Annotated in this window: 155 protein-coding genes, 1 tRNA gene and 1 riboswitch (1 of these 157 running past the window's edge); of the genes, 98 read left to right on the plus strand and 58 right to left on the minus strand. The window is 64.8% G+C overall.

Going from position 1 to position 163,779, the window contains the following annotated elements:
* On the plus strand, window positions 1–18 hold the final stretch of the coding sequence (locus tag IQ16_RS27855) for a GntR family transcriptional regulator (protein WP_026312216.1). 705 nt of this gene lie to the left of the window's left edge; 18 of the gene's 723 nt are visible here — the last part of the coding sequence; its start codon lies off the left edge, out of view; it ends in the stop codon at window positions 16–18.
* A gap of 115 nt (window positions 19–133) precedes the next feature.
* Here IQ16_RS27855 and atzF read toward each other — a convergent pair whose 3' ends face one another.
* Both atzF and IQ16_RS27865 read right to left on the minus strand, forming a co-directional pair.
* Window positions 134–1,942: an allophanate hydrolase gene (atzF, locus tag IQ16_RS27860; RefSeq protein WP_026312217.1), complete on the minus strand. Its 1,809-nt coding sequence runs from the start codon at window positions 1,940–1,942 to the stop codon at window positions 134–136.
* A 193-nt stretch (window positions 1,943–2,135) separates the two neighbouring features.
* Window positions 2,136–2,630 (minus strand): MarR family winged helix-turn-helix transcriptional regulator, encoded by a 495-nt coding sequence (locus tag IQ16_RS27865; RefSeq protein WP_018644471.1) that lies wholly within the window; start codon window positions 2,628–2,630, stop codon window positions 2,136–2,138.
* Between the two features lie 151 nt (window positions 2,631–2,781).
* Between IQ16_RS27865 and IQ16_RS27870 the strand changes: the two genes are divergently transcribed.
* On the plus strand, window positions 2,782–4,632 hold the full coding sequence (locus IQ16_RS27870; protein WP_018644472.1) for a feruloyl-CoA synthase: 1,851 nt from the start codon (window positions 2,782–2,784) through the stop codon (window positions 4,630–4,632).
* A 382-nt stretch (window positions 4,633–5,014) separates the two neighbouring features.
* On the opposite strand, the gene IQ16_RS27875 is transcribed toward IQ16_RS27870, so the two are convergent.
* On the minus strand, window positions 5,015–5,521 hold the full coding sequence (locus tag IQ16_RS27875; RefSeq protein ID WP_018644473.1) for a MarR family winged helix-turn-helix transcriptional regulator: 507 nt from the start codon (window positions 5,519–5,521) through the stop codon (window positions 5,015–5,017).
* An 83-nt stretch (window positions 5,522–5,604) separates the two neighbouring features.
* Between IQ16_RS27875 and IQ16_RS27880 the strand changes: the two genes are divergently transcribed.
* Genes IQ16_RS27880 through IQ16_RS27890 form a run of 3 tightly spaced genes read left to right on the plus strand, consistent with a single transcriptional unit; the run spans window position 5,605 to window position 8,411 of the window.
* Window positions 5,605–6,813 carry a cytochrome P450 gene (locus tag IQ16_RS27880; RefSeq protein ID WP_018644474.1) on the plus strand — a complete coding sequence of 403 codons (1,209 nt, stop codon included), beginning with the start codon at window positions 5,605–5,607 and terminating at the stop codon, window positions 6,811–6,813.
* Window positions 6,814–6,825: 12 nt separating this feature from the next.
* The gene (locus tag IQ16_RS27885) at window positions 6,826–7,149 is read left to right on the plus strand and encodes a 2Fe-2S iron-sulfur cluster-binding protein (RefSeq protein WP_018644475.1); all 324 of its coding nucleotides are present in this window, start codon (window positions 6,826–6,828) and stop codon (window positions 7,147–7,149) included.
* A 50-nt stretch (window positions 7,150–7,199) separates the two neighbouring features.
* Window positions 7,200–8,411 carry an ABC transporter substrate-binding protein gene (locus IQ16_RS27890; RefSeq protein ID WP_026312218.1) on the plus strand — a complete coding sequence of 404 codons (1,212 nt, stop codon included), beginning with the start codon at window positions 7,200–7,202 and terminating at the stop codon, window positions 8,409–8,411.
* Window positions 8,412–8,726: 315 nt separating this feature from the next.
* Here the strand turns inward: IQ16_RS27890 and IQ16_RS27895 are convergent, their stop codons facing one another.
* On the minus strand, window positions 8,727–9,989 hold the full coding sequence (locus IQ16_RS27895) for an NAD(P)/FAD-dependent oxidoreductase (protein WP_018644477.1): 1,263 nt from the start codon (window positions 9,987–9,989) through the stop codon (window positions 8,727–8,729).
* 311 nt (window positions 9,990–10,300) lie between these two features.
* On the opposite strand from IQ16_RS27895, the gene IQ16_RS27900 reads away from it, so the two are divergent.
* On the plus strand, window positions 10,301–11,473 hold the full coding sequence (locus IQ16_RS27900; RefSeq protein WP_026312219.1) for an ABC transporter substrate-binding protein: 1,173 nt from the start codon (window positions 10,301–10,303) through the stop codon (window positions 11,471–11,473).
* A 74-nt stretch (window positions 11,474–11,547) separates the two neighbouring features.
* Here IQ16_RS27900 and IQ16_RS27905 read toward each other — a convergent pair whose 3' ends face one another.
* The 10 genes from IQ16_RS27905 to IQ16_RS27950 form a co-directional block, all read right to left on the minus strand.
* Window positions 11,548–13,419, minus strand: coding sequence for a bifunctional sugar phosphate isomerase/epimerase/4-hydroxyphenylpyruvate dioxygenase family protein (locus tag IQ16_RS27905; RefSeq protein WP_018644479.1), 1,872 nt, complete (start codon window positions 13,417–13,419; stop codon window positions 11,548–11,550).
* Complete coding sequence (locus IQ16_RS27910; RefSeq protein ID WP_018644480.1) at window positions 13,416–14,474, minus strand: Gfo/Idh/MocA family protein; 1,059 nt, start codon at window positions 14,472–14,474, stop codon at window positions 13,416–13,418. Before IQ16_RS27910 ends, IQ16_RS27905 begins: the two co-directional genes overlap by 4 nt.
* The gene (locus tag IQ16_RS27915) at window positions 14,471–15,208 is read right to left on the minus strand and encodes an ABC transporter ATP-binding protein (RefSeq protein ID WP_018644481.1); all 738 of its coding nucleotides are present in this window, start codon (window positions 15,206–15,208) and stop codon (window positions 14,471–14,473) included. Before IQ16_RS27915 ends, IQ16_RS27910 begins: the two co-directional genes overlap by 4 nt.
* 10 nt (window positions 15,209–15,218) lie before the next feature.
* Window positions 15,219–15,962, minus strand: coding sequence for an ABC transporter ATP-binding protein (locus IQ16_RS27920; RefSeq protein ID WP_018644482.1), 744 nt, complete (start codon window positions 15,960–15,962; stop codon window positions 15,219–15,221).
* Window positions 15,959–16,957: a branched-chain amino acid ABC transporter permease gene (locus IQ16_RS27925; protein WP_018644483.1), complete on the minus strand. Its 999-nt coding sequence runs from the start codon at window positions 16,955–16,957 to the stop codon at window positions 15,959–15,961. Before IQ16_RS27925 ends, IQ16_RS27920 begins: the two co-directional genes overlap by 4 nt.
* Window positions 16,954–17,829 (minus strand): branched-chain amino acid ABC transporter permease, encoded by an 876-nt coding sequence (locus IQ16_RS27930; protein ID WP_018644484.1) that lies wholly within the window; start codon window positions 17,827–17,829, stop codon window positions 16,954–16,956. The genes IQ16_RS27925 and IQ16_RS27930 overlap by 4 nt, the downstream gene beginning before the upstream one ends.
* Before the next feature lie 142 nt (window positions 17,830–17,971).
* Window positions 17,972–19,102 carry an ABC transporter substrate-binding protein gene (locus tag IQ16_RS27935; protein WP_018644485.1) on the minus strand — a complete coding sequence of 377 codons (1,131 nt, stop codon included), beginning with the start codon at window positions 19,100–19,102 and terminating at the stop codon, window positions 17,972–17,974.
* A gap of 57 nt (window positions 19,103–19,159) precedes the next feature.
* Window positions 19,160–20,038 (minus strand): shikimate dehydrogenase, encoded by an 879-nt coding sequence (locus tag IQ16_RS27940; RefSeq protein ID WP_018644486.1) that lies wholly within the window; start codon window positions 20,036–20,038, stop codon window positions 19,160–19,162.
* A 143-nt stretch (window positions 20,039–20,181) separates the two neighbouring features.
* Window positions 20,182–21,120 (minus strand): LysR family transcriptional regulator, encoded by a 939-nt coding sequence (locus IQ16_RS27945; protein ID WP_026312220.1) that lies wholly within the window; start codon window positions 21,118–21,120, stop codon window positions 20,182–20,184.
* A 402-nt stretch (window positions 21,121–21,522) separates the two neighbouring features.
* Window positions 21,523–21,699 (minus strand): hypothetical protein, encoded by a 177-nt coding sequence (locus IQ16_RS27950; RefSeq protein WP_035666847.1) that lies wholly within the window; start codon window positions 21,697–21,699, stop codon window positions 21,523–21,525.
* Window positions 21,700–21,866: 167 nt separating this feature from the next.
* On the opposite strand from IQ16_RS27950, the gene IQ16_RS27955 reads away from it, so the two are divergent.
* The 7 genes from IQ16_RS27955 to IQ16_RS27985 all read left to right on the plus strand — a co-directional run bounded on the left by IQ16_RS27955 (window position 21,867) and on the right by IQ16_RS27985 (window position 27,182).
* Window positions 21,867–22,595, plus strand: coding sequence for a LuxR family transcriptional regulator (locus IQ16_RS27955; RefSeq protein ID WP_018644488.1), 729 nt, complete (start codon window positions 21,867–21,869; stop codon window positions 22,593–22,595).
* Window positions 22,596–22,678: 83 nt separating this feature from the next.
* Window positions 22,679–23,338, plus strand: coding sequence for an acyl-homoserine-lactone synthase (locus IQ16_RS27960; RefSeq protein WP_026312221.1), 660 nt, complete (start codon window positions 22,679–22,681; stop codon window positions 23,336–23,338).
* Between the two features lies 1 nt (window position 23,339).
* Window positions 23,340–23,558, plus strand: coding sequence for a hypothetical protein (locus tag IQ16_RS27965; RefSeq protein WP_018644490.1), 219 nt, complete (start codon window positions 23,340–23,342; stop codon window positions 23,556–23,558).
* A 299-nt stretch (window positions 23,559–23,857) separates the two neighbouring features.
* On the plus strand, window positions 23,858–24,775 hold the full coding sequence (locus IQ16_RS27970; protein WP_018644491.1) for a branched-chain amino acid ABC transporter permease: 918 nt from the start codon (window positions 23,858–23,860) through the stop codon (window positions 24,773–24,775).
* A complete protein-coding gene (locus IQ16_RS27975) occupies window positions 24,772–25,716 on the plus strand; it encodes a branched-chain amino acid ABC transporter permease (protein ID WP_018644492.1) in 945 nt (314 codons plus the stop codon). The genes IQ16_RS27970 and IQ16_RS27975 overlap by 4 nt, the downstream gene beginning before the upstream one ends.
* On the plus strand, window positions 25,709–26,476 hold the full coding sequence (locus IQ16_RS27980) for an ABC transporter ATP-binding protein (RefSeq protein WP_026312222.1): 768 nt from the start codon (window positions 25,709–25,711) through the stop codon (window positions 26,474–26,476). The genes IQ16_RS27975 and IQ16_RS27980 overlap by 8 nt, the downstream gene beginning before the upstream one ends.
* A complete protein-coding gene (locus tag IQ16_RS27985) occupies window positions 26,469–27,182 on the plus strand; it encodes an ABC transporter ATP-binding protein (RefSeq protein ID WP_018644494.1) in 714 nt (237 codons plus the stop codon). The genes IQ16_RS27980 and IQ16_RS27985 overlap by 8 nt, the downstream gene beginning before the upstream one ends.
* A gap of 118 nt (window positions 27,183–27,300) precedes the next feature.
* Here the strand turns inward: IQ16_RS27985 and IQ16_RS27990 are convergent, their stop codons facing one another.
* A complete protein-coding gene (locus IQ16_RS27990) occupies window positions 27,301–27,702 on the minus strand; it encodes a hypothetical protein (protein ID WP_018644495.1) in 402 nt (133 codons plus the stop codon).
* A gap of 455 nt (window positions 27,703–28,157) precedes the next feature.
* Here IQ16_RS27990 and IQ16_RS27995 point away from each other — a divergent pair, with 455 nt between their 5' ends.
* Window positions 28,158–28,700, plus strand: a complete 543-nt coding sequence (locus IQ16_RS27995) for a hypothetical protein (protein WP_145831865.1) — start codon at window positions 28,158–28,160, stop codon at window positions 28,698–28,700.
* A gap of 111 nt (window positions 28,701–28,811) precedes the next feature.
* Complete coding sequence (locus IQ16_RS28000) at window positions 28,812–30,143, plus strand: lipase family protein (protein WP_018644497.1); 1,332 nt, start codon at window positions 28,812–28,814, stop codon at window positions 30,141–30,143.
* A gap of 18 nt (window positions 30,144–30,161) precedes the next feature.
* Here the strand turns inward: IQ16_RS28000 and IQ16_RS28005 are convergent, their stop codons facing one another.
* Together IQ16_RS28005 and IQ16_RS28010 are read right to left on the minus strand one after the other, a co-directional pair.
* A complete protein-coding gene (locus tag IQ16_RS28005) occupies window positions 30,162–31,598 on the minus strand; it encodes a glutamine synthetase family protein (RefSeq protein ID WP_145831866.1) in 1,437 nt (478 codons plus the stop codon).
* A 151-nt stretch (window positions 31,599–31,749) separates the two neighbouring features.
* On the minus strand, window positions 31,750–33,108 hold the full coding sequence (locus IQ16_RS28010; protein WP_018644498.1) for an aromatic ring-hydroxylating dioxygenase subunit alpha: 1,359 nt from the start codon (window positions 33,106–33,108) through the stop codon (window positions 31,750–31,752).
* Window positions 33,109–33,221: 113 nt separating this feature from the next.
* On the opposite strand from IQ16_RS28010, the gene IQ16_RS28015 reads away from it, so the two are divergent.
* Window positions 33,222–34,007, plus strand: coding sequence for an IclR family transcriptional regulator domain-containing protein (locus IQ16_RS28015; RefSeq protein ID WP_018644499.1), 786 nt, complete (start codon window positions 33,222–33,224; stop codon window positions 34,005–34,007).
* Between the two features lie 155 nt (window positions 34,008–34,162).
* Window positions 34,163–34,495, plus strand: coding sequence for a PRC-barrel domain-containing protein (locus IQ16_RS28020; protein WP_018644500.1), 333 nt, complete (start codon window positions 34,163–34,165; stop codon window positions 34,493–34,495).
* Window positions 34,496–34,597: 102 nt separating this feature from the next.
* Here IQ16_RS28020 and IQ16_RS28025 read toward each other — a convergent pair whose 3' ends face one another.
* Entirely contained in the window at window positions 34,598–34,993 is a 396-nt protein-coding gene (locus IQ16_RS28025) for a group II truncated hemoglobin (protein WP_026312224.1), read from the minus strand.
* A 240-nt stretch (window positions 34,994–35,233) separates the two neighbouring features.
* A complete protein-coding gene (locus tag IQ16_RS28030; RefSeq protein WP_283812194.1) occupies window positions 35,234–36,157 on the minus strand; it encodes a helix-turn-helix transcriptional regulator in 924 nt (307 codons plus the stop codon).
* Window positions 36,158–36,263: 106 nt separating this feature from the next.
* Here IQ16_RS28030 and IQ16_RS28035 point away from each other — a divergent pair, with 106 nt between their 5' ends.
* From IQ16_RS28035 to boxB, 5 genes are all read left to right on the plus strand, one after another.
* On the plus strand, window positions 36,264–37,805 hold the full coding sequence (locus tag IQ16_RS28035) for a benzoate-CoA ligase family protein (protein WP_026312225.1): 1,542 nt from the start codon (window positions 36,264–36,266) through the stop codon (window positions 37,803–37,805).
* 229 nt (window positions 37,806–38,034) lie between these two features.
* Entirely contained in the window at window positions 38,035–38,853 is an 819-nt protein-coding gene (locus IQ16_RS28040; RefSeq protein ID WP_018644504.1) for an alpha/beta fold hydrolase, read from the plus strand.
* Between the two features lie 18 nt (window positions 38,854–38,871).
* Entirely contained in the window at window positions 38,872–39,396 is a 525-nt protein-coding gene (locus tag IQ16_RS28045) for a DUF309 domain-containing protein (protein ID WP_018644505.1), read from the plus strand.
* A gap of 120 nt (window positions 39,397–39,516) precedes the next feature.
* Window positions 39,517–41,205 (plus strand): 2,3-epoxybenzoyl-CoA dihydrolase, encoded by a 1,689-nt coding sequence (boxC, locus tag IQ16_RS28050; RefSeq protein WP_018644506.1) that lies wholly within the window; start codon window positions 39,517–39,519, stop codon window positions 41,203–41,205.
* A 147-nt stretch (window positions 41,206–41,352) separates the two neighbouring features.
* Complete coding sequence (boxB, locus tag IQ16_RS28055; RefSeq protein ID WP_018644507.1) at window positions 41,353–42,804, plus strand: benzoyl-CoA 2,3-epoxidase subunit BoxB; 1,452 nt, start codon at window positions 41,353–41,355, stop codon at window positions 42,802–42,804.
* Window positions 42,805–42,985: 181 nt separating this feature from the next.
* On the opposite strand, the gene IQ16_RS28060 is transcribed toward boxB, so the two are convergent.
* Window positions 42,986–43,786 (minus strand): SDR family NAD(P)-dependent oxidoreductase, encoded by an 801-nt coding sequence (locus IQ16_RS28060; protein WP_018644508.1) that lies wholly within the window; start codon window positions 43,784–43,786, stop codon window positions 42,986–42,988.
* A 253-nt stretch (window positions 43,787–44,039) separates the two neighbouring features.
* Window positions 44,040–45,098 (minus strand): polysaccharide deacetylase family protein, encoded by a 1,059-nt coding sequence (locus IQ16_RS28065; protein WP_018644509.1) that lies wholly within the window; start codon window positions 45,096–45,098, stop codon window positions 44,040–44,042.
* A gap of 167 nt (window positions 45,099–45,265) precedes the next feature.
* Here IQ16_RS28065 and IQ16_RS28070 point away from each other — a divergent pair, with 167 nt between their 5' ends.
* From IQ16_RS28070 to phoB, 12 genes are all read left to right on the plus strand, one after another.
* Window positions 45,266–46,660, plus strand: a complete 1,395-nt coding sequence (locus IQ16_RS28070) for an OmpA family protein (protein ID WP_018644510.1) — start codon at window positions 45,266–45,268, stop codon at window positions 46,658–46,660.
* Window positions 46,661–46,662: 2 nt separating this feature from the next.
* The gene (locus IQ16_RS28075) at window positions 46,663–46,959 is read left to right on the plus strand and encodes a hypothetical protein (protein WP_018644511.1); all 297 of its coding nucleotides are present in this window, start codon (window positions 46,663–46,665) and stop codon (window positions 46,957–46,959) included.
* Window positions 46,960–47,074: 115 nt separating this feature from the next.
* On the plus strand, window positions 47,075–47,665 hold the full coding sequence (locus IQ16_RS28080; protein ID WP_018644512.1) for a TetR/AcrR family transcriptional regulator: 591 nt from the start codon (window positions 47,075–47,077) through the stop codon (window positions 47,663–47,665).
* Window positions 47,662–48,594, plus strand: a complete 933-nt coding sequence (locus IQ16_RS28085; RefSeq protein ID WP_018644513.1) for a haloalkane dehalogenase — start codon at window positions 47,662–47,664, stop codon at window positions 48,592–48,594. Before IQ16_RS28080 ends, IQ16_RS28085 begins: the two co-directional genes overlap by 4 nt.
* Window positions 48,595–49,198: 604 nt before the next feature.
* Window positions 49,199–50,254 (plus strand): lysylphosphatidylglycerol synthase domain-containing protein, encoded by a 1,056-nt coding sequence (locus IQ16_RS28090; RefSeq protein WP_018644515.1) that lies wholly within the window; start codon window positions 49,199–49,201, stop codon window positions 50,252–50,254.
* Window positions 50,255–50,328: 74 nt separating this feature from the next.
* Window positions 50,329–51,627: a sensor histidine kinase gene (locus tag IQ16_RS28095; protein WP_145831868.1), complete on the plus strand. Its 1,299-nt coding sequence runs from the start codon at window positions 50,329–50,331 to the stop codon at window positions 51,625–51,627.
* 145 nt (window positions 51,628–51,772) lie between these two features.
* Window positions 51,773–52,786, plus strand: a complete 1,014-nt coding sequence (gene pstS, locus IQ16_RS28100) for a phosphate ABC transporter substrate-binding protein PstS (protein WP_026312226.1) — start codon at window positions 51,773–51,775, stop codon at window positions 52,784–52,786.
* 183 nt (window positions 52,787–52,969) lie between these two features.
* Window positions 52,970–53,959 (plus strand): phosphate ABC transporter permease subunit PstC, encoded by a 990-nt coding sequence (pstC, locus tag IQ16_RS28105; protein ID WP_026312227.1) that lies wholly within the window; start codon window positions 52,970–52,972, stop codon window positions 53,957–53,959.
* A gap of 1 nt (window position 53,960) precedes the next feature.
* A complete protein-coding gene (gene pstA, locus IQ16_RS28110; protein WP_018644519.1) occupies window positions 53,961–54,806 on the plus strand; it encodes a phosphate ABC transporter permease PstA in 846 nt (281 codons plus the stop codon).
* Window positions 54,803–55,624, plus strand: a complete 822-nt coding sequence (gene pstB / locus IQ16_RS28115) for a phosphate ABC transporter ATP-binding protein PstB (RefSeq protein ID WP_018644520.1) — start codon at window positions 54,803–54,805, stop codon at window positions 55,622–55,624. Before pstA ends, pstB begins: the two co-directional genes overlap by 4 nt.
* 11 nt (window positions 55,625–55,635) lie before the next feature.
* The gene (phoU, locus tag IQ16_RS28120; RefSeq protein WP_018644521.1) at window positions 55,636–56,352 is read left to right on the plus strand and encodes a phosphate signaling complex protein PhoU; all 717 of its coding nucleotides are present in this window, start codon (window positions 55,636–55,638) and stop codon (window positions 56,350–56,352) included.
* A gap of 23 nt (window positions 56,353–56,375) precedes the next feature.
* Window positions 56,376–57,083, plus strand: a complete 708-nt coding sequence (gene phoB, locus IQ16_RS28125; RefSeq protein WP_008143479.1) for a phosphate regulon transcriptional regulator PhoB — start codon at window positions 56,376–56,378, stop codon at window positions 57,081–57,083.
* A gap of 242 nt (window positions 57,084–57,325) precedes the next feature.
* On the opposite strand, the gene IQ16_RS28135 is transcribed toward phoB, so the two are convergent.
* Window positions 57,326–57,838 (minus strand): GcrA family cell cycle regulator, encoded by a 513-nt coding sequence (locus tag IQ16_RS28135; protein WP_018644522.1) that lies wholly within the window; start codon window positions 57,836–57,838, stop codon window positions 57,326–57,328.
* 454 nt (window positions 57,839–58,292) lie between these two features.
* On the opposite strand from IQ16_RS28135, the gene IQ16_RS28140 reads away from it, so the two are divergent.
* From IQ16_RS28140 to IQ16_RS28150, 3 genes are all read left to right on the plus strand, one after another.
* Window positions 58,293–59,501: an aspartate aminotransferase family protein gene (locus IQ16_RS28140; protein ID WP_026312228.1), complete on the plus strand. Its 1,209-nt coding sequence runs from the start codon at window positions 58,293–58,295 to the stop codon at window positions 59,499–59,501.
* Entirely contained in the window at window positions 59,501–60,424 is a 924-nt protein-coding gene (argF, locus tag IQ16_RS28145; protein ID WP_018644524.1) for an ornithine carbamoyltransferase, read from the plus strand. Before IQ16_RS28140 ends, argF begins: the two co-directional genes overlap by 1 nt.
* A gap of 239 nt (window positions 60,425–60,663) precedes the next feature.
* Window positions 60,664–61,671 (plus strand): Hsp33 family molecular chaperone, encoded by a 1,008-nt coding sequence (locus tag IQ16_RS28150; protein ID WP_018644525.1) that lies wholly within the window; start codon window positions 60,664–60,666, stop codon window positions 61,669–61,671.
* Window positions 61,672–61,968: 297 nt separating this feature from the next.
* Here the strand turns inward: IQ16_RS28150 and apaG are convergent, their stop codons facing one another.
* The gene (apaG, locus tag IQ16_RS28155) at window positions 61,969–62,361 is read right to left on the minus strand and encodes a Co2+/Mg2+ efflux protein ApaG (protein WP_026312282.1); all 393 of its coding nucleotides are present in this window, start codon (window positions 62,359–62,361) and stop codon (window positions 61,969–61,971) included.
* 211 nt (window positions 62,362–62,572) lie between these two features.
* Here apaG and IQ16_RS28160 point away from each other — a divergent pair, with 211 nt between their 5' ends.
* The 3 genes from IQ16_RS28160 to IQ16_RS28170 are packed head-to-tail and all read left to right on the plus strand — an operon-like array spanning window position 62,573 to window position 65,601.
* Entirely contained in the window at window positions 62,573–63,811 is a 1,239-nt protein-coding gene (locus tag IQ16_RS28160; protein ID WP_145831870.1) for an OpgC domain-containing protein, read from the plus strand.
* Window positions 63,811–64,590: an SGNH/GDSL hydrolase family protein gene (locus IQ16_RS28165; RefSeq protein WP_018644895.1), complete on the plus strand. Its 780-nt coding sequence runs from the start codon at window positions 63,811–63,813 to the stop codon at window positions 64,588–64,590. The genes IQ16_RS28160 and IQ16_RS28165 overlap by 1 nt, the downstream gene beginning before the upstream one ends.
* Before the next feature lie 12 nt (window positions 64,591–64,602).
* Window positions 64,603–65,601 carry an SGNH/GDSL hydrolase family protein gene (locus tag IQ16_RS28170; RefSeq protein ID WP_018644896.1) on the plus strand — a complete coding sequence of 333 codons (999 nt, stop codon included), beginning with the start codon at window positions 64,603–64,605 and terminating at the stop codon, window positions 65,599–65,601.
* A gap of 117 nt (window positions 65,602–65,718) precedes the next feature.
* On the opposite strand, the gene IQ16_RS28175 is transcribed toward IQ16_RS28170, so the two are convergent.
* Window positions 65,719–66,906 carry an O-succinylhomoserine sulfhydrylase gene (locus IQ16_RS28175; RefSeq protein WP_018644897.1) on the minus strand — a complete coding sequence of 396 codons (1,188 nt, stop codon included), beginning with the start codon at window positions 66,904–66,906 and terminating at the stop codon, window positions 65,719–65,721.
* Window positions 66,907–66,980: 74 nt separating this feature from the next.
* A riboswitch (SAM riboswitch) is annotated at window positions 66,981–67,060 on the minus strand.
* A gap of 109 nt (window positions 67,061–67,169) precedes the next feature.
* Here IQ16_RS28175 and IQ16_RS28180 point away from each other — a divergent pair.
* Entirely contained in the window at window positions 67,170–68,276 is a 1,107-nt protein-coding gene (locus IQ16_RS28180) for a 2'-deoxycytidine 5'-triphosphate deaminase (RefSeq protein ID WP_018644898.1), read from the plus strand.
* Window positions 68,277–68,371: 95 nt separating this feature from the next.
* On the opposite strand, the gene IQ16_RS28185 is transcribed toward IQ16_RS28180, so the two are convergent.
* Window positions 68,372–69,907, minus strand: coding sequence for a hypothetical protein (locus tag IQ16_RS28185; RefSeq protein WP_145831872.1), 1,536 nt, complete (start codon window positions 69,905–69,907; stop codon window positions 68,372–68,374).
* Window positions 69,908–70,026: 119 nt separating this feature from the next.
* Between IQ16_RS28185 and IQ16_RS28190 the strand changes: the two genes are divergently transcribed.
* The 3 genes from IQ16_RS28190 (at window position 70,027) to IQ16_RS28200 (ending at window position 72,026) form a co-directional block, all read left to right on the plus strand.
* Entirely contained in the window at window positions 70,027–70,707 is a 681-nt protein-coding gene (locus IQ16_RS28190) for a peptidoglycan recognition protein family protein (protein WP_018644900.1), read from the plus strand.
* A gap of 67 nt (window positions 70,708–70,774) precedes the next feature.
* Window positions 70,775–71,122: a YbaY family lipoprotein gene (locus tag IQ16_RS28195; RefSeq protein ID WP_018644901.1), complete on the plus strand. Its 348-nt coding sequence runs from the start codon at window positions 70,775–70,777 to the stop codon at window positions 71,120–71,122.
* Window positions 71,123–71,234: 112 nt separating this feature from the next.
* Window positions 71,235–72,026 carry a M12 family metallopeptidase gene (locus tag IQ16_RS28200; RefSeq protein ID WP_145831873.1) on the plus strand — a complete coding sequence of 264 codons (792 nt, stop codon included), beginning with the start codon at window positions 71,235–71,237 and terminating at the stop codon, window positions 72,024–72,026.
* Window positions 72,027–72,155: 129 nt separating this feature from the next.
* On the opposite strand, the gene IQ16_RS28205 is transcribed toward IQ16_RS28200, so the two are convergent.
* From IQ16_RS28205 to IQ16_RS28215, 3 genes are all read right to left on the minus strand, one after another.
* Window positions 72,156–73,601, minus strand: coding sequence for a hypothetical protein (locus IQ16_RS28205; protein ID WP_018644903.1), 1,446 nt, complete (start codon window positions 73,599–73,601; stop codon window positions 72,156–72,158).
* Window positions 73,589–74,743: a caspase family protein gene (locus IQ16_RS28210; RefSeq protein ID WP_018644904.1), complete on the minus strand. Its 1,155-nt coding sequence runs from the start codon at window positions 74,741–74,743 to the stop codon at window positions 73,589–73,591. The genes IQ16_RS28205 and IQ16_RS28210 overlap by 13 nt, the downstream gene beginning before the upstream one ends.
* A gap of 205 nt (window positions 74,744–74,948) precedes the next feature.
* Complete coding sequence (locus IQ16_RS28215) at window positions 74,949–77,396, minus strand: N-acetylmuramoyl-L-alanine amidase (protein WP_018644905.1); 2,448 nt, start codon at window positions 77,394–77,396, stop codon at window positions 74,949–74,951.
* 261 nt (window positions 77,397–77,657) lie between these two features.
* Between IQ16_RS28215 and IQ16_RS28220 the strand changes: the two genes are divergently transcribed.
* The 3 genes from IQ16_RS28220 (at window position 77,658) to IQ16_RS28230 (ending at window position 81,198) form a co-directional block, all read left to right on the plus strand.
* Window positions 77,658–78,710, plus strand: a complete 1,053-nt coding sequence (locus tag IQ16_RS28220; protein ID WP_018644907.1) for a hypothetical protein — start codon at window positions 77,658–77,660, stop codon at window positions 78,708–78,710.
* A gap of 224 nt (window positions 78,711–78,934) precedes the next feature.
* On the plus strand, window positions 78,935–80,380 hold the full coding sequence (locus tag IQ16_RS28225; RefSeq protein WP_020607972.1) for an MATE family efflux transporter: 1,446 nt from the start codon (window positions 78,935–78,937) through the stop codon (window positions 80,378–80,380).
* Between the two features lie 143 nt (window positions 80,381–80,523).
* A complete protein-coding gene (locus IQ16_RS28230; RefSeq protein WP_018644909.1) occupies window positions 80,524–81,198 on the plus strand; it encodes a hypothetical protein in 675 nt (224 codons plus the stop codon).
* 91 nt (window positions 81,199–81,289) lie between these two features.
* Here IQ16_RS28230 and IQ16_RS28235 read toward each other — a convergent pair whose 3' ends face one another.
* The 5 genes from IQ16_RS28235 to IQ16_RS28255 form a co-directional block, all read right to left on the minus strand.
* Entirely contained in the window at window positions 81,290–81,730 is a 441-nt protein-coding gene (locus tag IQ16_RS28235; protein ID WP_018644910.1) for a hypothetical protein, read from the minus strand.
* Window positions 81,731–81,947: 217 nt separating this feature from the next.
* Complete coding sequence (locus IQ16_RS28240; protein WP_026312284.1) at window positions 81,948–82,343, minus strand: SRPBCC family protein; 396 nt, start codon at window positions 82,341–82,343, stop codon at window positions 81,948–81,950.
* Window positions 82,344–82,491: 148 nt separating this feature from the next.
* Window positions 82,492–82,851: a VOC family protein gene (locus tag IQ16_RS28245; protein ID WP_026312285.1), complete on the minus strand. Its 360-nt coding sequence runs from the start codon at window positions 82,849–82,851 to the stop codon at window positions 82,492–82,494.
* Window positions 82,852–82,906: 55 nt separating this feature from the next.
* Entirely contained in the window at window positions 82,907–83,746 is an 840-nt protein-coding gene (locus tag IQ16_RS28250) for a helix-turn-helix domain-containing protein (protein ID WP_018644912.1), read from the minus strand.
* A 9-nt stretch (window positions 83,747–83,755) separates the two neighbouring features.
* Window positions 83,756–84,334 carry a methylated-DNA--[protein]-cysteine S-methyltransferase gene (locus IQ16_RS28255; protein ID WP_026312286.1) on the minus strand — a complete coding sequence of 193 codons (579 nt, stop codon included), beginning with the start codon at window positions 84,332–84,334 and terminating at the stop codon, window positions 83,756–83,758.
* Between the two features lie 174 nt (window positions 84,335–84,508).
* Here IQ16_RS28255 and IQ16_RS28260 point away from each other — a divergent pair.
* The 18 genes from IQ16_RS28260 (at window position 84,509) to IQ16_RS28345 (ending at window position 103,210) form a co-directional block, all read left to right on the plus strand.
* Window positions 84,509–84,582 (plus strand) — tRNA-Gly (locus tag IQ16_RS28260).
* A gap of 227 nt (window positions 84,583–84,809) precedes the next feature.
* Complete coding sequence (locus tag IQ16_RS28265) at window positions 84,810–85,037, plus strand: Acb2/Tad1 domain-containing protein (RefSeq protein WP_018644914.1); 228 nt, start codon at window positions 84,810–84,812, stop codon at window positions 85,035–85,037.
* Window positions 85,038–85,251: 214 nt separating this feature from the next.
* Window positions 85,252–86,142, plus strand: a complete 891-nt coding sequence (locus tag IQ16_RS28270) for a class I SAM-dependent methyltransferase (protein WP_145831875.1) — start codon at window positions 85,252–85,254, stop codon at window positions 86,140–86,142.
* A 588-nt stretch (window positions 86,143–86,730) separates the two neighbouring features.
* On the plus strand, window positions 86,731–87,264 hold the full coding sequence (locus IQ16_RS28275) for a DsrE family protein (RefSeq protein WP_145831876.1): 534 nt from the start codon (window positions 86,731–86,733) through the stop codon (window positions 87,262–87,264).
* Window positions 87,265–87,279: 15 nt separating this feature from the next.
* The gene (locus IQ16_RS28280) at window positions 87,280–88,344 is read left to right on the plus strand and encodes a TAXI family TRAP transporter solute-binding subunit (RefSeq protein ID WP_018644916.1); all 1,065 of its coding nucleotides are present in this window, start codon (window positions 87,280–87,282) and stop codon (window positions 88,342–88,344) included.
* On the plus strand, window positions 88,341–89,153 hold the full coding sequence (locus IQ16_RS28285; RefSeq protein WP_018644917.1) for a hypothetical protein: 813 nt from the start codon (window positions 88,341–88,343) through the stop codon (window positions 89,151–89,153). The genes IQ16_RS28280 and IQ16_RS28285 overlap by 4 nt, the downstream gene beginning before the upstream one ends.
* A gap of 334 nt (window positions 89,154–89,487) precedes the next feature.
* Window positions 89,488–92,643 carry a VCBS domain-containing protein gene (locus IQ16_RS28290; RefSeq protein ID WP_244635872.1) on the plus strand — a complete coding sequence of 1,052 codons (3,156 nt, stop codon included), beginning with the start codon at window positions 89,488–89,490 and terminating at the stop codon, window positions 92,641–92,643.
* 190 nt (window positions 92,644–92,833) lie between these two features.
* Window positions 92,834–93,415: a helix-turn-helix domain-containing protein gene (locus IQ16_RS28295; protein ID WP_026312288.1), complete on the plus strand. Its 582-nt coding sequence runs from the start codon at window positions 92,834–92,836 to the stop codon at window positions 93,413–93,415.
* On the plus strand, window positions 93,415–93,927 hold the full coding sequence (locus IQ16_RS28300) for a GNAT family N-acetyltransferase (protein ID WP_018644920.1): 513 nt from the start codon (window positions 93,415–93,417) through the stop codon (window positions 93,925–93,927). The genes IQ16_RS28295 and IQ16_RS28300 overlap by 1 nt, the downstream gene beginning before the upstream one ends.
* A gap of 2 nt (window positions 93,928–93,929) precedes the next feature.
* Window positions 93,930–94,394: a GNAT family N-acetyltransferase gene (locus IQ16_RS28305; RefSeq protein WP_026312290.1), complete on the plus strand. Its 465-nt coding sequence runs from the start codon at window positions 93,930–93,932 to the stop codon at window positions 94,392–94,394.
* A gap of 99 nt (window positions 94,395–94,493) precedes the next feature.
* On the plus strand, window positions 94,494–95,534 hold the full coding sequence (locus IQ16_RS28310; RefSeq protein WP_018644922.1) for a LacI family DNA-binding transcriptional regulator: 1,041 nt from the start codon (window positions 94,494–94,496) through the stop codon (window positions 95,532–95,534).
* Window positions 95,535–95,616: 82 nt separating this feature from the next.
* Window positions 95,617–97,071 carry a xylulokinase gene (gene xylB / locus IQ16_RS28315; RefSeq protein ID WP_018644923.1) on the plus strand — a complete coding sequence of 485 codons (1,455 nt, stop codon included), beginning with the start codon at window positions 95,617–95,619 and terminating at the stop codon, window positions 97,069–97,071.
* Window positions 97,072–98,394: a xylose isomerase gene (xylA, locus tag IQ16_RS28320; RefSeq protein WP_018644924.1), complete on the plus strand. Its 1,323-nt coding sequence runs from the start codon at window positions 97,072–97,074 to the stop codon at window positions 98,392–98,394. It abuts the gene before it with no gap.
* A gap of 12 nt (window positions 98,395–98,406) precedes the next feature.
* On the plus strand, window positions 98,407–99,165 hold the full coding sequence (locus IQ16_RS28325) for an ATP-binding cassette domain-containing protein (protein ID WP_018644925.1): 759 nt from the start codon (window positions 98,407–98,409) through the stop codon (window positions 99,163–99,165).
* Window positions 99,165–100,247 (plus strand): ABC transporter permease, encoded by a 1,083-nt coding sequence (locus tag IQ16_RS28330; RefSeq protein ID WP_026312291.1) that lies wholly within the window; start codon window positions 99,165–99,167, stop codon window positions 100,245–100,247. Before IQ16_RS28325 ends, IQ16_RS28330 begins: the two co-directional genes overlap by 1 nt.
* Before the next feature lie 94 nt (window positions 100,248–100,341).
* Window positions 100,342–101,274 carry a sugar-binding protein gene (locus IQ16_RS28335; RefSeq protein ID WP_026312292.1) on the plus strand — a complete coding sequence of 311 codons (933 nt, stop codon included), beginning with the start codon at window positions 100,342–100,344 and terminating at the stop codon, window positions 101,272–101,274.
* A 106-nt stretch (window positions 101,275–101,380) separates the two neighbouring features.
* Complete coding sequence (locus tag IQ16_RS28340; RefSeq protein WP_018644928.1) at window positions 101,381–102,358, plus strand: aldo/keto reductase; 978 nt, start codon at window positions 101,381–101,383, stop codon at window positions 102,356–102,358.
* Window positions 102,359–102,361: 3 nt separating this feature from the next.
* Window positions 102,362–103,210: an amidohydrolase family protein gene (locus IQ16_RS28345; protein ID WP_018644929.1), complete on the plus strand. Its 849-nt coding sequence runs from the start codon at window positions 102,362–102,364 to the stop codon at window positions 103,208–103,210.
* Between the two features lie 184 nt (window positions 103,211–103,394).
* Here the strand turns inward: IQ16_RS28345 and IQ16_RS28350 are convergent, their stop codons facing one another.
* The 4 genes from IQ16_RS28350 to IQ16_RS28365 form a co-directional block, all read right to left on the minus strand.
* Window positions 103,395–103,760 carry a nuclear transport factor 2 family protein gene (locus IQ16_RS28350; protein ID WP_026312293.1) on the minus strand — a complete coding sequence of 122 codons (366 nt, stop codon included), beginning with the start codon at window positions 103,758–103,760 and terminating at the stop codon, window positions 103,395–103,397.
* A 158-nt stretch (window positions 103,761–103,918) separates the two neighbouring features.
* Complete coding sequence (locus tag IQ16_RS28355) at window positions 103,919–104,269, minus strand: RidA family protein (protein WP_018644931.1); 351 nt, start codon at window positions 104,267–104,269, stop codon at window positions 103,919–103,921.
* Window positions 104,270–104,379: 110 nt separating this feature from the next.
* The gene (locus IQ16_RS28360) at window positions 104,380–105,297 is read right to left on the minus strand and encodes a CE1 family esterase (protein WP_018644932.1); all 918 of its coding nucleotides are present in this window, start codon (window positions 105,295–105,297) and stop codon (window positions 104,380–104,382) included.
* 3 nt (window positions 105,298–105,300) lie between these two features.
* Entirely contained in the window at window positions 105,301–106,959 is a 1,659-nt protein-coding gene (locus tag IQ16_RS28365) for an FAD-binding dehydrogenase (protein ID WP_018644933.1), read from the minus strand.
* Between the two features lie 263 nt (window positions 106,960–107,222).
* On the opposite strand from IQ16_RS28365, the gene IQ16_RS28370 reads away from it, so the two are divergent.
* The 5 genes from IQ16_RS28370 (at window position 107,223) to IQ16_RS28390 (ending at window position 111,669) form a co-directional block, all read left to right on the plus strand.
* A complete protein-coding gene (locus tag IQ16_RS28370; RefSeq protein ID WP_018644934.1) occupies window positions 107,223–107,744 on the plus strand; it encodes a hypothetical protein in 522 nt (173 codons plus the stop codon).
* A gap of 109 nt (window positions 107,745–107,853) precedes the next feature.
* Window positions 107,854–108,048 (plus strand): hypothetical protein, encoded by a 195-nt coding sequence (locus IQ16_RS28375; RefSeq protein ID WP_018644935.1) that lies wholly within the window; start codon window positions 107,854–107,856, stop codon window positions 108,046–108,048.
* A 23-nt stretch (window positions 108,049–108,071) separates the two neighbouring features.
* The gene (locus IQ16_RS28380) at window positions 108,072–108,662 is read left to right on the plus strand and encodes an SCO family protein (protein ID WP_018644936.1); all 591 of its coding nucleotides are present in this window, start codon (window positions 108,072–108,074) and stop codon (window positions 108,660–108,662) included.
* 234 nt (window positions 108,663–108,896) lie between these two features.
* Complete coding sequence (locus tag IQ16_RS28385) at window positions 108,897–109,832, plus strand: ABC transporter substrate-binding protein (protein ID WP_018644937.1); 936 nt, start codon at window positions 108,897–108,899, stop codon at window positions 109,830–109,832.
* A gap of 193 nt (window positions 109,833–110,025) precedes the next feature.
* The gene (locus IQ16_RS28390) at window positions 110,026–111,669 is read left to right on the plus strand and encodes a lysine--tRNA ligase (protein WP_018644938.1); all 1,644 of its coding nucleotides are present in this window, start codon (window positions 110,026–110,028) and stop codon (window positions 111,667–111,669) included.
* 277 nt (window positions 111,670–111,946) lie between these two features.
* Here the strand turns inward: IQ16_RS28390 and IQ16_RS28395 are convergent, their stop codons facing one another.
* Window positions 111,947–112,699, minus strand: a complete 753-nt coding sequence (locus tag IQ16_RS28395) for a carbonic anhydrase (RefSeq protein WP_026312294.1) — start codon at window positions 112,697–112,699, stop codon at window positions 111,947–111,949.
* A gap of 92 nt (window positions 112,700–112,791) precedes the next feature.
* Window positions 112,792–113,445, minus strand: coding sequence for a S24 family peptidase (locus IQ16_RS28400; protein ID WP_018644939.1), 654 nt, complete (start codon window positions 113,443–113,445; stop codon window positions 112,792–112,794).
* A 307-nt stretch (window positions 113,446–113,752) separates the two neighbouring features.
* Between IQ16_RS28400 and IQ16_RS28405 the strand changes: the two genes are divergently transcribed.
* Together IQ16_RS28405 and IQ16_RS28410 are read left to right on the plus strand one after the other, a co-directional pair.
* Complete coding sequence (locus tag IQ16_RS28405) at window positions 113,753–114,097, plus strand: DUF952 domain-containing protein (RefSeq protein WP_018644940.1); 345 nt, start codon at window positions 113,753–113,755, stop codon at window positions 114,095–114,097.
* Entirely contained in the window at window positions 114,094–115,191 is a 1,098-nt protein-coding gene (locus tag IQ16_RS28410; RefSeq protein WP_018644941.1) for a quinone-dependent dihydroorotate dehydrogenase, read from the plus strand. Before IQ16_RS28405 ends, IQ16_RS28410 begins: the two co-directional genes overlap by 4 nt.
* Before the next feature lie 257 nt (window positions 115,192–115,448).
* Here the strand turns inward: IQ16_RS28410 and IQ16_RS28415 are convergent, their stop codons facing one another.
* The 5 genes from IQ16_RS28415 to IQ16_RS28435 all read right to left on the minus strand — a co-directional run bounded on the left by IQ16_RS28415 (window position 115,449) and on the right by IQ16_RS28435 (window position 120,801).
* On the minus strand, window positions 115,449–116,774 hold the full coding sequence (locus tag IQ16_RS28415; RefSeq protein ID WP_018644942.1) for an MATE family efflux transporter: 1,326 nt from the start codon (window positions 116,772–116,774) through the stop codon (window positions 115,449–115,451).
* A 1-nt stretch (window position 116,775) separates the two neighbouring features.
* Entirely contained in the window at window positions 116,776–117,510 is a 735-nt protein-coding gene (locus tag IQ16_RS28420) for an MBL fold metallo-hydrolase (protein WP_018644943.1), read from the minus strand.
* A 27-nt stretch (window positions 117,511–117,537) separates the two neighbouring features.
* A complete protein-coding gene (locus IQ16_RS28425) occupies window positions 117,538–117,843 on the minus strand; it encodes a DUF6460 domain-containing protein (protein WP_018644944.1) in 306 nt (101 codons plus the stop codon).
* A 256-nt stretch (window positions 117,844–118,099) separates the two neighbouring features.
* On the minus strand, window positions 118,100–119,767 hold the full coding sequence (locus IQ16_RS28430) for an ATP-dependent DNA ligase (protein ID WP_018644945.1): 1,668 nt from the start codon (window positions 119,765–119,767) through the stop codon (window positions 118,100–118,102).
* On the minus strand, window positions 119,764–120,801 hold the full coding sequence (locus tag IQ16_RS28435) for a ligase-associated DNA damage response exonuclease (protein WP_026312295.1): 1,038 nt from the start codon (window positions 120,799–120,801) through the stop codon (window positions 119,764–119,766). Before IQ16_RS28435 ends, IQ16_RS28430 begins: the two co-directional genes overlap by 4 nt.
* Window positions 120,802–121,004: 203 nt before the next feature.
* On the opposite strand from IQ16_RS28435, the gene IQ16_RS28440 reads away from it, so the two are divergent.
* The 4 genes from IQ16_RS28440 to pdeM all read left to right on the plus strand — a co-directional run bounded on the left by IQ16_RS28440 (window position 121,005) and on the right by pdeM (window position 126,762).
* Window positions 121,005–121,931 carry a class I SAM-dependent DNA methyltransferase gene (locus tag IQ16_RS28440; RefSeq protein ID WP_018644947.1) on the plus strand — a complete coding sequence of 309 codons (927 nt, stop codon included), beginning with the start codon at window positions 121,005–121,007 and terminating at the stop codon, window positions 121,929–121,931.
* A 115-nt stretch (window positions 121,932–122,046) separates the two neighbouring features.
* Window positions 122,047–123,276: an ABC transporter substrate-binding protein gene (locus IQ16_RS28445; RefSeq protein WP_018644948.1), complete on the plus strand. Its 1,230-nt coding sequence runs from the start codon at window positions 122,047–122,049 to the stop codon at window positions 123,274–123,276.
* A 174-nt stretch (window positions 123,277–123,450) separates the two neighbouring features.
* Window positions 123,451–126,048, plus strand: coding sequence for a ligase-associated DNA damage response DEXH box helicase (locus IQ16_RS28450; protein WP_018644949.1), 2,598 nt, complete (start codon window positions 123,451–123,453; stop codon window positions 126,046–126,048).
* A gap of 42 nt (window positions 126,049–126,090) precedes the next feature.
* On the plus strand, window positions 126,091–126,762 hold the full coding sequence (gene pdeM, locus IQ16_RS28455) for a ligase-associated DNA damage response endonuclease PdeM (protein ID WP_167526355.1): 672 nt from the start codon (window positions 126,091–126,093) through the stop codon (window positions 126,760–126,762).
* Window positions 126,763–126,955: 193 nt separating this feature from the next.
* Here pdeM and IQ16_RS28460 read toward each other — a convergent pair whose 3' ends face one another.
* Window positions 126,956–127,819 carry a LysR family transcriptional regulator gene (locus IQ16_RS28460; RefSeq protein ID WP_026312297.1) on the minus strand — a complete coding sequence of 288 codons (864 nt, stop codon included), beginning with the start codon at window positions 127,817–127,819 and terminating at the stop codon, window positions 126,956–126,958.
* A gap of 97 nt (window positions 127,820–127,916) precedes the next feature.
* Between IQ16_RS28460 and IQ16_RS28465 the strand changes: the two genes are divergently transcribed.
* Together IQ16_RS28465 and IQ16_RS28470 are read left to right on the plus strand one after the other, a co-directional pair.
* Window positions 127,917–128,828, plus strand: coding sequence for a DMT family transporter (locus IQ16_RS28465; protein ID WP_018644952.1), 912 nt, complete (start codon window positions 127,917–127,919; stop codon window positions 128,826–128,828).
* 11 nt (window positions 128,829–128,839) lie between these two features.
* Window positions 128,840–129,613 (plus strand): MBL fold metallo-hydrolase, encoded by a 774-nt coding sequence (locus IQ16_RS28470; RefSeq protein ID WP_018644953.1) that lies wholly within the window; start codon window positions 128,840–128,842, stop codon window positions 129,611–129,613.
* Window positions 129,614–129,714: 101 nt separating this feature from the next.
* Here IQ16_RS28470 and IQ16_RS28475 read toward each other — a convergent pair whose 3' ends face one another.
* The 3 genes from IQ16_RS28475 to IQ16_RS28485 form a co-directional block, all read right to left on the minus strand.
* Window positions 129,715–130,485: a TIGR02186 family protein gene (locus IQ16_RS28475; protein WP_018644954.1), complete on the minus strand. Its 771-nt coding sequence runs from the start codon at window positions 130,483–130,485 to the stop codon at window positions 129,715–129,717.
* A complete protein-coding gene (locus IQ16_RS28480) occupies window positions 130,482–131,399 on the minus strand; it encodes a sulfite exporter TauE/SafE family protein (protein ID WP_018644955.1) in 918 nt (305 codons plus the stop codon). The genes IQ16_RS28475 and IQ16_RS28480 overlap by 4 nt, the downstream gene beginning before the upstream one ends.
* A 271-nt stretch (window positions 131,400–131,670) precedes the next feature.
* On the minus strand, window positions 131,671–132,009 hold the full coding sequence (locus IQ16_RS28485; protein WP_018644956.1) for a hypothetical protein: 339 nt from the start codon (window positions 132,007–132,009) through the stop codon (window positions 131,671–131,673).
* A 230-nt stretch (window positions 132,010–132,239) separates the two neighbouring features.
* Between IQ16_RS28485 and IQ16_RS28490 the strand changes: the two genes are divergently transcribed.
* Complete coding sequence (locus tag IQ16_RS28490) at window positions 132,240–133,541, plus strand: LssY C-terminal domain-containing protein (RefSeq protein ID WP_018644957.1); 1,302 nt, start codon at window positions 132,240–132,242, stop codon at window positions 133,539–133,541.
* 40 nt (window positions 133,542–133,581) lie between these two features.
* On the opposite strand, the gene IQ16_RS28495 is transcribed toward IQ16_RS28490, so the two are convergent.
* Entirely contained in the window at window positions 133,582–137,028 is a 3,447-nt protein-coding gene (locus IQ16_RS28495) for a tetratricopeptide repeat protein (RefSeq protein ID WP_026312298.1), read from the minus strand.
* A 344-nt stretch (window positions 137,029–137,372) separates the two neighbouring features.
* Window positions 137,373–137,963, minus strand: coding sequence for a PadR family transcriptional regulator (locus IQ16_RS28500; protein WP_018644959.1), 591 nt, complete (start codon window positions 137,961–137,963; stop codon window positions 137,373–137,375).
* A 210-nt stretch (window positions 137,964–138,173) separates the two neighbouring features.
* On the opposite strand from IQ16_RS28500, the gene IQ16_RS28505 reads away from it, so the two are divergent.
* The 5 genes from IQ16_RS28505 to IQ16_RS28525 all read left to right on the plus strand — a co-directional run bounded on the left by IQ16_RS28505 (window position 138,174) and on the right by IQ16_RS28525 (window position 144,310).
* Window positions 138,174–138,560 carry a nuclear transport factor 2 family protein gene (locus IQ16_RS28505; RefSeq protein WP_026312299.1) on the plus strand — a complete coding sequence of 129 codons (387 nt, stop codon included), beginning with the start codon at window positions 138,174–138,176 and terminating at the stop codon, window positions 138,558–138,560.
* Window positions 138,561–138,601: 41 nt separating this feature from the next.
* The gene (locus tag IQ16_RS28510) at window positions 138,602–140,392 is read left to right on the plus strand and encodes an acyl-CoA dehydrogenase C-terminal domain-containing protein (RefSeq protein WP_018644960.1); all 1,791 of its coding nucleotides are present in this window, start codon (window positions 138,602–138,604) and stop codon (window positions 140,390–140,392) included.
* Between the two features lie 9 nt (window positions 140,393–140,401).
* Window positions 140,402–140,689: a hypothetical protein gene (locus IQ16_RS28515; protein ID WP_018644961.1), complete on the plus strand. Its 288-nt coding sequence runs from the start codon at window positions 140,402–140,404 to the stop codon at window positions 140,687–140,689.
* Between the two features lie 50 nt (window positions 140,690–140,739).
* Window positions 140,740–141,948 carry an acetyl-CoA C-acetyltransferase gene (locus IQ16_RS28520; RefSeq protein WP_018644962.1) on the plus strand — a complete coding sequence of 403 codons (1,209 nt, stop codon included), beginning with the start codon at window positions 140,740–140,742 and terminating at the stop codon, window positions 141,946–141,948.
* Window positions 141,949–142,096: 148 nt separating this feature from the next.
* On the plus strand, window positions 142,097–144,310 hold the full coding sequence (locus tag IQ16_RS28525) for an FAD-dependent oxidoreductase (protein ID WP_018644963.1): 2,214 nt from the start codon (window positions 142,097–142,099) through the stop codon (window positions 144,308–144,310).
* Window positions 144,311–144,855: 545 nt separating this feature from the next.
* On the opposite strand, the gene IQ16_RS28535 is transcribed toward IQ16_RS28525, so the two are convergent.
* From IQ16_RS28535 to gstA, 3 genes are all read right to left on the minus strand, one after another.
* The gene (locus IQ16_RS28535; protein WP_026312300.1) at window positions 144,856–145,155 is read right to left on the minus strand and encodes a hypothetical protein; all 300 of its coding nucleotides are present in this window, start codon (window positions 145,153–145,155) and stop codon (window positions 144,856–144,858) included.
* A 183-nt stretch (window positions 145,156–145,338) separates the two neighbouring features.
* Window positions 145,339–145,683 carry a hypothetical protein gene (locus tag IQ16_RS28540; protein ID WP_018644964.1) on the minus strand — a complete coding sequence of 115 codons (345 nt, stop codon included), beginning with the start codon at window positions 145,681–145,683 and terminating at the stop codon, window positions 145,339–145,341.
* A 115-nt stretch (window positions 145,684–145,798) separates the two neighbouring features.
* Window positions 145,799–146,413: a glutathione transferase GstA gene (gstA, locus tag IQ16_RS28545; RefSeq protein WP_018644965.1), complete on the minus strand. Its 615-nt coding sequence runs from the start codon at window positions 146,411–146,413 to the stop codon at window positions 145,799–145,801.
* 126 nt (window positions 146,414–146,539) lie between these two features.
* On the opposite strand from gstA, the gene IQ16_RS28550 reads away from it, so the two are divergent.
* The 3 genes from IQ16_RS28550 (at window position 146,540) to IQ16_RS28560 (ending at window position 149,198) form a co-directional block, all read left to right on the plus strand.
* Window positions 146,540–147,037, plus strand: coding sequence for a MarR family winged helix-turn-helix transcriptional regulator (locus tag IQ16_RS28550; RefSeq protein WP_018644966.1), 498 nt, complete (start codon window positions 146,540–146,542; stop codon window positions 147,035–147,037).
* A gap of 99 nt (window positions 147,038–147,136) precedes the next feature.
* Entirely contained in the window at window positions 147,137–148,507 is a 1,371-nt protein-coding gene (locus IQ16_RS28555; RefSeq protein ID WP_018644967.1) for a glutamate--cysteine ligase, read from the plus strand.
* A 112-nt stretch (window positions 148,508–148,619) separates the two neighbouring features.
* Window positions 148,620–149,198, plus strand: coding sequence for a PAN domain-containing protein (locus IQ16_RS28560; RefSeq protein ID WP_018644968.1), 579 nt, complete (start codon window positions 148,620–148,622; stop codon window positions 149,196–149,198).
* Between the two features lie 112 nt (window positions 149,199–149,310).
* Here the strand turns inward: IQ16_RS28560 and IQ16_RS28570 are convergent, their stop codons facing one another.
* Genes IQ16_RS28570 through tldD form a run of 3 tightly spaced genes read right to left on the minus strand, consistent with a single transcriptional unit; the run spans window position 149,311 to window position 152,090 of the window.
* A complete protein-coding gene (locus IQ16_RS28570; protein WP_018644969.1) occupies window positions 149,311–149,877 on the minus strand; it encodes a nucleotidyltransferase family protein in 567 nt (188 codons plus the stop codon).
* 12 nt (window positions 149,878–149,889) lie between these two features.
* Window positions 149,890–150,666 (minus strand): signal peptidase I, encoded by a 777-nt coding sequence (gene lepB / locus IQ16_RS28575; protein WP_018644970.1) that lies wholly within the window; start codon window positions 150,664–150,666, stop codon window positions 149,890–149,892.
* Window positions 150,663–152,090, minus strand: coding sequence for a metalloprotease TldD (gene tldD / locus IQ16_RS28580; RefSeq protein ID WP_145831882.1), 1,428 nt, complete (start codon window positions 152,088–152,090; stop codon window positions 150,663–150,665). The genes lepB and tldD overlap by 4 nt, the downstream gene beginning before the upstream one ends.
* An 89-nt stretch (window positions 152,091–152,179) precedes the next feature.
* On the opposite strand from tldD, the gene IQ16_RS28585 reads away from it, so the two are divergent.
* On the plus strand, window positions 152,180–152,668 hold the full coding sequence (locus IQ16_RS28585) for a GNAT family N-acetyltransferase (RefSeq protein WP_018644972.1): 489 nt from the start codon (window positions 152,180–152,182) through the stop codon (window positions 152,666–152,668).
* Between the two features lie 227 nt (window positions 152,669–152,895).
* On the opposite strand, the gene IQ16_RS28590 is transcribed toward IQ16_RS28585, so the two are convergent.
* Window positions 152,896–153,441 carry an invasion associated locus B family protein gene (locus tag IQ16_RS28590; RefSeq protein WP_026312301.1) on the minus strand — a complete coding sequence of 182 codons (546 nt, stop codon included), beginning with the start codon at window positions 153,439–153,441 and terminating at the stop codon, window positions 152,896–152,898.
* Window positions 153,442–153,888: 447 nt separating this feature from the next.
* On the opposite strand from IQ16_RS28590, the gene coxB reads away from it, so the two are divergent.
* From coxB to IQ16_RS28635, 9 genes are all read left to right on the plus strand, one after another.
* Window positions 153,889–154,728 carry a cytochrome c oxidase subunit II gene (gene coxB / locus IQ16_RS28595; RefSeq protein ID WP_018644974.1) on the plus strand — a complete coding sequence of 280 codons (840 nt, stop codon included), beginning with the start codon at window positions 153,889–153,891 and terminating at the stop codon, window positions 154,726–154,728.
* A gap of 89 nt (window positions 154,729–154,817) precedes the next feature.
* Window positions 154,818–156,446: a cytochrome c oxidase subunit I gene (ctaD, locus tag IQ16_RS28600; protein ID WP_018644975.1), complete on the plus strand. Its 1,629-nt coding sequence runs from the start codon at window positions 154,818–154,820 to the stop codon at window positions 156,444–156,446.
* 61 nt (window positions 156,447–156,507) lie between these two features.
* On the plus strand, window positions 156,508–157,452 hold the full coding sequence (locus tag IQ16_RS28605; protein WP_018644976.1) for a heme o synthase: 945 nt from the start codon (window positions 156,508–156,510) through the stop codon (window positions 157,450–157,452).
* 7 nt (window positions 157,453–157,459) lie between these two features.
* Window positions 157,460–157,624 (plus strand): hypothetical protein, encoded by a 165-nt coding sequence (locus tag IQ16_RS28610; protein ID WP_018644977.1) that lies wholly within the window; start codon window positions 157,460–157,462, stop codon window positions 157,622–157,624.
* A 5-nt stretch (window positions 157,625–157,629) separates the two neighbouring features.
* Complete coding sequence (locus tag IQ16_RS28615) at window positions 157,630–158,292, plus strand: cytochrome c oxidase assembly protein (RefSeq protein WP_018644978.1); 663 nt, start codon at window positions 157,630–157,632, stop codon at window positions 158,290–158,292.
* Between the two features lie 78 nt (window positions 158,293–158,370).
* On the plus strand, window positions 158,371–159,267 hold the full coding sequence (locus tag IQ16_RS28620) for a cytochrome c oxidase subunit 3 (protein WP_018644979.1): 897 nt from the start codon (window positions 158,371–158,373) through the stop codon (window positions 159,265–159,267).
* A gap of 97 nt (window positions 159,268–159,364) precedes the next feature.
* Window positions 159,365–159,766, plus strand: coding sequence for a DUF983 domain-containing protein (locus IQ16_RS28625; RefSeq protein WP_018644980.1), 402 nt, complete (start codon window positions 159,365–159,367; stop codon window positions 159,764–159,766).
* Window positions 159,763–160,515: an SURF1 family protein gene (locus IQ16_RS28630; RefSeq protein WP_018644981.1), complete on the plus strand. Its 753-nt coding sequence runs from the start codon at window positions 159,763–159,765 to the stop codon at window positions 160,513–160,515. Before IQ16_RS28625 ends, IQ16_RS28630 begins: the two co-directional genes overlap by 4 nt.
* A 119-nt stretch (window positions 160,516–160,634) precedes the next feature.
* Window positions 160,635–161,003: a nuclear transport factor 2 family protein gene (locus tag IQ16_RS28635; protein ID WP_018644982.1), complete on the plus strand. Its 369-nt coding sequence runs from the start codon at window positions 160,635–160,637 to the stop codon at window positions 161,001–161,003.
* Window positions 161,004–161,010: 7 nt separating this feature from the next.
* Here the strand turns inward: IQ16_RS28635 and IQ16_RS28640 are convergent, their stop codons facing one another.
* On the minus strand, window positions 161,011–162,345 hold the full coding sequence (locus IQ16_RS28640) for a histidine kinase (protein WP_145831883.1): 1,335 nt from the start codon (window positions 162,343–162,345) through the stop codon (window positions 161,011–161,013).
* Between the two features lie 86 nt (window positions 162,346–162,431).
* On the opposite strand from IQ16_RS28640, the gene IQ16_RS28645 reads away from it, so the two are divergent.
* Window positions 162,432–163,076 (plus strand): response regulator transcription factor, encoded by a 645-nt coding sequence (locus IQ16_RS28645; protein ID WP_018644984.1) that lies wholly within the window; start codon window positions 162,432–162,434, stop codon window positions 163,074–163,076.
* Window positions 163,077–163,779: the final 703 nt, after the last annotated feature.

Genomic DNA, 163,779 nt, shown 5'->3' on the forward strand with positions numbered 1-163,779 from the left:
TACGCGGTGTCGGTGTAGGCGACGCACGCGCGGTGCCGTAGGGTGGGCAAAGGCGCAAAGCGCCGTGCCCACCATTTATCCGCGATGACGTTGGAATTGGTGGGCACGCTTCGCTTTGCCCACCCTACGAGACCTACGCTGTCGCCGCTTCCGCCATGAACTTCCGCCAGCCGCCGTACGCGGTGATATCTCGCGCCTCGCCCAGCACCTCCGGCTCGACGAGAAATCCCTTCACGCTGCGGCCGTCGGCGAGTCTGATCGTGCCGATCGCCATCGGCGCGGGAATCGCGTTGACGAACTTGCCGAAGGCGGACGACGACAGCGACCAGATCTCCAGCTCGATCGACGCGCCCTTGCCGGCTTCGATGCGCAGCAGGCCTGGCTTCGGCGGCGTGGTCTGAAGCGCGTAGAGCTTGTAGTCGGGCGCCGTCTTTGTCGCCTCGATCAGCTTTCCGCTCAACGCCTTCAACTCGCCGTTCAGTGCCATTCCGGAGAGATGCGCGCCGACCACTGCGATCGGAATCTCGTCGCCGCCGCCCGCAGGCAGCGGCGCGAGCGCAGACTGCGCGACGCCGTTTGCACCAACTGTCAGCTTCGTATCCGCATGGAACACTCGGCCGATGCTCGCAAGCAGCGCATCGCGTCCGGCCGGCGCGAGCAGCGTGATGCCGAACGGTACGCCGTCGCTGCGCATTGATGCCGGCACCGCGAGGCCGCAGAGGTCGAGCAGGTTGACGAAATTGGTGTAGGTGCCGAGCCGGCTGTTGAGCTCGATCGGATTGGCGAGCACCTGCGCGGTCGTGTAGGCGGTCGGGGCGGTCGGCAGCGCCAGCGCGTCGATGTTGGCAAACGTGCGCTCGGCGATCTTGCGCAGGCCCTGCAGGCGATAGAGCGCCGAGAAGGTCTCCGCCGCGGTCAGCCGCGCGCCGGCCGCAGTGATCTCGCGTGTGACCGAATGGATTGCGTCAGGCGCGGACGCCAGCAGATTCTTGATCACGAGATAGCGCTCGGCGACCCAGGGACCTTCATACAGCAGCCGCGCCGTCTCGTAGAACGGCTCGAGGTCGAACTCGACCAGATCGGCCCCAAGCGCGGCCCAGCGCTTCAGCGCATCGGCGTAAGCAGCTTCCGCCTTCTTGTCGCCGAAGAAGATGAGCTGTCCGTTGCGCGGTACGCCGAGGCGCAAATTCGCAGGGAACGGCGTAAGCGCGCCCAGCGGCCGGTCGCGCGAAAAGGGATCGGCCTGGTCGGGGCCGGCCATCACCGACAGCGCGAGCGCAGCGTCGTCCACGGTCAAGGCGAACACCGAGATGCAGTCGAGCGTGCGGCAGGCCGGCACGAGGCCCGCGGTCGAGATCATGCCGAGGCTCGGCTTCAGCCCGACGATGTTGTTGAGCATCGCCGGCACGCGACCCGAGCCGGCAGTGTCCGTGCCGAGCGACAGTGGGACCAGCCCGGCGCCGACGGCGGTCGCCGATCCCGAGCTCGATCCGCCGGGAATGAGGTCTTCGCGAATTGAATTCCTGGGGATGCCATAAGGCGAGCGCACGCCGACGAGGCCGGTTGCGAACTGGTCGAGATTGGTCTTTCCGATGATGATGGCGCCCGCCGCGCGCAGGCGCTGCACGGCGGTCGAGTCATGCGTCGGGGTGTAGGAGAAGGCCGGGCAGGCCGCCGTGGTCGGAAAGCCCAGCGCGTCGATATTGTCCTTCACCGCGACCGGCACGCCATAGAGCGGCAGGCTAGTAGCATCCGCGCGGGTGGCGAGCTTCTCGGCCTCCGCGATCGCGTCCTTCTCGTCGCGCAGGCTGATGAACACGGCCGGATCGTCGTGGTCGCGGATGCGCTGATAGGTCCGCGCGATCGTCTCTGCCGGCGTCAACGTGCCTGCGCGATGCGCGGCCACAATCGCGGCGATCGTTTCAGGCTGCTCAGCCCTCATGGCGTCCAAACTCCGGCAACATGCTTCACCCGGATTGAAGCAAGCGATGTGCCATTGTGTACAGAATCCGGGCAGAGCGCGTGCGCCGGATATTATCGTGGGATCAGTGAGTTGGGGGATATTTCGGCGGCACGGCAGGTGGCCGCGCCAGCGCCCTGTTACGGGCATCTGCATAAATATTGGGCGGGTTGGATCAGGTGAAGCCCGCGAGGATCCGAAGCAGCCGCTCCCGGTTCTCCTTGCCGATCTTGGCCTCGACATTTCGCTCGTGCTCGGCCGCCAGCCGCTTGAACTTCGCCAGCGCGGTGGCGCCCTGCGCGGTGAGGTGCAGCGCATGGGAGCGCCGGTCCGCCTTCGACTTGACCCGCTTCACGAGCTTGCGCTGCTCGAGGCTGTCGAGCAGGTGCACCAGCCGCGCGCGCTCGATGCCGAGGCGCTTTGCCACCGCCATCTGCGACAGGCCGGGATTGGCGCCGATCACCGTCAGCACCGAATATTGCGTCGGCCGGATGTCGACATCGCCGAGCGTCCTGACGAAGTCCTGGAAGATCCAGATCTGGAAGCGCCGCACCGCATAGCCGGCGTGGCCGACCAATGCGTCGAGGCCGATCTCCTCGGCGTCATTGCGCCGCACTGCGCCGTTGCCGGATCGTTTGCGCGGGGACGTCTGGGCTGCACTGGCTGTCACGTTGTGTCTCCTGCCGCGCCCAACCATAGCGTCTCGATAGCCACAGCGAAAGATTGTTGTTGACGACAACAATTGTCGTGCCCGACATTATGGCCAAAGCGGTCCGGAACGAGGCTGCGGCCGACCCGGCCTTCCGGGCGAGGAGGAAACCATGACAACCGCACCACGCGGTGACGCGTCAGATCTGTTCGCTGCGCCGAAAACCGTTGCCGAGCATCGCGCCGACGGCAGCATCGTGTTGCGCTCGCCGGAACCCTTGCACGAGGGCGCCCGCTGCATCGGGGACTGGCTGGAGCATTTTGCGCGGCAGAAACCCGACAAGATCTTCCTCGCCGAGCGTGGAAGCATCGACGCGCCATGGACCACCGTCACCTACGCGCAGGCGCTGCGGCAGGTGCGCGGGGCGGCGTCATGGATCCTCGCGCAAGGCCTCAGCGCGGAGCGCCCGCTCGCGATCCTCTCCGACAACAGCATCGACCACGCGCTGCTCGCGCTGGCCGCCCAGCATGTCGGCGTGCCATCGGCGGCGATCTCGCCAGCCTATTCGCTGATGTCGAAAGATTTCGACAAGCTCAAGAGCATGATCGCGCTGCTGGAGCCGGGCGCGATCTATGTCTCCGCGACCAAGCCGTTTGCGGCCGCGCTGGCTGCGATCAAGTCGCTGCACAAGGCGCAGGTCATCAGCGGCAATGCCGATGACGCCGATGTGCTCGCGTTCCGCAGCATCGCGGCAACGCCCGAGACCCCCGACGTCGCAAGGGCCTTCGCTGCAGTGACGCCGGATACGATCGCAAAATTCCTGTTCACCTCGGGCTCGACCGGTACGCCGAAAGCCGTCATCAACACCCAGCGCATGCTGACCTCGAGCCAGCAGGCCAAGGCGCAGACCTGGACCTTCCTCGATCAGGCGCGCGGCGATCTCGTCATCCTCGACTGGCTGCCCTGGAGCCATACGTTCGGCGCCAATCACAATTTCAACCTCGTGCTGCGCAATGGCGGCTCGCTCTATATCGACGGCGGCAAGCCCGCGCCCGGCCTGTTTGCGACGTCGCTTGCCAATCTGAAAAGCGTGATGCCGACGGTCTATTTCAACGTGCCGCGCGGTTTCGACATGCTGATCGCGGCGCTGCGCAGTGACGAGGAACTGCGTCGTCGCTTCTTCAGCGAAGTGAAATTCGCCTTCTATGCCGGTGCGGCGCTGCCGCAGAACCTCTGGGATGCGCTCGAAGAGCTCTCCGTCGAGACCGTCGGCCGTGCGCTGCCGATGGTCTCGGCCTGGGGCTCGACCGAAACCTCGCCGCTCGCCACCGACTGTCATTTCCTCGCCGAACGCTCCGGCAATATCGGGGTGCCCATTCCCGGCACCGAGCTGAAGCTCGTCCCGTCAGGCGACAAGCTGGAGGTGCGCGTGCGCGGCCCCAACGTCACGCCGGGCTACTGGAAGGCGCCCGAGCTTACGAAGCAGGCGTTCGACGAGGAGGGGTTTTATCTCATCGGCGATGCGGTGAAGCTTGCCGATAGCGCGCGGCCGGAGCGCGGCCTGTTCTTCGACGGTCGCGTCGCGGAGGACTTCAAGCTCAATTCCGGCACCTGGGTCAGTGTCGGCACGCTGCGCGTTGCCGGCATCGCCGCGCTGGCGCCGCTCGCGCAGGACATCGTCGTGTCGGGTCACGGCGGCGACGAGGTGCGCTTCCTGGTGTTTCCGAACATCGCGGCCTGCCGCGCCCATGCCGACCTGCCCGAGACGGCCGCGGTGAGCGATGTGCTGGGGCATGCCAAGGTCCGCAGCGCGATCGCGCAGGGTCTCGCAAAGCTGAAGCAGCAGAGCGCAAACTCCTCCGGCCATGCCGCACGCGCGCTTCTGCTCGCCGAGCCGCCATCGGTCGACGGCGGCGAGATCACCGACAAGGGTTACATCAACCAGCGCGCGGTGTTGACGCGGCGGGCGGATGCGGTGACGCGGCTGAATGATGATGCGTCGGCGGAGTGGATCGAGCTGTAAAGGGTAGAGGCTCACTCCGTTCAAAGGCCCTCGTGCCCCGGACGCAGCGCAGCACGAAGTGATGCGCTGCAGAGCCGGGGCCCATTTGTCCTCGTGGGCGCTCCAGCCTGGGTCCCGGCTCTGTGCAGCAGCGTTTCACGCTGCTGTACGTCCGGGACACGAGAGCTTCCAACCAACTAAGCCAGCCACCCTGTCGCATTATCGTGCCGATTCTTTTGTTGCCTAAGCAACTAATTTGTGCGAACCGTTCCAGACGAGGACGACGGCGGAGGAACTGTCGCGTCCGATCTCGGAGGAAACAATGCTCGGCAGGAATGGTGCCGCGGGCAAACGCGGGCGCATGCCTGAAGATGTCAGCACGACGCGCCCGCGGCGCGGCGCGTCAGCTGTAGCTGCTGTCGGTCACGGCGCCGAGATTCTCGTGCAGCCGGCGAAGCAGGTCGATCAGCACCTCGCGCTCGTCCTTGCTCAGGCAGGACAACAGGCGCCGCTCGCGCTCGAACGCCGCCACGATCACCTTGTCATGCGTGGCGCGGCCCCTTGCCGTCAGCGCGATCGAATGGGTGCGGCCGTCGTTGGGATCGGTGCGGATCGAGATCAGCCCGCGCTTCTCGAGACCCGCGAGCGTCCGGCTCACCGGGCCCTTGTCGAAGCCGATGACGTGGCAGATTCGCGAGGCGGGAATGCCAGGCTCGATCGCCAGCAGCGACATGATCCGCCATTCCGTGACGTTGACGCCGAACTGCTTCTGGTAGAACGCGGTCGCGCTGTTCGAGAGCTTGTTGGCGATGAAGGTGATGAACGCCGGTACGTAACGCTCGAGGTCGAGCGTCGGCCCCGCATCCGTGGGCGCGGGCTTCTGGCGGGCTCTGGTCGAGGACGGCGGCATATCGGGTTTCTGACTCGCGAGGTGCCCGAAGACCTAAGGGCATGCGCCGCCCTTTCACAAGATCAAAATGAGGGAGGACTTCAATGAGCGCAGCCGGCTCCGCCGCATCAGGCGTCCCGCATCTCGACGTCGATCCCTTCGACATGAAGTTTTTTGCCGACCCCTATCCCACGCATCAGCTGCTGCGGGAGGCGGGGCCGGTGGTCTATCTCGACAAGTGGAAGGTCTACGGCGTGGCGCGCTATGCCGAGGTCCATGCCGTGCTGAACGATCCCGCCACCTTCTGCTCCAGCCGCGGCGTCGGCCTGTCCGACTTCAAGAAGGAGACGCCGTGGCGGCCGCCGAGCCTGATCCTGGAGGCCGATCCGCCTGCGCACACCCGCACCCGCGCCGTGCTGTCAAAAGTGCTGTCGCCGACGGTGATGAAGCAGGTGCGCGACCGTTTTGCCGCCGCGGCGGAGGAACGGGTGGACGCGCTGATCGACAAGCGCAGCTTCGATGCAATCACAGACCTCGCCGAGGCCTATCCGCTGTCGATCTTTCCCGATGCGCTCGGGCTGAAGGCGGAAGGCCGCGAGCATCTCATTCCCTATGCGAGCGTCGTATTCAACGCCTTCGGCCCGCCCAACCAGCTGCGCCAGGAGGCGATCGAACGTTCGATGCCGCACCAGGCTTATGTCGCCGAGCAATGCCAGCGCGAGAACCTTGCGCCCGGCGGCTTTGGCGCCTGCATTCATGCACAGGCCGACGAGGGCGCCATCACGGCCACGGAGGCCCCGCTATTGGTGCGCTCGCTGCTGTCGGCCGGCCTCGATACCACCGTCAACGGCATCGGCGCGGCGGTCTATTGTCTCGCGCGCTTCCCCGATCAGTGGCAGCGCCTGCGCGGCGATCTCTCGCTGGCGCGCGGTGCTTTCGAGGAGGCGGTGCGTTTCGAGAGTCCGGTACAGACCTTCTTCCGCACCACCACGCGCGAGGTCGAGCTGTCAGGCGCGCGGATCGGCGAGGGCGAGAAGGTGCTGATGTTCCTCGCCGCCGCCAATCGCGATCCCAGGCGCTGGGACCAGCCGGACAGCTACGACATCACCCGCCGCACCTCCGGCCATGTCGGCTTCGGCTCCGGCATCCACATGTGTGTCGGCCAGCTCGTCGCCCGCCTCGAAGGCGAGGTGATGCTGACGGCGCTGGCACGGCGCATCGCGAAGATCGAGATCACGGGCGAGCCGAAGCGCCGCTTCAACAACACGCTGCGCGGGCTCGACAGCCTGCCTGTCACCATCACCCCGGCCTGACGAGGAGTCTTGATGCCCGCCATCACCTTCATTCATTCCGACGGCAAGTCCGACCGCATCGAGACCTCGGGCGGCGAGAGCGCCATGCAGGCCGCGACCCGCCACGGCCTCGACGGCATTTTGGCCGAATGCGGCGGCAATGCCATGTGCGCGACCTGCCACGTCTATGTCGACGAGATCTGGCTCGCGCGCCTGCCTGCGGTCACCGATGACGAGGACGCGCTGCTCGACGGCACCGCCGCCGAGCGGCTGCCGAACAGCCGGCTGTCCTGCCAGATCCAGATCACGCCCGAACTCGACGGGCTCGTGCTGCGTCTGCCGGAGCGGCAGGTCTGAATTTCGATGTGCCGGCAACGACCGGCAGCCAACAAACAGGGGAGGGAATGATGAAGCATCTGAAGTGGACGCTCGCGCTGGCCGCGAGCCTGGTGACCGGTGCGGCGAATGCCGAGATCTCGGATAACGTCGTGCGCATCGGCGTGCTCAACGATATCTCCGGCATCTTCCAGGACACCAACGGCATGGGCTCGGTCGAGGCCGCGCGCATGGCGGCGGAGGATTTCAATGGCGGGGCTAAGGGCATCAAGGTCGAGATCGTCTATGCCGATCACCAGAACAAGGCCGACGTCGGCAATGCCATCGCGCGCAAATGGCTCGACGTCGAGGGCGTCGATGCCATCGTCGATGTGCCGAATTCGGCCGTCGGCCTCTCCATCAACACGCTGCTGCGCGACAGCCGCATGACCTTCCTGGCCTCGTCCACGGCAAGCTCGGATCTTACCGGCAAGGCCTGCTCGCCCAACACCATCCAGTGGGTCAACGACACCTGGGCGACCGGCAACACCACGGCAGCCGCCATGGTCTCGCGCGGCGGCAAGGACTGGTACTTCCTCACGGTCGACTTCGCGCTCGGCAAGGGCATCGAGTCGGAAGCGCAGAAATACATCGAGACGCATGGCGGCAAGGTGATCGGCTCGTCAAAACATCCGCTCGGCACTTCCGATTTCGCGTCCTTCCTGTTGCAGGCGCAGAGCTCGAAGGCGCAGGTGATCGGGCTGGCCAACGCCGGCGGCGACACCATCAATGCGGTGAAGCAGGCCGCCGAGTTCGGCATCCAGCAGAGCGGGCAGAAGCTCGTCGCCTTCCTGCTCTTCATCAACGATGTCCACGGCATGGGCATCAAGGTCGCGCAGGGCCTCCAGCTCATGGAAGCCTTTTACTGGGACATGAACGACGATACCCGCGCGTTCGCCAAGCGTTTTGCCGCGCGGCCCGGCATGAACGGCAAGATGCCGAGCGGCAATCAGGCCGGCGTTTATGCTTCCACGCTCGCCTATCTCAATGCGGTTGCGGCCACGGGCAGCGACAATGCCAAGGACGCCGTGCCCGAGATGAAGAAGTTCAAAGGCAAGGACAAGCTGTTCGGCGACACCACGATCCGCCGGGACGGCCGCGTCGTGCATCCGATGTACCTGTTCGAAGTGAAGAAGCCGGAGGAGTCGAAATATCCGTATGACTATTACAAGCTGGTCTCGACGATCCCGGCGGACCAGGCGTTCCGCCCGCTGGCGGAGGGCGGGTGCGAGCTGGTGAAGTAGGGGCTCTTCGCCTCTCCCCGCGTGCGGGGAGAGGCCGACGCGCTCCGAGCGATGCGGAGCATCGTCCGGTGCGTGGCGGGTGAGGGGGAGCTTCCGCGAGTCAGATGTTTGCGGGAACGTCGATCTTTCGACACGTCATTGCGAGCGCAGCGAAGCAATCCAGAATCCCTCCGCGGAAAGACTCTGGATTGCTTCGCTGCGCTCGCAATGACGATGCGGAAATATCGATGAACTCCACTCTCACTGTCTCCGCGGAGAGATGCCCCTCACCCCAACCCTCTCCCCGTAAGAACGGGGAGAGGGGGAAGAGGCGGCCTACACCACTTTGCTCGACCCCTGCGTGATCAACCGCGCCGCTCGCTGGTCTCGCGAGTAGATCCAGAGCCAGCTCAGGGCGACGCTGAGGCGGTGGCGGAGGCCGATCAGGAAGTAGATGTGGGCGATGCCCCAGATCCACCATGCGATGGTGCCGCGCAGCTTGACCTTGCCGAAATCGATGATAGCGAGCCGCTTGCCGATCTGCGCGAGGTTGCCGGAATGCTTGTAGCGGAACGGACCCGTCGCAGCGCCGCGCAGGCGCGCCTTGATGGTTTCGGCGACATGTCGGCCCTGCTGCTTGGCGGCCGGTGCGATGCCGGGCACCGGCTTGCCGTCCCAGGCGTTGATGCTGACGGTGTCGCCGATCGCGAAGATCTCGGGATGGCCTGGGATCGTCAGGTCGGCCTCGACCTGCATACGCCCGGCGCGATCGGCCGGCGCACCCAGCCATTCGGCGGCGGGCGAGGCTCGCACGCCGGCGGCCCAGATTCGTGTCTTCGCCTCGAGCAGCTTGCCGCCGAACACGACGCCCTCGCGGTTGATCTCGGTGACGGCCTGTCCCAGCACGACCTCGACGCCGATCTTTTCCAGCGAGGCCTGCGCGTAAGCCGACAGCTCGTCGGGAAAGCCGGCGAGCACGCGCGGGCCGGCCTCGATCAGCACCACGCGCGCCTTGTGGGTGTCGATGTTGCGGAAGTCGGCGGGCAGGGTGTGATGCGCCATCTCGGCGATGGTGCCGGCGAGCTCGACGCCGGTCGGGCCGGCGCCGACGATGACGAAGGTCAATCGCGCGGCGCGCCGCTTCGGATCGGTCTCGCGCTCGGCGCGCTCGAACGCCACCAGGATGTGCCGGCGCAAGGTGGTCGCATCCTCAAGCGTCTTCAGCCCCGGCGCCCATGCCTCCCATTCGTCATGGCCGAAATAGGCGTGCCGCGCGCCGGTCGCGAGCACCAGCGTGTCGTAGGGCACCTCGCTGCCGTCGTCGATCAGCACGCAGCGCCGCTCGGCATCGACGCCGCTCACGGTGGCAAACAGCGTCGTCACCTCGCGCCGGTCACGCATCAAATGCCGGATCGGCCAGGCGATCTCGCTGGTCGCGAGCGAGGCAGTCGCGACCTGGTAGAGCAACGGCTGAAACAGGTGGTGGTTGCGGCGGTCGATCAGCGTGATCTCGACCGGCGCACCCGTAAGTCGGTAGGTCGCCTCCAGCCCGCCGAAGCCGGCTCCGACGATGACGACGCGATGGGGATTTGTGGCCATGATGCACCCTCGAATCTCGCTGCTGCTCACCTTCATTTAAGTGCGGATCGGACCCCGCGGTCCAATAGCCGTCATCAATCGCCGCATAGGCCGGATGTATCGATCTGGCGCGAAAAAGCGCCGCAGGCGTGACCCGGCCTTGGCCGAATTAAGTAGCATTATATTTCTTGCCATCCTCGATTGGGGCGAAATATGGTGCAGGGGCAGGCGCTGAGCCATTGGCGGCTCGACAGATTTTGCGTTCAATAGAGACAGACCCGGGGGCGGCGATCACCCCGTTTCCGGGATCAATAATAAGGAGGGGAGTGGTTATGAGGACGGCATTCTGGCTGGCGGGCGCAGCGGCGCTGGTGCTGGCGAGCCCGGCATTCGCCGGCGACACCATCAAGATCGGTTTCGTCTCGACCTTCAGCGGCCCGACCGCCGTGATCGGCAACGACATGCGCAACTCCTTCGAGTTGGCGCTCGATCACCTCGGCCGCAAGATGGACGGCAAGCCGGTCGAGGTGATCTACGAGGACGATGGCCAGAAGCCCGACGTCGGCAAGCAGAAGACCGAGAAGCTGGTGCAGTCCGACAAGGTCGATTTCATCGTCGGCTACATCTGGTCGAACGTGCTGCTGGCCTCGCTCAAGACCGCGGTGGATTCGAAGACCTTCCTGATCTCGGCCAATGCCGGTCCGTCGCAGCTCGCCGGCGAGCTCTGCTCTCCTTACGTGTTCTCGACCTCGTGGCAGAACGACCAGACCCCGCAGGCCATGGGCCTCTACATGAACCAGAAGGGTGTCAAGAGCGTCTTCCTGATCGGGCCGAACTACGCGGCCGGCAAGGATATGCTCGCGGGCCTCAAGAACACCTTCAAGGGTGAGATCAAGGGCGAGGAATACACGGTCTGGCCGAGCCAGCTCGACTTCTCCGCCGAGCTCTCCAAGGCCCGCGCTTCCGGCGCCGAGTCGATCTTCGTGTTCTATCCCGGTGCCGCCGGCGTGCAGTTCCTCAATCAATATGCGCAAGCCGGGCTGAAGAGCACGATGCCGCTCTACACCGCCTTCACCGTCGACGAGCTGTCGCTGCCGCTGCAGAAGGAGAACGCCCTCGGCGTGCCCGGCGCGCAGGAATGGGTGAATGACCTCCCCAACGAGCAGAACAAGCGCTTCGTCGCCGACTACCGCAAGAAGTACACCGGCCTGCGTCCGACCTATTACGGCGCCCAGACCTATGACGCCGCCCAGCTCATCAACAGCGCGGTGGTTGCGGTGAAGGGCGACACCAGCAAGAAGGACGCGATGAAGGCCGAGATGGAGAAGGCCAACTTCAAGTCGCTGCGCGGCGCGTTCAAATACGGCAACAACCACATCCCGGTGCAGAGCTTCTATCTCCAGGACGTGGTCAAGGACGCCGATGGCCAGCTCGCACTGAAGACGGTCGCGACGATCGTCGAGAACGATCAGGATCGCTTCCACGACAAGTGCGCGATGAAGTGAGCTGATGCTTGTTCCTCTCCCCGCATCCGCCTACGCTAAAGCTTCGGCGGACAAGCGCGGGGAGAGGCGAAGGCCTAGACCCTCGGCATGCTCGCGGGCCGCACCTCGCGGGCCTGCGCTGCCAGCCTGATGCCGGCATTGGCGGCGCCAAAACCCTGATAATTCCTGCGCTCGACGATCTCGAAGAAGAAGCGCTCGTCGAAGATGTGGGTGTAGACCTGGAAGAACTCGCTGTCGCCGTCGCGGTCGTAGAGGATGTGGTTGGCGCGCAGCTGCGCCATCAGCTCCGGAGCGAGGTCGTATTTGGCTTCGATGTCGTCGTAATAGTTGTCGGGGATATCCAGGAAATCGGCGCCGCGCTTGCGCATCGCGGCGACGGTGGCAAAGATGTCCCGGCACGAGAACGCAACGTGCTGCACGCCTGAGCCGAAGAACTCCGAGATGAAGCGCGCCGGCAGGGTGCGGTTGGCGGACGAGCCGTTGAGCACGAAGCGCAGGCTCTGGTCGGCGTTGATGATGGCCTGGCTCTGCACGAGGCCTCTGGGATCGGCAATCTCCATCTGCGGCAGCCGCTTCAGGTCGAGGATGCCGGTGTAGAACAAGAGCCAGGACAGCATCTCGTCGTAGGGCATCGACTGCGCGATGTGATCGACGGCGAGCAGGGCATCGGCGCTTGCATCGCTTGCGACGGGTTCGAAATCGGTGTCCCAGTTCTTGCCGGCCTGATCGAGGAAATAGAGCAGGCTGCCGCCGACGCCGTGGATCGCGGGAATCTCCAGCTCGCCCGGTCCGACCGGCTGGTAGAAGGTGCGCGTCTTCAGCGTCTCGGCACGCTGCATGGCGAGGCCGGCATTGTCGACGTCGAGCGCGATCGCGCAGACGCCGGGGCCATGCGTCACGTAATGCGAATGTGCAAAGCCGTCGGTCTCGCAATTGATGACGAGCTCGATCTTGCCCTGCGACCAGCGCTCCACCGCCTTGCTGCGGTGCTTGCCGCTCCTGCGGAAGCCGAGCTGTGAAAACAGCCGGGCAAGCTCGCCCGCCTTGCTCTCGTTGACGGCAAACTCGATGAACCCCGTGCCGCGGCTCTTCGCCTTCGGCGCCAGCGGCTCGCCGGCAAATTTGGGCCAGTCCGGTGCCAGCTGGTCTTCCAGCAGGATCAGCGAACGCAGGCCGTCGACCGCGGTCTGCGCGGCCGAGCCGGCGCGGAACTGGTCGTTGAAGATCTCCAGCGACAGCGGCCCGGCATAGCCGGTCGCCGCAATCGCTTGCATGAACTCACCGACCGGCAGGTCGCCCTGGCCGGGGAAGGAGCGGAAGTGCCGGCTCCATGAGAGAATGTCGAGCTCGAGCTTCGGCGCGTCGGCAAGCTGGACCAGGAAAATCTTGTCGCCGGGAATCGAGGCCATGGCGCGGGTCGGAAAGCCCGGCGCCAGCGCATGAAAGCTGTCGAGGATGACGCCGATCGCGGGATGATCGGCGCGGCGCACGATCTCCCAGGCGTCGCGATAGTCGTTGACATGACGGCCCCAGGCCAGCGCCTCGTAGCCGACGCGCAGGCCACGTTTCGCGGCGCGCTCGCCGAGCTCGCGAAAATCGTCCGCGGCGCGGTCGATGCCGCCGAGCGAGGCGGGCGACACGTTGGAGCAGATCAGCAAGAGATCGGTGCCGAGCTCCTGCATCAGATCGAACTTGCGCTCCGCGCGGGCGAAATTGCGCGTGCGCTGCGGCTCCGGCATGCCCTCGAAATCGCGGAACGGCTGGAACGCGCAGATCTCGAGATTGAGGTCCTTGCACAGCTTTGCGATGTCGCGTGGACCTGCGCCGAACGACAGCAGATCGTTCTCGAAGATCTCGACGGCGTTGAAGCCGGCGGCGGCGATGGCGCGGAGCTTTTCGTCCAGCGCCCCCGAGAGAGAGACGGTCGCGATCGAGCGCTTGTTCATGCTGCCTGCTCCATGAGCCGCCCCGGTGAAATTGTCTGGCCCGTGCGCGCGGCCTCGCTGACGGCTTCGACGACGGCGAGCGTTCCCATCGCGTCCTCGGCCGTGATCAACGGTTGCTCCTCGCCCCTGATCACCGCGCAGAAATGTCGGAGCTGCTCCACCAGCGGATCGAACGCCGGCGGCGCAATGGTCTCGCGCGACAGCGGCGCGTACCAGCCGGCCTGTTGCGCATAGGACCACAGTTCCATATTCGGCACGGAGAGCGATCCTCCGGTGCCGGAGAAGATGTAGCAGGGCTGATCCTGCCTGGGATAAGCGGGATTCTCTCCCGAGGAGAGCTCCCAGCTCCACGGCGCCGGCGTCGCATCCGACACGGTCACCGTCCCCAGCGCGCCACTCGCAAAGCGCAGCAGCAGCGCGGCGGTATCCTCGACGACGAAGCCCCGGACCTTGTTCGACGTGAGCGCCTGCACCTCGGTGATCTCGCCGCAGATGAAGCGGAGGTTGTCGATGTCGTGGATGAGGTTGATGAGCAGTGGTCCGCCGCCTTGCTCGCGCCGCCACGCCACCTCGAAATAGTCGTCGGGCTTTTTGAGCAGCCACAGACCGACCACGGCGGTGAGCTGGCCGAGCTTGCCGGTCGTCACCGCCTCGCGCGCGGACTTGATGATCGGATTGTGCCGGCGGTGATGGCCGACCAGCATCGGCACGCCGGTGCGCTTGACCGCAGCGCAGAGGCGCTGTGCGGTGGCAACCGTCTCAGTCACCGGCTTTTCGATCAGCGCCGGCACGCCCGCCGCCGCGCAATCGAGCGCCATCGGCAGGTGCAGCGTGTTGGGCGAGGCGATGACGAGGCCGTCGGGCTTCTCCTGCTCCAGCAGCGCGCGGTGGTCTGCATAACAGGCCACCTTGCGGGCTTGCGCATATTCCCTCGCAGCAGGCGAGGGATCGGCAATGCCTGCGAGCTCGCAGTCCTGTGAGGCCTCGATCAGCTCGATATGGCGGCGGCCGATCAGGCCGGCGCCGGCGACCGCAATGCGCATTGGCGCGCTCATGCCGCACTCTCCTCCATGGCGCCCCCGAGGAACAGTTGCCCGATGCGGGGATCATTCAGGATGCGCTCCGCCTTGTCGACCATGCGGGTCTGGCCGAGCTCGAGCACGATGCCGATGTCGGAGATCTCCAGCGCCGAACGCGCGTTCTGCTCGATCATCAGGATGGTGACGCCGCGATCGCGCAAGCTCTTGAGGATGTCGAAGGTCTGCTGCACCATCAGAGGCGACAGGCCGATCGAGGGCTCGTCGATCAGCACGAGCTTCGGTTCGAGCAGCAGCGATCGGGCGATCTCGAGCTGCTTCTGCTCGCCGCCGGAGAGCGTCGATGCCTGCTGTGCCGACTTGCGGCGCAGCGCCGGAAACAGATCGAGGGCTGCCTCGATCCGCCTGGGCAGGTCGATACCTTTCCCGGCCGAGACCCCGCCAAGCTCGATGTTGCTGCGGACAGAGAGCTCCGGGAAAATGTTGCGGCCCTGCGGCACGTAGCAGATGCCGGCATTGAGCAGCGCGCGCTGGCTTAAGTTGGTGACATCGCGATTCGCGAAAGTGATCTTGCCTTCACGCAGCTTGAGCAGGCCGAAGATCGCCTTGAATACGGTGGACTTGCCGGCGCCGTTGGGGCCGATGATGGTGGTGATGGTCGCCGGCGGCACCGAGAATGCGGTGCCGTTCAAGATCGTCATCTTGCCGTAGCCGCCGACGAGATTGTGAACCGAGAGGATCGGATCGCTCATGGTCGGTCCCTCAATGCCCTAGGTAAGCTTCGATCACGGCGGGGTTCTTGCGGACCTCGTCGGGACGTCCCATCGCCAGCACCTTGCCTTCCGCCATCACCATCACGCGCGAGCACAGCGACATCACGAACTCCATGTTGTGCTCGATCACGACAAAGGTGGCGTTCTTCTCGCGGTTGATCGCGACCAGGCGCTCCTTCAGGTCCGTCAGCATCGACGGGTTGACGCCGCCGGCGGGCTCGTCGAGCAGCACCAGGCGCGGTCCGCCCATGAACGCCATGGCGGCATCGAGCAGTTTTTGCTGGCCATAGGAGAGGCCGCCAGCGGGCTCGTCGGCGAGATGGTCAAGCTTGAAGAAGCCGATCATCTGGTTGGCTGCGCCCGTCAGCCCTGCATCGGAGCGGCCGACCAGGCGCGAGGCCATGTTGCCCTGGTGCTCCTGCCCGGCGAGGATCAGGTTCTCGCGCACCGAGAGTTTTGGAAACACCTGCAACAGCTGAAAGGTGCGGCTGACGCCAAGCTTGTTGAGCTCGGAGGGGCGCAGGCCCGTGACCACCTGCCCGTCGAGCTTTACTTCGCCGCCTGACGGCGTCAGCTGGCCGAGGATGCAGTTGAACAGCGTGGACTTGCCGCAGCCGTTCGGGCCGATCAGGCCGAGGATCTCGCCTTCGCGCACGTCGAAGCTGACGCCGTTGACGGCGTGGATGCCGCCAAAGCTCTTCTTGATGTCGGTGACTTCGAGGACCGCGCTCATTGCACCGTCTCCAGGCGCGACTTGGCGACGGCGCGCAGCGCGGAGGCCGCCTTGGTGCGCCGCGCCGCCATGTAGCGATCGAGGATTCCCAGAATGCCGGTCGGCGACCAGATCAGCAGCAGCATCACGGCCACCGCGTAGAGCATCAGGTAATAGCCTTCAGTGAAGCGCAGCCATTCCGGCAGCAGCACCGCGATCATCGCGCCGAGAAAGGGGCCGAAATAGAAGCCGGCGCCGCCGACGATCACCATCATCAACAGATCGAGCGAGAGCGACAGGTTGAAGGGAACGGGGTCGATATATTGCGTCAGCGGCGCATAGAGCGCGCCGGCGACGCCGCCGAGCGCCGAGCCGATCGCGAACGCCATCAGCGTGTAACGCCGCGTGTCGATGCCGAGCGACTGGGCGCGCAAGGGATTCTCGCGCAGCGCCATGAAGGCGCGGCCCCAGGGCGAGCGGATCAGCCACCACACCGCCAGCGACACGATTCCGAGCGAGCCGAGGCAGACATAGTAGAACGGCAGCGGCCTGTTGGTGGCGATGCCGAAGACGTGCGGACGCGGAATGTTGGAGATGCCGTAGATGCCGCCGGTGAGCCAGCTCTCGTTGCGGAACACCAGGAAGGCGAGGGTGGAGAAGGCGAGCGTGACGAAGGCGAGGTAGTGGTGCTGCACGCGCAGCGCGGGGTAGCCGAGCACCCAGCCGACCGCGAAGCTCAACGCGATCGCGACCAGGATCGCGGCCGGCAGCGGCCAGCCATGGGTGGTCATGATCGCGGCGGCATAGGCACCGATGCCGACGAACGCGCCCTGCGCCAGCGAGACCTGGCCGGCATAGCCGAGCGTGAGGTTCAGTCCCATCGCAGCGATGCTCATCACCGCCCATTGGCTCAGGATGAACAGGCCGTAGCGGTTGAAGTTCATGGGGACGACGATCAGCGCGGCGATGACGGCAAGGCCGAGCGCGATCTTCAACGGTCTGGCGAAGCCGCTCATACGGTGCGCTCCTCGGCGCGGCCGAGCAAGCCCTGCGGCCGGAACAGGATGACGGCGATCAGGAAGATCATCGGCACGGCGGCGCGGTACTGCGTCGAGACATAGGCGGCCGCGAGATTGTCGAGCACGCCGATCAACAGGCCGCCGGCGATCGCGCCGCGCACCTGGTTGAAGCCGCCGACGATCGCCGCGATGAAGGCAGCCTGGCCCAGCACCTCGCCGGACGAGAACTTTGCCAGATAAATCGGCGTGATCAGCAGCGACGCCAGCGCGACCAGAAAGGCATTGATCAGGAAGGTCAGGAGGATCATGCGTTCGACGGGGACGCCGATGATGCGCGCCACCGTCGGGTTCTGCGCCGCCGCCTGCATCTGGTGACCGAGCGAGGTACGGTTGAGCAGCGTCGTCAGGCCGAGGACGGCGAGGATGGCGACGGCGAGGACGCCGATGCTTTGCAGCGAGACGGCGTGGCCCAGGATCGAGATGTCGCCGGTCGGCACGATCGAGGGGAAGGGCGAGGCCTCCGCGCTGAAGAACTGCTTGACGGCTTCCTTGATGCCGATGGCGAGCGCCATGGTCGCGATCGCCAGCGGCAGCACGCCATGGCGCATCATCGGGTCGACCAGCAGCATCTTGAAGGCAAGGCCGAGCAGGATCATCGACAAGAGGATGCCGAGGATGATCGCGAGCCAGAACGGCGCGCCCGCATGCATCGCCGCCAGCATCAGGAACGCCGGCAGCATCACGAACTCGCCTTGCGCGAAATTGATGGTCTGCGAGGTCTGCCACAGCAACGTGAAGCCGACCGCGACCAGCGCATAGATCGCGCCGGTGGCAAGTCCCGCGACCAGAAGATCGAACAGATTGGACATTTTCCCCTCTCGTGTCCCTCGTTCCGTTCTGTCGTCTCCCTCTCCCCGTTCTCCTTCTTCTCCCTCTCCCCGCGAAGGGCGGGGAGAGGGAGACGAAAGATCTCTCCCCGCGAAGAGCGGGGCGAGGGAGAAGGGCGGCGCCTCACTTCACCTTGGGCAGAACCTGCTTCACGACCTGCTTGCCTTCGACCACCTCAACCAGAAAGCTCTGGCGGTCGATGTCGCCGGTGTCGCTGAAGGTGACGTCCATCAAAATGCCCGGCTCGTCCGCGGCCTTGATGGTCAGGCCGTGGAGCGTGTCGGCGAACTTCTTCGGGTCGACCTTGCCCATCTTCTCGGTGGCGGCCTTCACCATGTAGACGGCGAGGTAGCCTTTCAGGCCGTTATGATCAGGGACGTAATTGTACTTCTTGGAAAATTTTTCGCGGAACGCCTTGATCAGATCGACCGGCGCGTCGGTGGTGAGGCCGACATGGCCGCGCGCGCCGTTGGCGGCATCGCCGGCGAGCTCGATCACCTTCTGGCCGATCAGCGTGGTCTCGCCCATCAGCGGCGCATTGACGCCCTGGCGCTTCAGCTCCTTCAGGATGCGCGCGCTCTCTTCCTCGTTGAGATAGACGAACACGGCGTCGGGATTGGCGGCTTTGATCTTGCCGACGTCGGCGGCGAAATCGGCCTGGCCCGCTTCGGTCGACAGATCGGCAACCACCTTGGAGCCGAGCCGATCGAGCTCCTTCACGACGACGTCGCGGCCGCCGCGGCCAAAGTCATTGTTGACCCAGACCACCGCGACGGTCTTCGCCTTCATCTCGTCGTGGATGTATTTTGCGACCTTCGGCATCGACGATTGCTGGCCGAACGAGGTGCGGAACAGGAACTTGTTGCCGGCCTGCGTCAGCTCGGCGGCTTCACCGCCCATGATCTGCGCGATGCCGGCTTCGGCCGCGAGCGGCGCGGTCACCTTCACCGAGCCGGAATAGCCGGGCCCGAGCAGCACATAGGGCTCGGCGTCGAGCGCTTTCTGCACCTGGGCGCGTGCCACGCCGGGGTTGGATTGCGAGTCGGCGTGGGTGACCTCGAGCTTGCGGCCGAGCACGCCGCCCTTGGCGTTGATCTCCTCGATCGCGAGATCGATGCCGTTCTTCCAGTTGGTGCCGACGGTGGCGCCGCCACCCGAGAGCTCGGCGACGTCGGCAAGCTTGATGGCCTGGGCGTGGACACAGGTTGCAGTCGCGAAGGCAAGCAGGGCGCCCGCCAGAATGGTCGATTTCATGGTCTCTCCTCCCATTGTCGTTGATGTTGTCCGCGGCCTTGTGTCCGGCCGCTTCCGTTACGCTGCGTGATAGGCCGAGCTTCGTGCCGCCATCACCTCGTCGAATGCCTCTCCCATGACTTCGGTCGATGGGGCAAGGCCGGTGAACAGTTCGAACGCGTCGGCGGCCTGGTAGATCGCAAGCTCACGCCCGGTCATGATCCGCGCGCCCTTGGCCCGCGCCGCGGCCAGCAGCGGCGTGATCAGCGGCGAGTACACGGCGTCGGCGACCCACAGGTTTTCGCGCAGCAGCGAGGCTGGGACCGGGGTGTCCCGGTTCGGCAGCATACCGACCGGCGTGCCGTTGACGAGGCCGGTTGCGCCGGCAAGCGCGTCTTCCACGCTCGTAGCCACCCGCGCGCCGCCATGCCTGGCCAGCAGCGCGGCGAGTTTTTCGGCGCGCGCCGGCTCGCTGTCGAAGATCCGGAGGTCGGTCACTTTCAGGCTCGCCAGCGCAAAGGCGATCGCCTTGCCGACGCCGCCGGTGCCGATCACGGCCACCGCATTTCCGGAAGACGCCAGCAGCGGCGCGACGGCGCGGCCAAAGCCGGTCGTGTCGGTGTTGTGGCCGATCAGCCGGCCGTCTCTCACGACGACGGTGTTGACCGCCGCCATGGTCGCAGCAGTCGGCGCCAGCTCGTCGAGCAGCGGCACCACGGCCTCCTTGTAGGGAAAGGTGACGTTGACGCCGGCAAAGCCGAGCCGCCGCACGCCCTCGAGCATCATGGCGAGGCCGGCCGCATCGGCGCCGGCCACCTCGATCAGCTGGTAATGGCCGCGCAGGCCGAGCGCCTCGGCGGCGCGCTCATGCATGGCAGGGGAGGCGGAATGCGCGATCGGCGCGCCGATCAGGCCGGTGAGGAGCTTTTTGCTGGCGGCATATCCGCGCTTCGACATGGTTCGCTATCGTCTCGTTGGGAGCGTTCGGTCCCGGCCATTAGCGGGGAAATCCGCACAATTCCAAGGGGCCTCCGAGGGGGACGATAGACTTTCCCCCGCCTAACACAATTACCCTTTTGTCCTGCAAACCTAACATCATGTTATTTCTTCCGCGCGCGTCCGACGGCCGCCTTGCCGTTGCCGCGGGACGGCTCGACCGCGCGCATCTCGGCGCGCAGGGATTCGATGAAGTACTCGACGTGAAGCGACAGCGGCGCGCCGCGCTTCACCGCGATATAGGTGTCGAACCGCGTCGGCTCGGTGATCTTCAACAGCTCGATGCCGGGATAGCCGCCATGGGCCACGGTGAACTGATCGATGATGGCGATGCCGAGGCCCGCCTTCACCAGCGCGCAGACCGTGGTGCCGAAGCGGGCGCGGATGGTGATGTTGTAGTCGAGCCGGTTGCGCGCAAAGATCCCGGCCATGATCCGGCCGTAGGGATCGTTTGGATCGATGCCGATCAGCGGATAGCGGGTGATCTCGGCGGCTGAGACCAGCTTGCGGCCGGCGAGCTCGTGGCCCGGCGGCACGATGCAATAGAGTTCGCCTGAGGCGAGCGGCAGGAAGTCGAGCCCGGAATGCTCCAGCCGGTAGCTCATCGCCACGCACTCGCCGCGGCCGAGCAGGAGATAGTCGATGGCCTCCTCGAGCTTGAGGATGTTGATGTCGATGCCGAGATCGGGATAGCGGCGTCGGACGCGCTCGATCGCGCGCGGCACCATCACCTGCGAGATGCTCGGCACCGAGCCGATGCGCAATTCCGAGAGGCCGCCGCGGCCGATCTTGGAGATGATCTCGGAGAGATCGTCGACCTTCTTGTAGACGCCGTTGATCTGCTCGAAAATGTTCTCGGCTTCCGGTGTCGGGAAGTAGCGGCCGTTCTGGCGCTGGAAGAAGCGGATGCCGAGCGAGCGCTCGGTGTATTTGACGAGGCGGCTGATCCCCGGCGCCGAGACGTTGAGCAGCTTCGCCGCGCCGCCAATGGTGCCCGTCACCATCACGGCACGGATCACTTCAACCTGGCGCAGCGTCATCATGGTCTTGAAATGTCCTTGGCATCCGAAAGCGATCGTGGCGGCGATCATCTCATGAGAGCCGTGCTGTCATCCAGCGGCAAGTGTGTCGATGTAGGGAGGAGGCTAAGTCTCTCTCGTGTCCCGGACGCGCTGCAACGCATTTAGCGTTGCGGCGCAGAGCCGGGACCCAGAAAGCCAGAGAGGAAGTTGCGGATGGATGGGCCCCGGCTCTGCAGCGCATCGTCGAAGAGACGCTGCGCTGCGTCCAGGGCACGCAAGCGCGGCCGGTTTATCACCCTCTCCGCAAGGGGAGAAGGAAACCCAACTTCTCTTTCAGAGTGTTTCGACTAAAATCTGCGCGTTCAGATGGAAGGGCGTCCTCGCGCGATCTGTTGCATCGGCGTCGCTTGCTGCAACTGCGTTTTAGCTCGCAGGGCCCTCGGGCAAAACGTTGCCCGCCAACTTCGCGCGCTCGCTCCGCAGCACCTCGCGCGCGAACTCGATGATCTTCTGCTTGTTTGCCGTTTCGCGCACGGCGAAAAACACGCGGTTCAATTCCAGGCCGAGCACGCTGTTGAGGGCGATGTTCTCGTCGTCCATCGTGATTTTCCCGCTTTGTACGCCTTTAGGTGTAACTTGACGCCACTTCTTCCACAAGTAGATTAAAGCCTTGGAGCAGGTCGCTACCGGTAAACTACGGGACCAGCGAATTGAGGCAGCCCTCGAATACGTGCTATACCGGACGGTGTGGGTCAGGGAATGCACCGATGTCCGCCGTAGACTATGGCCGGGAGGCGCTCGACTTCATTGAAGGTCTTGGGGCTTATCGCAAGGTCCCGGACGCCATGAATGCGCTTGAAGTCGCCTTCGGTCGCTTCGGCTTCGAAACCATCATCGTGACGGGGCTGCCGAATCCCGATCAGCGCTTTGCGCAGATGGTGCTCGCCAAGCGCTGGCCCGCGGGCTGGTTCAGCCTGTACACCCAGAAAAATTACGATCGCGTCGACCCGGTGGTGCGGCTGTGCCGGCAATCGGTCAACCCGTTCGAGTGGTCGGAAGCCCCCTATGATGCCGAACTCGAGCCTGACGCGGCCGAGGTGATGAACCGCGCCGGCGATTTTCGCATGTCGCGCGGCTTCATCGTGCCGATCCACGGGCTCACCGGCTATGAAGCCGCGGTGTCGCTCGGCGGCGTTCATCTCGACCTCAATCCCCGCAGCAAGCCGGCGCTGCACCTGATGGCGATGTATGGCTTCGACCACATCCGCCGTCTGCTCGAGCCGGCGCCATTTCCCTCGACGCGGCTCACCCCGCGCGAGCGCGAGGTGATCTCGTGGGCCTCGCAGGGCAAGTCGGCCTGGGAGATCGGCGAGATCCTGCACATCACGCAGCGCACGGCCGAGGAGCATCTTGCAACCGCCGCGCGCAAGCTCGGCGCGGTCAACCGCACGCATGCAGTGGCGCTGGCGATTCGCGGCAAAATCATCAATCCGTAAGCGACGTACTGGGAAATTTCCCAATATCGAACCTGCGTCTTTTGGCAGATTCTTTCCCCCATTGAGGCTGAATGGGGGTTTTCATGATTCACGCAATTTCCGCAGTCAATCGCCACCTTTACGAGGACGTGCTCGAACAACATTTCAGGCTGCGCCACGACATCTTCGTCGAGGAGCGGCGCTGGGAGACACTGCGCCGGCCCGATGGCCGCGAGATCGATTCCTATGACGACGAGGATACCGTCTATCTGCTTGCGCTGGAGGGCCGGCGCGTCGTCGGCGGCCACCGGCTCTACCCGACGACCAAGCCTTCGATGATGAGCGAGGTCTTCCCGCATTTGGCCGCGGTGCGCGGTTGTCCCGCAGATCCCTTGATCTGGGAGTGGTCACGCTACTTCGTCGTCCGCGACCGCCGCGACGGCGCGCTCAACCTGCAACTGATGGCGGCGGTGCAGGAGTTCTGCCTCAATCAGGGAATCGCGCAGGTCAGCGCGATCATGGAAACCTGGTGGTTGCCGCGCTTCCACGAAGCCGGCTTCGTCGTGACGCCGCTCGGCCTGCCGGCCCTGGTGGAGAACGCGTGGACCATGGCGGCCACCATCGACATTCGTCGGCAGACGCTCGATGCCCTGCATGATCGCATCGGCATGGCTTCGGTCGTGCAGCAGGACGGCCCGCTTCTGGACGCCGTCGCCCGTGCCAACCTCTGCGGTCTTGCTGCCGCGCAACGAAAGAGCGCCTGAGATGTCGAACATGATGCGGGACAGCCAGATCATGGCGCAAACCCAGGACGAGAACCTCGGCTACATGTCCGACATGGCGCTCGAGCTGGCGCAGATGGCGGAAGACTCCGGATTGACGACGCTCGCCTATCTGTTCCGGATGGCGGCGCTGGAGGCTTCGACCGTCAACAGCGTGCTCGCCGAGCCGGAGGATTTTCCTCAGCAAATGACGTCGCACTAGACGCATCCTTGCTTCATTCAACGACGTTCGCACCCTCTCCCCGGTCGGGGGGAGGGTGATGTCATTGGGTGCGGCAGCTTGCCCCATCCTGCGCGGCAGCCTTTTTGCATTGCGAGGCGCGCCTCGGTCTCATGTGCCGGGATGCAACAAAGTGCATGTTTGGTGTCGAATCGCTCTTGCCTCGGAACGATACTGCCATTACCCATTTTTCCGCCTTGATGAGGCAGGGGGAGCTCTTTCACTGATGGCGACTGTGTTCGAACATCGGCGCGCGTCCGTATGCGCCTGAAAGAGTTTTGATGCTGCTCGTCGTCGAACAGTTTTTGAACGGATTGCAGTTCGGCCTGCTGCTGTTCCTGCTCGCCGCCGGCCTGACGCTGGTGTTCGGGATCATGGATCTCGTCAACCTCGCGCACGGCTCGCTCTACATGATGGGCGCCTATTTCGCCGCGACCTTCGCGGCCTGGACCGGCAGCTTCCTGCTGGGTGCGCTGATGGCACTCGGGGCTACGCTGGTGCTCGGCATCGTGCTCGAGGTGACGGCGCTGCGGCATCTCTACGGGCGAGACCATCTCGACCACGTCCTGGCGACCTTCGGCCTGATCCTGTTCTTCAATGAAGCCGTGCGGCTGATCTGGGGGCCGGCCGGCCTTGCGCTGCCGCTGCCGGCCTGGCTCACCGTGCCGGTGCCGATCCTGCCCGGCATTCACTATCCCGCCTATCGGCTCGCGATCATCGCGGTGGCGCTGCTGGTCGCGCTCTTGCTCTATCTCGGCGTGATGCGCACCCGCATCGGCATGCTGATCCGCGCCGGCGCCTCCAACCGCGAGATGATCGGCGCGCTCGGCATCAACATCAAGCTGCTCTACACGCTGGTGTTCGGCTTGGGGGCCGCCCTCGCCGGGCTGGCTGGCCTGATGCAGGCGCCGATTCTCACCGTGCAGATCGGCATGGGTGAGAACATTTTGATTCTCGCCTTCGTCATCATCGTGATCGGCGGCATCGGCTCGATCCGCGGCGCGTTCCTGGCCGCGATCTTCGTCGGCATGATCGACACGCTCGGCCGCGCCTTCCTGCCGAATCTGCTGCGGCAGGTGTTGAGCGGCGCCGCGGCCTCCACCGCCGCGCCCGCGCTGTCCTCCATGCTGATCTATCTCCTGATGGCGATCGTGCTGGTGGTGCGGCCGGAGGGGCTGTTTCCGGCCAACCGTCGATGAAGAGTCTGAGCGTGAGCAAGGCCGTCACGGCCCTGATGCTGGCGGGCCTCGTGCTGCTGCCGCTCTATTCGTCGCTGTCCGGCAACATCTTCATCATGACACTGTTCACCCGCATCGTCATCCTGGCGCTGGCGGCGGCGAGCCTCAACCTCATCATGGGTTTTGGCGGCATGATGAGCTTTGGCCACGCCGCCTATCTCGGCATCGGCGGCTACGCCGTCGGCATGCTGGCGCAGGAAGGGGTAGGTTCCGGCTTCATCCAGTTCCCGGTCGCGCTCGCGGCGTCCGCGATCTATGCGCTCGTGATCGGCGCGCTCTCCTTGCGCACCCGCGGCGTCTATTTCATCATGATCACCCTGGCCTTCGCGCAGATGGCCTACTACGTCGCCTCGGGTCTGGCGCGCTATGGCGGCGATGACGGCCTCACCGTCTACAAGCGCAGCGATTTCTCCGGGCTGATCAACCTGTCGGACCGCACGCAGTTCTATTATCTCTGCCTCGCCTGCCTCTTTGGTGTGATCTTCCTGATCTGGCGCATCGTCAATTCGCGCTTCGGCCTCGTCGTGCAGGGGCTGCGCTCCAACGAGCAGCGTATGCAGGCGATCGGCTTTCCCGCAAAACGCTACCAGCTGGTCTGCTTCGTCATATCCGGCACGATGTGCGGCCTCGCCGGCGCGCTGCTCGCCAACAATACCGACTTCGTCAGCCCGGCCGTGATGTACTGGACGCGCTCCGGCGATCTCATGGTGATGGTGATCCTGGGCGGCATGGGCACGCTGTTCGGCCCGATCATGGGCGCGGTGGTGTTCCTGCTGCTGGAGGAGTTCCTGTCGCAGATCACCGAATATTGGGCGCTGATCATGGGGCCGCTGCTGCTGCTGATCGTGCTGTTCGGCCGTGGCGGCATCATGGGCATGCTTGGGAGGGCTGGCCGTGGCTGAACCCTTGCTCCGCGTCGAAAAGCTGGTGCGCCGCTTCGGCGGCATCGTTGCGACCGACAACGTCTCGCTCGACGTCGCGGCTGGAGAGCTGCACGCCATCATCGGCCCGAACGGCGCCGGCAAGACCACGCTGATCAGCCAGCTCACCGGGCACCTCGAGCCGCATTCCGGCAGCGTCTCGCTGGCGGGGCGCGATATCACCTATCTGCCGGCCTATCGCCGCTGCGCGCTGGGGCTCGCGCGCTCGTTCCAGATCACCTCGCTGCTGCTCGACTTCACCGCCGCGGACAATGTCGCGCTCGCCGCGCAGGCGCATGCCGGGACCTCGTTCCGTTTCTTCGCCAACGCGCGCAAGGAGAAGGGTCTGCGCGATGCCGCGCACGCCGCGCTCGACCGTGTCGGTCTCGGCCATCGCGCCGATGTCGTGGTGAACAGGCTCAGCCATGGCGAGCGGCGCGAGCTCGAGCTTGCGGTCGCGCTCGCGAGCAAACCGAAGCTGCTGCTGCTCGACGAGCCCATGGCCGGGCTTGGTGTGACCGAATCGCAGCGCATGGTGAAGCTGCTTCAGGAGCTGCGCAAAGAGGTCTCGATCGTGCTGGTCGAGCACGACATGCCTGCGGTGTTCGCGCTGGCCGACCGCATCTCGGTCTTGGTCTATGGCCGCGTCATCGCCTCCGGCGATCCGGCCGCGATCCGCGCCAATGAAGAGGTCAAGCGCGCTTATCTCGGCGACCAGCATGTGGTGACGCATCATGGCTGACACGCTGCTCGAGGTCGACGGCATCGAGACCTGCTACGGCCTGTCCCAGGTGCTGTTCGGCCTGTCGCTGTCGATCAGCTCGGGCGAGATGGTGTCGCTGATGGGCCGCAACGGCATGGGCAAGACCACGACCATCCGCTCCATCATGGGTCTGACCCCGGCGCGATCAGGCGCGATCCGTTTCGCGGGCGCCGAGGTGCGGCAGCTTCCCTCCTACAGAATTGCCAAACTCGGCGTCGGCCTGGTCCCCGAGGGTCGCCAGATCTTCCCGAACCTCACCGTCCGCGAAAATCTTGTCGCCGCCGCCGCGGACCGTTTCGACAGCCGCAATCCGTGGACGCTGGCCGCGATCTACTCCTTGTTCCCGCGGCTTGCCGAGCGCGCCGCCAACATGGGCAACCAGCTCTCCGGCGGCGAGCAGCAGATGCTCGCGATCGGCCGCGCGCTGATGACCAATCCGAAGCTGCTGATCCTGGATGAAGCGACCGAAGGCCTCGCGCCGCTGATCCGCGAAGAGATCTGGAACTGCCTGTCGCTGCTCAAGAGCCGTGGGCAGTCGATCCTGGTCGTCGACAAGAACGTCGACCACCTCGCCCGCATCTGCGACCGCCACTACATCATCGAGCGCGGCAAGACGGTGTGGAGCGGCACGTCCAGCGAGCTGATGGCCGAGCCGGATCTGCAGCACAAATATTTGGGTATTTGAGCCCCACTCCAGCAGCGTCGTCATTGCGAGCGCAGCGAAGCAATCCAGAGTCTTTCCGCAGAGGGATTCTGGATTGCTTCGCTGCGCTCGCAATGACGGAAGAGATAGACGAGATCTCTCACCAATAGATCCCATGCCGATGCAGCTCTCGGATCACGCGGGCCTCGGTGGAGGGCTGGCGGCGCTTGGCTTTGGTCGTTTCAGTCGCGCTCCTCGTCACCGGTGCGGTCGTTGGCGAAGCTGGCGCTGCGGTGGTCGGGGTTGCCGCTGTTGTGGGAGCGGGAGCCGCCGCCGGGGCTGTCGACGCCGGCGCGGTCGTTGCCGTCTGGACATTCGGAGCCTGCGCTGCCCCCTGGGTCGCCTGCGGCGGGACAGGTGCCGTCGTGGCCGGCTGCTCCGCCTGCTGGCTCGCATTGCTGGCTGCCAGGCTCAGGCTGCGCGAACCGCCGGCATAGGCCTCTGTTGCGAGCAGCGACATCGCTGCGATCAGGATCAGCTTGCGCATGGCAAACTCCATCATCTGGTCAATCCGTCTTACCCAATTCGCGAGCTACCTGTGGCTAGCGCGCGAGGCGGTGCAGGCCGATCTCGATCAGGGTGGCCCGGCAGGACAGGCGATAGATCAGGCTCACCAATTGACCCCACATGACCGAACTCCGTTGTTGATCACGACTGGACTCTAGCCCTGTCGTCTTTCCAGCGGTTTTCGCCGGGCGACGAAAATGGCTTCGTCGGACGGGGCGGCATGTCGTCGGAACGGGCGGGACGAAGTCGTCTCACAGGGCTGTGAGGGGCGGGGCCGCTGGGCGATAGCCGTGTTGAGCGAACCAGACGATGTCCGTTGCGATCAACCCATATCAGAGGTAGTAAGGGCCGGGGGTCTTCGCGGAAGATCATTTGGGAAAATGTCACCGCGCGAGCATGACATCGCAACCTGACGGGAATTCTCATCGTCTGCGCTGGAGAGCCGGCCTGTTGCTGCTCGTCGTCCTGCCTTTCCTCCCGGAATTGGTGATATTGCTCACCTCTCTCTTCGCCGGTCTGTCGGGATGCCGGCCCGCCAGCGATGCTGGCTGCCCGATCGGCACTTCTGCGGCGGAGATCATCCGTCGTTCGCTGGATGCCGGTTTTGTGGTGGGCTCCCGCTTTGGCGACGGCCTCGCCGTGTTGTGGCTCGCGGCCTGCTGCTGGCTGATCACGCTGGGGTGGGCCCGGTTATGGTCCCGATTGCTGCTGGCGTTTGCGGTCAGTCTCGTCTGCGCATTCGTCCCCTATTTCGGCCCGATGCTTTCGATCAGCCATCTCGTCAATCCCAAATGCTCACCCAACGAGGGAGGCGTGGGTGACTGCATCGTCTATGGCGGCGATGTCGGCGGCGCGGCGCACCAAGTGGTCGGCCTGGGCTGGAGGATTCTCGAGGGCGCTCCGATCGCGATCGGGATATTCGTTGTCTATGCCGTCGTCGCGGTGGTCACCGATCTGCGTGCGAGGAGGCAGGCTCTCCGGTCCCTAGGCTGATTCTCTTCACCGACCTCCCGCTTAGCCGGTCTTCACGCGATATTGCCAAAAAAGGGCGGCTATGGTCTCATGCAGCCATAGATTGTCGTTTATATATTTGGAGACGTTGCCATGCGGTTTCGTTTCGCAGCACTTCGGGTCATTTTTGCCAGCGCGGGTGCCGCCATCTGGCTTTCGTCGGTTCAGACCGCCGCGGCTCAGTCCAACGATCCCGACATTCTGGCAGCCTATGCCTACAGATATGCGGACTATTACCTGCCTTATGCCATCCAGTCGTCCACGGCCTACAAGCCGGTCGGCACACTGAACACGATGCGTGATGCCGGCCTCGGCGAGGAAGTCGATTACGCGGTCCAGAATGCGATTCCCGCCACGCAGGAAGATCTCAGGGGATACGCGCGGAAGATATTCAAGCCGTGGCGCTATCAGTTCGGCAGCGAATCTTACCTCACTTGCCTCGATCCGGCTGACGAAGCCTGCAAGGCAGCTTACGCTAGGCGCGGCTGGGATTTTGGCAGCGGCCCGACATACCAGGTATGGGCTCGGACGCGTGCGGCTGCGCGCAGCTCCTGCAGCGAGGTTAGCATTGCGTTCCGCGGCACCGTCGGGCTTTCCGGAGGCGACTGGTACTCCAATCTCAGCCGGTTCGGTTCGCCCTACGACGACTATTATAAGCAGCTCCAGCGCAACGTGGACACGATCATGAAGCAGATCCAGAATCTGGACTGCTACAAGCGGGCTGCCAGGAAACCGCAGATCGTTTCGACGGGGCACTCGCTTGGTGCAGGCCTCGCGCAGTTCGTCGCGCTTGCGACCAGGTCCGGCGGTCCTCGGATCGCCAAGGTGCTCGCGTTCGATCCATCCCCGGTGACCGGCGCGCACCTCGTCAACAAGGCGCTCCTGACCGAAAACGTCCAAGGCCTCGTCATCGACCGCGTCTATGAGACCGGAGAAGTCCTGTCATATGCCCGCGCCGCCGTTCAGGAATATCCGCAGGCAAGGTCACGCTGCAATCCGCAGGTGCGAACGGTCGAGGTCAAGGCTGCACGTGGTTCGTCCATCGGACTGCATGGAATCGAGCTGCTCGCGACCAACCTTGCGGACCTCACCTACAACGAAGGCAATTCGTTGGGGTACCGCGCGCCGGTCACGCTGGTTGGTGGCTGCGACGTCATCTATCGTCCCGATACGGACGAGCAGTTGATCGTGCGCGGCGGCAACCAGCGAGAAGTCGGGTTGCGACGCGTTTACGCGCGAAGTGCCGGCCGGCTCGTCGCTACGAATCAGGCCAATCCAGCGCTGCGCGCAGGCGTGACACGGGCCGGCTTCCGCCAGCCGAATGGTGAGTCGGGGACCCGCATGGCGACCGGCCCGGCCGCCAATGCGTTCGCCCTTGCGGCCGGAGGCCTACCCAGCTTCACGCCGCTGCCTCGTGCAGAATGACGGGAGCTGATTGCTGACTCAGAACATCTCGAAATATTCGCGATGCTCCCAGTCGGTGACCTCGGCCAGGAAGCGGTCGATCTCGGCGTTCTTGATGTGGGTGTAGTAGTCGACGAACTCCGCACCGAACTTTTCGCGGAAGAACGGGTCGTCCTTCAGTGCGGCGACAGCATCGCGCAAGCTCTTCGGCAGCAACGGCGCCTTGGTCTCGTAGGGCGTGTCGGCCGAGGGGCCGGGATCGAGCTTGCGGTCGACGCCGTCGAGGCCTGAGAGAATCTGCGAGGCCATGTAGAGGTAGGGATTGGCGGCGGGCTCGCCGATCCGGTTCTCCACGCGCGTAGCGGCATCGTTGGCGCCGCCGAGCACGCGGATCATCACGCCGCGATTGTCGCGGCCCCAGATCGCGCGGTCCGGCGCCAGCGAATAGGAGCGGTAGCGCTTGTAGCCGTTGATGGTCGGCGTGGTGAACACGGTGGACGCGCGGGCGTGGTCGAGCAGGCCCGCGAGGTAGGACTTGCCGAAGGCGCTGAGGGGCTCGCTGCCGTCATTCGCCATGAACTGGTTCTCAGCCGTCGCGCGCGAGACGATCGACTGGTGCAGATGCCAGCCGCTTGCGAATACGTTCGGCAGTTTCGGCCGGCACATGAACGTAGCGTGATAGCCGTGGCGGCGGGCAATCTGCTTCACGGCGCTGCGGAACAGCACCATGTTGTCGGCGGGCTCCAGGCCTTTTCTCGGCGCGAAGGTGAATTCGCACTGGCTCGGCCCGAACTCGACCTCGACCGAGCGTAGCGGCAACCCCAGCGCGACGACATCGCGTCGAAGAATCTCCAGCACCGGCTCCATCTGATCGAAGCGCTGCTCGGTGAGATATTGATAGCCGTGGCTGAGCAGGCTCACCGACGGCGGTGTGCCGGGCTGGCCGGCGTCCTCCACGCGCATATGCGGGTCGTCGAGCCTGAAGATGTGGAATTCGACCTCGAGCCCCGCGACGAAATCGTAGCCGCGCGCGCCGAGATCATCGAGCACGCGCTTGTAGAGCCCGCGCGTCGCGAACGGCACGGGACGTCCGTCATTGAAGTAGAGGTCGCACAGCACCCAGCCCGTCGCCGGCGCCCACGGCAGCACGCGGAAGGTGGTGGGATCGGCGACCATCAGCACGTCGGCCGCGCCCTCCATCTCCTTCATGCCGAAGCCGCCGCCCGACGTGAACACCGGAAACACCGTGCGGTGCGAGGTGTCCTTGGCGAGCATGGTGGTGGTGATGGAGCAGCCGCTCTCCAGCGAGGCGATCGCTTCCGACGCGATGATGGTCTTGCCGCGCAAAATGCCGTGCTGATCGGGGAAGGCGAGGCGGATGACCTCGAGGTTCCTGTCTTCGACGATGCGGCGCATGCGCACCGCGGCGTCCTTCTGCTCATCCGACCACAGCGCATGGCGCGCGACGAAAGTCACTTTGCTACTCCTTCAGTCGTGAGGCGCGAAGCATGCGCCACATTCTCCGTCATTGCGAGGAGCTCTTGCGACGAAGCAATCCAGAGTCCCTCCGGAGAGGCAGTCTGGATTGCTTCGCTGCGCTCGCAATGACGAGGATAGGCCGTCACTCTTACTCCGCTGCCGTCAGCCGGTGCACGTTGTCCGCGATCTCCTTCGGCACCGGCGCGGTCCACGGCGCGCCGCGGCGGCGCTTGACGTCGACCTCCATCCAGTAGGTTTCCCAGCCCCGCGTCGGCCCGATGCCGTCCATGGTGGCCGGCCCCTGGATGCTGCGCGCATTGGCCTCGTCCAGGAACAGCATCGGCTTCTCGCCGCCCTGGACCTTCTCGATCTCCTGCCGCAGCAGGCGGCGGTACTGAACGATCGCCTTGTCGGATTGTCCGAGATGCTCCTTGGTGCGGTCCTGGATCGCGCCCATCGATTCCACCGCCCACTGGTCGTGGACGTTGATGTCGGTGCCCATACCGGTATAGGTCGCGGTCTGCTGCTCGTGCGGATCGAAACCGTAATCGTTGCTGCGGTTCTTGCGCGAGACGTAGTCGGGCAGCTCATAGAGCTCGAGCCGCTGGTCGCGCATCTTCTGCTTGTCGACCGGGTTGGTGTAGCTGGTGAAGATCGCGTACCAGTAGCAGTTCTCGTCATCGACAGGCACGTGCCACTGCGTGATCGTCATCTCCGTGCTCATGGGGATGACGAAGCCGTGCGGAAAGAGCTGGTTGGTGACGCGCACATGGGTGCGCTCCTCGTCGATCTCGCGCAGCGCGATCAGCCGCAGGCCATATTCGGTGTGCTCGACATTGATGATCGGCCGGTCGTATTCGCGCAGGATCTTCGTCATCGGCAGGTCGGAGCCGGCCGAGGCGCCGCGGAACTGCTTGCCATAGGCGGTCGAGGTGTCCTCGTCCTCAAAGAAGCGATGCAGATAAGAGGCGTGGGCGGGATCGATGCCGACTTCGAGCGCCTGCAGCCAGTTGCAAGCCATGTGGCCCTTGAACGCGAACGTGTGCGTGCCGGGCGCAACAAAACAGTCGATCTCCGGGAATGCGGGCGGCTCACCCTCGCCGAGATAGGCCCAGAGGATGCCGCTCTTCTCCACCACGGGATAGGAGCGCTGGCGGATGTTTTGGCAGAGCTTTGAGTCCTTCGGCTCGGCCGGCGTCTCGATGCACTGGCCGGTGGCGTCGAACAGCCAGCCGTGGAAGGCACAGCGCAGGCCGCCATGCTCGAGCCGTCCGAAGGCGAGGTCGGCGCCGCGATGTGCGCAGTGGCGGTCGATCAGGCCGTAGCGTCCAGTCTCGTCGCGGAACAGCACCAGATTCTCGCCGAGCAGTTTGACGGGACGGATCGGCCGCGCGCCCTCCAGCTCGTCGACCAGCGCCGCCGGCTGCCAGTAGCTCCGCATCAGCTTGCCGCAGGGGTCCTTCGGCCCGGTGCGGGTGATCAGGTCGTTCTGCTCCTGGCTCATCATGACGAGTGCATCCTTTGTGGAGTGGCGTTTGTTCGCCTATTGAACGAATGGGCGAATTATGACATGCCTTGGAGCGGCAGCAAGCACTATTTTGCAGGATTGTCCCTGAGACCATGCCCAAGCTGAAGCGGAGCGAGACTGACAAGCGGGCGACGGATTTCGTCGAGGCCCTCGACCGCGGCCTGCGCCTGCTTCAATGCTTCGGCACGACCGCAGGCCCGATGACGCTGAGCGATCTTGCCCGCGCTGCCGATCTTCCGCGCGCGACGGCGCGGCGCATGCTGTTCACGCTCCAGCGTGGTGGTTTCGTCAGTGGCGACGGAAAACTGTTCTCGCTGACGCCGCATGTGCTGACTCTGGCGGCGTCGTACCTGCGGTCCAGCCAGCTCGTCACGGTGCTGCAACCGGTGCTCGATCGCGTCGCGACTGCGGCGAACGAAATCTCCTCGCTCGCGCTGCTCGACGGCGACGACGTCGTGTTCGTTGCGCGCAGCAGCCCGGCGCGCATGTTTTCGGGTGGGCTCGAAATCGGCTACCGCCTGCCGGCCTTCTGCACCTCGGTCGGCCGCGCCATGCTCGGCCGGCTCGACGATGCCGATCTCACCGCGCGCCTGACGGCGATGAAGCGGGAGGCGCTGACGCCGCAGACGGTGATAGACCCGAAGGCGCTGCTCGCGCGCATCACCGCCGACCGTGCGCTGGGCTATGCGCTGGTCGACCGCGAGGCTGAGCCGCATTTCCGCTCGATCTCGGTCCCCGTCCGCCGCTACGATGGCGTGATCGTCGCCGCCATCAACATGGGCGCCCATGTCGACCGCGTGCCGGCGCAGGAACTGATCGACCGCTTCCTGCCGCTGCTGCGTGAGGGGGCGGAAGCGGTGCGATCGCAGCTGCTGTAGCCCCGTAGCCCGGGTGAGCCAACGGGTCGGCGCGAAGCGCCGCCCGATGACAGGCTCCGCGATACCCGGGAAGCGGTCGCGAGACCCCGGATGTCGCTTCGCTCATCCGGGCTACGGGACTATAATGCGCTCCACACAAGACTAGGGAGCACGCCATGCAACACACCATGGTTCCCAGTGATCGCGTGCAGCACGTCACCGTCTATGGTTGTGACGGCACGAAGCTCGGCACGATCGAGCGGTTGATGCTCGACAAGGTGAGCGGAACGGTCGCCTACGCCGTGATCAAGACCGGCGGCCTGCTCGGCACTCATCACCATTATCCGGTGCAGTGGAGCGCGCTGAAATATGATCCGGCCCGCCAGGCCTTCCAGGTCGAGCTGACGTCGGAGCAATTGAGCAGCGGCCCCTGCGAGTTCGATGGCGAGGAGTTCGATTGGGGCGACCGCTCGCGGCCCTACCAGCATCCGAATTACTGGTCGATCTAGCCGCGTCGGGAATATTGTAGCCCGGGTGAGCGAAGCGATACCCGGGAAGCCAAGACCCCGGATGTCGCTTCGCTCATCCGGGCTACGCCACGGTGAGCAGCCTCACGTCCGGTTGCGCATCCAGTCGGCGAGGCCTGATATCGCGCTATCGAGATCCTTCCGCGCGGCGCTGTCTGTCACCGTCTCCTCAATCGCGCCACGCATGCAGAGCATCCACGCATCGCGCTCGGCGTCCCCGATGGCAAAGCCGATATGGCGCTGTCGCAGCCGCGGATGTCCCTTCTCGGGGGTAAAGAGCCGCGGGCCGCCGGTCCATTCGGTGAGATAGCGCTTCAGCACGTCCCGGATCAGGCCGAGGTCGGCCGCATGCATGGCGCGGATGATTTTCGCTTCCGGCAGCGTGTCCATGCGGTCGTAGAAGCGGTCGACGAGACGATCGATCGTGGCGCTGCCACCGATCCGCTCGAACATGGAGATTGCGACGTCGCTATCGGTCATCATGGATCCCAGGGCTTGCTATTGGGCGTTGATATAGTGGCATCGCGGCGCGCCTACAAACTCCACTGTCGTCCCGGCCTAGTTGCGCAATTGCGCACGGGGGCCGGGACCCATAACCACCAAAGGTAGTTTGGCGAAGACTGGTCGTTCGGGATTGGCAGCGCGCACAATCGATGGATTACACGGTATGGGTCCCGGCGTTCGCCGGGACGACAGCGGTATGTGCCGCGAGAGATTGCCCTACAGCGCCACACTGCGCAGCCCGAAGCTGCGGGCTTCGTTCTGCAGCACCGGCCGCACCGCATCGATCAGGCGCGCCGCCGCGGCATCGACCGACAGTCCTGCCGTATCCACCACTGCGGTTGCGCGCGAATACAGCGGCTCGCGGCTGAGCAGGATGTTGCGCAGCTCCGTCATCGCCGAGCGATCATCCGCCATCGGGCGCAGGTCGCCCTGGCGGCGCACGCGGGCCATGTGCTCCTCGGGCTCGGCCTTCAGCCAGATCGTGTAGAACGACGACAGAATCTGGTCAAAGGTCAGCGGCTCGGAGACGATACCGCCGCCGGTCGCCAGCACCATCAGCTCGTTGCGCGCGAGCAGTTGCTGCAGCGCCGCCTGCTCCATGCGGCGAAAGCCTTCCTGGCCGTAGAGCGCGATGATCTCGGCGACCGAGAGCCCGTTCTGCTGCTCGACCTCCTTATTGAGCTCGACAAAGCTCCAGCCGATCTTCTTCGCAAGCATCCTGCCGAGTGTTGATTTGCCGGCGCCGCGCAGGCCGATCAGCGCGATGCCGCAGAACGGCGCGCGTCGCGGCGCGGACGCGCTGCCGCCAGTGAGCAGATCCTTTGCCTGCGCGATCTGCGCCGGCGTCGCCTTGCGCAAGAGGTCGCGAAACATCTGCCAGTCCGGCGTCGGGTCGGTTGAGGGAAGCAGGTCTTCGAGATGGGCGCCCATCGCGCCGGAGACGCGGCGCAGCAGCACGATGGAGACGTTGCCCTTGCCGCTCTCGAGCTGCGCGATATAGCGCTCCGAAATCCCCGATACCTTGGCGAGCACTTTTCGCGACATGCCGCGCAGCGCGCGCATGGTGCGCACACGCTGGCCGAGCTGTTCGAGGAAGCGGGATTCGGCGTCGGGACTGTCGGTCATGAGCCTTCTTTGCAGGTGTCCTGCGGCGCGTTTTAATGAAACATAGTGCCTGCTGGCATTGACAGCAAGCCGCCGGAGTGTCTTTCTATGAATTATAATTCTAAATTCGGGAGAGATGTCCGTGAGCGAGGGATCCTATAACGCGGTGACCTGGCTGCTCGACCGTAACGTCGAGGAGGGGCGTGGCAACAAGCTCGTCTTCGACGACACCGTTTCGCGGCTCAGCTATGGCGAGCTCCAGCAACAGACCCGGCGCGCCGCCAACATGCTGCGCCGGCTCGGCGTCCGCCGCGAGGAGCGCGTGGCGATGATCATGCTGGATACGGTCGACTTCCCGATCGTGTTCCTGGGGGCGATCCGCGCCGGCATCGTGCCTGTGCCGCTCAACACGCTGCTGACGGCGGATCAGTACGCCTACATCCTCGCCGACTGCCGCGCGCGGGTGCTGTTCGTGTCGGAGGCGCTGTATCCCGTCATCAAGGACGTCGTCGGCCGCATGCCCGATCTCGAGCATGTCGTGGTCTCCGGCGCCAAGCAGAACGGTCACAAGCAACTAGCTGAAGAGATCGCAGGCGAAAGCGACCAGTTCACCACCGCCGCGACGCACCCCGATGAGCCCGCGTTCTGGCTCTACTCGTCGGGCTCGACCGGCATGCCCAAGGGCGTGCGCCATCTGCATTCGAACTTGCAGGCCACCGCAGACACCTACGCCAAGCAGGTGCTCGGCATCCGCGAGAGCGACGTGTGCCTGTCCGCCGCAAAGCTGTTCTTCGCCTATGGCCTCGGCAACGCGCTGACCTTTCCGATGTCGGTCGGCGCCAGCGTGATCCTCAACAGCGAGCGGCCGACGCCGGCGCGCATGTTCGACCTGATGAACCGCTACAACCCCTCGATCTTCTACGGCGTGCCGACGCTGTTCGCGGCCATGCTCAACGACGAGACCATGAAGAACGAGCGCGGCGGCGGCGTCTTGCGCATCTGCACCTCCGCCGGCGAGGCGCTGCCGGAATCCGTCGGCAACAACTGGAAGGCGCGGTTCGGCGTCGACATCCTCGACGGCGTCGGCTCGACCGAGCTGTTGCACATCTTCCTGTCGAACGCGCCCGGCGACATCAAATACGGCTCGTCCGGCAAGCCGGTGCCGGGCTACGCGGTGCGGCTCGTCAACGAGGCCGGCCAGGACGTTGCCGATGGCGAAGTCGGCGAGCTCCTGGTCGATGCGCCCTCGGCCGGCGAGGGCTACTGGAACCAGCGCCACAAGAGCCGCCGCACCTTCGAGGGACCGTGGACCCGCACCGGTGACAAATACATCCGCGACGCGGAGGGCCGCTACACCTTCTGCGGCCGCGCCGACGACATGTTCAAGGTCTCCGGCATCTGGGTCTCGCCCTTCGAGGTCGAGAGCGCGCTGATCACGCATCCGGCAGTGCTGGAAGCCGCCGTCGTGCCCGAGGCCGATCCGGAAGGACTCTTGAAGCCGAAGGCCTTCGTCGTGCTGCGCCCCGGTGCGAAGACGACGGAGCTGCAGGAGACGCTGAAGGAGCACGTCAAGCAGAAGATCGGCCCGTGGAAATATCCGCGCTGGATCGACGTGGTGGAGTCCCTGCCGAAAACGGCAACGGGGAAGATCCAGCGGTTCAAGCTGCGGGAAGGGACGAATTGAGTGTGCGAACTGCACTTGCTTACCCTCCCCTGGAGGGGGAGGGTCGGCACGCGATCGAGCGCAGCGAGATGCGTGACGGGGTGGGGTGATCTCTCCACGCGGGCACTGCATCTGCGGAGAGACTGTCACCCCACCCCGCTTCACATCTCGCTACGCTCGCTGTGAATCGACCCTCCCCCTCCAGGGGAGGGTGGGCATCTCGGCCTTGGCTAGGAATGGGACTTCGACCATGACCAACCTCACCCCCACCGGCTTCCTCAGCATCGATGGCGCCAGCCTCGAATACAAATGGCTCGCGCCGCTGGCCGCCGACGCTCCCACCATCGTCATGCTGCATGAAGGCCTCGGCTCGGTCGGCCTCTGGGGCGACTTCCCGGAAAAACTCCTGCAGGCGACCGGCGCCGGTATCTTCGTCTATTCGCGTGCGGGCTACGGCCAGTCGAGCCCGGTCACGCTGCCGCGGCCGCTCGATTACATGCAGCGCGAGGCGCTGGACGTGCTGCCGAAGCTGCTCGACGCGATTCAGTTCAAGCGCGGCCTGTTGCTCGGCCATTCCGATGGTGCCTCGATCGCGACGATCTATGCCGGCGCGCATCAGGATCATCGCCTGAGCGGCCTTGTGCTGATCGCACCGCATTTCATCGTCGAGGACATCTCGGTGAAATCCATCGCCGCGATCAAGACGGCTTACGAGACGACCGACCTGAAGCCAAAGCTCGCGCGCTGGCACAAGGACGTCGACAACGCCTTCCATGGCTGGAACGGGGCCTGGCTCGATCCAAAATTCCGCGACTGGGACATCTCGGAATATCTCGCCTACATCCGCGTTCCCGTCATGGTCCTGCAAGGTGCAGGCGACCAATATGGGACATTGCGCCAGGTCGAAATTGCGCAGGAAGAGTGCTATTGTCCGGTCGATTTTAAAGTCATTTCAGAAGCGGGCCATTCCCCGCATCGTGAAGCGCCGGGGGCGACGCTTGACGCGATTGAGCAATTTGCAAGAGCGGCCCTGCGCGACGACCAGGGACTTCAGGGACACGCCGCATGACTATGCGGAGGCACATCTGTGAATGTGCCTTCACATGCAAGCGGTCCGCTGCCGTGGCCGCGATGGGCCTATGTGCCGGGCGAGACCGGCGGCGTTGACGCCGATTACGAGACGCTTCGTCTGGCAAAGGCGCTGGTACCCTCGGCCTTCCGCGGCTACGTGCCGGCGCGGCATCCGGCGCTGCGCTACGGCCTCGCGCTCAACGACCGCGGCTATTTCTGGGAATCGCAGGAGGTGCTGGAGGCCGTGTGGGCCGCAGCGCCGCAAGGCGGCCGCGAGCGCATTCTGCTGCGCGCCTGCATCCACATCGCCAACGCGAATCTGCGGCTGCGGATGCAGAGGCTGCACTCGGCCGCGCGGCTGTTCGGTGACGCGCAGGCCGAGCTGCGGGCGCTGAGCACGCGCAAGGCGGCCGCCGGCGGCGACGGCTTTGTCGAGAGCTTTCCGATTCCGGCGCTGACCGCGCTGCTGCAGGCCAAGCTCGGCCGTCCCCAGCTCTCCAAGGCCGACTGGATTGCGCTTGGCGCTATCGTGCGGTCCTAGCCATCCGCATGAAACAAAGTGCATGCATGAGCGGTTAAGGGCTAGACGCCTCCCAAAAGATGCACTATTGTGCATCTAAAGGTAAACGCCAGAACGCATAATCAAGCTCAAGGGTGGCCCATGGCCGGGGAAGATCGGCGCCTCGCAGGCGGTGCGACATTCATCGATTTCCAGACCGAACCGTCCCGCTACAAGCACTGGAAGCTCGCGGTCGACGGCGATGTCGCGACGCTGACCATGGACGTCGACGAGAATGGCGGCTTGTTCGAGGGCTATCTGCTCAAGCTCAATTCCTACGATCTCGGCGTCGACATCGAGCTCGCCGACGTGGTCCAGCGGCTGCGCTTCGAGCACCCGGAAGTGAAGGTCGTGGTGATGCGCTCAGCCAAGAACCGCGTGTTCTGCGCCGGCGCCAACATCCGCATGCTCGCGGGCTCGACCCATGCCCACAAGGTCAACTTCTGCAAGTTCACCAACGAGACTCGCAACGGCATGGAGGATTCGTCCGAGAATTCCGGCCAGCGCTTCATCACGGTCGTGAACGGCTCGGCCGCCGGGGGCGGCTATGAGCTGGCGCTCGCGACCGACCACATCATCCTCGCCGATGACGGCTCGTCTGCTGTCGCGCTGCCCGAAGTGCCGCTGCTCGCGGTGCTGCCGGGCACCGGCGGCCTCACCCGCGTCGTCGACAAGCGCAAGGTGCGCCGCGACCACGCCGACTTCTTCTGCACCATCGAGGAAGGCGTGAAGGGCAAGCGCGCCGTGCAGTGGCGTCTCGTCGACGAGATCGCGCCAAACTCGAAACTCGAAGGCAAGATCGCCGAGCGTGCCAAGGAGTTCGCGGCGGCCTCGAAGCGCAAGGGCAGCGGCAAGGGTATCGCGCTGACGCCGCTCAAGCGCATCATCGGCGAGACCGGCATCCAATACGGCTTCGTCAGCGTCGACATCGATCGCACTGCGCGCATCGCCACCATCTCGATCAAGGCGCCCGAGACAGCGCCGCCCGCCGACATCGACGGCATAATGGCGAAGGGCGCTGCATTCTGGCCGCTCCAGGTCGCGCGCGAGCTCGACGACGCCATCCTTCACTTACGCATCAACGAGCTCGAGATCGCGATGCTGGTGTTCAAGAGCCATGGCGATCGCGCCCATGTGCTCGCGCACGACGCCTTCCTCGAAGCCAACAAGGCGCATTGGCTGGTCAACGAAATCAGGCATTACTGGAAGCGTGTGCTGAAGCGCATCGACGTCACCTCGCGCACGCTGGTGACGCTGGTCGAGCCCGGCTCCTGCTTTGCCGGTACGCTGGCCGAGCTCGTCTTCGCCGCCGACCGCTCCTACATGCTGATCGGCACGCGCCAGGGCGACAACCGTCCGCCGCCGTCGATCGAGCTCTCCGCGATGAATTTCGGTCCGTACCCGATGAGCCACGGGCTGACCCGGCTGGAATCGCGCTTCCAGGCCGATCCCTCCGACGTCGAGCGCGCCGAAGCAACGCTCGGCACCGCCCTCGATGCCGAGCAGGCGGAAGAGCTCGGCCTCGTCACCTTCGCGCTCGACGACATCGACTGGGACGACGAGGTCCGCGTGTTCCTCGAGGAGCGCGCCAGCTTCTCGCCCGACAGCCTCACCGGCATGGAAGCGAGCCTGCGCTTCGTTGGTCCCGAGACGATGGAATCAAAGATCTTCGCCCGCCTCACCGCCTGGCAGAACTGGATCTTCCAGCGCCCCAACGCGGTCGGCGAGGAAGGCGCACTGCGCCGCTATGGCAGCGGCCAGAAGCCGAAATTCGATATGACGCGGGTTTAACGATCTTCGTGTCCCGGGCGCGGCGCAGCGCGAAGCGGTGCGACGCAGAACCGGGACCCACACAGACCGAGCAATAGGTCCCGGCTCAGCAGTGCAGCACTTCGCGCCGCACTGCGTCCGGGACAAGAGAGCGCAAGGAGCACGGCCATGAACATGAACATCATGAACGTCGACTACTCGACCAAGATTCCCAACAACGTGAATCTCGCCGAAGATCGCCAGGTGCTCAAGGCCCTCGAAGGCTGGCATCCCGGCTACATGGACTGGTGGAGCGACATGGGGCCGGAAGGTTTCCAGGAATCGCTGGTTTACTTGCGCACCGCTTACTCCGTCGATCCGCGCGGCTGGGCCAAGTTCGACTATGTCCGCATGCCCGAATATCGCTGGGGCATTCTCCTCGCTCCCCAGGAAGAAAATCGCGTCGTTCCCTTCGGCGAGCACTATGGCGAGCCCGCCTGGCAGGAAGTGCCGGGCGAGCATCGCGCCATGCTGCGCCGCCTGATCGTGATCCAGGGTGACACCGAGCCCGCGTCGGTCGAGCAGCAGCGCCATCTCGGCAAGACCGCGCCCTCGCTCTACGACATGCGCAATCTGTTCCAGGTCAATGTCGAGGAAGGCCGCCATCTCTGGGCGATGGTCTACCTGCTGCAAAAATATTTCGGCCGCGACGGACGTGAAGAAGCGGATGATCTGCTGCGCCGCCGCTCCGGCGATGCCGACGCGCCGCGCATGCTGGGCGCCTTCAACGAGGCGACGCCGGACTGGCTGTCCTTCTTCATGTTCACCTACTTCACCGACCGCGACGGCAAGATGCAGCTGCACTCGCTGGCGCAGTCGGGCTTCGATCCGCTGTCGCGCACCTGCCGCTTCATGCTGACGGAAGAAGCGCACCACATGTTCGTCGGCGAGACCGGGATCACCCGCGTCGTGCAGCGCACCTGCGATGCGATGAAGGCGGCCGGCATCACCGACCCCGCCGACATCGCCAAGGTCCGCGCGCTCGGCGTCATTGATCTGCCGACCATCCAGAAGAAGCTGAACCTGCACTATACGTTGTCGCTCGACCTGTTCGGCTCGGAGGTCTCGACCAACGCGGCCAACGCCTTCAACGCCGGCATCAAGGGCCGCTATCACGAGACCCAGATCGAGGACGATCACCAGCTCAAGAACTCCACCTATCCGGTGCTCAAGCTGATCAACGGCGAGGTCAAGCTGGTCGACGAGCCGGCACTGACCGCGCTCAACATGCGCCTGCGCGACGATTACAGCCAGGACTGCGTCAAGGGCATGCTGCGCTGGAACAAGGTGATCTCAACCGCGGGCTACGACTTCAAGCTGACCCTGCCCAACGTCGCCTTCCACCGCCACATCGGCGAGTTCAAGGACGTGCATGCCACGCCCGACGGCATCCTGATCGACGATGCGACCTGGGCGAAGCGCAAGGACGAATGGCTGCCCTCGACTGCCGACGGCGACTTCATCACCTCGCTGATGCAGCCCGTCACCGAAACCGGCAAGTTCGCGTCCTGGATCTCGCCGCCGAAGGTGGGCATCGACAACAAGCCCGGCGACTTCGAGTACGTGAAGATCGAGTCGTAGGCGGTCCTTCACCTCTCCCCGCTTGCGGGGAGAGGTCGGATCACATCGCAGATGTGATCCGGGTGAGGGGGGACAGGTGCGGCGACAATCTCCCGTGGGGAGAGAGGCCCCTCACCCCAACCCTCTCCCCGCAAGAGCGGGGCGAGGGGGCGCACCGTCCGCGCCGCGTGCAGCGGTTCGCCTACCCCGCAATCTCCAGCCCGGCATTCGCATACACCACGCCGCCATCGACCGCGATGGTGTTGCCGACCACGTAGTCGCCCGCGCGCGAGGCGAGATAGATCGCCACGCCCGCCATATCCTCGTCGGTGCCGATCCGCCGCGCCGGAATGCGCTTAGCGACCTCGTCCGCATGGTCGCGTGCGGCGCGGTTCATGTCGGATTTGAACGCGCCCGGCGCGATCGCGGTGACGTTGATGTTGTCCTTGACCAGCTTCGTCGCCATGCGCCGCGTCAGGTGGATCACGGCGGCCTTGCTTGCGGCGTAGGAATAGGTCTCGCTCGGATTGACGAAGATGCCGTCGACCGAAGCGATGTTGATCACCTTCGCCGGCCGCTCCGCGCTCGCCGCCGCGCGCAACGGTTTTGCCAGAGCCTTGGTCAGGAAGAACAGCGACTTGACGTTGAGGTCCATGACCTTGTCCCAGCCGCTTTCCGGGAATTCGTCGAACTCCGCGCCCCACGCGGCGCCCGCATTGTTGACGAGGATGTCGAGCTTCGGCTCCAGCTTGGCGATCTCGGAGGCCAACTTGTTGCAGCCTTCGACGGTGGAGATGTCGATCGGCAGCGCGATGCATTCGCCGTCATATTGCGCGGTGAGCTCTTGCGCGGTCGCCTCGCACGGTCCTGCTTTGCGCGCAGTGATGTAGACCTTCGAAGCCCCGGCGCTGAGGTATCCCGCCGCGATCATCTTGCCGATGCCGCGCGAGCCTCCGGTCACGAGCGCGACGCGGCCTTTGAGCGAGAACAGATCGTTGAACATGGTGCCTCCCTTGGTTGCCGTCCGTTGTGGGCGGGGCGGGGAGGGGAGTCAAGGAAGGCGCTGCGATGCGCAGTGTATCGCGACCGCGGTCCAACTAACTCGGTGTCGTCCCGGCCTAGTTGCGCAATTGCGCACGGGGGCCGGGACCCATAACCACAGGAAGAGGTTTGGCGAAGGTTGGTCGTTCGGAATTGATACCGATTGCAATCGAAAGATCACGCGGTATGGGTCCCGGCCTTCGCCGGGACGACGGTCAGGCCGCCGCGATCCGGCGAAAGCCGTTCCACATCGCCGTTGCTGCGCCCGAGGTCAGCACCGGCAAAATCCGCGTGTCCTGGTAGTTGCCGTTGAGCGAGACGCGCGGCAGCGCGGTCATGTGGCCGGCGTTCTCGGCGAACAGCATGCCGGGCCGCGTCGTCACCGCGGTCTTGAAGCCGGCGGAGGCGGCCAGGGTGAACTCACGCTCGCCCGCGGCGTCGCGGTCGCCATAGGGATAGGCGAAATGCAGCACGGGACGCTCCAGCGCCTGCTCGATCCGCGTGCGGCTCACCGTCATCTCCTGCGCGGCGATCTCTTCCGCCTGCTTGGCGAGATTGCAATGGCTGATGGTGTGCGCGCCGATCGTGACCAGCGGATCGGCGGCGAACCTCTTCATCTCGTCCCAGGACAGGCAGAGGCTGCGGCACAGCGCTTCCATGTCGACACCGTGCCTGGTGCAGAGCGCCGCGATCTCGCGGGCCAGATCATGCTCGCCGGGCAGCGCGCGCAGCCAGTCGTGCAGGCGGTCGAACGTCGCCTGCTTCGCCGCCGGCGTCGTCGCATCGAGCCGTAGCGCGGAATGGCCGATCTCGACCTCGATCTGCTCGGCCCTGGCGATCACGGCCTCCAGCGCGGTCCACCACAGCCGTCCGGTGCCTTCTGCGAAATCGCTGGCGACATAGACCACCAGAGGCGCGTCAAATTCGCGCAGCACCGGCAGGGCATAGTCCAGATTGTCCCGATAGCCATCGTCGAGCGTGAAGGCGGCGAAGCGGCGGTCGAACCGGCCCTGCACCAGCCGCTCATGCAGCTCGTCCATGCTGACGATGTCGATGTCGCGCGTGCGCAGATGGCTCAGCGTGGCGCGCAGGAACTCAGGGGTGACTTCGAGATGCCGGTTCGGCTGGAACGCGTCCTCGCGGGCGGGCCTCACGTGATGCAGCATGAAAATGGCGCCGACGCCCGAGAGCAGTGGACGCAGCAGATGGTGCGCACCACTGAAGTAGAGCGCCCCCAGCCCGGCGCGGATCACGTTGTTGCGGAGTTGTTTCATTGCAGGCTGGCCGACCCCCGGGCATTCCGCCCTCAACTCTAAGGAAGGACCCTTGAAGAAAAAGTTATTCCAATTGTCCACGCGGGGCCCTCGGAAGGGCACGATTTCCGGTTTGACAGCCCGCCAAGGGTTTGTTTTGTCTCCGGTTCCAGAGTTCGGGTCGTCGAATGCAGAAGCTTTTCACTTGGGCCAGCAAATGGTGGCCGGGGTTGATTCCCCTGGCCGTCATGTGGGGATTTGCGGCCTGGAATAATACCTTGCCGGTCGAGGCGGATTTGTCCGCCCGCAGCTCGGCGGCGCTAAAGGATACCGTTCTGGACAAGACCCGGATCGCGGTGGACGGCCGCGACGTCAGCCTGGCCGCGGACGCCTTTTCCGAGGAGGGGCGTCGCGATGCGGTGATGGCGGTCGAGCTCGTCCCGGGCGTGCGCCTGGTCGACGACCGGACCCGCCTCGTTCCCGAGGCCAAACCCTTCGTCTGGAATGCCGAGCGCGACGTGGTGCGGGTGACGCTGTCGGGTTCCGCCCCCCTGCCGTCGATGAAGGCCCGCCTGACCGAGGCGGCGCGCAAGGAGCTCGGCGGCGTCGAGGTGGCCGATCAGATGGGTCTTGCACGCGGCGCGCCGCCGCGTTTCGAGGCCGCCGCGATGCTGCTGCTCGACCAGATCGGCAAGCTCAAGGACGGCAAGATCACGATATCAGATACCAAGGTCAATTTGTCGGGCATGGCGCGCGAGCTCGGCGGTCGCGAGGCGATCGCGGCCGCGCTGAAGAATCTTCCCGAGGGGTTCTCGATCGCCGCGAACGAGATCAAGGCGCCGCCCTACATCTTCCAGGCCTACAAGGATCCGGTTGCTGCGACCGTGACGCTGACCGGCTACGTCCCCGACAACAATGTCCACGCCGCGATCGCCACCAGCGCGTCGCGGAAGTTCTTCGGCGAAAAGGTCGTCGACAATCTCAAGGCCAGCATCGGCGCGCCCGCCTCGTTCAACCCCGCCGTGGTCGCGGCGCTCGGGGCGCTGTCGCGGCTGTCGACCGGCACGCTCGTCGTGTCCGATCGCGAGGTGAAGCTGTCGGGCGATGCGCTCTATGAAGGGGCCGCCAACGACATCCGCGCCGGCCTCGGCAAGGATTTTCCAAAGACCTGGCAGTACAAGCCGGAGATCACGGTGAAGCCGGCGCCGGGCCCGGTCGACGGCACGGTCTGCCAGCAATTGTTCTCCGAGCTTCTGGGCAAGGGCAAGATCCGCTTCGCGGCCAAGCGCGCCGACATCGATCCGGACTCCGCCGGCATCCTCGATCATCTGATCGAGACGGCACTGCGCTGCCCTAACGCCAATATCGAGGTTGCAGGTCACACCGATGCCGACGGCGAGGATTCCTTCAACCAGGCGCTCTCCGAGAAGCGGGCGCAGGCGGTGATCGACTACCTGGTCAAGGCCGGCCTGCCCGCCAGCCGTTTCAGCGCGGTGGGCTATGGCGCGACGCAGCCCGTCGCCGGCAACGACACCGATGACGGCAAGGCCCAGAACCGCCGCATCGAATTTCTGGTGAGGTGACGATGCCCTATCTCGTCTCGTTCCATATGGGTTGGCTGATCGGTTCGGTGCTGCTGGGCTTCTGCATGGGCTGGATTTCGGTGGTCCAGCGCGGCAACGGCACCTCGAAGGTCACCGCGCGCTGGCTCGCCTTGCTCGCCGCGGGCCTGGTCGCGGCCTCGTTTGCCCATGTCGTTCCCGGCCGCTTCGGCTACTGGCTCGACCTCGGCCTGATCATGTTCGCCTGCTACCTCGTCGGCTGCACCATCGGCGCTTGGCTGCGCGACCGGGTGGTCGCGCGGACCGCGCCGCCGGCCTGAGACGTCGGTTCGCCCGAACAGCCCTCGACATCGCGTAAATCGCCCGGCTGGCACGACAATCGTCGAAGCGCGATGTTTAGCTTGACATTAATACGTACGTACGTATTATAAAGCCATGCCCAAGCCCTCGCTCAAAGACGCCATCCTCGACGCCGGCCTGAAGGTCATGTTCCGCACCGGCTATCACGGCACCAGCGTGCGCGACGTCACCGCTGCTGCGGGCGCGCCGCAGGGGTCCTTCACCAACCATTTCCGCTCCAAGGAGGCGTTCGCCTCGGAGGTGCTCGACCGCTATTTCGACGTCACAAGAGGGCTGGTCGCCGAAGCGCTAGAGGACGCCTCGCTGACGCCGCGCGCGCGGCTGCGGCGCTACCTCGACATCATCACCGGCCGTCTGGAGGCCGATGGCTATGGCCGCGGCTGCCTGATCGGCGATCTCAGCCTGGAGGCATCAGGCAGCAGCGAACTGCTGCGTGTGCGTCTCACAGAAATCTTTGCGGAGTGGCGTGCGCCCTTCGCCGCCTGCATCGCCGATGCACAGACACGCGGCGAGATCGCATCCGATTTCGAGCCCGAGGAGCTCGCCGACTTCCTGCTCGCGTCCTGGCAGGGCGCGATCCTGCGCATGAAGGTCGACCGCAATCCCAACGCGCTCGAACGCTTCAAGACCATCGCCTTCAAAACCGTGTTCAAGGAGATGACATGAGCAAGGCAGCCGAGATCGAAATCCGAACCGCATCAATCCTGGGAAGCAGCATGGCCTATCGCGAGACGGGCGCGAAGGATGCGCCGATCGCGCTATTCCTGCACGGCAATCCGACGTCCTCGCACATCTGGCGCAACATCCTGCCGCTGGTGGCGCCGGTCGCGCATTGTGTCGCGCCCGACCTGATCGGCTTCGGTCAATCCGGCAAGCCCGACATCGCCTATCGCTTCTTCGATCACGTCCGCTATCTCGATGCGCTGATCGACGGGCTCGGCGTCTCCTCGGCCTATCTCGTCGCGCAGGACTGGGGCACAGCGCTCGCCTTTCATCTCGCCGCGCGCCGGCCAGACTTCGTGCGCGGCCTTGCTTTCATGGAGTTCATCCGACCGATGCCGACCTGGCAGGACTTTCACCACACCGAGGTCGCGGAGGAGCAGGACCACGCCGAGGCGGCGAGGGCCGTATTCCGCAAATTCAGGACGCCGGGCGAGGGCGAGGCCATGATCCTCGAGGCCAACGCATTCGTTGAACGCGTGCTGCCCGGTGGCATCGTGCGCAAGCTCAGCGACGATGAGATGGGGCCCTATCGCGCGCCATTCACGACGCCGGAGAACCGCCGTCCCGTTCTCGCCTTTCCCCGCGAGCTGCCGATCGCAGGCGAGCCTGCCGACGTCTACGCGGCGCTGCAATCCGCGCATGCCGCGCTCGCTGCCTCGTCCTATCCAAAACTGCTGTTCTCGGGCACGCCCGGTGCACTCGTCGCTCCGGAATCCGCCGAGCGGTTCGCTCGCTCGCTGAAGCATTGCGCGCACGTTCATCTCGGAGCCGGGCTGCACTTCCTCCAGGAGGATCACCCCGAGGCGATCGGCCGCTCCGTCACCGGCTGGATCGCCGGGATCGAGGCAGTGCGTCCGCAGCTTGCGGCGTGACGGAGACGACCTTCTGAACCTCTCCCGCTTGCCGGAGAGGTCGGCATTCGGCGGCCAGTTGGCCGCCGTTCTGGAACAAGCCGGGGTCTCTCCTCTTGGGGATTCTCGATTTCGGAGACACCCCAACCCTCTCCCGCAAGCGGGAGAGTGAGTGCACCTCCGCCGTGGCGTGGGCTAATTTCCGGAATCGGAATGCTGCGCTGCAGTGCACCAGCAAGCCCCGTGCACAACGCGGCCCTTCGCCCCTCTTTCAACAGGCCGGCGCGGCCCATAGGTTGATTTCGGCTTAAGGCGTGAAGGAACATTGTGCGGCCGAAATCATCAAAACTTCATGGCGACTGCGCAGGATTGCCACGGAGATTCGCGTCAAGCCTTGCCGCCGAAAGCGCCAAACCGTGCACCGGGAGCTCGCAACCTGCCTAAAACATTGAATGCACGTGTTTTTGTTCGAATTGCCGAATTCCACTCCGCGCCGAAACGCGCTAGTGGAGAGGCGGGGGGCATGCGCGATGCCGGAGCCGGCGGTGAGGGGCCGTCGAGCGCCTGTGCGTCGTTCGCCCATTCGCCGGCCGTCCTGGCCGCTGAAGTGTTGTTCGAGGTCTAGATGCTGGAAGCCATACGCAGGGCGATGACGTTTCTGCGCCAGAAGCAAATCCTGCATAAGCTTGGCGTTGTGATCAGCGTCGCGGTCATCGGCATCGCTTGCTATGTGCTCTACCACATGCTGCGCGGCATCGATGTCAACGAGGTCCTCGAAGCGATCAAGAGCACCGAGCCGAGCCAGATTGCGATGGCCGCGCTGTTCGTCGCTGCCGGCTATTTCACCCTGACCTTCTACGACCTGTTCGCCACGCGCGCGATCGGTCACGCCCACGTGCCCTACCGCATCAACGCGCTTGCCGCCTTCACCAGCTATTCGATCGGCCACAATGTCGGCGCCAGCGTCTTCACCGGCGGCGCGGTGCGGTATCGCATCTATTCGGCCTACGGGCTGAACGCGATCGATGTCGCCAAGATCTGCTTCCTCGCCGGCCTGACCTTCTGGCTCGGCAATGCCGCCGTGCTCGGCCTCGGCATCTCCTACCATCCGGAGGCGGCCGCCTCGATCGACCAGCTTCCGCCCTGGCTGAACCGGACGCTGGCGCTGATGATCATCATGGCGCTGGTCGCCTATGTGGTCTGGGTCTGGACCCAGCCGCGCGTGGTCGGCCGCGGGCCCTGGACCGTGGTGCTGCCGGGCGGACCGCTGACGCTGCTCCAGATCGCGATCGGCATCATCGACCTCGGCTTCTGCGCGCTGGCGATGTACGTGCTGGTGCCGGACGAGCCCAATCTCGGCTTCGTCGTGGTCGCGGTGATCTTCGTCTCGGCCACCCTGCTCGGCTTTGCCAGCCACTCGCCCGGCGGCCTCGGCGTGTTCGACGCCGCCATGCTGGTCGGCCTCTGGCAGATGGACCGGGAAGAGCTCCTCGGCGGCATGCTCCTGTTCCGCGTGCTCTATTATCTGTCCCCCTTCGTCATATCTGTAATCTTGCTGACGTTTCGCGAAGTTATAATCGGTGCCCGATCGAAGCGCTTGCAACAGGCGGCGCTCAAGCTCGACCCCGGCCCGGCGCCTGAAGCCGCCTATGTGAGAGAGCGCCGCGACGGCGGCGTCTGACCGGCGCCAAGCCTTTAAGATAAGGCCCTTAAGACAAGGCCGTTAGGACACGTCCTCCAGGAGAAGCCCGCCCGATGGCGATTGACGCCCCTTCTTCTCCCGCTGCCCAGCCCTGGTCCGACCGGCTGCGGCACTCGACCATCATCCTGATCGCCGCAGCGCTGGCGCTGTCGGTGGTGGTCTCGCTCGGGGAATTGTCGGCGCTGCACGCCATTGCCGTGTTCCTCTGCATCGCCGCCGCGGCGCTGATCCCTTGGCGACTGCACGATCCCGCCGCCTCGCGCGACGATGTCAGGCGCATCAACCCGGTCGAGAGCGCCGCGGTGGCCGCGGTCGTCGCCGGCATGCCGGATCCGGCCGTGCTGCTCGACCGCGCCGGCCGCGTCATCCATCTTAATGCCGCAGCCGCCCAGCTCGCGCCGGCGCTGCGGCGGAACGAGCTTGCCCAGTTCGCGCTGCGCTCGCCGGAGATCATCACGGCGCTGCGCGAGTCGATCGCGACCACGGAGCCGCGGCGCGCGACCTATCTCGACCACGTCCCGGTCGATCGCTGGATGGAGCTGATCATCACGCCGGTGCCGGTGCCGACCTCGTTCGGCGGCGCCGACAAATGCATGCTGATGACGTTCCACGACCAGACGCCGCTGCGCCGGGTCGAGGAGATGCGCGCCGACTTCGTCGCCAATGCCAGCCACGAGCTGCGTACGCCGCTCGCCGCGCTGTCGGGCTTCATCGACACGCTGCAGGGCCAGGCCAAGGACGATCCCAAGGCGCGGGAACGCTTCCTCGGCATCATGCACAACCAGGCCACCCGCATGGCGCGCCTGATCGACGATCTGCTCTCGCTGTCGCGGGTCGAGCTGTCGGCCCATGTCCGGCCCGATACCCTGGTCGACCTGCTGCCGATCATCCGCCAGGTCGCCGACGGGCTGGAGCCGCTGGCGCGCGAACGTCAGGTCGAGGTCGAGATCCATCTGCCGGAGCCGCCGGTGATGATCGCGGGTGACCGCGAGGAGCTGCTCCGCCTGTTCGAGAACCTGATCGAAAATGCGCTCAAATACGGCGCCTCGGGCGGACGCGTCATCGTGTCGCTCACCCCCAGCGCAGCTGCTGATGGAACTCAGGAAATCCGGGTCATGGTCCGCGATTTCGGCCCCGGCATCGCGCCCGAGCACCTGCCGCGGCTGACCGAGCGGTTCTACCGGGTCGACGTCGGCGACAGCCGTTCGCAGGGCGGCACCGGGCTCGGATTATCGCTGGTGAAACATATTCTTAACCGTCATCGCGGCCGGCTTTTGATCGAAAGCGTGCCCCGGCAGGGGGCTACCTTTACCGCCTGTTTTCCCCAGGCGAAGCCGCCGGTTCAGATCTGAAACTCAAGCGATTTCAATCGCTTGGTGGTGTCATCCGACTGTCACGAAACCTTCGTAAAAGCACAGCCGACCGCTCCTAAAGGGGCGGGCGCGGGGAGCGCGATCGGGCGCGGATGGCGCTTCGCTCCCCTGTATGGAGACCAGCATGAATTTCATCAAAACGATCGTCGCTGCCGGCTTGGTCGCCGCAACGACGACGGCGGCCTTTGCTGCCGATATCACGGGTGCCGGTGCGACCTTCCCGTTCCCGATCTATTCCAAGTGGGCTGACGCCTACAAGAAGGAGACCGGCAACGGTCTGAACTACCAGTCGATCGGCTCGGGCGGCGGCATCAAGCAGATCCAGGCCAAGACCGTGACCTTCGGCGCCAGCGATGCGCCCCTCAAGGCCGAGCAGCTCGAGAAGGACGGTCTCGTCCAGTGGCCGATGGTGATGGGCGCCATCGTTCCCGTCGTCAACATCGAGGGCGTGAAGCCCGGCGAGATGGTGTTCGACGGCGAGACGCTGGCCAGCATCTATCTCGGCAAGATCACCAAGTGGGACGACGCCGCGATCAAGAAGCTCAATCCGAACGTGAAGCTGCCGTCGGAAGCCATCACCGTGGTTCGCCGCTCGGACGGTTCGGGCACCACCTTCAACTTCACCAACTACCTCGCCAAGGCCAGCGCGGACTGGAAGAGCAAGGTCGGCGAGGGCACCGCGGTCGAGTGGCCGGTCGGCGTCGGCGCCAAGGGCAACGAAGGCGTGTCGGGCAACATCAGCCAGACCAAGAACTCGATCGGCTACGTCGAGTACGCCTATGCCAAGCAGAACAAGCTGACCTACACGGGTCTCGTCAACAAGGCCGGCAAGCCGGTGCAGCCGACCGTCGAGGCCTTCCAGGCGGCCGCCTCCAACGCCGACTGGGCCAAGGCGCCCGGCTACTACGTCATCCTGACCGACCAGCCCGGCGACAAGTCCTGGCCGATCACCGCGGCGACCTTCATCCTCATGCACAAGGAAGCCACCGACAAGGCGGCCTCGCAGGAAGCCATCAAGTTCTTCCGCTGGGCCTTCAAGAACGGCGGCAAGGCGGCTGAGGAGCTCGACTACATCCCGATGCCCGAAGGCGTCGTGACCCTGATCGAGAAGACCTGGGCTGCCGAGATCAAGAGCTAAGTAGAGCTCTCGTGTCCCGGACGCGGAGCGGCATGAAATGCCGCTCCGCAGAGCCGGGACCCACAAGCACTAGGCCCCGGATCAGCGGCGCACCGCTTCGCGCTGCACCGCATCCGGGGCACGGGACCGCCACCAACAACAAGCGTATAGAAATAACGGGTACAGGGGATCGGCGTGGCTGAGATGGCTGTCGAGAGCAACGTAATTGATGCTGCCGGACCGTATGATCGCGCCAAGGCCTTGAGCGCGTTCAAGCTCGGCGATCTCACTTTCTACTGGATCACGCGGCTGTCCGCGATTTCGGTGCTGCTCATTCTCGGCGGCATCATCATCTCGCTGATCGTCGGCGCCTTCCCGGCGATGAAGGAGTACGGCATCTCCTTCCTGTGGACGCAACGCTGGGCGCCGTCGGCCGATCCGCCCGTGCTCGGTGCCCTCGGGCCGATGTACGGCACGCTCGTCACCTCCTTCATCGCGATGCTGATCGCCATCCCGGTTGGTCTGGGCATTGCGATCTTCCTCACCGAGCTGTGCCCGCAATGGCTGCGCCGCCCGATCGGCATGGCGGTCGAGCTGCTCGCCGGCATCCCCTCGATCATCTACGGCATGTGGGGCTTCTTCGTGCTGGGCCCGTTCCTGGCCAACACGTTCCAGCCCTTCATGATCAAGATCTTTGACGGCGTTCCTGTGCTCGGAGCGATCTTCGCTGGTCCCCCGTCCTATCTCAGCCTGTTCAATGCGGCGCTGATCCTCGCCATCATGGTGCTGCCCTTCATCACCTCGATCTCGGTCGACGTGTTCAAGACCGTGCCGCCGGTGCTGAAGGAAGCCGCCTACGGCGTCGGCTGCACCACCTGGGAAGTCGTCCGCAGTGTGGTGATCCCCTACACCCGCGTCGGCATCATCGGCGGCGTCATGCTGGCGCTGGGCCGCGCGCTCGGCGAGACCATGGCGGTGACCTTCATCATCGGCAACTCGTTCCGGATATCGTCCTCGATCTTCGCGCCCGGCACGACGATCTCGGCGGCGATCGCATCCGAGTTCGCCGAGAGCGACGGCCTGCACCAGTCCGGCCTGATCCTGCTCGGCCTCTTGCTGTTCGTGCTGACGTTCTTCGTGCTCGCGGCCGCGCGGCTGATGCTGCTGCGTCTGGAAAAGAAGGCGGGGAAGTGACATGAACCCGATCTACGTACGCCGCCGCCGCAAGGACATCATCGTCCGCGGGCTCTGCATCGGTGCCGCCGCTTTCGGCGTCACCTGGCTCGCGCTGATCCTGATGACCCTGCTTTACAACGGGCTGGCAGGCCTGAACCTCGAGATATTCGTCGCGGACACGCCGCCTCCGGGCTCGACCGAAGGCGGTCTGCGCAATGCGATCGTCGGTTCGATCATCATGACCGTGATCGGCGTCGGCATCGGCGCGCCGCTCGGCCTGTTCGCCGGCACCTATCTCGCCGAATACGGCCGCAACGACCGCCTGACCTCGGTGATCCGCTTCATCAACGACATCCTGCTCTCGGCGCCCTCGATCATCATCGGCCTGTTCATCTACGGTGCGGTGGTGGTGCCGATGCGCGGATTCTCGGCGATTGCGGGCGCGCTCGCGCTCGCCGTCATCGTCATCCCGGTGGTGTTGCGCACGACCGAGGACATGCTGCTGCTGGTGCCGAACGCGCTGCGCGAGGCGGCCTCCGCGCTTGGCCTGCCGCGCTCGCTGGTGATCAAGCGTATCGCTTATCGTGCGGCCCGCTCGGGTCTCATCACCGGCGTGCTGCTCGCCACCGCCCGCGTCGCCGGCGAGACCGCGCCGCTGCTCTTCACCGCGCTGTCGAACCAGTTCTTCAGCCTCGGCCTGAACAAGACGATGGCGAACCTGCCGGTCACCATCAACAACTTCGTGCAGAGCCCCTACGCCTATTGGAAGCAGCTCGCCTGGAGCGGCGCGCTGCTGATCACGATCACCGTGCTTGCCCTGAACATTGGCGCGCGCATCCTCGGCGCCGAGAGGACTGCAAAATGACCGATCTTTCCGTATCCGTGAGTTCCAACGCCCATCTGGCCTCACAGCAGCCGCTGCCGGAAGCGCCCGCCAAGGTGACGGTGCGCAACCTCAACTTCTATTACGGCGAGCACCACGCGCTGAAGAACATCAACCTGACGCTCGGCGCCAACCGCGTCACGGCGTTCATCGGCCCGTCGGGCTGCGGCAAGTCGACCCTGCTGCGCATCTTTAACCGGATGTACGACCTCTATCCGGGCCAGCGCGTCACCGGTCAGCTGATGCTCGACCAGACCAACATCCTCGACCCCAAGCTGGACCTGAACCTGCTGCGCGCCCGCGTCGGCATGGTGTTCCAGAAGCCGACGCCGTTCCCGATGACGATCTACGAGAACATCGCCTTCGGCATCCGCCTCTACGAGAAGATCTCGAAGTCCGAGATGGACGACCGGGTCGAGAAGGCGCTGCGCGGCGGCGCGCTGTGGAACGAGGTCAAGGACAAGCTCAACGCCTCGGGCCTGTCGCTCTCCGGCGGCCAGCAGCAGCGCCTCTGCATCGCCCGCACCGTCGCGGTGCGACCTGAGGTGATCTTGTTCGACGAGCCCTGCTCGGCCCTCGATCCGATCTCGACCGCCAAGGTCGAGGAGCTGATCCAGGAACTGTCCGAGAACTACACGATCGCGATCGTCACCCACAACATGCAGCAGGCGGCGCGCGTCTCCGACAAGACCGCCTTCATGTATCTCGGCGAGCTGATCGAGTTCGACGACACCAGCAAGATCTTCACGTCGCCGAGCGACCGGCGCACGCAGGATTACATCACCGGCCGGTTCGGCTGAGGAGACGCGACATGGCTTCTGAACATACCGCAAAGGCCTTCGACACCGACCTCCAGGAGCTCACCCGCCTGGTCGCCGAGATGGGCGGCATCGCCGAGCGCATGATCGTCGATTCCGTCGACGCGCTGATCCGCCGCGACGTCGCGCTCGGCCAGCGCGTCGTCACCATCGACGCTGAGCTCGATGCGCTGCAGAAGAAGATCGAGGAGCGTGCCGTGCTCACCATCGCCCGCCGCCAGCCGATGGCGGTGGATCTGCGCGAGATCGTCGGCGCCATGCGCGTTGCGACCGATCTCGAGCGCATCGGCGACCTCGCCAAGAACATGGGCAAGCGCGTCGCCGCGCTCGATGCCGACTTCCATCCGCTCAAACTGTTCCGCGGCCTGGAGCACATGACCGACCTCGTGCAGCAGCAGGTCAAGTCGGTGCTGGACGCCTATGCCGCGCACGATCTGCCGGCGGCGATGGCTGTGTGGAAGGGCGACGAGGAAGTCGACGCCATCTGCACCTCGCTGTTCCGCGAGCTCCTCACCTACATGATGGAGGATCCGCGCAACATCTCGTTCTGCATCCATCTGATGTTCTGCGCCAAGAACATCGAGCGGATCGGCGACCACGCCACCAACATCGCCGAGACCGTGTTCTACATGATCGAGGGCCAGGCCATCACCGACAAGCGGCCGAAGGGCGACATGACGACCTTCGCCACGACGGTCCCGAATACCTGAAGACTTAAGGAGCGACGACAACCATGGGCGCACGCATTATGGTGGTTGAGGACGAGGAAGCTCTCACCGAGCTTCTCCGCTACAACCTCGAAGGCGACGGCTATGACGTCGAGACGGTGATGCGCGGCGACGATGCCGACACCCGCCTCAAGGAGCACATCCCCGACCTGATCGTGCTCGACTGGATGCTGCCGGGCCTCTCGGGCATCGAGCTGTGCCGGCGGCTGCGCACCCGTCCCGAGACCAAGCAGCTTCCCATCATCATGCTCACCGCGCGCGGCGAGGAGAGCGAGCGGGTGCGCGGGCTTGCGACCGGCGCCGACGACTACATCGTCAAGCCGTTCTCGGTGCCGGAGCTGCTGGCGCGCGTGAAGGGCCTCCTGCGGCGCGCGAGCCCTGAGCGGCTCGCCACCGTGCTCGCCTACGGCGACATCGAGCTCGATCGCGACAAGCGCCGCGTCGCGCGCTCGGGCCGGCCGATCGATCTCGGCCCGACCGAATATCGCCTGCTGGAGTTCTTCCTGGAGCATCCCGGCCGCGTGTTCTCGCGCGAGCAGCTGCTCGACAGCGTCTGGGGCCGCGACATCTACATCGATGAGCGCACCGTCGACGTCCATATCGGCCGCCTGCGCAAGCTGCTCAATCTCGGCCGCGAGCAGGACCCGATCCGCACCGTCCGCGGCGCCGGCTATGCGCTCGACGATCGTTTTGCGAAGGCCGAGCAGACGTAAGCTGGTTTAGAGAGCTGCCGCCACAACATCGGTGTCGTCCCGGACAAGCGTGAGCGCAGATCCGGGACCCATAACCACAGAGCGTAGTTGTTGCGCGAAAGGGTAACTCCGAGTCCCCGTAACCACATCTTGCGGTGGCTATGGGTCCCGGATCTGCGCGCGCTTGGGGCGCGCTTGTCCGGGACGACATCGGGTATTGAGCCGTCATCGTGTGACGGCTGCTTCTTGATCTCAGAACAAACTCAGCGCGTGCCCGGCTTCGCCGGCGCGCGACGGCGATCCGCCGCGGGCTGATAGGCCACGCGCGAGTGCTGGGCGCAGTAGGGCAGGCCGGAGAGCGCCTTGCCGCCGCAGAAGAAGAAATCCGGGCTCGAGGGATCGCCGACCGGCCAGTGGCAGGTCGCCTCGTTCAGCTCGAGCAGCGACAGCCGCTGGCTCATCGGCACCACGTTGTCGTAGGTCACGGGTTCAGCCTCGACCTCGACCTCGAAGGCCTGCGCCAGCGCGGTGTTGCCGCGTGCGATGGGGCGGCTGACCCGCATCATGTGCTGAGCCGGACGCGCCTTGCGCGGCCGGGGAGCTGCCGATGAGGGGCTCTTGGCGCGGCCGGACAGGCCGAGCCTGTGCACCTTGCCGATCACGGCATTACGGGTCACGTTGCCGAGCTCGGCTGCGATCTGGCTGGCCGACAATCCGGCCTCCCAGAGCTTTTTCAGCTGCTCGACGCGATCGTCGGACCAGGTCAAAACCGTCATTGCACCCTTTCCCTCGCCGTGCGGCTGCCGTCCTGGCGCCTTGCGGCGAATGCCTAAGCCTCGAAAAACCCGTGCCGCCAGAATCCCTTAAGGCTCGCCGGGCGTAACCAGAACGCCCGAACGTTTACGCCGGTACATGAGGACTTAGAGGATCAGAACTGCTGCACGAGATGTCGTATCTGACAAGCCAAACGCTACAATATGGCGTGACTCACGCGCAAGAGTCAGCCGACTCGCTTCCACATGTTCCGTGGCAAAAACCCCGCAAATCCGGCACCGCAAGACTACGGATTCAGCGTTTCGCGGGGCTTTCGGGCGGCATTGACACCCGTTCTACCCGGCATAAGATAGTGTCACGTGCCGCCCTTAAAAGGCGGCACGTTTCGTTTTCCGGGCCGGTTGATGGTGCGCTGCGTGAGCGCGTTCAGGCCGTCCGCAACATCAAGTGATCGTCATGACTAACAGCGCCGCGCCGCATTTGCTCCCCGTTTTCGCCAGGGCCGACCTCGGTTTCGAGCGCGGCGAAGGCTGCTGGCTGATCGCGACCAATGGCGAGCGCTATCTCGATTTCACCTCGGGCGTCGCGGTGAACGCACTCGGCCACGCCCATCCCGCGCTGGTCAAGGCGCTGCAGGAGCAGGCCACAAAACTCTGGCACATGTCGAACCTGTTCCAGAGCCCGGACGGCGAGAAACTCGCCGCGCGTCTGTGCCAGGAAAGCTTCGCGGACTTCGTGTTCTTCTGCAATTCCGGCGCCGAAGCGCTGGAAGGTGTGATCAAGCTGATCCGCCATCATCACTTCTCCAAGGGCCATCCGGAGCGCTACCGCATCATCACCTTCGAGGGCGCCTTCCATGGCCGCACGCTGGCAACGCTGGCCGCGACGGGATCTGCAAAATATCTCGAAGGGTTCGGTCCGCCGATGGACGGTTTCGACCAGGTCCCGCACGGTGACATCGAAGCCGTGAAGAAGGCGATCGGTCCGCAGACCGCCGGCATCCTGGTCGAGCCGATCCAGGGTGAGGGCGGCGTGCGCTCGTCGACGCCCGCCTTCCTCAAGGCGCTGCGCCAACTCTGCGACGAGAAGGGCCTGCTGCTCGCCTTCGACGAGGTGCAGACCGGCATGGGCCGCACCGGCGATCTCTTCGCCCATCGGCGCACGGGCGTTACACCCGATGTGATGTCGCTCGCCAAGGCGCTCGGCGGTGGCTTCCCGATCGGCGCGGTGCTGGCGACCGCGGAGGCGGCGGCCGGCATGGGCCCCGGCTCGCACGGCTCGACCTTCGGCGGCAATCCGCTGGCGATCTCGGCTGCCAATGCCGTGCTCGACGTCATGCTCAAGCCCGGCTTCTTCGACCACGTCCAGAAGATGTCGCTGCTGCTCAAGCAGAAGCTCGCCTCCGTGATCGACCGTCACCCTGACGTCGTCAGCGAGGTGCGTGGCGAGGGCCTCTTGATCGGCATCAAGGCCGTGGTGCCCTCGGGCGATCTCGTTGCGGCCCTGCGCAATGAAAAACTGCTGACGGTCGGCGCCGGCGACAATGTCGTGCGCTTCCTGCCGCCCTTGATCGTCACCGAAGCCGAGATCGAGGACAGCGTCGTGCGGTTAGAGCGCGCCTGCGCTGCGATCTCGTCCAGCCAGACCAAGCGGGCGGCAAGCTGATGAGCAAGTCGCCGAAGCACTTCCTGGATATCAACGAGCTGCCGTTGTCGGAGCTCAAGAGCATGCTCGACGCCTCCTCCGCCATGAAGGCGAAGCAGAAGGCGCATCAGCCGGTGAAGCCGCTCGAAGGCAAGACGCTGGCGATGATCTTCGAGCGTCCCTCGACGCGCACCCGCGTCTCGTTCGACGTCGCCATGCGCCAGCTCGGCGGCGAGCCCATCATGCTCACCGGCGCCGAGATGCAGCTCGGCCGCGGCGAGACCATCGCCGACACCGCACGCGTGCTGTCGCGCTATGTCGACGCCATCATGATCCGCATCCTCAACCATGATGCGCTGCTGGAGCTTGCGGCGAATGCGACCGTGCCGGTCATCAACGGCCTGACGCGGCGCTCGCATCCCTGCCAGGTGATGGCCGACCTCCTCACCTATCAGGAGCATCGCGGCCCGATCGAGGGCCGGACGGTGGCCTGGACCGGCGACGACAACAACGTGCTGGCGTCCTGGGCACATGCCGCCGAGCGCTTCAAATTCCAGCTCAATGTCGCAACGCCGCCGGAGCTCGCGCCGAAGAAGGCGATGCGCGACTGGATCAAGGCGACGGGCGCGCCGATCGTGCTCGGCTCCGATCCCGAGGCCGCCGTGAAGGGCGCCGATTGCGTCGTCACCGACACCTGGGTGTCGATGGGCGACAAGGAAGGCGAGCACCGCCACAACGTGCTCAAGCCCTACCAGGTCAATTCGAAGCTGATGTCGCTGGCCAAGCCCGACGCGCTGTTCATGCACTGTCTGCCGGCCCATCGCGGCGAGGAGGTCACCGACGAGGTGATCGACGGCCCGCAATCGGTCGTGTTCGACGAGGCCGAAAACCGCCTGCACGCGCAGAAGGGCATTTTGGCCTGGTGCTTCGACGCGGTGAAGTGATTCAGTTGTCGTCCCGGCCTAGTTGCGCAATTGCGCACGGGGGCCGGGACCCATAACCACGAATATCGGTTTGGCGAAGACCGCGGGCCTCCGCTTGCCCGCCACAAGAGAGATCACGCGGTATGAGTCCCGGCCTTCGCCGGGACGACACCTAATTTGCGGTATCGTTGTGCAATCATAGCGACCTCCGGAACACTCCCCCCTTCCATTCCCCGCTCTCCGACCCCAGATAAAGCGCCATGGTTTTCCAATCCCCTGACATGAAAACCGGGCCTGAAGGCCCGGTTCGCGCGCCATCCGCCGTTCCGGTCGACGACGCCGTGCTGCCCTACGAGGTCGACGCGCTCGACGTGCGCGGCCGCCTGGTGCGGCTTGGCCCTGCGCTCGACGACATCCTGACCAAGCACGATTATCCCGCGCCCGTCGGCAAGCTGCTCGGCGAGGCCATCGTGCTGGCGACGCTGCTCGGCTCGGCGCTGAAATTCGAGGGCCGCTTCATCCTCCAGGCCCAGACCGACGGTCCGGTGTCGTTCCTGGTCGTCGACTACAAGGCACCGGATCATCTGCGCGCCTATGCGCGCTATGACGCCTCGCGTCTGGGCACGGCGAACGATTCCGGCACACTGCTCGGCCGCGGCCATCTCGCCATGACCATCGACCAGGGTCCCGACATGAGCCGCTATCAGGGCCTGGTCGCGCTCGATGGCGGCAGCCTGGAAGACGCCGCCCACGAATATTTCCTGCGCTCCGAGCAGATCCCGACCAAGGTGCGCCTTGCGGTCGGCGAGGAGTGGCGCAGTAGCGACGGCGGCAAGCATCGCTGGCGCGCCGGCGGCATGCTGATGCAGTTTTTGCCGAAGGCGCCGGAGCGCGCGCGGCAGGCGGATCTGCATCCCGGCGATGCACCCGACGGCGCCGAGGTGCACAGCGTCGCGGAAGACGACGCCTGGGTCGAGGCGCGCTCGCTGATCGAGACCGTCGAGGACGTCGAGCTGATCGATCCCGAGCTCTCCGGCGAGCGGCTGCTCTATCGCCTCTTTCACGAGCGCGGCGTGCGCGTGTTCAATCCGCTGTCCCTGAAGGCGCAATGCTCCTGCTCGCGCGACGCAGTCGCGTCCATGCTGAAGAGCTTTTCGTCCGACGACCGTGCCGCGATGGTCAAGGACGACAAGGTCGTCGTCACCTGCGAGTTCTGCTCGTCAGTCTACCAGTTCACGCCGCACGAGGCGGGCGTGGAGAACGCGTAGCAGGGCGGTGCCGTAGCCCGGGTGAGCGAAGCGATACCCGGGAATCCGCTCGCGAAGATCCCGGATGTCGCTTCGCTCATCCGGGCTACGAACTATCACCGTCACCCTGAGGTGCTCGCCTCTTCGGCGAGCCTCGAAGGGCGACGGCCCGGCTGCATCGGGGCCGTTCATCCTTCGAGGTCTCCAAGCGGCGCGGTGCGCCGCATGGCTCGCACGTCAGGATGACGGGTTTAGCGGAGCGCATTGCACGCCATTGGGCAGGTTGAGCCGTGGAGTAACGGCACCGCCAGCGTGCCCCTAGTTCAACACCCGCTTATTGTCCGGGCTGTCCAGCGAGAACGTCGGCACGTCGATCTCGAAGCGCTCGCCGGTTTCGCTGACCATCTGGTAGCGGCCGGTCATGAAGCCGGAGGCGGTCGTGAGCGGCACGCCGGAGGTGTATTCGAACCGCTCGCCGGGGGCGAGCGTCGGCTGCTCGCCGACCACGCCCTCGCCCTTGACCTCCTGCTGGCGGCCGGTGGCGTCGGTGATGATCCAGTGCCGCGTCTTGAGCTGTACGGTCTCATCGCCGGAATTGGTGATGACGATGGTGTACGACCAGAAATAGCGGGAGCGGTCGGCCGACGACTGCTCCGGGACAAAGTTCGGCTCGACGGTCACTTCGATCTGGCGGGTCACGGCGCGGTACATGGCTGCCATCATACCGAAATCCGGCGCCGGAACCAAACCCCGGCGGCAGTTTTGGCGACATCGTGCCGCCAGAATTGGCGAGGAAGTACTCCCCCAAGGGAAGACTCCCTGAGGGAAGACACCCCCATGTGATCCAGCCGCTTTGCGAGATGACGGCCGGACCGGTACACTCCTTCAACGTCGCGATTTGGGTGAGGGTTTTTAGGCCCCGATGACCATTGCCGACCAAGTGACGGGATCGACCATCGCGGGAACCGCCAAACCTGCGGAGCCGCGTGCGGCCGCCATCACGCTGCCCGCCATCGGCGAGCGCGAGCTCCGCCTTGACCTGTTCCGCGGGCTGGCGCTGTGGCTGATCTTCATCGACCATCTGCCGACGAGCCTGCTGACCTGGTTCACGATCCGCAATTACGGCTTCAGCGACGCCACCGAGATCTTCATCTTCATCTCCGGCTACACCGCCGCCTTCGTCTACTGCCGCGCGATGCTGGAGGGCGGCGTCGTCATCGCCACCGCGCGCATCCTGCGGCGGGTCTGGCAGATCTACGTCGCGCACGTCTTCCTGTTCACGATCTTCCTCGCCGAGATCTCCTATGTGGCGACCAGATTCGAGAACCCGCTCTACACCGAAGAGATGGGGATCATGGACTTCCTCAAGCAGCCCGACGTCACCATCGTGCAGGCGCTGCTGCTGCGTTTCCGTCCCGTCAACATGGACGTGCTGCCGCTGTATATCGTCCTGATGCTGGCGCTGCCCGTGATCCTGTGGTCGATGCGGTGGAAGCCCGACGTCACGCTCGGCCTTTCCGTCGTGCTCTACGCGGTGACCTGGGAATACGATCTCTACTTCTCCGCCTATCCGAACGGCTTCTGGGCCTTCAATCCGCTGGCCTGGCAGTTGCTCTTCGTCTTCGGTGCATGGTGTGCGCTCGGAGGTGCGCGGCGCATGTCGCGTATTTTAGCGTCGCCGGTAACGATGTGGATCTCGATCGCCTATATCGTGGCGGCGTTCTACGTGACGCTGACCTGGTATCTGCCGCAGCTGTCCCACCTGATGCCGAAGCGGCTCGAACAGTGGATGTATCCGATCGACAAGACCGATCTCGACGTTCTGCGTTTCACGCATTTCCTGGCGCTGGCCGCGCTCACTGTGCGCTTCCTGCCGCGCGACTGGCCGGGTCTGAAATCGCAGTGGCTGCGGCCGCTGATCCTGTGCGGCCAGCATTCGCTCGAGATCTTCTGCCTCGGCGTCTTCCTCGCCTTCGCCGGTCATTTCATCCTGGCCGAGGTCTCCGGCGGCGCAGCCATGCATGCGCTGATTAGTCTCTCCGGAATCCTGATCATGTGGGGCGTTGCATGGGTGATTTCGTGGTACAAACGCGTGGCTGACAAGAGCGGTGCGAAAACCAAAAACGCCGTCGGCAACGCCGATCTGGCGGGAGGGGGCTGATGAAGGCGAAGGTTCTCCTGAGCCTGATCCTGCTATGCGGTGGCCTCGCCGCGCCCCAGGCGCGTGCGGACGATGCTGCGCCTGCCACGCCGGCCGTACCCCCAGCCTGCGAATTGCCGTCCTATCTGCTCACCAGCGAAAGCCAGCTTCCCAAGGTCGCCGAGGCCGTCAAATCGGGCAAACCGCTGGAAATCCTGGTCATCGGCAGCCGCTCGACCACGATTCCGGCCTCGGAGGATGCGTCCTATCCGGCGCGCATGCAGGCCATCCTGAAGGACAAGCTGCCGCCGTCGGAGGCCGTGCACGTCTCCGTAGAAATACAGAGCAAGAAAACGGCAGAGGAGGCCGCCACCACCTTCGTTAAGCTGATGGAAGCAAAAAGGCCTACTTTGGTCATCTGGCAGACCGGGACCGTGGATGCTATCCGAGCCATCGATCCCGACGATTTTCGCGGTGCTGTGACCGAAGGGGTTGCCGCGCTGCAAAATGCAGGGGCTGACGTCGTGTTGATGAACTTGCAGTACAGCCCGCGGACCGAAACCATGATTTCGGTGCCACCCTATCTCGACAATATGCGGGTGGTGGCGCAGGAGCATGACATTCCGCTGTTCGACCGTTTCGCGATCATGCGGCAGTGGAATGACCAGGGTCAGTTCGACCTGTTCAGCCCGTCCCGCGGGCCGGAGCTGGCGAAACAGGTCCATGATTGCCTTGGCCGGGCGTTGGCACAGTTCGTGTTTGACGCAGCCCATCTGGGGCCGGCCCAGCAGCAAAATTGAGGTCTAGCGTTAATGAGTTCTCTCCGCCCTTTTTTCCCGACGGCATCGCTGGCTGCGACCGCAGCGGCAGCGCTGCTGTTGCTGACGCCGGCGTCGCAGTCGCGCGCGCAGGCACAGGCCGCGCAGGCGACGCAAGCACCGGCGCAAACCGCTAATCCCGCTCCCGCTCCCGGTTCGCGTTCCCAGACCACGGTCGCCGTGACGTCCCCCGAGCAGCGCGGCATCACCTCGCGCGCCATCGACAAGGTGAAGCAGGTCGCGAAATCCGCCGGTGACATCTTCAGCCGCGTGCCTTGCCTGCCGCCGAAGGGCGGCTCGAAGGCGATGGGCTCGCTGCCTCATGTCGCTGCCAAGCTCGTCGCCGGCAAGCCCGTCGTGATCGTCGCATTCGGCTCGTCGTCGACCGCCGGCTATGGCGCAAGCTCGCCCGATTTCAACTATCCGAACCGTCTCGCCACGCAGCTGCGCCGACACTATCCGACCGCCGACATCACCGTCGTCAATGCCGGCGTCGGCGGCGAGGACGCGCCCGAGATGATGAAGCGCCTTCAGACGCAGGTGATCGACGTGCATCCGGACATGGTGATCTGGCAGGTCGGCACCAACGCCGTGCTGCGCAATCTCGATCCAGGCGATACCGCCAAGCTCGTCGAGGACGGTATCTCCCGCATCCAGGCCGCCGGCGGCGCCGACATCGTGCTGGTCGATCCGCAATATTCGCCGGCCGTCAATCAGCGTGCCGAGAGCGCCGGCAAAATGATCAAGCTGCTCGGCAAGGTCGCCGAGCTCCGCAAGGTCGGCATCTTCCCGCGCTTCGAGGTGATGCGCGACTGGCACGAGAACCAGTCGATCCCGGTCGAGAGCTTCGTGATCTCCGACGGCCTGCACATGAACGATTGGGGCTACGCCTGCTTCGCCCAGCTGCTCGGCGACGACATCATCCGCTCCGTCGGCCAGATCAAGTTAGGGGTGAACGTGCCGGCGGATGTGCGGACGTATCGGCCGATGTAACGAGCTGCCGTAGGGTGGGCAAAGGCGCGCTCTTCGCGCGCCGTGCCCACCATCTATCGGCAGCCTAGCTTTGAATGGTGGGCACGCTGCGCTTTGCCCACCCTACGAGAACTCGCCTCACGCCTTCTCCAGCGCCGCCGTCAGATCCTCGATCAGATCATCCGCGTGCTCCAGCCCCGCCGAGAAGCGGATGAAGCCCTCGCTGATGCCGAGCGCGGCGCGGTCTTCCGGCTTGAGGCGCTGATGCGTCGTGGTCGCCGGATGCGTGACGAGACTCTTGGCGTCGCCGAGATTGTTCGAGATCTTCGCAAGCTTGAGCTCGTTCAGCACGCGGAACGCGGCCGCCTTGCCGCCCTTCACCTCGAAGCCGACCAGCGTCGAGCCGCCGCGCATCTGCTTCTTCACCAGCGCCGCCTGCGGATGATCGGCGCGGCCAGGATAGACCAATCGCGAAATCTTCGGATGACTCGCCAGCACTTCGGCGACGCGGCCCGCGGTGTCGGTCTGCGCGCGCACGCGCACGCCCAGCGTCTCCAGGCCCTTGAGCAGGACCCAGGCGTTGAACGGCGAGATCGACGGGCCGGTCTGGCGCATGAAATTATGCAGGTGCTCGGCGATGAAGGCTTCCGATGACAGGATGATGCCGCCCAGACACCGGCCCTGGCCGTCGATGTGCTTGGTCGCGGAATAGACGACGACGTCGGCGCCCAGCGCGAGCGGGCTCTGCCAGATCGGGGTTGCGAACACGTTGTCGACCACGAGCCGCGCGCCGCCGCTGTGCGCGATCTCGGCGATGCCGGGAATGTCGAGCACATCCAACGTCGGGTTGGTCGGGCTCTCCAGGAAGAACGTCTTGGTATTGGGCCTCAAGGCCCGCTGCCACTGGTCGAGATCGGCTCCGTCGACCAGCGTGGTCTCGATGCCGTAGCGCGGGAGCAGGTCCTGAATCACGTAGAGGCACGAGCCGAACAGCGCGCGCGAGGCGACCACGTGATCGCCGGCTTTCAGCGGCGCCAGGATCGCGGTCGTCACCGCGGCCATGCCGGTTGCCGCCGAGCGGGCCGCTTCGGCGCCCTCGAGCTCGATCATGCGGCGCTCGAACATCGCTATGGTCGGGTTGGAGTAGCGCGAATAGATGAAGCCGGGGTCCTCGCCCTTGAACCGCGCCTCGCACTCCTCGGCGCTGTTGTAGACATAGCCTTGCGTCAAAAACAGCGCCTCCGACGTCTCGCCATATTGCGAGCGCAGGGTGCCGGAATGGACGAGGCGGGTTTCGGGGCGGTAAGTGGCAGGCGACTTCGACATAGGACCCTCCGACATGACCGTTTCGTCGAAAACGGTCACAAAAAAACCGGCCTGGACAAAACCACGGGCCGGGATCACAGAGGTCCCCGGCCTGTTTAGCGACTTATTTAACGTGGCTGCAAGCCGGCCGGCTCAAATCACCACGGGATAAGTGATGCTCATATTCCGCAATGGCCTTTCCGTCAAGGCGTCCATCGGATAGCCGTAAAAGGCTAGTATTTCCCGCATGTCCGGATGCGTTTGACCCTGACGAGGACCCCCGGTTGAGCTTCACGATCGCCGCCGACGCCAATGGTATCCTGCCCGACCGCATGATCGCGGCGATGGCGGAGGCAGGTCTCATCCTGCCCGCATACGATTTCGTCGAAAGCCAGATCCAGCCGGCCAGCCTCGATCTGCGTCTCGGCGACATCGCCTATCGCGTCCGTGCCAGCTTCCTGCCGGGGCCCGGCGCCACGGTGGCCGAGCGCATCGACGAATTGAAGCTGCACGAGTTCAGCCTTGCCGACGGCGCGGTGCTGGAGACCAACTGCGTCTACATAGTGCCGCTGCTCGAGAGCCTGGCGCTGCCGCCCGAAATCGTCGCAGCCGCAAATCCGAAAAGCTCGACCGGCCGGCTCGACGTCTTCACCCGCGTCATCGCCGACGGCACCCGCCGCTTCGACATGATCGGCGCCGGCTATCACGGCCCGCTCTATGCCGAGATCAGCCCGAAGACGTTTCCGGTGCTGGTGCGCGAGGGCTCGCGCCTCAGCCAAGTGCGCTTCCGCACTGGGGATGCCATCCTCAACGCCGACGAGCTCGATGCGCTGCACGCCACCGAGCGCCTCGTCGACATCGACGATGCGGATCTTTCCGGTGGCGTCGCCGTCTCGGTCGATCTCTCCGGCGAGAAAGCCAACGGCTTCGTCGGCTACCGCGCCAAGCGCCACACTGGCGTCGTCGACGTCGATCGCCGCGCCGGCTACGCGGTGGAGGATTTCTGGGAGCCCATCTCGGCCCGTCCCGATGGCAGCCTGATCCTGGATCCCGGCGAGTTCTACATCCTCGCCTCGAAAGAAGCGGTGCAGGTGCCGCCCGATTACGCCGCGGAGATGGTGCCGTTCGATCCCTTGGTCGGCGAATTCCGCGTTCACTATGCCGGCTTCTTCGATCCCGGCTTCGGCTATGCCGGTGCGGGCGGGCTAGGATCGCGCGCCGTGCTCGAAGTGCGCTCGCGCGAGGTGCCGTTCATCCTCGAGCACGGCCAGATCGTCGGCCGCCTCGTCTACGAGAAGATGCTCGCGCGGCCGGACGCGATGTACGGCCAGCGCATCGGGTCCAACTACCAGGCGCAGGGCCTCAAACTATCGAAGCATTTTCGGGTGTAGCCGCCCATCACCGAGAATCTGCGTGAAGGCTGACGCAGCGCAGGTTGGGCGGGAGGTGAATCGTCGAACGGCCGCCTGAAGTCTCGCCTGGCGCCTTATCGTCCCAGCGCCAGCAACGTACGCGCCGCGACATCGGCGCTCAATCCCCAGACGATTGCGCTCAGATAGTCCGTCACTGGATTGGCGCCGAATGTTTGCGAGCCGTTGAGATAGATCGCCTCGAAGCCGATGAACGCGACGAGCAGGATGGCGGCGAACTTCAGGAACACCTGAAGCTTTGGCGCAACCTTCGCGCGGAAAGCCACTAGCTGTTGCTGAAGCCGGGATCCCGGCGACAGTTGCTGCGCCTGAGCCTTCGGGCGCGGGCCTGCGACGTCGTCGGCGGCCTGGTCCTGGTCGTTCGCCGGTAATGTCTCAGCGGCGAGCAAGGCTGTCTCGATGGACGCCACCGTCGGCCGTATGTCCTCGACGTCGCTCAACCCCAAGATGCTTCCCCTCAGCGCAGAGATGCGGGCCAGGATTCCATTATTTCGGAGGGTTTCGGCGCGGTCGCTGAGCCGGACCAGTCGCTCTGTCAATGCGATGCGCGCGTCGGCGGCCGTCGCGAGCGTAAGAATTGCGTCGAACTGGCCGCTCAGAAATTTCGTTCTCAAGTCGTCGAGGGTCGGTCCAAGCCATTCCCTGAAGTCCGCCCGGACCGTTTGCGCGCGTGCTTCGATCTCGAAGATCCTGTTCTGAGCCGAGACGATCTTGCTGCCGCGTTCATTGGACCATTTGGCAAGATGGCCGAGCAGAACGCCGATCAAGACCAGGAACAGAACAGTCCAGGGATTGCTGCGGACGGAAATATCCACCGGGAGCAGCAGCCGGCGCTGCCCCCCGTTCAGGACGATCTCGCCTGTGCCGGTATATTTGCCCGGTGCGGAAGCTGAAGTATCGACCGAAAGCACCGCACCTTGCTTGGTGGGTCGAAGCTCGGCCGTCCCGATCAGCGGTCCCTGGCCTCCTTCCGCCATCAACTGCACGCTGCCACTCGTCCCCGTCACCTCCACGCCTTCGGGCAGTCCCGGGATGGTTATCGGAAAGCTCCCCTCCGCCGGACGTTGGGCAAGCAATGCAGACCAGGGGAGGACCGCCGACGCCGAAGTCATCGGCTTGCTCAACGTGGCTGGCTGCATCGCGATCGGCTGCGCCGCGGGAAATTGGACGGTAAGTTTCAGTTTGATCGTTTCGGTCGGCTGGCCATTGACGCGGACCGCGATCTCTCCGGAAAAGATGCCGTATCGGGACGGGAGCGAGTTGATCGCGATTTCAAAGGCTGAGATGCCCGTCACTTCGGTCTTCGGCGGAGCCAGCGGAGTGATGCGGACTTGCCCGCCATCGATCAAAGCCGCTTGAAGGCCTGCCGGGGCCGAGCGTGCCAGATCCGTGGTGACAAACTGGATGGTCGGCGTGCCTGTCGTTTGAAACCGGATGGTCCGCGTTTCGCTCTGCTTGCCGGACTCGCCGACGATCTCGATCGGTGATGCTCCCAGAAATTGGGCAGTGCCATCCGAAGCCGCCGCGACATATTGTGCATCGCCCCAAGCGCACGACAGAGCAACCAATGCTGTTCGGCAGAACCCGCCCATGAGGCCCCTCATCAATGGCGACACCACGGCATAGTATGTAGTAGAATGAGCCGTGGCGCACAACCAAAGAGAGCGTCATGTGAGAATCCATCATTTCCTTCAAACGAGGTAATATTGCGATGGCGCCTCCATTCAAGCAGCTGCAACCGACCGAATTCGTGCACGTTGTCCAGCAGTTCGGCTGGCAGCCTGCGAAAACTCTTATTCACATGCATCATACTTGGCGGCCGAACCATAGCCAGTATCACGGGGTCGGCTCGATTCAGGCGATGTACGACTATCACGTCAACACCAACCACTGGTCCGACATTGCCCAGCACGTGTCGCTTGCGCCAGACGGGACAATCTGGACGGGCCGCCCCTGGAACATGTCACCCGCCAGTGCAGTTGGCTACAACAGCTCGCGCGTTTTCATGTTCGAGACGATCGGCGATTTCGACCAAGGCAAGGATCCGTTGACGGGTGCCCAACTCGACACAGTCGTCCTCGTTATCGCGACGCTGATGAAGAAGTTCGATCTGAGTGCATCGGCGTTGAAATTCCACAACGAGATGTCCACCAAGAGCTGTCCGGGAAGCGCGGTATCCAAGCAGGACATTCTCGACAAGGTCGGCGAATTCATAAATGCTGGCGGAAGCAATGACGTGGCGTCGGTGCTGTCGGAAACGCGCCGGGCGGAAATCTTCGAGGCGATCGGGGCCGGTGCCGCGCAGGCGGATGCGATGCCGGAGGATGCCGGAGAATTGCCTGAGCACGATCCGGCCTACGAGGCGGCGATCTTGAACTCGCTGCCGCGGTAGAACGATCGGTTGCGACATCGGGACGCATCGTCGCGCGCGATGCGCTCCCCTGGAGCATTGATGTACCGTGGAAATCACCGGAACCCTGCGCGTGACTGATCGTGGCGAAGTCGGCGCTTTGCGCGGCATCGTCCGGCTTGAAGATGTGACCCTTGCTGATGCGCGTTCCCGGGTGATCGCGACGGGACCGATCGTGTTGCAACACGGAGAGGACGAAGGTCGCTTCAGCATATCGGTCCCCGACGACATCGAGCGGCGGGCGCAGTACATCTTGAGCGCGCGCTTGGAGGGAGAGCACCTGCAAACCGGACGGGCATGCGTGTTCGGAACCGTCGTTGCCTATCCGTGGCAGCCGCATGATCCGCCGCAAGACCATCTGATTGTTGCACGGCGCTGGACGCGTCAATCTAATTGAGAAGAAGTGGCTGGCTGCATGCCCAGGTTGCGCGTCATCCGAAATCGGTCTAATGTCGGGGGCGCTGAAATTTGAAGGGCGCAGAGCATAATTTGAAAAAAGAGGTTGTCCCGTGGCTGATAATGCGGAGTTTGTTTCGGGCACTCAGGTGAAGACCGCCTTCGTGAAGATTCACGGTGCCGGTGTCCGTCCAGTGCTTTATGTCGAGATCGACGGGCGGGCGCGCGCGGAGGGCTGCCTCGATCTCGGTCCGACACAGGAGGTCGAGGCCACCTCCCGCCAAATTCGCGAGAACGCCGCCGCGACTGTGGCCGGCTTCCAGACGTTCGGTGTCGGCATCAAGGAGCTGCGCTTTCGTTGGCCGGACAAGACCGTGCCCTACACGATCGCCCCCAATTTGCCGAACCAGAATCGGATGACGGACGCCATTGCTCATTGGCACGAGAAGACCAAGATCAAGTTCGTCCAGCGAACCGACCAGGATGATTTCGTGACATTTCGGCCGGGCAGCGGGTGCTCCTCTTCAGTCGGCAGACAGGAAGGGCAGCAGTTTGTCACGCTCGGGCCGGACTGCACGACGGGCAATTGCATCCATGAGATTGGCCACACTGTCGGATTGTGGCACGAGCAGAGCCGGCGGGACCGCGATCTGTTCGTCCGGGTTCATCTGGAGAACGTGATGCCCGGCATGGAGCACAATTTCACCCAGCATCTGAACGACGGCATCGACCTCGGGACGTACGACTACGCCTCGATCATGCACTACCCGAAGAACGCATTTTCCAAGGATGGAAGCGCGACCATCGAGCCCGTCTTTGGTCAAACCGAGATCGGTCAGAGGCTCGGCTTGAGTGCCGGAGATATCAAGGCGGTCGAGGAATTGTACAAGGCGGCCGCGACTTGAAAGTCGCGGCCGCCGACGCAGTCAGCAGCTAAAGCATGATCCGGAAAAGTGCGAAGCGGTTTTCCGGAAAGATCATGCGCAAACAACAACCTAAAGCGCGATGATGATTCATCCAAATCTCATCGCGCTTTAGTTCTGCTCGGACGGAAGGCGGAGCAGCGTGAACACCTGATTGGCGTCGACCTTCAATGCGACGTTCGTCACCGACTCGTACATCTGGCGTGCCTCGGCATCCTTTTCGCTGAAGGAGTAGAGGCCTTGCTGCAGATGCTGCACGCCGGCGATAAAGAACGGAATTCCCTTTCGGTACGCCTTCTTCAGGCTGGTGAGCGCCTCATCGAGTTCTGACTTTGATCGGGCCGTTTTCAGCAGGTACGCGGCCTGAATGACGTTTCCGTCCGGCAGCCAGGCAAATTGCGACAACAGCCCAAGCCACTGCGTCCACTGCTCGCGATTGCTATCGGCCAAGCCGGCGATGGCAACGTAGCCTGCTGCGCAGGCCGCGAGCGGATTTCGCTTGTCTGCGAGCAGGGAATTGATCAAGCCGGTTTGACTGGCCTCGGCCAGTACGGTGGACGCGCTGCCGATCTTGTTGCTGTTGAGATACATCAGCAGGCCGCCGAGGCTCGGATCCTGGACCACGACGGTCGTCCGTCCGGCTGCTGACGCGCCTGCCTCGCGCAGGACTTCGATTGTCACGGGGGTCTTGTCCGGGTCCGGTTCGAACGCCCATGGGATCGGAAGCAGGATGACGTCGACGCCATCGCCGCGCCGCATCGCAGCCAGGCAACGAAGCGGCAGCGCCCCGCGGGGTGTCCCGACGATGCTCTTTTGATAATCAGACTGAGTAACCTGCCAGAGGCTCAGCGCGCGATCATCCTTGCGCACGAACGAGCAACCCGGATAGGGCGATGCAGATCTCCGCCATTCGGTCCATGCCGCATGGGAGCGTAGCGTGCTCCACAACGCGGTCCCATCGGACGGGTTCGCCTGCAGGAGCTCGAAATCCGCGGTCGTGGGCTCTGCTGTGGCATCAGCTTCGGCTGGGTCGTCTCCGGCCGCCGGCGCTGCGGACGTTCCTTCAAGCAACGCCTTGACCCGCACGTGGAGTTGCCGGAGATGGCCGGCCGCCCATCCGATGACCGTTGGACTGATGTCGATCCTGACATCCTTGGACTTGGCCGCCTTGGAAATTTTCCCCGCAATATCCTTCAGGAATTCTTCGTATTCCTTTTCAGACGGTACGTTCCCCGCGAGCCGCTGCCAACTCAACCACTCGTGGGGCGAAGCCGCGGGCTCGAACACGACGGGGACTTCCGCCGCGTTGTCTGAGACCTCCTGGGTCTTCGACATCACCTCGCCGGAGGGAAGTCGCGCCTCGATCCGGTAAGTCCCGGGCGGAACGTCCACCCGCCGAAAGCCCGTTGCGCCGGCCGGAATGACCACTTCCTGCTCGAACGGTGCCTCCGGAAACTTCCCCTGAAAATCCTTTATCTGCAGCACGTCGGCGACGACGCCCAGTTCGAGGTCCGTGCCAAGGTTCTTCTTGTCGAGCCTGATGTCTAAGCGTCCCATGTCGAGACCTTCAGTAGCACGTTGGAGAACGTAGGCCACACGACTTCGGTGACTTCGGCGAGCTTGTTACCCGCGATCTGACTTGCTCGGAACACGTATTCGCCGGGTGACAACATCGTGAGGCGATCGCTGATCGTCCGTGGCGGCGGCGCACCGCGAAGGGCGGAGATCACGGCGTTGGCGCGATGTGCCTCGTCGTCCAGCCCGACATAGACCGGTATTTCAGGGTCATTCGCCAGTTTGCGAAGGCGGATCCTGGCGGTTCTGTTGGCGTCGGCGTTCTGCTGGAGACTTCCTGCTCCGACGAGTGCCTGGTTCTGGAGATCGGTCAGCGCTTCAACCATCCGATGAGTCGTAACGTACCAGTCCTGTCCTTCCTTTTTCGCGCTTGCGCCTCTCAGGGCAAGGATGAAGGCGCTGGCGCACAGGCTCGGCTCGTCGGGCCGGCCGAGCGCCTTGCGGTCGATTTCGGTGGAGAACACCGGACATTGCTGCATCGGCTCGTTGATGCCAAGTCGGATATCCCGATCGACGGCGAAGATGCGTTGACCGCCCTGTTGATTCCACTCGGCGATCTCGGGGGTTGAACGGCACGCGTCGAACAGCAGGAACTGGGTGCTCGGAATGCGGCATTCGAGCCCCAGCACGAAATTCGTATAGTTCAATGCGCCGCTCATGGGGTCGTTCTTGTCCTGCCCATAATCTCGCATCAAATAGAGATTCTGCGTTCCACCACTGAGCCCGTGACCGCAGAAATAAAGGATGACCCGGCTTTTCGGATCAACGTCGGCCCGCTCGATCCATGCCGCGATCGCATCGCTGACGTCCTTGATTGTCCCGTTAGGTACAATCCGTAGTCCGAGGTTGCCCTTGTCGAAGGATGCCGGTTGAGGCTCCGACAGGACGAGGGAAACGCTTGCCAGCGGCAGTTCGCTGCAGTCGAAATGTTGGATAAACCAGGTGGCAATTGCCCTGGCCGAAACAGGCGGCGAACTGAGCTGTTCCAGGTCGAGGTGGTGCTTGGTGAGCGGACCGCTGCCGCCCTTCAAATAATCATAAGTGCCGATGCCGATTGCGATGACGTGGGTCCCTGGTCGTCCGCCCAAGTCAACCTGATGCACCAGCGCCGTATCAGCGGGCATGCGCGATCATCTCTAATTTCAAAGGTCATGGCCGGTCGGCGGACCGCCGCCAAGATAATAGTGAGCTTAAAGTACCCGCGCCAGTTGAGTTCTTGTGCCTGCGAATGTCAATCCCACGATGCGGTCAGACGCCCCACTCATCGAGATCGGGCCATCGTCGCCCGGGGTGGCAGGCCCGACACCGGCTCGCCACCCCTCGTCTCAGTCACGTATCGGCACTCAGGTAGACATTCCATCCGAGCTGCGCGTCAAGGGCGGGCGTGTAGATCCCGTCACTGCGATTGCCCAGTGATCGCTGCTTCGCATGCAGGGCTTCGGCCGTCGCTGGACCCAAATCGCCGTCGTTGGATTGCCCAAGCTGCGCCTGCAGCGCAGCCACTCGCGGGCTCGTCGATCCGAATCGAAGCCTGCGCATTGCGCGGACCTCGGGATCGGCGAGAGAAAGATTGCGCCGGCGCGCGTCGGACGCTTGCAGGGCTTCCTGTCCGGTCAGCAGCACATAAATAAAGGGCTTTCCGGGATCGCCGTCGCCATCGGTCAACCCCGCCGAGCGGCGGAATCTCGCCCAAGGTCCGGAATGGGCCCCGGATGAGGTCGCGCTGCCAACGACCACCTGACACCCGAACGATGAAAACCAGCTCGTCTCGCTGGAGAACGACGGATGGATGTTGTCGCCTGGAGCCGTCTTGTGCACCTTATCGGTGCTCTCGTAGATCAGGTCATCTTCGGATCGGCGAACGATCACGATGCGCTTTTCGGATATGGATTTGCGCAGCAGGAAGCAGCCAGGTCGGCCGTTATGCTCCCCGCAAATGTACCGATAAAAGCCTGTTGCGAGCAGGTTGCCTGACTCCTGCGTCTGGAACCAGGATACGACCGCCTCTGCGTTCGGAACAGTGGACGCCGGATACACTGCAATCTTGCCAAGTTGCCGATCCCAAGCGCCCATCACGCATCGGATTTCGTGATGGTTGGGCCTGAGGTTCTTCAGAATGACCTCATCGCGCCAGCTGCCATCGCTGCTCGATCCGCCTTGCACGATCCCCGCACCGCGCAAGCCGAACAGAACCGGCGTGCCGCCGGAATCCTGCACCGGAAAATCGTTGAGGGTGCAAAGCAATTCCAGATCCGCGGCCGTGAACGAGAACTGCATGCCGACCGGCAGGCCGGCGCCGAGATGCGCGTAGTCGCATGAGCTGGCATCCGAAGCCCAGGAGACGCCGGATTCGTGATCGGCCCTGCGCGCCGCGGCGTCCGCGGTTTCTCCATTCCGTCGAAGGGCAATCGCGTCCTCCGTGCGATCGACCCAAAAATCCTCATCGCTTGGTTCGGCCGCGACCACGTAAGTCGCGTCGGCCATCGTGTCGAAGACGTTGCGATATTCGTCGAACAGGTCGAGGACCTTCGCCACATAGTTTGGATTTGCGGACGGGGGCGCCCAGATCGGCCCGATGAAATTGATGAAAGCTTCGGGAGTGGCGGCGTGCTGCCGCCACCCATGATAGCTCGGATGACGATCCAGTCGAAGCCAGTAGCCGGCGACGAAGTTCTGAAGCGAAGCGAATGCGCAATAAAACTCGCCGCCATCATGCGCATTGTACCATACTTTACTGGCGACGTCGCTCATGAACGGCCGCCACTTCATTCCCGCGAAATTGAGATGGTTCTTCGCGAGTAGAGAGGTGCCATGACCCGACTCGAGGGCCCATTGGGCGAAGGTGATCGCTTTCATGTGCGGATGCTCGATGCTCATTGCGGCATAGGCCGCGCGCAGCGAGTCCCAAAGGCCGGTGTCCGCGGGCGCGTCCGCCGTAACGGCGTCGGCCGACGGCACGGGCAGGCCGACGAAGGTTGCAAAGGCGTTCACGACCGCCTCGGCGAGACCGTCCTTGCGGGCAATCCCCAGGGAGGCATCTTCCATATTCGAGCCGAAGAACGGCTCGATCAGGGCCGACGGTTGCACTTCATTGGTCAGGCTGAGCACGCCGCGCCCTTCGACGTTGGCGTCTTTCAGTCCGCGATCGAGCGAGCCGGTACGGCCATAAAGGGCGACCATTCGGTCCTGTAGCGCTCGCGCCCACGGACGCGAACCTTGCCGTCCGAACAGCGTCTCGCTTCCGCGCGCCGTGGGCCCCGCGGAGTTGAAATGAAGCTCGATCGAGGCCTGTGGTTTCCACTCCGCGGCAAGACGATACGCCTCGCGAATGCCGACGCCGCCATTCTCCCGGCGACGAAATGTCTTGACGCGAATCTGGCGCGTGTTCGCAATGGCCTCAATTCGTGCGGCAAGATCCTCGTTCCAGAAGTATTCGGCGCGCCCCTGCTCAGCCGTGCTCGGAAAAGGAGGCGACAGCCCGATTGCGCCCTTGTCCGTACCTTCCGAGCTGTGGCCGATGATGATCGCAAGTCCCTGCGGCGCGGCGTCCGCCGCCGGCGCATCGTCATCTGACGGCGCCGGCGCATCGGGGGCGCTCGACAGGCCTTGCAGATCCGACATGAGCTCGTCCAGATACCGCCTGCGTTGCGATATCTCGACAGCGAGCATCTCTGCATCTGGTGCGACGTCGCTCGCCGCTGTTTCCTTCGCAATCAGTTCCTGCCGTAGCCGGGCGATCAAATCTCGCAGTTCATAAATATCGGCTTCGCGTGACATGGCTAATGCTCCAAATTAAAACCGCCCCCCGCAACCTCGTAGACGACAATGCTATCACAAATTGTGTGACAGGAAATAGATGCATTCGCGGCTGCGTCGAAAGGCGCGCCTGATCTGACGGCAGTTCGGGAATGTGACGCTGTCGCCGTCGAGGACGTCATCGGCCGGACAGGGCATGCGGCTGAGGCGGTCTTTCCTCTCTCAATTGCGTTCTATTCCCTGCAATGACACACTCGATCGCAACAACGATCGGGAGTGAACATGACCACCGCGCTGGACACCGCGCACGAAGCCCAATGGAAGCGCTGGCGCGCGGTCGCCGATCTCTATCACGCTTACTTCACGGGACTCATCCTCACCGTCGTCACGCGCCGCGGCACGGCGGATGCGGCGGAGTTCGTCTTCCGCGTCTTCCGCCGTCAGCAGCAGGAGCGCTTCCTGCCGGGCTTGCAAAAGCTCGGGCTCAGCCACCTGCCGCCGGCGGTGGCTGCTGCGCAATATCACTATCTCTCCAACTGGATCGGCGGCGTCCACGTCGAATACATGTATGAGAGCGACCGCAAAGCCTGGATCCGCTATCCGCCGCCGCGCTGGATCTGGAAGGGCACCGCGATCTGCGGCGTGCCGGGCGAGGTCTCACGCGCGATGCTGCGCGGCTGGCACGCCAATAACGGTGTCGCGCTCGGCGATCTCCGCCTTGGCTTCGTCTGCACCAAGCAGAGCGTCGACGGCCAGGACGGGCTCGAAGGTTACTACCATCAATACGACCATCCGCTCGAGCTCGATCAGCGCCTCGTCTTTGCGCGGCATCTGGAGGCGCCGTTGTTCGACGCCAAGACCGCACCGGCATTGCCGGTTGAGAGCTGGCCGAAACCGCGGCTTGAAAAGGCCTATCGCAACTACGCGATGGAATATGTCCGCACCGCCGCGCCCGTGATGGTGCAGCTGTTCGGTCCCGAGGACGCAGGCTACCTCCTGCACCTCACCGGCAAGCTGATCGGCATGCAATATTTCGACGAGGTCGCCGCGGCGCTGTCGATGACCCGCGGCGGCGCGGGCGAGTTCGCATCGTTCCTGAACGCGCTGTTCGCCGCGCAGGATGACGCCGCCGAGACGGCGCGGTCCGAAGGCACGTTCGAGCTCCGCCAGCAGAGCTGGAAGCTGATGGACGACGTCGCCGACTATCACCGCGCCTGCGCAAAGGTGCTGGAGGGATTGTTCGAAGGCCTTGCCGCCGGATGCGGCCGGCACATCGGCGTGCATCTGCGTCCGACCCCGGGTGGTCGCCCGCCGCTGGTATGGACGATCGAATAAACGCCAGCGGCGCGGCGGGTTTCGCCTCTCCCCGCAAGCGGGGAGAGGGAGAAATTGAATTCCACCTCTTGAAATGCGCTGCCGCAGGGCACGCCTGCACCCGGCGCAGGAGGAATCGGCAATTGCCGTGCTAACAAGCCTCTCGCCGCGCCTCACGCGCGCAAATGCATTGGCACACCAAGTGATTGCCGCGCCGCAAATGGCGCCTGCGTCCGGGGGAGGACATGTCCGACATCGCCGAGATCCCGGTCGATGAGCAAGAGCGCCCGCTGCCGCCGCCCCCGCGTCCCGTGAGGAGCGCGCTGGTGGACGGGCCGATCCTGCGCACGCTGCTCTCCCTTGCCTGGCCGAACGTGATCGCGCTGTCGGCCGGCACCTGTACGGTGATCGCGGAGACCTCCTATATCGGCCGGCTCGGCGTCGAGGCACTGGCGGCGATGGCGCTGGTGTTTCCGACAGTGATCCTGACCATGACCATGTCCGGCGGTGCCATGGGCGGCGCGGTGGCATCCGCCATCGCACGCGCGCTCGGTGCCGGCGACCGCGACCGTGCCGGCACGCTCGCGGTGCATGCGATGCTGATCGGTATCAGCTTCGGCCTCGTCTTCATGCTGGGCATGCTGATCTTCGGGCCCAGGTTGCTCGAAATGCTCGGCGGCCGCGGCGATGTGCTGACGCATGCGATCGCCTACACGCAGGTGTTTTTCGGCGGCGCCGTGCTGCCCTGGCTGCTCAACACCATGGCGGGCATCTTGCGCGGCACCGGCAACATGAAGCTGCCGTCGTTCCTCATCCTCAACTCCGCAGCCTGGCAGATCGTGCTCGGCGGCACGCTCGGCCTCGGGCTCGGCCCGGTGCCGCAGCTCGGCATGCGCGGCGTCGCGGCCGGCGCGCTGATCGCCTACACCATGAACATCGGCATCATGGGCTGGTACCTGTTCTCCGGCCGCGCGCGGATCGCATTGAGGCTGCGCGGCCTGCGCATCCAATGGGCGATGTTCTTCGACATCCTCAAGGTCGGTGCCATCGCCTGCTTCTCCCCGCTGCAATCGGTGCTGACGATCTCGATCTTCACCCACATGCTGGCGAAGTTCGGCACAGCGATCCTCGCCGGCTACGGTGTCGGCGCGCGGCTGGAATTTTTGCTGACCTCGATCGCGTTCTCGTTCGGCATTGCCTGCGTGCCGATGGTCGGGATGGCGATCGGCGCGGGCCGCATCGCGCGGGCCCGGCGCATCGCCTGGATCGCCAGTGCCGCGGCGTTCGTGGCCGTCGGCGCGCCGGCATGCCTCGTTGCGATCTTCCCCGATCTCTGGGTCAACATCTTCACCGACAGCGCGGCCGTGCGCGCGGCGAGCCACCAATATCTCTCGACGGTCGGGCCGTTCTACGCGTTCTTCGGCCTTGCAACGACGATGTATTTCTCCTCGCAAGGCGCGGCGAAGGTGATCGGCCCGGTGCTGGCGCAGACCGCGCGGCTGATCTACATCTCGGCGGTCGGCTGGTGGCTGCTGACGCACGAGGCCACCGCGCAGAGCTTCTTCTGGCTGGCCGCGAGCTCGATGGTCGTGCTCGGCCTGCTTTCTTGGTCGAGCGTCGTGCTGACGCGCTGGGGGCCGCGCGAGGGCAAGCCCGCGATCACGCCGGCTCTGTCCGGCGCGGCCGATTAGGACACGTTCGCCGGATTTTTGTTTCTAGATGTTTCCGTCGGCTGCCTGGCAATGAAGGGTAACCGAAGCTGCGCCTTGCCGAAGGCTCCGCGCCAGCTCCTGGCGAGAACTTCGCCGCGAGTTCATCAGCACGGAAAGCCACCATGACCTCGATTTCGGCGCTCTCCTCCCACCATCGCCACTCATCGCCGTTGCAGCGATTGCAGGACGAACTGCAGGCGGAAGTCAGTTCCGGCGCGGTCAGCTCCTCCGATCAGACGGCGCTGTCGTCCGCGCTCGGCGACATCGATTCCGCCCTGCAATCGAGCAGCGCGAGCGATCAATCCAGCGGCAGCAGATTATCTCCTGACGCGTTCGCATCGAAGATCGACGATCTCATCCAGCAGGAAGTCTCGAACGGCAAGCTGACCGATGAGCAGGCGACCGAGCTGCAAGGCGTGTTCAAGGCGGCGTTCTCTCACGGTCCGGGTGGACCTGGCGGAGCAGGTGGACCGCCGCCCAGGCCGCCGCCGGATGGCGGCGCTTCGGCCAGTCGTACCGACAGTTCGTCGAGCGGCAATCCGCTGGTGGATTTGCTTCAGCAATTCCTGCAGTCGTTGACGAGCTCGCTCACGGATTCGACCTCGTCCAGCGCGACGGGATCGAGCGACACGACGACTGCGAGCAGCACGGATGGTTCGTCAAGCAGCACGTCGGCGACGGAGCTGCTGCAGCAATTCCTTCAATCACTGAAAGACTCGCTCGCGGATTCGACCTACAGCGCGACGCAATCAAGCGACCCTTCGCTGTCCGGCGTCTTGCTCAACGACCGGATCTGAACCCGGCGGCGCCCCATCCGCCGGCTAGGTGCAACCATCCTTCGTCCCCCGCGAAGGGTGGTTGCCTCGTTGCCAGAGCTGCCGACCCGCGTCAGCGATGCCTGTGACGGCGATGGCTGCCGCCGCCGACATTGGCGAGCCGCATCAGTTGCGGGATCATCGCCATCATGTCGCCGCCGCCCATGCCGCCGAGCCCGGTCGGCACGCCTCCGCCCATCGGCGCGTAGCCGCCGTAATTCGGAGCGCCAAAGCCGCCGCCGAGATTGCCGCCGCCCATCATGCCACCGAGCCCGCTGCCGCCGTTCTCCATCATGCGGCTCATCATCGGGCCCATGGTCTGCATCAGCATGGCGAAGCGGCGCTTGCCCATCTTCGCCTTCATCATCTCCAGCATCGGCGCCATCTGGGTCATCATGTCCTCGCCGCCGGCAGCTCCGCCGCCGAGGAACTGCGCCTTTGCCGGCACGCTCGAGATCGAAAACAGCAGCAGCACGGCGGCCGCCTGACAGATCACCTTGTCCGCACCTCTCATGGCATGCTCCTCGCGTGCGTGGCGCCGCCGGGAGAGCGGAGCTGGCCGAACGCACGCGGGCATGGTTATGGATGGCGAGGGCGCGGCTCTGTGAAAAACATCACGCAAGCGAGCATGATCCGGACCCGCAGGGCCGCGTTAGCGCAAAGTGTGCAGCGGTTTTCCCTCGCGACAAACGCGGGACGCGTTTGCGCGGAGATCATGCTCAAACAAAGAGCTACGCAGGCGGGAATGCCCTGTGGATCGCGGCGACGGCCTCCTTGGTCTGGCCCTGGACGTAGGCCGAAAGCTCGTTCGGCAGCATGTCGATGATCCAGACCAGCCGGCACCGCGCCTCGCCCTCGGCGATCACCTGCACAGAGGCGCTGTAATGCTTCAGCCGCTCATTGTTGATCGCATAGACGAGACGCTGCCGCGCATCGTCGCAATCGACCAGCACCTCGCGCGCGACGGAGCCGTTGGCGAAGGTGACGATGCGCGCATCGCCGTCGAGCGTGCACGCCGTGACGAAGCCCGGCGCCAGCCGCTGCGGCAGCGCGCCGAAATCGCGCACGGCGTCCCAAACGTCGCGCGCGGGGACGGGGAGGGGAATGTCGTTGTGGAGGGAGGCCATATGTTGTTCCTTAGGAAATGGAGCTCGTAGGGTGGGCAAAGGCGCAACGCGCCGTGCCCACGATCTGTCAATGATCGCGACAGATGGTGGGCACGCTACGCTTTGCCCACCCTACGGCATCTGCGTATGTGGAGCGCTTGGTCGCGCCCTACACACAAACCGCCTCGACATTGTTGCCATCAGGATCGATCAAAAACGCCGCGTAATAAGTCGGGCTGTAATCCTTACGCGGCCCGGCGCCGCCATTGTCGCGGCCGCCGCTCTTCAGCCCTTCGCTGTGGAACGCCTTGACCGCGTCATGATCCCCGGCGCGAAACGCGATATGCGCGCCGTCGGCCTTGCGTCCCTTGTTCAGATGCAGCCACAGCCCCGTCTCGCCCTTCGGTCCGAACCCGGCATAGCCGTCGCCGCTGGAGCACAGGACGTAGCCGAGCGGCGCCAGCACCGCGGTGTAGAAGCGCGTGGCGGCGTCGAGGTCGGCAACGCGCAATCCGATGTGGTCGTACATGATCGTCTCCATTGCAAAGCGCGCCGCAACTGGCGCGCGCCGGAGACGACCCTAGTCAGTTGAGGGCAACCCGCTCTTGGAGAATCTTGCGCATCCCCTTCGAGGCCTGCCGGAACTTGGTCGGCGACACGCCGGCGGCGCGATGAAAAGTGCGGACGAAATTGGAGAGGTCGCCGAAGCCGACGTCATAGGCGATGTCGGTGACGGCGATGTCGTCCTCAGTGAGCTTGCGCGCGGCATGGCGCAGCCGCGAGCGCACCAGGTATTGATGCGGGGTGACGCCAAGCACGGCCGAGAACAGCCGCAGGAAATGGAACGGGCTGAGGCCGGCCTGCTTTGCTGCCTGTTCGAGGTCGAGCTCGGCATGCGAATTGTCGTCGATCCACAGCGCGGCTTCGACGGCACGGCGGCGGTCTCGCGCGGTCGGCGTGGCCGGCTTGCGCGCCTTGCCCGAAACCGCGTCGATGAAACGGCCCGCAAGAATTTGCCCGATCTCGTCGAGACCCAGGTCGCTGTTGCCATCTGCTGCCGTCTGGGCGAGCTCCCCCAGCACCATCAGCTCGGGCAACGGCGGTGTCGCGCCGACCCGCCAGATCTCGCGCCGCCCGCCGAGGGCATCGACCAGGTCCTCGCTGAAGAAGAAGCCGAGGCAGACGTCGCCCGAGACATGCTCGTGCGTGCAGGTGTATTCCTCGCCGGGCGCGCCGATCAGCATCGAGCCCGCCACCAGCTCGAAGAAGCCGGCGCGGCAATGGCAGCCAAAACTGCCCGAGCGGACATAGGCGATGGAATGGCCGGTGCGGCATTCCGCAAACGGCGTATCGTCCGGTCCCGCATCGCAGCGAAACTCGGAGACGGTGATCGATCGGGTCGTCAGCAGCGTAGTGGCATCCATGCCACCTATCTAGGTAGACGGCCTCGGCGGAGCAACGGGCAGCAGCACCTCGAACAGCGTCTTGCTGGCGACCGGCTGGGCGCCCTCCAGCGACAGCAGCCGCCGCTTGGAGATCACCCCGCCGTAAGGCGAGATCCGGCCGGTGTAATTGCCGGCCTCCAGCACGCGGTGGCACGGCACGATCAGCATGTAGGGATTTTTCGCGATCGCCTGCGCCACCGAATGCGCGGCGCCAGAGGCGCCAAGTGCCTTGGCGATCTCGTGATAGGTGCGCGTCTCCCCGCGCGGGATCGTGCAGGTATATTCATAGACCCGCCGGTTGAAGCCGGGCACGCCGCCGGCATCCAGGCTGACGTCGGAAAAATCGGGATCGTTGCCCTGCAGCAGGCCCACGATGCCCTCGATTGCAAGCTCGGTATTGAGCGGAGGCTGCTGCTCGCGCGCCTCGGGATGAGCCTGGAAAATCCGGCGGCGGGTGTCGATCTCCCGCGCCTCCGGCAATTGCACGGCGACCACGCCGGTGCTGCTCCAGATGATGCCGCAACGGCCTATCGCCGTGTCGAATATCGTGTAGCCACGCCCCACCATGCACACGCCCCACTCAGTGCACGCTTTTCCCCCGACGGGTCGATCATAACACCGCCACAATCCGGCGCACCCAAAATCTTATCAGGACGTTAACAACTGTCCGGGCAGACGCGCCAAATCGCTTGGCGGGAGGCGCCGTCTCGGCTAATCAGGATAGGCGCGAGCAGCGCACAAGCGGGCGTAGTTCAATGGTAGAACGGCAGCTTCCCAAGCTGCATACGAGGGTTCGATTCCCTTCGCCCGCTCCAAAACCCTTTAAAGCAAGGGGTTTCTGCACAGGGTACGTCCTTGGAATGAGCTGCTTTTCTAGCTTGTTGTGGATATCTCACTCGCTGAAATGATTGTGATTTTCGGGTCCTTACGAGCACGATTCTAGAGCCAGTTTGAGCCCAAAATCGCTGTCCCCCGTGGGCACGTTGCGCGTTTTGCGATCCGTGATTCAATGAAGTGCATTAGAAGCCAATGACATCGAACTATGTCAGACAACAGCGGGGCCATAACCCCCAACACAATCGGCGAACTCCGCGTTCGCACTACCTTTAATCCCAGCGCCAGTGGCGATGTGGATGTCATCAAGCAGCGCACGGCTGAATTGATTAATCTGTGCGATCACCTCAAACCTAAAGACGCCCGCTTGGTGGCTTTGGCCCAGACAGCCTACGAAGAGGCCGCGATGTGGGCAGTGAAGGCCGCGACCGCATAGCAACACCAGTTGTGCGCGTGTAAACTCCTCCGATTGCTCGGGGGAGTTTTTTCATTGGCCAAGGCTAGTCGATCGCCCGCTCCAAAACCTTAGCGGCGTTCCAGCGAGAACCCCTTTACAGCGGTCTCTTGCAGCTTTTGTTCGCGCTCCACCCGAGCTAACCTGTCGGAGGCTCCAGCCATAGTGCCGAAGGCGCCGAGCGAAGGGGGGAACTGTGGAAGATGAAGTCTCCTCAAACGAGCCTACGTCGGATGACGGGCCAAACGCGCGAATGGTTCGCTATTGGAACAGTTCCGCGACAGCGCCATGGGTCACTCTTCAGGATCGGCTGGACGCGCTTCTCGGACCAGCTGGCGATGCGGCTATTAGGGAGGCAAACCCGAAGAGCGCAGAACACGTTCTCGATGTCGGCTGCGGCTGTGGGGGATCGACGCTGGAATTTGCGCGCCTTGTGGGCAAACTCGGTCACGTAACTGGCGTAGACATTTCGGACCAAATGCTCGCACGGGCTAGAGAGCGTGTTGTCGAAAAAGGATTCGCGCAAGTAACGCTGGCTGTCGCGGATGCAGGCTCCTTTGCCTTCGAGCCAGCGGGTTTTGATCACATATACTCTCGTTTGGGCATTATGTTTTTTGGTGCCCCGGTTGCCGCGTTCGACAATCTCCGATCCGCTTTGAAGACATCAGGACGGATGACGTTCTTGTGCTGTCGAACCGCCGCGGAAAACACCTACATTTCGACAGCAGTACAAGCGGCACGGCCGCTTTTGCCGAACGATGCGGTGCCAATACCCGGACCGGACGAGCCCGGCATGTTCTCGCTTGCGAACCCATCACGTGTTCAGGATATTTTAGGTCGTGCTGGATTTCGTCAAATCGAGTTGCGCCGCCACGACGAGCGTATGCGGCTTGGTGGACCGGGCGAAGCTATCGAAGCTGCAAATTTTTCGTTGCAGTTCGGACCACTGACACGGGTTCTCAATGACTTGAAGCCTGCGGCGAGAGAAGCTTTGATTTCGGCCGTTGCAAATGCTTATCGACAGATCGATGGCCCCGAAGGGATTGTACTCCAAGGTGCATTTTGGATTGTTACTGCACGTCCCTAAGCACTCGCTTCGGTGTGAAAACCAAATAGCTCCTATCGCGGAACGTTCCCGGTATTCGTCTAGCTTGCGGTCGCCCCCTTCGTGACCGTCATGCTGGACGGAGTGGACCCCAAAAAAGGATCGGCTGGTTTTTGCCGTATGGAAAATTTAATTCGGAGTTGGATCTTACCGCACCACCAATCCCGCATAGCGCGGAGCCAAAAAAGAGCCAAATCCGTGTAACCCATTGACGTATTTGGGTGCCAAAAATGATTCCCAAGCTGCATACGAGGGTTCGATTCCCTTCGCCCGCTCCAGACCCTCCACCTCGGCCCGATCGGCCCTTTGGTGTTGCGGCCTGAATTCTCCCCGCGGCTTTGAACCGGCGCGCAACGAGCGGCACGTTGAGCCGATGTCCTCCTGCGCTTAATCCATTGCGCTTAGCACGAACTGCAGTCTGTCGGCAGACCGGCGCGGAGTTCATGTTTCGGGTTCGGGCACCGCCCACGCAAATCCGCACGCAGCATCAACGGGTCGGCTCAAGGGCCGGATCGAGATCGAACGAGTTGCACCGCATGTAGAGCGCAAGACCCAGAGGGGAGATGGTCCATGCCTGATGCACGAATCCATATCGTCACAGCCATGATTGCCACATTCGCAATCAGCTCGGCATATCCCATGACCTCGATGCAACAGCAGCAGGGCTCTGTGAGCGCGGCGCGCACCATGGTCCCGAAGAAGCAAGCCACGGCCCGCCCGGACAAGCCGGCGGCGCATCGGCTCGTGATCCAGGTCAACCAGAACGATTCCGCCGTGATGAATCTGGCGCTCAACAACGCAACCAACGTGCTCGACTACTACCGCAAGAAGGGCGAGGAAGCCGATGTCGAGATCGTGGCGTTCGGTCCCGGGCTGCACATGCTGCGCAAGGACACGACACCGGTCGCCGATCGCATTCACGCCATGACCGAGCTCGCCTTCCCGAGCAAGATCCGCTTCGCCGCATGCGGCGTCACCAGGGAAGGGATGGAAAAGAAGGAAGGCAAGCCGCTGGAGCTGCTGCCGGAGGCGTCCATGGTGCCCTCGGGCGTCGTCCACATGATGGAGCTGCAGGAGAAGGGCTGGAGCTACGTCCGGCCATAGACATAGGAGGCCGCGATGATGCGCAAGCTGCTGTTCATACTGGTCTTGTCGCTGCTCGAGCTGCCTGCTTCCGCGCAAAATGCCAACAGGGCCGGTGCTGAAAAGCGGTCCGCTGAGCGTTCCGCACCCGCACCGGCGCGCGGGAGTCACGCCGCGCGCCCCGTTCAACCGCGAAGCGCGGAAGCGGAGGTGAGGGATCGCATCAACGCGGGCTCGGTCGGTCTCGCCGCCGGATTGCTGGAAGGCGCGCCGCTCCGCTTCGCCACCGAGATCTCGCGCGTCGTCAACGAGGGCGGAAAGGTGAACGTGCTTCCGATCGTGACGCGCGGACCGACCGAGAACGTCAACGATCTGCTCTATCTCAAGGGGGTCGACGTCGCGATCATCAACAGCGATTCGCTCGACGAGTACCGCGCTCAGGTGCCCGAGATCGGAAACCGTATCGTCCACGTGATGAACCTGTTTCCGTCGGAGCTGCACATCTTCGCGCGTCCGGAGATCAATTCGCTCGCCGATCTCGCGGGCAGGAAGGTGAACTTCAACACGCAGGGCACCGCCGCAGCCTATTCGGGTCCGCTCATTTTCAGCCGCCTCGGCATCGAGGTCGAGAAGACCTTCGTGCCTCACCCGGTTGCACTCGAGCAGATGCGCAAGGGCGAGACGGCGGCCGTGGTCTTCGTCACCTCCAAGCCGGTCGACGCATTCGTGAAGCGCAAATGGGACGAGGGATTCAAGTTCCTGCCGGTGCCGTTTGGTCCGGGATTGATCGACTATTACGTGCCCGCCTCGCTGACCTCGGCCGACTATCCGGCACTCGTGCCGGCGGGCCAGACGGTCGAGACGATCGCGGTGCCGACGGTTCTGGTTGCGTATAACTGGACCCCGGGTTCGCCGCGCCATGACCGTGTGACGGCCTTCGTGAACGAACTGTTCGGCAGGCTCGACGAGCTGCGCGTGTCCGGCTTCGATCCGAAATGGAAGGATGCCGATCCCTCTGCCAGCGTTCCCGGATTGCAGCGCCTGAAGGCGGCCGAGAGCTGGCGGGATCCCCAGATGGCCAATCGGACGGCGCGTCCATGAGGCGGCTCGCCGCTCTCCTGTTCGTCATGATCGAGATCGCGGAAGCCCACGGTCAATCCGCGTCCAGCACCTTGAAGGGCCTGGACCAATGCTTCGCGCAGACACGCAACGCTGAAGCCGCCTGCGATCAGGCCGGCAGCGACACTGCGGCTCGTCTCGGCTGCAGGTTGAAGGCGCACAGTGCGGAGAAACAATGCCTCGATAATCTGTTCGCCAACAAGGACGAGGCCCGGCAGTCCGGCGATGTGCCTGCGAAGCCGCGCGCCCGCATGCCGCCCGCGCCGACCGCATCCGAGCCGCCGCCAGTGGCGGCACTCCCCGATCGAGACGATCCGACCGCAGCATTTCCGGCCGCAAGAGGATGGCTGATCAGCGAGACCACGTCCCCGCGGGACTTCTCGCCGCTCTTCGTGGCCAAGCTGTATGCGCTTCCACCCATTGCTGCCGACGCGCCGCAGACGCTGGTCCTGCGCTGCCGGAACCAGCGGACCGAGATGTCCCTCGGCGCCAATGGCGTCTGGCGCGCCTCGCGCGGTGGTGACGTCGAGGTCGTGATGTCCTCCGATCTGCCGGCGGCAAGATCGCTACGCTGGCGGTTGGCGGTCGATGGCCGCACCGCCTCCGTGGCGGACGACCCGGTCGATCTGGTGCGCGCGCTCGACGGCGGGCGGATGTCGATCGCCGTGACCGACGGTGCGGGGCGCACCATCAGCGCAACCTTCGACCTCGCCGGCATCGACATCGTCCGCGCCAGGCTTGCGAATGCCTGCCGTTGGCCGAATGCGACGGTCGAATCGCGGGGGCGGTGACGGCATCCGGCTTACAGGGCTCGAACGTCTTCCGGGCGCATCGAACGCCCTTCGACGATTCGATCAATGCCCTTGGCGCCAAGGACGAGGCAGCCTTCAGAGCGACCACAGCGGCTAAACTTTGTTCACTTGTTGGTCGGAGACGAAGCAAGGCGCATGGATGCTGATTGCCCGAGCATGCGTGTTGTCGTTTGGGTCATACCGGAATCAATGCACCATCATTCGCAGATTTGCAGCGATGACGCATCGCGCGACATCAAGCGTTCGTCATCCAGGGGCCTAAACTTGCTTTGATCAGCAGTCTGGTCGGCAGCGACTTATTGGCGCCGCGTTTTTGTTTCTGATCATCGAACAAAACATTCGGACCCGGCCTGTTGCCGGGCAAACGGAGGCATTGATGACAAACTCGGCACCTGTTTTCACCCCTTCCGTCACGCGTGTGTCGACCAGCGCAACCGGGGCGCAGGCCGATGACCAAAGTTACCAGTCCGTGTTGTCGCCCGACGGCACGAAAGTGGCGTTCGAATCCTATGCCGACAATCTGGTGCCCGGCGATACCAACGGCGCACCCGACGTCTTCGTGAAGGACCTGACGACTGGTGCGATCACGCTCGTGTCGACCAATGCCAGCGGAGTTCAGGGGGGTGGCTACCAGCCGGTTTTTTCGTCCGATGGTACCAAGCTGGCGTTCTCATCTGCTTCCTACAATCTGGTGCCGGGCGATACCAATCAGGCTTACGACGTTTTCGTGAAGGACCTGACCACTGGCGCCATCACGCGCGTGTCGACCAGTGCCAGCGGGGCACAGGCGGACGGCTTTTGGACCACCAACCCGATATTCTCGCCCGATGGCACCAAGGTTGCGTTCTATTCCGATGCCGACAATCTCGTGCCGGGCGATACCGACAATTTGCGCGGCATCTTCGTGAAGGACCTGACCACTGGCGCGATAACGCTCGTGGGCCCCAGCCCGTACAACGATCAACACCACGGCGGCGACGAGAACGGCTGGACCTACGCCCCCTCGTTCTCGCCCGATGGCACCAAGATCGTGTTCGCGTCGAACACAGGAGGTGGCGACACCAGCGACGTCTACATCAAGGATCTTTCCACCGGGGCCACCACACTGGTGTCGGTCAGCGCCAGCGGCGTTCATGGGAATGGCGGCAGCTACGATCCGGTGTTCTCGCCCGATGGCACCAAGGTCGCGTTCTATACCTTCGCCGACAATCTTGTGCCGGGTAGCTCCAACATCCGAATCGGCAACGTCGTCATGAAAGATCTGATCACAGGTGTGGTCACGCTGGTATCGGCCAATGCCGACGGAGTCCCGCAGAACAACAACGCCGCAGCCCAGAAACCCGTATTCTTGCCTGATGGCACCAAGATCGCATTTGTTTCTGAGGCCAACAATCTCGTGTCGGATTTCTACGGCTATTATGGCCCTCAGGTGTATGTGAAGGATCTGATCACCGGAGCCGTCACTCTTATCTCGACCGACGCGAGCGGGGTGCCGGCAAATGGCTACAACGAGCGTCCCGGCTTCTCGGCTGATGGCACCAAACTGGTATTCGAGTCGTCAGCCAGCACTCTGGTGCCGGGCGATACCAACGGTGCTTCCGACATCTTCGTGAAGGAAATTGGTATGCCGTCCGTCATTGCTGCGAAGCTGACGGACAATGGCGCTGCCCATGTTTCGACATCGGGGCCGGTGTTCTTTACCGACGCTGACAAGACCGACACTCACACGGCCTCGGTGGCATCGCAAAGCGGCAATCTCGGCACACTCACGGCGACCGTCGACGATGCCGATGGCAAGGTGACATGGAGCTATGATGTCTCTCATGCCAACTTCGCTCCGCTCCGGGATGGGCAGACCCATGCCGACACCTTCACATTGACCCTCGCCGACGGTCACGGCGGTTCGGCGACGCAGAGCATCACCGTTACGCTGAACGGAATCGATGATGCCCCCGTGATCCACTCGGCCGCGACGGCAAGCTTCGCGGAGAATGGTACTGGTCTCGCCTACCACATCGCGGCGACCGACGTTGACAACTGGTCCGTGAACTACTCGCTCTCCGGCGCTGATGCGGCTCTGTTCGACCTGTCGATCACAGGCGATGTGACATTCAAGTCTGCGCCCGACTTCGAAACGCCGAAAGACGCAAACCACGACAACGTCTATGACGTCACCGTCGAGGTCAGCGACCTGACAATAATCACGACAAAGAACGTCGCGATCACGGTCACTGACGTGCATGACACCAGCCGCCCCGTTCTGACTGTCGCCGGCTCGACCAGCTTCACGTCGATTGACTGGGCCGCGATCAATGTCAGCGTGACCGGAAATTTGCACGAGACCGCCAGCGCCGGTGTGATCAGCAACAGCACGATCAACAATCTCGGTTCACTGAGCGAAACCCAGGCGATGCTCGCGTTCGTGAACGATACGATCGCCGGCGGCTCTCTCGGTGCGATCGTCGCCAATGGCGGCACCATCACCTTCGACAACGTACATCTGGACGGGACGTCGCTGGATGCGACATCAGGCGGACTCATCGAATCCGTTGCAGGCAGCGCCAACAGCTTCAACAACGTGACGCTCAAGGCTGGCGCCGTGTTTGACTTCAGTGCCGCAAGCGGTGTGTTTGCCAGCGGCACGCTGAACAACGGCGGCAAGATCGAGTTCTTCAATCTCGCGAAATTCATCCTGACCGGCGACGCCACGGTCATCGGCAATGGCGAGATCAAGCTCGATCCGGGCTCCTCGATCCTGAACAGCGGTGCGCATCACACGCTCAACCTCGAAGGCGGCACGATCGACGGCGCCGGCACCATCGGAAACGGAGATCACAGTCTCACTTTGGATATCGGCGTCTCCGGCACGCTCGAGGCGAACGGGTCGCAGCCGCTTACGGTGGACACCGGCAATTCCGTCACCAGCAGCGGCCTGATCGAAGCCGTGCACGCCTCGCTCGATTTCGACGACGCCGTTTTCAACAGATTTGGAACGATCATCGCCGATCAGGGCGGCACGATCGACTTCGGGAATGGCCTGACCAATGGCGGCATCGTCAATGTGCACGCCGGCAGCGAGGTGGATGTCTCGGGCAACCTCGTCAACAACGGCACTGTCCTGGATGGTGGCATGCTCAAGGTCGATAATTTGAGCGGGGCTGGAGCCGTCAACGTCAACAACGGGACATTGGTGGTCACCGGTAATCTGAGCAGCAATGTCGTTCTGACGGGGACGGATACATTTGTGTTCGGGCCCAATGCCAAGCAAACGTCCGGTGTCATCTCGAACTATACGCCAGGCACGACGCTGGTGCTGGATGGCTTCGACTCCAAGGTGAACGCGGCTTTCGACACTCAGACCAATATTCTGACGCTGACCGATGCCGATCATCATGCGATGACGCTCCACCTCGCGCCCGGGTCCTTGATCCCGCAGGTCCACGGCGCGGCATCGGATTTCCTGGTCTAGCGAATTTCCACGGAACGCTCTGCCGAGCCCGCCACGTCCAGGCGGGCTGCGGCAAGACGCCGGGGAATTTGCCGCCCAAACATTCTAATATATTAGCTCCCGGCTCCCGGCACGCGCGGCTCGCCCGGCTTAAGCTTCTCTCGCCCTGATGGGTGCGGTCCTCGTGTCGGGCAATGTTTGGATGAAGACCATGGACCAGCAGAAACTCGACCGTGCGATCGGTCGTCGCTTGAAGACGTTGAGGACGCAGGCGGGCATGACGTTGAACGAACTTGCGGCGCGCTCCGGTGTCAGCCGGGCCATGATCGGGCGGGTGGAGCGGGCGCAGAGCAGTGCGACGGCGGCGCTGCTCAACAAGCTCTGCGCGGCGCTCGACGTCACGCTCAGCGACGTCGTCGCGCTCGCCGAGAAGCCGCCGGAACGCCTGGTGCGGCTGGCGGACCAGCCGCACTGGCGCGATCCCGACAGCGGCTACCGCCGGCGTCACGCCTCGCCGCCGGATGCGGCCAGCGGCATCGAGATCATCGTCGTCGACCTGCCCGCCGGCGCGCGCGTCTCCTACAGCCCCTGGGGCCGTAACGCCTTCACCCAGCAGCTCCTGATGCTGGAGGGCGCGGTCTGCGTGCATATCGACGCCAAGACGGTGCGCCTGCGCGACGGCGACTGTCTCGACTTCGACGTGATGCGCGCGGTGACCTTCGAGAACGAAACCAGGCAGGACGCGCGCTACGTCATCATCACGCGGCGCGGCACCTCTTACGGGAAGATGTGATGCCGCTGATCGTGCGGGACGCCACGCTCGAGGATGCCGCCGACATCTTGGCCATCTACAATTACGCCGCGGTCAACACCACGGCGGTCTGGACCGACGGCCCGGCCGACCTCGCCTCGCGGCGCGCCTGGATGGGCGCGCGGCAACAGGCCGGCTATCCCGTGCTGGTCGCGATGAAGGGCAGGGACGTCGTCGGCTTCGCCTCGTTCGGCGATTTCCGCCCCTTTCCCGGCTATCGCCACACGGTGGAGAATTCGGTCTATGTCGGCGAGCGGCATCACCGGCTCGGCGTCGGCCGCTGCCTGATGACGACGCTGATCGAGCGCGCCACCGCGCTCGACAAGCACGCCATGATCGCCGGCATCGAGGCCGCCAACGCCGCCTCGATCGCCTTGCATGCCTCGCTCGGCTTCGCCGAGGTCGGCCGCATGCCGGAGGTCGGCTGCAAGTTTGGCCGCTGGCTCGACCTCGTCTTCATGCAGAAGCAGCTTGCAGGCGGAGTGCGGCCGTGACGATGCAAATCCGCGCCGGCGACACCTTCGATCCCCGCGTCATCGCGCTGCTCGATCATCACGTCACGGCGGCTCGGGCGCAGACCGCGCCGGGCAGCGCGCATGCGCTCGATCTCGCAGGCCTTCGCGCCAGCGACGTCGCGTTCTGGACCGGCTGGGACGGCGAGACGCTGGTCGCCACCGGCGCGCTGAAGGCGCTCTCGGCCGGCCACGGCGAGGTGAAGTCGATGCACACGCTGCAGACCGCGCGGCGGCGCGGCTATGGCGGCCGGATGCTCCGTCACATCATCACCAAGGCCCGCGCGCGCGGCCTGCGGCGGCTCAGCCTCGAGACCGGCTCATGGGATTATTTCAAGCCGGCGCATGCGCTCTACCAGGCGCACGGTTTTGTGCTCTGCGGCCCGTTCGAGGGTTATGCCGAAGATCCCAACAGCCTGTTCCTGACGCTGGATTTGACTGGCGGGTAGTTCCGGTCCGGCGCAACCCGGGGCCGAAAATGCCGACCTGCCCCTCTTGCCCCTCAAAATGAGTTGCGTACCTCAAAACACCTCTGCTAGCCTTCAGCCATGGCCGAGACGCTCACCACCGCCGCGCTCACGCTGAAGGACATCGCCCGCGAGGCCGGCGTCAGCCTCGCGACGGTCGATCGCGTGCTGCACAACCGGCCGGGCGTGCGGGCGGACACGGTCCGGCGCGTCCGGGAAGCGATCGAACGCAATTCCTTTCAGCCGCATGTGGCGGCCGCGGAACTCGCCCGCGGCCGCGCCCGCCGCTTTGCTTTCGTGATGCCATCGGGGCCGAACCCGTTCATGCAGCAGATCGAGGCCTATCTCGGCGAGATGTCAGGCTGGCTCTCGGCCCGTCGCCTCGGCGTCGAGATGATTGCCACCGACGTGTTCGACGCCTCCGTGCTGGCCGCCTCGCTGGAGGCGCTGTCCGGCGATTACGACGGCGTCGCCGTGGTGGCGCTGGATCATCCCACCGTCCGTGCCGCCATCAACGACCTCGTCGACGCCGGCACCAAGATCGTGACGCTGGTCTCGGACGTGCCGTCCTCGCGCCGCCACCATTATGTCGGCATCGACAACATCGCCGCGGGCCGCACCGCCGGCGCGCTGGTCGGGCGGCTGGTCGGCGGGCGCTCGGGCAAGGTCGCGATCGTCGCGGGATCGCAGGGCCTGCGCGACCACGCCGAGCGCATCTTCGGCTTCAACCAGGTGATGGCGAGTGAATTCCCTGGTCTCAGCGTGCTGCCGGTGCTGGAAGGGCGCGACGAGGACGCGCGCTCGGAGCAGCTGCTGGCACGGCTGCTGGGCAGGCATGCTGACATTGTCGGCCTTTATAACGTCGGCGCCGGCACGCAGGGCGTCGCCAAAGCGTTGAGCGAGGCCGGCCGCGACAAGGTCGTGTTTGTCGGGCACGACGTCACCGCGCTGACGCGCCGGCTGCTGCTCCAGGGCGTAATGGATGCCGCGATCTCGCAGAATCCGGGACATGAGGCGCGTGCCGCCGTGCGCGTGCTGCTCGCGCTCGCCCGCGGCGAGCCGATCCTGCGCGAACAGGAGAAGATCAGGATCGACATCGTGATGCGGGACAATCTGCCCTAGCGGCAGGTGGATTTGGAAACGGCCCGTTGCGGGGAAGGCGGCATCAAGCTCGCACACCGCGACAGACAAAAGGGAGGGTGGTGTGTATCTCGGACTGGACATCGGCACGTCCGGTGTGAAGGCGGTTCTCGTGAACGAAGCCGGCGCGGTGGTCGCGACGGCGGCGCGCGAGCTTGCGCTGTCGCATCCGGCGCCGCTGTGGTCCGAGCAGGATCCCGACGCCTGGGTCGACGGCGCGATCGGCGCGGTCGACGACCTCGCCGGCCGCCATCCGCGCGAGATCGCGCGGGTCGCCGGCATCGGCCTCTCAGGCCAGATGCATGGCGCGACGCTGCTCGGCGAGGACGGACGGCCGCTGCGTCCCGCGATCCTCTGGAACGACGGCCGTTCGCAGGCCGAATGCGCCATGCTGGAGCGGCGCTGCCCGTCGCTGCACGCCATCGCCGGCAATCTGGCGATGCCCGGCTTCACCGCGCCAAAGCTGTTTTGGGTCGCGCGCCATGAGCCGGAAATATTCAAGCGCGTCTCCAAGGTGCTGCTGCCGAAGGCCTATGTCCGCTACCGCCTGACCGGCGAGATGGTCGAGGACATGTCGGATGCATCAGGCACGCTGTGGCTCGATGTCGGTGAGCGCCGCTGGTCGGCCTTGCTGCTGCATGCGACCGGTCTCGATCTGCATCACATGCCGCGCCTCGTCGAGGGCAGCGCGGTCAGCGCCGTGCTTGCGCCGGAATACGCGCAGCGCTGGGGCATGGCGAAAGACGTCGTGGTCGCCGGCGGTGCCGGCGACAATGCGGCGAGCGCGATCGGGCTCGGCGCCATGGCGCCGGGCGATGCGTTCCTGTCGCTCGGCACCTCCGGCGTCGTGTTCCGCGTCACCGATCGCTTCGCGCCGGCGCCGGCTTCAGCGGTGCATGCCTTCTGCCACGCGCTGCCCGGCCTCTGGCACCAGATGGGCGTGATGCTGTCGGCCGCGGCCTCGCTCGCCTGGCTGTCCGACGTGATGGAGACGCCGGCAGCCGCGCTTCTCGCGCCGCTCGGGGAGCGCGTCGACGGGCCGAGCCCCATCAAATTCCTGCCTTATCTCGATGGCGAACGCACGCCGCACAACGATGCCGTCGCCAGCGGCGCCTTCGTCGGCCTGCGCGGCGCGACCGGACGTTCCCAGATCGTCCAGGCCGTGCTCGAAGGCGTCGCCTTCGCCGCGCGCGACAATCTCGCGGCGCTCAGCGCTGCGAGCGGGCCGATCAGCGAAGTCGATCTCGTCGGCGGCGGCTCGCGCTCGCCATTGTGGGCCCAGATCTGCGCCGACGTACTCGGCATTCCCGTCCACCGCGTCGAGGAGGGCGAGGTCGGGGCTGCGCTCGGCGCCGCACGGCTCGGCCGGCTCGCCGCGACCGGCGAAGATCCGGCCAAGATCTGCACCCGTCCACGCCGGCTCGCGAGCTTCGCGCCCCGGGCATCCGTGACCGCCGCCTATGACGAGGCCTATCGCCGCTGGCGTGCGCTTTATCCCGCATTGAAGGAGATGTCTTAAGTGAACGCGCCAGCCAAATTCTTCGATGCAACGACGCCCGTCGCCTTTGCCGGCAAGGATGCGGCGAACACGCATGCCTTCCGCTGGTACGACAAGGACCGTCTCGTCCACGGCCGCCGGCTCGAGGATCACTTGCGCTTTGCGGTCTGCTATTGGCATTCGCTGTGCTGGCCGGGCGGCGATCCCTTCGGCGGCGAGACCTTTTTGCGGCCCTGGCATCACGGCACCGACGCGATGGCGATGGCGCGCGCCAAGGCCGACGTCGCCTTCGAGCTGTTCCGCCTGCTGGACGTGCCCTTCTTCACCTTCCACGACGTCGACGCGGCGCCGGAAGGGGATTCGCTCAGCGAATCCGTCGCCAATCTCAACGCGATTGCCGATCTGTTCGAACAGAAGATGGCCTCCGCAAAGGTCCGCTTGCTCTGGGGCACTGCCAATTTGTTCACGCATCGCCGCTACATGGCGGGCGCCGCGACCAACCCGGACCCCGACATCTTCACCTATGCCGCCGGCCAGGTCCGCGCCGCGCTCGAGGTGACGCACCGGCTCGGCGGCCAGAACTATGTGCTGTGGGGCGGGCGCGAGGGCTACGAGACGCTGCTCAACACCGATCTCAAGCGCGAGCTGGACCAGCTCGGCCGCTTCGTCTCGCTCGTGGTCGAGCACAAGCACAGAATAGGTTTCAAGGGCCCGATCCTGATCGAGCCGAAGCCGAAGGAGCCGACCAAGCATCAATACGACTTCGATGTCGCCACCTGCTACGGCTTCCTCGAACGCTACGACCTGCTCAAGGACGTCAAGCTCAACATCGAGCAGAACCACGCCATCCTCGCCGGCCACTCCTTCCATCACGAGGTCGCGCTGGCCGAGGCGCTCGGCGTGTTCGGCTCGCTCGACATCAACCGCGGCGACGATCTGCTCGGCTGGGACACCGACCAGTTCGCGATGAACGTCCCCGAATTGGCGCTGGTGTTCCACGAGATCCTGAACCGCGGCGGCTTCACCTCGGGCGGACTCAATTTCGACGCCAAGATCCGCCGCCAGTCGATCGACCCCGATGATCTCATCCATGCCCATGTCGGCTCGATGGATGCCTGCGCGCGCGCCTTCCTCGCCGCCGCCGACATGCTCGATGCCGGCGCTCTCACGGCGCCGCTGGCCACGCGCTACGAAGGTTGGGCCGGACCTGAGGGCCGCGCCATTCTCGGCGGCCAGCGCTCGCTCGCCGATCTCGCCGACCGCGCGATGAGTCCCGGCTTCGATCCGCAGCCGCGCTCGGGCCGGCAGGAATATCTGGAATCCCTGGTCAACCGCTACGTCTGAGGAACGCCGCTGATGGCAAGCGCTGAAGCAACGCCGGTCCTCGAGCTCACCGGCATCGGCAAGGAGTTCGGCGCGATCCGCGCGCTGCACGACGTCGACATGAAGGTCCTCCCGGGCGAGGTGGTCGGCCTGATGGGCGACAACGGCGCGGGCAAGTCGACGCTGGTCAAGATCATCGCCGGCAATTTCCGCCCCTCGCACGGCGAGATGCGCTTTGCCGGCAGCGCGGTCCATTTCAACCGGCCCGTCGACGCCCGTGCCGTCGGCATCGAGGTCGTCTACCAGGACCTCGCGCTATCGGACAATCTGACCGCCGCGGCCAACGTCTTTCTCGGCCGCGAGCTGAAGCGCAAATTCGGCCCCATCGCGCTGCTCGATCACAAGGCGATGGCGGCACGCGCGCTGGAGTTGTTCGGCGAGCTGCGCTCGGAAACGCGCCCCGACGATCTCGTCAAGCAGATGTCCGGCGGCCAGCGCCAGGCCGTCGCGATCGCGCGGACGCGCCTGTCCAATGCGCGGCTGGTGATGATGGACGAGCCGACCGCGGCGATCTCGGTCCGCCAGGTCGAACAGGTGCTCGGCCTGATCCACCGGCTCAAGGAGCAGGGCGTCGCCGTGATGCTGATCTCGCACCGCATGCCCGACGTGTTCGCGGTGTGCGACCGCGTCATCGTCATGCGCCGCGGCGAGAAGCGGGCCGACAAGCCGATCCACGAGACCTCGCCGGAGGAAGTCACCGCTCTCATCACCGGCGCGAAGGAGGCGGCGTGATGGCCATGCCCATGGAATCCCCGATCAGCTTCACCAATGTCGGCAAGATCAGGTGGTGGCAGCGCGGCATCTTCGCCTCCCAGACCGGCTACGTCCTGCTGGCGCTGGCGGTGCTGCTGGTGATCATGCATTTCGCCAGCCCGTACTTCTTCACCCAAGGCAACATCCAGAACGTGGCGAAGAACTTCTCGTTCATCGCCATCGCCACACTCGGCGTCACCTTCGTGATCATCATCGGCGGTATCGACCTCTCGGTCGGCTCGATGATGTGCTTCTCGGCCATGATCACCTCGATGGTGATGACCGAGCTGTCGACGCCGGGCGGGCTCGGCGCCTCGCTGTTCGTGCACATGGCGGCCGACGGCAAGACCGTGCTCGCCAACGTGCCCGGCCTGATCCTGCTGGTCTCGATCCTCGCCGGCCTCGGCGTCGCGCTGATCGCCGGCCTCGTCAACGGCTTCTGCATCGCCGTGCTTGGCCTGTCGCCCTTCGTCACCACGCTCGGCATGCTCTCGATCGTGCGCGGGCTCGGCTATGTCGTCTCCAATGGCCGCGGCAGTTTCCCGGGCGGGCCCGATGCCGATTATTTCTATGCGCTCACCTCCGGCGACGTGCTCGGCGTGCCCGCGCCTTTCATCTATCTCGTGATCCTCGCACTGACGATGGCCGTGGTGCTGCACCACACCTCGTTCGGCCGCCACGTCTTCGCGCTCGGCGGCAACGAGAAGGCGGCAGAGCTGACCGGCATCCCGGTGGTGCGGGTGAAGATCGAGGTCTATGTGATCTGCGCGCTCGCCGCGGGGCTCCAGGGCATCATCATCTCCGGCTGGCTCGGATCGGCGCCGGCCAACATGGCGACCTCCTACGAGCTCAACGTGATCGCGGCCGCCGTGATCGGCGGCGCCAATCTCGCCGGCGGCATCGGCGGCCCGCTCGGGGCCATCGTCGGCTGCGTGCTGCTGGAAGTGATCCGCAACGGCCTCGTGCTGGCGCAGGTCTCCTCCTACTGGCAGCAGACGCTGGTGGGCGTGATCATCATCCTGGCCGTGCTGGTCGATCGCATCCGCTCGCGGATGACCTGACGTGACGTCGCTTCGGGAAGGCAACGAAAATGCCGCCTGTCCGCTTCCCGGACGCTTTTGAGAGGATGGGCACCAAACAAGGGTGGAGGAGACAATGAGGAAACTGCTTCTGGCCGGTATCGCCGTTGCGATGATGGCAACGCCGGCGTTCGCCGCGAACTACCGCTTCGTGATCGTGCCCAAGGCGATGAACAATCCGTTCTTCGACTTTGCGCGCGACGGCTGTCTGAAGCGCGCCAAGGAGCTCGGCAATATCGAGTGCATCTACAAGGGGCCGGTCGAGCACGAGCCGGCTACGCAGGCGCAGATCATCCAGGACTTCGTCACCCAGAAGGTCGACGGCCTCGCCATATCGGTCGCCGACGTCGCGGCCATGACCAAGTCGATCGAGGCGGCGACCGCGGCCGGCATTCCCGTCATCACCTTCGATGCGGATGCGCCGGGCTCCAAGCGCATCGCCTATATCGGCACCAACAACAAGGAGTTCGGCGTCGCGCTCGGCAAGGAATTGCTGAAGCTGCGGCCCGACGGCGGCAAATACGCGATGGTCTCGGGCGGTCCCGGCGCCAAGAACCTCGCCGAGCGCGTCGACGGCGTGCGCGAGGCGCTGAAGGGCTCGAAATGGACCGAGGTCGCGGGCTCCCCGACCTTCTGCAACGACGATCCCGCGCTCGCGGTCCAGCAGATGACGGACATGCGCACCGCAACGCCCGATCTCGCCGCCATCGTGCCCATCGGCGGCTGGCCGATGTTCGCTCCTGAAGGCTTCAAGGCCTTCGCCTCCAGGAACAAGAAGGACATCGATTCCGGCAAGTTCACGCTGGTCGTCGCCGACACGCTGAAGATGCAGCTCGAGCTGCTGCGTGACGGCTATGCCAATGCGCTGGTCGGCCAGCGTCCGTTCGAGATGGGCGAGAAGGCGATGGACACGCTGCTCGCCATCAAGAAGGGCGAGAAGGTGCCGGAGATCGTCTACACCGGCCTCGATCTCGTCACCAAGGACAACGTCGCGCAGATGCTGAAGTAGGAGCGCCACCAGCCCCGCGCTCCTGCGTGCCTCTCCCGCTTGCGCTTGCCGCAAGCGGGAGAGATGATGTTTGGACTGCTGGAATGAAGACTGTAAGGCAATGGGAATGAAACGCTCGCGGCTCGGCTCTCTCGACGTCACCTCAATCGGCCTCGGTTCCGCACCGCTCGGCGGGCTGTTTGCGCCTGTCAGCGATGCCGATGCGGAGGCGACCCTCGCGAGAGCCTGGGCGCTCGGCGTCCGCTTCTTCGACACCGCCCCGCTCTACGGCTTTGGCCTCGCGGAGCGGCGGCTTGGCGCGTTCCTGCGACGACAACCGCGCGAGTCCTATGCCATCTCGACCAAGGTCGGCCGCCTGCTGCGCGCCCCCGATGGCGGCGCCGCCGAGGACGAACACTACAAGGGCACGCCGCGCGAGCGGCCGGTGTTCGATTTCAGCTATGACGGTGTGATGCGCTCGGTCGAGGAGAGCCTTGCCCGCCTCGGGCTCGACCGCGTCGACGTCCTGCTCGTGCACGATCCCGACGATCACTATGACCAGGCCGTCGCCGGTGCCTTCCGCGCGCTCCAGCGCCTGCGCAGTGACGGCACCGTCAAGGCGATCGGCGCCGGCATGAACCAGTCGGAGATGCCGGTGCGCTTCGCCGAGGCCGTACCCGTCGACTGCTTCCTGCTCGCCGGGCGCTACACGCTGCTCGACCAGGGCGCGCTGGATGCGCTGTTTCCAGTCTGTCAGGCCGGGAATATCGGCATCCTGCTCGGCGGCATCTACAACAGCGGCATCCTGGCCAATCCGCACGCGGGCGCGAAGTTCAATTATCAGGATGCCGATGCGGCGCTCGTCGCGCGCGCGCTCGCGCTCGACGAGCTCTGCCGCAAGCACGGCACCGAGCTGAAAGCCGCCGCGCTGCAGTTCTGCATGGCCCATCCGGCGGTGACCGTTGCGGTGATGGGCGCGCGCAATGCCGCCGAGGTCGCCGACAACATCGCGATGTCGGAAAAGACCGTGCCGGCGGCGTTCTGGCAGGAACTGCGCGCGCGAAACCTCGTCGACGCGCGGGCGCCGCTACCGGATGGGGCGTAAGGCATGATCATCGACGCCCATCAGCATTTCTGGGACCCCGCACGCGCCGACTATCCCTGGATGGACGCGCCCGAGCTGTCACCGATCCGCCGCGCCTTCGGCCCCGCCGATCTCGCGCCGCTGCTAGAGGCGAACGGAATCGACGCCAGCATCGTCGTGCAGTGCCGCTCCGCGCTGGAGGAGACCGAAGAATTCTTGCGGATCGCGCACGAAAACCCCTTTGTCATCGGCGTCGTCGGCTGGGTGGATCTGACCGACGGCGACCTCGGCGACACGCTCGACCGGTTGCGCGCGCTGCCCGGCGGTGCCAAGCTGGTCGGAATCCGCCATCAGGTCCACGATGAGCTTGATGCGGATTGGCTGCTGCGCGAAGACGTCCAGCGCGGCCTCACCGCGGTGTTCGCCCGCGATCTCGCCTACGACTTCCTCGTCCGCACCCGCGAGCTACCCGCCGCGATCGCAACCGCGCAGGCCTTTCCGCAAGCGCGCTTTGTCCTCGACCACGCCGCCAAGCCGCCGATCGCCGACGGCGGCAGCGACGAATGGACCGACCGCATGGCAGCGCTGGCTGCCTGCGGCAATGTCTGGTGCAAGATCTCCGGGTTGGCGACGGAGGCGACGTGGGACGATTGGGATGCAGAGCGACTGCTGCCGTTCGTGGCGCACGCGGCAAAATGTTTCGGCGAGGACCGCCTGATCTTCGGCTCGGACTGGCCGGTGTGCCTGCTCGCCGGCAGCTACGGCGACATCAAGCGCGCGCTGGAGGCGTGTCTGGCGAAGCTCGGGCCGAATGTGCGCGAGAAGGCGTTCGGGGTGAATGCGAAGGCGGCGTATCGGTTGCGAGTCGCATAAAGCGAAGCTCGCGCCTAACCAAAAGGTGTCGTCCCGGCGAAGGCCGGGACCCATACCGCGTGATTTATCGGGTTGCCCACGGTAGGGGTACCGAACTTCTAATCTTCGTCAAACCACTCCCTGTGGTTATGGGTCCCGGCCTTCGCCGGGACGACGACACAGTTTGAGGCGGCTTACTCCCCTCTCACGCCCCCGCAGGCACCTGATCCAGAAACCCCGTCACGCTCCTGATCCGCCCGTCCTTCAGCACGGCGAAATCCGTCCCCTTGATCGGGCTGTCGACGCCGTCAGGACCGAGCCCCCACGAAAAGCGCACATGGTCGCCGTAGCCGTTGGGCTCGCCGATCAGCTTGAACCTGAAGTCGGGAAAACGCTGCTGCACGCCCGCGATCAACGCGTCGATGCCATCGGGGCCGTCGCCCTTCATCAGCGGATCGACATAGCTCGCATCCGCCGTCCAGGTCTCGCTCAGCAGCTCGCGCCGGCGGCTCGTCGTGCGCTCGTTCCAGAGATCGATATAGCAGTGGGCGATGGCGGTGTGGTCGGTCATGTTGCTCTCCTTCGATGACGCCGTGTCCGGCTGTCCCTCACTATCGAAGGTTTGCGCGCGCAGATCGATTACCTCGGAGGTCATCGGCACGTGCAAAAAAATGAAGCGCGATGATGGCCTCATCGCGCTTCATTCGGATGTGTATTGCTTCGCGAAGACTACTTCGCCGCCGTCACCATGATCTCGACGGTGTATTGCGGGGCCGCCAGCTTGGCTTCGACGGTGGCGCGGGCCGGGGTGTTGCCGGCGGAGACCCAGGCGTCCCACACCGCGTTCATCTCGCCGAACGTCTTCATGTCGGTGATGTAGATCGTGGCCGAGAGCAGCTTCGACTTGTCGGTGCCGGCCTTGGCGAGATGGCCGTCGATGGTCTTCAGGATGTCCTGGGTCTGCTTGGTCACGCTTTCGCCGGCGGCGTTGCTGGCGACGACACCGGCGAGATAGACGGTGTTGCCGTGCACGACGACCTGGCTCATGCGCGGGCCGGTTTCAAAACGCTGAATGCTCATTTGGGATCTCCTGGTGGAATGGCGGCCCTGTCTAGCGCAGCGGCCTGCGCCGTGCCACCCCGGGCACGCATGCGTTGCCAGGCACGCATGCGTTACCTCCGATGCATGCGTCACGGAAACCGGCTGAAAAACGTCCAGATTGTCTCGGCGCCGTCGATGTCGCTGTTCTGCGGGCCGAGCAGGCTGGCCGCAACCCTCGGGAAACGGGCATCGGGCGAGAACCCGGGCATGCGATGACCGCCATGGTTGACGCGATAGAGCACGACGTCGTGCCCGGTCGGGCAGCGCGACGTGACCTGCGTGACCGTGGACTGGTCCGCGGGATTCTTGTCAGGCAGATCGACGGTGGCCGCATCGTCTGACTCGCAGCCATTGAGCTTGCGCCAGAATTCCAGCGTCTCGTCGGTCGACCAGAACCCGTCTGCGGCAAAATAGCTCGATCCGCGGCCGCCGGCATAGGGGACCAGTGGGTCGGCCGTGCCGTTCATGAGCAATATCGGCAGCGGCCGCGACGGATGGCAGGTGACGGCGGCCTCGTCGGTGAGGTTCATGACCACGCTGGCGCCGGCAGCGAACAGATCGGCGCGCGCACAGAGAAGCGTCATCGCCATGGCGCCGCCATTGGAGATGCCGGCGACATAGACGCGCTTCGGGTCAGCGGTGCCGTTCGCCAGCAGCTTCTCGACGAGCTTTGTGATGAAGGCGATGTCGTCGGTGCCGTCGGGCGGGCCGCGGAGCGCGGGTCCCGCCTTGGTCCGCGCATCGGCCCAGGCATGGTTGAGGCCATCAGGGAATGCCACGGCAAAGCCTTCACGTTTTGCGACCTGCGGCCACGCCGTCCGCGCGATCATGTCGGCGCCGCGCTGGGTCTTGCCATGCAGCACGACCACCAGCGGCACGAGTCTCTTCGCCGGCAGTTGCAAGGTGTAGGAGCGCTTCACGCCGTTGACGTCGATGACGTCGGCGGATGCGACCGAGGCTGCGGTCAATGCCGCAAGAAACATCCCGATCTGCATCCACCGCCGCATGAGCTATCCCACCGCTTTCGCCGCCGCACGGCCGGCATTGCGGCCCGAGAACAGGCAGCCGCCGAGGAAGGTGCCCTCCAGCGAACGATAGCCGTGCACGCCGCCGCCGCCGAAGCCCGCGGCTTCGCCGACCGCATAGAGGCCCGGGATGACCCGTCCCTCCTCGCCGAACACGCGCGAGTCGAGATCGGTCTCGAAACCGCCCAGCGTCTTGCGGGTGAGAATGTTGAGCTTCACCGCGATCAGCGGCCCCTGCGCGGGATCGAGGATGCGGTGCGGGGCGGCGGTGCGGATCAGCCTGTCGCCGATATAGCGCCGCGCATTGTGGATGTTCATGACCTGCGCATCCTTGACGTAAGGATTGGCGATCTCGCGGTCGCGCGCCTCGATCTGCATTTTGATGTGCTCGAGCCTGAGCAGGTCGTTGCCGGCAAGCTTGTTCATCTCCGCCACAAGGTCCTCGATCCTGTCGCGCACGATGAAGTCGATACCATGGCTTTTGAAGGCCTCGACCGGCGCGGGGGCGCCCTTGTTGGTGGCGCGGCGCAAGGTCATGCGCCAGCTCTTGCCGGTCAGGTCGGGGTTCTGCTCCGAGCCCGACAGCGCAAACTCCTTCTTGATGATGCTCTGGGTCAGGATGAACCAGGAATAATCATAGCCGGTCGACATGATGTATTTGAGCTGGCCGAGCGTGTCGGAGCCGGGGAACAGCGGCGCCGGCAGCCGTGTGCCGGTGGCGTCGAACCACATCGACGAAGGCCCAGGCAGGATGCGGATGCCGTGGCGCGGCCAGATCGGTGACCAGTTCTGGATGCCCTCGACATAGTGCCACATGCGGTCGCGGTTGATCAGGCGCGCACCGGTCCTTTCGGTGATGCCGATCATGCGGCCGTCGACATGTTCGGGCACGCCGGAGATCATGAACTTCGGCGGTTCACCGAGCCGCTTCGGCCAGTTCGCGCGCACCAGATCGTGATTGCCGCCGATGCCGCCGGACGCAACGATCACGGCCTGCGCCTTCAGCGCGAACTCGCCGACGACGTTGCGCGACGAGCTCTTGCCGCGCTCCACATTGTCGGGCGCTAGGACGGCGCCGCTGACGCCGTCCACGGTGCCGTTGGTGATGGTGAGCGCATCGACGCGGTGACGGAACTTGAAGGTGAGGCGGCCGCTCTTCATCGCCTCGCGCGCGCGGCGCTCGAACGGCTCGACGATGCCGGGCCCGGTGCCCCAGGTGACGTGGAAGCGCGGCACCGAATTGCCGTGGCCCATCGCGTCATAGCCGCCGCGCTCGGCCCAGCCGACCACGGGGAAGATGCGATGGCCCATCGCGCGCAGCCAGTCGCGCTTCTCGCCGGCGGCGAAGGCGACATAGGCCTCGGCCCATTTGCGCGGCCAAAAGTCCTCGTCGCGGTCGAAGCCGGCGGTGCCGAGCCAGTCCTGCATCGCGAGCTCGAACGAGTCCTTGATGCCGAGCCGGCGCTGCTCCGGCGAATCGACCAGGAACAATCCGCCGAATGACCAGAATGCCTGGCCACCGATCGACTGCTCGCCTTCCTGGTCCACCACGATCACGCGCTTGCCCGCATCCGCAATCTCGGTCGCGGCGACGAGGCCCGACAGTCCCGCGCCGACGACGATGACGTCTGTTTCCTCAGCCATGCGCTTCCCCCTCCATGAGTTCCCCTGTAGTTGCCCGGATTGAAGCCAGCGGTCGTAACTGAGATCAAGGGCGTGGCGCGTAAGACCTCGTTAACTTGTTCCACTTTGGGATAGAGACCGGCCGGGTGCAGCGCCGACGCAACACTGGATTTGAATTTGTTTTGATCAAGCCGGCCTGCCTAGACAAAACCTTGGTTACGACGGACGCTAGCACTGCATCACCACCTGACACGCAGATTCGAATTCGACTGGGGCGGGGGACAATGAAGTTTCTGACGGGGTTGCTCGCGGCGGTTCTCTTGATCGCGGGCATGGGGGCTTCTCACGCGGTGGTTCGGATCGCGGATGACCGCGGTGGCCGGATTGGAACCTACGTCGACAGATACCAGGACCTCAGGCAATCGGGCGAGACCGTCATCATCGACGGCCTCTGCGCCTCGGCCTGCACCATCGTCCTCGGCGCCATCCCGCACGACCGCATCTGCGTGACCTCGAGCGCGACGCTCGGCTTCCACGCCGCCTGGGATTTCGGCGCCAATGGCCGCGCCATCACCAATCCCGAAGCGACCCAGATGCTCTATGCGATGTATCCGTCGCAGGTGAAGCGCTGGATCGCGCAGCGCGGCGGCCTGACCCCGCATATGCTGTTCCTGAGGGGCAAGCAGCTGCAGGCCATGTACAAGCCCTGCTACATGGACGCCCAGGCTTCGGCGATCAGGCCGGCACGCCGGACCCTCCCGCAACCGGAGCAGGTCGAGTCGGCCCGGGGCCAGCTGCTTCACTGACACCACGGGCATGACGGGATCGTTGAGCCCGTCAGCGGCGCCTTGCCCGCCGGCGGGCTAAAGCCTATCTGAAAGCCTGGGAACCGGGGCCTTCGCCCCCAAATTTGTCATGGCTCAACCACTGCACCCGGGACATCCGTTACAGGACAATTCGTCCACTGCCGGCCGGACGCCGTCCGTGCTGCTGTTGGCGGGCGCCGGTGTCGGCGGGCTGGTCGTGATCGGTGCGCTGGCGCTGTGGTTCCACTACGGCAGCCAGGTGTTCTTCGAAATGATCAGGACCGGCTTCGCCGCCTGCTTCTGACCCCGACAGGAAGTTTTCCGCCTATGAGTTCCGCCGCCCGTCCGCTGGTGATCGCGACCGCCTTTGCAGCAAGCCTCGTCCTCGGGCTCCTGATCATGTTCTGGGCCATGGGCGGGGTCAGCAAGGTGGCGCAGCCCGCGGCGATCGGCGGCCCGTTCCAGCTCACCGACCAGAACGGCAAGGCCGTCACCGACAAGAGCCTGAAGGGCAAGCCGACCCTGATCTTCTTCGGCTACACCCATTGCCCCGATGTCTGCCCGACCTCGCTGTTCGAGATCTCGGAGGTGCTGCGGGCGATGGGCAAGGACGCCGACAAGGTCAACGCCGTCTTCATCTCGGTCGATCCCGAGCGCGACACGCCGGCGACGATGAAGGACTATCTGTCGAGCTTCGATCCGCATCTGGCAGGCCTGTCCGGCGACCCCGCCGAGACCGCCAAGGTGATCACCTCCTACCGGGTCTATGCCAAGAAGGTCCCGACCAAGGACGGCGACTACACCATGGACCACACCGCGCTGATCTATCTGATGGACCGCGATGGCCGGTTCGTCTCGCCGTTCAACCTGAAGCGCACGCCGGAAGAGGCTGCGACGGATCTGAAGCGGTATCTCTGAGAGAGCACGATCGAGCGGCGTTCTCGGTGCAACCTCTCCCGCTTGCGGGGGAGGTCGGCGCGAAGCGCCGGGTGGGGGCTCTACCCTCATCGGGTTTCTCGCTCGCGGAGACACCCTCTCCCCGACCCTCCCCCGCAAGCGGGGGAGGGAGCACAGCCATAATCGGCGCTCGCGTTCCCGGGTGGATGGTCTATAAGGCCCTCTGATCCCAACGAAATTCATTGCTTTCGGCCGATGGCTCCATCGCAACAGGCGAAATCGTTCAAATCTGTCCGTGGCTTGCTGGCAGGGCTGGCCGCCGGCCTCTGCCTGCTCGCTGGCCTCTCCGGCGCCAACGCCCAGGCCCCGGCCAAGCAGCCCCCGGCGGGGCCCCAGGCCACGCCGCAAGTTGCGCCCCAGGCGGCCCCCCAGGCCGTGCCCGGGTTCTGGGACCCGCGCCGGCGCCCGGAGCGGCCGGACCTGTCGCGCCTGACCGTGATCCGCTTCCTGACCGAGACCGACTATCCGCCGTTCAACTACACCGGCGCCGATGGCAATCCGGCCGGCTTCAACGTCGATCTCGCCCGCGCGCTGTGCGACGAGATCAAGGTCACCTGCACGGTGCAGATGCGGCGCTTCGAGACGCTGGTCGATGCGCTCACCTCCAACCGCGGGGACGCCATCATCGCCTCGATGGCGGTCAGCCCGCAGCTGCGCGCCCGCGTCGATTTCACCGATCCCTATTACCGCGTGCCGGCGCGCTTCGCCTCGCGCAAGGATGCGGTGATGCCGGAGATCCGCCCCGAATATCTCGAAGGCAAGAAGGTCGGCGTCATCGCGGGCTCCGCGCATGAGGCGTATCTGAAGGCGATGTTCACCGACGCCGAGCTGCACCCCTATCCGAGCGACGACGCGATGCGCGCAGCGCTGCGCAAGGGCGAGGTCGACTTCATCTTCGGCGATGCCATCTCGCTCGCGTTCTGGATCAACGGCACCGATTCCGGCGATTGCTGTGCCTTCTCCGGCGGCCCCTTCGTTGAGAGCCGCTTCTTCGGCGAAGGCATCGGCATCGCCGTCCGCAAGGGCAACGACGTGCTGCGCCAGGCCCTGAACTGGGCCCTGTTCCGCGTCTGGGAAAAAGGCCGCTACACCGATCTGTGGCTCCGCTATTTCTCGGTGAGCCCGTTTTGATCGCTTCATCTCGTCGCGCTAGCGGCGAGCGAACTGCCGTAGGGTGGGCAAAGGCGCGTCAGCGCCGTGCCCACGTCTTTGAAGGTGGTGGGCACGCTTCGCTTTGCCCACCCTACGATTCCCGCGTTAGTTGCTCCGCAACTTTTGCATTCTGCCCGGAAATCGCTATTTTCCGCGGCCCGGAGGCCCCTTGATGTCCGTTATCGATCCCAGCATGAGCCCGAGCGACCTGCGTGCGCTCGCCGAACAATCCAACGCCTGGCCGTTCGAGCAGGCGAAGGCCATTGTCGCGCGGCTGAAGAAAAGCCCGAAGGACGAGGTGCTGTTCGAGACCGGCTACGGCCCGTCAGGCCTGCCGCATATCGGCACGTTCGGCGAGGTCGCGCGCACCTCGATGGTGCGCCACGCCTTCCGCGTGCTGACCGAGGACAAGATCAAGACGCGCCTGCTGGCGTTCTCCGACGACATGGACGGGTTTCGCAAGGTGCCCGACAACGTCCCCAACAAGGAGATGCTGGCCGCGCATCTCGGCAAGCCGCTGACGCGGGTGCCGGATCCGTTCTCCAACGAGTACCCCTCGTTCGGCCACCACAACAACGCGCGGCTGCGCGCCTTCCTCGATCATTTCGGCTTCGACTACGAGTTCGCAAGCTCGACCGACTACTACACGTCCGGCCGTTTCGATGCGACGCTGCTGAAGATGCTCGCTGCCTACGACAAGGTCATGGCGATCATTCTGCCGACGCTGGGACCGGATCGCCGCGCGACCTATTCGCCGTTCCTGCCGATCAGCAAGTCCACCGGCGTGGTGCTCCAAGTGCCGATGATCCGCCGCGACGTCGCCGCCGGCACCGTGACCTATGTCGATCCTGATACCAACCAGGAAGTTGAAACGCCTGTCACCGGCGGAAATGTAAAATGCCAGTGGAAGGCCGATTGGGCGATGCGCTGGGTCGCGCTCGGCGTCGACTACGAGATGGCCGGCAAGGACCTGATCGATTCCGTGAAGCTGTCCGGCGCCATCGCCAAGGCGCTCGGCGCCACACCGCCCGAAGGCTTCAACTACGAGCTCTTCCTCGACGAGCAGGGCCAGAAGATCTCGAAGTCGAAGGGCAACGGCCTCACCATCGACGAATGGCTGCGCTACGCCTCGCCGGAATCGCTGTCGCTGTTCATGTACCGCGAGCCGAAGGCGGCCAAGCGGCTGTATTTCGACGTCATCCCGCGCAACGTCGACGACTACCAGCAGTTCATCGACGGTTTTGCCAGGCAGGACGGCAAGCAGCAGCTCGGCAATCCGGTCTGGCACATCCACAACGGCAAGCCGCCGCAGGGCGACATGCCCGTCACCTTCCAGCTGCTCTTGACGCTGGTGTCGTCGTCGAACGCGGAGAATGCCGAGACGCTGTGGGGCTTCATCGGCCGCTATCGTCCCGGCGTGAGCCCGCAGACGCATCCGAAGCTGGACGCGATGGTCGGCTACGCCATCAACTACTACCGCGACTTCGTCGCGCCGACGAAGCAGTTCCGCGTGCCCACGGACACGGAGCGCGCGGCGCTGCAGGATCTGCGCGATGCGCTCTCGCAGCTTCCGCAGGACGCCTCGGCCGAAGACATCCAGAACGTCGTCTACGAGATCGGCCGCCGCGAGCCGTTCCTCGACCAGGTCAAGAAGGGCAAGGACGGCCGCCCCGGCGTCACGCTCGACTGGTTCAACATGCTCTACCAGGTGCTGCTCGGCCAGGAGAAGGGCCCGCGCTTCGGCTCCTTCGTCGCGGTGTACGGCGTGCAGAACGCGGTGAACATGATCGACGGCGCGCTGGCGCGATCAGCGTAACGCTGTTGCCCAGCTGAAGACCCGTAGCCCGGATGAGCGCAGCGACATCCGGGGTGCCGCAAAGAAAGGTCCCGGATATCGCTTCGCTCATCCGGGCTACGAACCATCATTGCGGCGGCAACTCTCTCCCCAACGTCGTCCTGGCGAAAGCCAGGACCCATAACCACCGTCGGATGTGGTTACGGGGACTCGGAGTTGCCAACTCGCACGACGACTTCTCCCTGGGGTAACGGGTCCTGGCTTTCGCCAGGACGACATCGACGAACTTGAGCCCCTGTTAGATCGACCGCAGCACGTAACGCCGGTTATCCTTCTGCACCGGGCGCGCGTTCATCGGGTAGAGCTTTGCGAAGGCAGCGACATCGGCGGCCGACACCTGGATCGGCGTGGTCAGCAGCAGCCATTCGACGACTTCCGAGCAGGGCGGCGTCGTCAGCGAGCCGGGATAGCGGTAATAGCCGAGCTTCGTTGGCAGCATGGCGAGCGGATCGATGCTCGCATCCGCCTTCACCGCGGGGCCTTCCGTTGCCGGCATGGTCTTGATGATCTTGCCGAAGGCCGGGTTCGGCTTGCCCTCCGCCATCAGCACGCCGACCACGGCGAGCCCGCCGGCATCGTTGCGGTGGACGAAATGCGCCTCCATCGGAAAATTCTTGCCGCCGATCATGTGCTCGCTCGGCCGGTGGAAGTGCACCTGGAGCAGCCTGTACTTGACGTCGCCGAGAAGAAGCGTGCTGCCCTCGGCGAAGTTGAGCTGGATCGTGTGCCCGTTGTTGACGATGGTGTCGGCAGTCCTGCCCCAGTTCAGCTTCAGCGCGGGCAATTGCGACTTCACCGTCGTCTCGATGTCGATCGGCGATTGTTGCAGGCCGACCGTGCAGGCCTTGTTGGCTGCATCGAGGTCGCCCCATTTGCCCGGACCGCCGGCGCCTTCATAGCTCCAATGCACGCCTTCGGCGGCGAAGGCCGGCTTGCACACCGGACAAAGCGCAAGACCCGCGAGTGCTTTCAATGCGTGACGGCGATTCATCGTAGTCCCCCCTCAGATCAATTCGATCGGCAATTTCGCGCGCAACCTAGGTGAGAGGGCCGGTGAGTCGCAATGGCAATCGCACGTTGAATCTATTGGCTCGCCCACACGATCCTTGCGATCCAGGCGACCTCGCCCGTCGCCATCGTGCGCTCGGCCTGCGCGGCATCGAGCGGCTGCAATTCCAGCGACTTTGTCGTGCGGCGCTTCAGGGTTGCGATCGTCACCTCGCCCGCTGTGGTCTTCACCACGACACGGTCGCCCTTGCGGATCGCTGTGCCCGGTGAGACCAGGATGACGTCGCCGTCGCGGTAGGTGGGCGCAAGTGCATCGCCCGCGATCTCCAGTGCAAACGTCTGGCTGTCCTCGACCGTGGGAAGCGCGACTTCGGTCCAGCCCTTGCCCGACGGAAGGCCGGACTCGTCGAAGGCGCCGCTCGTGCCGGCCAGCGCGAGGCCGAGCAGCGGCACCGATCGGCCGTTGCCTGTCTCGTCGTCGATCAGCCTTGCAAAGGTGTCGATGGAGTCGCCGGTCGCCGCCAGCGCTTTCGCGATCGATTCGGTCGAGGGCCAGCGCTCGCGGCCATCAGGGGTGACGCGCTTGGACCTGTTGAAGGTGGTGGGATCGAGCCCGGCGCGCTTGGCAAGGCCGGACGGCGACAGGCCGGCGCGCGCCGCGAGCCGATCCAGCGCGACCCAGATCTGGTCGTGAGTCAGCATCCTCTGCGCTTTGGCCTGTCTGACCATGGAAGGTCCAGCCCGTCGCAACTCAGGAAAACTGTCCTCAAATCAACCGGTTTTCCGTTTTTAGCGCAAGGGGGTGACGCGAAAGCGGTTGTCGGGTGGAGGGAATACAAGTGCGTGGCAAGGAAAACGCGTCAAAACGGGAATCTGACGGCCCGTCCCGATTTCATCGGGACGGAACAGGCGCTAAGTCTTGAGTTCGGAAGGAGCGGCCTTTACGGTCGCGCCGGGGTTTCAGGGACCCCAACAGACGAAAAAACCCAAGAGACTCAAAGAGCTGTCTCAAAGGGCAAACAGGGCTGCGCAAGCGGTGGTCAAGATCTACAAAATCTGTCCGGCCTCGGCCTGGCGCGAGGCGGAACGGCACGGCGTGTATCAGGGCAGCGCGGACGATTCGCGCGACGGCTTCATTCATTTCTCGACGGCCGCCCAGGTTCCCGAAACCCTGCGCAAGCACTTCGCCGGGCAGCGGGCGCTGTTCCTGGTCGAGGTCGACGGCGATGCGCTGGGCAGCGAGCTGCGCTGGGAGCGCTCGCGCAATGAGGAGCTGTTTCCGCACCTCTATGGCGAGCTCGATCTCGGCGCTGTCATCTCGGTGCTGAACCTCAACATGCGCTCCGACGGCAGCCACGATGTTCCGGAGCTCGCGCCGTGATCCGCGCTTTCGACGCCTTCTCGCTGCCGGTGCTGCGCTGGCTCGATCCGGAGGATGCGCATCGCCTGGCGATCCAGGGCCTGCGCTTCCTGCCGCCGGTCAAGCCGCGCGCTGACGATCCCAAGCTCGCGGTCCGCGCCTTCGGCCTCAATTTTCCCAATCCGATCGGCATGGCCGCCGGCTTCGACAAGAGTGCCGAGGTGCCGGACGCGCTGCTGCGGCTCGGTTTCGGCTTCGTCGAGATCGGCTCGGTGACGCCGAAACCGCAAGCCGGCAATCCGCGGCCGCGCCTGTTCCGGCTCGAGCGCGACGAAGCCGTCATCAACCGCATGGGTTTCAACAATGACGGCGCGGACGTCGCGCTGCGCCGGCTCGCCGCCCGCGCGCAGCATGGCGGCATCGTCGGCGTCAATGTCGGCGCCAACAAGGATTCGCCGGACCGTGTCGCCGACTACGTCAAGCTGATCGAGACCTTCGCGCCGGTCGCGAGCTATTTCACCGTCAATGTCTCCTCGCCCAACACGCCGGGCCTGCGTAACTTGCAGGAAGGCGCGCTGCTCGACGATCTCCTCGCGCGCGTGATCGACGCGCGCGAGCGTGTCAGGCAAAAGGCTGGCGATACACCGGTGCTGCTCAAGATCGCGCCTGACTTGAGCCTCGCCCAGCTCGACGACGTCGTGCAGGTCGCGCGCTCGCGCAAGGTCGACGGCATGATCGTGTCGAACACGACGATCGCGCGGCCGAGCACGCTGCGCGAGGAGACGCGGGCCAAGGAGCAGGGCGGCCTGTCAGGCCGGCCGCTGTTCCGCCTCTCGACGCGGATGGTCGCGGAGACCTATGTGCGGGTCGAGGGCGCGTTCCCCCTGGTCGGCGTCGGCGGGGTCGATTCCGGCGGTGCGGCGCTGACAAAAATCCGCGCCGGCGCGAGCCTGATCCAGCTCTATTCGTCGCTGGTCTACAAGGGCCTCGGCCTCGTCGAGGAGATCAAGCGCGATCTCACCTCGACATTGCTGCGCACGGGCCGCGATTCGCTTTCCGAAATCGTGGGCTCCGATGCGGCGACGCTGACCGCGGAAGACTGGCCGGGGATGTAGCTCTCGTGCCCCGGACGCAGCGCAGCGCGCCGCCTTCGGCGTGGTGCGCTGCAGAGCCGGGGCCCATATCACCGTATCGTGCCATGTTGCTTTCCGGGTCCCCGCTCTGCGCAGCAGCGTTTCACGCTGCAGCGCGCCCGGGACACGCCTGTCATTGCAGGCCCCGTAGCCCGGATGGAGCGTAGCGTAATCCGGGAGTCTGTCCGCGGGCACGAGAACCCCAGATTTCGCTGCGCTCCATCCGGGCTACGATTCTTCTACGGCTTCGAAAACGTCACCCGATACAGCGCCGGATACCTTGCGCCCTGCAAACCACCACGCGCAACGTAGAACGCGATCAGCGCGCACCACAGCCCGGCATTGCCGAACGACTGCAGCGCCAGCCAGACGCCGAAGAAGATCGCGAGCGATAGCAGCATCAGGTTGCGCATCTCGCGCGCCCAGGTCGCGCCGACAAAGATGCCGTCGAAGCCGAACGCGAACACGCCGGGGATGGGCGCAAGCACGATGAACGGCAGGAAATCGCGCGCGGCGCGGCGGACGTCCTCGCTCGCCGTCATGAAGTTGATGATATCAGGTCCGAACAGCGCGAACAGCACGGCGACGACCAGCGCGAAGCCGAGCCCCCACAGCAGCACCAGCCGGGTCGAGTCCGCAAATCCCCTCGCATCGCGCGCGCCAAAGGTGCGGCCGCAGAGCTGCTGGGCCGCATTGGCGAGGCCGTCGAGGAAGAAGGCGCTGACCAGGAGGAAATTGTTGAGCACGGAGTTCGCGGCAAGCGTGACGTCGCCGGCGCGCGCGCCCTTGGCGGTGAAGAACAGGAATACGGCGATCAGCGCCGCGGTGCGGATCAGGATGTCGGTGTTGACCGCCAGCAGCCGCATCAGCTTTGCGCGATCGAACAGCTGCACGCGGGGAATGGCAAAGCCGCCATCCGCATGGCGCCGGCAGACGATGAAGCCCAGCACGAAGCCGATCGTCTCCGATAGCAGCGCGGCGATCGCCGCACCCGCGATGCCGGTGTCGTAGACCAGCACCAGCAAAATCGTCGCCGCCATGTTGATGAGGTTGATGACGACCTGCAGCAGCAGCGCCGGATTGGCGCGGGCCTGTCCCACCAGCCAGCCGAGGATGACGTAATTGGCAAAGGCGAAGGGCGACGACCAGATCCGGATCATGAAATAGGTCTTTGCCGCCTGCGTCACACCCGCGCTGCCGCCCATCAGGTCGAACAGCCCGGCGGAGAGCGGCAATTGCAGGGCGATCAGCGCCGCGCCGATCAGGCCTGCGACGATGAAGCCGCGCACCAGGATCACGGTCTGCTCGCGCGTCTCGCCCGCGCCGAGCGCCTGCGCGGTGAAGGCCAGCGTGCTCATGCGCAGGAAGCCGAACAGCCAGAACAGGCAGTCGAAGATCACGGATGCCATCGCGACGCCGCCGAGCAGCGCCGCATCGTCGAGCCGGCCGATCGCGGTGGTCGAGACCACGCCGATCAGCGGCGTCGTGAGGTTCGCGACCATCGCGGGACCGGCGATAGCGAACACCTGGCGGGAGCCGATTTTGAGTTGAACAGGCGCGTGCATGTCAGAACACGAGCACCATGCCGTCTTCGGCGGCGAGGTGCGGCACGTCGTCCAGGCGCGACAGCATATCGTCGCTCATATGGGTGAGGACGAGGCGTTTTGCGCCGATTGCTGGCAGATGCTGTTCCAAGGTCTTCAGGCTGAGATGGTTCTTGACCACCTTCTCGTACATATAGGCTTCGCCGATGAAAAGGTCCGCGCCATGCGCCAGCGGAATGAGCGTCTCCGTCCATTCGGTATCGGCACTGTAGGCGAGCGTGCGGCCCTCGGCCGCGACGCGGTAGGCGAGGAAGGGACCGCCGGAGTCACCGTGCACGACCGGGTAGGGCGTCACAGTCACGGCGCCGAAGCTTCGGCTCTGCCCGGGCGCGAGCTCGACGACGTTGAGCTCGAAGCGCTGCCTGGTCTTGGAAGAATGCTCGAACAGCGCTTCCATCACCTGGACGAGCCGCGTCTCGATGCCTTCCGGGCCCGCGATCGTCAGCGGCCGCGTTCGCCGCGAGAATTGCGCGTCGAGCAGGAAGAACGGCAGGCCGGCGAAATGATCGCCATGGAAATGCGTGATGAGAATGAGATCGATGTCGCCCCGCTCGATCTCGGGCCGCTTCAGCGCCGGCAGGGCCGACGCGCCGCAATCGATCAGGAAGTTCGCTTCGCGCCCGGAGACATGGAAGCAGGTGTTGAGCCTGCCGCCGGAGCCGAAGGCGTCACCGCAGCCGACGAAACGCAGTTGCATCGGCTGCGCACTCCCTGAATCACGTACTTACCGGCCGCGCGGCGCGCCGAACACGCGCGAGAGCAGCCAGATCGGGATCACGATGACCGCGCCGAGCAGGAAGTAGCGCCACAGCCAGTTGATGGTATCGAAGCCGAGATCCCACAGACGCTGGAACAACAGGCGGATGCTGTAGATGATGTTCCAGGGATCGAACCCGATCGCGGCGAGCACGACGCCGACCAGGATCGAGAGCAGGACGAGGCGAAACGCGACCGCCAACGGCGAGCCGCCGAGAAAGCGGTTCAGGCCGTCGCTGCGGCCGGCCGGCAAATCTCTGACGTCTTGGACCATCGCAAACTCCTCGGGCGGATTCGACCCTATTATAGGGCACGGCGGGGGACATGGGGAACCCGCAACGACGCGTCAATCGGGTTACGGGAGTTTAATTCGGGCGGTGCGAACCGCGGGCTGGCTGCAACCTCTCCCGCTTGCGGGAGAGGTCGCGCCGAAGGCGCGGGTGAGGGCTCTCGCCTCTGGGGGAGTGTCCCAATGTGGAGACACCCTCTCCCCAACCCTCTCCCGCAAGCGGGAGAGGGAGCGCACCTGTTCACACCTCAATCTCCGCCGGCTCCGCCTTCAGCATCCTTTCCAGCGTCTCCAGCCTATCCGCCTCGCGCGGCGGCTTGTCCCAGCGCAGGCGGCTGATGCGGGGAAAGCGCATGGCGATGCCGGATTTGTGCCGCGGCGAGCGCTGCAGGCCTTCGAAGGCGACCTCCAGCACCAGCCCCTTGTCGCCCTCGTGCACGACATGGCGCACGGGACCGAATTTTTCCGTGGTGTTACGGCGAACGAAGCGGTCGATCTGCAGCAGCTCCTCGTCGGTGAAGCCGAAATATGCTTTGCCGACCGGCACCAGCTCGTCCCCGGCCTCGCCTGAGGTCCAGACGCCAAAGGTGTAGTCGGAGTAATAGGACGAGCGCTTGCCGTGGCCGCGCTGCGCATACATCAGCACGGCATCGATGATGTGCGGATCGCGCTTCCATTTCCACCACTGGCCCTTCGGCCGCCCCGGCAGATAGGGCGCATCGCGCCGCTTCAGCATCACGCCCTCGACGGCGTCCGCGTCTTCGCCGGCGCCGGCGCCGGCGCTCGCGGGATCGGCGCGCGCCGCGGTCAGCGCCTCCCAGCTCGCGAAGGGAACGGTGGGCGACAGATCAATGCGAGGATCGCCAAGCTTCCTGACGAATGTCTCCAGCCGTTCGCGCCGCTCCGCGAACGGCAGCTCGCGCAGATCATTCTCGTCATCACCGAGCAGATCGTAGGCGCGCAGGTGAATCGGAAACTTCTTGATCAGCTTGGGCGAGACGACCTTGCGGTTGAGGCGCTGTTGCAGGACGTTGAAACTCTGCACGCGGCCTTCGCGCAGGATCAGCAGCTCGCCGTCGATCGCGCCCGGCAGCCGCAGCGACGGCACGAGATCCGGAAAGCTGCCGGTGATGTCCTCGCCGGTGCGCGAATAGAGGCGCGCCGTGATGTGGCCGCGCTCGTCCCGGCCGGCGACCGCCTGCACGCGGATACCGTCCCATTTCCATTCGGCGATGTAGTCGGCGGGATCGAGTGTGGCGAAATCCGCATCCTCGATCGCATGCGCCAGCATCACGGGCCGGAACGGCGCGGGATCGCGATTGACAGGCTTTTCGCCGCGGCCTTCCAGCCAGGCGAACAGGTCGAGATAAGGTGGGCTGAGTCCCGGCCAGATCAGCTCGATCTCGTGCGGATCCTTGTCGCCGAGCGCGGCGGCCGCAGTCTTGGCGAGGCGCGCGGAGATACCGATCCGCAGCGCCCCGGTAACGAGCTTCAGGAGGGCCCAGCGGCCGGTCTCGTCTAGCTCGTCGAGCCAGCGTTCGAGCTGCTTCGGCAACTCGGTCTTGCCGAGTGTGCGCAGCGTGGTGACGACCTCGGTGAGGGTTGGGGGAGGCGGGTTGTTGTGGGCGGCGAGTTCGGCCTTCGGCCACATCAGCGCGACCGTCTCCGAGAGATCGCCGACATAGTCGTAGCTCAACCCGAACAGCACCTCATCGGCGCGCGCCGCGATCAGATCGCGGATCAGCGCCGGCTTGGCGTGCTTGAAGCTGAGCGCGCCGGTCAGCGCGGCCAGCGCATAGCCGCGGTCGGGATCGCCGACCTCGCGGAAATAGCCGGTGATCAGCCGCAGCTTGTTGTTGCGGCCGGGCTCGTAGGCGAGGCGGTCGAGCAATTCGGCGAAGCGGTTCATGCCTCAGTCTCGCCGGCGTCAGGCGTCTCGCTCTCCTCCTCGTCGCCGTAGCCGACGAGATCGAGCGGCTGCGCCTTCAGGCCTTTGCTCCGGCACCAATGCACCAGCGCATCTTCCTGGCCGTGGGTGACCCAGATCTCGCCGGCGCCGGTCGCCGCGATGGTCGTGGTGAGACCATCCCAATCGGCATGATCGGAGATCACCAAAGGCAATTCGACGCCGCCCTGCCGCGCCCGGGCGCGCACGCGCATCCAGCCCGAGGCAAAGGCGGTGACCGGGTCGGGAAAGCGCCGGGCCCAGATATCCGACGTGGCCGACGGTGGCGCCAGCGTGATGGTGCCGGCCAGCGCCGCCTTCTTCATGCCGGCCGCCGGCCTGAGCTCACCCAGTTCGATCCCGCGGCTCTGGTAGTAGGACGTGATCTTCTCCATCGCGCCATGCAGATAGATCGGCGCGTCATAGCCGGCCCGCCGCAGCAGCGCGATCACGCGCTGTGCCTTGCCGAGCGAGTAGGCGCCGACGAGGTGCGCGCGCTCCGGAAACAGCGCGACCGAGGCCAGCAGCTTCTTCACCTCGTCGGCCGCATCGCCATGCCGGAACACCGGCAGGCCGAACGTCGCCTCGGTGATGAAGACGTCGCAGGGCACCAGCTCGAATGGCGTGCAGGTCGGATCTAGCGCGTCCTTGTAGTCGCCGGAGGCGACGATGCAGGTGTCCTTGCACGTCACAGCGATCTGCGCCGAGCCCAGCACGTGGCCGGCCGGGTGGAATTTCACGCGGACGTCGCCGAGGCGGATCTCCTCGCCATAGCGGATGACTTGCGTCGAGCCGGCAAAGTTCTCGCCATAGCGCAGCCGCATCATGTCGAGCGTTTCCTGCGTCGCCAGCACCGCGCCATGGCCGGCGCGGGCATGGTCGGAATGGCCGTGGGTGATCACGGCCCGCTCGACGGGGCGGACAGGGTCGATATGGAAGCCGCCGGGCTTGCAGCACAGGCCGGCAGCAGCTGGCAGCAGGATCTCTTGCGGACGCATGGACGTCATATAGGCAGCGGTGCCCCGATATTCACCCGTCACGCGCGGGCTTGCCGTCTCCGCTAGGCTTCGCCGGCCCGATGGTGTAAAAGCCTGCCGAAGCCATTTGGCGGAGGCGGGACCCGCGCATCCATCGCCCTAAACAGTTCCTTTCTTGATGGATTGCCGGGTCAGGCCCGGCAATGACGAGTGTTGGTTCCTCAATGCCGCTCCGCCTGTTCCTGACCTCCGGCGATCTCATGGCCGACCGCCGTTTCGAGTTCGCGCGCGACCTCCAGCTCAAGGGCGATCTGCCCGCCGCCGCGGACCTGATCGAGCAGGCGATCGAGCTCGCGCCCAACTTCACCTCGGCCTGGTTCACGCTCGGCGAGATCCGTCAGCAGCTCGGCGAGCGCGACAAGGCAATCGAAGCCTTCCGCAAGGCGCGCGACTCCGATCCGGAGGATCAGCACGGCGCCGGCCTGCATCTGATGCGGCTCGGCGATGCGCAAGTTGCGGAGATGCCCAAGGCCTATGTCCAGGCGCTGTTCGATCAATACGCGCCGCGCTTCGAGCACGCGCTGATCAACGATCTCGGCTATCGCGCCCCCGCGCTGATCTTCAAGGCGGTGCTGGCCGCGCGCGTCACCGCGAAGAAGCCGGCCTTCTTCAAGCGCACCATCGATCTCGGCTGCGGCACCGGGCTTGCGGCGGCCGCCTTCGCCCAGCAGGTCGACCATTTCATCGGCATCGACCTGTCGCCCGGCATGATCAAGGAAGCGCGCGCGACGAACCTCTATGCCGAGCTCGAAGTTGCCGACATGATCGAGGGCCTGCGCACGAAGAGTGACGGATGCGCGAACCTCGTCGTCGCCGCGGACGCGTTCGTCTATCTCTCCGATCTCGCGCCGGTGCTGACCGAAGCAACGCGCGTGCTCGTATCGGGCGGCGTGCTCGCCTTCACGCTGGAGACGCATGACGGCACCGGCATCGTGCTCGGCGAAGCCCTGCGCTATGCCCATTCGGCGGAATATGTCCGCGGTGCCATCGCGAAAGCCGGGCTCAAGCTGTTGACGCTGGAGCCGGCCTCGCCGCGCAACGAGAACAACGAGCCGGTGCGCGGTCTCGTCGTCGTCGCCGAGAAAACTTGAGTCTAGGCGCTAATTTACGCTGATTTGAGCGTCATTGCGTCGCAAAGCGACGACTTCCTACTTGCGAGCCGAGCTGCGATGTCAGCACAATGCGCGCATCAGGGAGAAACAAATAATGACAAAGAATCCATCGCGGCGCGATTTCAGCGCCGGTGCGCTCGCTACCATTGCAGCATCCACATTGCCCGCGCCCTACGTCTGGGCCGCGGAGAAGAAATACGATGCGGGTGCCAGCGACACCGAGATCAAGATCGGGCAGACCGTGCCGCATTCCGGCCCCGGCTCGCTCTACGGCGTGCTCGGGCGCGTCGGCGAAGCCTATTTCCAGATGCTGAACGAGAAGGGCGGCATCAACGGACGCAAGGTCAAGTTCCTCACCATGGACGACGCCTACAGCGCGCCGAAATGCGTCGAGGCGACGCGGCGCCTCGTCGAGCAGGAGGAAGTTCTCGCGCTCTACGGCTCGCTCGGCACCGCGCCGCAGACCGCCGTGCACAAATACCTGAACTCCAAGGGCGTGCCGCAGCTCCTGCTCAACACCGGCGCGTCGAAGTGGAACAACCCGAAAGAGTTCAAATGGACCATGGCGGGCCTGCCGCTCTATCCGACCGAGGCGCGCATCCTGGCGCGGCACGTCGTCGCCGTGAAGCCGAATGCGAAGATCGGCATCCTCTACCAGAACGACGATTTCGGCCGCGACTTCCTCGGTCCCTTCAAGAAGGTGCTGGCGGATGCCGGCGGCACGGCGCAGGTGATCATGGAGCAGACCTACGATCTCACCGAGCCGACCGTCGATTCCCAGCTCATCAATCTCTCCAAGTCGGGCGCCGACGTCTTCTACAACATCTCGACCGGCAAGGCCTCGTCGCAGTCGATCCGCAAAGTGGCCGAGCTCGGCTGGAAGCCGCTGCAGCTTCTGTCCGCAGGCTCCACGGGCCGCTCGATCCTCAACGCCGCCGGCCTTGAGAACGCCACCGGCATCGTCGCCATCCGCTACAACAAGGAGGTCGGCCTGCCCAAATGGGAGAAGGACCCCGACGTGATGGCGTTCGAGGAGCTGCGCAAGAAGTACACGCCGGCCATCGACCCCGACAACACCATCGCCTTTGCCGGATACGGCCAGGCCGTGACCATGGGCGAGATCCTGCGCCGCTGCGGCGACGACCTCACCCGCGCCAACGTCTTGAAGCAGGCGTCCACGCTCGCCGGCTTCCACTCGCCCTATTTCCTCGACGGCGTCACCTACAGCTACACCCCCGAGGACTACACGCCGATGAAGACGCTGTTCATCTCCACCTTCACCGGCAAGGATTGGGACATCTCCGACAAGCCGATGTCGGAGTAGGGACTCTCGGCAATCGAGATGCCGTAGGGTGGGCAAAGCGAAGCGTGCCCACCACCTTTTCCGGTCAGAGAGAGATGGTGGGCACGGCGCGATGCGCCTTTGCCCACCCTACGGGAGCTCGTCGTGGCTCCCACCCCCTCGACGAACCCACCCCCACGGCTTACCTCTTATGCCGTGCCGCCCCGCATCCTCAAAATCCCGGCCGAGCCGGCCACGCTGCTGCCCGACCGCTTCAACGCGTGGTTCGCGGCCCGCGGCTGGTCGCCGCGTGAGCATCAGCTCGCGCTGCTGGAGAAGGCACGCGAGGACGCCAGCGCGCTCCTGATCGCGCCGACCGGGGCCGGCAAGACGCTGGCCGGATTTCTGCCGACGCTGGTGGAGCTTTCGATGCAGACGGTCGAGCGCAACGCCGGCGCCAAGCAAAACCTCGTCTCCACCGGTCGTTCCGTGCAGCGCGCCGGCGGCCTGCACACCCTCTACATCTCGCCGCTGAAGGCGCTCGCCGTCGACATCGCGCGCAACCTCGAGCGCCCCGTTGCCGAGATGGGCCTGCCGATCAAGATCGAGACCCGCACCGGCGACACGCCGGTGTCGCGGCGCCAGCGCCAACGGCGCTATCCGCCCGACATCCTGCTGACGACGCCGGAACAGCTCGCGCTGCTGCTGTCCTCCGACGACGCGCCGTTCCTGTTCTCCTCCTTGAAGCGCATCGTGCTCGACGAGCTGCACGCCCTGGTCACGTCCAAGCGCGGCGATCTGCTCTCGCTCGGCCTTGCGCGGCTGTGGCGCCTCGCGCCGCAGATGCGCGCGATCGGCCTGTCGGCGACGGTGGCCGAGCCGGAGCAGCTCGCGCGCTTCCTGGTGCCGCAGGCTGAAGGTAAGGAAGTCGCCGCCGACATCGTCGTCGCCGGCGGCGCCGCGCCGCCGGAGGTCGAGATGCTGGACACGCGTGAGCGGCTGCCCTGGGCCGGCCACAGCGCGCGCCATGCGCTCCCCGAGATCTACGAGCTGATCAAGGCCAACAAGACCACGCTGGTCTTCGTCAACACCCGCAGCCAGGCCGAGATGCTGTTCCAGAACCTCTGGAGCATGAACGATGACGGCCTCGCGATCGCGCTGCATCACGGCTCGCTCGACGTCGCGCAGCGCCGCAAGGTCGAGGACGCGATGTCGGCGGGCCGCCTGCGCGGCGTGGTCTGCACCTCCTCGCTCGATCTCGGCGTCGACTGGGGCGATGTCGATCTCGTCGTCAATATCGGTGCGCCCAAAGGATCCTCGCGCCTGATGCAGCGGATCGGCCGCGCCAATCACCGCCTCGACGAAGCCTCGCGCGCGGTGCTGGTGCCGGCCAACCGCTTCGAGGTGCTGGAATGCCGCGTCGCCATCGACGCCATCGCCGAGAATGCGCAGGACACGCCGCCGCTGCGCACCGGCGCGCTCGACGTGCTGGCCCAGCACGTGCTCGGCTGCGCCTGCGGCGAGCCGTTCTTCAGCGACGAACTCTACCGCGAGGTCCGCACCGCCGCGCCCTACGCAAACCTGTCGCGGCAGGATTTCGACGACGTCGTCGATTTCGTGGCGTCCGGCGGCTATGCGCTCAAGACCTATGAGCGCTTCGCCCGCATCAAGCAGGACAAGAAGGGCCGCTGGCGCGTCGCCAATCCGAAGGTGCGGCAGAGCTACCGGATGAATGTCGGCACCATTGTCGAGGACGACATGCTCAAGGTTCGCCTGGTCCGCTCGCGCGGCGGCGGTGCGGGAAAAGCAGGCGGATCGACCGGTGTGATCGCGCGCGGCGGCCGGTTGCTCGGCGAGATCGAGGAAGCTTTCATCGAGGGCCTCAGCCCCGGCGACACCTTCGTGTTCAGCGGCGAGGTGGTGCGCTACGAGACCCTGGTCGAGGACCAGGTCTATGTCTCGCGCGCGCACGACAAGGATCCGAAGGTGCCGTCCTACATGGGCGGCAAGTTTCCGCTCTCGACCTATCTTGCCGAGCGGGTGCGCCGCCTGCTCGACGACGGGCGTGCGTGGGGCGGCTTGCCGGAGCAGGTGCGCGACTGGCTCTCGCTGCAGAAGGATGTCTCGCGCGTGCCCGCGGTGCGCGAGCTTCTGGTTGAGAGCTTTCCGCGCGCCAACAAGCATTATCTGGTCTGCTATCCCTTCGAGGGCCGCCTCGCGCACCAGACGCTCGGCATGCTGCTGACGCGGCGGCTGGAGCGTGCCCGCGCGCGGCCGCTTGGCTTCGTCGCCAACGAATATGCGGTGGCGATCTGGGGGCTCGGCGATCTCTCCTTCATGATCCGCGACGGCCGGATCGACCTCAACGCGCTGTTCGACCCCGACATGCTCGGCGACGATCTCGAAGCCTGGCTCGCCGAATCCGCGCTGATGAAGCGCACCTTCCGCAACTGCGCCATCATCTCCGGCCTGATCGCGCGCCGCCACACCGGAGAGGAGAAGAGCCGCCGCCAGGTGCTGTTCTCGACCGACCTCGTCTACGACGTGCTGCGCAAGCACCAGGCCGATCACGTCCTGCTGCGCGCCGCGCGCGCCGATGCCGCCACCGGCCTGCTCGACCTGCGCCGCCTGGGGGACATGCTCGCCCGCATCCACGGCCGTATCACGCACCGGGAACTCGACCGTGTCTCCCCGCTCGCCGTCCCCGTGATGCTGGAAATCGGCCGCGAGTCAGTTTATGGCGAAGCTGCAGACGAGCTGTTGGCGGAAGCCGCCGACGAGCTGGTCAAAGAGGCGATGGATAGAAGCGGGTAGGACGTGACGGCAGGCGCGCTGGTTTCAGGAGATGACGAGGACATGCGCGTTTCCAGAGTCACCATCAGCGATGTGACCTTCGCGGCCGATCTCTCGGGCGCGCTGTACTGGGAAGAGCAGCGCCTGCTCGTCGTCTCGGATCTGCATCTGGAAAAGGGGTCGAGCTTCGCCACCCGCGGCGTGCTGCTGCCGCCCTACGATACCATCGCGACGCTTGGCCGGCTCGCTGCTGTCATCTCCCGCCATGATCCTCGCGTGATCATCGCGCTCGGCGACAGTTTTCACGATCGCACCGCGCATGAGCGCCTGTCGGCCGCGGACCGCGACACTGTGGCCGCGCTCCAGAGCGGCCGTGACTGGATCTGGATCTCGGGCAATCACGATCCGATGCTGCCGCGCGATCTCGGCGGCACCATTGCCGACGAGGTCGCGATCGGCCCGATCACCTTCCGTCACGAGCCGACGGGCGCGCATGGCGAGATCGCCGGGCATCTGCATCCGAAGGCCCGCATCTCCGCGCGCGGAAGGTCGATGGAGCGCCGCTGCTTCGCCAGTGACGGAATGCGCGCTGTGATGCCCGCCTTCGGCGCCTATGCCGGCGGCCTCAGCATCCGCGATGAAGCGTTCGCAAAAATCTTTCCGCAGAACGGATTTGTCGCGCATCTCCTCGGCGACCGCCGCGTCCATGCCATCGCCGCGTCGCGGTGTTACTGAAGGCTACGCTACCGGGCCACCCGCACGACTGCGCTCCCTCTCCCGCTTGCGGGAGAGGGTTGGGGAGAGGGTGTCTCCGCAACGGGACAATCCCCAAGCGGAAAGAACCCTCACCCGCCACGCGCGGGACGATGCTTCGCATCGCCCGGGGCGTGTCGGCCTCTCCCGCAAGCGGGAGAGGCGGGCAAGCCCGTCACGCCGCCTTCGCCTGCACGTTCTCGCAGAACTCCGCCAGCCGGTCCGCCAGCCGCAGCGTTGCGGGGCTCGCACTCGGCGAGGCCATCAGCGCCACTTCCGTCTTGTTGATCGGCGCAAAGCCGTCCTTCGCCGTCAGCACGCGGTGGTCGGACTGGATCGACATCTCGGACAAGATGCTCAGCCCCATGCCGGCGGCGACCGCGGCCTGGATGCCGGCAAGGCTGGATGACGAATAGGACATGTGCCAGGCGCGGCCGGCGGTCTCCAGCGCGTGGATGGCGCCGGCGCGGTAGAGGCAGCCGGTCGGAAAGCCGATCAGCGGCACCGATGGCGCGTCGACGTCGATCGGGTGGCTCTTGCTGGTGACCCAGTGCACCTGCTCCGGCCACACCGCGATCGCGCCCTTCTCGCCGGCCGCGCGCTTGTAGAGCGCGAGATCGAGCTCGCCGCGCTCGAGATCGCGGGCGAGGTTCTTGCTCTGGTCGGCGCGCACGTCGAGCCGCAGGCCGGGATGCGAGCGCGAGAACGTGCCCAGCAATTTCGCCAGCCGGTACGCGGCAAAGTCCTCGGGGATGCCGAGCCGGATCGCGCCTTCGCCGCCCGGCTGGCGCAGCACGTCGCGCGCTTCCTCCGCAAGCGACAGCAGCCGCCGCGCATAGGACAATAGCCGCTCGCCGGCTTCAGTGGGGCGGACATCCTTGCCGTCCCGGTGCAGCAGCACCTGGCCGACATCCTCCTCCAGCCGCTTGATCTGCTGGCTCACGGTCGATTGGGTGCGGTGGACGCGCTCGCCGGCACGGGTGAAGCCGCCGGCCTCGACCACCGAGACGAAGCTGCGCAGAAGCTCCAGGTCGAGCATGGCCGCCTCCATTCGAAAATCCACTGACCGGAAGTTAATCATTTAATTTCCAAATGGCAAGCCGCGTCCCTAGATCGAGGGTCAGGAGAATGCCCTCATGTCGCTCGCCACCTCGCTTCCCGCTCCGCGCAGCCGATTCAACACGCTGCCGCTCGCCATCGGCCTGTTCTGCCTGCTCTGGAGCTATGCCTTCGTCGCCGGCAAGATCGGCGTCACCCATTGCCCGCCGCTGATCCTGCTCGCCGCGCGCTTCTCGCTCGCCGGCATCCTGATCCTGGGCGCGACGCTGATCCGTGGCGAGGCCTGGTCGCTGTCCTGGCGCGACGTCGCGATCTTCGCGGTGCTCGGCATCGCCAACAACGCGCTCTATCTCGGGCTCGGCTACACCGGGCTGCAATCGGTCTCGGCCGGTCTCGGCGGCCTGATCGTCTCGGCCAATCCGGTGTTCACGGCGGCACTCGCCACGCTGCTGCTCGGCGAAGGCATGACCTGGCGCAAGGCGGCTGGCCTACTGCTCGGCGTCATCGGCGTGACCGCGATCGTCTGGCATCGCCTGTCGGTCGGCACCGACTCTGCTCACGGCATCGTCTTCACGCTGGCTTCGCTGGCCTCGATCGTCGCCGGCACGATTTTGTTCAAGCTGCTCGCGCCCAAAGGTTCGCTGTGGATCGGCAACGGCGTGCAGAACCTCGCCGCCGGCATCGTGCTGGCGCCGGTCGCGCTGACCTTCGCCGACATCCACGCGATCGACTTCACACCGAGCCTGATCGGCGCCTTCGCCTTCCTCGTGCTCGGCGGCTCGATCCTCGCCTATTGGCTCTGGTTTCATCTGCTGAAAGTGTGCGGCGCCACCGCCGCCAGCGCCTATCACTTCCTGATGCCGCCACTCGGCATGCTGTTCGCGTACATCGTGCTCGGCGAGCATGTCGAGGCACGCGACCTGCTCGGGATCATTCCGGTCGCGCTCGGCATTTACCTGGTGACGCGGCCGGCGAAGGCCGTTGCGTAAGAGGAGTTCCCATGCCCATTTCCATCACGTTGATCGGCGGCCCCACCGCGCTGATCGAGATCGACGGATTTCGCCTGCTCACCGATCCCACCTTCGATGCGCCCGGCGCCTACCATCTGCCGCATGTGAAGCTGGAGAAGACGATAGGTCCCGCGATGAAGGCCGATGCGATCGGTCCGATCGATGCGGTGCTGCTCAGCCACGACCAGCATTCGGACAATCTCGACAATTCCGGCCGCGACTATCTGCTGAAAGCGCCGCGCGCATTGACGACGGAAGCCGGCGCAAAGCGTCTCGGCGGCCGTGTCGAGGGGCTCGCGCCCTGGGCGACCGCGCATCTGAAGGACGACGATGGTCATTCGCTGACTATCACCGCGACGCCGGCGCGCCATGGCCCGGCCGGTATCGAGCCGCTGTCGGGCGACGTCATCGGCTTCGTGGTGCAGTCGAGCCGCAAGGATACGCGTCCCATCTATATCAGCGGGGACACCACCTGGTTCGACGGCGTTGCTGAAGTGGCGCGCCGCTTCAAATGCGGCGTGGTGCTGCCGTTCGCGGGCGCTGCGCAAACCCGCGGACCGTTCCACCTCACCATGGACACCAACGACACCATCGAAACCGCGCGTGCATTCCCCGATGCGATGATCGTGCCCGTGCACACCGAAGGCTGGGCGCATTTCCGCCAAAACGGCGAGGATCTGCGCAAAACGTTCGATGCGCTCGGCTTCGGGACAAGGCTGCGATTGCTGGAGCCGGGCGTGCCGACGGTGATCGAGGCGCCGTGATCGCGCTACATCGTCATTGCGAGCGCAGCGAAGCAATCCAGTCCGTTACCGCGGAGAGACTCTGGATTGCTTCGCTTCGCTCGCAATGACGGAGTACGCGGCTAGTCTTTTCTAAACACGATCGACGCCATCCAGCCCGTCATCAGCGCCATCGCCACCGTGGCGAGGCCGTAGACGAACCCGTTCTGCCGCGCGGTCGTCGCGACGAACTGCTCGAAGCCGACCTTGACGATCTCGAAGGCGGTCTCGGTCTTGGTAACAAGCGCGCCGTTCGCGAACAGCTTGATCTCGACCTCATAGGTGCCGATCGGCACCTCCGCCGGCAGCGGAATGCCGGTGCGGAACAGTGTCGGCGTCAGGAACGTCACCGCGCTCGGATCTTCGCGATAGAGCCCGCGCTGGGTGCGCAGGCGGATGAAAGCCGAGCGGAACGCATCGTTCGGCACCACGTCGGCAAAGTCGCCGCTGACCCGCTGCGTCAGCCGCACGTTGTTGAGGCCGATCTGCTGCCGCCGCGCGATCTCGGGTGAGGTGATGGCATCGAACGGACGGTTGGCGAACAGCGCCAGATAGCTCGGCACCTGCAGGAACTGCCGGTAGTCGGTGTTGATCCAGATGCCGAAGGTGCGTTCCTTCCGCCGCGTCACCATGTCGGCGCGCGGGCCCATCACGGTGACCACGAGATCGTAGGCCGTGCGGTCCGCGGGCGTCGTCGCGTCCTTCTCCACCGAGCCGAACAGCACCAGCTCCTCGCCGGAATAATTCGGCGTCACCGTGACGCGATGATTGGAGACCGACACGATCAGCCGCTCGGCACGCGCGACTGAGCCGAGCAGCAGGACCAGAAGGAGGGCGAGGAGCGTGCGCATCATGTGCCCACTCCCAGCTCGCGGATGGTGAAGAGATCCGCAGGTTGGATCACCAGCTCGATCGCGAAGCGGACGCCGACCGAGAGGATCAGCAGGCCCAGCAGCAGCCGCAGCTGCTCGCCGCGGATCTTCTGGCCGGCACGTGCTCCGAACTGCGCGCCGGTGACGCCGCCGACCATCAGGATCAGCGCCAGCACGGCGTCGACCAGGTGATTGGTCACCGCGTGCAGCATGGTCGCGACCAGCATGGTGACGAGGGTGAGGACCATCGAGGTCCCGATCACCGTCGAGGTCGGCACCCTGAGCAGATAGATCATGATCGGCACCAGGATGAAGCCGCCGCCGATGCCCATGATGGCGCCGATGAAGCCGATCACGGTGCCGACAATGAGCACAGGGATGACCGAAAGATAGATCTTCGAGCGCTTGAACCGCATCTTCAGCGGCAGGCCGTGGATCCAGTTGTGCGTGCGCCGCGGCGGCACCGCGCCGCGCCGGGTCCGCATCAGGGCGCGCAGGCCCTCGGAGAACATCAGGCTGCCGACGGTGGTGAGCAGCACGACGTAGGACAGTGCGATCATCAGATCGAGCTGGCCGAGCGCGCGCAGCTGCGTGAAGGTCCACACCCCGAGCGCCGTCCCGGTCACGCCGCCGGATAAAAGGACGCTCGCCAATGCCGGGTCGATCGCACGCCGCCGCCAATAGGTCAGCGCGCCGGAAAAGGACGAAGCCGCGATGTGGCTCGCCACGGAAGCGACCGCAACGGCCGGCGTGATGCCGATGAAGATCAGGAGCGGTGTCATCAGGAAGCCGCCGCCGATGCCGAACATGCCGGAGACGAAGCCGACCGCCGCGCCCATCGCCAGCACCAGGAAGACGTTGACCGGAAGATCGGCGATCGGGAGATAGAGCTGCATCGAGCCAGGTCCGGCGGACGATCAAAGACTGCGGAATGCTCGCGCAGGACGAGCGATTGCCGCGTTCCTCACATAGCCGAAAACGCCGCGCCGCGGGACAACGAATTGAACACGGCGCGGCGCTTTTCGCAACAAACCTGTGCCCTGAGCCGAATTCAAGGCACTGCATCTGCGGCTTCTTTTGCCTGGAAATAGCCCGGCCCGGTTACGGCTCGCGCGAACGGCGTGCTCCACACACACCTGAACAGCGATGCGGGCGGCGAAGGTCGCGCTAATCGCAGCCAGTGATGCGCCGGACCGCCTTTGTGTACTTCAGATGAAGCGAGCTGTTAGCCGTGTCCGAAGCGGCATTACGACCCAGCATGCGATCCGAGTCCAGGCATGTTTGGAGGTCTTGCTGGATGTGCGAGCACGCCCCCAGGGCGTTCTTCTCGGCCTCTTCCTTCGACATTCCAAATCCAACAAACGTCTGTACACGACCGGCCTCCGTGTCGACCGCCGATACAAGAGTGATTTCCGAAATGTAGTAAGACGAGCACGAGGCGGCGAGAGCCTCGGTGGACGTACCCGGCATTCCCAGCCAGAGGACGACCAGCGCGGCCGTCTTCATGTTGGTTCTCTGGTTTGGACAACGATGGACTTGCCTGCGGGACCAGTTGAGAACGCCCATCTTTGTGCTCCATTATGGCACCCGAACTGGCGATTGTCGCCATCGAGAGGGGTCCGAAGCGTTGATGCAGATCAACAGCCGAGCATCGTCAGCCCGGGACGATAACCGAGGTAGAGGGACGTGAACGCAGCCTGATCCGCATCGTCCTGACGAAAAGGCCGGGTGACAAGATGAACGAGAATGTCGTCGCTCTTCTCAACCCCATCAAAACGATCAGGGCGCACAAGATCCTGAGTGTCGCGTTTTTGGCTCTCGCGCTGACGTTGATAGCGGTCGTCAACTCATTTCGGTTTTCACCAGATCCGAGCGGAGATGCAAGTTTCATCAACCGCGCCCAGCAGAAGTCCGTACCGGGAATCAAGGTGAGTGCGAGCGCACTCGGAGCGGATGAGAGCGAAAGGAGCTTTGGTGAAAATCTGGCCGGCTACAACATTCAACCCGTCTGGCTGTCGATCGAGAACGAGACCGATGAGGCATTGGCGCTTCTCCCGGTCACCATGGATCCCGATTATTATTCTGCCTATGAAGTCTCCTACAGATTCCACGGCGCTCTGTCATGGTTCGCCAACCGCGCCCGTGACGAATTCTTTCTCAAGCGCCAGATGCCGAGCGAGCTTGCGCCGCACAGCAAGACGACAGGCTTCGTCTACGGGGTTCTGGATGCCGGCATCAAATATGCGCACATCATGATCGTCGGGAAGGGCCGCGTGGAGAGCTTCGACCTTGCGCTGTCGGTTCCAGGGCCGCCGTTTGTCGGCACCAATATTCGGGCCGAGAAACTCTATCCCGGCACGAAGATCGAGGAACTCGATCTTTCGTCATTGCGGGAGAGATTTGCAAACTTCGACTGCTGTACCAAAGGGGCTGAGGGGAAACGTGATGGCGATCCGCTCAATCTCGTCATCATCGAAAGCAAGCAAGACCCCATCGTCCCTCTTATTGCCCGCGGATGGCACCTTGCCAGACAGCTCGATTTTGCAAGCGCGATCGAGACCGCGCGCGCTTTCCTGCTTCGAGATCCGTATCAGACGTCGCCGGTGAGCCCGCTTTACGTGTTCGGCCGCAGGGAAGACGTCGTCGTTCAGAAAGCCCGGTCCACCATCAATGAGCGCATTCACGCCCGATTTTGGCTGACGCCGTACACCTTCGAGAATCGAAGGGTGTGGGTCGGCCATGTGAGCCGGGACATTGGTGTCCGCTTGACCGATCAGACATGGAATTTGACCACGCACAAGATTGCGCCCGACGTCGATTTCGATCGGGCCTATTTTCTTCAGGATCTCATCATGTCCGGATTCAGCGAGCGATTCGGTTACGTCAATGGCGTCGGAGCCGCACCACCATCCGCGCCGCGTGCAAATCTGACAGGCGACCCCTATTACACCGATGGATTGCGCGCGGTCATATTCCTGTCGAATCAAATAACGCCGCTCGGCAAGATCGACAGGCTTGCCTGGGAAACGCCGCCGTAGTGCGAGGGACCCTGTTCGCGGAGCGCTATCGCACCGCGCTTCAGTGCGCCGCTGAGGCCGAGCGCTTGGCGGCGACCGGCTTCGGCGCGGGCTTCGCGCTTGCCTGCGGCGCGCTGTCCCAGCCGCCGTTCGGCGTCGCGACGTTGACCGCGTCGTCAGGCTGCGGCTCGGCGCTGAAAGTCTGGATCGCGAGCTTGGCGGCGGCGAGCGATTGCGGGTCGAGGCGCTTGGCGACGTCGTCGCGCTTGCCGGCCGCATCCGCATCGCCCTGCGCGGCCGCGAGGCTGAACCATTTGTAGGATTCGGCGAGGTTCTGCTCGACGCCGATGCCGCGGGCATAGAGGATGCCGAGGTTGAACTGGCTGTCGGCGACGCCGCGATCGGCGGCTTTGCGGAACCACTGCGCCGCGCTCTTGTAATTGGCGCCGCGTCCGCCGCCGTCGGCATCGAGCACCGCGAGATTGTGCATCGCCTTGGCGTTGCCGCGCTCGGCGGCCTGGGTGTAGTAGCGGCGGGCGATGTCGGCGTCCTTCTTCACGCCGAGACCCTTTTCGTAGAGCGTGCCGAGGCGGAAGGTCGCGGGCACCACGCCGGCCTGCGCCGCGCGGTCGTACCACTTCGCCGCTTCGTCGTAATTCGTGGCGACGCCCTTGCCTTCCGCAAAGCGCAAGCCGATCTCGTAGGCCGCGGTCGCATCGCCCTTCATCGCAGCGGTGCGCAGGGCCGGGCCGCCGATGCCGTCAGGCAGCTTCTCGCTCGGCGGCACCTGGATGAGGCCGAGCCGCGCACGGCTGCTTCCCGACAGCGCGCCGGTGATGTCGCTGCTCGCAGCAGGCGGCACCGTCGCGGCAGGCGCCTGCGGGATTTCAACCGAGGCCGCGCTGCCGGAATTCGCGGGCTGCGTCGGCGCGGCATTGTTCTGCGATTGCCGGCCGATCGGCGTCGGCGAGGTCATCGATGGCGTGATCTGCTCGGGCGCGGCTGGCTTGGTCTCGACCGGCGGTGGCGCGGCCTGCGGTGCCGGTTGGCTCGGAATATCCTGCATCGCCTGCGGCGCAGGCGTGCTGCCGCCCTCGAGCAGGTTCATCGCCATCTTGAAGGTGCCGAGCACGATCACGACCACGCTGGCGCCGACCAGCAGCGAGCGGATCTTCGAGGTGATGGTCGAGCCGCCTTCCTGGCCCTTCTCCTTGGCGCGGGCGATCGCGGCCTTGGCGCCACGGGCCGGCTTCTCGGGCGGCTGCGCGGCGGCAGCTTGCGCCGCGCGGCGCGCGGCCGCGATGAAGCTCGACGACGACACCGGCTCCTTCGGTGCGGCGGGGATTTCGCTGATCGCGCTTTCGGAGGCGGCGATGCGCTCCGAGGGCGTGGCGACGCGGCCGCCCGGCCGCGTGCCCGGCTCGAGCGGATGATCCGGCGGCAATTCCGGCGCGATCGCAGCGCGCGCGGGCGCCGTATGCGGCTCCAGAATCTCGCTGATCGCGCGCGGCGGAACAGGCGGCGGAGTCGGCATCGGCGGCGGCGCGGCGGGCGCAGCGGCATGGAATTCGCGCGGCGCGGCAACGAAGGCGGAGTGCGGCGGCTGCTGTTGCATGGCGGCCGGGTTCGGCAGCTCAGGCTTCGGATCGTATTTCGGCTGCTGCGGTGCTTGCGGCCGCGGCTCGCGCGCCATCGGCGCGGGCTCCATCGGCGCGGCCATCGGCATCGCGGCGGGCATCGGCATCGGCTGCGGCGCAGGGGCCGGCGGCGCGCTGCGCACCGCGCGCAGATCGCCCTCGATCATGGAGAGCCGATCGACGACGTGGCCGAGTGCGCTGTGGACGGCGTCGAGCGAGTCCTGGGTGCTGCGGTTGGTCTCGGCCTGGCTGAAGCGGATGTCGGAGAGCTCGCGCTTGACGAGATCGACCACGCCCGAATCGACTGGCGGCGCGGAGCTGCGGCTCTCGGCGAGCGCCGAATAGGTCGCCTGCTGCCGTTCCAGGTGCCTGAGGATGTCGTGCAGGCCGTCCTCGACGCGGCTCAAGTTGCCGTTGCGCGGATCGGCGGCGGCCTCGATCCGCTCCAAGAGATACGAGACCCGCTGTTCGAGATGCGCGAAGGTCGAGGCGGAATCGTTGCCGACCTGCATGCGGTCGAAGCGGTCCGACAGCGCGCGGATCGCGGCTTCCAGATGCTCGGTGCTCTCGGACGGCTGCGGCCGTTCGCGGGTTTCAAGCGCGGCGGTGAGTGCGGCGATGCGCTGCTCCAGCACCGCAAAGCTGTCGCTGTGGCCGGATGCGCGGGTGATCTGGTCGACCTTGGACGACAGCAGCTGCACGTCCTCGGACAGCCGGCCCAGCGCCTCGTTGGAGGCGACGTTGGAGACGATGCCGCGCAGCGCCGCGATCGCGCCTTCGAGCTGGCGCACCGTCGAGGGATCGTCATTGGCGCGCAGGATCAGGTCGAGCTTGGCGCCGAGATTGCGGATCGCCTCGTCATAGCCGGTGAGCTGCTCGGCCGGCGTCAGCGTGCGCAGCACCTGCTTGATGTCGGATAGCGCGCGCTCGATGCCTGACAGCACCTGGCCGTCGGTGCCGTTGGAGCGGGTCTCGTCGATGCGCCGATGCAGCGAGCGGATCTCGTTCTCGATCGATTCGATCGCGCGCCGCGGCATCGCTTCGGTGATGGCGGCGCGAATTTCGGCAAGCTCGCTGCGGAAGGCATTGATCGCCTGCTCGGTATTGTCCGGCCGCTGCAGCGCTTCGATCTGGCTCGTGATCTTGAGCAGATGGCGCTCGAGCGCCGAGAAATCCGGCCCTGCTTGCGGTGGCGGCGGAGCGTAGGCAGGCGCGTGCGGCGCCATTGGTGCCATGGTCGGCGCGTAATGCGCTGCGGGCGCAATCGACGGTGCGGCGCGTGGCGGCATCTGCCTGGGCGCAAAACCGTCGAGCTCGCTCTGGCGCGCGGTGATCTCGGCGACGGCGACGTCGAACGATGCGGGGCTCAGGGGTGGTGAGCTGCGATAGACTTGAGCTGCCGCGCGCTCGACTGCATCGGCCTGGCGCTGGCGCGCTTCAACGGGCGATGGGGCAGGGGCTGGCCGCGGCGCCTGTTGTTGCTGCGGACGGGAGATTTGCGACAGGCGCGCGTCGAGCCGCGAGATCGCGTCGTTGAGCTGGCGCGCGACGCCCTGCTCGCGCGAGACATCTCTTTCGCGAGAAGAGTCTTGGCGCGGCGCGGGCTTTGAGATCCGTTCGATCTGCTGGGTGATCGCGTCGAGCCGCTGGTGGATGTCGGCGACTTCGCGGCTCTCCTGACTCGGCACGTGCTGCGGACGTTGATCCTGACGCTGGTCGTAAGGTCCGCGAAAGTTCGGCGGCGCAGTCTCGCCGAGCGTGGAGTTGAGCCAATCGTTGAGCGACATGCCCGCGCGACGCGCAGCAGCTTCGGCCCGCTCCCTCACGGATGGATCGATGCCGTCAACACTCCACGATACGCGCGAATTCATGACTCTGTCCGGTTCCGACTCCGGCGCCCCACCCGGCGCCTCCAGCCTCCCCACGCGTGCCGGTTGCAAAGACAATCGAATTTGGCGCGGGTCGTCTGCCTCGAAAACCGACTTTTTCCTGTTACGGTAAATAACGGGTTAAGGAATGCGGCGCGGGTGTCTTAAAGTTGGGCGGCGGGAACCGGGGACCATGCGCCGCGAAGGTGCGTAGCCCGGATGGAGCGCAGCGCAATCCGGGGCCAGCGGTGCTCGGGGCGAAGACCCCGGATTACGCGGAGCCTGTCATCGGGCGGCGCTTTGCGCCGACCCGTTGCTCCATCCGGGCTACGGACCCGCGCTTTCGCTCAACCCTTGCCCTCCCGCTTGCCATCCTCGATCGGCACCACCGTCCCCTTGCCGCTCATCGCCGACAGGGCCTCGAGCGCCTCTTCGCAGAAGTCGGCGACCATCTGCTCGTGCCGCGCGCCGAGCTGAAGCAGGAGGAGGTTGCCGAGGTCGAGCCGGCCTTCCGCCGTCCCGTCCGGAAAACGCTTCTTCAGGATGCGCTCGTAATTGGCGTGGCGGTCGCGGTGGTGCTCCAGGCGGGCCATTAGATCGGTCCGCATCGGCTCGATGTCGATGCTGTCGAGCGCATGCAGCCTCACCAGCAGGTCGTCCTTGATCGAGGGCGGCGTGCTCGGCCGCGCGGCCCAGTGCCGCAGCGCTGTTCGGCCTTCGGGAGTGAGCGTATAGATGAGTTTATTGGGTTTGCCTGACTGCACGACCTCACGGCCCTGGATGTAGCCGCGGTCGCGCAGCTTGGAGAGCTCGCGATAGATCTGCTGGTGGTCGGCCTTCCAGAAGAAGCCGATCGAGGAATCGAACGTCTTGGCGAGCTCGTAGCCCGTCATCGGCCGTTCCGTCAGGCATGCGAGGATTGCGTCGCCCAGTGCCATGACTGGCCTCCTTCTTCGACCTTGACCAACTCGCTTGACTTTATGCGCATCGGCGCATATGCGTCAATGTGCATATGAGGCGGCTTGAGGGGAGGGCCAAAGACCCCACCCGAAAACCCAGCGAAATCAAGCTGGGCGCTACTGTGCATGGGGTTGTTTTCGCGTTTTTTGCCAAGGCTCCTGGAAACCCCTTTAGGGAGGGACCCGAGAATGACCGGCCTCGATTCCTGGTACGCCTACATGAAGTCTCATGACCGCGCCGCGCTCTGGGACCTCCTGCATCCTGACGCCGTGTTCGAAAGCCCCGTCGTGCATTCGCCGCAGCGCGGCCGCGACATCACCTTCAAATACCTCTCCAGCGCCGAGAAGGTGCTCGGCGGTCCCGGCTTCACCTATGTCGGCGAGTGGAAGAGCGCCGATGGCGCCGTGCTCGAATTCAAGAATGTCATCGACGGCATCGAGATCAACGGCGTCGACATCATCACCTTCGATGCCGAGGGGCGCATCACCCATTTCAAGGTGATGGTGCGGCCGCTCAAGGCGATCAACATGCTGCACCGCCTGATGGCGGAGCAGCTTGCCGCCACCCAATCATAAGCCCAACATCATCCCTTCAAGCCCCATGCCGGGAGAACGCAATGCCGATCTATAAAGCCCCCGTCGAAGACGTGAACTTCCTGCTCAACGACGTCTTCCAGATCGACCGCTACGACAATCTGCCGGGCTTCTCCGATGCGTCGAGCGACGTGCGCGAGGCGATCCTGGGCGAGGCCGCCAAGCTCTCGGAAGAGGTGCTGCAGCCGTTGAACCGCGTGGGCGATCTCGAAGGCTGCAAGCGCGCCGATGACGGCAGCGTCACCACGCCGAAGGGCTTCAAGGACGCGTTCAAGCAGGTCGCCGAAGGCGGCTGGCTGGGTCTTTCTGCCCCGACCGAGTTCGGCGGGCAGGGGCTGCCGGTGACGCTGTCCCAGGCGGTCAACGAATTCCAGATCTCCGCCAACATGGCGTTCTCGATGTATGGCGGCCTCACCATGGGTGCGACTGCGGCGCTCTTGGTGCACGGTACGCCCGAGCAGAAGCAGACCTACGTGCCGAAGATGATCGCGGGCGAGTGGACCGGCACCATGAACCTGACCGAGCCGCATTGCGGCACCGATCTCGGCATGCTCCGCACCAAGGCCGTGCGGCAGGCCGACGGCAGCTTCAAGATCACCGGCACCAAGATCTTCATCTCGGCCGGCGAGCACGATCTCGCCGACAACATCATCCACCTCGTGCTCGCCCGCATCGAGGGCGCACCGGCCGGCATCAAGGGCGTGTCGCTGTTCGTGGTGCCGAAATTCCTGGTGAACGCCGACGGTTCGGTCGGGCAGCGCAACGGCGTCGTCTGCGGCTCGATCGAGCACAAGATGGGCATCCACGGCAATTCCACCTGTGTGATGAACTACGACAACGCCACCGGCTGGCTGATCGGCGAAGAGAACAAGGGCATGCAGGGCATGTTCGTGATGATGAACGAGGCCCGCCTCGGCGTCGCCGTGCAGGGCCTCGCGCAGTCTGAAGTGGCCTATCAGAACGCGGTCGCCTACGCCCGCGAGCGCATCCAGGGCCGCGCGCTCACCGGCGCCAAGGCGCCGGACAAGCAGGCCGACCCGATCATCGTGCATCCCGACGTGCGCCGTACGCTGCTCTCGATCCGCGCATTCAACGAGGCCGCGCGCGCCTTCGTGATGTGGACCGCGCTGAAGAGCGACGTCGCCCACCGCTCGGAGGACCCGAAGGACCGCCAGGCCGCCGACGACCACATGGGCCTGATGACGCCGGTGCTGAAGGGTTTCCTCACCGACTACGGCTTTGCCAACGCGGTGCAGGCGCAGCAGATGTATGGCGGCCACGGCTACATCGCCGAGCAGGGCATGGAGCAGTTCGTGCGCGATGCGCGTATCGCCATGATCTATGAAGGCGCCAACGGCATTCAGGCGCTGGACCTCGTCGGCCGCAAGCTGCCGCGCGACGGCGGCCGCGCCATCATGGCCTTCTTCGGCGAGGTCATGGCCTTCGCCAAGGAGAACGGCGGCGACGAGGCGATGAAGCCGTTCATCACCCCGCTCTCGGCCTCGCTCGGCCATCTCCAGCAGGCGACGACCTGGCTGATGCAGAATGCGATGATGAAGCCGGACAATGCGGGTGCTGCCGCTACCGATTACCTGCACCTCTTCGGCTTCGTCGCGCTCGGCTACATGTGGGCGAAGATGGCGAAGGTGACGAACGCCAAGATTGCCGAGAGCGGGGCGACGCCCTATCTCTCGACCAAGCTCGTCACCGGCCGCTTCTTCATGGAGCGCATGCTGCCGGAGACCGCGGCCAATCTCGCGCGCATCCAGTCCGGCTGCGCCACCATCATGGAACTGCCGGCGGAAGCGTTCTGAGGAGTTTCGATGTCTGCAGCAGACGCGATCGTTGCGGAGTTTCGCGCCTTCGGCGCCGGGCTCCGCCGCGACAAGTTCTGCGCGCGCTCTGCCCTCGACATCGTTGACCGCTGTGAGACCAATGGTGTCGGGATTCTCGGTATCGAAGGGTTTTACCTGACGGACACGACCACCACCCCCCAGCTCGATCACATCCTCGATCTGAGCACGGGGGTGAAGGCTTACGACACTGCGCGGCAATTCCTCCGCCATGGCGAAGGGCTGCCGCTGTTCTACGAATTCACGTTCCAGGATTGATCCCGACCGCGTCGCGGTCGTCACCAATAACTGCAATCAGGAGGCTCCCCATGGCAGATGCCTATATCTACGATCACGTCCGCACCCCGCGCGGCCGCGGCAAGCCGGACGGCGCGCTGCACGAAGTGACCGCGCTGGCGCTCGCCACCGTGCCGCTGAAGGCGCTGAAGGACCGCAACAACCTGCCGGAAGACTCGGTCGACGACGTTGTGCTCGGTGTGGTCGATCCGGTCGGCGAAGCCGGCTCCGACATCGCGCGCTTCGCCGCGCTGAAAGCCGGCCTCGGCGAAGCCGTGCCCGGCGTGCAGATCAGCCGCTTCTGCGCATCCGGCCTCGACGCCGTGAACTTTGCCGCCGCCCAGGTGATGAGCGGCCAGCATGAGCTGGTGATCGGCGGCGGCGCCGAATCGATGAGCCGCGTCGGCATCGGCGCCTCCGGCGGCGCCTGGCCGATGGACCCCTCGATGGCGGTGCCGGCCTATTTCATGCCGCAGGGCGTCTCGGCCGATCTGATCGCGACCAAGTACGGTTTCTCGCGCGATGACGTCGACGCCTATGCGGTGCAGAGCCAGCAGCGCGCGGGCAAGGCCTGGGACGAGGGCCGCTTCAACAAGTCGGTCGTGCCGGTGAAGGACATCAACGGCCTCACCATCCTCGCCAAGGACGAGCACATGCGTCCCTCGACCACGATGCAGTCGCTGGCGCAGCTACAGCCGTCGTTCACGATGATGGCGCAGATGGGCGGCTTCGACGGCGTCGCGGTGCAGTCGCACCCGGAGATCGAGCGCGTCAACTACGTGCATCACGCCGGCAACTCCTCGGGCATCGTCGACGGCGCCGGTGCCGTGCTGCTCGGCAGCAAGGAGGCGGGTGCCAAGTACGGGATGAAGCCGCGCGCAAAGATCCGTGCGTTCGCCAACATCGGCTCGGAGCCGGCGATGATGCTGACCGGCCCGGTCGATGTCACCGAGAAGCTGTTCGCGCGTTCCGGCATGAAGAAGTCGGACATCGACCTGTTCGAGCTCAACGAAGCCTTTGCCTCCGTCGTGCTGCGCTACATCCAGGCCTTCGACATCGACAACGCCAAGATCAACGTCAATGGCGGCGCGATCGCGCTCGGTCATCCGCTCGGCGCCACCGGCGCGATGATCCTCGGCACCGTGCTCGACGAGCTCGAGCGCACCAACAAGTCCACGGCCCTCGTCACGCTGTGCATCGGCGGCGGCATGGGCACCGCGACCATTATCGAGCGGGTGTAACGAGCTGCCGTAGGGTGGGTTAGCCGAAGGCGTAACCCACCATTCCACGGCGAGAGAAGTGGTGGGTTACGCTTCGCTAACTCACCCTACGAGATCTCAAGTCAACCGCCGCGCCGAAGACTGGCTGCGGCACCGAGGAGCAACCACCATGTCGTACAAGAACTTCAAGGTTGAGACCGATTCCGACGGCATCGCGCTCGTCACCTGGGACATCCCGGGCCGTTCGATGAACGTGCTCGACGAGACCTCGACCAGCGAGCTCGACGCGATCGTCAAGGCGACCACGGCCGATGCCGCCGTGAAGGGCGTCGTCATCACCTCCGCCAAGGAAGCGTTCTGCGCCGGCGCCGACCTGTCGATGCTCGAAGGCATGAATCAGGCCTACGCAAAAGTCTTCAAGGAGCAGGGCGAGACCGCTGCGAACCAGATGCTGTTCGACCAGAGCCGCCGCTTCTCGCAGGTGCTGCGCTCGATCGAGACGTCAGGCAAGCCGTGGGCGGCCGCGATCAACGGCCTCGCGCTCGGCGGCGGCTTCGAGATCACGCTGTGCTGCCACTATCGCGTGGCGGCCGAGAATCCCAAGACCCGCCTCGGCCTGCCCGAGGTCAAGGTCGGCCTGTTCCCCGGCGCCGGCGGTACGCAGCGCGTGCCGCGCCTGGTGCCGCCGCAGGACGCCATGACGATCCTGCTCAAGGGCGATCCGGTCACCGTCGACAAGGCGAAACAGCTCAATCTGATCCACGCCATCGTTCCCGCCGCCGACCTCATCAAGGCCGCGAAGGAGTGGATCAAGGGCGGCGGCAAGGCGGTCGCGCCCTGGGACGAGAAGGGCTTCAAGCTGCCCGGCGGTCCGGTGTTCTCCAAGGCCGGCATGATGATGTTCCCGGCCGGCAATGCGATCTATCGCCGCGAGACCTACGACAACTATCCGGCCGCGCGCGCGATCATGAGCTGCGTCTATGAGGGTCTGCAGCTGCCGGTCGACGCCGCGCTGCGGGTCGAGTCGCGCTACTTCACCTCGGTGCTGCGCTCGAAGGAAGCGGCCGCGATGATCCGCAGCCTGTTCCTCTCCATGCAGGAGCTCAACAAGGGCGCACGCCGTCCGAAGGACGTAGCCCCAACCAAGGTGAAGAAGATCGCGGTGATCGGCGCCGGCTTCATGGGCGCGAGCGTCGGCTACGTCTCGGCCCGCGCCGGCCTCGACGTCGTCCTGATCGACCGCGACCAGGAGAGCGCCGACAAGGGCAAGGCGCATGCGCAGAAGGTGATCGAGGAGCAGATCAAGAAGGGCCGCGCCAAGCCCGCCGATGCAGAAGCGCTGCTCGCGCGCATCACCCCGACTGCGGACTATACGGCGCTGAAGGACGTCGACCTCGTCATCGAGGCCGTGTTCGAGGACCGCAAGGTCAAGGCGGAGACCTTCGCCAAGGCGCAGGAATATCTGAAGCCGGACGTGATCTTCGCGTCGAACACCTCGACGCTGCCGATCACCTCGCTGGCGGAAAGCTTCAAGGACCAGGGCAAGTTCGTCGGCATCCACTTCTTCTCGCCGGTCGAGAAGATGATGCTGGTCGAGATCATCCTCGGCAAGAACACCGGCGACGTCGCGCTGGCGACTGCGCTCGACTACGTCCGTCAGATCGGCAAGACGCCGATCGTCGTCAACGACTCCAGGGGCTTCTTCGCCAATCGCTGCGTCGGCCGCTACGTCGCCGAAGGCAACGAGATGTTCCTGGAGGGCGTGCCGCCGGCGATGATCGAGAACTGCGCCAAGATGGCCGGCATGCCGGTCGGCCCGCTCTCGCTCTCGGATGAAGTCGCGCTCGACCTCGGCCTCAAGATCATGAAGGCGACGGAAGCCGATCTCGGCCCCAACGCCATCAATCCTGATCAGAAGAAGCTGATGATCGAGATGGTCGAGAAGCAGGGCCGCCTCGGCCGCAAGAACGGCAAGGGCTTCTACGACTACCCCGAGAAGGGCAAGGGCTCGAAGAGCCTGTGGCCGGGCCTCTCCGCGCTGCAGCCGAAGCAACTCGACCCCGATACGCTCGATATCGAGGAGCTGAAGCAGCGCTTCCTGGTGGTGCAGGCGGTGGAAGCCGCGCGCACGGTGGAGGACAACGTCATCACCGATCCGCGCGAGGCGGATGTCGGCTCGATCCTCGGCTTCGGCTTCGCGCCGTTCACCGGCGGCACGCTGTCCTATATCGACTTCATGGGCACGAAGAAGTTCGTCGAGCTCTGCCACAAGCTGGAAGCGAAGTACGGCTCGCGCTTCACCCCGCCGAAGCTGCTCGAGGAGATGGCCGCGAAGGGGGAAACCTTCTACGGGCGGTTCGCGCCGAAGAAGGCGGCAGCCTGATCTGATCTTTGATTCGTAGCCCGGATGGAGCGTAAGCGAAATCCGGGACAATCTCGCCGCATGCAAAGACCCCGGATTGCGCTTCGCTCCATCCGGGCTACGCAAAAATAATAAAAGGCCGGATCATCGATCCGGCCTTTTTCTTTTGCGCATCCTCACGGTTGAATCCAATTTGTTCCAGGTTGTGGAACCGCTCACAGAATCGGGATAGGAACCGTGCCAGAGTCCCCGCTGTCGCGGCGTCGCGCAATTGTCATAGGCGCGCCAAAGCGGCGCCGTTCTTTTGCTTGGCCCTGGCACTAGTCTTGCTTCGGGTCAGGGTCACGAATCGCGTTGGGGCACTTGCCGATCTTCTCGGCAAGCCGAAGACGAAAAGAAAGTTGTCCTTGATGAACTCCTTGGTGCTGCGGAAGACCGCGCTCGGTCGCGATCTTGCCGCTAAATATGCTGTTGCGTCCGCAACTGGTCGAATCTCATCGCAGCAGAAGCCGGCGCGCCTGCGCCGCAAGGGCCCGGCGCTCTGGGCCGCGCTGGTGCTACTTGTACTAGCGACGGATTTTTTTCTCGCCTATCTCGCCTGGCTCGCCGTCGACCTCGTCATGGGGTGAAACCGCGCGAGCGTGCAGCAGATACGATGTCGCGAAATAGGCGAGCTGGGCGACGGCAAGACATATGGCGATGACGGTCACGCCCCCCACCATCCCGAAATCGTACACACGAAGAACGATCGCTGACACAATTGCGATCAACGGCGAGATCATGACCAGCGCCCAGATCCTGAAAACGCGACCGGTCGCAATTCCCAGCAACGCACTTGCAACGATCAGGACGATGGCAATCGTCAACTTCGACCTCGGTCAGAGTGCAAATATTCTTCAATTAACGCGCCAAGCTCGCCCGCTTTCCAGGTGCTGACAAGACAGCACCACTTACATTTGGCGAACAGTAGTTCATAAGTCTAATCAAGGTACGATGATCCGGCGCCATGGGCCTGCGCCGTGCTGCAGCAGATCGTTGATCCGGCGCTTTTACTTGCCGTCCCCGAACGGCGAGAACGCGCGGCCCGAGACCGAATCGTCGGCCAGGCTGGCTTTCCAGGTGCCTTCATCGCCCTTGCCAATGCTGACCACGAAACGCCAGCCATTCTGGTTGGTGAAGGCGATGCCCGTTCCGCCCTTCACTTTGGCATAGCTGCACGGATATTCGGTCGGCCGGTCCGGAAAGACGATCTTTCCTTCCTTGCTCTCGAACACCGCCGATGTGATCTGCGGATGGACCATGAAGATGCAGCTGCGCTCCGGCGCGACCGGCGTCGACAAGCCGAGCATCGCGAGCGGCGCGCCGGCGGCGGTCATGAGGACGATCATGTTCATGGGGCAAGCAGTCTCGCGGAGATGATCCTTCGACGCGGCTGCAGATCGAATGGTTCACAATGAAAAAAGGCCGGATCCTCGATCCGGCCTTTCGCCTGCTCCGTCATGCGGGCGCCTACTTCGCCTGCGCGAGGCCTTCCTTCTTCAGCGCCTCCTGCACCTGCGGGCGCGCGGCGACGCGGGCCTTGTAGGCGGCAAGGTTCGGCATCGCGGTGAAGTCGAACTTCATCCGGTCGGCCCAGGTCAGCATCGTGAAGAGATAGCCGTCGGCCACCGTGAACTGCTTGCCCATCAGGTAGTCGCGGTCGGCGAGCTGGCTGTCGATGTATTTCAGCTTGCCCATGACGCGGTCCCTGAAGAACGCCTTGGCCTCGTCGTTCAGCGCCGGGGCGAACAGCGCGCCAAAACTCTTGTGCACCTCGGAGGTGAGGAAGTTCAGCCACTCGAGCAGCTTGTAGCGCTCGGCGCTGCCGTGGGCCGGCGCCAGCGCCTTGGTGGAGGCCTGATCGGCAATCATCTGGACAATCACCGGGCCTTCGGTCACGATCTCGCCGCTGTCGAGGCCCAGCGCAGGGACCTGGCCCTTGGGGTTCAGCTTCAGATAATCCTCACCATTTTCGAGCTTCTTGGCCCGGATATCGACCTTGACCAGCTCGTAGGGCAGGCCGGCTTCCAGGAGCGCGATGTGGGGGGACAGGGAGCAGGCGCCGGGCGAATAATAGAGCTTCATGGAATTTCCTCCTCTTGACGCTTGGCTACGGCGAAGGAACGCCTACATGCACCTGCATGCAATAGTCAAGATTGATGCAGGTGCATCGAGTGAGGTAAGAGACGGGCGACGAGCTTGAGCGGGACCATGAAACGCAAACCATCGACCGAGGCAACCTCCGCCTGGATCCGCCTGATGCGGGTGCAGAGCCGCGTGCTCGACTGCGTCGAGCAGGACCTGAAGAAGGCGGGCTTCCCGCCGCTGGCCTGGTATGACGCGCTGCTCGAGCTGTCGCGCGCGCCGAGCGGAGAGCTGCGGCCCGTGGAACTCGAACGGCAGATGCTGATCCCGCAATACTCCACCTCGCGCCTGATCGACCGCCTGGTCGACGAGGGGCTCGCCTCCCGGCGCGAATGCAAGATCGACAAGCGCGGCCAGTTCGTGGAGATCACCGAAGCGGGCCGTGAACTGCAGAAGCGGATGTGGGGCGCCTATTCGGCCGCTATCGAGAAATATGTCGGCTCAAAGCTGTCCGATGCCGACGCCGTCAAGCTCAGCGGTCTGCTCGACCGCCTGGGCTGCTCGTGCGGTGAGATGAAGCTACCGCCCGTCGCCAACGTCAACGAAAGCACGCCGTCGCGATGATCGCGCGGCAAACCAGCACGTCCGCGCACCCCGTGGTTCGCGGACGATCCCCTTCACCCCGCGCGCATTCGGTCGAAGCGCCTTTGATTAGAGTTTGATATGGCGCGAGACCAGATCGATATGACGCCGCTGCAGTCACGCGACGAGCTCGTCGCGTGGTTCGAGGCCGGCTGCAAGGACCCGTCCGAATTCCGCATGGGCACCGAGCACGAGAAGACGCCGTTCACGCTCGAAGGCCACCGTCCGGTGCCCTATGAGGGTGCACGCGGCATCGGAGCGCTGCTCGAAGGCATGAAGCTCCTGCTCGGCTGGGAGCCGATCATGGAGCAGGGCAACATCATCGGCCTCTATGACGTCACCGGCGGCGGCGCAATCTCGCTCGAGCCGGGCGGGCAGTTCGAGCTCTCCGGCGCGCCGGTCGAGAACGTGCACCAGACCCAGGGCGAGCTGATGGCGCATCTGGCGCAGGTGCGCGAGATCGCGACGCCGCTCGGCATCGGTTTCCTCGGTCTCGGCATGACGCCGTCCTGGTCGCGCTCCGACATCCCGGTGATGCCCAAGGGCCGCTACAAGATCATGACCAATTACATGCCGAAGGTCGGCCAGTACGGCCTCGACATGATGTACCGGACCTGCACGGTGCAGACCAATCTCGACTTCTCCTCCGAAGCCGACATGGTCAAGAAGCTGCGCGTGTCGCTCGCGCTGCAGCCGGTCGCAACCGCCCTGTTCGCCAACTCGCCGTTCACCGAGGGCAGGCCGAACGGCTTCCTCTCCTTCCGCTCCGAGATCTGGCGCGACACCGACAATGCCCGTTCGGGCATGATGCCGTGGGCGTTCGAGGACGGCATGGGTTTTGAGCGCTATGTCGACTACGCGCTCGACGTGCCCATGTATTTCGTCAAGCGCGGCGAGGAGTACATCGACGTCTCGGGCTCCTCCTTCCGCGCCTTCTTCGACGGCCGCAACAACAACCTTCCCGGCGAGCGTCCGACGCTGTCGGACTGGGCCAACCATCTCTCGACGATCTTCCCGGAAGTGCGGCTGAAGCGCTATCTCGAGATGCGCGGCTCCGACGGCGGGCCGTGGGGGCGCCTGCCGGCGCTGCCGGCCTTCTGGGTCGGGCTGCTCTATGACGATGTGTCGCTCGATGCCGCCTGGGACATGGTGAAGCACTGGACCTCGCACGAGCGCCAGGCCCTGCGCGACGACGTGCCGCGCTTCGGCTTCAAGTCGCGGATCAAGGACCGTTATCTGTTCGAGATCGCCAAGGACTGCCTCGTTCTGGCACATGCGGGCCTGCGTCGGCGCGGCCGGATCGACCAGCTCGGACGCGACGAGACCCGGCATCTGGAGCCGCTCGACCGCATCATCGATTCCGGCCGGACGCCGGCCGAGGAAATGCTCGAGAAGTTCAACGGTCCCTGGAAGGGCTCGGTGGAACCGGCATACGCGGAATACGCGTTCTAATTCGATACGCGACGACCAGGATTTCGGCCGTTCATCGCCCATACAGGTTTGCGGCGATCAAATGATCGGCTGAAAAAACCTGAGCGTCGTCAATAACTCGAAAGCTGTTCCGATGGGGAAGGGCCGCCTGTCCGGGGGCGTCATGGCAAGGGGCTTGGCAAGCGTCGTGGCATGCGTCACGCTGCTTTCGCTCGTGTTTGCGGGCGTGCCGGCGCGCGCCCAGACGGCGTTCGACCGGCCCGGCGGGGACTATTTCAGCACGCCGGTCACCTCGGGCGACCCAGAGGATTGCGCGCTGCTGTGCGAGCGCGACCGCAAGTGCCGCTCCTGGAGCTTCAGCTATCCCGATATCGACGGCGCCGCGGCCGTGTGCTGGCTCAAGAACACCGTGCCGGCGCGCGTGCCCGGCAGTTGCTGCATCTCCGGCGTCCGCGGTGCCGGCGTGATCGAGCCGCGCGTCGAAGGCGTGGAGACGTCGATCGACCGCCCCGGCGGCGACTTGCGCAATTTCGAGCTCAAGGACGGCGAGGGCGAAGAGGCCTGCAAGGCCGCCTGCGTCGCCGACAACAAATGCCGTGCCTTTACTTACGCCCGCCCCGGCTACACCGGCCGCGAGGCGCGCTGCTTCCTGAAAAAGGAAATCAAGCCGCCGCGCAGGAAGGCGGGGTTCACGTCGGGCGTGGTCAGATAGCGCGCAGTTCTCACCGCCGTCATTGCGAGCGTAGCGAAGCAATCCAGACTGGTTCCGCGGAGGGATTCTGGATTGCTTCGCTCGCAATGACGAGAAGGATGAAGCGCGCATCTCACTCCGCGGCGATCACCGTAAGCTCCGGCCACAACGCCTTCCAGCGCGCGGCTTTCACCACGTAATTCGTCGCGGAAAAATTCGGTCCCGGATTCGGCCGAGCGATCAGCCCTGCGACATCGCCGAAGCCGTGTGGCGCGTAGACCTCGTAGCCATCGCCGGCGCGCCTGACCCCGACTTGCGTGTTCCGCGTGAGAAAGCGGTCGATGCCGTCCGTCGAGCTTCTCAGGGGCGGATAGGGCAGGCCGTGCTTGCCGGGATACCACAGATGCACGCGCGCCTGGTTGCGGATCTCGAACTTGACGCCGAGATGCGCGAGCCGCTCATGCAGCTTGCGGATCACCGCATCCTCCGCTTCCCACGAGGTGTCAGGGTCGAAATAGAACGCGTCGTAGTCGGCAATGCCGTGATCGATGGCGCGGCCGGTGAGCACGTTCCATACGGTCTGCACCAGGCATCCCGAGACCAGCCATGCATCGGGCAGCGCGAGACGGTGGAGTGCGTCGATGATCGCTGCGTTGTTGGGATTGCGCAGGGCGAGAGCGAGAAATTCGCCTTTGCCCACCCTACGATCCCCTCAATGCACCGCGGTGAAGAACCGCGCGAGCCTGAAGCCGGACAGCCAGGTCCATACCGGCTGGCTGCGCATGCCGAGATCCCAGGAGCCGACCACGGCATCGGCGCGCCCGATCAGATTGTCGATCGGCAGGAGGCCGACGCCGCCGGAGCGCAGCGGCACGCGGCTGTCGGCGGAGTTGTCGCGGTTGTCGCCGAGCACGAAGAGGTGGCCGGGCGGCACCGTCACCTCCTGCGTGTTGTCGAGCGGGCCGTTGTCGCGCATCTTGAAGATCAGGTGAGAGACGCCGTTCGGCAGGGTCTCGACATAGCGATAGGCCGGCTCGCTGCCGCCATTGTCGTCCTCGGCAGCGCCAACGCCGTCGGGCTTCAGCTCGGCGGGGCGGTCGTTGATGAAGAGCTGGCCCTGCCGCATCTGGATGCGGTCGCCGGGCAGGCCGACGACGCGCTTGACCCAGGCCTGGGAGCGATCGCCGGGCCAGCGGAACACCACGACGTCGCCCTGCTTCGGCGTCTCCGCGAAGACGCGGCCGCTCTCGGGCAGGTTGATCTGGATCGGCAGCGACGAGGTGCCGTAGCCATAGGGGAATTTCGAGGCGAGCAGCGCGTCGCCGATCAGCAGCGTCGGCTCCATCGAGCCCGACGGCACGTAGAACGGCTCGGCGAGCGCGCCCTTGGCGATGAAAACGGCGGCAACAATGCCGGCGAGCTGAACGATCTGCCCACCCCAGCCGCTGCTCTTGCGCTTGGCGGGGACGGTTACCTTCTCGACACTCATGCGCCTGTTCCACCCACGGTGATGCGTTCCATCAGAAGCGACGGCTGGCCGACGCCGACAGGCACGCCCTGGCCGTTCTTGCCGCAGGTGCCGATGCCGGTGTCGAGCGCGAGGTCGTTGCCGATCATGCGGATGCGATGCAAATCGGTCGGCCCGTTGCCGATCAGCATCGCGCCCTTCAGCGGCGCGCCGATCTTGCCGTTCTCGATCTTGTAGGCCTCGGTGCACTGGAACACGTATTTGCCCGAGGTGATGTCGACCTGGCCGCCGCCGAAATTCGCGGCGAACACGCCGTTCTTCACGGAAGCGAGGATCTCGGCAGGATCGCGGTCGCCGGCGAGCATGTAGGTGTTGGTCATGCGCGGCATCGGCACATGGGCGTAGCCCTGGCGGCGGCCGTTGCCGGTCGGCTTCATGTTCATCAGGCGCGCGTTCTGGCGGTCCTGCATGTAGCCGACCAGGACGCCGTCCTCAATCAGCACGGTCCGGTTGGTCGGCGTGCCCTCGTCGTCGATCGAGAGCGAGCCGCGGCGCGAGGCAATGGTGCCGTCGTCGACCACGGTGACGCCCTTGGCCGCGACCTGCTGGCCCATCAGGCCGGCGAAGGCGGAGGTCTTCTTGCGGTTGAAGTCGCCTTCGAGGCCGTGGCCGACCGCTTCATGCAGCATCACGCCGGGCCAGCCGGCCCCGAGCACGACGTCCATCTCGCCGGCGGGCGCCGGAATCGATTCCAGATTGACGAGGGCTTCGCGCAGCGCGCCGTCGGCGGCATCGCGCCAGTTCTTGCTCTCGATGAATTCGGCATAGCCGGCGCGGCCGCCATAGCCCTTGCTGCCACTCTCCTGGCGGTCGCCCTGTCCGGCGACGACCGAGATGTTGACGCGCACCAGCGGGCGGATGTCGCGATAGCTCTCGCCGTCGGGTCGCAGGATCTCGACAACCTGCCAGGTCGCGCCAAGGCTGACGCTGACCTGCCGCACCCGCGGATCCTTGTCGCGCAAATAGGCGTCGATCTCGGCCAGCAGCTTGACCTTGGTCTCGAAGCCGGGCGCATCGAGCGGATTGTCGTCGCTATAAAGCCGCACGTTGGTATGCGCCGGCGGAGCCGCAAAGCTGCCCGAATAGCCGCCGCGCACGGCGGCGACCGCGTCGGCGGCGCGAATCAGCGCCGGCAGCGACACGTCGGAGGAATGCGCGTAACCCACCGCGTCGTCCTTGACGGCGCGCAGCCCAAAACCCTGCGAGGTGTCGTAGGTCGCCTGCTTCAGCCGCCCATTGTCGAACATCAGCGCTTCGGTCTGGCTGTATTCCAGGAACAATTCGCCGTCGTCGGCGCCGGCGAGCCCGCGCGCGACCTCGTTGCGAACCTGGTCGCGGTCGAGATTGGCACGGTCGAGCAGGGAGGTTGTGGCGGGGTTGGTCATCGATCACCCATTGTCGGAGAGATGTCGGGCAAGATAATGGCTTCGGGACCGTTCGGCGAGGGGGCGGTGCGTCACATTACCGAAACGACATGATTGAAATCATTGCCATATCCGAAGCGCAGATCGAAAGCTTCCATCGCGCGCTCGACACCGTCGCACGGGAGCGGCGCTACCTGGCCTTTCTCGAGGCGCCGCCGCTGGAGGCGACGCGCAGCTTCGTGCTCGACATGATCGCGCAGGGCAATCCGCAATTTGTCGCGCTCTCGGGCGGCGATGTCGTCGGCTGGTGCGATGTCAGGCGTCATCCACGCTCGATCTACGCCCATGGTGGCGTCCTCGGGATGGGAATTTTGCAGCCTTTTCGAGGCCAGGGCCTCGGAACGCGGCTGATCACGACGACGCTTGCTGCCGCGCAAGGAGCGGGTATGACGCGGGTCGAACTCTCGGTTCGCGAGAACAATCTGAGCGCGATCGCGCTCTACAAGAGGGCCGGCTTTGCCGTCGAGGGGTTGTCGCGCAACGCGGTCAGGATCGACGGCGTGTACGAGAACATCATCCAGATGGCGTTGCTGTTCTAGGGCGATAAAGACGGTTTTGGGCAGCCGCGCGCTGGCCGCGAGCGTCAATCCATCACCCGTCACCCTGAGGTGGCCGCTTCTTCAGCGGCCCTCGAAGGGCGACGGCCCGGCCGGCAGCTCGGCCGTTCATCCTTCGAGGCTCGCACGGCAGCGCTATCGCGCTGCCGAACTCGCGCCTCAGGATGACGGGATTGGCAGTGTGATGTCCGAAGGTGTTCGAGAAAGCCCTACGGCAGCTTGTCATAACCCTCGCCGAGCCCGTTCAGGCTGAGCGGGAAGCCGATGCCTTCTTCCGGCGTCTCGAAGATGATGAAGGTGGCGGTCTTGGCGTTGCGGAGCTGACCGAGCAGCTTGTCGTCCATGACGACCTCGGCGACGCAGCCATTGGGCAGGCAGCGGACGAAGCCGGCGCGGCCGACGTCCTGGTTGTCGAGCTTCAGCCCGAGGCCGGAGGGCAGGAGGACGCCGAGCGGGGCCACCACGCGCATCAGGCGGCTCTTCTGGTCGGCGGTCTTGAGCACGATCACGGTCAGGCCGGCATTGGAGCGGTCTTCGGCCACCACGCTCTGGATCAGGGCGCATTGCTCGGTCTGGGCGCCCGGTGGGGTGTCGCAGCGGATCTGCCAGTCGCCATGGACGGAGCGCACCGCGCCCTGCGCATGGGCGAGGCCCGGAAGTGCCAGGACAACGACCGCAGCCAGCAGGGCTGCCAGAGCCGTGAGGCCGTTAGCCTGCCTCTTAGCCAGCCTTGCCATGCATCTCGAAAGCCCCATCGGGGTCGGTCCCTCTGCTCGCTTGGGTCGCTTGCGCGGGTGGACTGATACGGAAATGACGGCGTCTTGAAGGCAATTCCCAAGCAAATTCCGCGCCGCCGAGGCCGCCACCGCCGGCACGAATCAGGTTCCTGTGCGGCCGTTCGCAAGTGCCTACAGCGGGCAATTCCGCTGTCAAGCCGCGGCATCCCGGGAAACGGTATTTTTGTCTGATCTTACTAGGAAATATCTTGCGGGTGATCGCTGCCAGACGGGGCTCAAGACTGCATTGCGATAGATCAAGAATTATGGTTTGAGAGGCTTGATTTCGGCGTTCTAGCGATCTGGCCCCAATTCCTCTTAGAGGTATTCTTGAGCGGCGGTTTGTCAGACGGGCGGATCGAATAAGCGTTTCCCGGAAATAGGGGAATGCACTTGGGGTGATTTCGTAAGGGGAGCGCGAACGGCATGAGGATGTCGATGGGCCGGGTAGGCCGGCATTTGCTGGGATTGGCCGTTGCTGGCCTGACGCTGGCGACGGGCGGCGCGGCATTCGCCGAGCTTGGGCAGCCGGCGCCGTGGGAGTGGACGCTCCAGCAGTCCGGCTCGCCGGTGATGGACAACATCGTCTGGTTCCACAACTTCCTGTTCGTGCTGATCACGCTGATCACGCTGTTCGTCCTGGCGCTGCTGATCATCGTGGTCATCAAGTTCAACGCGAGGGCCAATCCGGTGCCGTCGCGGACCACCCACAACACGCTGATCGAGGTGGTGTGGACCCTGGTTCCGGTGCTGATCCTGGTCGGCATCGCGGTGCCGTCGTTCCGCCTGCTGTTCCTGGAGCTCGACATTCCGAAGGCGGACCTGACCATCAAGGCGACCGGCAAGCAGTGGTACTGGTCCTACGCCTATCCCGACAACGGCAAGTTCGAGTTCGACTCGCTGATGGCCCAGGACAAGCAGCCCCGCCTGCTCGGCGTCGACAACGAGATGGTGGTGCCGGTCAACAAGGTGATTCGCGTTCAGGTGACCGGTGCAGACGTCATCCATGCCTTCGCGCTGCCGGCGTTCGGCGTCAAGATCGACGCCATCCCGGGCCGGCTGAACGAGACCTGGTTCAAGGCCGCCAAGACCGGCATGTTCTACGGCCAATGCTCGGAGCTCTGCGGCAAGGATCACGCCTTCATGCCGATCGCGATCCGCGTGGTCAGTGACCAGGAGTTCGCCTCCTGGGTCGAGACGGCGAAGAAGAAGTTCGCGAGCGGCGGCACCAGCACCTACGCCTCCGCGGCCGGCCCGACGCAGTAAGCGCCGGGTCGAGGCTCGAGGGGACCGAAAGCGAGATAAAAGGGCGGGACCTCCAAAGGTCCGATTGGGACGCAAGGCAGGATTTGAAAATGGCAACGAGCGCAGCGGCACACGGCGATCACGCGCAAGACCACGGACATGACCACGAGCACGCCCATCCGACCGGATGGCGGCGCTACGTCTATTCGACCAACCACAAGGACATCGGCACGATGTACCTGATCTTCGCGGTCATCGCCGGCATCATCGGTGCCGCGATGTCGATCGCGATCCGGGCCGAGCTGATGTATCCGGGCGTGCAGATCTTCCACGAGACGCACACCTACAACGTCTTCGTGACCTCGCACGGCCTGATCATGATCTTCTTCATGGTCATGCCCGCGATGATCGGCGGCTTCGGCAACTGGTTCGTGCCGCTGATGATCGGCGCGCCCGACATGGCGTTCCCGCGCATGAACAACATCTCGTTCTGGCTGCTGCCGGCCTCCTTCGCGCTGCTCTTGATGTCGACCTTCGTCGAGGGCGAGCCGGGTGCCAACGGCGTCGGCGCCGGCTGGACCATGTACGTTCCGCTGTCGAGCTCCGGCCATCCGGGCCCGGCCGTCGACTTCGCGATCCTGTCGCTGCATCTGGCGGGCGCCTCGTCGATCCTCGGCGCCATCAACTTCATCACCACCATCTTCAACATGCGCGCGCCGGGCATGACCCTGCACAAGATGCCGCTGTTCGTGTGGTCGATCCTGGTGACGGTGTTCCTGCTGCTGCTGTCGCTGCCGGTGCTCGCCGGTGCGATCACCATGCTGCTCACCGACCGCAATTTCGGCACGACGTTCTTCGCGCCCGACGGCGGCGGCGACCCCGTGCTGTTCCAGCACCTGTTCTGGTTCTTCGGTCACCCCGAGGTGTACATCCTGATCCTGCCGGCCTTCGGCATGATCAGCCAGATCGTCTCGACCTTCTCGCGCAAGCCCGTGTTCGGCTATCTCGGCATGGCCTACGCCATGGTCGCGATCGGCGGCATCGGCTTCGTGGTGTGGGCGCACCACATGTACACGGTCGGCATGTCCTCGGCGACGCAGGCCTATTTCGTCGCCGCGACCATGGTGATCGCGGTTCCGACCGGCGTGAAGATCTTCTCGTGGATCGCCACGATGTGGGGCGGCTCGATCGAATTCCGCGCCCCGATGATCTGGGCGGTGGGCTTCATCTTCCTGTTCACGGTCGGCGGCGTCACCGGCGTCGTGCTGGCGAACGCGGGCGTCGACCGCGTGCTGCAGGAGACCTATTACGTCGTCGCGCACTTCCACTACGTGCTGTCGCTCGGCGCCGTGTTCGGGATCTTTGCCGGCTGGTACTACTGGTTCCCGAAGATGTCGGGCTACATGTACAACGAGACTCTGGCGAAGGCGCACTTCTGGGTCACCTTCATCGGCGTGAACCTGGTGTTCTTCCCGCAGCACTTCCTCGGCCTGTCGGGCATGCCGCGCCGCTACGTTGACTATCCCGACGCGTTCGCCGGCTGGAACCTGGTCTCGTCGGTCGGCTCCTACATCTCCGGCTTCGGCGTGCTGATCTTCCTCTACTGCGTGCTCGACGCCTTCATGAAGAAGGTGCCGGCGGGCGACAATCCCTGGGGGGCGGGCGCGACCACGCTGGAGTGGACGTTGCCTTCGCCGCCGCCCTTCCACCAGTTCGAAGTGCTGCCCCGCGTGCAGTAATCGATCTCCCGCGGCGCCCGTGACGGGCGCCGCGGCTCTATAACGAAGCGAGTTGAATTAAGTGTCCGTCCTCGACCACAACGCCGTTGACATCAATCCCCGCATCTCCGAAGCGGAGGTTGCCGACTACATCGCGCTGCTCAAGCCGCGGGTGATGTCGCTGGTGATCTTCACCGCGCTGGTCGGGATGGCGATGGCGCCCGGGCATTTCCACCCGGTGCTGGCGATCACCTCGCTGCTCTGTATCGCCGTCGGCGCCGGCGCCTCCGGCGCGCTCAACATGGCGCTCGAAGGCGACATCGACGCCAAGATGTCGCGCACTGCGAACCGGCCGATCCCGCGCGGGCGCATCACCCGTCCCGAGGCGATGGCCTTCGGCATCACGCTCGCCTTCTTCTCGGTGATGACGCTCGGCATCCTCGTCAACTGGATCGCGGGCGCGCTGCTCGCCTTCACCATCTTCTTCTACGTCGTGATCTACACGATGTGGCTGAAGCGCTGGACCGCACAGAACATCGTGATCGGCGGCGCCGCCGGTGCGCTGCCGCCGGTGGTGGCCTGGGCCGCGGTCACGGGCACGGTCGACGTCGAGCCGCTGCTGCTGTTCGCCATCATCTTCTTCTGGACCCCGCCGCATTTCTGGGCGCTGGCGCTGTTCCGCTCCGACGATTATGCGCGCGCCGGCATCCCGATGCTGCCCAACGTCGCCGGCCCCGACGCGACGCGTCTGCAGATCCTGCTCTACACCATCGTGCTGATCGCGGTTGCCGCCGCGCCCTGGGCGCTCGGCTATTTCGACGCTGTCTATGGCGTGGTCTCGCTGATCCTCGGCGCCGGCATGCTGGTGCTCGCCATCAACGTCTATCTGCGCCGCGAGCGCAGCCAGTCGCTGCGCGCGACCCGAAAACTGTTCGCTTTCTCGATCCTGTATCTGTTCGCGCTGTTTGCGACCTTGCTGGCCGAGGTCGTGTTCCGGGCGCTTGCTCCGATGGTTGGGGGCGCATGAGGCAGGAATGGCTGACAAACCCGAGCCAGATGGAATCGTCCTCACCGAGGCGCAGAAGAAGAGCCGTCGTCAGCGCTCCATTGCCATTGCTCTGGCGCTCGGCGTGCTCGTGGTGCTGTTCTTCGCCGTCACCATGGTCAAGGGACCGGCAGTGCTAGTCCGGCCGATGTAGGAAACATGGATCACGAGCCGACCATATCGCGGGACGTCAGCGCCAAGCCGGCCAAAAGCGGTGCCAGGAGCCGTGCCAAGGGTCGCGGGCTGGGCCGTGATGTGGTGGTTGCGTCCATCTGTGGCGGCGTGGTCGCGCTGATGGTCGGCGCCTCCTACGCGGCGGTGCCGTTCTACAACTGGTTCTGCCGCGCCACCGGCTTCAACGGCACGACGCAAGTCGCAACCTCCGCACCGGCCACCGGGCCGATCGCACGAAAGATCGCGGTGCGTTTCGATTCCAACGTCGCGCCCGGCCTGCCCTGGAAGTTCGAGCCTGAGCAGAACGAGATCGAGGTCAACATCGGCCAGGTCGTGACCGTCTTCTACACGGTGACCAACCAGGCCGCGCGCACCACCGCAGGGCAAGCCGCCTACAACGTCGCGCCGCTGACGGTCGGCTCCTATTTCCAGAAGATCAACTGCTTCTGCTTCACCGAGCAGACCATGGCGCCGGGCGAGAAGCGCGAGATGCCGGTCGTGTTCTACGTCGATCCGTCGATCGCCGACGATCACGAGAACGACGGGCTTGGCACGATCACGCTGTCCTACACGTTCTATCCGGTGAAGGATCCGGTGGTGAAGCCGCTGGCATCGGGCGAAGCCGACAAACGCAAGGGAAATCTCTGACCGCCGGGCTCACGCCCGGCAGGTTGGAAACAAGGGGATAAGTGCCTGATAGGCACGGGATTGAGGAGAGAGACGGAAATGGCTACGGCGCAAGGCAAGCATCACGACTATCACCTCGTCGATCCCTCTCCGTGGCCGGCGGTCGGCTCGCTCTCGGCCTTCATCATGGCGGTCGGCGCGATCGCCTGGATGCATCACATGTTCGCGGCCGCCCCGATCGTGTTCGGCGTCGGCACCGTCGGCGTGCTCTACACCATGGCGAGCTGGTGGGGCGACGTGATCAAGGAAGCCCAGTACAAGGGCGACCACACCCGCGTCGTGCAGCTGCATCACCGCTACGGCATGATCCTGTTCATCGCCTCCGAGGTGATGTTCTTCGTGGCTTGGTTCTGGGCCTATTTCAACGCGGCGCTGTTCCCGGCCGACGCGGTCCACGCCACCCGCGATGCGGTGTTCGGCTGCGGCCTCGGCACCCAGGCCGGCGCCTGCGCGGTGCCCGGCACCTGGCCGCCGAAGGGCATCGAGACCTTCGATCCCTGGCACCTGCCGCTCCTCAACACGCTGATCCTGCTGACGTCGGGCACCACCGTGACCTGGGCCCACCACGCGCTGCTCGAGAACGATCGCCAGGGCCTGAAATACGGCCTGATCCTTACCGTCGTGCTCGGCGCGCTCTTCACCTGCGTGCAGGCCTATGAGTACAGCCACGCGGCGTTCTCCTTCGCCGGCAACGTCTATGGCGCGACCTTCTTCATGGCGACCGGCTTCCACGGCTTCCACGTGCTGGTCGGCACCATCTTCCTGATCGTGTGCCTTGCGCGCGCCTATGCCGGCCACTTCACGCCGAAGCAGCATCTCGGCTTCGAGTTTGCCGCCTGGTACTGGCACTTCGTCGACGTGGTCTGGCTGTTCCTGTTCCTCTGCATCTATGTGTGGGGTCACGGTGCCGAGGCCATGGCTCACGGCGCGCACTGAGCTGTGAAGGATTGATTGGAAAGGGCGGCCGCAGGGCCGCCCTTTCGCTTTCCGGTCGCCGCAAGATTCCGCGGGAAATGTGATAAAGTACGCCATCATGAACGATACCGCCGCTCCGTCCGAGCCCCAAACCACCGTCATGCAAAGCGCGATGCGCGGGCTTGCCTGCAAATGTCCGCGCTGCGGCCAGGGCAAGCTCTATGCGGGCTTCCTGACCCTCGCCCCCGCTTGCGACCGCTGCGGTCTCGACTATGCCTTCATCGATTCCGGTGACGGACCGGCGATCTTCATCATCATGCTGGCCGGCGCCATCGTGGTCGGCTGCGCGCTCGTCGTCGAGGTCAAGTATCAGCCGCCGTTCTGGCTGCATGCGGTGCTCTGGCTGCCGCTGATCCTCGCCACCACGCTGCTGCCGCTCCGCTCCATGAAGTCGCTGCTGATCGCGCTGCAATTCCACCACAAGGCGGCGCCGGGCCGGCTGATCGATCGCGCGAAATGAGAGAGACTGCGCGCAAGCCTCGCGTGGCCGGCTTCGCGCTGTTCACGCTGGTCCTGACCGCTTCCTTCGTCGCGCTCGGCATCTGGCAATTGCAGCGGCGGACCGCCAAGCACGAGTTGATCGCGGCGCTCACCGAGCGTCTGGCGGCGGCCCCCGTTGCGCTGCCGCCGGCTGCACAATGGGCGGCGCTGAATCCCGCCCGCGATGAATTCCGCCGTGTCAGCTTCACCGCGACCTATGCTCCGCTGCCTGACGCGATGGTCTATTCGTCCGGCTCGGCCGTCCGCAAGGACGCTTCAGGTCCCGGCACCTGGGCCTTCCTGCCGGCGCGGCTTGCGACCGGCGAGATGGTCGTGATCGATGCGGGCTTCATCGAGAACACGATGCAGGACCGCAGCGTCGAGGACCGTGCGGTGAAGAAGCTCGTGACCGGGCAGGCGGTCGCGCTCACCGGCTATCTCCGCTTCCCCGAGGCTCCAGGCTGGATGACGCCGGCGGAGAACCGCGACAAACGGCTCTGGTTCGTGCGCGATCAACTCGCGATCGCAAGCGCGCTTCATTGGGGCGCGGTGGCGCCGTTCTATGTCGACCTGGAGCAGCCGGCGCCCGAGAACGGCATTCCGCGTCCAGGGCCGCTGGACGTGCATCTGAAGGACGATCACCTGCAATACGCCGTCACCTGGTTCACGCTCGCAGGAGCAGTGCTGATCGCGTTCGGCGTTTGGGTGAGAGCGCGGCGCGAAAGTTAACGACGCCCGTAGGTCCCCGGACGGAACCCGGAATCGTCCGGGGTTTATTATTCAGTGTGGATTCACGAGTGTGATCCTAAGCCGCGTTCGAGTTTGTCGCGGCAGACAGGGAATGCGGCGTGAGCGATTTCGATCAGATGGGAATTGTCGTCGACTGGGTGGATGCCTGCAGGAGCGGCGACCTTGCGATGTTGCTCGACCTCTATGCGGACGATGCGGAGGTCGAGTGCACGTGCAACGGCACGCAGCATTATCATCGCGGCCGGCGCGAGCTCGAAAGCTACTGGGGGGCGCGGCTCAGCGCCTACCTGGCGGCGGGTTTCGGGCTGGAGGAGATCGAGCCGGCGCCGAATGGCGTCGATCTCGAATATTCCGTCGCCGGCGCACTGCGTATTCACGCCTCGTTTCGTTTCAGCCCCGAAGGCAAGATCTACAGCACGCTGTGCACGCCATCGCGGCAGAACGCGCATGACGGCTGCGCGTGCTGATTTGGCGTCACACGGGCGCGTCTCGCGCCTTCTCTGCGGGCAGGTGACAGCGTACATAGGTGCGGTCGTCCGCGCGCAACAATGACAGCGACCCGCTGAGCGCGCGCACGCGCTCATGCATGCCGGTCAGGCCGCGGCCGAACAAATTGCCCTCGGGAAATCCGCCGCCGTCGTCGGAGACCTCGATGACGAGCGCCTCGCCCACGATAGCCGCCTGCACATCGGCATTGCTCGCTCCGGCATGGCGCAGCACGTTGGTCAGCGCCTCCTGGATCACGCGATAGACGGTCTGGGCCAGCGGTCCGTCGATCGCGTTGAGGCTGGGATCAATCGCGGCCGTCAGGCCGATATGCGGTGCCTGCTTGCGAAAGTTCCGAAGCAGCGTCTGCACGCTCGTCTCCAGCCCCAATTCCTCGATGTAGAGCGGGCGCAGCCGGTCGAGGATGCGGCGGTTGGTCTGCTGCAGCGCCTCGACCGATTGCAGCACCTCCTCCGCCGAATTGCCGAGATTTCCTGCCGGTGGGGAGGCCTCGATCAGCGAGATCGTGCCGGCGCGGATGCTGAACAGCAGCGGGCCGAGCTCGTCGTGCAGCTCGCGGGCGAGATCGCGCCGCTCGTCGTCCTGGAGTGACACCAGACGGTGCAACAGGTCGCGATTGTCCTGGCTCAACTGTGCGAGCGTTTCGGACAGGGCGTTCGCCGCCTCGCAGCTGCGCCGGATCTCCGGCGGGCCTCCGACCGGGATCGGCGTCGCGTAGTCGCCGCGCCGTATGCGTGTCAGTCCTTCGCCGAGATGTTGCAGCGGGCGCACCACCGATCCCGCGAAGAGATAGGCGATGGTGCCGGTGAGCACCATCAGCACGACGATAAGGCTGGTCAGCGCGAGGAAGCCGATCCACTTCTCGAACAGGTCGGCCGACAGGTCCGGCACGAACACGATGTCGCCGACATGCCTGCCGTCAATGACGACCGGCGATGCAGCGTCGAGGTCCGGCATGGTCAAGAGGTTGAGAAACCACCTCGGAACCGACTGGAGGTTGCGCAGGCCCTCCTTCACGGAGGAAATGGGACCCGCCTCCACTGCGCGGAATTGAATATCGGAGGATGTGTCCAGGGATTGGACGAAGGCCTCAAGCGTCTTCTGCGGATCGTCCGAGGCGCGCAGGGTGTTGTTGAGCGCGGCGGCGATCGTTTTGGTCGAACGTCGAGCCGGCTCGTTCTCGTCGGCCAGTTGACCGGTTGCAAATACCTGCAGCAATATGCCGCCCAAGACCAGCGCCGCGAGAAAACCTGCGCCGAGCGGAAGAAACAGTTGCGTCCTGAAGGAAAGTCGTTGCCACATTAGGTCAATTCTAACGCGCATCGGCGTGATTTGCTCTTTCCATTTGTTCCCGCCGGTCTATGAGTCGCAAAACAAGAGAGCGCGCGATGCAAGATATTGCCAAGCCGGCGACCCGGATCCTCATTGTCGACGACCACCCCGTGGTGCTGTCCGGCTGCCGCACCCTGTTTGCCTCCGACCAATCGATCCGGATCGAAGAGGCCAGCGACGCCAAATCCGGTCACCGTGCCTATGTCAGCAAGCGGCCCGACGTCACCGTGATCGACATCAGCCTGCCCGATGTCTCCGGCTTCGAGCTCATGCGACGCATACGCAAAGACGATCCCGAGGCCAAGATCATCATGTTCAGCATGAACGACGATCCGGCCTTCGTGGTGCGAGCGGTCGAGCTTGGGGCCCAGGGCTATGTCTCCAAGGGCGACGATCCCCGGATCCTGCTGAAAGCGGTGCGAAAGGTGGTGGCGGGCGACAATTTCATCTCGCCGCAGCTCGCGGAAGCCGTGACATTCTCGGGTGCCGCGATCAAGGCCAATCCGGCCTCTCAGATGACGCCGCGGGAGCTGGAGATCCTCCGCCTGCTTGGCCGCGGCGACAAGATCGTCGAGGTCGCCGAGGCGCTCGGCATCTCCTACAAGACCGTCGCCAACACCACCTCGCTGCTCAAGCAGAAGCTTGGCGCCAAGAACCATTCCGACCTGATCCGGATCGCCGTGGAAATCGGGATGGGCTGACCCTGCCGCCAGCGACCGAACCGGCTGCTCCAGGATGCGCCGGTTCGGCCGACGGATCGGCGCCTTCGCCGGCCGGGCAATGCATGGCCGGCAGCGGACGCCATCCGCCGACACAATGGGCCGAAGCGGCGTTCGTTCCGCCTTGATCGGAATTTCAGGAAAACCCGGCAAAAGGCATTTCTTGATCTGCTCGTATCTGGGGCAGCGGCATTCGCGTGCACCGGGAGAAATAGGAACATTTGCCGACATGCGCGGTTTTGCCCTTGACGATTTCGTGACAGGCGACGAAAGCTTGCGCCAACAGTTTTAGCGGGCAGGCGCCCCGGACGAGCCAAACCGGTCTGCACATATCAACGACAGACCTTCCAAGAGAGGGCTGCGGCATCGCCGCAGCCCTTTTCGTTGTGTGCCGAGTATGAGCGACAGCTTGGAGGTGGAAGTCCTCTATCCAGCCTGATGGCGGCGAAGGATTAGCGAAGCGCAAGGGCGTCATCGTGAGGTGGGGTCTGAAGAAAGCGTGGAGCAAAGCCGCGGCCCGATGGACAAACACCGGATAACGAGGCCTACCCGGCCGGACGAGCGAGCAATTGATCGCGAAGTCCAAGGTCATCAAAGGTCGGGGTGGTAAATTCGGCGGGCGTGCGGTGAAGGCGGTCGGTCTTACCTCGGGAGGTCTGCGCTGTGTCTCGGCAACGAGACTGAG

Origin of the sequence: Bradyrhizobium huanghuaihaiense, assembly GCF_007830635.1 — a bacterium.
GTDB classification, from domain to species: Bacteria; Pseudomonadota; Alphaproteobacteria; order Rhizobiales; family Xanthobacteraceae; genus Bradyrhizobium; species Bradyrhizobium huanghuaihaiense.

Excerpts from the sequence above, each read along its gene's own strand:
- atzF (WP_026312217.1), bottom strand. The coding sequence starts at position 1,942 with ATGAGGGCTGAGCAGCCTGAAACGATCGCCGCGATTGTGGCCGCGCAT.
- IQ16_RS27870 (WP_018644472.1), top strand. The coding sequence starts at position 2,782 with ATGACAACCGCACCACGCGGTGACGCGTCAGATCTGTTCGCTGCGCCG.
- IQ16_RS27875 (WP_018644473.1), bottom strand. The coding sequence starts at position 5,521 with ATGCCGCCGTCCTCGACCAGAGCCCGCCAGAAGCCCGCGCCCACGGAT.
- IQ16_RS27880 (WP_018644474.1), top strand. The coding sequence starts at position 5,605 with ATGAGCGCAGCCGGCTCCGCCGCATCAGGCGTCCCGCATCTCGACGTC.
- IQ16_RS27885 (WP_018644475.1), top strand. The coding sequence starts at position 6,826 with ATGCCCGCCATCACCTTCATTCATTCCGACGGCAAGTCCGACCGCATC.
- IQ16_RS27890 (WP_026312218.1), top strand. The coding sequence starts at position 7,200 with ATGAAGCATCTGAAGTGGACGCTCGCGCTGGCCGCGAGCCTGGTGACC.
- IQ16_RS27895 (WP_018644477.1), bottom strand. The coding sequence starts at position 9,989 with ATGGCCACAAATCCCCATCGCGTCGTCATCGTCGGAGCCGGCTTCGGC.
- IQ16_RS27900 (WP_026312219.1), top strand. The coding sequence starts at position 10,301 with ATGAGGACGGCATTCTGGCTGGCGGGCGCAGCGGCGCTGGTGCTGGCG.
- IQ16_RS27905 (WP_018644479.1), bottom strand. The coding sequence starts at position 13,419 with ATGAACAAGCGCTCGATCGCGACCGTCTCTCTCTCGGGGGCGCTGGAC.
- IQ16_RS27910 (WP_018644480.1), bottom strand. The coding sequence starts at position 14,474 with ATGAGCGCGCCAATGCGCATTGCGGTCGCCGGCGCCGGCCTGATCGGC.
- IQ16_RS27915 (WP_018644481.1), bottom strand. The coding sequence starts at position 15,208 with ATGAGCGATCCGATCCTCTCGGTTCACAATCTCGTCGGCGGCTACGGC.
- IQ16_RS27920 (WP_018644482.1), bottom strand. The coding sequence starts at position 15,962 with ATGAGCGCGGTCCTCGAAGTCACCGACATCAAGAAGAGCTTTGGCGGC.
- IQ16_RS27925 (WP_018644483.1), bottom strand. The coding sequence starts at position 16,957 with ATGAGCGGCTTCGCCAGACCGTTGAAGATCGCGCTCGGCCTTGCCGTC.
- IQ16_RS27930 (WP_018644484.1), bottom strand. The coding sequence starts at position 17,829 with ATGTCCAATCTGTTCGATCTTCTGGTCGCGGGACTTGCCACCGGCGCG.
- IQ16_RS27935 (WP_018644485.1), bottom strand. The coding sequence starts at position 19,102 with ATGAAATCGACCATTCTGGCGGGCGCCCTGCTTGCCTTCGCGACTGCA.
- IQ16_RS27940 (WP_018644486.1), bottom strand. The coding sequence starts at position 20,038 with ATGTCGAAGCGCGGATATGCCGCCAGCAAAAAGCTCCTCACCGGCCTG.
- IQ16_RS27945 (WP_026312220.1), bottom strand. The coding sequence starts at position 21,120 with ATGATGACGCTGCGCCAGGTTGAAGTGATCCGTGCCGTGATGGTGACG.
- IQ16_RS27950 (WP_035666847.1), bottom strand. The coding sequence starts at position 21,699 with ATGGACGACGAGAACATCGCCCTCAACAGCGTGCTCGGCCTGGAATTG.
- IQ16_RS27955 (WP_018644488.1), top strand. The coding sequence starts at position 21,867 with ATGTCCGCCGTAGACTATGGCCGGGAGGCGCTCGACTTCATTGAAGGT.
- IQ16_RS27960 (WP_026312221.1), top strand. The coding sequence starts at position 22,679 with ATGATTCACGCAATTTCCGCAGTCAATCGCCACCTTTACGAGGACGTG.
- IQ16_RS27965 (WP_018644490.1), top strand. The coding sequence starts at position 23,340 with ATGTCGAACATGATGCGGGACAGCCAGATCATGGCGCAAACCCAGGAC.
- IQ16_RS27970 (WP_018644491.1), top strand. The coding sequence starts at position 23,858 with ATGCTGCTCGTCGTCGAACAGTTTTTGAACGGATTGCAGTTCGGCCTG.
- IQ16_RS27975 (WP_018644492.1), top strand. The coding sequence starts at position 24,772 with ATGAAGAGTCTGAGCGTGAGCAAGGCCGTCACGGCCCTGATGCTGGCG.
- IQ16_RS27985 (WP_018644494.1), top strand. The coding sequence starts at position 26,469 with ATGGCTGACACGCTGCTCGAGGTCGACGGCATCGAGACCTGCTACGGC.
- IQ16_RS27990 (WP_018644495.1), bottom strand. The coding sequence starts at position 27,702 with ATGATGGAGTTTGCCATGCGCAAGCTGATCCTGATCGCAGCGATGTCG.
- IQ16_RS28000 (WP_018644497.1), top strand. The coding sequence starts at position 28,812 with ATGCGGTTTCGTTTCGCAGCACTTCGGGTCATTTTTGCCAGCGCGGGT.
- IQ16_RS28010 (WP_018644498.1), bottom strand. The coding sequence starts at position 33,108 with ATGATGAGCCAGGAGCAGAACGACCTGATCACCCGCACCGGGCCGAAG.
- IQ16_RS28015 (WP_018644499.1), top strand. The coding sequence starts at position 33,222 with ATGCCCAAGCTGAAGCGGAGCGAGACTGACAAGCGGGCGACGGATTTC.
- IQ16_RS28020 (WP_018644500.1), top strand. The coding sequence starts at position 34,163 with ATGCAACACACCATGGTTCCCAGTGATCGCGTGCAGCACGTCACCGTC.
- IQ16_RS28025 (WP_026312224.1), bottom strand. The coding sequence starts at position 34,993 with ATGACCGATAGCGACGTCGCAATCTCCATGTTCGAGCGGATCGGTGGC.
- IQ16_RS28040 (WP_018644504.1), top strand. The coding sequence starts at position 38,035 with ATGACCAACCTCACCCCCACCGGCTTCCTCAGCATCGATGGCGCCAGC.
- boxC (WP_018644506.1), top strand. The coding sequence starts at position 39,517 with ATGGCCGGGGAAGATCGGCGCCTCGCAGGCGGTGCGACATTCATCGAT.
- boxB (WP_018644507.1), top strand. The coding sequence starts at position 41,353 with ATGAACATGAACATCATGAACGTCGACTACTCGACCAAGATTCCCAAC.
- IQ16_RS28060 (WP_018644508.1), bottom strand. The coding sequence starts at position 43,786 with ATGTTCAACGATCTGTTCTCGCTCAAAGGCCGCGTCGCGCTCGTGACC.
- IQ16_RS28065 (WP_018644509.1), bottom strand. The coding sequence starts at position 45,098 with ATGAAACAACTCCGCAACAACGTGATCCGCGCCGGGCTGGGGGCGCTC.
- IQ16_RS28070 (WP_018644510.1), top strand. The coding sequence starts at position 45,266 with ATGCAGAAGCTTTTCACTTGGGCCAGCAAATGGTGGCCGGGGTTGATT.
- IQ16_RS28075 (WP_018644511.1), top strand. The coding sequence starts at position 46,663 with ATGCCCTATCTCGTCTCGTTCCATATGGGTTGGCTGATCGGTTCGGTG.
- IQ16_RS28080 (WP_018644512.1), top strand. The coding sequence starts at position 47,075 with ATGCCCAAGCCCTCGCTCAAAGACGCCATCCTCGACGCCGGCCTGAAG.
- IQ16_RS28085 (WP_018644513.1), top strand. The coding sequence starts at position 47,662 with ATGAGCAAGGCAGCCGAGATCGAAATCCGAACCGCATCAATCCTGGGA.
- IQ16_RS28090 (WP_018644515.1), top strand. The coding sequence starts at position 49,199 with ATGCTGGAAGCCATACGCAGGGCGATGACGTTTCTGCGCCAGAAGCAA.
- IQ16_RS28095 (WP_145831868.1), top strand. The coding sequence starts at position 50,329 with ATGGCGATTGACGCCCCTTCTTCTCCCGCTGCCCAGCCCTGGTCCGAC.
- pstS (WP_026312226.1), top strand. The coding sequence starts at position 51,773 with ATGAATTTCATCAAAACGATCGTCGCTGCCGGCTTGGTCGCCGCAACG.
- pstC (WP_026312227.1), top strand. The coding sequence starts at position 52,970 with ATGGCTGTCGAGAGCAACGTAATTGATGCTGCCGGACCGTATGATCGC.
- pstA (WP_018644519.1), top strand. The coding sequence starts at position 53,961 with ATGAACCCGATCTACGTACGCCGCCGCCGCAAGGACATCATCGTCCGC.
- pstB (WP_018644520.1), top strand. The coding sequence starts at position 54,803 with ATGACCGATCTTTCCGTATCCGTGAGTTCCAACGCCCATCTGGCCTCA.
- phoU (WP_018644521.1), top strand. The coding sequence starts at position 55,636 with ATGGCTTCTGAACATACCGCAAAGGCCTTCGACACCGACCTCCAGGAG.
- phoB (WP_008143479.1), top strand. The coding sequence starts at position 56,376 with ATGGGCGCACGCATTATGGTGGTTGAGGACGAGGAAGCTCTCACCGAG.
- IQ16_RS28135 (WP_018644522.1), bottom strand. The coding sequence starts at position 57,838 with ATGACGGTTTTGACCTGGTCCGACGATCGCGTCGAGCAGCTGAAAAAG.
- IQ16_RS28140 (WP_026312228.1), top strand. The coding sequence starts at position 58,293 with ATGACTAACAGCGCCGCGCCGCATTTGCTCCCCGTTTTCGCCAGGGCC.
- argF (WP_018644524.1), top strand. The coding sequence starts at position 59,501 with ATGAGCAAGTCGCCGAAGCACTTCCTGGATATCAACGAGCTGCCGTTG.
- IQ16_RS28150 (WP_018644525.1), top strand. The coding sequence starts at position 60,664 with ATGGTTTTCCAATCCCCTGACATGAAAACCGGGCCTGAAGGCCCGGTT.
- apaG (WP_026312282.1), bottom strand. The coding sequence starts at position 62,361 with ATGTACCGCGCCGTGACCCGCCAGATCGAAGTGACCGTCGAGCCGAAC.
- IQ16_RS28160 (WP_145831870.1), top strand. The coding sequence starts at position 62,573 with ATGACCATTGCCGACCAAGTGACGGGATCGACCATCGCGGGAACCGCC.
- IQ16_RS28165 (WP_018644895.1), top strand. The coding sequence starts at position 63,811 with ATGAAGGCGAAGGTTCTCCTGAGCCTGATCCTGCTATGCGGTGGCCTC.
- IQ16_RS28170 (WP_018644896.1), top strand. The coding sequence starts at position 64,603 with ATGAGTTCTCTCCGCCCTTTTTTCCCGACGGCATCGCTGGCTGCGACC.
- IQ16_RS28175 (WP_018644897.1), bottom strand. The coding sequence starts at position 66,906 with ATGTCGAAGTCGCCTGCCACTTACCGCCCCGAAACCCGCCTCGTCCAT.
- IQ16_RS28185 (WP_145831872.1), bottom strand. The coding sequence starts at position 69,907 with ATGGGCGGGTTCTGCCGAACAGCATTGGTTGCTCTGTCGTGCGCTTGG.
- IQ16_RS28190 (WP_018644900.1), top strand. The coding sequence starts at position 70,027 with ATGGCGCCTCCATTCAAGCAGCTGCAACCGACCGAATTCGTGCACGTT.
- IQ16_RS28205 (WP_018644903.1), bottom strand. The coding sequence starts at position 73,601 with ATGGGACGCTTAGACATCAGGCTCGACAAGAAGAACCTTGGCACGGAC.
- IQ16_RS28210 (WP_018644904.1), bottom strand. The coding sequence starts at position 74,743 with ATGCCCGCTGATACGGCGCTGGTGCATCAGGTTGACTTGGGCGGACGA.
- IQ16_RS28215 (WP_018644905.1), bottom strand. The coding sequence starts at position 77,396 with ATGTCACGCGAAGCCGATATTTATGAACTGCGAGATTTGATCGCCCGG.
- IQ16_RS28220 (WP_018644907.1), top strand. The coding sequence starts at position 77,658 with ATGACCACCGCGCTGGACACCGCGCACGAAGCCCAATGGAAGCGCTGG.
- IQ16_RS28225 (WP_020607972.1), top strand. The coding sequence starts at position 78,935 with ATGTCCGACATCGCCGAGATCCCGGTCGATGAGCAAGAGCGCCCGCTG.
- IQ16_RS28230 (WP_018644909.1), top strand. The coding sequence starts at position 80,524 with ATGACCTCGATTTCGGCGCTCTCCTCCCACCATCGCCACTCATCGCCG.
- IQ16_RS28235 (WP_018644910.1), bottom strand. The coding sequence starts at position 81,730 with ATGAGAGGTGCGGACAAGGTGATCTGTCAGGCGGCCGCCGTGCTGCTG.
- IQ16_RS28240 (WP_026312284.1), bottom strand. The coding sequence starts at position 82,343 with ATGGCCTCCCTCCACAACGACATTCCCCTCCCCGTCCCCGCGCGCGAC.
- IQ16_RS28245 (WP_026312285.1), bottom strand. The coding sequence starts at position 82,851 with ATGTACGACCACATCGGATTGCGCGTTGCCGACCTCGACGCCGCCACG.
- IQ16_RS28250 (WP_018644912.1), bottom strand. The coding sequence starts at position 83,746 with ATGGATGCCACTACGCTGCTGACGACCCGATCGATCACCGTCTCCGAG.
- IQ16_RS28255 (WP_026312286.1), bottom strand. The coding sequence starts at position 84,334 with ATGGTGGGGCGTGGCTACACGATATTCGACACGGCGATAGGCCGTTGC.
- IQ16_RS28265 (WP_018644914.1), top strand. The coding sequence starts at position 84,810 with ATGTCAGACAACAGCGGGGCCATAACCCCCAACACAATCGGCGAACTC.
- IQ16_RS28275 (WP_145831876.1), top strand. The coding sequence starts at position 86,731 with ATGCCTGATGCACGAATCCATATCGTCACAGCCATGATTGCCACATTC.
- IQ16_RS28280 (WP_018644916.1), top strand. The coding sequence starts at position 87,280 with ATGATGCGCAAGCTGCTGTTCATACTGGTCTTGTCGCTGCTCGAGCTG.
- IQ16_RS28285 (WP_018644917.1), top strand. The coding sequence starts at position 88,341 with ATGAGGCGGCTCGCCGCTCTCCTGTTCGTCATGATCGAGATCGCGGAA.
- IQ16_RS28295 (WP_026312288.1), top strand. The coding sequence starts at position 92,834 with ATGGACCAGCAGAAACTCGACCGTGCGATCGGTCGTCGCTTGAAGACG.
- IQ16_RS28300 (WP_018644920.1), top strand. The coding sequence starts at position 93,415 with ATGCCGCTGATCGTGCGGGACGCCACGCTCGAGGATGCCGCCGACATC.
- IQ16_RS28305 (WP_026312290.1), top strand. The coding sequence starts at position 93,930 with ATGCAAATCCGCGCCGGCGACACCTTCGATCCCCGCGTCATCGCGCTG.
- IQ16_RS28310 (WP_018644922.1), top strand. The coding sequence starts at position 94,494 with ATGGCCGAGACGCTCACCACCGCCGCGCTCACGCTGAAGGACATCGCC.
- IQ16_RS28325 (WP_018644925.1), top strand. The coding sequence starts at position 98,407 with ATGGCAAGCGCTGAAGCAACGCCGGTCCTCGAGCTCACCGGCATCGGC.
- IQ16_RS28330 (WP_026312291.1), top strand. The coding sequence starts at position 99,165 with ATGGCCATGCCCATGGAATCCCCGATCAGCTTCACCAATGTCGGCAAG.
- IQ16_RS28335 (WP_026312292.1), top strand. The coding sequence starts at position 100,342 with ATGAGGAAACTGCTTCTGGCCGGTATCGCCGTTGCGATGATGGCAACG.
- IQ16_RS28340 (WP_018644928.1), top strand. The coding sequence starts at position 101,381 with ATGAAACGCTCGCGGCTCGGCTCTCTCGACGTCACCTCAATCGGCCTC.
- IQ16_RS28345 (WP_018644929.1), top strand. The coding sequence starts at position 102,362 with ATGATCATCGACGCCCATCAGCATTTCTGGGACCCCGCACGCGCCGAC.
- IQ16_RS28350 (WP_026312293.1), bottom strand. The coding sequence starts at position 103,760 with ATGACCGACCACACCGCCATCGCCCACTGCTATATCGATCTCTGGAAC.
- IQ16_RS28355 (WP_018644931.1), bottom strand. The coding sequence starts at position 104,269 with ATGAGCATTCAGCGTTTTGAAACCGGCCCGCGCATGAGCCAGGTCGTC.
- IQ16_RS28360 (WP_018644932.1), bottom strand. The coding sequence starts at position 105,297 with ATGCGGCGGTGGATGCAGATCGGGATGTTTCTTGCGGCATTGACCGCA.
- IQ16_RS28365 (WP_018644933.1), bottom strand. The coding sequence starts at position 106,959 with ATGGCTGAGGAAACAGACGTCATCGTCGTCGGCGCGGGACTGTCGGGC.
- IQ16_RS28370 (WP_018644934.1), top strand. The coding sequence starts at position 107,223 with ATGAAGTTTCTGACGGGGTTGCTCGCGGCGGTTCTCTTGATCGCGGGC.
- IQ16_RS28375 (WP_018644935.1), top strand. The coding sequence starts at position 107,854 with ATGGCTCAACCACTGCACCCGGGACATCCGTTACAGGACAATTCGTCC.
- IQ16_RS28380 (WP_018644936.1), top strand. The coding sequence starts at position 108,072 with ATGAGTTCCGCCGCCCGTCCGCTGGTGATCGCGACCGCCTTTGCAGCA.
- IQ16_RS28385 (WP_018644937.1), top strand. The coding sequence starts at position 108,897 with ATGGCTCCATCGCAACAGGCGAAATCGTTCAAATCTGTCCGTGGCTTG.
- IQ16_RS28390 (WP_018644938.1), top strand. The coding sequence starts at position 110,026 with ATGTCCGTTATCGATCCCAGCATGAGCCCGAGCGACCTGCGTGCGCTC.
- IQ16_RS28395 (WP_026312294.1), bottom strand. The coding sequence starts at position 112,699 with ATGAATCGCCGTCACGCATTGAAAGCACTCGCGGGTCTTGCGCTTTGT.
- IQ16_RS28400 (WP_018644939.1), bottom strand. The coding sequence starts at position 113,445 with ATGGTCAGACAGGCCAAAGCGCAGAGGATGCTGACTCACGACCAGATC.
- IQ16_RS28415 (WP_018644942.1), bottom strand. The coding sequence starts at position 116,774 with ATGCACGCGCCTGTTCAACTCAAAATCGGCTCCCGCCAGGTGTTCGCT.
- IQ16_RS28420 (WP_018644943.1), bottom strand. The coding sequence starts at position 117,510 with ATGCAACTGCGTTTCGTCGGCTGCGGTGACGCCTTCGGCTCCGGCGGC.
- IQ16_RS28425 (WP_018644944.1), bottom strand. The coding sequence starts at position 117,843 with ATGGTCCAAGACGTCAGAGATTTGCCGGCCGGCCGCAGCGACGGCCTG.
- IQ16_RS28430 (WP_018644945.1), bottom strand. The coding sequence starts at position 119,767 with ATGAACCGCTTCGCCGAATTGCTCGACCGCCTCGCCTACGAGCCCGGC.
- IQ16_RS28435 (WP_026312295.1), bottom strand. The coding sequence starts at position 120,801 with ATGCGTCCGCAAGAGATCCTGCTGCCAGCTGCTGCCGGCCTGTGCTGC.
- IQ16_RS28440 (WP_018644947.1), top strand. The coding sequence starts at position 121,005 with ATGCCGCTCCGCCTGTTCCTGACCTCCGGCGATCTCATGGCCGACCGC.
- IQ16_RS28445 (WP_018644948.1), top strand. The coding sequence starts at position 122,047 with ATGACAAAGAATCCATCGCGGCGCGATTTCAGCGCCGGTGCGCTCGCT.
- pdeM (WP_167526355.1), top strand. The coding sequence starts at position 126,091 with ATGCGCGTTTCCAGAGTCACCATCAGCGATGTGACCTTCGCGGCCGAT.
- IQ16_RS28460 (WP_026312297.1), bottom strand. The coding sequence starts at position 127,819 with ATGCTCGACCTGGAGCTTCTGCGCAGCTTCGTCTCGGTGGTCGAGGCC.
- IQ16_RS28465 (WP_018644952.1), top strand. The coding sequence starts at position 127,917 with ATGTCGCTCGCCACCTCGCTTCCCGCTCCGCGCAGCCGATTCAACACG.
- IQ16_RS28470 (WP_018644953.1), top strand. The coding sequence starts at position 128,840 with ATGCCCATTTCCATCACGTTGATCGGCGGCCCCACCGCGCTGATCGAG.
- IQ16_RS28475 (WP_018644954.1), bottom strand. The coding sequence starts at position 130,485 with ATGATGCGCACGCTCCTCGCCCTCCTTCTGGTCCTGCTGCTCGGCTCA.
- IQ16_RS28480 (WP_018644955.1), bottom strand. The coding sequence starts at position 131,399 with ATGCAGCTCTATCTCCCGATCGCCGATCTTCCGGTCAACGTCTTCCTG.
- IQ16_RS28485 (WP_018644956.1), bottom strand. The coding sequence starts at position 132,009 with ATGAAGACGGCCGCGCTGGTCGTCCTCTGGCTGGGAATGCCGGGTACG.
- IQ16_RS28490 (WP_018644957.1), top strand. The coding sequence starts at position 132,240 with ATGAACGAGAATGTCGTCGCTCTTCTCAACCCCATCAAAACGATCAGG.
- IQ16_RS28495 (WP_026312298.1), bottom strand. The coding sequence starts at position 137,028 with ATGAATTCGCGCGTATCGTGGAGTGTTGACGGCATCGATCCATCCGTG.
- IQ16_RS28500 (WP_018644959.1), bottom strand. The coding sequence starts at position 137,963 with ATGGCACTGGGCGACGCAATCCTCGCATGCCTGACGGAACGGCCGATG.
- IQ16_RS28505 (WP_026312299.1), top strand. The coding sequence starts at position 138,174 with ATGACCGGCCTCGATTCCTGGTACGCCTACATGAAGTCTCATGACCGC.
- IQ16_RS28510 (WP_018644960.1), top strand. The coding sequence starts at position 138,602 with ATGCCGATCTATAAAGCCCCCGTCGAAGACGTGAACTTCCTGCTCAAC.
- IQ16_RS28515 (WP_018644961.1), top strand. The coding sequence starts at position 140,402 with ATGTCTGCAGCAGACGCGATCGTTGCGGAGTTTCGCGCCTTCGGCGCC.
- IQ16_RS28520 (WP_018644962.1), top strand. The coding sequence starts at position 140,740 with ATGGCAGATGCCTATATCTACGATCACGTCCGCACCCCGCGCGGCCGC.
- IQ16_RS28525 (WP_018644963.1), top strand. The coding sequence starts at position 142,097 with ATGTCGTACAAGAACTTCAAGGTTGAGACCGATTCCGACGGCATCGCG.
- IQ16_RS28540 (WP_018644964.1), bottom strand. The coding sequence starts at position 145,683 with ATGAACATGATCGTCCTCATGACCGCCGCCGGCGCGCCGCTCGCGATG.
- gstA (WP_018644965.1), bottom strand. The coding sequence starts at position 146,413 with ATGAAGCTCTATTATTCGCCCGGCGCCTGCTCCCTGTCCCCCCACATC.
- IQ16_RS28550 (WP_018644966.1), top strand. The coding sequence starts at position 146,540 with ATGAAACGCAAACCATCGACCGAGGCAACCTCCGCCTGGATCCGCCTG.
- IQ16_RS28555 (WP_018644967.1), top strand. The coding sequence starts at position 147,137 with ATGGCGCGAGACCAGATCGATATGACGCCGCTGCAGTCACGCGACGAG.
- IQ16_RS28560 (WP_018644968.1), top strand. The coding sequence starts at position 148,620 with ATGGGGAAGGGCCGCCTGTCCGGGGGCGTCATGGCAAGGGGCTTGGCA.
- lepB (WP_018644970.1), bottom strand. The coding sequence starts at position 150,666 with ATGAGTGTCGAGAAGGTAACCGTCCCCGCCAAGCGCAAGAGCAGCGGC.
- tldD (WP_145831882.1), bottom strand. The coding sequence starts at position 152,090 with ATGACCAACCCCGCCACAACCTCCCTGCTCGACCGTGCCAATCTCGAC.
- IQ16_RS28585 (WP_018644972.1), top strand. The coding sequence starts at position 152,180 with ATGATTGAAATCATTGCCATATCCGAAGCGCAGATCGAAAGCTTCCAT.
- IQ16_RS28590 (WP_026312301.1), bottom strand. The coding sequence starts at position 153,441 with ATGGGGCTTTCGAGATGCATGGCAAGGCTGGCTAAGAGGCAGGCTAAC.
- coxB (WP_018644974.1), top strand. The coding sequence starts at position 153,889 with ATGAGGATGTCGATGGGCCGGGTAGGCCGGCATTTGCTGGGATTGGCC.
- ctaD (WP_018644975.1), top strand. The coding sequence starts at position 154,818 with ATGGCAACGAGCGCAGCGGCACACGGCGATCACGCGCAAGACCACGGA.
- IQ16_RS28610 (WP_018644977.1), top strand. The coding sequence starts at position 157,460 with ATGGCTGACAAACCCGAGCCAGATGGAATCGTCCTCACCGAGGCGCAG.
- IQ16_RS28615 (WP_018644978.1), top strand. The coding sequence starts at position 157,630 with ATGGATCACGAGCCGACCATATCGCGGGACGTCAGCGCCAAGCCGGCC.
- IQ16_RS28620 (WP_018644979.1), top strand. The coding sequence starts at position 158,371 with ATGGCTACGGCGCAAGGCAAGCATCACGACTATCACCTCGTCGATCCC.
- IQ16_RS28625 (WP_018644980.1), top strand. The coding sequence starts at position 159,365 with ATGAACGATACCGCCGCTCCGTCCGAGCCCCAAACCACCGTCATGCAA.
- IQ16_RS28630 (WP_018644981.1), top strand. The coding sequence starts at position 159,763 with ATGAGAGAGACTGCGCGCAAGCCTCGCGTGGCCGGCTTCGCGCTGTTC.
- IQ16_RS28640 (WP_145831883.1), bottom strand. The coding sequence starts at position 162,345 with ATGTGGCAACGACTTTCCTTCAGGACGCAACTGTTTCTTCCGCTCGGC.
- IQ16_RS28645 (WP_018644984.1), top strand. The coding sequence starts at position 162,432 with ATGCAAGATATTGCCAAGCCGGCGACCCGGATCCTCATTGTCGACGAC.